169 protein-coding genes and 7 pseudogenes (2 of these 176 cut by a window edge) are annotated in these 230,686 nt (G+C 73.2%); 93 read left to right on the forward strand and 83 right to left on the reverse strand.

Features of this window, described 5'->3' with window-relative positions; all coding sequences use genetic code 11:
• A protein-coding gene (locus tag ACZ5DC_RS23945) for an SDR family NAD(P)-dependent oxidoreductase (RefSeq protein WP_468655764.1) crosses the window boundary here: on the forward strand, positions 1–9,162 show its 3' portion. It extends 1,557 nt beyond the left edge of the window; 9,162 of the gene's 10,719 nt are visible here — the last part of the coding sequence; its start codon lies off the left edge, out of view; it ends in the stop codon at positions 9,160–9,162.
• 109 nt (positions 9,163–9,271) lie between these two features.
• Positions 9,272–19,783 (forward strand): SDR family NAD(P)-dependent oxidoreductase, encoded by a 10,512-nt coding sequence (locus ACZ5DC_RS23950; RefSeq protein ID WP_468655766.1) that lies wholly within the window; start codon positions 9,272–9,274, stop codon positions 19,781–19,783.
• A 102-nt stretch (positions 19,784–19,885) separates the two neighbouring features.
• Here the strand turns inward: ACZ5DC_RS23950 and ACZ5DC_RS23955 are convergent, their stop codons facing one another.
• Together ACZ5DC_RS23955 and helR are read right to left on the reverse strand one after the other, a co-directional pair.
• A complete protein-coding gene (locus ACZ5DC_RS23955; RefSeq protein ID WP_468655768.1) occupies positions 19,886–22,675 on the reverse strand; it encodes an AAA family ATPase in 2,790 nt (929 codons plus the stop codon).
• A gap of 1,030 nt (positions 22,676–23,705) precedes the next feature.
• Positions 23,706–25,859, reverse strand: coding sequence for an RNA polymerase recycling motor ATPase HelR (gene helR, locus ACZ5DC_RS23960; protein ID WP_468656102.1), 2,154 nt, complete (start codon positions 25,857–25,859; stop codon positions 23,706–23,708).
• Positions 25,860–26,282: 423 nt separating this feature from the next.
• Between helR and ACZ5DC_RS23965 the strand changes: the two genes are divergently transcribed.
• Positions 26,283–28,466 (forward strand): FUSC family protein, encoded by a 2,184-nt coding sequence (locus ACZ5DC_RS23965; RefSeq protein WP_468655770.1) that lies wholly within the window; start codon positions 26,283–26,285, stop codon positions 28,464–28,466.
• A 120-nt stretch (positions 28,467–28,586) separates the two neighbouring features.
• Here the strand turns inward: ACZ5DC_RS23965 and ACZ5DC_RS23970 are convergent, their stop codons facing one another.
• The 4 genes from ACZ5DC_RS23970 to ACZ5DC_RS23985 all read right to left on the reverse strand — a co-directional run bounded on the left by ACZ5DC_RS23970 (position 28,587) and on the right by ACZ5DC_RS23985 (position 34,760).
• Entirely contained in the window at positions 28,587–29,675 is a 1,089-nt protein-coding gene (locus ACZ5DC_RS23970) for a lytic polysaccharide monooxygenase auxiliary activity family 9 protein (RefSeq protein WP_468655772.1), read from the reverse strand.
• Between the two features lie 337 nt (positions 29,676–30,012).
• Entirely contained in the window at positions 30,013–32,196 is a 2,184-nt protein-coding gene (locus ACZ5DC_RS23975; protein ID WP_468655774.1) for a glycoside hydrolase family 3 N-terminal domain-containing protein, read from the reverse strand.
• Positions 32,197–32,356: 160 nt separating this feature from the next.
• A complete protein-coding gene (locus ACZ5DC_RS23980) occupies positions 32,357–33,484 on the reverse strand; it encodes a glycoside hydrolase family 12 protein (protein ID WP_468655776.1) in 1,128 nt (375 codons plus the stop codon).
• A 253-nt stretch (positions 33,485–33,737) separates the two neighbouring features.
• Positions 33,738–34,760, reverse strand: a complete 1,023-nt coding sequence (locus ACZ5DC_RS23985; RefSeq protein WP_468655778.1) for a LacI family DNA-binding transcriptional regulator — start codon at positions 34,758–34,760, stop codon at positions 33,738–33,740.
• 183 nt (positions 34,761–34,943) lie between these two features.
• Between ACZ5DC_RS23985 and ACZ5DC_RS23990 the strand changes: the two genes are divergently transcribed.
• Positions 34,944–35,672, forward strand: a complete 729-nt coding sequence (locus ACZ5DC_RS23990; protein ID WP_468655780.1) for an SDR family oxidoreductase — start codon at positions 34,944–34,946, stop codon at positions 35,670–35,672.
• A gap of 26 nt (positions 35,673–35,698) precedes the next feature.
• Here ACZ5DC_RS23990 and ACZ5DC_RS23995 read toward each other — a convergent pair whose 3' ends face one another.
• Positions 35,699–38,482 carry a SpoIIE family protein phosphatase gene (locus ACZ5DC_RS23995; RefSeq protein WP_468655782.1) on the reverse strand — a complete coding sequence of 928 codons (2,784 nt, stop codon included), beginning with the start codon at positions 38,480–38,482 and terminating at the stop codon, positions 35,699–35,701.
• An 819-nt stretch (positions 38,483–39,301) separates the two neighbouring features.
• Between ACZ5DC_RS23995 and ACZ5DC_RS24000 the strand changes: the two genes are divergently transcribed.
• Positions 39,302–40,399 carry a PP2C family protein-serine/threonine phosphatase gene (locus tag ACZ5DC_RS24000; protein ID WP_468655784.1) on the forward strand — a complete coding sequence of 366 codons (1,098 nt, stop codon included), beginning with the start codon at positions 39,302–39,304 and terminating at the stop codon, positions 40,397–40,399.
• Positions 40,400–40,735: 336 nt separating this feature from the next.
• Here ACZ5DC_RS24000 and ACZ5DC_RS24005 read toward each other — a convergent pair whose 3' ends face one another.
• Entirely contained in the window at positions 40,736–41,524 is a 789-nt protein-coding gene (locus ACZ5DC_RS24005) for an SAM-dependent methyltransferase (RefSeq protein ID WP_468655786.1), read from the reverse strand.
• A gap of 188 nt (positions 41,525–41,712) precedes the next feature.
• Between ACZ5DC_RS24005 and ACZ5DC_RS24010 the strand changes: the two genes are divergently transcribed.
• Genes ACZ5DC_RS24010 through ACZ5DC_RS24020 form a run of 3 tightly spaced genes read left to right on the forward strand, consistent with a single transcriptional unit; the run spans position 41,713 to position 47,168 of the window.
• The gene (locus ACZ5DC_RS24010; RefSeq protein WP_468655788.1) at positions 41,713–42,360 is read left to right on the forward strand and encodes a DUF7019 family protein; all 648 of its coding nucleotides are present in this window, start codon (positions 41,713–41,715) and stop codon (positions 42,358–42,360) included.
• A 10-nt stretch (positions 42,361–42,370) separates the two neighbouring features.
• Positions 42,371–45,889, forward strand: coding sequence for a protein kinase domain-containing protein (locus ACZ5DC_RS24015; RefSeq protein ID WP_468655790.1), 3,519 nt, complete (start codon positions 42,371–42,373; stop codon positions 45,887–45,889).
• A gap of 1 nt (position 45,890) precedes the next feature.
• Positions 45,891–47,168 carry a protein kinase domain-containing protein gene (locus ACZ5DC_RS24020; RefSeq protein ID WP_468655792.1) on the forward strand — a complete coding sequence of 426 codons (1,278 nt, stop codon included), beginning with the start codon at positions 45,891–45,893 and terminating at the stop codon, positions 47,166–47,168.
• Positions 47,169–47,294: 126 nt separating this feature from the next.
• On the opposite strand, the gene ACZ5DC_RS24025 is transcribed toward ACZ5DC_RS24020, so the two are convergent.
• The gene (locus ACZ5DC_RS24025; protein WP_468655794.1) at positions 47,295–48,587 is read right to left on the reverse strand and encodes a ThuA domain-containing protein; all 1,293 of its coding nucleotides are present in this window, start codon (positions 48,585–48,587) and stop codon (positions 47,295–47,297) included.
• 402 nt (positions 48,588–48,989) lie between these two features.
• Between ACZ5DC_RS24025 and ACZ5DC_RS24030 the strand changes: the two genes are divergently transcribed.
• The 6 genes from ACZ5DC_RS24030 to ACZ5DC_RS24055 all read left to right on the forward strand — a co-directional run bounded on the left by ACZ5DC_RS24030 (position 48,990) and on the right by ACZ5DC_RS24055 (position 55,397).
• Complete coding sequence (locus tag ACZ5DC_RS24030; RefSeq protein ID WP_468655796.1) at positions 48,990–49,280, forward strand: DUF6355 family natural product biosynthesis protein; 291 nt, start codon at positions 48,990–48,992, stop codon at positions 49,278–49,280.
• A 72-nt stretch (positions 49,281–49,352) separates the two neighbouring features.
• Positions 49,353–50,138, forward strand: a complete 786-nt coding sequence (locus tag ACZ5DC_RS24035; protein WP_468655798.1) for a helix-turn-helix domain-containing protein — start codon at positions 49,353–49,355, stop codon at positions 50,136–50,138.
• Positions 50,139–50,359: 221 nt separating this feature from the next.
• Positions 50,360–50,932: a DoxX family membrane protein gene (locus ACZ5DC_RS24040; RefSeq protein ID WP_468655800.1), complete on the forward strand. Its 573-nt coding sequence runs from the start codon at positions 50,360–50,362 to the stop codon at positions 50,930–50,932.
• A 161-nt stretch (positions 50,933–51,093) separates the two neighbouring features.
• Complete coding sequence (locus ACZ5DC_RS24045; RefSeq protein WP_468655802.1) at positions 51,094–52,596, forward strand: hypothetical protein; 1,503 nt, start codon at positions 51,094–51,096, stop codon at positions 52,594–52,596.
• A 114-nt stretch (positions 52,597–52,710) separates the two neighbouring features.
• Positions 52,711–54,012, forward strand: a complete 1,302-nt coding sequence (locus tag ACZ5DC_RS24050) for an AAA family ATPase (protein WP_468655804.1) — start codon at positions 52,711–52,713, stop codon at positions 54,010–54,012.
• A 131-nt stretch (positions 54,013–54,143) separates the two neighbouring features.
• Positions 54,144–55,397, forward strand: coding sequence for a vWA domain-containing protein (locus ACZ5DC_RS24055; RefSeq protein WP_468656104.1), 1,254 nt, complete (start codon positions 54,144–54,146; stop codon positions 55,395–55,397).
• A gap of 9 nt (positions 55,398–55,406) precedes the next feature.
• On the opposite strand, the gene ACZ5DC_RS24060 is transcribed toward ACZ5DC_RS24055, so the two are convergent.
• From ACZ5DC_RS24060 to ACZ5DC_RS24070, 3 genes are all read right to left on the reverse strand, one after another.
• Positions 55,407–56,306, reverse strand: coding sequence for a LysR family transcriptional regulator (locus ACZ5DC_RS24060; protein ID WP_468655806.1), 900 nt, complete (start codon positions 56,304–56,306; stop codon positions 55,407–55,409).
• A 143-nt stretch (positions 56,307–56,449) separates the two neighbouring features.
• Positions 56,450–57,310 carry an NAD-dependent epimerase/dehydratase family protein gene (locus ACZ5DC_RS24065; RefSeq protein WP_468655807.1) on the reverse strand — a complete coding sequence of 287 codons (861 nt, stop codon included), beginning with the start codon at positions 57,308–57,310 and terminating at the stop codon, positions 56,450–56,452.
• Positions 57,311–57,454: 144 nt separating this feature from the next.
• The gene (locus ACZ5DC_RS24070; protein ID WP_468655809.1) at positions 57,455–61,540 is read right to left on the reverse strand and encodes a discoidin domain-containing protein; all 4,086 of its coding nucleotides are present in this window, start codon (positions 61,538–61,540) and stop codon (positions 57,455–57,457) included.
• A 493-nt stretch (positions 61,541–62,033) separates the two neighbouring features.
• On the opposite strand from ACZ5DC_RS24070, the gene ACZ5DC_RS24075 reads away from it, so the two are divergent.
• Positions 62,034–63,038, forward strand: coding sequence for a helix-turn-helix domain-containing protein (locus ACZ5DC_RS24075; RefSeq protein ID WP_468655810.1), 1,005 nt, complete (start codon positions 62,034–62,036; stop codon positions 63,036–63,038).
• A gap of 167 nt (positions 63,039–63,205) precedes the next feature.
• On the opposite strand, the gene ACZ5DC_RS24080 is transcribed toward ACZ5DC_RS24075, so the two are convergent.
• The 4 genes from ACZ5DC_RS24080 to ACZ5DC_RS24095 all read right to left on the reverse strand — a co-directional run bounded on the left by ACZ5DC_RS24080 (position 63,206) and on the right by ACZ5DC_RS24095 (position 68,830).
• Complete coding sequence (locus ACZ5DC_RS24080) at positions 63,206–67,036, reverse strand: S8 family peptidase (protein ID WP_468655811.1); 3,831 nt, start codon at positions 67,034–67,036, stop codon at positions 63,206–63,208.
• A 166-nt stretch (positions 67,037–67,202) separates the two neighbouring features.
• On the reverse strand, positions 67,203–67,475 hold the full coding sequence (locus ACZ5DC_RS24085; RefSeq protein WP_366754512.1) for a DUF6510 family protein: 273 nt from the start codon (positions 67,473–67,475) through the stop codon (positions 67,203–67,205).
• Between the two features lie 30 nt (positions 67,476–67,505).
• Positions 67,506–68,228, reverse strand: coding sequence for an FAD-binding oxidoreductase (locus tag ACZ5DC_RS24090; RefSeq protein WP_468655813.1), 723 nt, complete (start codon positions 68,226–68,228; stop codon positions 67,506–67,508).
• A 2-nt stretch (positions 68,229–68,230) separates the two neighbouring features.
• Entirely contained in the window at positions 68,231–68,830 is a 600-nt protein-coding gene (locus tag ACZ5DC_RS24095) for a sulfite oxidase-like oxidoreductase (protein ID WP_468655815.1), read from the reverse strand.
• A 224-nt stretch (positions 68,831–69,054) separates the two neighbouring features.
• Between ACZ5DC_RS24095 and ACZ5DC_RS24100 the strand changes: the two genes are divergently transcribed.
• Positions 69,055–70,041 (forward strand): helix-turn-helix domain-containing protein, encoded by a 987-nt coding sequence (locus ACZ5DC_RS24100; protein WP_468655817.1) that lies wholly within the window; start codon positions 69,055–69,057, stop codon positions 70,039–70,041.
• 55 nt (positions 70,042–70,096) lie between these two features.
• Here the strand turns inward: ACZ5DC_RS24100 and ACZ5DC_RS24105 are convergent, their stop codons facing one another.
• The 3 genes from ACZ5DC_RS24105 to ACZ5DC_RS24115 all read right to left on the reverse strand — a co-directional run bounded on the left by ACZ5DC_RS24105 (position 70,097) and on the right by ACZ5DC_RS24115 (position 73,055).
• On the reverse strand, positions 70,097–70,852 hold the full coding sequence (locus tag ACZ5DC_RS24105; protein ID WP_468655819.1) for a class I SAM-dependent methyltransferase: 756 nt from the start codon (positions 70,850–70,852) through the stop codon (positions 70,097–70,099).
• 401 nt (positions 70,853–71,253) lie between these two features.
• Positions 71,254–71,868 carry an NAD(P)H:quinone oxidoreductase gene (gene wrbA / locus ACZ5DC_RS24110; RefSeq protein WP_366754519.1) on the reverse strand — a complete coding sequence of 205 codons (615 nt, stop codon included), beginning with the start codon at positions 71,866–71,868 and terminating at the stop codon, positions 71,254–71,256.
• A 212-nt stretch (positions 71,869–72,080) separates the two neighbouring features.
• Complete coding sequence (locus ACZ5DC_RS24115; protein ID WP_468655820.1) at positions 72,081–73,055, reverse strand: GlxA family transcriptional regulator; 975 nt, start codon at positions 73,053–73,055, stop codon at positions 72,081–72,083.
• Positions 73,056–73,190: 135 nt separating this feature from the next.
• Between ACZ5DC_RS24115 and ACZ5DC_RS24120 the strand changes: the two genes are divergently transcribed.
• A complete protein-coding gene (locus ACZ5DC_RS24120) occupies positions 73,191–73,829 on the forward strand; it encodes an HD domain-containing protein (RefSeq protein WP_468655822.1) in 639 nt (212 codons plus the stop codon).
• Between the two features lie 143 nt (positions 73,830–73,972).
• Here ACZ5DC_RS24120 and ACZ5DC_RS24125 read toward each other — a convergent pair.
• A pseudogene (locus ACZ5DC_RS24125) lies at positions 73,973–74,302 on the reverse strand (VOC family protein); the annotation flags it as partial.
• 136 nt (positions 74,303–74,438) lie between these two features.
• On the opposite strand from ACZ5DC_RS24125, the gene ACZ5DC_RS24130 reads away from it, so the two are divergent.
• Positions 74,439–74,969 carry a GNAT family N-acetyltransferase gene (locus tag ACZ5DC_RS24130; protein WP_468655824.1) on the forward strand — a complete coding sequence of 177 codons (531 nt, stop codon included), beginning with the start codon at positions 74,439–74,441 and terminating at the stop codon, positions 74,967–74,969.
• A 9-nt stretch (positions 74,970–74,978) separates the two neighbouring features.
• Here the strand turns inward: ACZ5DC_RS24130 and ACZ5DC_RS24135 are convergent, their stop codons facing one another.
• Positions 74,979–75,809: a class I SAM-dependent methyltransferase gene (locus ACZ5DC_RS24135; protein ID WP_468655826.1), complete on the reverse strand. Its 831-nt coding sequence runs from the start codon at positions 75,807–75,809 to the stop codon at positions 74,979–74,981.
• Positions 75,810–76,097: 288 nt separating this feature from the next.
• On the opposite strand from ACZ5DC_RS24135, the gene ACZ5DC_RS24140 reads away from it, so the two are divergent.
• Complete coding sequence (locus tag ACZ5DC_RS24140; RefSeq protein ID WP_468655828.1) at positions 76,098–76,268, forward strand: hypothetical protein; 171 nt, start codon at positions 76,098–76,100, stop codon at positions 76,266–76,268.
• On the opposite strand, the gene ACZ5DC_RS24145 is transcribed toward ACZ5DC_RS24140, so the two are convergent.
• The 3 genes from ACZ5DC_RS24145 to ACZ5DC_RS24155 all read right to left on the reverse strand — a co-directional run bounded on the left by ACZ5DC_RS24145 (position 76,241) and on the right by ACZ5DC_RS24155 (position 79,000).
• The gene (locus tag ACZ5DC_RS24145; protein WP_468656106.1) at positions 76,241–76,825 is read right to left on the reverse strand and encodes a class F sortase; all 585 of its coding nucleotides are present in this window, start codon (positions 76,823–76,825) and stop codon (positions 76,241–76,243) included. The two genes, ACZ5DC_RS24140 and ACZ5DC_RS24145, sit on opposite strands and share 28 nt — an antisense overlap.
• Positions 76,826–76,998: 173 nt before the next feature.
• The gene (locus ACZ5DC_RS24150) at positions 76,999–77,490 is read right to left on the reverse strand and encodes a sortase (protein ID WP_468655830.1); all 492 of its coding nucleotides are present in this window, start codon (positions 77,488–77,490) and stop codon (positions 76,999–77,001) included.
• A gap of 604 nt (positions 77,491–78,094) precedes the next feature.
• Positions 78,095–79,000, reverse strand: a complete 906-nt coding sequence (locus ACZ5DC_RS24155; RefSeq protein ID WP_468655832.1) for an NAD-dependent protein deacetylase — start codon at positions 78,998–79,000, stop codon at positions 78,095–78,097.
• 670 nt (positions 79,001–79,670) lie between these two features.
• Between ACZ5DC_RS24155 and ACZ5DC_RS24160 the strand changes: the two genes are divergently transcribed.
• The 5 genes from ACZ5DC_RS24160 to ACZ5DC_RS24180 all read left to right on the forward strand — a co-directional run bounded on the left by ACZ5DC_RS24160 (position 79,671) and on the right by ACZ5DC_RS24180 (position 84,475).
• Positions 79,671–80,540, forward strand: a complete 870-nt coding sequence (locus ACZ5DC_RS24160) for an ABC transporter permease (protein WP_468655834.1) — start codon at positions 79,671–79,673, stop codon at positions 80,538–80,540.
• A gap of 55 nt (positions 80,541–80,595) precedes the next feature.
• On the forward strand, positions 80,596–81,675 hold the full coding sequence (locus ACZ5DC_RS24165; protein WP_468655835.1) for a taurine ABC transporter substrate-binding protein: 1,080 nt from the start codon (positions 80,596–80,598) through the stop codon (positions 81,673–81,675).
• Positions 81,662–82,489, forward strand: coding sequence for an ABC transporter ATP-binding protein (locus ACZ5DC_RS24170; protein WP_468655837.1), 828 nt, complete (start codon positions 81,662–81,664; stop codon positions 82,487–82,489). Before ACZ5DC_RS24165 ends, ACZ5DC_RS24170 begins: the two co-directional genes overlap by 14 nt.
• A gap of 38 nt (positions 82,490–82,527) precedes the next feature.
• Positions 82,528–83,409: a TauD/TfdA dioxygenase family protein gene (locus ACZ5DC_RS24175; RefSeq protein WP_468655839.1), complete on the forward strand. Its 882-nt coding sequence runs from the start codon at positions 82,528–82,530 to the stop codon at positions 83,407–83,409.
• Positions 83,410–83,587: 178 nt separating this feature from the next.
• Positions 83,588–84,475 (forward strand): SDR family NAD(P)-dependent oxidoreductase, encoded by an 888-nt coding sequence (locus tag ACZ5DC_RS24180; RefSeq protein ID WP_468655841.1) that lies wholly within the window; start codon positions 83,588–83,590, stop codon positions 84,473–84,475.
• A 32-nt stretch (positions 84,476–84,507) separates the two neighbouring features.
• On the opposite strand, the gene ACZ5DC_RS24185 is transcribed toward ACZ5DC_RS24180, so the two are convergent.
• The 6 genes from ACZ5DC_RS24185 to ACZ5DC_RS24210 all read right to left on the reverse strand — a co-directional run bounded on the left by ACZ5DC_RS24185 (position 84,508) and on the right by ACZ5DC_RS24210 (position 90,744).
• On the reverse strand, positions 84,508–85,641 hold the full coding sequence (locus ACZ5DC_RS24185) for an FAD-dependent oxidoreductase (protein ID WP_468655843.1): 1,134 nt from the start codon (positions 85,639–85,641) through the stop codon (positions 84,508–84,510).
• A gap of 187 nt (positions 85,642–85,828) precedes the next feature.
• A complete protein-coding gene (gap, locus tag ACZ5DC_RS24190; protein ID WP_468655845.1) occupies positions 85,829–86,827 on the reverse strand; it encodes a type I glyceraldehyde-3-phosphate dehydrogenase in 999 nt (332 codons plus the stop codon).
• A 122-nt stretch (positions 86,828–86,949) separates the two neighbouring features.
• Positions 86,950–87,906, reverse strand: a complete 957-nt coding sequence (locus tag ACZ5DC_RS24195) for a GlxA family transcriptional regulator (RefSeq protein WP_468655847.1) — start codon at positions 87,904–87,906, stop codon at positions 86,950–86,952.
• A gap of 67 nt (positions 87,907–87,973) precedes the next feature.
• A complete protein-coding gene (locus ACZ5DC_RS24200; protein WP_468655849.1) occupies positions 87,974–89,158 on the reverse strand; it encodes a cytochrome P450 in 1,185 nt (394 codons plus the stop codon).
• A gap of 31 nt (positions 89,159–89,189) precedes the next feature.
• Positions 89,190–90,545 carry an NAD(P)/FAD-dependent oxidoreductase gene (locus tag ACZ5DC_RS24205; RefSeq protein WP_468655851.1) on the reverse strand — a complete coding sequence of 452 codons (1,356 nt, stop codon included), beginning with the start codon at positions 90,543–90,545 and terminating at the stop codon, positions 89,190–89,192.
• Positions 90,535–90,744 (reverse strand): ferredoxin, encoded by a 210-nt coding sequence (locus tag ACZ5DC_RS24210; protein WP_468655853.1) that lies wholly within the window; start codon positions 90,742–90,744, stop codon positions 90,535–90,537. Before ACZ5DC_RS24210 ends, ACZ5DC_RS24205 begins: the two co-directional genes overlap by 11 nt.
• A 527-nt stretch (positions 90,745–91,271) precedes the next feature.
• Here ACZ5DC_RS24210 and ACZ5DC_RS24215 point away from each other — a divergent pair.
• Positions 91,272–93,656 carry a phosphoketolase family protein gene (locus tag ACZ5DC_RS24215; protein ID WP_468655855.1) on the forward strand — a complete coding sequence of 795 codons (2,385 nt, stop codon included), beginning with the start codon at positions 91,272–91,274 and terminating at the stop codon, positions 93,654–93,656.
• 206 nt (positions 93,657–93,862) lie between these two features.
• A complete protein-coding gene (locus ACZ5DC_RS24220) occupies positions 93,863–94,738 on the forward strand; it encodes a universal stress protein (protein WP_468655857.1) in 876 nt (291 codons plus the stop codon).
• A gap of 57 nt (positions 94,739–94,795) precedes the next feature.
• On the opposite strand, the gene ACZ5DC_RS24225 is transcribed toward ACZ5DC_RS24220, so the two are convergent.
• Positions 94,796–95,005 (reverse strand): hypothetical protein, encoded by a 210-nt coding sequence (locus ACZ5DC_RS24225; protein ID WP_366751263.1) that lies wholly within the window; start codon positions 95,003–95,005, stop codon positions 94,796–94,798.
• A 187-nt stretch (positions 95,006–95,192) separates the two neighbouring features.
• A complete protein-coding gene (gene arr, locus ACZ5DC_RS24230) occupies positions 95,193–95,621 on the reverse strand; it encodes an NAD(+)--rifampin ADP-ribosyltransferase (RefSeq protein WP_468655859.1) in 429 nt (142 codons plus the stop codon).
• A gap of 109 nt (positions 95,622–95,730) precedes the next feature.
• Between arr and ACZ5DC_RS24235 the strand changes: the two are divergent.
• Positions 95,731–96,425 (forward strand): annotated as a pseudogene (locus tag ACZ5DC_RS24235) (LysR family transcriptional regulator).
• A gap of 45 nt (positions 96,426–96,470) precedes the next feature.
• Here ACZ5DC_RS24235 and ACZ5DC_RS24240 read toward each other — a convergent pair.
• The 4 genes from ACZ5DC_RS24240 to ACZ5DC_RS24255 all read right to left on the reverse strand — a co-directional run bounded on the left by ACZ5DC_RS24240 (position 96,471) and on the right by ACZ5DC_RS24255 (position 103,877).
• Positions 96,471–97,757 (reverse strand): SGNH/GDSL hydrolase family protein, encoded by a 1,287-nt coding sequence (locus ACZ5DC_RS24240; protein ID WP_468655861.1) that lies wholly within the window; start codon positions 97,755–97,757, stop codon positions 96,471–96,473.
• Positions 97,758–97,919: 162 nt separating this feature from the next.
• Positions 97,920–100,337 carry a glycosyl hydrolase family 95 catalytic domain-containing protein gene (locus ACZ5DC_RS24245; RefSeq protein ID WP_468655863.1) on the reverse strand — a complete coding sequence of 806 codons (2,418 nt, stop codon included), beginning with the start codon at positions 100,335–100,337 and terminating at the stop codon, positions 97,920–97,922.
• A gap of 111 nt (positions 100,338–100,448) precedes the next feature.
• Positions 100,449–102,320: an alpha-galactosidase D gene (locus ACZ5DC_RS24250; protein ID WP_468655865.1), complete on the reverse strand. Its 1,872-nt coding sequence runs from the start codon at positions 102,318–102,320 to the stop codon at positions 100,449–100,451.
• A 345-nt stretch (positions 102,321–102,665) separates the two neighbouring features.
• The gene (locus ACZ5DC_RS24255) at positions 102,666–103,877 is read right to left on the reverse strand and encodes an ROK family protein (RefSeq protein ID WP_468655867.1); all 1,212 of its coding nucleotides are present in this window, start codon (positions 103,875–103,877) and stop codon (positions 102,666–102,668) included.
• A 450-nt stretch (positions 103,878–104,327) separates the two neighbouring features.
• On the opposite strand from ACZ5DC_RS24255, the gene ACZ5DC_RS24260 reads away from it, so the two are divergent.
• Together ACZ5DC_RS24260 and ACZ5DC_RS24265 are read left to right on the forward strand one after the other, a co-directional pair.
• Entirely contained in the window at positions 104,328–105,551 is a 1,224-nt protein-coding gene (locus ACZ5DC_RS24260; RefSeq protein WP_468655869.1) for a PP2C family protein-serine/threonine phosphatase, read from the forward strand.
• Between the two features lie 28 nt (positions 105,552–105,579).
• Positions 105,580–105,951, forward strand: coding sequence for an STAS domain-containing protein (locus ACZ5DC_RS24265; protein WP_468655871.1), 372 nt, complete (start codon positions 105,580–105,582; stop codon positions 105,949–105,951).
• Positions 105,952–105,972: 21 nt separating this feature from the next.
• Here ACZ5DC_RS24265 and ACZ5DC_RS24270 read toward each other — a convergent pair.
• From ACZ5DC_RS24270 to ACZ5DC_RS24280, 3 genes and pseudogenes are all read right to left on the reverse strand, one after another.
• Positions 105,973–106,458 (reverse strand): annotated as a pseudogene (locus tag ACZ5DC_RS24270) (ATP-binding protein); the annotation flags it as partial.
• Positions 106,459–106,616: 158 nt separating this feature from the next.
• Positions 106,617–107,121 (reverse strand): annotated as a pseudogene (locus tag ACZ5DC_RS24275) (DUF3291 domain-containing protein).
• A 32-nt stretch (positions 107,122–107,153) separates the two neighbouring features.
• On the reverse strand, positions 107,154–107,858 hold the full coding sequence (locus ACZ5DC_RS24280; RefSeq protein WP_468655873.1) for a helix-turn-helix transcriptional regulator: 705 nt from the start codon (positions 107,856–107,858) through the stop codon (positions 107,154–107,156).
• A 191-nt stretch (positions 107,859–108,049) separates the two neighbouring features.
• Between ACZ5DC_RS24280 and ACZ5DC_RS24285 the strand changes: the two genes are divergently transcribed.
• Positions 108,050–108,190, forward strand: coding sequence for a hypothetical protein (locus ACZ5DC_RS24285; protein WP_468655875.1), 141 nt, complete (start codon positions 108,050–108,052; stop codon positions 108,188–108,190).
• A gap of 85 nt (positions 108,191–108,275) precedes the next feature.
• Here ACZ5DC_RS24285 and ACZ5DC_RS24290 read toward each other — a convergent pair whose 3' ends face one another.
• Entirely contained in the window at positions 108,276–110,585 is a 2,310-nt protein-coding gene (locus tag ACZ5DC_RS24290; RefSeq protein ID WP_468655877.1) for a beta-L-arabinofuranosidase domain-containing protein, read from the reverse strand.
• Positions 110,586–110,948: 363 nt separating this feature from the next.
• Between ACZ5DC_RS24290 and ACZ5DC_RS24295 the strand changes: the two genes are divergently transcribed.
• From ACZ5DC_RS24295 to ACZ5DC_RS24315, 5 genes are all read left to right on the forward strand, one after another.
• Positions 110,949–111,092 carry a hypothetical protein gene (locus ACZ5DC_RS24295; RefSeq protein WP_468655879.1) on the forward strand — a complete coding sequence of 48 codons (144 nt, stop codon included), beginning with the start codon at positions 110,949–110,951 and terminating at the stop codon, positions 111,090–111,092.
• A 149-nt stretch (positions 111,093–111,241) separates the two neighbouring features.
• Positions 111,242–112,690 carry a serine/threonine-protein kinase gene (locus tag ACZ5DC_RS24300; protein ID WP_468655881.1) on the forward strand — a complete coding sequence of 483 codons (1,449 nt, stop codon included), beginning with the start codon at positions 111,242–111,244 and terminating at the stop codon, positions 112,688–112,690.
• A gap of 205 nt (positions 112,691–112,895) precedes the next feature.
• Complete coding sequence (locus ACZ5DC_RS24305) at positions 112,896–113,237, forward strand: hypothetical protein (RefSeq protein WP_468655883.1); 342 nt, start codon at positions 112,896–112,898, stop codon at positions 113,235–113,237.
• Positions 113,234–114,106 carry a hypothetical protein gene (locus ACZ5DC_RS24310; RefSeq protein ID WP_468655884.1) on the forward strand — a complete coding sequence of 291 codons (873 nt, stop codon included), beginning with the start codon at positions 113,234–113,236 and terminating at the stop codon, positions 114,104–114,106. Before ACZ5DC_RS24305 ends, ACZ5DC_RS24310 begins: the two co-directional genes overlap by 4 nt.
• On the forward strand, positions 114,106–117,111 hold the full coding sequence (locus ACZ5DC_RS24315) for a CHAT domain-containing protein (RefSeq protein WP_468655886.1): 3,006 nt from the start codon (positions 114,106–114,108) through the stop codon (positions 117,109–117,111). Before ACZ5DC_RS24310 ends, ACZ5DC_RS24315 begins: the two co-directional genes overlap by 1 nt.
• Positions 117,112–117,148: 37 nt before the next feature.
• Here the strand turns inward: ACZ5DC_RS24315 and ACZ5DC_RS24320 are convergent, their stop codons facing one another.
• Complete coding sequence (locus ACZ5DC_RS24320) at positions 117,149–117,754, reverse strand: NADPH-dependent FMN reductase (RefSeq protein WP_366751242.1); 606 nt, start codon at positions 117,752–117,754, stop codon at positions 117,149–117,151.
• Positions 117,755–117,902: 148 nt separating this feature from the next.
• On the opposite strand from ACZ5DC_RS24320, the gene ACZ5DC_RS24325 reads away from it, so the two are divergent.
• The 23 genes and pseudogenes from ACZ5DC_RS24325 (at position 117,903) to ACZ5DC_RS24435 (ending at position 142,482) form a co-directional block, all read left to right on the forward strand.
• The gene (locus ACZ5DC_RS24325; RefSeq protein WP_468655888.1) at positions 117,903–118,751 is read left to right on the forward strand and encodes a helix-turn-helix domain-containing protein; all 849 of its coding nucleotides are present in this window, start codon (positions 117,903–117,905) and stop codon (positions 118,749–118,751) included.
• A 559-nt stretch (positions 118,752–119,310) separates the two neighbouring features.
• Positions 119,311–119,640 carry a TcmI family type II polyketide cyclase gene (locus tag ACZ5DC_RS24330; RefSeq protein WP_468655890.1) on the forward strand — a complete coding sequence of 110 codons (330 nt, stop codon included), beginning with the start codon at positions 119,311–119,313 and terminating at the stop codon, positions 119,638–119,640.
• Positions 119,637–120,908, forward strand: a complete 1,272-nt coding sequence (locus ACZ5DC_RS24335; protein ID WP_366751239.1) for a beta-ketoacyl-[acyl-carrier-protein] synthase family protein — start codon at positions 119,637–119,639, stop codon at positions 120,906–120,908. Before ACZ5DC_RS24330 ends, ACZ5DC_RS24335 begins: the two co-directional genes overlap by 4 nt.
• Positions 120,905–122,122: a ketosynthase chain-length factor gene (locus ACZ5DC_RS24340; protein WP_468655892.1), complete on the forward strand. Its 1,218-nt coding sequence runs from the start codon at positions 120,905–120,907 to the stop codon at positions 122,120–122,122. The genes ACZ5DC_RS24335 and ACZ5DC_RS24340 overlap by 4 nt, the downstream gene beginning before the upstream one ends.
• Positions 122,123–122,212: 90 nt before the next feature.
• A complete protein-coding gene (locus tag ACZ5DC_RS24345; protein WP_468655894.1) occupies positions 122,213–122,482 on the forward strand; it encodes an acyl carrier protein in 270 nt (89 codons plus the stop codon).
• A gap of 12 nt (positions 122,483–122,494) precedes the next feature.
• Positions 122,495–123,310 carry a 3-oxoacyl-ACP reductase FabG gene (fabG, locus tag ACZ5DC_RS24350; protein WP_468655896.1) on the forward strand — a complete coding sequence of 272 codons (816 nt, stop codon included), beginning with the start codon at positions 122,495–122,497 and terminating at the stop codon, positions 123,308–123,310.
• An 83-nt stretch (positions 123,311–123,393) separates the two neighbouring features.
• Positions 123,394–124,326: an aromatase/cyclase gene (locus ACZ5DC_RS24355; protein WP_468655898.1), complete on the forward strand. Its 933-nt coding sequence runs from the start codon at positions 123,394–123,396 to the stop codon at positions 124,324–124,326.
• A 2-nt stretch (positions 124,327–124,328) separates the two neighbouring features.
• Positions 124,329–125,765 (forward strand): FAD-dependent monooxygenase, encoded by a 1,437-nt coding sequence (locus ACZ5DC_RS24360; protein ID WP_468655900.1) that lies wholly within the window; start codon positions 124,329–124,331, stop codon positions 125,763–125,765.
• Positions 125,756–126,436: an antibiotic biosynthesis monooxygenase family protein gene (locus tag ACZ5DC_RS24365; RefSeq protein WP_468655902.1), complete on the forward strand. Its 681-nt coding sequence runs from the start codon at positions 125,756–125,758 to the stop codon at positions 126,434–126,436. Before ACZ5DC_RS24360 ends, ACZ5DC_RS24365 begins: the two co-directional genes overlap by 10 nt.
• A gap of 13 nt (positions 126,437–126,449) precedes the next feature.
• Positions 126,450–127,979 carry an FAD-dependent monooxygenase gene (locus tag ACZ5DC_RS24370; RefSeq protein WP_468655904.1) on the forward strand — a complete coding sequence of 510 codons (1,530 nt, stop codon included), beginning with the start codon at positions 126,450–126,452 and terminating at the stop codon, positions 127,977–127,979.
• A complete protein-coding gene (gene metK / locus ACZ5DC_RS24375; protein ID WP_468656108.1) occupies positions 127,979–129,187 on the forward strand; it encodes a methionine adenosyltransferase in 1,209 nt (402 codons plus the stop codon). The genes ACZ5DC_RS24370 and metK overlap by 1 nt, the downstream gene beginning before the upstream one ends.
• Positions 129,188–129,237: 50 nt before the next feature.
• Positions 129,238–130,164: pseudogene (locus ACZ5DC_RS24380) on the forward strand (carbohydrate kinase family protein); the annotation flags it as partial.
• A 473-nt stretch (positions 130,165–130,637) separates the two neighbouring features.
• A complete protein-coding gene (locus ACZ5DC_RS24385; protein WP_468655906.1) occupies positions 130,638–131,540 on the forward strand; it encodes an alpha/beta hydrolase in 903 nt (300 codons plus the stop codon).
• 66 nt (positions 131,541–131,606) lie between these two features.
• Positions 131,607–132,110 (forward strand): nuclear transport factor 2 family protein, encoded by a 504-nt coding sequence (locus ACZ5DC_RS24390; RefSeq protein ID WP_468655908.1) that lies wholly within the window; start codon positions 131,607–131,609, stop codon positions 132,108–132,110.
• Between the two features lie 243 nt (positions 132,111–132,353).
• The gene (locus ACZ5DC_RS24395; RefSeq protein ID WP_468655910.1) at positions 132,354–133,376 is read left to right on the forward strand and encodes a methyltransferase; all 1,023 of its coding nucleotides are present in this window, start codon (positions 132,354–132,356) and stop codon (positions 133,374–133,376) included.
• 87 nt (positions 133,377–133,463) lie between these two features.
• Entirely contained in the window at positions 133,464–134,384 is a 921-nt protein-coding gene (locus ACZ5DC_RS24400) for an LLM class flavin-dependent oxidoreductase (protein WP_468655912.1), read from the forward strand.
• Between the two features lie 269 nt (positions 134,385–134,653).
• Positions 134,654–136,273 (forward strand): ABC transporter substrate-binding protein, encoded by a 1,620-nt coding sequence (locus ACZ5DC_RS24405; protein ID WP_468655914.1) that lies wholly within the window; start codon positions 134,654–134,656, stop codon positions 136,271–136,273.
• 49 nt (positions 136,274–136,322) lie between these two features.
• Complete coding sequence (locus tag ACZ5DC_RS24410) at positions 136,323–137,282, forward strand: ABC transporter permease (RefSeq protein WP_468655916.1); 960 nt, start codon at positions 136,323–136,325, stop codon at positions 137,280–137,282.
• Entirely contained in the window at positions 137,279–138,214 is a 936-nt protein-coding gene (locus ACZ5DC_RS24415) for an ABC transporter permease (RefSeq protein WP_468655918.1), read from the forward strand. Before ACZ5DC_RS24410 ends, ACZ5DC_RS24415 begins: the two co-directional genes overlap by 4 nt.
• Positions 138,211–140,109 (forward strand): dipeptide ABC transporter ATP-binding protein, encoded by a 1,899-nt coding sequence (locus tag ACZ5DC_RS24420; RefSeq protein ID WP_468655920.1) that lies wholly within the window; start codon positions 138,211–138,213, stop codon positions 140,107–140,109. The genes ACZ5DC_RS24415 and ACZ5DC_RS24420 overlap by 4 nt, the downstream gene beginning before the upstream one ends.
• On the forward strand, positions 140,100–141,152 hold the full coding sequence (locus tag ACZ5DC_RS24425; protein ID WP_468655922.1) for an LLM class flavin-dependent oxidoreductase: 1,053 nt from the start codon (positions 140,100–140,102) through the stop codon (positions 141,150–141,152). The genes ACZ5DC_RS24420 and ACZ5DC_RS24425 overlap by 10 nt, the downstream gene beginning before the upstream one ends.
• Positions 141,145–141,531 (forward strand): TIGR03618 family F420-dependent PPOX class oxidoreductase, encoded by a 387-nt coding sequence (locus tag ACZ5DC_RS24430; RefSeq protein WP_468655924.1) that lies wholly within the window; start codon positions 141,145–141,147, stop codon positions 141,529–141,531. Before ACZ5DC_RS24425 ends, ACZ5DC_RS24430 begins: the two co-directional genes overlap by 8 nt.
• 84 nt (positions 141,532–141,615) lie before the next feature.
• A complete protein-coding gene (locus ACZ5DC_RS24435; protein ID WP_468655925.1) occupies positions 141,616–142,482 on the forward strand; it encodes a sulfurtransferase in 867 nt (288 codons plus the stop codon).
• Between the two features lie 55 nt (positions 142,483–142,537).
• On the opposite strand, the gene ACZ5DC_RS24440 is transcribed toward ACZ5DC_RS24435, so the two are convergent.
• Positions 142,538–144,169, reverse strand: coding sequence for an LLM class flavin-dependent oxidoreductase (locus ACZ5DC_RS24440; RefSeq protein ID WP_468655927.1), 1,632 nt, complete (start codon positions 144,167–144,169; stop codon positions 142,538–142,540).
• A gap of 15 nt (positions 144,170–144,184) precedes the next feature.
• A complete protein-coding gene (locus ACZ5DC_RS24445; RefSeq protein ID WP_468655929.1) occupies positions 144,185–145,663 on the reverse strand; it encodes an MFS transporter in 1,479 nt (492 codons plus the stop codon).
• 147 nt (positions 145,664–145,810) lie between these two features.
• Here ACZ5DC_RS24445 and ACZ5DC_RS24450 point away from each other — a divergent pair, with 147 nt between their 5' ends.
• A complete protein-coding gene (locus ACZ5DC_RS24450; protein ID WP_468655931.1) occupies positions 145,811–146,311 on the forward strand; it encodes a MarR family winged helix-turn-helix transcriptional regulator in 501 nt (166 codons plus the stop codon).
• 133 nt (positions 146,312–146,444) lie between these two features.
• The gene (locus tag ACZ5DC_RS24455; protein WP_468655933.1) at positions 146,445–147,248 is read left to right on the forward strand and encodes an SDR family NAD(P)-dependent oxidoreductase; all 804 of its coding nucleotides are present in this window, start codon (positions 146,445–146,447) and stop codon (positions 147,246–147,248) included.
• A 73-nt stretch (positions 147,249–147,321) separates the two neighbouring features.
• Here ACZ5DC_RS24455 and ACZ5DC_RS24460 read toward each other — a convergent pair whose 3' ends face one another.
• Positions 147,322–148,833 carry an FAD-dependent oxidoreductase gene (locus tag ACZ5DC_RS24460; protein WP_468655935.1) on the reverse strand — a complete coding sequence of 504 codons (1,512 nt, stop codon included), beginning with the start codon at positions 148,831–148,833 and terminating at the stop codon, positions 147,322–147,324.
• A gap of 494 nt (positions 148,834–149,327) precedes the next feature.
• On the opposite strand from ACZ5DC_RS24460, the gene ACZ5DC_RS24465 reads away from it, so the two are divergent.
• The gene (locus ACZ5DC_RS24465) at positions 149,328–150,032 is read left to right on the forward strand and encodes a response regulator transcription factor (RefSeq protein ID WP_468656110.1); all 705 of its coding nucleotides are present in this window, start codon (positions 149,328–149,330) and stop codon (positions 150,030–150,032) included.
• On the opposite strand, the gene ACZ5DC_RS24470 is transcribed toward ACZ5DC_RS24465, so the two are convergent.
• The 4 genes from ACZ5DC_RS24470 to ACZ5DC_RS24485 form a co-directional block, all read right to left on the reverse strand.
• Entirely contained in the window at positions 150,004–151,086 is a 1,083-nt protein-coding gene (locus ACZ5DC_RS24470; RefSeq protein WP_468655937.1) for a bile acid:sodium symporter family protein, read from the reverse strand. The genes ACZ5DC_RS24465 and ACZ5DC_RS24470 overlap by 29 nt on opposite strands.
• Before the next feature lie 152 nt (positions 151,087–151,238).
• Complete coding sequence (locus tag ACZ5DC_RS24475) at positions 151,239–151,391, reverse strand: hypothetical protein (RefSeq protein WP_468655939.1); 153 nt, start codon at positions 151,389–151,391, stop codon at positions 151,239–151,241.
• Between the two features lie 216 nt (positions 151,392–151,607).
• Positions 151,608–152,273 carry a TetR/AcrR family transcriptional regulator gene (locus ACZ5DC_RS24480; RefSeq protein ID WP_468655941.1) on the reverse strand — a complete coding sequence of 222 codons (666 nt, stop codon included), beginning with the start codon at positions 152,271–152,273 and terminating at the stop codon, positions 151,608–151,610.
• Between the two features lie 16 nt (positions 152,274–152,289).
• Positions 152,290–153,048: an SDR family NAD(P)-dependent oxidoreductase gene (locus ACZ5DC_RS24485; RefSeq protein ID WP_468655943.1), complete on the reverse strand. Its 759-nt coding sequence runs from the start codon at positions 153,046–153,048 to the stop codon at positions 152,290–152,292.
• A 140-nt stretch (positions 153,049–153,188) separates the two neighbouring features.
• Here ACZ5DC_RS24485 and ACZ5DC_RS24490 point away from each other — a divergent pair, with 140 nt between their 5' ends.
• A complete protein-coding gene (locus tag ACZ5DC_RS24490) occupies positions 153,189–154,121 on the forward strand; it encodes a quinone oxidoreductase family protein (protein ID WP_468656112.1) in 933 nt (310 codons plus the stop codon).
• 315 nt (positions 154,122–154,436) lie between these two features.
• Here ACZ5DC_RS24490 and ACZ5DC_RS24495 read toward each other — a convergent pair whose 3' ends face one another.
• Positions 154,437–155,003 (reverse strand): TetR/AcrR family transcriptional regulator, encoded by a 567-nt coding sequence (locus tag ACZ5DC_RS24495; RefSeq protein ID WP_468655945.1) that lies wholly within the window; start codon positions 155,001–155,003, stop codon positions 154,437–154,439.
• 110 nt (positions 155,004–155,113) lie between these two features.
• On the opposite strand from ACZ5DC_RS24495, the gene ACZ5DC_RS24500 reads away from it, so the two are divergent.
• From ACZ5DC_RS24500 to ACZ5DC_RS24515, 4 genes are all read left to right on the forward strand, one after another.
• Positions 155,114–156,127 (forward strand): NADP-dependent oxidoreductase, encoded by a 1,014-nt coding sequence (locus ACZ5DC_RS24500; RefSeq protein WP_468655947.1) that lies wholly within the window; start codon positions 155,114–155,116, stop codon positions 156,125–156,127.
• Positions 156,128–156,326: 199 nt separating this feature from the next.
• The gene (locus tag ACZ5DC_RS24505) at positions 156,327–157,130 is read left to right on the forward strand and encodes an alpha/beta fold hydrolase (protein ID WP_468655949.1); all 804 of its coding nucleotides are present in this window, start codon (positions 156,327–156,329) and stop codon (positions 157,128–157,130) included.
• A complete protein-coding gene (locus tag ACZ5DC_RS24510; RefSeq protein WP_468655951.1) occupies positions 157,130–158,437 on the forward strand; it encodes a PP2C family protein-serine/threonine phosphatase in 1,308 nt (435 codons plus the stop codon). Before ACZ5DC_RS24505 ends, ACZ5DC_RS24510 begins: the two co-directional genes overlap by 1 nt.
• A complete protein-coding gene (locus tag ACZ5DC_RS24515) occupies positions 158,434–158,772 on the forward strand; it encodes an STAS domain-containing protein (protein WP_468655953.1) in 339 nt (112 codons plus the stop codon). Before ACZ5DC_RS24510 ends, ACZ5DC_RS24515 begins: the two co-directional genes overlap by 4 nt.
• Before the next feature lie 65 nt (positions 158,773–158,837).
• On the opposite strand, the gene ACZ5DC_RS24520 is transcribed toward ACZ5DC_RS24515, so the two are convergent.
• Genes ACZ5DC_RS24520 through ACZ5DC_RS24530 form a run of 3 tightly spaced genes read right to left on the reverse strand, consistent with a single transcriptional unit; the run spans position 158,838 to position 161,415 of the window.
• Complete coding sequence (locus ACZ5DC_RS24520; RefSeq protein ID WP_468655955.1) at positions 158,838–159,530, reverse strand: 3-oxoacid CoA-transferase subunit B; 693 nt, start codon at positions 159,528–159,530, stop codon at positions 158,838–158,840.
• On the reverse strand, positions 159,527–160,222 hold the full coding sequence (locus ACZ5DC_RS24525; RefSeq protein WP_468655957.1) for a 3-oxoacid CoA-transferase subunit A: 696 nt from the start codon (positions 160,220–160,222) through the stop codon (positions 159,527–159,529). Before ACZ5DC_RS24525 ends, ACZ5DC_RS24520 begins: the two co-directional genes overlap by 4 nt.
• Positions 160,219–161,415 carry a thiolase family protein gene (locus tag ACZ5DC_RS24530; protein ID WP_468655959.1) on the reverse strand — a complete coding sequence of 399 codons (1,197 nt, stop codon included), beginning with the start codon at positions 161,413–161,415 and terminating at the stop codon, positions 160,219–160,221. Before ACZ5DC_RS24530 ends, ACZ5DC_RS24525 begins: the two co-directional genes overlap by 4 nt.
• A gap of 71 nt (positions 161,416–161,486) precedes the next feature.
• On the opposite strand from ACZ5DC_RS24530, the gene ACZ5DC_RS24535 reads away from it, so the two are divergent.
• Positions 161,487–162,368: a LysR substrate-binding domain-containing protein gene (locus tag ACZ5DC_RS24535; RefSeq protein ID WP_468655961.1), complete on the forward strand. Its 882-nt coding sequence runs from the start codon at positions 161,487–161,489 to the stop codon at positions 162,366–162,368.
• 82 nt (positions 162,369–162,450) lie between these two features.
• Here the strand turns inward: ACZ5DC_RS24535 and ACZ5DC_RS24540 are convergent, their stop codons facing one another.
• The 6 genes from ACZ5DC_RS24540 to ACZ5DC_RS24565 form a co-directional block, all read right to left on the reverse strand.
• A complete protein-coding gene (locus ACZ5DC_RS24540; RefSeq protein ID WP_468655963.1) occupies positions 162,451–163,350 on the reverse strand; it encodes a PfkB family carbohydrate kinase in 900 nt (299 codons plus the stop codon).
• Positions 163,351–163,464: 114 nt separating this feature from the next.
• On the reverse strand, positions 163,465–164,466 hold the full coding sequence (locus tag ACZ5DC_RS24545) for an SIS domain-containing protein (protein ID WP_468655965.1): 1,002 nt from the start codon (positions 164,464–164,466) through the stop codon (positions 163,465–163,467).
• Positions 164,467–164,539: 73 nt separating this feature from the next.
• A complete protein-coding gene (locus ACZ5DC_RS24550; protein WP_468655967.1) occupies positions 164,540–165,385 on the reverse strand; it encodes an ABC transporter permease in 846 nt (281 codons plus the stop codon).
• Positions 165,385–166,290, reverse strand: coding sequence for an ABC transporter permease (locus tag ACZ5DC_RS24555; RefSeq protein WP_468655969.1), 906 nt, complete (start codon positions 166,288–166,290; stop codon positions 165,385–165,387). The genes ACZ5DC_RS24550 and ACZ5DC_RS24555 overlap by 1 nt, the downstream gene beginning before the upstream one ends.
• A complete protein-coding gene (locus ACZ5DC_RS24560) occupies positions 166,254–167,528 on the reverse strand; it encodes a polyamine ABC transporter substrate-binding protein (protein WP_468655971.1) in 1,275 nt (424 codons plus the stop codon). The genes ACZ5DC_RS24555 and ACZ5DC_RS24560 overlap by 37 nt, the downstream gene beginning before the upstream one ends.
• Positions 167,529–167,541: 13 nt before the next feature.
• Positions 167,542–168,741, reverse strand: a complete 1,200-nt coding sequence (locus ACZ5DC_RS24565; protein ID WP_468655973.1) for an ABC transporter ATP-binding protein — start codon at positions 168,739–168,741, stop codon at positions 167,542–167,544.
• Between the two features lie 264 nt (positions 168,742–169,005).
• On the opposite strand from ACZ5DC_RS24565, the gene ACZ5DC_RS24570 reads away from it, so the two are divergent.
• Positions 169,006–170,079, forward strand: a complete 1,074-nt coding sequence (locus ACZ5DC_RS24570; protein WP_468655975.1) for a LacI family DNA-binding transcriptional regulator — start codon at positions 169,006–169,008, stop codon at positions 170,077–170,079.
• A gap of 384 nt (positions 170,080–170,463) precedes the next feature.
• Here the strand turns inward: ACZ5DC_RS24570 and ACZ5DC_RS24575 are convergent, their stop codons facing one another.
• The gene (locus ACZ5DC_RS24575; RefSeq protein ID WP_468655977.1) at positions 170,464–171,711 is read right to left on the reverse strand and encodes a hypothetical protein; all 1,248 of its coding nucleotides are present in this window, start codon (positions 171,709–171,711) and stop codon (positions 170,464–170,466) included.
• A gap of 700 nt (positions 171,712–172,411) precedes the next feature.
• Between ACZ5DC_RS24575 and ACZ5DC_RS24580 the strand changes: the two genes are divergently transcribed.
• Positions 172,412–173,185, forward strand: a complete 774-nt coding sequence (locus ACZ5DC_RS24580) for an HAD family hydrolase (RefSeq protein WP_468655979.1) — start codon at positions 172,412–172,414, stop codon at positions 173,183–173,185.
• A gap of 12 nt (positions 173,186–173,197) precedes the next feature.
• Here ACZ5DC_RS24580 and ACZ5DC_RS24585 read toward each other — a convergent pair whose 3' ends face one another.
• Complete coding sequence (locus ACZ5DC_RS24585; RefSeq protein WP_468655981.1) at positions 173,198–174,631, reverse strand: gluzincin family metallopeptidase; 1,434 nt, start codon at positions 174,629–174,631, stop codon at positions 173,198–173,200.
• Positions 174,632–175,266: 635 nt separating this feature from the next.
• The gene (locus ACZ5DC_RS24590) at positions 175,267–175,872 is read right to left on the reverse strand and encodes an MFS transporter (RefSeq protein ID WP_468655983.1); all 606 of its coding nucleotides are present in this window, start codon (positions 175,870–175,872) and stop codon (positions 175,267–175,269) included.
• Positions 175,873–176,060: 188 nt separating this feature from the next.
• Here ACZ5DC_RS24590 and ACZ5DC_RS24595 point away from each other — a divergent pair, with 188 nt between their 5' ends.
• On the forward strand, positions 176,061–177,263 hold the full coding sequence (locus ACZ5DC_RS24595; protein WP_468655985.1) for a hypothetical protein: 1,203 nt from the start codon (positions 176,061–176,063) through the stop codon (positions 177,261–177,263).
• A gap of 198 nt (positions 177,264–177,461) precedes the next feature.
• Positions 177,462–178,382: a non-homologous end joining protein Ku gene (ku, locus tag ACZ5DC_RS24600; protein WP_468655987.1), complete on the forward strand. Its 921-nt coding sequence runs from the start codon at positions 177,462–177,464 to the stop codon at positions 178,380–178,382.
• A gap of 276 nt (positions 178,383–178,658) precedes the next feature.
• Here ku and ACZ5DC_RS24605 read toward each other — a convergent pair whose 3' ends face one another.
• The 4 genes from ACZ5DC_RS24605 to ACZ5DC_RS24620 all read right to left on the reverse strand — a co-directional run bounded on the left by ACZ5DC_RS24605 (position 178,659) and on the right by ACZ5DC_RS24620 (position 186,057).
• The gene (locus ACZ5DC_RS24605; protein WP_468655989.1) at positions 178,659–181,637 is read right to left on the reverse strand and encodes a helix-turn-helix transcriptional regulator; all 2,979 of its coding nucleotides are present in this window, start codon (positions 181,635–181,637) and stop codon (positions 178,659–178,661) included.
• 184 nt (positions 181,638–181,821) lie between these two features.
• The gene (locus ACZ5DC_RS24610) at positions 181,822–182,937 is read right to left on the reverse strand and encodes a Gfo/Idh/MocA family protein (protein WP_468655991.1); all 1,116 of its coding nucleotides are present in this window, start codon (positions 182,935–182,937) and stop codon (positions 181,822–181,824) included.
• A gap of 340 nt (positions 182,938–183,277) precedes the next feature.
• On the reverse strand, positions 183,278–184,390 hold the full coding sequence (locus ACZ5DC_RS24615; protein ID WP_468655992.1) for a Gfo/Idh/MocA family oxidoreductase: 1,113 nt from the start codon (positions 184,388–184,390) through the stop codon (positions 183,278–183,280).
• Between the two features lie 8 nt (positions 184,391–184,398).
• Positions 184,399–186,057: a Rossmann-fold NAD(P)-binding domain-containing protein gene (locus ACZ5DC_RS24620; protein WP_468655994.1), complete on the reverse strand. Its 1,659-nt coding sequence runs from the start codon at positions 186,055–186,057 to the stop codon at positions 184,399–184,401.
• Between the two features lie 1,279 nt (positions 186,058–187,336).
• Between ACZ5DC_RS24620 and ACZ5DC_RS24625 the strand changes: the two genes are divergently transcribed.
• The 3 genes from ACZ5DC_RS24625 (at position 187,337) to ACZ5DC_RS24635 (ending at position 191,538) form a co-directional block, all read left to right on the forward strand.
• Positions 187,337–188,605: a B12-binding domain-containing radical SAM protein gene (locus ACZ5DC_RS24625; protein WP_468655996.1), complete on the forward strand. Its 1,269-nt coding sequence runs from the start codon at positions 187,337–187,339 to the stop codon at positions 188,603–188,605.
• A 286-nt stretch (positions 188,606–188,891) separates the two neighbouring features.
• The gene (locus tag ACZ5DC_RS24630; RefSeq protein ID WP_468655998.1) at positions 188,892–190,166 is read left to right on the forward strand and encodes an MFS transporter; all 1,275 of its coding nucleotides are present in this window, start codon (positions 188,892–188,894) and stop codon (positions 190,164–190,166) included.
• 79 nt (positions 190,167–190,245) lie between these two features.
• Entirely contained in the window at positions 190,246–191,538 is a 1,293-nt protein-coding gene (locus tag ACZ5DC_RS24635) for a hypothetical protein (RefSeq protein WP_468656000.1), read from the forward strand.
• A gap of 134 nt (positions 191,539–191,672) precedes the next feature.
• Here ACZ5DC_RS24635 and ACZ5DC_RS24640 read toward each other — a convergent pair whose 3' ends face one another.
• The gene (locus ACZ5DC_RS24640) at positions 191,673–192,176 is read right to left on the reverse strand and encodes a winged helix-turn-helix transcriptional regulator (protein ID WP_468656002.1); all 504 of its coding nucleotides are present in this window, start codon (positions 192,174–192,176) and stop codon (positions 191,673–191,675) included.
• A gap of 97 nt (positions 192,177–192,273) precedes the next feature.
• Here ACZ5DC_RS24640 and ACZ5DC_RS24645 point away from each other — a divergent pair, with 97 nt between their 5' ends.
• A complete protein-coding gene (locus tag ACZ5DC_RS24645) occupies positions 192,274–193,485 on the forward strand; it encodes an MFS transporter (RefSeq protein ID WP_468656004.1) in 1,212 nt (403 codons plus the stop codon).
• A 121-nt stretch (positions 193,486–193,606) separates the two neighbouring features.
• Here ACZ5DC_RS24645 and ACZ5DC_RS24650 read toward each other — a convergent pair whose 3' ends face one another.
• Positions 193,607–194,137 carry a DUF4142 domain-containing protein gene (locus ACZ5DC_RS24650; RefSeq protein ID WP_468656005.1) on the reverse strand — a complete coding sequence of 177 codons (531 nt, stop codon included), beginning with the start codon at positions 194,135–194,137 and terminating at the stop codon, positions 193,607–193,609.
• Between the two features lie 492 nt (positions 194,138–194,629).
• Between ACZ5DC_RS24650 and ACZ5DC_RS24655 the strand changes: the two genes are divergently transcribed.
• The 5 genes from ACZ5DC_RS24655 (at position 194,630) to ACZ5DC_RS24675 (ending at position 197,329) form a co-directional block, all read left to right on the forward strand.
• Positions 194,630–194,923 (forward strand): hypothetical protein, encoded by a 294-nt coding sequence (locus ACZ5DC_RS24655; protein WP_468656007.1) that lies wholly within the window; start codon positions 194,630–194,632, stop codon positions 194,921–194,923.
• Positions 194,924–195,060: 137 nt separating this feature from the next.
• Positions 195,061–195,228: a hypothetical protein gene (locus ACZ5DC_RS24660; protein ID WP_171159365.1), complete on the forward strand. Its 168-nt coding sequence runs from the start codon at positions 195,061–195,063 to the stop codon at positions 195,226–195,228.
• A 253-nt stretch (positions 195,229–195,481) separates the two neighbouring features.
• Positions 195,482–196,003, forward strand: a complete 522-nt coding sequence (locus tag ACZ5DC_RS24665; protein ID WP_468656009.1) for a hypothetical protein — start codon at positions 195,482–195,484, stop codon at positions 196,001–196,003.
• Positions 196,004–196,030: 27 nt separating this feature from the next.
• Positions 196,031–196,522, forward strand: a complete 492-nt coding sequence (locus ACZ5DC_RS24670) for a MarR family winged helix-turn-helix transcriptional regulator (RefSeq protein WP_468656011.1) — start codon at positions 196,031–196,033, stop codon at positions 196,520–196,522.
• Positions 196,523–196,717: 195 nt separating this feature from the next.
• On the forward strand, positions 196,718–197,329 hold the full coding sequence (locus ACZ5DC_RS24675; RefSeq protein WP_468656013.1) for a TetR/AcrR family transcriptional regulator: 612 nt from the start codon (positions 196,718–196,720) through the stop codon (positions 197,327–197,329).
• A gap of 584 nt (positions 197,330–197,913) precedes the next feature.
• On the opposite strand, the gene ACZ5DC_RS24680 is transcribed toward ACZ5DC_RS24675, so the two are convergent.
• Positions 197,914–198,840, reverse strand: coding sequence for an SDR family NAD(P)-dependent oxidoreductase (locus ACZ5DC_RS24680; protein ID WP_468656015.1), 927 nt, complete (start codon positions 198,838–198,840; stop codon positions 197,914–197,916).
• Between the two features lie 928 nt (positions 198,841–199,768).
• On the opposite strand from ACZ5DC_RS24680, the gene ACZ5DC_RS24685 reads away from it, so the two are divergent.
• Positions 199,769–200,632 (forward strand): isocitrate lyase/PEP mutase family protein, encoded by an 864-nt coding sequence (locus ACZ5DC_RS24685; RefSeq protein ID WP_468656017.1) that lies wholly within the window; start codon positions 199,769–199,771, stop codon positions 200,630–200,632.
• Positions 200,633–201,117: 485 nt separating this feature from the next.
• On the opposite strand, the gene ACZ5DC_RS24690 is transcribed toward ACZ5DC_RS24685, so the two are convergent.
• From ACZ5DC_RS24690 to ACZ5DC_RS24700, 3 genes are all read right to left on the reverse strand, one after another.
• Positions 201,118–201,918 (reverse strand): SDR family NAD(P)-dependent oxidoreductase, encoded by an 801-nt coding sequence (locus ACZ5DC_RS24690; protein ID WP_468656019.1) that lies wholly within the window; start codon positions 201,916–201,918, stop codon positions 201,118–201,120.
• A 209-nt stretch (positions 201,919–202,127) separates the two neighbouring features.
• On the reverse strand, positions 202,128–202,928 hold the full coding sequence (locus ACZ5DC_RS24695) for an SDR family NAD(P)-dependent oxidoreductase (protein ID WP_468656021.1): 801 nt from the start codon (positions 202,926–202,928) through the stop codon (positions 202,128–202,130).
• Between the two features lie 370 nt (positions 202,929–203,298).
• Complete coding sequence (locus ACZ5DC_RS24700; protein WP_468656023.1) at positions 203,299–204,618, reverse strand: MFS transporter; 1,320 nt, start codon at positions 204,616–204,618, stop codon at positions 203,299–203,301.
• Between the two features lie 427 nt (positions 204,619–205,045).
• Here ACZ5DC_RS24700 and ACZ5DC_RS24705 point away from each other — a divergent pair, with 427 nt between their 5' ends.
• Both ACZ5DC_RS24705 and ACZ5DC_RS24710 read left to right on the forward strand, forming a co-directional pair.
• The gene (locus ACZ5DC_RS24705; protein ID WP_468656025.1) at positions 205,046–205,504 is read left to right on the forward strand and encodes a nuclear transport factor 2 family protein; all 459 of its coding nucleotides are present in this window, start codon (positions 205,046–205,048) and stop codon (positions 205,502–205,504) included.
• Positions 205,505–205,523: 19 nt separating this feature from the next.
• Positions 205,524–206,753, forward strand: coding sequence for an epoxide hydrolase family protein (locus ACZ5DC_RS24710; RefSeq protein ID WP_468656027.1), 1,230 nt, complete (start codon positions 205,524–205,526; stop codon positions 206,751–206,753).
• A 642-nt stretch (positions 206,754–207,395) separates the two neighbouring features.
• On the opposite strand, the gene ACZ5DC_RS24715 is transcribed toward ACZ5DC_RS24710, so the two are convergent.
• Positions 207,396–208,310 (reverse strand): PhzF family phenazine biosynthesis isomerase, encoded by a 915-nt coding sequence (locus ACZ5DC_RS24715; RefSeq protein ID WP_468656029.1) that lies wholly within the window; start codon positions 208,308–208,310, stop codon positions 207,396–207,398.
• An 84-nt stretch (positions 208,311–208,394) separates the two neighbouring features.
• Between ACZ5DC_RS24715 and ACZ5DC_RS24720 the strand changes: the two genes are divergently transcribed.
• Both ACZ5DC_RS24720 and ACZ5DC_RS24725 read left to right on the forward strand, forming a co-directional pair.
• Positions 208,395–209,375: a LysR family transcriptional regulator gene (locus ACZ5DC_RS24720; RefSeq protein ID WP_468656031.1), complete on the forward strand. Its 981-nt coding sequence runs from the start codon at positions 208,395–208,397 to the stop codon at positions 209,373–209,375.
• Positions 209,376–209,384: 9 nt separating this feature from the next.
• The gene (locus tag ACZ5DC_RS24725) at positions 209,385–209,918 is read left to right on the forward strand and encodes a 2'-5' RNA ligase family protein (RefSeq protein WP_468656033.1); all 534 of its coding nucleotides are present in this window, start codon (positions 209,385–209,387) and stop codon (positions 209,916–209,918) included.
• A 599-nt stretch (positions 209,919–210,517) separates the two neighbouring features.
• Here ACZ5DC_RS24725 and ACZ5DC_RS24730 read toward each other — a convergent pair.
• From ACZ5DC_RS24730 to ACZ5DC_RS24740, 3 genes and pseudogenes are all read right to left on the reverse strand, one after another.
• Positions 210,518–211,165 (reverse strand): putative immunity protein, encoded by a 648-nt coding sequence (locus tag ACZ5DC_RS24730; RefSeq protein ID WP_468656035.1) that lies wholly within the window; start codon positions 211,163–211,165, stop codon positions 210,518–210,520.
• 188 nt (positions 211,166–211,353) lie between these two features.
• Positions 211,354–211,629, reverse strand: a pseudogene (locus ACZ5DC_RS24735) (SOS response-associated peptidase family protein); the annotation flags it as partial.
• Positions 211,630–211,806: 177 nt separating this feature from the next.
• On the reverse strand, positions 211,807–213,054 hold the full coding sequence (locus ACZ5DC_RS24740; RefSeq protein WP_468656037.1) for an MFS transporter: 1,248 nt from the start codon (positions 213,052–213,054) through the stop codon (positions 211,807–211,809).
• Between the two features lie 55 nt (positions 213,055–213,109).
• Here ACZ5DC_RS24740 and ACZ5DC_RS24745 point away from each other — a divergent pair, with 55 nt between their 5' ends.
• The 6 genes and pseudogenes from ACZ5DC_RS24745 (at position 213,110) to ACZ5DC_RS24770 (ending at position 218,721) form a co-directional block, all read left to right on the forward strand.
• Positions 213,110–213,472 carry a winged helix-turn-helix transcriptional regulator gene (locus ACZ5DC_RS24745; RefSeq protein ID WP_468656039.1) on the forward strand — a complete coding sequence of 121 codons (363 nt, stop codon included), beginning with the start codon at positions 213,110–213,112 and terminating at the stop codon, positions 213,470–213,472.
• 200 nt (positions 213,473–213,672) lie between these two features.
• Positions 213,673–213,869 (forward strand): annotated as a pseudogene (locus tag ACZ5DC_RS24750) (DUF2199 domain-containing protein); the annotation flags it as partial.
• Positions 213,870–214,458: 589 nt separating this feature from the next.
• Positions 214,459–215,214 carry a (5-formylfuran-3-yl)methyl phosphate synthase gene (locus ACZ5DC_RS24755; protein WP_468656041.1) on the forward strand — a complete coding sequence of 252 codons (756 nt, stop codon included), beginning with the start codon at positions 214,459–214,461 and terminating at the stop codon, positions 215,212–215,214.
• A gap of 8 nt (positions 215,215–215,222) precedes the next feature.
• Positions 215,223–216,626 carry an aldehyde dehydrogenase family protein gene (locus ACZ5DC_RS24760; protein ID WP_468656042.1) on the forward strand — a complete coding sequence of 468 codons (1,404 nt, stop codon included), beginning with the start codon at positions 215,223–215,225 and terminating at the stop codon, positions 216,624–216,626.
• A gap of 2 nt (positions 216,627–216,628) precedes the next feature.
• Complete coding sequence (locus ACZ5DC_RS24765; protein ID WP_468656114.1) at positions 216,629–217,735, forward strand: NAD(P)-dependent alcohol dehydrogenase; 1,107 nt, start codon at positions 216,629–216,631, stop codon at positions 217,733–217,735.
• 80 nt (positions 217,736–217,815) lie between these two features.
• Positions 217,816–218,721: a class I SAM-dependent methyltransferase gene (locus ACZ5DC_RS24770; protein ID WP_468656044.1), complete on the forward strand. Its 906-nt coding sequence runs from the start codon at positions 217,816–217,818 to the stop codon at positions 218,719–218,721.
• Positions 218,722–218,881: 160 nt separating this feature from the next.
• Here ACZ5DC_RS24770 and ACZ5DC_RS24775 read toward each other — a convergent pair whose 3' ends face one another.
• Together ACZ5DC_RS24775 and ACZ5DC_RS24780 are read right to left on the reverse strand one after the other, a co-directional pair.
• Positions 218,882–219,415 carry an EF-hand domain-containing protein gene (locus ACZ5DC_RS24775; RefSeq protein ID WP_468656046.1) on the reverse strand — a complete coding sequence of 178 codons (534 nt, stop codon included), beginning with the start codon at positions 219,413–219,415 and terminating at the stop codon, positions 218,882–218,884.
• A 389-nt stretch (positions 219,416–219,804) separates the two neighbouring features.
• Positions 219,805–220,194, reverse strand: a complete 390-nt coding sequence (locus tag ACZ5DC_RS24780) for an STAS domain-containing protein (protein WP_468656048.1) — start codon at positions 220,192–220,194, stop codon at positions 219,805–219,807.
• A gap of 306 nt (positions 220,195–220,500) precedes the next feature.
• Here ACZ5DC_RS24780 and ACZ5DC_RS24785 point away from each other — a divergent pair, with 306 nt between their 5' ends.
• Positions 220,501–221,352 carry a methyltransferase domain-containing protein gene (locus tag ACZ5DC_RS24785; RefSeq protein WP_468656050.1) on the forward strand — a complete coding sequence of 284 codons (852 nt, stop codon included), beginning with the start codon at positions 220,501–220,503 and terminating at the stop codon, positions 221,350–221,352.
• Positions 221,353–221,583: 231 nt separating this feature from the next.
• Here ACZ5DC_RS24785 and ACZ5DC_RS24790 read toward each other — a convergent pair whose 3' ends face one another.
• The 6 genes from ACZ5DC_RS24790 to ACZ5DC_RS24815 all read right to left on the reverse strand — a co-directional run bounded on the left by ACZ5DC_RS24790 (position 221,584) and on the right by ACZ5DC_RS24815 (position 229,170).
• On the reverse strand, positions 221,584–223,278 hold the full coding sequence (locus ACZ5DC_RS24790) for an ABC transporter family substrate-binding protein (protein WP_468656052.1): 1,695 nt from the start codon (positions 223,276–223,278) through the stop codon (positions 221,584–221,586).
• A 77-nt stretch (positions 223,279–223,355) separates the two neighbouring features.
• Entirely contained in the window at positions 223,356–225,452 is a 2,097-nt protein-coding gene (locus ACZ5DC_RS24795) for a dipeptide ABC transporter ATP-binding protein (protein WP_468656054.1), read from the reverse strand.
• The gene (locus ACZ5DC_RS24800) at positions 225,449–226,381 is read right to left on the reverse strand and encodes an ABC transporter permease (RefSeq protein ID WP_468656056.1); all 933 of its coding nucleotides are present in this window, start codon (positions 226,379–226,381) and stop codon (positions 225,449–225,451) included. The genes ACZ5DC_RS24795 and ACZ5DC_RS24800 overlap by 4 nt, the downstream gene beginning before the upstream one ends.
• A 1-nt stretch (position 226,382) precedes the next feature.
• Positions 226,383–227,366 carry an ABC transporter permease gene (locus ACZ5DC_RS24805; RefSeq protein WP_468656058.1) on the reverse strand — a complete coding sequence of 328 codons (984 nt, stop codon included), beginning with the start codon at positions 227,364–227,366 and terminating at the stop codon, positions 226,383–226,385.
• Between the two features lie 755 nt (positions 227,367–228,121).
• Entirely contained in the window at positions 228,122–228,397 is a 276-nt protein-coding gene (locus tag ACZ5DC_RS24810) for a hypothetical protein (protein ID WP_468656060.1), read from the reverse strand.
• A complete protein-coding gene (locus ACZ5DC_RS24815) occupies positions 228,397–229,170 on the reverse strand; it encodes a trypsin-like serine peptidase (RefSeq protein ID WP_468656062.1) in 774 nt (257 codons plus the stop codon). The genes ACZ5DC_RS24810 and ACZ5DC_RS24815 overlap by 1 nt, the downstream gene beginning before the upstream one ends.
• A gap of 489 nt (positions 229,171–229,659) precedes the next feature.
• On the opposite strand from ACZ5DC_RS24815, the gene ACZ5DC_RS24820 reads away from it, so the two are divergent.
• Positions 229,660–230,686 carry the 5' portion of a cytochrome P450 gene (locus ACZ5DC_RS24820; RefSeq protein ID WP_468656064.1) on the forward strand. The gene runs 200 nt beyond the window's last position, so the window shows 1,027 of its 1,227 coding nt (coding positions 1–1,027); the start codon lies at positions 229,660–229,662; its stop codon lies beyond the right edge, outside the window.

The raw sequence follows: 230,686 nt of genomic DNA on the forward strand, positions 1-230,686 counted from the left end.
CAGACCGGCCGGGCCCGGCGCGCGGGCGTGTCCTCGTTCGGCGTCAGCGGAACCAACGCCCACGTCATCCTGGAGGAGCCGGACCCCGCGGACGCCGGTCCGCCGCAGGGGCCGGGGTCCGGGGCGCGGAACGCCGGGTCCGTGCCCGCCGGCGCCCCCCTGCCCTTCGCCCTGTCCGCCCGCGGCGAGGCCGCCCTGCGGGCCCGTGCCGCCGAGCTGCTGCCTCTCGTGGACGAGGCCGACCCCCTCGACCTCGCCCACTCGCTGGCCACCACCCGGGCCGCCCTCGACGACCGGGCCGTGCTCGTCGCCGCCGACCGCGACGAACTGCGCGCCGCACTGCAGGACCTGGCCTCGGGAGCCACCCCGCTCACCGCGCGCGTCGACGGCGAGCTGGCCTTCCTGTTCACCGGGCAGGGCAGCCAGCGGATCGGCATGGGCCGCGAACTGGCCGCCGCCCACCCGGTGTTCGCCGACGCCCTGGACGAGGTCTGCGCCCACTTCGACCTCCAGCTCGACCGGCCGCTGGCGGACGTCCTGTTCGCCGCGCCCGGCGCCCCGGAGGCCGAGCTGCTGCACCGTACCGAGTACGCGCAGCCCGCCCTGTTCGCCGTGGAGGTCGCCCTCCACCGGCTCCTGGAGAGCTGGGGCCTCGTCCCGGACCAGCTCGCCGGGCACTCCGTCGGCGAGATCGCCGCCGCGCACGCGGCCGGCGTGCTCACCCTCCAGGACGCGACGATCCTGGTCGCCGCGCGTGGCCGGCTCATGCAGGCGCTGCCCGAGGGCGGCGCCATGGTCGCCGTACGCGGCGCCGAGGACGAGGTCGCGCCGCTGCTCACCCCGCGCACCGGCATCGCCGCCGTCAACGGGCCCGCCTCCGTCGTGGTCTCCGGCGACGCGGACGACGTCGAGCGCATCGCCGCCGAACTCGCCGCGCGCGGCCACGACACCAAGCGGCTGCGGGTCAGCCACGCCTTCCACTCGCCGCTGATGGAACCGATGCTGGACGCGTTCCGGCGCGTGGTGAACGTCCTCGACTTCGCCGAGCCGCGACTGCCGGTGGTCTCCACCGTCACCGGCGGGCCCGTCACCACCGAGCTGTGCGACCCCGAGTACTGGGTGGAGCACGTACGCGCCCGGGTCCGCTTCCACGACGCCGTCCGCGCCCTCGCCGACGCCGGGGTCCGCACCTTCCTGGAGGTCGGCCCCGACGCCGTGCTGACCGCGATGGGCCCCGACTGCACCGACGTACCCGGCGCCGCCTTCCTGCCGGTGCTGCGGCGCGAGCGGCCCGAGGCCCGCGAGGCCGTCGGCGCGCTCGCCGCCGCCCACGCCCGCGGCGTCCCCGTCGACTGGCGGCGGCACTTCACCGGCCTCGGCGGGCGCCGGACCGACCTGCCGCCCTACCCGTTCCAGCGGCGCCGCTTCTGGCTGGAGCAGCGCGCCGCCACCGACGCCGCGGGCCTCGGCCAGCTCCCCGCCGGCCACCCGCTGCTGGCCGCCGTGGTGGCCGTCGGCGCCGAGGGCGTCGTACTGACCGGGCGGCTGTCCACCCGCACCCAGCCCTGGCTCGCCGACCACGTCATCGCCGGACGGGTGCTGTTCCCGGGCACCGCCTTCGTCGAACTCGCCCTGCGCGCCGGCGAACACGCCGGCGCGCACACCCTGGAGGAACTGACCCTCGGCGCCCCGCTCGTGCTGCGCGCCGACGAGGACGTCGCCGTCCAGGTCGCCGTCGGCGAACCCGACGAGGCCGGCCGCCGCCCCGTCACGGTCCACACCCGCGCCGACGAGGCCGCCCCCTGGACCCAGCACGCCGCCGGCGTCCTCACCCCCGCCGCCCCCGCCGCCTCGGCCGGCCCGACCGAGTGGCCCCCGTCAGGCGCCCGGCCGCTCGACACCGCCCGCGTCTACGCGGACCTCGCCGACCAGGGCTACGGGTACGGCCCCGCCTTCCAGGGCCTGCGCGCCGCCTGGCGGCACGGCGACGACGTCTACGCCGAGGTCTTCCTGCCCGACGAAGCCGCCGCCGACGCCGCGCAGTTCGGCCTGCACCCGGCCCTGCTGGACGCGGCCCTGCACGCCGCCGACCTCGATGCCCCGCCGCGCCCCGAGGTCCTGGTGCCGTTCGCCTGGAGCGGCGTCACCCTGCACGCCACCGGCGCCCGAGCCCTCCGGGTCAGGATCACCCGCGCCGGCGGCGACACCATCGCCCTGCGCCTCGCCGACGCCACCGGCGCCCCGGTCGCCGACATCGAGGCCCTGACCTCCCGTCCCGTACCGGCGGGCGACGTCCTGTACGCGGTGCGGTGGTCGCCGTACCCCCGCCCGGCGACCACCGCGCCACCCCTGCGCACCGCCGTCCTCACGGACTCCGTGGACGCCCTGTTCGACGGCCCCGCCCCGGACGCCGTCGTCCACCGCGTGCCCGGCCCGGCGGACGCCGACGCCACCACGGCGCGCGCCCACGTCCACCACGTCCTGCGGCTGCTGCGCACCTGGCAGGAGGACGAGCGCCTGGCCGGCACCCGGCTCGTCGTCGTCACCCCGCCCGGCAGCCCCGCCCACGCCGCCGTCCGCGGCCTGGTCCGGTCCGCCCAGGCGGAGAACCCCGGCCGCTACGTCCTCGTCGAGCACGAGCAGCTGCCCGGCGACGCCGACCTGCGCCAGGTCCTCGCCACCGGCGAACCCGAACTGTCCCTCGCCGACGGCACCTTCAGCGTGCCCCGGCTGACCGCCCAGCCCGCCGGAGACCACACCGCCCCCGACTGGGGCACCGTCCTCGTCACCGGCGGCACCGGCGGCCTCGGCGCGCTGCTCGCCCTGCACCTGGTCCGCGCCCACGGCGTGCGCCGCCTGGTGCTCGCCGGCCGCCGCGGCACGGCCCCCGCCCTGCACGCCGAACTCACCGCGCTCGGCGCCGAGGTGACCGTCGCCGCCTGCGACGTGGGCGACCGCGAGGCGTTGCGCCGGCTGCTGGCCGAGCACCCCGTCGACTCCGTCGTGCACGCGGCGGGCACCGTGCGCGACGGCGTCGTGGACACCCTCACCGACGCGATGGTGGACGAGGTCTTCCACGCCAAGGCGCTGGGCGCCTGGCACCTGCACGAGCTGACCCGGGACCGCGACCTCGCCCACTTCGTGCTGTTCTCCTCCCTCGCCGCCGTCCTCGACGGCCCCGGCCAGGGCAACTACGCCGCCGCCAACGCCTACCTCGACGCCCTCGCCGCGTACCGCGCCGCCCTCGGCCTGCCCGCCACCGCGCTCGCCTGGGGCCTGTGGGACACCGACAGCGGCATGGGCGCCGCACTGGACGAGGCCGCCCGCGAGCGCATCGCGGCCTACGGCGTCCCGGGCCTGTCCGCCGCACGCTCCCTGGAGCTGTTCGACGCCGCCGTCCGCTCCCGCGCGCCCCACCTCGTCCCCGTCGAGATCGACGCCGCCGCCGTGCGCCGCCGCCCCGACGGCGTACCGCCGCTGCTGACCGGCCTGGTCCGCCCGGTCACCCGCCGTGCCGCCGCCGGCGCCGCACCCGCCACCGCCACGGACGGACAGCTCGCGGCGCTGCCCGCCGCCGACCGCGACCGCGCCCTGCTCGACCTGGTGCGCACCGAGGTCGCGGCCGTCCTCCGGCACGACGGGCCGTCCGCCATCGACCCCGGCCGGGCCTTCACCGACCTCGGCTTCGACTCCCTGGCGGCCGTGGAGCTGCGCAACCGGCTGGGCACCGCCACCGGGCTGCGGCTGCCCGCCACCCTCGTCTTCGACCACCCCACCTCCCGCGCCCTCGCCGAGCACGTCCGCGACACCCTCTTCGGCACCGGCCCGCAGGACACCCCCGCCGTCGCCACCCGCACCGCACCGGACGACGACCCGATCGCCATCGTCGGCATGAGCTGCCGCTACCCCGGCGGGGTCCGCTCCCCGGAGGACCTGTGGCGGCTCGTCGCCGACGGCGTCGACGCGGTCGGCGGCTTCCCGGCCGACCGCGGCTGGAACACCGAGGCGCTGTACGACCCCGAGCCGGGCACCCCCGGCCGCACCTACACCCGCGAGGGCGCCTTCCTGTACGACGCAGCCGAGTTCGACCCCGGCTTCTTCGGCATCAGCCCCCGCGAGGCCACCGCCATGGACCCGCAGCAGCGGCTGCTGCTGGAGGCGTCCTGGGAGGCGCTGGAGCGCTCCGCCATCGACCCGCAGCGGCTGCGGGGCTCGCGCACCGGCGTGTTCGCGGGCGTCATGTACCACGACTACGGCACCTGGCTCGCCGAGGTGCCCGAGGACCTCGCCGCCTACCTCGGCAACGGCAGCCTCGGCAGCGTCGTCTCCGGCCGGGTCGCCTACGCCCTCGGCCTGGAAGGACCGGCCGTCACCGTCGACACCGCCTGCTCCTCCTCCCTGGTCACCCTGCACCTGGCGGCGCAGGCGCTGCGGCAGGGCGAGTGTGACCTCGCCCTGGTCGGCGGCGTGACCGTCATGTCGACCCCGGACACCTTCATCGACTTCGCCCGGCAGCGCGGACTGGCCGCCGACGGCCGCTGCAAGTCCTTCGCCGCCGCGGCCGACGGCACCGGCTGGGGCGAGGGCGCCGGCGTCCTCGTCGTGGAACGCCTCTCCGACGCGCGCCGCAACGGCCACCGCGTGCTCGCGGTGGTCCGCGGCTCCGCCGTCAACTCCGACGGCGCCTCCAACGGCCTGACCGCGCCCAACGGCCCCTCCCAGCAGCGCGTCATCCGCGCCGCGCTGGCCGCCGCCGGGCTCGGCCCCGCCGACGTCGACGCCGTCGAGGCGCACGGCACCGGCACCACCCTCGGCGACCCGATCGAGGCCCAGGCGCTGCTGGCCACCTACGGCCAGGACCGCGCCGAACCGCTGTGGCTCGGCTCGGTCAAGTCCAACATGGGGCACACCCAGGCCGCCGCCGGTGTCGCCGGTGTCATCAAGATGGTCATGGCGATGCGCAACGGGGTCCTGCCGCGGACCCTGCACGTCGACGCGCCGTCCCCCCAGGTCGACTGGGACGCCGGCGCGGTGCGGCTGCTCACCGAGCGGCGCCCGTGGCCCGCCCTCGGCCGGCCGCGCCGCGCCGGTGTGTCCTCCTTCGGCATCAGCGGCACCAACGCCCACGTGATCCTGGAGGAGTTCCCCGAGCCCGAACCCGCCGAGCCGGACCCCGCCACCGCCCCGCCGCTGCTCGCCCTGCCCGTCTCCGCCCGCTCGCCCGAAGCCCTGCGCGGCCAGGCCCGGCGCCTGCGCGAGCTGGCCGGCGCCACCGCGGCCGACCTCGGCCTGGCCTTGGCCACCACCCGCGGCACCCACCCGCACCGCGCCGTGCTCCTCGCCGGCGGCGACGACGAGGCCGCCGCCGCGCTGGACTCCCTGGCCCACGGCACCGAGGCTCCCGGGCTGCTCGTCACCGGCTCCGCCACCGACGGCACCCTGGCCTACCTGTTCTCCGGCCAGGGCGCCCAGCGCCCCGGCATGGGCCGCGACTGGTACGACGCCTTCCCGGTCTACGCCGAGCACTTCGACCGCGCCGCCGCCCTCTTCGACAAGCACCTCGAACGGCCCCTGGCCGAGGTCGTGTTCGGCGACGACCCGAAGACCCTGGAACAGACCGCCTACACCCAGGCCGCGCTGTTCACCACCCAGGTCGCGCTCTACCGGCTGCTGGAGTCCTTCGGGCTGCGCCCCGACTGGCTGGCCGGCCACTCCGTCGGCGAGTTCGCCGCCGCGCACGTCGCGGGCGTGTGGTCGCTGCCGGACGCCGTCACCGCGGTCGCCGCCCGCGGCCGGCTCATGCAGGCGCTGCCCGAGGGCGGCGCGATGACCGCCGTACAGGCCACTGAGGAGGAGGTGGCCGCGCTGCTGGACGGACGGTGCGGGATCGCCGCCGTCAACGGCCCGCGCGCCGTGGTCGTCTCCGGCGACGAGGACGCCGTCGCCGAGGTCGCCGCGCACTTCCCGACGGCCCGCCGGCTGCGCGTCTCGCACGCCTTCCACTCGCCCCGCATGGAGCCCATGCTGGCCGCGTTCCGGGAGGTCATGACCGGCATCGAGGCCGGCGAACCGACCGTGCCGATCGTCTCCACCCTCACCGGCGCCCCGGCCACCGCCGCCGAACTCGGCTCCGCCGACTACTGGGTACGGCACGTGCGGCAGACCGTGCGCTTCGCCGACGCCGTCACCACGCTGGCCGCGAAGGGCGCCGGCACCTTCCTCGAACTCGGCGCCGCACCCGTGCTCACCGCCCTCGGCCCCGACTGCCTGCCGGACGGCGCGGACACCGCGTTCGTCCCGGCCGGCCGCAAGGACACCGACCCGCTGCCCGGCCTGCTGACCGCCCTGGCCACCGTGCACACCCGCGGCTTCGACGTCGACTGGGCGGCGCTCTACGCCTCGTACGAGGGCCGCCGGGTCGACCTGCCCACCTACGCCTTCGAGCACCGCCGGTACTGGCTGCCCACGCCCGCCGTCGCGGCCGGCGACGCCGCCGGACACGGGCTCGCCGACGCCGGCCACCCGCTGGTCAGCGCCCGCCTGGACCTGCCCGGGGACGCCGGGGTCCTGCTCACCGGCCGGATCTCCGCCGCCACCCACCCCGTCCTCGCCGAACACGCCGTGCTGGGCACGGTCCTGGTGCCCGGCGCCGCGCTGGTCGACCTCGCCCTGCACGCCGGCCGCCTCACCGGACGCCCCGTCGTGGAGGAGCTGACCCTCCAGGCCCCGCTGGTGCTGGCCGCGGACACCGCCGTCCACCTCCAGGTCGCCACCGGACCCGACGGCACCGTCGAGATCCACTCACGCCCCGAGAACGCCCCGGCGGACGAGGGCTGGACCCGGCACGCCACCGGCACCCTCACCGGCTCCGCCACCGCGCCCCCGCCCCCGCCCGGCGCCTGGCCGCCGCCCGGCGCCACCCCGCTCGACGTCACCGGCCTCTACCCGCGCCTGCACGCCGAGGGATACGACTACGGGCCCGTCTTCCGCGGCGTCAAGGCCGCCTGGCGGCACGGCGACTCACTCCTCGCCGAACTCGAACTCCCCGACTCCGCACGGCAGGACGCCGCCCGGCACACCCTGCACCCGGCCCTGCTGGACTCCGCCCTGCACGTCACCTCCCTCGCCGACGGCGAACCGGGCGAGACGTCCGACGGCATCGCCCTGCCCTTCGCCTGGACCGGCGTCGCCGCGCACGGCCAGGGCGGGCTCACCGCCCGCGTCCGGGTCACCCCCGGCCCCGACGGCACCCGCATCGACCTCGCGGACGGCGAGGGCCGGCCCCTCGCCACCGTCGAGTCCTACGTCACCCGGCCGGTCACCGCCGACCGGCTCACCCAGCGGCAGCGCCACCTCTACGCCGTCACCGACGAACCGCTGCCCGAGACCGCCGGACGCCCCGGCCGCCGCACCTGGGCGGTCCTCGGCGACGACGACCTCGGCCTCGGCGTCCCCGTGCACGCCGGCCTGGAAGCACTCGGCGCCCCCGTGCCCGACGTGGTGATCCTGCCGGTCGGCGCGCCGCCCGCCGACGGCGAACGGCTGCCGGGCGCCGTGCGGGCCGTGCTCGACCGCACCCTCACCACCCTGCGGGCCTGGACGGCCGACGACCGGTACACCGGGTCCGTGCTGGTGGTCCTCACCGGTGGCGGCCTCGCCGACGCCGCCGTGCACGGTCTGGTGCGCGCCGCGCAGGCCGAGGACCCCGGCCGCATCCTGCTCGTCGCACGGACCGGCCCCGACGGCCCCGTACCGGACCGGGCCGCGCTCGCCGCCCTCCTCGACTCCGGGGAGCCGGAGGTCCGCTGGCGCGACGGCCGCGCACACGCCCCGCGCCTGGTGCGCGCCGACGACTCCCCGGCACCGGACCGCCCGTGGGGCACCGTCCTCGTCACCGGCGGCACCGGCGGACTCGGCGCCCTCGTCGCCCGGCACCTGGCCGCCCGGCACGGCGTCACCCGCCTGGTGCTCACCAGCCGCCGCGGGCCCGGCGCGCCCGGCGCCGCCGGCCTGCGCGCGGACCTGGCGGAACTGGGCGCCGAGGCGGAGATCGTCGCCTGCGACGTGTCCGACCGCGCCGCCCTCGCCGCCCTGCTCACCGCGCACCCCGTGGACAGCGTCGTCCACACCGCCGGCGTCCTGGACGACGGCCTGGTGGCCTCCCTGACCCCGAAGCGGCTGGACACCGTGCTGCGGCCCAAGGCGGACGCCGCCTGGCACCTGCACGACCTCACCCGGGACCGGGAACTGTCCCGCTTCGTGCTGTTCTCCTCGGCCGCCGGCACCCTCGACGCCTCCGGCCAGGGCAACTACGCCGCCGCCAATGCCTTCCTCGACGCGCTGGCCGCCCACCGCGCCGCACTCGGCCTGCCCGCCACCTCCCTCGCCTGGGGACTGTGGTCCGGCGGCGGCATGGGCGCCACCCTCGACCAGGCCGGCGTCCAGCGCATCGAACGCTCCGGCATCGGCGCGCTCGACCCGGACGAGGGACTGGAGCTGTTCGACACCGCCGTGGCCACCGGCAGCCCCGCCCTGGTACCGGTACGGCTGGACACCGCGGCCCTGCGCCGGCGCGGCGACGACGTCCCGGCCGTGCTGCGGACCCTGGCCGGCGTCACCGCCCGCACGGACGGCGACGACCCGGCCCGCACCCTGGGCGAGCGGCTGGCCGGACTCCCCGCCGCCGACCACGAGCACACCGTCCTGGAGGCGGTCCGCACCGAGGTCGCCGCCGTCCTCGGCCACGCCGGACCGTCCGCCGTCGAACCGCGCCGCGCCTTCACCGAACTCGGCTTCGACTCGCTCGCCGCCGTCGAACTGCGCAACCGGCTGAACGCGGTCTGCGGACTGCGCCTGCCCTCCACGCTGATCTTCGACTACGCCACCCCGGCGGCCCTCGCCGGCCACCTCCTGGAACGGCTCCTCCCGGACACCGCGCCGGACGCCGAGCCCCCGGCCCCCGCGCACGGCGACGACGAACTGCGCGCCCTGATCTCCCGCATCCCCGTCGCCCGCATCCGGGAAGCCGGCCTGCTCGACAGCCTGCTGAAGCTGTCCGAGCGGGCCCCGGCCCCCGCCCCAGCCGACCGTGCCCTGGACATCAAGTCCATGGCCGTCGCCGACCTGGTGCGCGCCGCGCTCGACCGCAGCGCCACCCAGTGACACCGCCCCGGTGCCGGACGACGCGCCGCGTCCGGCACCGGGCCACCCGTACCGGCGCACCTCCACCGCGTCACCAGCGCCGCCGAACCAGCAGGGAGCGACACCGACCGTGGACACATCCGTCGAGCAGATCGTCGAGGCGCTGCGCGAGTCATTGCTCGAGAACGAGCGGCTGCGCCAGCAGAACGCCCAGCTCACCGATGCGGCGCAGGAGCCCGTCGCGATCGTCGCCATGAGCTGCCGCTACCCCGGCGGCGTCACCACCCCCGAACAGCTGTGGGAACTGGTCGACACCGGCACGGACGCCGTCGGCGACTTCCCCGCGGACCGCGGCTGGGACGTCGAGGGCATCTACGACCCCGACCCCGACGCCCCCGGCAAGACACATGTGCGCGAGGGCGGGTTCCTGTACGACGCGCCGCGGTTCGACCCCGGCTTCTTCGGCATCAGCCCCCGCGAGGCCATCGCCATGGACCCGCAGCAGCGGCTGCTGCTGGAGACGTCCTGGGAGGCCTTCGAACGCGCCGGCATCGACCCGCACACCCTCAAGGGCAGCCGCACCGGCATCTACGCCGGCGTCATGTACCACGACTACGGCAGCTGGCTCACCGAGGTACCGGAGGGCGTCGAGGGCTACCTCGGCAACGGCAACCTGGGCAGCGTCGCCTCCGGCCGCGTCTCCTACACCCTCGGCCTGGAAGGCCCCGCCGTCACCGTCGACACCGCCTGCTCCTCCTCGCTCGTCGCCCTGCACCTCGCGGTGCAGGCACTGCGCACCGGCGAGTGCGACCTCGCCCTCGCGGGCGGCGTCACGGTCATGTCCACCCCGGACACCTTCATCGACTTCTCCCGCCAGCGCGGGCTCGCGCTGGACGGCCGCTGCAAGTCCTTCGCGGAGGGCGCGGACGGCACCGGCTGGGGTGAGGGCGCCGGCCTGCTCCTGCTGGAACGGCTCGGCGACGCCCGGCGCCACGGCCACCGCGTCCTGGCCGTGGTGCGCGGCTCGGCCGTCAACCAGGACGGCGCCTCCAACGGCCTGACCGCCCCCAACGGCCCCTCCCAGCAGCGGGTCATCCGCGCCGCCCTCGCCGACGCCCGCCTGGAACCCCGCCAGGTGCACGCCGTCGAGGCCCACGGCACCGGCACCCCGCTCGGCGACCCGATCGAGGCCCAGGCCCTGCTCGCTACCTACGGCCAGGGCCGCGCCGAACCGCTGTGGCTCGGCTCGGTCAAGTCCAACATCGGGCACACCCAGGCCGCCGCCGGTGTCGCCGGCGTCATCAAGATGGTGATGGCCATGCGGCACGGCCGGCTGCCCAGGACCCTGCACGCCGAACAGCCGACCTCCCAGGTCGACTGGGCGGAGGGCGCCGTCGAACTGCTGAGGGACGCCCGCGACTGGCCCGCCGACGGCGAGCCCCGCCGCGCCGCCGTCTCCTCCTTCGGCATCAGCGGCACCAACGCCCACGTCATCATCGAGGCCGCCCCGGAGCCCGAGGCCCGCGCGGAGGACCCCTCCTGGACCGGACCGCTGCCGCTGGTGCTGTCCGGCCACGGCGAACAGGGCCTCGCCGCCCAGGCCCGCGGCCTCCTGGACCACCTCACCACCGGCGCCGACCCCGTCCCCGACGTCGCCCACACCCTCGCCACCGGACGCGCCGCGCTCACCGAACGGGCCGTCGTCACCGGCGCCGGCCTGCCCGCCCTCACCGCGGGCCTGACCGCCCTCGCCGAAGGCGGCACCGCGCCCAACGTGGTACGCGGCAGGCCCGCGGCCGAGTCCCGGATCGCCTTCGTCTTCCCCGGACAGGGCTCCCAGTGGGCCGGGATGGCCGCCGACCTGCTCGACACCTCGCCCGAGTTCGCCGCGCGCATGACCGACTGCGCCGCCGCCCTCGCACCCGTCACCGACTGGGACCTCATCGAGACCGTGCGGGCGCGGCAGCCGCTGGAGCGGGTGGACGTCGTCCAGCCCGTGCTGTGGGCGATCATGGTGTCGCTCGCCGAGGTGTGGCGCGCCCACGGCGTGCGGCCCGCCGCCGTCATCGGCCACTCCCAGGGCGAGATCGCCGCCGCCTGCGTGGCCGGCGCGCTCTCCCTCGCCGACGGCGCCCGCGTCGTCGCCCTGCGCAGCCAGGCCATCGCCCGCGAACTCTCCGGCCGCGGCGGCATGATGTCGGTGGCGCTGCCCGAGGCCCGGGTGCGCGACCTCATCGCCCGCTACGACGGCCGGGTCTCGGTGGCCGCCGTCAACGGCGCCTCCTCCGTGGTGCTGTCCGGCGACGCCGACGCCCTCGACGAACTCCGGGAGACGATCGTGGCCGGCGGCGACCGGGCCAAGCGGCTCCCCGTGGACTACGCCTCGCACTCCGCGCACGTCGAGTCGATCAGGGAGCGGCTCCTCGCCGACCTGGCGGGCGTCCAGGCCCGGCCCGCCGAGGTGCCGTTCTACTCCACCGTCACCGGCGCCCGGCTCGACACCACGCGCCTCGACGCCGGCTACTGGTACACCAACCTGCGCCAGAGCGTGCTGTTCGAGCCCACCACCCGCACCCTGCTCGACGCCGGGTACGGGGTGTTCGTGGAGTGCAGCCCGCACCCCGTGCTGCTGCACAGCATCGAGGAGACCGCCGACGCCGCCGGCGCCGACGTCACCGGCCTCGGCTCGCTGCGCCGCGACGACGGCGGCCCGGAACGCGTGCTGACCGCGCTGGGCGAGGCCTTCGTCGCGGGCGTCCCGGTCGACTGGTCCGCCGTGTTCGACGGCATGCCGGTCCGCGCCGCCGACCTGCCCACCTACGCCTTCCAGCGCGACCGGTACTGGCTCGGCCGGTCCGCCGCCGGCGGTGACGTCACCGCCGCCGGCCTCGACACCACCGGCCACCCGCTGCTGGGCGCCGCCGTCCCGGTCGCCGAGGGCGGCACCCTGTTCACCGGCCGCCTCTCCACCGCCACCGCCCCCTGGCTGGCCGACCACGCCGTGTCCGGCACCACCCTGCTGCCCGGCACCGCCCTGGTCGAGCTGGCGCTCGGCGCGGGCCACGACCTCGGCTGCGGACACCTCGCCGAACTGACCCTCCAGGCACCGCTGCCGCTGCCCGAGCGGGGCGCGGTCCAGCTCCAGCTGCACGTGGCCGCCGCCGACGAGGGCGGACACCGCGCGCTGACCGTCCACTCCCGCCCCGAGGGCGCCGACGACACGGCCTGGACCCTGCACGCCACCGGCCTGCTCGCCCCTCGGTCCGCCCCGCCGTCCTTCGACCTGACGGCCTGGCCGCCCCGGGGCGCGCGCCCCGTGCCGGTCGAGGACGCCTACGACCGCCTCACCGGCCTCGGCTACGACTACGGGCCCGCCTTCCAGGGGCTGCGCGCGGTCTGGCGGCGCGGCGACGAGACCTTCGCCGAGGTCGAACTGCCGGTCGAGCGCGAGGGTTTCGCCCTGCACCCGGCCCTGTTCGACGCCGCCCTGCACGCCGACGGCCTCGCCGCGGACGGTTCCCCCGCCGACGGCCAGGTCACCGCCCGGCTGCCCTTCGCCTGGACCGGGGTCTCGCTGTACGCGGCCGGGGCCACCGCCCTGCGGGTCCGGCTGCACGGCGGTGAGACGCTCGCCATCCAGCTCGCCGACCCCACGGGCGCCCCGGTCGCCGAGGTGGAGGCCCTCGTCTCCCGGCCCGTCGACCCGGCCGCCCTCACCCAGGCCGCCCGCCCGGACGACCTGTACCGCCTGGACTGGCCGGCCCTGCCCGTGCCCGAGGCGCCCGCGCCCGGCTTCGCCGTCCTGGACGAGCACGGCCCGGCCGCGCTGGACACCGTGCCCGCCTGGGTGGTGCTGCCGGCCGGCGACCCCGACCCGGTCACCGGCGCGCGCCGGGCGACCGAGCGGGTGCTGGCCGCCGTACAGGACTGGCTGGCCGACGAACGCACCGCCTCCGCACGGCTGCTGGTGCTCACGCGGGGCGCCGTCGCCGTGGGGGAGGAGGACGTCACCGATCTGGCGGGGGCCGCCGTGTGGGGCCTGGTCCGGGCCGCGCAGGGCGAGCACCCGGAGCGGTTCGTACTCGTGGACGGCGCAGACGCCGACGCCGCCGTGGCCGTCGCGGCGGCCACCGGGGAACCCCAGCTCGCCCTGCGCAACGGCACCGTGCACGTGCCCCGGCTCGCCCGCGCCACGCCGGCGGGACAGGCGCCCGCCCTCGACCCGGACGGCACCGTGCTGATCACCGGCGGCACCGGCGTGCTCGGCGCCTTGGTCGCCCGGCACCTGGTCGCCGCGCACGGTGTGCGCCGCCTGGTGCTGGCCGGGCGCAGCGGCACCGCCGCCGACGACTTCGCCGACCTGGACGCGGACGTCGTCGTGGCCCGCTGCGACGCCGCCGACCGCGGCCAACTGGCCCGGCTCCTCGCCGGCGTACCGGCCGAGCACCCGCTGACCGCCGTCGTCCACCTCGCCGGTGTGCTCGACGACGGACTGGTGAGCGACCAGACGCCCGAACGCCTGGACGCCGTACTGCGCCCCAAGGCCGACGCCGCCTGGCACCTGCACGAGCTGACCCGCGACCTCGGCCTCGCCGCGTTCGTGCTGTTCTCCTCCGCCGCCGGCACGGTCGACGGCGCCGGACAGTCCGGCTACGCCGCCGCCAACGCCTTCCTCGACGCGCTCGCCGCCCACCGCAGGCACCAGGGCCTGCCCGCGCACTCGCTGGCCTGGGGCTTCTGGGAGCAGCGCACCGGACTGACCGCCCACCTCACCGACGCCGACGTGGCCCGCATGGCCCGCGCGGGCGTCCGGCCCCTTGCCACCGAGGAGGGCCTGCGGCTGCTCGACGCCGCCCTCGGCGCCGGCGAGCCGCTGCTGCTCCCGGTCGGCCTGGACCTGGCCGTCCTGCGCCGTGCCGGCGACGTGCCGGCCGTGCTGCGCGGCCTGGTGCCCGTGCGCGCCCGCCGTACCGCGGCCTCCCGCGCGGAGACCGGGTCGCTCGCCGACCGGCTGGCCGCCCTCGGTTTCGCCGAACGCGACGCGGCCCTCACCGAACTGGTCCGCACCCACGTCGCCGCCGTCCTCGGCCACGGCGGCGACATGACGCTCGACCCGCGCCGCTCCTTCCGCGAGCTGGGCTTCGACTCGCTCACCGCCGTGGAGCTGCGCAACCGCCTCGGCAACGCGGCCGGCCTGCGCCTGCCCGCCACCCTCGTCTTCGACTACCCCGACGCGGGCGCCCTCGTGGGCTTCCTGCGCGGCGAACTCCTCGGGGACCAGGCCGAGGCCGCCGTCGAGGCCACCGCGCGGGAAGCCGACGAGCCGGTCGCCATCGTCGCCATGGCCTGCCGCTACCCCGGCGGCGTCGGCACCCCCGAGGACCTGTGGCGGCTGCTCGCGGACGGCGGTGACGGCATCGGCGCCTTCCCCGCCGACCGCGGCTGGGACCTGGACGGCCTGTACGACCCGGAGCCGGGCAAGGCCGGCCACTCCTCCACCCGCTCGGGCGGATTCCTGTACGACGCCGCCGACTTCGACCCCGACTTCTTCGGCATCGGCCCGCGCGAGGCCCTCGCCATGGACCCGCAGCAGCGGCTGCTGCTGGAGACGTCCTGGGAGGCGCTGGAGCGGGCCGGCATCGACCCGCACTCCGTGCGCGGCTCGCGCACCGGTGTCTTCGCGGGCGTCATGTACCACGACTACGGCAGCCGGCTGCGGCACGTCCCGGAGTCCGTCCGGGACTACCTCGGCAACGGCAGCCTCGGCAGCGTGGCCTCCGGCCGGGTCGCCTACGCCCTCGGTCTGGAGGGCCCGACGCTCACCGTCGACACGGCCTGCTCGTCGTCCCTGGTGGCACTGCACCTGGCCGCGCAGGCGCTGCGGCAGGGCGAGTGCACCCTGGCCCTGGCCGGCGGTGTCTCCGTGATGTCGACCGTCGACACGTTCGTGGACTTCAGCAGGCAGCGCAACCTGGCCTCCGACGGTCACGCCAAGTCCTTCGCCGACGCCGCCGACGGCACGGCCCTGTCCGAGGGCGCGGGCATGCTCGTCCTGGAGCGGCTGTCGGACGCGCGGCGCAACGGGCATCCGGTGCTGGCCGTCGTCCGGGGTTCCGCCGTGAACCAGGACGGGGCGTCCAACGGCCTGACCGCGCCGAACGGTCCGTCGCAGCAGCGGGTGATCCGGCAGGCGCTGGCGTCGGCCCGGTTGTCGGCGGCGGACGTGGACGTGGTGGAGGCGCACGGCACGGGTACCACGCTGGGTGATCCGATCGAGGCGCAGGCGCTGCTGGCCGCCTACGGCCAGGAGCGCTCCGCCGGCGCCCCGCTGTGGCTGGGGTCGGTGAAGTCGAACATCGGGCACACGCAGGCCGCCGCCGGTGTCGCGGGTGTCATCAAGATGGTCCTGGCGATGCGCAACGGGGTGCTGCCCAGGACCCTGCACGTGGACCGGCCGTCGACCAAGGTCGACTGGAACGCCGGACAGGTGCGGCTGCTGACGGAGGAACAGCCCTGGCCCCGCACCGACCGGCCGCGCCGGGCAGGTGTGTCCTCCTTCGGCATCAGCGGCACCAACGTCCACACCATCATCGAGGAGGCCCCGGCGGAGGAGCCCGCACCGGACACGGACGCGGCACCGGCCCCGCTGCTGCCCCTCGTGATCTCCGGCGCCACCCCCGAGGCACTGGCCGCGCAGGCCGCACGGCTGCGCACGGTCGCCGACCGGCCCCTGCCCGACCTCGCCCGCTCCCTGGCCACCGGCCGCGCCGCCCTCACCCACCGGGCCGCCGTCGTCGCCCGCGACCGGGACGAACTCCTCGCCGGACTCGCCGCGCTGGCCGACGGCACCGCCTCCGACACCGTGGTCCGCGGCCGGCCCGCCGACGGCAAGACCGCCGTCCTCTTCACCGGCCAGGGCGCCCAGCGCCCCGGCATGGGCCGCGCCCTCCACGCCGCCCACCCGGCCTTCCGGCAGGCCCTCGACGAGGTCTGCCAGGCGCTCGACGCACACCTCGAACGCCCGCTGCGGGACGTGATGTGGGCGGAGCCCGGCACCGAGGAGGCCGGCCTGCTCGACCACACCCTCTACACGCAGAGCGCCCTGTTCGCCGTCGAGACCGCCCTGTACCGGCTGCTGGAGTCCAGCGGCGTACGCCCCGACTGGCTCGCCGGGCACTCCATCGGCGAACTGACGGCCGCCCACGTCGCCGGTGTCTGGGACCTGGCGGACGCCGCCCGGCTGGTCGCCGCGCGCGGCCGGCTGATGCAGGCGCTGCCCGCCGGCGGCGCGATGCTCGCCGTCGACGCCACCGAGGAGGAGGTGCGGGAACACCTCGGCCCCGAGGTGTCCGTCGCCGCCGTCAACGGACCCCGCGCCGTCGTCGTGTCCGGCACCGAGGCCGCCGTCGCCGCCGTCGCCGAGGCGTTCTCCGGCCGCCGCACCAAGCGGCTGCGGGTCAGCCACGCCTTCCACTCCCCGCTGATGGACCCGATGCTGGCGGAGTTCGAGAAGACGGCCCGCGAGCTGCGCTACGCGCCCCCCGCGATCCCTGTCGTCTCCAACGTGACCGGCGCACGCGCGAGCGAGGACGAGCTGTGCGCGCCCGAGTACTGGGTCCGGCACGTCCGCGAGGCGGTCCGCTTCGGCGACGGCGTCCGGACGCTGGAGGCCGACGGGGTGCGCACCTTCCTCGAACTCGGCCCCGACGCCGTCCTGACGGCCATGGGCGCGCAGGCCGCGGCCGACGCCGAACGGTCGGCGTTCGTGCCCGCGCTGCGCCGCGACCGCGACGAGGAGCGGACCTTCGCGACGCTGCTCGGCACCGCCCACGCGCGCGGTGTGACCGTCGACTGGCAGCGGGTCTTCGCCGGCACCGGCGCCCGCCGCACCGATCTGCCGACCTACGCCTTCCAGCGGCGGCGGCTGTGGCTGGACGACGAGCCCGGCGCGGTCACCGACGCCGGCGGGCTGGGCCAGGCACCGGCCGGGCACCCGCTGCTGGGCGCCGCCCTCGAACTCGCCGGCGACGACCGGGTGGCCCTCACCGGCCGGCTGTCCCTCGCCACCCACCCGTGGCTCGCGGACCACGCCGTCGCCGGGGTCGTCCTCGTCCCGGGCAGCGCCTTCGTCGAACTGGCCGTCCAGGCCGGCGACCGCACACAGTGCCCGCGCGTGGACGAACTCACCCTGGAACGGCCCCTGGTCCTGCCCGAGCGGGGCGCCGTCCACCTCCAGGTGGCCGTCGTGGCCCCCGACGCCGAGGGGCGCCGGCAGCTGACCGTGCACGCCCGCCCGGAGGGCGCGGACGGCGAGTGGACCCGGCACGCCACCGGCGTCCTCGCCCCGCACACCGCTCCCGAGCCGGCCCCGGTCGCCGACTGGCCGCCCGCCGGAGCCGTACCCGTGGACGTCACCGGCACCTACGACCATCTCGCCGGCCAGGGCTACCACTACGGCCCGTCCTTCCGCTGCCTGCGCGGCGCCTGGCGGCTCGGCGAGGAGGTCTGGGCCGAACTCGCCCTGCCCGACGCCGGGGCGGCCGACGGCTTCGCACTGCACCCCGCCCTGCTCGACTCCACCCTGCACGCCATCGACCTGCTCGAAGGCCAGGACCCGACCGTGATGACCCTGCCCTTCTCCTGGGAGGGCGTCACCCTGTACGCCACCGGCGCCACGGCCGTCCGGCTGCGCCTCACCCCGCACGGCACCGACCACATGACCCTGCGCCTGTACGACGGCACGGGCGCCCCCGTAGCCGAGGTGACCGCGCTGCGCGTCCGCCAGGTCACCGCCGAACAGCTGAACGCGGCCGCACCGGCAACCGGCGACCTGTACCGGGTCCGCTGGACCGAACTCCCGCTCGCCCCCGCCGACCCGGCACCCGAGCCCCGCACCCTCACCGTGGCCACGGACGGCGAACCCGGCGACGACCTGTCCGCGCCGGCCCGGCGGACCGCCGTGCGGGCACTCGCCGCGCTGCGGCGGGACCTCGTCGACGCGCCCGACGGCGCACCGCTGGTGATGGTGACCCGGTCAGCCGCGGCCGTCCACGCCGACTCCGTGCCCGACCCGGCGCAGGCCGTGCTCTGGGGCATGGTGCGCGCGGCGGCGGTCGAGCACCCCGGCCGGTTCGTGCTCGTCGACACCGACGACGACCCCGCCTCGGCCGCCGTCCTCCCGGCCGCCGTCGCCACCGGGGCACCCGAACTCGCCCTGCGGGCGGGCACGGTGTACGTGCCGGAACTGGCCAAGGCCACGGACGCGGAGCCCGGCCCGGCGCCCGCGCTCGACCCGGACGGCACCGTCCTCGTGACCGGAGGCACCGGCAGCCTCGGCCGGCTGCTGGCCCGGCACCTGGTCACCCGGCACGGCGTACGCCACCTGCTGCTGACCGGCCGGGGCGGGCGGCTGCCCGAACCCGGCGCGCTGGACGACCTGGCCGCCCTCGGCGCGAAGGTGACCGTGGCCGCCTGCGACGCCACCGACCGGGACGCGCTCGCCGCCCTGCTGGCGTCCGTGCCGGCCGAGCACCCGCTGACCGCCGTGGTGCACGCCGCCGGCGTCCTCGACGACGGGCTGCTCAGCGACCTCACGTCCGAGCGGCTGGAGGCGGTCATGCGGCCCAAGGCCGACGCCGCCTGGCACCTGCACGAGCTGACCCGCGACCTCGGCCTCGCCGCGTTCGTCCTGTTCTCCTCCGCCGCCGGCACCCTGGGCGCGGCCGGGCAGGCCAACTACGCCGCCGGGAACGCCTTCCTGGACGCCCTCGCCGCCCGGCGCCGCGCCGAGGGGCTGCCGGCCCTCTCGCTGGGCTGGGGACTGTGGGACACCGGGGAGGGCATGGCGGCCGGTCTCGGTGAGACCGAGCTGCGCCGGCTGGCCCGCGACGGCATCCTGCCGCTGCCCGCCGACCGCGCGCTGGAGCTGTTCGACCGCGCGCTGACCGAGGCGGGCGCCCCCGGCGCCGACCGCGCCCTGCTGCTGCCGGTCCGCGTCCAGGTCACCGCCGACGCCCCCGCCCTGGTGCGGGGCCTCGCCCCGGCGGCCGTGCGCCGCACCGCCCGTGCGGCGGCCACCGAGGCGCCGGCAGCCGCCGAGTCGCTGCCGCTGCGGCTGGCCCGGCTGAGCGCCGCCGACGCCCTGGAGCTGCTGGTGGAGACGGTGTGCGGGCATGTCGCCGACGTCCTCGGACACGGCTCCGGCGGCGCCGTCGACCCCCAGCGCTCCCTGGGCGACCTGGGCGTGGACTCGCTCGCCGCGCTGGACCTGCGCAACCGGCTCAGCGCCGACACCGGCCTGCGGCTGTCCACCACGCTCACCTTCGACTACCCGACCTCCGAGGCCCTCGCCCGGCACCTCTACGAGGAACTGGGCGGGGACACCTCCGGCGATCCGGTCGACATCGAGGCCGAAGTGGTGCGCATGGAGGCGCTGTTGGGCACGGCGCTGGACTCCGCCGCGCTGGACGAGGAGCAGCGGGCCCGGGTGGCGGCCCGGCTGCGCACCCTGAGCGCGCGCTGGGACGGCACCGGCGAGTGGCGGGACGACGGCACCGGGGCCGCCGGGGACACGGGCCTGGAGACGGCCACGGCCGACGAGCTGTTCGGCATCCTGGACGACGAACTGGGCAGCTTCAGCTGAGGCGTGCGCGCGACGCAGCGCGGCCCCACCGGAGGACACCTCCGGTGGGGCCGCGCTCCGTGCGGTGGTCCCGGGCTGCGGACGGCGAGCCGCCGGGACCGCTCAGCCCGCGGACGAGTGGGTGCTGGCCCAGCGGTCCGACAGCTTCGGTATGCGGTGGTCCAGCATCTTCGACGGCAGCTCCGAACGGTTGGCCACGTTGAGCTTGCGGTAGACCCGGGTGAGGTGCTGCTCGACCGTGCTGATCGTGACGTGCAGCCGGGCGCTGATCTCCCGGTTGGTGTACCCGAGCGCGGCCAGCCCGGCGACCCGGCACTCCGCGTCGCTCAGGATGGCGGGGCCGGCGTCGGAGTCGGTGCCGTCGGCCCGTACCGGGTCCTCCAGCAGGTGCGCGTCGACCGGCGACTCGATGCGGCACGCCTCGGCCTCCCGTGCCGCCTGCCGCGCCACCAGCCGCGCCCGGGCGTACTCGCCGAGTTCGTAGTGCGCCGCGGACAGGTCGGCGTACGCCTGGGCCAGCGCGTACCGGTCGCCGCACGCCTTGAGCAGGTCGATCGACTCGCGCAGCAGCGAGGCCCGGCGGTGCGGCTTGCAGGTGGCGGCCAGCAGGCGCAGCGCCATCGCGCGGGCCCTGGAACTGTGCCCCCCGGGCAGCCTCAGTTGTTCCTCGGCCCACTCCCGGGCGGTGCGGGCCTTTCCGATCCGCAGGTTGGCCAGTGCCAGGTCGGACCGCCAGGGGATGCCCTTCTGCAGGCTGGGATTGCCCTCCCGGAGCAGCCGCCCGCAGGTCTCGAAGTCGCCCAGCGCCGCGAAGGGCCGGTCGGTGGCGAGGAAGTGGTGCCCGCGGGCGCGCAGGTACTGGATGCCGAACACGGTGCGGAACATCGGTTCGGGCACGTCGTGCTTGAGCAGTTCCTCGGCCTCGACGTAGGAGCCCATGGCGGTGTGCGCGGAGATCGCCGTCGACAGCGGGAGGCCGATGAGCACCCCCCAGCTCTCGGCGCGCAGGGTGCCGAGCGCGGTGAGCGCCCCCTGCGAGGCGGTGGTCACGTCCCCCTGGAGCAGGGCGATCTCCGCCCGGATGGAGCCGAGCAGGGCCTGCCATGTCGTCGCCCGGCGTTCCGCGGCCCGCTCCAGCAGCGCCTCGCAGGCCTCGGCGGCGATCGCGGGCCGGTCGGCGTGGGCGACCGCGAGCAGGGACATGGCGACCAACTCCAGGTTGAGGTGGTCCAGTTGGTGGCCCTGGAGGGCCTGGGCGACGGCCGCGGCGGAGTCGTCGGTGGCCTCGCCGCCGATGAGCGCCGCCACTCGGGCGGCCAGTCCGCCGGCCCCGGCGTGCGCCTGCCGGCGGCGCGGGTCGAGGCCGGTCACGGGGGCGCCCTTGCCGGGGAGCGCCACGCCGTAGAACCACTGCCGCACGAACTCGACCTCGGCGACGATCTGGGCGTCGGCGGCCGAGTGCGCGTGGATGAGGGTGGCGACGGCCTGGGCGGCCAGTTCGGTGTCGCCCTGCCACAGCAGGTAGCGCAGGACCGTGGCGGCGTCCCGCATGCTCAGTTCGCCGGCGAGCGCCGCCTCGCGCAGCGGTTCCAGATGGGGGGCGGCCGCCGCCGGGTTGGTGCGCCACTCCGCGCGTGCGAGGGCCACCGACAGCGCGTGGCGTTCCTGTTCGTCGGTGCAGTCGCGCAGGACCAGGCCGAGGTAGTCGGTGCAGCGCTCCACGTCGTCCGCGGCGAGGGCCTGTTCCGCGGCGGTGCGCAGGACGCCCGCGCCCCAGCCCGCCGGGACGAGGTCCGCGAGCCGGAGGTGGTGCGCGACCTCGACGGCGGCCGCGCCGGACCGGTACAGCATCTGGGCGATCCGGCCGTGCAGCCGGGTGCGGGCGGCGGCCTCCATGTCCTCCAGCACCGCGGCGGCGGCGGTGGGGTGCCGGAAGGCGTGACCGTCCAGCAGGCCGGAGGAGTTGAGCACGTCCACGGCTTCCTGGGTGCCGGCCGGTGTGGTGCCGGCCAGGTCTCCCACGGGGACGGTGCCCGCCAGGGTGCCGAGCGCGGCCAGGGTCCGGGCCACCCGGACGTGTCCCGGCTCGCCGCGGTGCAGCAGGGACAGCACCGCCTGGCGGTAGGCGGCGCCGGCGATGGGCGGGCCGATCTCCGGGGCGAAGTGGGCGCTGTCGTCCAGCAGGGCGTGGACGAGGAGCGGGCTGCCGGCGGTGGCCCGGTGGTAGGCGTCGCGGACGGGTCTGGGCAGGGTCCGGCCGGCCTGCGCGGCGAGCAGTTCGCCGACGCTCGCCGCGGACAGGGGAGCCAGGCGCACGCGCCGGTGGGGCTGGCGGAGCAGCTCCGTGTGCGCGGGCGAGCGGGTCTCGGCGAAGTGCCCCGACGTGGCGCACACCACGAGGACCCGCCGGGAGCGGCCGCGGTGCAGCAGGTGGACGATGGTCTGTAACGAGGCCCGGTCCATGGCGTGGGCGTCGTCCACGGCGATGACCAGGGGCCGGTCGCCCCTGGCGAGACGCAGAAGCGTCTCGGTCGCGTTCTCGTGTCCGTCGGACGTGCCGGCGGGCTGGTGCCCGGCGTCCGCGGGCCGGCGGACGTCCCCCGAGGAGTGCGCCGCCGGCCGGGCGTGGTGTGACATCGCGCACTCCGCCTCGGCGTTGCGGAGCAATTGCCCGGCCAGGCTCATCGGCCGATCTCGTTCAGCCGAACCGGCGGTGGCGGTCAGTATGCGGGCGCCGGTGCTGTTCAGCGTGGTCAGGAATTCATGCACCAGCTGGGTCTTGCCCGATCCTGGGCCCCCTGTGATGATCACGAGACGGCCGTGTCCTCGCGCGCTGTCAGCGAACGCCTCACCCAGGGCCTGCAGTTCTCGCGTACGGCCGAAAAGGTGCATCGAGGATCCCCCTAGATTCATTTTTTTCGAGCGAGGTGGCGCCCCGTTTCCCCCCGGACGAGGCGGCGTCGTACGACGCGGCGTGGAGAGTTTGTAAGGCGACGGCACTGTCGCAAAGGCGGCGCGCCGGGCTGGCCTGGATTCGGTCGGAATGGCCCCTGACCGGCGGCGAAGAGTATCGCATCGATGACCCGAATGATTTCGGCCAATTTATGGCTGACTTTGGTTCGGATGTTCCCGGCTTTGCTGGTGAAGTACCGAATAAAGATTAGGTGCCCATAGCAGGCAGAAACGCTATCTGTCCAGGCCAACGTTGTCAACCGTCACTCCGGATGGCTTCCTGGCGCACTGCGGGCATGGTCCGCCGAGGCGTCCTTTTACAGTCTGTTGAATTACCGGTCGGTTAAAGAAAGGGGCCGGACGCGGTCAATCGTGACATCGGTCACGGGAAAGCGCTTCCGCTGCCCGTTCGGGCACAGACGATTGCCCCGGGGAACCAACTGAGCCCTTTAGGCCGGGACGGTATACGAAGTGGGTGTGCAGGTGTCCCTCCTGTCCCGTGCCCGAGAAGTGCCCCGGTTGCCCGCCACCTCACGCTTCCGCTGGTCACGCGCGGTTGATGAGCGGCGCGGGCCACGCCGGACCGGCAGCCGACCCGTGGGCCGGCCGCCCGGACGGGGCGGTGTGCGTCCACTCGCGGAACCAGGACCATCAACGGCGACGCGAGCGCTCAGTACTGGCTGATGGTCAGTGACGTCCGCCTGGGCGGCGACTGCTTCGGCGCGGTCCGCGTCCACACCGGCGCCGTCGAGGGGCCCGTCCCGCGCACCTGGGGCACCGGCGTTCGTCGGGCCGGGGAAGGCGTGGACGCGAGCGTCCGCGTCGCCGCCGGAAGCACGCCGAACCCGTCACCGCCGAGGGCTGCACCGACGACGCCTGGTCCTGCCTCCCCGGCTCTGCGTCCAGGGCCCGGCCCGGCTGGACGGCGTACCGGCCTGCGCCGGCCGGCGCGCCCCGACGGGTCCTTGGGTCAGGGACGCGTGAGGACGACCAGCTGCCGGGTCGCCCGGGTCATCGCGACATAGTGGTCGACGGCCCCTTCGATGCCCTCGCCGAACCTGTCCGGATCGACGAGCACGACCAGGTCGAACTCGAGGCCCTTCGACAGCTCCGGCGTCAGGGAACGGACCCGGGCGGCCGGCCGGAACGAGGGATCGCCGATGACACAGGCGATCCCGTCGGCGTGTGCCGCGAGCCAGGTGTCCAGGATCGCGTCACGCTCGCGGACCGAGCCGTGGACGACGGGGACACCGCTGCCGCGGATGGACGTCGGCACGTTGGCGTCCGGCAGCACGGCCCGGATGACCGGCTCGGCCTCCGCCATGATCTCCTCCGGCGTCCGGTAGTTGACGGTCAGGGACGCCTGCCGGATCCGGTCGAACCCGACCCGGGCGAGCCGTTCCCGCCACGATTCCGTGAACCCGTGCCGGGCCTGGGCGCGGTCCCCGACGATGGTGAAGCTCCGGGACGGGCACCGCAGGAGCAGCATCTGCCACTCCGCGTCGGTCAGTTCCTGCGCCTCGTCCACGACGATGTGCGCGAACGGCCCGGCGAGCAGGTCGGGGTCGGCGGCGGGCAGGGCGCTGTCGTCGACCAGGGAGTTGCGCATGTCCTGGCCGTGCAGCATGACCAGCACGCCTTCGCCGTCGTCGTAGCTGTGGGCTTCCAGCAGATTGTCCACGACCCGGTCCATGCGCTCGCGTTCGGCGGCGAGGGCGGCGGCGTGCCGGCGCTTTCGCCGGGCGGTCTCCGGGTCGCCGAGCCGCTGCCGGGCCGCGTCCAGGAGCGGCAGGTCGGACACCGTCCAGGCCTGGGGCTCCGCGCGCTGCAACAGCCGTACCTCCTCGCGGCTCAGCCACGGGGCGCACATCCGCAGATAGGCCGGTACCGACCACAGGTCCCCGACGAGATCGGCCGCCTCCAGCAGCGGCCAGGCGCGGCCGAAGGCGGTCAGCAGGTCCCTGTTCCGCAGCAGCGACCTGCGCAGCAGTTCGGGCGGGGCGTCACCGTCGTGCTTGTCGACCAGGATCGTGAGCAGTTCCTCCCAGACCTGCTCCCGTGCCTCGTTGTGCGGAGTACCGGGTTCCGCCGCGTCGAACGCCACGGCCCAGTCGTCGGCGCTCAGCCGGATGTCGGACCAGTGCGTGGTGACCGTCATCCCCTCGGCGGGCGGCTCCTCGTAGAACCTCACGGCCTTCTCGATCGCCCGCACCATGTCCGCGGACGATTTCAGCCGGGCCACCTGCGGATCGGCCTCGGCGACGGCCCCGGCGCCCTCGGCGACCAGGTCCCGCAGGGTGCACGTCTGCACGCCCTCCTCGCCGAGGCTGGGCAGGACGTCGGCGACGTAGGCCAGGTACGGCCGGTGCGGACCGACGAACAGGACGCCGCCCCGGCGGTGACCGAGCCGCGGGTCGGAGTGCAGGAGGTAGGCGGAGCGGTGCAGGGCGACGACGGTCTTGCCCGTGCCGGGGCCGCCGTCCACGACGAGGGCGCCGCGCGAACCCGCCCGGATGACGGCGTCCTGGTCGGCCTGGATGGTGCCGAGCACGTCCCGCATCCGTGGCGACCGGCTGCCGCCCAGACTGGCGATGAACGCCGACTGGTCGTCCAGCGCGGCGTGCCCGGCCAGCCCGTCCAGGGTGAAGACCTCGTCCCAGTAGTCGGTGATCCGGCCGTCGGTCCAGCGATACCTGCGACGGCTCACCAGGCCCATCGGCTGGGCGTGGGTGGCTCCGAAGAACGGTTCGGCCGCCGGGGAGCGCCAGTCGACCAGCAGCCGGCGGCCCGCGCTGTCGGTGAGCCCGAGCCGGCCGACGTAGACGGGCTCCCGGCTGTCCGCGCCGACCATGCGCCCGAGGCACAGGTCCAGTCCGTAGCGGCTCAGGGTGCGCAGGCGAGCGGTCAGCCGGTGGATCTCGGCGTCCCGGTCCATCGCCTGGCGGCCCTGGCCGCCCGGCGCCCTGCGCTCGGCGTCGAGACGGCCGGAGAGGTCGGCGATCGACTGCTCGAGACACTCCGCGATGGCCGTGAAGTGCCGCTCGTCGTCGGCGATCAGCGCCGGGTCGGCCTTGGCGGCGAGACGGCCGGGGAGGTCGAAGACACGGGTGGGCAGGGGAAGGATCACGTCAGGGGCTCCCTTGTGAGGCCGGTCGTGGCTGTGGCGGGCGGTGGGACGGGGTGGGGCGACGGGCGCGCGGCACCTACGCGCGGTGGTCCGTGCGCCGCGTGGCCGCTCCCGGTGCGGGCCGACGGGCTCGGCCGCGCGGCGCCGAGCAGCAGCCGTGCGGCCGCCGGCGCCCCGTCGGCGCGGACCCGGCCGGCCAGGTCCGCGACAGAAGTACACGCACTTCGTGAATCACCCGTTTCCCTGGCTTCCTGGCCTCGGCGGGCAATTCTGCGCTATGACCAGGGCCTTGCCGCAAGTCCCCCGGTGCGCTATAAGTTGAGAGTGGCGAGGAGTGGCTGACTCCTTGCCTTTCTCTTTCTCCGCAACACCCCCGCCCAGCAAGGTGCCGGATGCCCCACGGTGGGTGATTCTGTAGGAATGCGGGGTGAGCGAGGTGCGCGGCTCCGGGCGGCCTACGCCGCCTCCGGTCGCCGTGCCCTGCGCGTGACACTCGTGGCCGCAGCCGGCTTCTACGCCTTCCGCTACATCGCCGACCGTCCCGTGGCCGCGACCTACGCGCTGTTCACCGTGGTCGCGCTGGGCGGGCTGGCCAGGATCCCGGGCACCGGGCGGCAGCGCGCGGCCGTGATGACGCGCCTGCTGCCGGTGTGCTGGGTGCTGGTGGCCGCGGGCACCTACCTGTCGGTGCGGACCTGGAGCGCGGTCGCCGGCATGCTGGTGGTCGGCTTCACGCTGGCCTTCGCCGCCGTCGGCGGCCCCCGCCCGGCGGGCGCGGCGCCGGGCCTCCAACTGCTCTACATCCTCCCTTCCTTCCCGCCGTACGACCCCGGCTCGCTCGGCGACCGGCTGATCGGTACGACGACGGGGCTGGCCCTCTTCGTCGCGGCCGAGGCGCTGCTGTTCCGGGAGCCCGCTCCGCTGCCGTACCGGGAGCGCGTCGCCCGGGCGGCGGTGGTCGCCGAGCGGTGCGCGGCGAAGCTGGCGGCGCACCGGGGCGCCCTGTCCGGCGCCGACGTCCTGACGGCCCAGGAGATGAGCCAGTCGCTGCGCTCGCTCAACGTGCCCGAGGCGGAGCGGCCTGCGGGGCCCGGGGTGCGCGCTCGCGCCCTCGCCCACACCGGCCTGGCCACCCGCACCCTGCTCGGCAGGCTGGCCGAGCTGCCCCGGCTGCCGCACCGGGGCCCGGCGCCCGAGGTGACGGCCGTCCTGCGGGCGGTGGCGCGCACGGCCACGGCGACCACGAGCTGTCTGCGGACCGGGACGTCCCCCGCGGCACGGCAGCGGGAGCTGACCGTGGCACGCGCGGACCTGTCCGCCGTGTCCGAAGGCCCCCCGGCCACCCCGGCCGGCGCCTGCCTCCCGTCCGACGTCCTGCGCTGCCACGCCGCCGTGCTGGAGATCGCCGACGCGGCGCTGGCCATGGTCGCGGCGGCCGATCTGGCCGTGCGGGGCCGGCACGCCTCGGTGGAACTGCAGCCGGGCCGGTTCTGGTACGCGACCACCCGGGCGCCCGTGCTGTGGTGGCACCGGCTGCGCGGCCACGCCGGGCGCCGCTCGGTGTTCTTCCAGAACGCGGTCCGCATCGCCCTGGCACTGACGGCGGCCCGGCTGGTGGCCGGGGTGGACACGCTGCCGCACGGCTTCTGGGCGATGCTGGCGACCCTCACCCTGACCCGCACCACCTTGGGCGGGACCTGGAGCACCATCCGCCTGGCGCTCGTCGGCACGCTGGCCGGGGCCCTGCTGAGCGCCGGCCTGCTGATCCTCGCGGGCTCCGACACCACCGTGTACGCCGTCCTGCTGCCGCTGTGGATGCTGCTCGGCTTCACGGTGGGACCGGTCAGGGGCGTGGGATGGGCGCAGGGACTGTTCACCGTGCTCGTGGCGCTGGTCTTCGCGCAGCTCGCGCCACCGACCTGGCGGCTGGCGGAGGTCCGGGTGCTGAACGTGCTCATCGGCAGTGCGATCGGCGCGGTCTTCGGCGTGCTGGCCTGGCCCCGGGGCGGCCATGAGGAGCTGCGGCGCACGGCCGCGGACCTGCTGCGCAGGGCCGCGGAGATCGTCGTGGCCACCAGTGCCTCGGTGGCGTGCGGCACGGTGTCGCCCCCGCTGTCCAGGGCGCCCGGTCACCGCTGTCTGCAACGTGCCATCGTCCTCGCCGAGTCCGCGTACGCGCAGGTGCAGAGCGAGCCGACGCCGCCCTTCGCAGGCGGCGGGAACCGGGTGCGGCCGCCTGCCGTGGACTGGCAGGCGACGCTGATCGCCGGGCACCACACCCTGTGGGGCTCGGCACGGCTGCTGGAGCCGCCGCTCACCCCGCTGAGCCAGGCGGCGGCCCTGTCGGCCGGCATGCTGGGGGAGCGGGTGGCGGGCCGGATGCTGCTCGTCTCGGCGGCGCTGGACCCGGGGGACGACACCCCCGTCGCGGTGACACCGCTGATCGATCCCGCCCTCCCCGGCCTCGCCGCCGAGCCGCCCGGCGCTCCCCGCAGGTACTACGCGACCGTGGCGTGGCTGGACTCGCTCATGACCGACCTGGCACGCATCACCTACGCCGCCCCGTGGCAGCCCTCGGCGAGGGAGCCGGCGGACACCTCCTGAGCCGGGCCGCCGGTGCGCGGCCGTGCGCGTCCGGGCACCTCGTCGGCCGCTGTCGGCCCTGGTTCCGTGGCGCCCGCCGCCTTCCCGCAACCGGCCGGGGAGGCGGCGGGGCCGTTCGGATCAGGTGGCGCCCTGTGCCGTGACGCAGCCGATGGAACCGGCGGGGACGTTGTTGCCCGTCGACGTGGCGGTGAAGCCGAAGGTGACACTGCCGTCGGCGGGCACGACCCGGTTGTGGTCCGCGTTGCGGACCGTGACCGTGCCGTCGGTACCGGTGGACAGCGAGCCGTTCCACACGCTGTTGATCTTGGTGCCCGCTCCGGGCTGCCAGGCCACGGCCCACCCGTCGAGCGGCGTGGTGCCGTGGTTCATGACCTCGACGGAGGCCTGGAAGCCGCCGTTCCAGGAGTTCACCACGGAGTACGTGGCCATGCAGGAACCGGTGTGCGGATCCGTGGGAGTCGGCGTGGGCGTGGGTGTCGGAGTGCCGCCGGAGGTGCGGATGCCCGTCACCTCGCCGTGGCCGCCGTCGAAGGCGATGTCCGAGCAGGAGAAGAAGTTCTCCTGGCTGTCCGAACGTACCCACTGGATGAACAGCAGGGCGTCGCCGGACCGCCCGGAGGGCAGCTTCAGGTCCCAGTAGTAGTGCCCGCCGTCGGTGCCCGGCGAGCCCTGCTGCGGCGGGTTGGTGACCGTCTGGATCAGGTCCAGGTCGGCCCAGCGCAGGGTGGAGGTGGGCGACCAGCCGGGCTTGGTGACGTAGACCCGGAAGTCACCCGGGTGCGCCGCCCAGTTGCTGTACTGCGCCTGGATCGTCGCCCCGCTGGTCAGATGGGTGCGGGGCCAGTCCGAGCGGGCCGCGTTGTAGCCGCGGAAGTCGTACGGCGACTTGTCGCCCGCACTGCACAGGGTGCCGTCCGGGACGTAACCCGCGCCCCGGCCGCCGGCGTTGGAGTCGAGCACGGCGAACCAGTTGTACAGCGCCGTCGCACCGCTCTTGGCCAGCGCGTCCCGGCACGCCGGGTTGGTCGGGTCCAGCCCGCCGGTCGTGGTGTGCGCGTCCAGGTAGCACAGGTAGGTGCGGGATCCGGGCAGCATCGCCACCCCGTGCGCCTGGGCGCTGGTCTGCCCAAGCAAGGTCAGGGCGAGTGCCGCCAGCAGCGTCGACAGGGCCGCTGCCACCGACATCAGTCTGTTGCGTCGAGCCACGTTCAGCTCCTTCCGATTCGGATCAGACGGGGGGTAAACCCCGGGCGGCCGCCGTACCGGAGTACGCGGGGGCCGCCGGGACGTGGGGGTGGGGCGTGCCGGTGCCGTGGCCGGCGAACGCGCCGCCGGCACCGGGCCCCACGGCGGGGTGCGCGGTGAGCTGCCCGGTCAGGCCCAGCGCCAGGGTGGCGAGCGCCGCGCCCAGCGAGGCAGCCCGGTGCCGTCGGCGCCCCGGTCTCGGCCGGTGCGCGGGTGTCCGGCGGGCGGGGTGTGTCATGCGTCCTCCTCGTGCGGGGGTGCGGGTGGTGCGGGGCGCGTGCGGTCGGCGGGCGCACACTCAGCTCCCGGCGCAGTGCGGGGCGGGTGCGCCGGCGGTGCCTTCCGCGGTGAAGCCGAACGACGTGGTGGCGCCGGGCCGCAGGGAGCCGTCGAAGGCGGCGTTGCGGACGGTGGCCCGGCCGTCGGCCGTGGTCAGGGAGCCGTTCCAGAGGCTGGAGACGCGGGAGCCGTCCAGGTCCCAGTCCACGGACCAGCCCGTCAGCGGGGTCGGGCCGGTGTTCTCGACCGTCACCTCCGCCTGGTAACCGCCCTGCCAGGAGGAGGCCGTGCGGAACCGCGCGGTGCACGCCGCGGGCGCCGGGGTGGGCGCGGGGCCGGCACCGGAGTACGTCAGCCCGTAGCCGTACGGGAAGAGCGGGTCCTTGCCGTCACCGTCGTTGACCGGTTCCTGCGAGGAGGTACGCGGCCAGCTGACCGGCAGCCTGCCGGTGGGCGCGTAGTCGCCGAACAGGACGTCGGACACGCCGGCGCCCTCGGTGCCGGGCAGCCAGGCGGCCAGCAGCGCCTTCCAGTCGGGCAGTTGGGCGGAGACGTCGAGCGGACGGCCGGCGACGAGGACCACGACGACCGGCACCCCGCTCGCCCTCAGCCGGGCGAGGGTCTGCAGGTCCTCCTGGTCCAGTCCGAGCCCGCCGGGACGGTCGCCCCGGCCCTCGGCGTACGGGGTCTCGCCGACCACGGCGACCGCGGCGCGGTACGAGGAGTCGATGCCGTTGCCGTACCGGTCGTAGGTGACCCGGGACGGGTCGGTGACGGCGGCCCGGATGCCCTCCAGGACCGTGGTGCCGGCCGTGACGGGACCGCTGCGCCCCTGCCAGCCGACGGTCCAGCCGCCGCTCTGGTTGCCGATGTCGTCGGCGGACTTGCCCGCGACGAACAGCTTGGCCGACTTCGGCAGGGGCAGCACGCCGCCCTCGTTCCTCAGCAGCACCTGCGAGGCGCGCACCGCCTGCCGGGCCAGCTCCCGGTGCGCGGCCGAACCGACCGTGGCGGTGTACGAGCGGTCGGTGAACGGCCGCTCGAACAGCCCGAGTTGGAACTTCCTGGTGAGGATGCGCCGGTTCGCGTCGTCGATCCGGGACTGCGGGATGCGGCCCGCGGTCACCTCGCCGCGCAACAGGGTCAGGAACTTCTTGTAGTCATGGGGGACCATCACCATGTCGACGCCCGCGTTGACGGCCGTGGTGATCTCGGCGCCGGTGAAGCCGCTCTGCCCGTCGAGCTGGTCGACCGCGGCCCAGTCGGACACGACGAACCCGCCGAAGCCGAGTTCGCCCTTCAGCAGGCCGGTCACCAGGTACGCGTTGGCGTGCGACCGCACCCCGTTCCAGCTGCTGTACGACAGCATCACCGCGCCCACGTCACGGCGCGCCGCCTCCTTGAACGGCGGCAGGTGGACGGCGCGCAGTTCGGCCTCGGACACCTTCGTGTCACCCTGGTCCACACCGCCGGCCGTGCCGCCGTCACCGAGGTAGTGCTTGGCGGTGGCCAGCACGGACGCCGGCCCCTCGCCCGGCTTCCCGCCCTGCAGACCGGTGATGAACGTCGTGAGGGCGGTGGGCAGTTCGGGTGTCTCGCCGTACGACTCGTAGGTACGGCCCCACCGGTCGTCGCGGGCCACGCACAGGCACGGCGCGAAGTCCCAGTCGATCCCGGTGCCCGACACCTCCTCGGCCACCGCCCGCCCGATCCGCTGGACGAGCGCGGGGTCACGGGTGGCGCCGAGGCCGATGTCGTGCGGGAAGAGGGTGGCCCCGCGCACCGCGTTGTGGCCGTGCACCGCGTCGATGCCGTAGATCATCGGGATGCCGAGCGGAGTCGTCAGGGCCGTGCGCTGGAGTGCGTCGTACGTGTCCGCCCAGGTCTGCGCGTTGTTGGGGCTGACGGTCGAGTCGCCGCCGGAGAGCACGGAGCCGATCCGGTAGGCGGCGAGGTCGGACTGCGGGACGAGGGCGTCCTTCTCGATCTGCGTCATCTGGCCGAGCTTGTCGTCCAGGGTCATCCGCGCCAGCAGATCGGTGACGCGGTCCGGCACGGGCACGGACGGGTCCTGGTACGGCAGGACCGCGGCCGAGGCGGCGGCGGGCTCCGGTGCGGCGGCGGCCGGCGCGGTGAGGGCCAGGGCCGCGGCACACGCGGCCAGGGCCGTCACCGGGCGGCGGCGGGCGAGCGGGAGGCTCATGCGGGCGGGCCTTTCCGGGAACGGTCCGGGAACGGGGCGGCGCTGCGGTGGAGCCGGGAGCGGGGCGGCGCCGGGGTGGAGCCGGGGTGGAGCCGGGGTGGAGCCGGGACCCGCCCGATCGGCGGGTGCGGGACGAGCGGGTCCCGGTGCTGGTGGGGTGTCAGGCGGTGGCGCAGGCGGCCCCGTTCAGGCTGAAGCCGGAGGGCTTGGCGAACGTGCCGCCGTAGCTGCCCTGGAACCCGAAGGACACCTGACCGCCGGGCGCGATCTGCGCGTTGTAGGCGAGACCGGTCGCGGTGACCGCCCCCGAGGACGGCGTCACGGTGGCGCCCCAGGCGCTGGTGATCCGCTGCCCCGCGGGCAGGGTGAAGGCGAGCTGCCAGCCGCTGACGGGGGAGGAGCCGGTGTTGGTGACGGTGACCTCGGCGGTGAAGCCGCCCTGCCAGACGTTGGTCCCGTACGCCACCTTGCAGGCCGCCGGGCTCCCGGGTCCGCCCGGGCCGCCGCTGCCGGTGTCGACCGTGGAGGAGAAGGAGTTCACGGCCAGGCCGGCGCCGTTCTGCCAGGGCTCGAAGCCCGCCTGCACACTGGTCAGGTACCAGCTGTCCTGCGCGAGCCCGCGGGACACGGCCTGCCGGACGAAGTCCATGACGTCGAAGCTCCAGCTGGTGATCGCCGACGGCGCGACGAAGGACAGCACGTCGTTGCCGCCGTTGTTGCCGGACCACACCTGCCACTGGCGCCCGGCGACGGTCGCGGTGCCGACCTGCGAGCCCACCGGCTGGATGGAGCCCACCTTGTTGAACCACACCATGATCTCGGTCTTGTTGACGCCGTCGGTGCGGGGCGTGGGGTCGAGCCAGATGTCGTACGCGGCGTCGTACACCGCGTTGCTCACATAGCCGTAGGAAATGCTGGTCGGTGCGCGGGAGATGCTGCTGAGCCGGGCCGGGAGGTTCGTGCCGGGCGAGCAGTTGGTGTAGTGGCAGCCGTTGAAGACGGACGGGTAGGACTTCGGGGCGCCGTTCGTCGGCACCGAGCCGTCGGCCTGGGTGATGCGGAATCCGGAGTCCGTGACGCCGATGCACTGGGTCTCGGCGGTGCCCCAGCGGTTGTTCTGGACGACGTAGCGGTCCTGGATCGTCGTCGAGCCGTACTGTTCGCAGATCGTGGTGTCCGCCTGGGCGGCGGGAGCGACGGCGAGCAGCGCCGCCAGGGCGGCGAGCGCGGTGAGCAGGGCGCCCAGCAGGCCGCGCGCTCCATGGGCAGGGTGCTTGTACGGTCGCATGCGGGTCCTCTCCATGACGGTGAGGGGAGTGGGGGAGCGCTCCCGGGCGCAGCTGGATGGGAGCGCTCCCATTCCCTCCGTTGGGCAGGGACTGTAGGGAGAGTTCATGTCCCTGACAAGGCTCCGTGCGAGGCGAGTGTCGAAGAAGTCTCGAAATCGCAGGTGGAGGCGGTCCGGCCGGCAGGGGCCCAGGCCACTGGGAGCGCTCCCGAAAACCGGCCCTGCCGCAGGGCGTCCGGCATGCCCGGCGGGACTACGCCGACTCGCGCACCACCAGCTCCGTCCGGAGGATCACGTGCCGCCACGCCACGGGCGACTCCTCCATCTCCTCCAGGAGCAGCCGCACCATGGCCCGCCCGATCTCCTCCAGCGGCTGGCGCACCGTGGTCAGCCGCGGCTCGGTCCGCTCGGCCAGCGGGAAGTCGTCGAAGCCGATCACGGCGACGTCCTGCGGCACCCGGCGGCCCGCCGCGCGCAGCGCCTCCAGGGCGCCGGCGGCGGTGGTGTCGGAGGCGGCGAGCACACCGTCGATGTCCGGGTGCCGGCCGAGCAGCCGGGCCATGGCGCGCCGGCCGCTCTCCGCGGTGAAGTCACCCTCCGCGACCCAGGACTGCGGGGCGTCCAGCCCGGCGTGGGCCAGGGCTTCACGGTAGCCGCGCAGCCGGCACCGGGTGACGTACATGTCCAGCGGCCCGGTGATCGTGGCGATCGTCCGCCGGCCCTTGTCCAGCAGATGGGTGACCGCGCTGCGGGCGCCGCCGACGTTGTCCGCGTCGACGTAGCTGACGCGCTCGTCGGCCGAACGGCGGCCCAGCAGGACGGTCGGCAGCCGGGCCTCGGCGAGCATGTCCGGCAGCGGATCGTCGGCGTGCACGGACATCATCAGCACCCCGTCGACCCGGCCGCCGCGGGCGTACTCCAGGAAGCGCTCCCGTTCGGTGTCCGAGCGGACCAGGGTCAGCAGCAACTGCATCCCGGTGTCGGTCAGGGCGTCGCCGAGCGAACGGACGATCTCGGAGAAGAACGGCTCCGCGAACTTCCGCCAGTCCGGCTCCGTCATGACGAGCGCGACGGCGTCGGCCCGTCGGCCCGCGAGCGAACGGGCCGCGAGGTTGGGGACGTAGCCCAGTTCCGCGATGGCCTGCTGCACGGCCCGGCGTGTCGACTCCTTCACACCGGCCGCGTTGTTGACGACGCGGGAGACCGTGCCCCGGCCCACTCCGGCGTGAGCGGCCACCTCCTCCAGCGTCGGCGAGCCAGGGTGCCGCTTGCCCATGACCACCTCCCCCAAGAGATCACCGATATTACGGGCCCGGCGGCGGCGGGCCCACGGAAAGTTTCGAACGGGCCGCCGGACGGGCGCCGTGACCGGTCGCCCCTCGGCCCGCTCCCCGGCCCATCCCGCGCCCCTCCGCTGGGCATATGCCATATTGCGGGTAATCCCGACGAAAGGCGTGTCATGAAGGTCGCAGTCATCGGCGGTACCGGGCTGATCGGGTCGCGGGTCGTCAGGAACCTCAGGGCCGCGGGGCAGGAGGCGGTGCCGCACTCGCACTCCACCGGGGTCGACGTCATCAGCGGCCAGGGGCTCGACGCGGCCGTGGCGGGGGCCGACGTGGTGGTGAACACGACGAACTCCCCGACCTTCGACGCGGACTCCCCGGCGTTCTTCCAGACCTCGATGGACAACCTCCTGGCCGCGGCCCGCGAGGGCGGCGTCGGCCACATCGTCATCCTCTCGATCGTCGGCGTCGACCGGGTGCCGGAGCTGGACTACTACCGGGCCAAGGTGCTCCAGGAGAACATCCTCGCGGCCGGTCCCGTCCCGTACTCGATCGTCCGGGCCACGCAGTTCATGGAGTTCATGGACGACGTCCTGTCCTGGACCACCGACGGCGACACCGTGCGGCTGCCCGCCACGCCCATCCAGCCGATCGCCGCAGGGGACGTGGCCGACGCGGTGGCGGAGGTCGCCATGGGCGCCCCCCTGAACGGCATCCGCAACATCGCCGGCCCGGAGGTCTTCACCCTGGACGAGCTGGGCCGCACGACCCTGTCCCGCAAGGGCGACCGGCGCGTCGTCGTCACCGATCCGACCGCCGGCATGTTCGCCGTCGTCCGGGGGGACGTGCTCACCGATCCGCACGCCCGGCTCGCCCCCACCCGCTACGAGGACTGGCTCTCCTGACCCGCCCCCGGTGCCGGACCGGGACGTCAGATGCCCAGGACGTCCAGGAGGGCCGAAGGGTCCGGTTCCGGGGCGCCCTCCAGCCGCTGCTCCGCCCAGATGACCTTGCCCCGCGCCGCATAGCGCGTCCCCCACAGGTCCGCGAACCGGGAGACCAGGAACAGCCCGCGGCCCCCCTCGTCGGTGCTGGCCGCGCGCCGCAGCCGGGGTGAGGTGCTGCTGCCGTCCGCCACCTCGCACACCAGGGTGCGGCCCAGCAGCAGCCTCACCCGCACCGGCGGGGCGCCGTAGCGCAGCGCGTTGGTCAGGAGTTCGCTGAGGATCAGCTCCGTGCCGAACGCCGTCTCCTCCAGCCCCCACTCGGCGAGCCGCCGGCTCACCTCGCCGCGTACCCGGGGCACGGCCTCCACGTCGAAGGGGACGTCCCAGGTCGCGACGCACGCCGGGTCGAGCAGCCGGGTCCGGGCGACCAGCAGCGCCACGTCGTCGCTGGGATGCCCCGGCAGCATCGTCTCCACCAGGGCGCGGCACGTCTCCTCGGGCGTCAGGCCGGCGTCGGCGACGGCCGAGGACAGCATCGCCAGGCCCTCGTCGACGTCCCGTCCACGGTTCTCGATCAGCCCGTCGGTGAACAGGACGAGACGGCTGCCCTCGGCCAGCTCCAGCTCACCGGCCTCGAAGGGATGACCCCCCACCCCCAGGGGCGGCGACAGCGGGAGGTCGGGGAAGGACACCCGGCCCCGCGGGTCCACCACGGCCGGCGCGAGGTGCCCGGCGCGGGAGAGGGTGCAGTGCCCGCCGACCGGGTCGTAGACGGCGTAGAGGCAGGTGGCACCGGTGAGCGGCACCTGGTCGTCGTCGGCGGTCTCGGTCTGGGTGTCCAGCCGCGTCACCATCTCGTCGAGATGCCCGAGCAGTTCGTCCGGCGCCAGGTCCAGCGAGGAGAAGTTCAGCACGGCCGTGCGCAGCCGTCCCATGGTGACCGCGGCCTGGAGCCCGTGCCCCACGATGTCCCCGACGACCAGCGCCACCCGGAAACCGGGCAGCGGGATCACGTCGAACCAGTCGCCGCCCACGCCGGACTCCGCCGGCAGATAGCGCGAGGCGACCTCCAGCGCGTCCTGGTCCGGCAGGCCCAGCGGCAGCAGATTGCGCTGGAGCGTCACGGCCAGCGCGTGCTCGCGGGAGTACCGGCGCGCGTTGTCGATGGCGACGGCGGCGCGGGCCACCAGCTCCTCGGCCACGGCGACGTCCTCCTCCTCGAACCGCGGGGAGCCCGCACCACGCCAGAAGTTGACCATGCCGAGGACCACCCCGCGCGCCCTGAGCGGCACCGTGATCAGCGAGTGGATGCCGTGGTCCAGTGCCCGTCGCGCTCCCTCGGGGTCCTGTGCCTGCCAGTCCCCGGCGGAGCGCAGGTCCGGGACCAGGACGGCCTTGCCCCGCCGCAGCGCCGCCGCCATCGGCGTGTCGGCCGCCAGGAACCGGATCACCTCGCCCACCGCCTGCAAGGGCTGTCCGCCCCGCGTGGCCCGCAGCGCGGTACGGCGCATCTCGCGGACCGCGCTCGTGGGCTCCTCGCCGCGCAGGACGGAGTCGAGGAGCTCCACGGTGACGACGTCGGCCATGCGGGGGACCGCCACCTCGGTCAGCTCCTCCGCCGTACGCCGTACGTCGAGTGTGGTGCCGATCCGCACGCCCGCCTCGTACAGGAACGACAGCCGGCCGCGCGCCACCTCGGCCTGCCCGGTGAGCGCCCTCAGCTCCGTGGTGTCACGGAAGGTGGCGACCAGCCCCTGGGCGCCGCCGTACGGGGCGGTGGGGCGGGTGTTCACCGCGAGCAGCCGGTCCCGGGCCGGGACGACCTCGTCGGACGCCGTCTCGCCCGACAGCAGCAGCCGTGCCAGGCCCGGCCCCAGCCGCAGCTCCCGCACGTGCCGCTGGTCCGCGTCGCCGGGCAGGTCCAGCAGCCGGCGTGCCTCGTCGTTGGCCAGCAGCACGCACCCGTCGCCGTCCACGATCAGCACGCCCTCGCGCACCGCGTGCAGCACGGCGTCGTGGTGCTCGTACATCCGGGTCATCTCGGCCGGCCCGAGGCCGTGGGTCTGCCGCAGCAGCCGGCGGCTGACCAGTGCCGCGCCCCCGGTCGCCAGCAGCAGCGCCCCCGCCGCCATGCCGAGCAGCATCGGGAGCTGCTGGTTCAGCACCTGGCCGACGTTGCTGTACTGGATCCCGGCGGTGACCACGCCGACCACGCGCCTGCCGGGGTCCGTCACCGGTACGACCGCCCGCACGGCGTCGGAGGGGCGGCCGTGGAACGCCTCGGTGTACTCCTCGCCCATGGCGGCCCGGCCGACGCCCCCGGCCTTCGTGCCGATCAGGGCGGGGTCGGTGTCGGTGATCCGGACCCCGCGCCGGTCCAGGACGCTGACGAAGTCGACGCCGGACCCCTTCGCCACCTGCTCCGTCGCCGGCTGCAACTGGGCGGCCGGGTGCGGCGACCGCAGGGCGAGCGCCGTTCCCGGCGCGTGCGCGAACGTCTCCGCCACGGCCAGGGAGCGGTCCTCGGCGGTGCGCTGGGCGTCGTACCGCCCCTGCACGGCCAGGGCGGTGGCGCCCGCCGCCACCAGCAGCAGCATGATCAGCGCCTGGAGCACGAAGACCTGCGCGGCGAGCGTGCGGACGCTCAGCGACCGCGGTAGACGGCGTCTGCGTGGCGGCCAGAACCCGCGGCCCCGCGCCGGGCCGGATGACCCCCGTGAGCCGGGCAGCGCCGCGCCTGCCCGTGGCCAGCGGGAACGTCCGCTCATCTCCCTTTTCTAGCACTGCGCCGCCACGCCCGGCGACCGGTGCGTCCGCCGATGGGGGGCGGGGGCGTGCGGCCGGCGCCGGGCCGCGGGCGTCGTCGTGCCGAGGCGGGCGGACGCCCGGGCTGTGATGCGGCCGCCGGTGCGGGTGTGCGTGCGCGGTGCGTGTCGCGGGCGGCGCGGCGATCGGGGGGCGGGGCTGTTCCGCGCCCTGCCCGTGCCGGCCGCGTCAGCCGGGCCGGTCCGTGAGCGCCCGGTCCGCGCGCCGGGGCGTGCCGCCCGTCGGCCGGGGGCCGTCACGCGGCCCGTGTCACGAAACGCCGGGTGACGGCCGGGGCCGCGGCCATGACGTCCGCTGAGTGTTCACCTCCGCCGGGCAGCTCGGCAGGACGGAACCCGTACCGTCGGCGATCGGTACGCCGTGCACGCCCCGCAACCGTCCCTCCGGGTCGGCCGGCGACCACGCGGGGCCGGCGCCGTCGGCCGCGGCTTGCGGGCGGTGCGGGCGTCCCCGAACCCGCCGGCGGGTTCGCGCTCCGGCGGCAGGCGGCTTCCGGCCGGGTGGCGCCCGGCGAGGATGCCCTCGCGCGGCTTCCCCTCCGGTACGTCGACGACAAGGAGTCGGGGCCCGTGGCGGAACATGCCGCTGAGTGGAGCAATCACGGCGCGTCGCGGCCCCGCGCACCAGGCTGGACGTCTTGTCGAGTTCCTGTGACAGGAGTCCGTGTGCGAAGACCACGTATGCCGAGGTATGGACATACCGGTCGGGAGCCGGAGGACGGAGCCGGTGCGCGGACGCGGTTGTCGGCCCCTCCGGCATGGATGCGGTGGCTGCCGGCCCTGTACGTCGCGGCCCTTCTGCTGCTGGAACCGGCGACGCCCGTGGAGTGGCCGGTCAGTTTCATGCTCATCGCCCTGCCGCTCGTGGCCGCCTTCGCCCACGGCCCGGCCGCCGTCGGCGGCGCCACCCTGTTCGCCGTCGTCCTGGAAGGCGTGCTGGCCGGTACCCCGTGCTGCGCGGGCCGCGAGGTCGGCTACCTGTGGGACCGCCACTACGTGGCCTCCTACATCTGCACCGGAATGGTCGGCGTCCTCGGCATGATCCTGGCCGCGCACCGCGTCCGCCGGGAGCGCACCCTGGCCGACGTACGCTTCGTCGCCGACATCGCCCAGCGGGTCCTGCTCCGGCCCGTTCCGCACCAGATCGGCAACCTCCACCTGGAGAGCCTCTACCGGTCAGCCGCCGCGGAAGCCCGCATCGGCGGCGACCTGTACGAGGCCGTCCCCACCCGGTACGGCGTCCGGCTGCTCATCGGAGACGTCCGGGGCAAGGGCCTGCTCGCGGTGGAGACCGCCGCGGCCCTCCTCGGCGCGTTCCGCGAGGCGGCGCACGACGAACCCGCTCTGCCCGCCCTGGCCGACCGGGTCGAGACGAGCATGAACCGCAGGGCCGTGCTGCTCGGCGGCGGCGAGGTGGGCGAACGGTTCGTCACCGCCGTCTTCGCCGAGATCCCCCTCGGGGAACCGCTGATCCGCGTCGTCAACTGCGGCCATCCGCCCCCGGTCCGCATCCGCTCCGGCGAGGTGTGCGAACTGGACAGGGGCCGCTCGGCGCCGCCGCTGAACCTCGGGGTGCTGCTGGGGGAGCCGTACCACGTCGACGCCTACTCCTTCCGGCCCGGTGACCAGCTCCTGCTGTACACGGACGGCATCACGGAGACCCGCGACGCGGCCGGCTCCTTCTACCCGCTGCTCCAGCGCCTGCGTTCGTGGAGCTCCCTGCCGCCCCGGGAGCTCCTGGAACGGCTCCGCCAGGACCTGCTGGCCTACAGCGGCGACCGCTTGCAGGACGACATCGCGGCGCTCGCCGTCCGCCTCCCGGCCGGCGAGTCCGTACCGGCCGCGCCGCCGCCCGGCTGAGAACCGAGCGCGGCGCCCCGGGCCGTCACCGCGGGCTCCTGGCAGCGCACCGCCACGGCCGGCGGGCCGGGTGCGGTGTCACCGCCGGCCGGCAGCAGCCGGAAGCCGTCCGCGTCCAGGCACCCCGGCCGGGTCGGCGTCCCGCACCGGCCCGGCGAACCGGCGGGTCTCCCGCTCGATCGCCGCGCGGGAGGCGCCGTACGGCAGGGGATGCCCCGCCCCGCTCGTCGCCGCCGTCTGCCGCCGCCGTTCCGCCCTGGCACGGATGCCGGTCCTCTCGTCCCGGAGGCGCATCGACGCGGCGGGGTGGCGTACCGGCGCGGGACGGAACCGGGGTTACGGAACGCGGGCCACCGCCGCGTAGATCCCGCTGCCCTCCGGCACCGTGTCCGTACCCGACACGCCCCACTCCGTGGCGGTCACCAGGCCGGGCGGCACGAGATCCAGGCCGTCGAAGAAGCGCTCCACCTCCGGGCGCGTCCTGAAGCCGAGCTTGATGCCGCCCTTGGCGTACTCGGCGGTGACCTGCGCGGCGAGTTCCGGATAGAGGTCGGACGCGGCGTGCGACAGCACCAGGTGACTGCCCGGGGGCAGCGTGGCGACCAGGTTCCGGACGATTCCGTGGGCGTCCTGCTCATCGGTGATGAAGTGCATCAGCGCGATCAGCGACAGCGCGATCGGCCGGTCGAAGTCCAGCACCCGGCGGGCGTGCCGGACGATGGAGTCCGCTTCCCGCACATCGGCCTGGATGTAGTCGGTGACGCCCTCGTCGCCGCTGATCAGCAACGCCTCGGCGTGGCGCAGGACGATCGGGTCGTTGTCGGTGTAGACGACCTTCGCCGCCGGCACGATCTCCTGGACGATCTGATGGAGGTTGGGCTGGGTGGGGATGCCCGTGCCGATGTCCAGGAACTGGTCTATGCCCTGCCCGGCGAGCCAGGCGGCGGCCCGGTGCATGAACTGCCGGTTCTGCCGCGCCGCGTCCCGCGCCTCGGCCGGCAGCCGCACCGCCACGGCCTCGTCGACCGGGTAGTTGTCCTTGCCGCCCAGCAGCCAGTCGTAGACCCGCGCGGGATGCGCCTTGCTGGTGTCGATCTCCAGGGGCGCCGGTGAATCGGTCGTCATAGCAGCTCCGTTGCGCGGGATGAGCGGTTCAGGCCATGTGTTCGATCATCCTACTCGCGCCCTTCACGTGCCTCGCGCCCTGCGGGGAGCGGGAGTTGGGCCGGCGGCCGGCCCCGCTCCCCGGCGACTTCGGGTCACCGGGGTGAAAACCGCGGACCCGAAAGGCCGTTGCGCGATAACCTCGGGGAGTGACGGTGCGGTACTACCTGTACATCAGCGACGCCAAGGTCGACATGCTGCTCTCGCAGGTCGACCCCGACTTCGGCCGCAGGAGCACCACCGAGGCCGGGGTGAGCCTCAAGCTGTTCAGCGCCAGGCGCAGCGTCGAGACACCGGCGCCGGACCGGACGGCCAGACTGGAGCGCGTCCTGCGGCACCTGGACGAGACCGGGCAGACCGGATCGGTGGACGACCCGGGACCGTACTTCCGCGGCACCGTGCCCATGCAGTGGGGTCCCCTGGACGCGGGGAACGGCGCGTCACTGGTGTACTTCGGCGGCCGGACCGAGCGGACGGTCCTGGGCCTCGGCGGCGCCGGCGGCCATGTGCTCGGCTCGAGCGCCCCGCAGGCCCAGGAGTTCGCACCCTCCTCCGTCCCGACGCTCCTGGCCGGTCTGGCCTCGGCGTTCGCCGCGGACGGCGCGGCGCCACCCGCCGACGAGCCGTCCCTGGCCTGGGTGCACACCGCCGGGCGCCTGCTGCGCGGTCCCCGGCAGCCCGTGGAGTTCGTCGCCCGGCGCCTGCTGTCCGGCCCCAGCCCCTACCCCGAACTCGACGCCCGGCCCGGCATGCGGGTACTGCTCGGCAGTCCCCTGTACGTGGCCCTGGCCGACTGACGGCACGGCGATGACCCTCGGCATTTGGCGGCCCGGCGCGGTGGTCCTCGACCTGTACGAGGTGCTCGGCGACGTGCGCGGCGGCGGCATGGGGGTGGTCCAGCGCGTCCGGCACCGGGGCTGGAACGTGGACCTCGCGGTCAAGACGCCCCGCCCGGAGCTGGTCGCCTCCGAGGCGGGCAGGCGCCGGTTCGAGGCCGAGGCCGGCACCTGGGTGGGCCTGGGTCTGCACCCGCACACCGTCAACTGCGCCTACGTCCGCACGGTGGACGGCCTGCCCCGTGTCTTCGCCGAATGGGTCGACGGCGGCAGCCTCGCCGAGGCGATCACCGGCGGCAGCCTCTATGCAGGCGGTCCCCGGGCCGCGCTCGCACGCGTGCTGGACATCGCCGTCCAGACCGCGTGGGGCCTCCAGCACGCCCACGACACCGGCCTGGTCCACCAGGACGTCAAGCCCGCCAACGTCATGCTCGAACCCGGCGGAACCGCCAAGGTCACCGACTTCGGACTGGCCGGAGCGCGCCCGGCGGGAACCGGCGGGACGCCCGCCGCGCCCACCGCCGTCACCTTCGGCGGCATGACGCCGGCCTACTGCTCCCCCGAGCAGGCCCTCGCCGCGGCCGGGCGCCGCGAGATCCGGCTGACCCCCGCGACGGACGTGTGGTCGTGGGCACTGACCGTGCTGGAGATGTTCACCGGCCGCCGTCCCACCCGGCACGGCCAAGCCGCCGCGGCGGTGCTCGAAGCACTGCTGGACGCCGGCCGGACCGACCCCCGCCTGCCGCAGGTGCCCCCGGCGGTCGTGGGACTGCTGCGCCAGTGCTTCACGACGGACGTGGCGGCGCGGCCGGCCCGGCTGGACGAGGTCGCCGACGTGCTGCGCGACGTGTACGGCGACCTCACCGGCGCCCCCTTCCCGCGGCGAGCCCCGGAGGCGGCCGCCCTGCTGGCGGACGGGCTGTCCAACCAGGCGCTGTCCCTGCTCGACCTCGGGCGCACGGAGGAGGCCGAGGCGCGGTGGCGGGAGGCGATGACGGCGGAACCCCACCACCTGGTCGCGACCTTCAACTTCGGCCTGCACCGCTGGCGCACGGCACGGAAGACCGATGCCGACCTCATCGCCGAACTGGAGTCGGCCCGCGAGGTGGGCGGGGACGACGTCCTGGGCACGCGGCTGATCGGCCTGGTCCACCTGGAGCGCGGCGATCGCGAGCGCGCCGCCGGACTGCTGCGCCCGGCGGCCCCGGACACACCGGCCCCGGACGCACCCGACCAGGCCGAGACCGCGACCGCGCTGGCGGAGCTGGCACGCGATCCGGGGACGCCCCCCGTGGTCCTCGCTGGCCACGAGGCCGGTGTGAGCGCGCTGGCGGTGACGGCCGACGGGGCCCTGGTGCTGTCCGGCGACCATCGGGGCGGCCTGCGGGTGTGGGACACGGCGAGCGGCCGCTGCCTGCGGGAGCTGACGTCCGAGGGGCCGGGCGTCCTGGCGACCGCCGTGGACGCCGCGGGGCGGGTCGGCCTGGTCGGACGCGAGCAGGGTCCGCCGGAGGCATGGGACCTCAGGCACGGCGAGCGGCTTCCCCTGCCGCGGGGCCCGGTCGCCCCGGGCGTCAGGATGGTCGCGCTCAGCGGTGACGGGTCGGTCGGCGCCACCGGGCACGCGGACGGCACCCTGTGGTTCTGGCACCCGCGCACGGGACGGCTCCTCGGACCGGTCCACAGCCAGGTGGAGCGGATGACCGTCCTGGAACTCAGTGACGACGGCGCCGTCGCGCTGACGGCCGGTGACTTGCGGGACGACAAGATCCGCCTGTGGGACGTCGCCACGGGCGCGTGCGGGGCGGTCCTCACCGAATCGCGGGCCGATCCCCTCCGCTCGGCCTGGGGCGGCTTCGTGCGCGGGGCCGCCGTGGCCCCGGGCGCGCGGTACGCCGTGCAGGTGTGGGACGGGCCGATGGTGCTGTGGGAGGTGCGGACCGGACGGATCGCCGCCCAGGTGACCCACGCCCTGACCGACGTCTCGGCGCTCGCCCTCACGCCCGACGGCTCCCTCGCCGTCGTCGGCGGCGGTCACCCGCTCCAGGTGGTGCAGACGGCGACGGGCCGCTGCCTGCGCACCCTCGACGAGGGCACGACACGGCACGTGCACCGGCTGGCGGTGAGCGCCGACGGCCGCCACGCCGTACTGCCGATGTCGGACGGGGTCCGGATCAGGGTGCAGCCCCTTCCGGCCGCGGGCTACCGTGCGCCGTGGGCCTACGCCCGGCCCCGGGCCGCCGGTGAACTGTCCGACCACGCCGGGCGGTTCCGGGCGGCGGTGCGCGAGGGCGAACGGCTCTTCGACGAAGGCCGCTACGCACGGTCGGCCGCCAGTCTGCGCACCGCGCGGGCCGTGCCCGGCCACGCGCGGCATCCCGACCTGCTGCACGCGTGGAACGCGCTCGGCCGGCACGGGCGCCGCACCGGACTGCTCGGTGCGTGGCAGACGTTCGAGTTCACCGGGCGCCTCGCCCGCCCTTCGGCGCTCGCGTTCGCCGGGGACACGAGCCTGTTCCTCGCCCCGCTGCCCGGCGACAGGTTCCTGCTGTGCGACGCCGCCGACGCACGGCAGTACCGTGTGATCGCCTCGCAGGCGACGGCGGACATGGCCCTGTTGATGACCGGAGACGGCACCCGGGCCTTCGTGCACGGCCGGGGGGAGGCCGCCCTCCTCGACCTGCGGGACGACAGCACCGTCACGCTGCCGCACGACGGGATCGGCGCCGTGGCACTGGCCGGTGACAGCGCGTGGCTGCTGACCGGCGACGACGGCGGACACCTGTGCCGCTGGAACATCGAGGAATTGACGAGGCGTCAGCAAGGCGCGAGACCGTCCCTCGCGTTCCGTGCCCACCGGGGAGCGGTGGGTTCGGTCGCGATCGGCCCCGACGGCCGGTACGGCGCCTCGAAGGCCTTCGCCGGTGCCGAGGAGGACCGGCGACAGCGGTACGACCAGGACGAACTCTGCGGCTGGGACCTGGCCTCAGGGCAGCGTCTGTGGCGGCACACCGGGCGCCCGGACGGAACCGGCCTGCGTTTCACCCCGGACGGCCGGACCCTGCTGGAGTACGGCCACTTCAGCGTGCACTCCTACGACGCCGCGAGCGGCCGTCCGATCCACACGGTGGACGGCCACTACAGCATCAAGACGCTGGTGACCACCGTGGACGGCCGGCGCGCGGTGATCGCCGGGTACGGGACCCTGGCCGTCCTCGACCTGGTCACGGGCCGCGTGCTCCAGGACATCGCCGACCCCGGCCTGATCAACGCGCTCACGCTCACCTCCGACGGCCGGTTCGCCCTCGCCGGCCTCGCCCATCAGGAGGTGCACGTCTGGGACCTCGAACAGGGACGGCGGCTGCGTGTCCTGGCCGGGCACCGGGAACAGGTCTTCGGCCTGGCCCTCAGCGCCGACGCCCGCCACCTGCTGGCGGCCGGGCTGGACTCCGTGCGCTGCTGGGAACTCGACTGGGACTACGGCTGGTGACATGCCGTCGTCCGTCACCCTGAGCCCTCGCGGCGCGCCCGCGGCCGCGGCGTACGTCTTCACCCACCGCACCACCTGCCTGGTCGGCCGGGCGAGCGAATGCGGGATCCGGCTAGCCCGCACCGAGACGAAGGCCTCCCGGCACCACTGCCTGCTCGACGTGAACCCCCCGCACCTACGCGTGCGGGACCTCGGCAGCCGCAACGGCACCTACGTCAACGGCGCACGGCTGGCGCCGGGGCCGGCCGGGCGGGACCTGGCCGACGGCGACGAGCTCCGCGTCGGCGGCGCGGTACTCGGTGTCTCCGTCCGGTCGGAGGGGCCCTCGCCCGCGCACACCGGCGCGCCGGACCCCGTCGAAGCGCTGCACACGCTGCTCGACGCGGCCGACGCCGGAGAGCCGGAACTCGCCGGCATCCGCGGCTACCGGCTGCTCCAGGAAGTCGGCCGCGGCGGCCAGGGCGTCGTCCACCTCGCGCGGAACGAGGAGACCGGTGAACTCCTCGCCCTGAAGACCCTGCCCGCCCACCGCGCCGTCGACCCCTCCGCCCGTGACGGCTTCCTGCGCGAGTTCGCCTGCACGCGCGCCCTGCGCCATCCCCACGTCGTCGCCTTCCACGACGGCGGTGTGCACGGCAGCACCTTCTACTTCACCTGCGAGTTCTGCCGGCTGGGCAGCGTCGCCGACCTCGTGGCCCGCGCCGGCGGCAGACTTCGCGTCGACCAGGCGGTGGGCGTGACCCTCCAGGCGCTGCGGGGACTGCGCTACGCGCACGCGGCGGAGGTGCCGGTACGGCTGGCCGACGGGACCTCGGTGACGTACCGGGGACTGGTGCACCGCGACATCAAACCGCAGAACCTCCTGCTCACCGGCGCCAGGGACCACGCGACGGTCAAGATCGCCGACTTCGGCCTGTCCAAGGCGTTCGACAGCGCCGGGCTGTCCGGTCACACCCTCACCGGTGCGATGGGCGGCAGTCTGGCCTTCATGCCGCGGGGCCAGATCATCGACTTCAAGTACGCGCTGCCGGAGGTCGATCTGTGGGCGGTGACGGCCTGTCTGTACTGGATGCTCACCGGTTCGCCCCCGCGGGACTTCCCGCCGGACGCCGATCCGGTCGCCGTCGTCCTGCGCGAGCCGGCCGTGCCCGTTCGCGAGCGGCTGCCCACGCTGCCCCGCCGCCTCGCGGCGGTCATCGACGCCGCTCTCGTCGACGAGCCCCGTATCGCCCTCACCACCGCGGCCGACCTGGCGCGTGCCATCCGGCAGGCGCTGTGAACGGGTCACCGCCCGCGGCCGGGTGCGGTGACGGGTGCCGCCCCGACGCGGTGTCCGCGGCTGTGCGGCGGACGTGGCATCGGGGCGACGGTGTCCGGCCGGGGCGGGTCCGGGGCGGCCGGCCGATCAGGGCTGGGCGGCCAGTTGGAAGCTCTGGGCGCCGGAGCCGTCACAGGTCCGCTGGGTGAGCTGCACGCTGTCGGCGGCCGTGGCGGACGCGGTCAGGCACTTCCCGCTGTGCCGGGCGGTGAAGTGGTACCGCCCGGTGGCCTCCTTCACCGGCAGCCACTGCTGGTTGGTGCCCCCACCGTAGGACCACAGCTGCAAGGGCGCGTTGTCGGCCGTCGAACGGTCGACGACGTCGACGACCTGCTGCGGGTTGCCGCGAGCGGCGATGCGCGTGTAGCCGCTGTCGGTGGAGCGGAACTGGAACTGCTGTGCCGTGGTGGAGTTGCAGGTGTACTGCTGGACGACGGTCCCGTTGGCCGTGCCGGCGGCACGGGCGTCGGCACACGTTCCGTTGCCGGTGTTGCGCAGCGTGTACCAGGCGGTCTCGGAGATGCCGTCCGTGGGCGGCTGGGACGAGGCCGCCCCGCCCAGCCACTTCAGCCCGTCCAGGACGAACTGGTTCTGCGTGGCGCTGGCGAAGGTGGACGACAGGGCCGTGTTGGTGTCGTAGTTCATCGCGTTGTGGCCGAAGTTCGCGTACAGCATCTTGTACTTGGTGTTCGTCCACAGGATCGGGTAGTACCCGCTGTACCAGGTCTGGTTGGGGTCGGTGCCGAGCGGGAAGCTGCTGGGGTCGACGGAGGCCAGGATCTTGATGTCGGGGTTCTGCCGCAGGTCGTTGGACCAGCTGTACCACTCGCTCACCGACGAGGTGAAGGTGGCGGGCAGGTTCCGGGTCGAGGGGTGCGTACGGTCCTCCACGCGCAGGACGGCCGTGGTCGGACCCCAGGTGTTGGAGCGGAAGTTCCCGCTGCCCAGGAACTGGTTGTGGTACCACGGCCAGCTCTGCGCGTCGGTGGTGAAGGCCGAGACGTGGAAGCCCATCCAGGCGCCGCCGCCCCGCATGTACTGCTCGAAACCCGCCCGTTGGGCGGCCGACTGGGGCAGGTCGTCGAGGAAGAGGACCACCTGGTAGCTGTTGACACCGCCGTTCGCGAGGAGGTCCCAGTTGTTGCTGGCGGTGTAGGTGAAGCCGTTCGCCGCCGCCTGCTGGGGGAACCACTGGTTGGCTTCGTGGACGAAGCTGATGTGTGCGGCGTCCCAGGTGCCGTTGTACAGCGCCAGCACACGGAACGGCTCCGCGGCCGGAGCGGCCTGGGCGGGTGGCTGCGCCGTCAGGCTGACCAGCGCCGCGAGGACAAAGGCCAGCCACATGGGGATGCGTGCCGCGCCGGATCTCACCTGTTGCATCCGATGCTCCCTTCTCGGCCGGGCCCGGAACGGGGGCCAGGCATGAGCGAAGGCGTTCATGAACGTGAGTGCTGGTCGTATGCGTAGATGCTGCTGGCCGGTGAACCTAAAGGTCTGGACCACACCCGTCAAGAGCTGACGACAAGAAAGTCCCTGGAGGACCAGGTGCGTTAAGCACCTATAGCCAACGGGGCCGGGGGACGCGCGGCTTCTCCCGTCGGCCCGCTGCGGTCCGGACGCGTGTCCAGAGCCGTGACCCGGATGGCGTAGCGAGGAAATGATTCGGCGGGTGAATCAGGCAGGCAGGAGGCGTACCGGGCCGCCGCGGTAGGTGAGCATGGACGCGTGCCCCGGGCCCGGGCGCCCCCGCTTCCCCCTCCCGCACCCCACGAGGAGTTCGTCGTGCGTGTCCGTCGTCAGCTGACCAGCACCCTCGGTGCCTTCGCCCTCGCCTTCGCCTTCCTGGGCGCCGGCACCGTCACCGCGACCCCGGCGGCCGCCGATCCGTGCGGCTTCTACGAGACCGGCTCCGACGCCTACTACAACCACTGCACCTCCGACGGCTCCCACGTGGTGATCAAGGTCGAGGTGGCCCTGGCGCCCGACTACGAGCAGTGCGTCGCCCCGGGCCGGACCTGGCTGGGCTCCGCCACCAGGATCCAGGGCGCCTATTACACGGGCCGCACCTGCTGACACCGGCGCGGCGCCCGGGCCCGGTGTTCTCCGAGCGCACCGGAACCGTCCTGTGAGCGCACTCTCGCGCGGGTGCCGGCCGGTCTGCCACGGCAAGGCCGGCGGATCGTCCACCTGCCGTGGCCGGCCGGCGGCGACGACGAGCACCTCTGCCTGGCCGTCAACGTCTCCGACGAGCCGGCGCTTCTCCCGCACGACTCCCCGCTGCGGCTGGAGCCCGGCGACATCCTCCTCGGCGCCGCCTTCCGCCCCGACCTCCTTTCCCACGGCGGGAACCTGGCCCTCTTCCGCGTCCCCCTGTGCCTGCTGGACGCGTCGGCCGCCGACCTGCGCGAGGTCGCGCACACCCACCTCGACGCCCGCAGCGGCCTGACGTCGCTGGTCTCGCAGTTCCTGACCGCACTCGCCGGAACGCCACGCCACCAGCGCCTGACCGTCGGCCGCTGCCTCGCCCTGAACACGGCCGACCTCGTGGCCCTCCTCGTCCGGGACGTCCTCCGGACACGCGGACGGCGCCCCGCCCCCGGCGGCCACGAGATGCTGACGCGGATCCGGCAGTACATCCAGGACAACCTCATGGACCCGGACCTCGCGCCCGAGTCGATCGCCCGGGCCCACCACATCTCGGTGCGCTACCTGCACAAGCTCTTCCAGTCCGGCGGCACCACCGTGAGCGCCTGGATACGGCAGAGCAGGCTCGACGCCTGCCGCGCCGAACTGCGCGGCCGGCGCCGTAGCGTGGCCGCCGTGGCCCACAGCTGGGGCTTCACCAGCCCCTCCCACTTCAGCCGGCTCTTCCGGCGGACCTACGGCATCACCCCCAGGCAGTGGCAGGCCACCGTGCCCTCCGATGCCTGAGCCGCCACCTCCCACCGCCCCGTGGCGGACCGAACCGTCGTGGGCCCCGGTGGCCGGCGCGGCCCTCCCAGATGCACAACGGGCCCCGCACCGCAAGGATCGCTTGTGAGGCGTGTGTGCCCGGTGCTGATGTGCGGCGCGCACCCACACGTCATCGGTTGCTCGGCATCCGCGCGAGCTGGGGGAAACGCCCGTTTCGGCGCTCCGACCGGATCATTGCCATGTTGATCAAACACATCCTGAACCGTTCTCCGCAGTCCCCTCAGCCGGCGGCGCACCCCACCGCCACGGCGGCCGCCGGCGGGCCGACGGTGACCGCGGCCGACTGCGGCCTGCTGCTCCTGCGGCTGACCTTCGGCCTGTTCATGGCCGCGCACGGCGCTCAGAAGGTCTTCGGTCTCTTCGGCGGCGGCGGCCTCACCGCGACCGGCAGGGCCTTCGCGTCCCTGGGATTCCGTCCGGGCAAGCTCTTCGCCCTGATCGGGGGACTGTCCGAGCTGCTCGGCGGTCTCGGCCTGGCCCTCGGGCTGCTGACCCCGCTCGCGGCCGCCGCCCTGATCGGCGTCATGATCAACGCGATGGTCACGGTGACCGCCGCCCACGGCCCGTGGGACACGGACGGGGGTGTGGAGTACAACGTGTCGATCGCCGTCGCTGCCCTGGCCGTCGCCGCCATCGGCCCCGGCCGGCTGGCCGCCGACCGCTTCTTCCGCTGGGGCAGGGGCGGCTGGACGGAGGCCGCCGTCGCCCTCGGCCTGGGCGGCATCGGAGCCGCCCTCTCCCTCAGCTTCTAGGCCGCACACCCACAGGCGCCCTCGCAGAGGGGTGAGCAGCCCTGCCCGCACAGGGCGCGCATAATGCGGGGACAGATCGTCAGCGCTGTGGTTACGATGCGGGGGATGAAGACCTTCTCCTCGTACGGATTGGGGGAATCGTCCGCGCAAGGTGAGTGCTGATGGCACATCACCTCGCGAACGACATCCCCTCCCGCCTGTCGATGTGGCAGCGCGTGCGCGAGTACGCCGTGCCACCGTCCATGATCGAGACCGCGACCGCGCGTCGTGCGGTCGGCGACTGGTCGGGGGCCTGCGCCGCCGCCCGCGTCGACGTCGACCTCGATCTGCGCGCCGTGCGCAACCGCCACGGCACCGATGCCGCCGCTCGGCTCCGCGCGGATCTGCGCCGGCTGGCGCCGGATCTGCTCCGCTGGCACATGCCCCGGATCGCTCCCGACGGACGGCTCCGACCCGGCCTCACCCTCTGCCTCGCCCGGTACGGCAGTCCGGGCGGCACACCGCTGCATCTGGTGGTGCGGACACCGCCGGCCTGGGCGGACGCCGGGCAGCGCATGTCGCTGACCCTGTGGGAGGGGCCCGGAAACACCGTCCCGGGGCACCACCCGCACCCCTACCCCGACCGGCGCCACCGCCTCGACCTGCACCGGCACCTGTGGGACTCCGCACGGAGCGGCGAACTCGCCCGGCGCTGCGGCGCGGACGACGCACCGCCGACGCCGCCCGGCCGCTGCGGCGGAACGCGCCGGCCGGCCCCGCCGGATCTCCGGGACCGCCCGGGTGATCCGGTTCGTCCGGACCGGCCCGGCGGCGACGCCTCGTGGGCGGTCTCCCGCTGGGCCGCCGAGGCGGAGCTGCTGCTGCGGGCCGAGGGCCGCCGCCCTCGCGGCGCCTTCACCGTGCGGCTCGGCGCCCGCGACCGTGCCGTGCTCGAACTCGTCGCACCCGACGACAGCCACGCCCCGGCGTTCCGGCCCCTGCGGGAGCCACTGCCCTCCCAGCAGGTCGCCGCGCTTCCCGTGCTGCCGGAAGCGGCGGCCCGCGTCCTGCCCGACCTGGAACTGCTGCGCGCCGGGCTCGTCACGGCCGGTCGCCTGCATCCGCTCGTCGCCGCGGCACTGGCGCAGCGGAGCCCGGCCACGGCGGCCGGACCGGCGCCCGGTCCCGACGACCCGCACCGGGTGCGGTGCCGGGGCGAGATCCACCGCATCGCGCCGCGGGACGGGGTGCTGACCGCGATCGACCACGATCCGGGCGAGCTACGGCGGGAAGAGCTGCTGGTGGCGCTCGGCGGCCCGGCGCTGCCCTGCCTGCGGGCCATCGACGCGGTGCATAGCAGCCCAGAGGCACTGCCCGCGGTCCGGGAGCGGCTCCTGCACGGTGACGTCACCGGAGCGCTGACCGTGGTCGAGGGACTCCTCGGTCCCGGCGCCCTCCTGCCCGACGGGCCGCTCCGGCGGGAACTGGAGTCGGCCGCGACCCGACGCGTCGACCACGGTCTCTTCCGCTCGGGGCTGGTCACCGTGCACCCCGCCGCGCGTACCGCCGCAGGCGGCGACGCCTCGGACGCGGGTCACCGCCCCCGGCCCGAGCGCCGTACCCCGCACGCCCTGCTCGGCAAGCGGAGCAGCCGGGCCCGGCCACGCACCGGCCTCATGCGCTGACCGGCCATCCTCCGCTCAGCCCACCCGGCCCGCCCACCTCACCCAGCGGTGCCCCATGCCCTCACGACCTTTGGACGGGCCCTCCCGTTCCCCCAGCCCACCCAGGTGATGCCCATGACCTCCAGCACCCTCCGGCGGACCGCGGTCTCCGCCGCCGCGCCCGCACCCCAGCCCGCCGGCCCGTCCGGCACCCGCGCCCGGCTCGCCGTAGCCGACGACCTCCTGACCCTCCTGCGGACCACCACCACCGAGCCCCGCCCCGACGACCAGCTCGCGGCACTGACCCTGGCCGTCGCGGCCGACCTGCCCGTACTGCTCTGGGGCGAACCGGGCATCGGCAAGACCGCGGCCCTGACACAGCTCGCCGACTCCCTCGGCCTGCCGCTGACGACCGTGATCGCCAGCGTCCACGAGCCGTCCGACTTCTCCGGGCTGCCCATCGTGGGCGAGGACCCGGCGGTGCGGGGCGTGCCGATGGCGCCACCGCAGTGGGCCGTGGAGCTGGTGCGGGCCGGACGGGGGCTGCTGTTCCTGGACGAACTCTCCACCGCCACCCCCGCCGTCCAGGCCGCACTGCTCCGGGTCGTCCTGGAGCGGAAGGTGGGCGCCCTGCAACTACCGCGGGGCGTACGGGTCGTGGCCGCCGCGAATCCGCGCGCCTCCGCGGCGGACGGGTGGGAGCTGAGCCCGCCGCTCGCCAACCGGTTCGTGCACCTGCACTGGGTGCACGACCCAGAGGTGGTGGTGCGCGGGCTCGGCGGGGTCTGGCCCCGGGCCGAGCTGCCCCGGCTGGCGCCCGAGCGGCTGCCGGAAGCGGTGGCCCACGCCCGGCGCGCGGTCTGCGGCTTCCTGCGGGCCCGGCCCACGCTGATCCACCGGCTGCCCGGCACGGAGGCACGGCGCGGCGCCGCCTGGCCCTCGCCCCGCAGCTGGGACGCCGCGCTGACCCTGCTGGCCTTCGGCACGGCGGCCTCCGTCTCCCGCGAGGTGCTGGCGCTGCTGGTGCGGGGCGCGGTGGGGGACGGCCCGGGGCTCGAACTCCTCGCCCACCTGGACCGGATGGACCTGCCGGACCCCGAGTCGCTGCTGGCCGACCCCGCCCGCGCCGAGCTGCCCGAGCGGGGCGATCTGTGCCAGGCGACGCTGGAGGCGGTGGTGGCCGCCGTCGGAGCCCGGCCGGAGCGGCAGCGGTGGGAGGCGGCCTGGGCGGTACTGGTCCGGGCCCTGGAGACCGGCGCCGCGGACCTGCTGGTGGCGCCGGCGACGACGCTGGCGGCGCTGCGGCGCGACGACTGGGAGGTGCCGGAGGCGGTGGAGCGGCTGGCACGGGTGGTCGGCCTCGTCCGGCGGGCGGATGAGTCCGTGGGACGGGCCAGGGCGGCCGGCGCCGGGCGTACGACGGGGACGCGCCGGTGACGGGGGCCGCCAAGCGCCCGGTGCCGCTGCCGCGTCCCCTGCCCCGGCCCGCGCCGCCCCGCCCGGTACGGGCCACGGCGCCGCCCGAGCCGACCGCCTCCGGCGGGCCGTACGACCGTCCCGGACTGCCGCTGGACCAGGAGAAGCTGCTCGCCGCCCGGCTGCACGCGGTGCGGGTCCGCCCCTACCTGGCCGCCGCCCTCTTCGCGCTGCACGTGGTGGAGGACCGCTCGGTGCCGACGATGGCGGTGGACGCGCACTGGCGCTGCTACGTCTCACCGGGGTTCGTGGCGCGCACCCCGGTGGGGGAACTGGCGGGCGTCTGGGTGCACGAGGTCTCCCACCTGCTCCGCGACCACCACGCGCGGGGCGAGCGGTACGCACGGGAGCATGACGGGCACGGGCCACCGGGCGAGCGGGGCGGGACGGGGGCCTGCCGGGCCGGGAGCCGCGAGCGGCTACGGCGGAACATCGCCGCCGACTTCGAGATCAACGACGACATCTACGGGGACGGCCTGCCCCGGCCGGCCGGGGCGGTCCATCCGTCCCTGCTGCGGCTGCCCGAAGGTCTGCTCATGGAGGAGTACCTGAGCACGGCGTCGCTGTCCGGGCTCACCGCGGACCTGGCCTGGCTGGACTGCGGCAGCGGTGCCGACGGGCAGGCCCGGCCGTGGGAGCTGGGACCCGAGGGGGCGCACGGGCTGAGCAGGCAGCAGCGGGACGCGGTCCGCTTCCGGGTGGCCGAGGGCATCAAGGGCCGGCCCGGCCACGCGCCGGAGGGATGGCGCCGGTGGGCCGAGGAGGTGTTCCACCCGCCGCAGCCCTGGCGGCAGTTGCTCGGAGCGGCGGTCCGCTCGGCGACGGGCGCGCCCGGGGCGGGCGAGGACCACAGCTACCGGCGTCCGTCCCGGCGCTCGGCCGGTGTCCCCGGAGTGCTGCTGCCGAGCCTGCGCCGCGAACCGCCCCGGGTCTGCGTCGTGATCGACACCTCCGGGTCGGTGAGCGACGCCGAACTGGGCAGCGCGCTGCTGGAGGTCGCGGCGATCGCGCGGGCCGTGGGCGGACGGCGCGACCTGGTCTCGGTGATCTCCTGCGACGCGGCGGCCGGGGTCGCCGTCCCCCTCTGCCGCGCCGAGAACCTCGCCCTGGTCGGCGGCGGCGGAACCGATCTGCGCTCCGGTTTCATCCGGGCGCTGCGCTCCCGTCCCCGCCCGGACGTGATCGTGGCCCTCACGGACGGACAGACCCCGTGGCCCTCCACCCAGCCGCCCTGCCGCACCGTCGTCGGCCTCTTCCCGCGCCCCGCCCACGCCGCGGACGAGGACGACCCCGACTACGTCCCGGACACCCCACCGCCCTGGGCACGGGTCGTGACGATCGGCTGAGCATGACCCTCAGCTTTCCGGCGGCGGCGGTGTCTCGGGCCGGGACCGGCCGAGGGTCTGTGCCGCGGCCTCGGCGAAGTCGTGGACGAGGGGCGAGCGCCGGGACGCCGCCCACGCCAGGGCCACCTCGTTGGGGCCGATGTCCTCCACGGGCAGCGGGACCACGTCGGGACGGGTGTAGAAACGGGCGGTGGACAGCGGGAGCACGCAGACGCCCGCACCGGAGGCCACCAGTTCCAGTTTCTCCTCCACCTGGTGGATCGCGGGCACCCCGGGCCGCCGCCGCTCGCGCAGCTCCAGTGCCACGTCACGCCATTCGGGTACGGCGTCCGGGTCCTGGAGCAGGTGCTCGGGGGCGAGGTCGCCGACGGTCACCGACGCCCTGTCCGCCAGCCGGTGCCCGGCCGGCACGATGACGACCCGCGGCTCCCGGAAGAGCGGCCGCACCCGAAGGCCCCGCCGGTCGATGGGCAGCCGCACGACGCCGATGTCCGCCCGGCCGTCGTGCAGCACCCGCACCTGGTCGTCCCAGCTGGTGCGCAGCAGACGCACGTCGACGCCGGGGCGGCGGGCGGTGAAGAGCGCCGTGGCCGGGGTGAGAGTGATGCCGGGCATGAACCCGATGGTCAGCGTGGGGGTGCCCCGCGCCGTCGTCCGCACCCGCCGCAGCAGCGCCTCCGCCGACGCGAGCAGCGGGACGGCGTCCTCCAGCAACTGCTCCCCGGCCGCGGTGAGCAGCGTGCCGCGCCGGTCCCGTGCGAAGACCTCGACGCCCAGGTCGTCCTCCAGGCTCCGGATCTGCCGGGACAGCACCGGCTGCGCGACGTGCAGCCGCTCGGCCGCGCGCCCGAAGTGCAGTTCCTCGGCCACGGCCACGAAATACCGGAGCTTGCGCAGGTCGACATCCACCCGGACTCACCGCTCACTCTCTCCGAGACCCTGTGGGACGATCGAGGCAGTCGTGTACGAATCTACCCGTCCCGGCCACGGCTCCGGCCGTCCGGGCCGCGGCCGGGACGTCACGGACGGCGCCCGCCGCGTCCTCGCCGTGGTCACTCCTCGCCGGCGAGGACGGCCAGCGGGTCGGTGTGCGCGGGCGTCCAGCCCAGCTCGGCCTCGGCGCGCGCCGGAGTGAACCGCTGGTCCAGGGCGAAGGCGTCCGCGACCGGGCCCATCCGCTCACGGGCCTGCTCCAGGGTGAGGGAGGCGACCTTGCCGTCGAGGCCGACGGAGCGGGCCACGGCCAGCGAGCACTCCCTGGCGGTGGGGTTCACCCCGCCCACGCCGACGTACACCGAACCGGGCGCCGCCTTCAGCGCGGCGACGTACAGTTCCGCGATGTCGTCGACGTGCACCAGCGCCCAGCGGTTCGCGCCGTCGCCGATGTACGGAACGGCGCCCGCCTCCTTGCCCGGGACCGCGTAGAACATGTCGATGAGGCGGTTCTCGCCGCCGTACAGCAGACCGGGCCGCACCACGACGGGACGGCCGCCCTGCCGCGCGCGCCGCAGCACGGCGTCCTCCACCGGCGCGCGCCAGGCGACCAGGGACGGCGGGTTCCAGGGGGCGGTCTCGTCCACGACCCCGTCCGTGTCGCCGTGGACCCAGGTGCCGCCGGTGTGCACATAGGTGCCGCTGCCCACGCCGTCCTGCATGGCGCCGGCCGCCGCGAGGTCCTCGTCCCCGGTACCGGCCTGCGCCAGGTGGACGACCGCCTCCGCGCGGGCCGCCGCCGCGTTCAGCACAGCGAGGTCGCCCAGCCCGCCGCGCACCGGTGTCGCCCCGAGGGCGGCGACGGTCCCGGCGGCGCGGTCGTTGCGGGCCAGCGCCTCCACGGTGTGCCCGTGGCGGACCAGCGCACTGATCGTGGCCTTGCCGATGTATCCGGATCCGCCGGTGAGGAAGATCTTCATGTCATGGCTCCTGTCGTCCGCAGCTCGCTGATGTCGCCGGCTTCGCTGATCAGCCTGCGCTCGGGAACGGAGCCGCGTCCAAGACCTCTTCCGGCGCCTGTGATACCCGAAGGGCATCACAGGCGCCGGAAGGGCGGAGGCGGGTCAGCCGCGCAGGGTCGCGGCCGGGCCGTTGTACGCCTGTGCCGTCAGCACCGGGTGCCGTGCCGCGCTCGCCCCCTTCGGCCAGGACAGCCGGACGGTGCGGGACTCGCCGGGCAGCAGCCACAGGTAGTTGTCGCTGTACAGCGTCGGCAGCACCCGCCGGCCGTGCGCGTCCTCCAGCAGCGACAGCCGGACCATGGCGGCCACCGCCGAGCCCTGGTTGCGGACCACCGCCGTCAGCTCCTCGCGGTCGCCGGACTGCGACCGCCGGGTGATCGCACCCGTGAGCTTCACCTGCTTCGCCTTGTTCAGTCCCCGCAGCGCGGCGGTCTCGCGGTAGCGCCAGTAGGTGTTCCGCGACAGCTCCCCGCCCCGGGAGTCCTCCAGCGTCAGCCGCAGCAGGTGCAGGTCCGGGAGGCCGTCCGTCCACGCGGCGGTGAACGCCTCGGCGGTGGACGCCCGTTCCACGTCCACCCGGGCCGTCCTGCTCCCGCCGAGCTGCCGGCCGGACAGGTCGTACAGCCGCGCGGTGACGGTGGCGCCCCGCAGGTCCGCCGACGTGTGGTTCACCGCGATGACCCGCCACTTCACCGGATCGGCCTGCACGTGCAGCGGCTCGCAGGCCGAACGGGCGCCGTAGTAGGTGCCGTTGACGTCGAAGTCGTAGTCGTACGTCTGCCAGACGGTGCTGTGCCAGGCCGGGTGGGACATCCACAGCATCAGACCGGATGCGTTGTCCCACAGGTTGGCGTTCCACGCCTCGAACATGGCCCGGGTGTTCTCGTAGTTGACGAACTGCGCCTTGCGGGCGAAGTCGTCCAGGTCACCGGACTCGCCCAGCCGGGCCTCGATGGCGGCCTTGTAGTTCTGCGGCGCCTGGTTCCCGCGCTCGCTCCAGTCGTGGTAGTACCACGCACCCCGGATCGGCCACTCCGGCTCGTCGCCCGTCATGCTGCGGGTGCTCGCCGCGGTGGAGACGACGGGCATGCCGATCTCGGTGTGGAAGCCGAAGTCACGGCTGCCGTACGTCATCGGGTCGAAGTACTTCTCCGGTTCCACCCAGCCGTAGGGGCCGCCGCCCGTGATGATGCCGCCCGCCGAGTTGTTCTGGTAGAGCACGCCGGGCACCTGCTGCTCCACCGCCTCGCGCATCCCCTTGTCGATGGCGGCCGGGGGGTTGCCCTCGTTGGCGCCGCACCAGACCGCCACGGACGGGTGGATGCGGTACCGCAGCACGGTGTCCCGCGCGATCGCGTTGAAGGCGTCGTGGTCCGGCGGGTCCATGCCCCACGCGTTGGGGAAGTCGTTCCACACCAGGATGCCGTGCCGGTCGCAGGCCGCGAAGAACTCCTCACGGTCGCTGCTGCCGACCCAGTTGCGGATCATCGTGAAGTTCATGTCCCGGTGCATCCGCACCGCCGCGTCCATGCGCTCCGCCGGCATCCGGCGCAGCAGTTCGTCCCAGCCCCAGTTGCCGCCGCGAGCCAGCACGCGCACGCCGTTGACGCTGATCTTCAGCGGGTCCGGGGTGTTCGACACGGTCTTCACGTCGGTCCAGGTGTCACCGTCGTCGGACACCTGGATCGTGTACGACTTCGGGTAGGCGGTCTCCCAGACGACGGCGACGCGGTCGAACGCCCGCGAGGAGCCGAGGTCCACCTGGATCCACTGGTGGTCCTCGTAGGCGGAGGACCAGCGGGTGTTCGGGTTGCCGTCGGTGGCGTTCGACGCCGGGTGGTCGGACTCCTCCGTGGAGGCGGTGGCCTTCTGGCGCAGGGCGAGGTCGGTGCCGGGTTCACTCCGGTCGACGACGGACAGCGACCACAGCGAGTTGCCCCAACTGGTGTTGCGCAGACCGCAGTCGAGACGGACGTAGCGTGCGGTCCGCCGGTCGAAGTCCTCCACCTGGAGACTGGCGTTGCCGTTGTTGAACGGCAGCGGAACCGCCCCGTTGTCCACCGACGTCACATCGGTCCAGTCCGAGCCGTTCGAGGAGACCTGGACGACGAAGGTCTTCGCGTACGCCTGCTCCCAGGTGAGGTCGACCCGGTCGAAGGTCTGGACGGAGCCGAGGTCCACCCTGATCCACTGGTCGTCCTCGTAGGCGGAGGACCAGCGGGTGCCGGGGTCGCCGTCGGTGGCGTTGGCCGCGCCGTTGCCGTCCTGATCGGTGCTGGACGCCTCGGCGTGGGCGTGCAGCGCGAGGTCGGTGTCCGGCCGGGTGCCGTCCCGGACGGACAGGGTCCACAGGGAGCTGCCCCAGGAGGTGGCCCGCGTCAGGCAGCGGACGCGGACGTGCCGGGCCTGCTGCCGGGCGAAGGTCACGGTCTGCGTGTAGGCGTCGCCGGAAGCGGTGAACGCGAGCGGCACGTCGTACTCGTAGCCGAACTGGCGGATGCCGAAGCGGGTGGTGCGCCGGTCGCTCTCCTGGCCGCCGGCCGTGGCGGTGAGCGTGAGGTCGTGCAGGTGCGCCTCGCCCAGCCCGTTCGGCCACCACAGCTCGGGCTCGCGCAGCCTCAACTGGCCGAAGGCGTCCGGCGCGAAGACGACGTCCAGGCTCCCGCCCGCCTTCACGGTGACCGTCTTCGACACCCGCACCCCGTCGAAGGCGGCCGTGACCGTCGCCTCGTGGTCGGCGGTGTCCGCGTTGCGCACCGGCACGACGATGGTCAGCTCGGCCACCGACACATCCGGCAGCGCGGGCAGCACGGTGTCCACGCGGGGGTCGCCGATGACGACGTGCCCGGTCGATCTGAGCCGGACGTGGTTCCAGATGCCCGCCGCGCGGTCCCGTACGGCCGGCATCCAGTCCCAGCCCGAGGAGGCCAGGTACGTCGGGGAGTTGAGGTTCATCTGCTGCGCGCCGGCGTCGACCCAGGACTCGCCCAGCGGCCCCTTGTCACCCGGGCTGCCCGGCACCGGCATCGGCGTGATCTTCACCGCGAGCGCGTTCTCGCCGCTCGCGGCGAGCTGCCGGGTGACGTCGAAGGCGGCACGGGCGAACGGGTACGTCAGGTCGCCCACCCGCGTGCCGTTGAGCCACACGTCGGCCTTGTGGTTGACGCCGTCGAACTCCAGCCAGACGTGCCGGCCGGCCCCGGTGCGCAGCCCGCGCGGCAGGGCGAAGTCCCGCTTGTACCACCAGGAGTGGCGCGACAGCGCCTCCGGTACCCGCAGGTTGTTCAGACCCGCCACCGGGTCGGGCAGCTTGCCCTGCTCCACGAGCGAGCCCAGCACCGTGCCGGGTACGGTCGCGGGCAGCCAGCCGCTGGTGTCGACGGACGTCTTCGACAGACCGGCGCCGTCCGCGCCGGCCCAGTCGTCCATGGTGAGCCGCCAGCCCGACTCCACGGGCACGGTCCCGTCACCGGCGACCGTGAGCGCCGGGGCCTCGTCGTGCCGGGTTCCCCAGTCGGTCCACCCGGTGGCCGAGGGACGGTGGCCCCTGGCGGTGCCGTACACCTCGAAGCCGTTGAGGCCGAGGGGCAGCGGGCTGGAGCGCTTGCGCGACGTCATGCGCACCCAGCGCGCGGACACCGGCCGGGGAAGCTGGACGTCGACGACGCCACCGGTGCCGGCCGTGGTGCTGTACACCGTCGTCCAGGACTCGTGGTCCACGGACGTCTCGACCGTGAACACCAGCGAGAAGCTCGACTGGATCTCGTCACCGGTGGTGCCGCTGTGCACATTGCCGCTGGTGGGCGGCGTGTACACCGGGTCGGAGGCGTCGGCCTCGAAGGTGAGGCGGACCCGTGTGACCTCGCAGGCCGCCTGGAGGTCGACGGCTATCCACTGCGGGTCACCGCCTTCGGCACGCCAGCCGCTGCCCTTGACGCCGGGGGAGGAGAGGCGGTCGACCACGAAGGAACCGGGGGTGGCGGCGTAGGCCGTGGAAGACACCGAGACCGGCCGGTGGAGCGCCAGCTCACCGGGGGAGGCGGCAGAGCCCACCGGCGCGCCGCCGGGCGCGGCGACCGCGGTCGCCGCAGGAGGCAAACCGAGGCCGAATCCGGCCAGCAGGGTGGTACCCGTGGTGACGATGGCCCGTCGCGACGGATGCCGCGACGGATCCGACTGATCTGTCATGAGCGTGACGTCCCATCAAAAAGCGGTGCGGTCCGGACCTCTCCGGGTCTGACGCAGGAGGAATGACAACGTTGCCAAAGGCTGGGTGGCGCAGCGGCTCGTGTCAACCCCTGATGCGCGGATCGATGTTCGACCGGTTCCGCCGTCTTGTGACGGGTTCTGGCACAACATGGCTACAGCGAATGAGGGAAGGGTGTGGCCGGCGGTCCGTGTGTGTGCGAGCGGGCCGAGGTGTGTACCGCGGCGGGCAAGGTAAGGTGTGAGGGGTTTGAGTGGATTCCTCGGGCTTCGCGTTCCCGGCACCGCCCTTAATGACGTGGGGTGTCACTCGGCCGGCCGTGGCTCGGTGGGGTGGGTGGTCGCCGTATATGTGTGAGGTGGTTGCACATGTGATCGGTGCCGGAGGGTGATGTGGTGGGGCGACAGGCGGGGCCGAGGCGCCCACAGTAGTACGATATTCAAACGGTGGATTCCAAGATTCCGGGAGGCGTCCGTGGCGCTGGAGGCGGCTGGCGTCTCGCACGAGGAGGAAGCCCTCTACCAGATGCTCGTGACGTCCGGTCGGGCCACCCGGGAGGACATCGCCCAGCGGGCCCGCCTGACCGACGCGGAGGCCGGGCGGATCCTGGACTCACTGGTCACCAAGGGCCTCGCCACCCATACGGACGGCACCCCCAGGGTGTTCCGCCCCGCCCCGCCCGAGGTGGCGCTGCTGCCCCGGCTGAAGCGCAGCGCCGACGCGCTGGACCTGGCCCGGTTCGAGGCCGCACGTCTCATCGAGTCCTATCGGGAGACGATGCGCAGGCACGACGCCGGCCAGTTGCTGGAGGTGATCACCGGTGCGGAGGCCCTGCGTCAGCAGCTCCGGCAGATCCAGTCGAGCGCGCGCCACGAGATGCTGTGGTTCTGCAAGGCCCAGTACGTGGCCATGCCGTCGGGCACCAACACCGAGGAGTTCGAGGCGCTGGCCCGGGGCGTGCGCTACCGGGTGCTGTACGAGAAGGCGTTCTTCGACGACGAGGGGGCCCTGGAGAACGTGGTGGAGGGTGTGCGGGCCGGTGAGGTGGCCCGTGCCGTACCGCACCTGCCGCTGCGTCTGGCCATCGCCGACCGCTCCGTCGCCGTCTTCCCCCTCGTGGCCGGCGGACCGCACGGCAGCCCGGAGGAACCGACCACCGCGCTGGTCAGGGACAGCAACCTGCTCGCGGCCCTCCTCGCCCTCTTCGACTGCTACTGGGAGGACGCCGTCCCCCTGGACATCGACGGCACCGGCACGCTCGCGGGGGCCGACGGCGCCGGTCCGGCCGACTCGCTCTCGGCCACCGACCGCAAGCTGCTGTCGTTGCTCGTGGCGGGGGTCGCCGACAAGGCGATCGCCTCCCAGATGGGGCTGAGCCGCCGGACGGTCCAGCGCCGCATCCAGGGGATGATGGAGCGCGCCGGCGCGGTGACCCGTATGCAGCTCGCCTGGCAGGCGTCGCGACGCGGCTGGCTGTGAACGGGCCCGCCCGGCGCCGCCCGCACCACGGGCACGCGGCGCGCAGGCGCGTGCCGGCCGCTGCCGCGCTCCGCCCCGTCCACTGACACACGCGGCGGGTGCCGGGCCCACGAGGGGCCCGGCACCCGCCGTACCGAGTGTCCGCGCGCGTCAGCGACGTCCGCGTGTCACGCCGTACCGCGGTGCAGGTACGCCCGCTCCACGGTCTGGCGCACGCTGTCGCCGGCCGAGTCCGTGGCGGTCACGCGGAGCGTCACGTAGGCGTCACCGCGCACCTTCGACGGCCGCTCCACGGTGGCCGTGAACTGCCGGCCGTCGCCGTGCCGCTCGGTGCGCGCGGTGGTCCAGGTCTTCCCGCCGTCGTACGACGCCTCGGCCTTCAGACGTACGCCGAGCGGGGCGGCCACGCCGTCCTGCATGCGGACGGTGAAGCCCAGGCGATGTGCGCGCGCCCGGCTCACGGCGCCCTGCGCGTCCGCCGGTACGGCGTAGTCGAGCTGGAGCAGCGGCAGCGGGGCGGCGCCGGCCGTGGTGTCCGAGCGGAACGTCCACGAGGTGTGCGTGCGCACGCCGAGGCGCCAGTCGTCCGAGACACGGGCGGTCGTCAGGTCGAGCCGGAACCGGGCGTCGCCCGGGGCCACTTCGAAGCTGCCCCACGCGCCGTCGTCGGAGGCCGCGGTCTGCTTGCCGTCGCGGTACAGCACCGCCGTGGCGACGTCGTCGGCGGCGGCCGCCCGGCCGGTGCCGAAGCCGCTCGACTCCGCGAACGACCAGTGTCCGGCGTCGGAATCGGTGAACTCCGGGACGTACACGCTCAGGGTGTCGCCCTTGCGGACCGACGGCATGGTCCAGCCGCGGGGGATGGACGGGCGGACCGGCGTTCCGAACCACCGCTCCGTGGCACGCTGGCCGGGACGGTAGGTGCGCGGCGCGTTCCACATGCCGGCCGCCAGCGGCAGGTCGGGAACCTCGACGACGTCGTGGTGCACGACGTGGTTCCACAGCGTGTCCCCGCCGGTCACGTACTCGACGCGCTCGCGGCCCACCGGCACGTACCGGCTGTACTGGTTCCACGCGGTCTGCTGGTAGGGCCGCCACGCGAAGCGCTGCTCGCTGGCCCACGGAGAGGCGCCGGTGCGGGTGTACGTGCTGCGCACCACGGCGCTCTCCCGCTGCGAGACGGTGTGCACGACCTGCTGGGGGACGAAGCCCTTCGACACCTGCACCACGTCGTACAGGTACGGGCTGCGCACCGTGCCGGAGAACGTCACCGTCGTGGTGCCCTTGTCGACGCGTCGCAGCAGGGCGGTGCCGTCCTTCCAGGAGGCCCGCATGCCGGGCAGCGCCGTCCGGTCACCCGTCGGCTTCCAGCGGGTCCAGGCGCTGTCCTGGTCCTCGGGCCACACCATCAGCAGCGCCTTGGCCCCGGCCTTCGCGGCGGACCGGGCGAGTTCGGGCTCGGTGACGGAGAAGTCGTACCGTACGACGGCGAGTTTCCCGCGTGCGCGACGGAAGTCCGGCGCCGACGACGTGCCCGCGTCCACGGCGGTCAGCCGTGCGCCGCGGTCCGGGAAGACGGGGGAGTCCGCCTCGTAGAACGGGGTGAACTCCCCGGAGCCGCCGGAGACCTTCGCCCGCAGTTGCGGGGCCACCAGCTGCCAGCGCGAGGAGAACTCGAAGTCGCCGTCGGTGACCCGGGAGGTCGGGCTGACGTAGAGGCGGGTGACGTCGTCGAAGTACATGGCTCCCTGGATCAGTCCGTGGCCGTCGATCCGGCGGTACACGGTCGTGCTGAGGACGCCGTGCTGCTCGGCCGGGCGAGGTGTGCGGATGCGCACCGGGGTGGCCTCGGCGGCGTTCAGCGTCACCGTCCGGTCCTTGGTGACCTTGACCTCGGGGACGACGACGGTGCCCGCCTCGCCGCCGTGAGCGGTCATGTCGTAGAAGGACGAACTGACGTAGTACGTGCCCTCTTCCACGAGGGCGACGTGGGCCTGCCTGTCCGTGTAGTCCACGAATCCGTCGGGGCCCCAGATCGTGGGCAGCCAGTCCGGCATCACCTTGCCGTCGCGGTCGCGGTAGACCACGGTCAGTCTGTGCTGCGGGGCGTGTACGGCGAGGGAGACGGTGGTGTGCGTGAGAACGGCACCGTCCGCGGACTTCGCGGTGAGGTACCCGTAGTAGGCGCCACGGACCGCGTGCCGGGCGTCGGTGCTCAGCGGCACCTCGGCCGTGGCGCCGGGCGCGAGCCGCACCGTGTCGGAGCCGAGGCCGACCACCCCGTCCGGGAGCGCGCGCCCGGAATCGGTGGCCAGGCTGAGGGCCAGGGAGAGCGTGACGGGACGGTCGCCGGAGTTGGTGTAGCGAACCGTGGCCGACTGCTGCCGCCCTCCCGTGCCGCCGGTCCGCAGCGGGGCGAGGGTGACGGAACCGCTGGCCCGCACCGGGCCCAGGGCCGCGGCCACGTCGATACGGCCGCCGCCCTGCTCGGTCACCCGTGTGCGGGGCACGGTGTGCGCGGTGCTGATCAGCGCGTCCTTGAGCTGTTGGGCGTCCCAGTCCGGGTGCCGCTGGGCCAGCAGCGCGGCGGCGCCGGCGACGTGCGGGGTGGCCATGGAGGTCCCCGACAGGGCGACGTAGTGGGCGTCGACCGGGTCGCCCAGGGTGGTGCCGGTTGCGCGGGCGGCGACGATGCCGACCCCGGGGGCGGTCACGTCGGGCTTGACCGCGCCGTCGCCCAGGCGCGGGCCGCGGCTGGAGAACGGGGCGAGGGAGTCGTCACGGTCGACGGCCCCCACGGTCAGCGCGGCGTCGGCCGCACCCGGCGAGCTGACGCTGGACGGGCCGCTCTCGCCCTCGTTGCCCGCCGCGACGACGAAGAGCGTGCCGCTGGAGGCGGTGAGGGAGTCGACCGCCTGGCTGAGCGGATCGGTGCCGTCCGTCGGGGACCCCGACCCCAGGCTCATGTTGACGACCTTGGCGTGTTCGCGTGTCGCCCACTGCATGCCGTCGATGACGGCCGACTCGGACCCGTAGCCGTCGTCGCCCAGGACCTTGCCGATGAGGAGGTCGGCCCGGGGCGCCACACCGCGCCGGGTCCCGCCCGACGCGGCGCCGCTGCCGCCGACGATCGAGGCGACGTGCGTGCCGTGACCGAAGTGGTCGTCCGTGTTGGAACTGCCCGAGAAGTCCTGGGCCTCGGCGATACGGCCCGCCAGGTCGGGATGGCTCGCGTCGGCACCCGTGTCGAGCACGGCCACCTTGACGCCCTGGCCCTCGTCACCCGCCTTCCAGGCGGTGGGGGCGTTGATCTGCGCGGTGCTGCGGTCCAGCACGGCCTTCACCCTGGCGTCCAGCGAGACCCGCGGCGTCAGTGCGGCACGGGCGACGCCGGCTGTGCCGCCGGGGTTCAACGTCTTCCAGAACTCGCCCAGTTGCCGGTCGGCGACGCGCAGCGACCGTGCGTGGATGCTCGGCAGCTTCCGGGAGCCGGTGCCCGGCGTGCGGAGTGCCACGAGCCGGTCGGCGGTGGCCGCGGCGGCGCGTGCCGCCTCGGCGGTGACCCTGGACCCGTCCGGGGACGGCTCGGAGGAGACGATCAGCGGGAGGGCGGAGGTGTGTGCCTCGTCGTAGCCCTGTGAGATCAGGGCGGTCACGTCGAACAGCCGGCGGTCCAGTGCGCCCGCGGACACCAGGGCCTCGGCGTCCCGCGGGAGCACGGTCAGCGACTTGCCGTCCGCCTCGAACGTCTCGAAGGGGATGCGCTCGCGACCGGGACCGGGCCGCACCGACGCGGTGCGCCGTCCGCCGGGCAGCGACGTCACGGTCACCTGGTCCCCGGTGATCAGCCGTACGGTCGTCGAGCGTGCACCCGGTTCCGCCGTGGGACGAGTGACGGTACCGCTGGTCGCCGTCCGCGCCACGGCGGTGCTGGGTACGGCGCCGGCAAGCAGTACCAATCCTGTTGATATCGCCGCCGTGAGGCGGAACTTTGCCATCAGGGAAACACCTTTCGAACAGCCGTAGATCACAACTGTCCGAAATCATTTGGCGAGAAGGCCGGACCTGTCACGGGCGCGAGCTGTCACAGCTGCGACATGTCTCAACGGCGACACGCCGGAGCTCGCCGGGAGTGCGCGCGGGTCGTGCCGCCGCGTTTCCCCTTCAGGCGGTGCGGAACCGGAACGCGCCGGTCCCGCTGCCCAGCGTCAGCCAGACGTGGTCTTCCTCCTTGACCAGGCGCAGCGCGACATAGGCGCACCCCGGGCAGCGGGCGGTGATCCCGGGTTCGGGCCCGTAGAGGCGCAGTTGCGCCAGCGACCCCGCCCGCTTGCAGTGGGGGCATCGCCACCAGGCCGTGGTGGGCTCCACGGAGAGGATCTCCGACAACGGACCGGCAAGAGCGTTGCCGTCGAGGAAGGCGCCGGGGTCTCCCATGAGAATCTCCCCTCGTCCGGAGCGGAAGGGTCAGCCGAAGCGTTCGGTGCGGATGGTCGCGGGTTCCTTCCCCCGGCCCGCGAACAGCTCGACGAGCAGCTCACCGACGGTCTCCACGAATCCGGTGGGACCGCAGACGTAGACGGGACTCACCGGGTCCAGGCGGGCCGCCGGCTCCCGCAGGTCCGCCGCCGTGACGCGGCCGGGCGCGCGGGGAGCGCCGTGCGGGCTCCGGCGGGTGTGGAGGAACCGTACGTCGAGGAACGGGCCGCCGTCTTCGAGTTCCTCCCGGTACCAGATGTCCTCGGGATCGCGCACGGAGTACACCAGTTGGAAGAGGCTGCGCGAGCCGGCCGAGCGGTGGGCGCGGACCATGGCCATGAGCGGTACGACACCGGAGCCGCCCGCCACCGAGAGCACCGGTTCGGTCTGCTCCGGGCGCCACACGAACCAGTTGCCGAGCGGTCCGCGCATCTCGACCTGCTCGCCCGGCGGCAGTCGGTCCGCCAGGTAGGGCGAGACCTCACCGTCGGACACGGCCTGCACACCCAGTTCCAGCCGGTCGTCGTCGGCGGGCGCCGCCAGGGAGTAGCTGCGGACGGCCTGGTAGCCGTCGTCGGCGGTGAGGCGCACGTCGACGTGCTGGCCGGGCAGGTGACCGGGCCAGCCGGGCACGGTGAACACCAGCGTACGGGCGGTCGCGCTCTGCGCATGCCGTTCGACCAGCCGTGCCGGCCGCCAGGCGAGGGCCACGGTCAGTCCCCCCGGTGCCGCTGCTCGCGCCAGGGGTCGCCGTAGGCGTGGTAGCCGGCGGACTCCCAGAAACCCGGGTCGTCTTCGCGGGTGAGCCGCAGTCCGCGCACCCACTTCGCCGACTTCCAGAAGTAGAGGTGCGGCACCAGCAGCCGGGCCGGCCCGCCGTGCTCGGGCGTAAGCGCGTAACCGTCGTAGGTGTGCGCGATCCACGCCCTGCCGCCGAGGAGGTCGGCGAGCGGAAGGCTGGTGGTGTAACCGCCGTGGCTGTCGGCCACCACGTACGCGGCGGTCGTCTCCAGCCCGTCCAGGAGGACGTCGAGTGACACCCCGCGCCAGCGCGTGTCGAACTTGGACCAGCGGGTGACGCAGTGGATGTCCGTCACCGTGTCCTGCTGGGGCAGGGCCATCATCTGGTCCCAGGTCCAGCTCCGCTTCTCCCCGAGCTCCGTGGTGACGGTGAACGACCAGGCTTCGGTCGGCACCCGCGGAGTGGGACCGGCCGACAGGACGGGGAACGACTCGGTCGGATACTGCCCGGGCGGCAGCCGTTCCGCCAACGAGTGGGGTCGTCCCCTGAAGCCGGGTGAGAAGGAAGTCAACGTCGTCTCCTGCCCGCTGTGACCCGCCGCTGGAGGAGCACGAAGGCTCCTCCTCCAGTCTCGGACCGCGGCGGCGGCTTGACCACTCGGGCCGGCGGGCGGCGGCGCCGGCGCGGGGAATTCTTGTCCTGCTCCTGGGTGGACATTCCGGCCACCAGGCGTAAAGGTGGGCCCAATGCCGGCCAGAGCCTCCTGTTCACCGCGCGATTCGTGGAGGAAGACCGATGCCCGTCATCGTGTCCACTGCGGAGCTGTCCGCCGCCGACCGGGCGGAACGCTGGCACGAAGCGGTGTCGAACACCTTCGTACCGCTCTGCGTCGATCTCCTGGAGGAGGAGCCGTCGCCCGGCGACATCACCAGCGACCGGCTCGGCGTGCTGCGGATCTCCCACGTCAGCGCGGGGCCGCAGACGGTGACGCGGAGCAGACGCCTGATCACCGGCGAGGACCGGGAATGCATCATCCTCACCCTCCAGGAGCGGGGTACCGCGATGAAGGAACAGGACGGGCGGCAATGCGTGGTCCGGCCCGGCCAGTTCTCCCTTTCGGATTCCTCCCGCGCCTTCCAGAAGACGCTCCACGAAAGTTTCGCCTTCACCTCCTTCCATTTTCCTCGCGAAGTGCTCTCCGTACGGCCCGAGGACCTGCGGTCGCTGACCGCGACCACGTTCACCGGGACCGAGGGGAGCTCGGCCGTCCTGGCCCGGTACTTCGCGGGCCTGGCGCGCGTGGCGGCCGACGTCGACGACGTCGTCGGCCGCCAGCTCGCCGTCACCGCGCTGGACCTGCTGGCGCTGCTCGTCGACGAGCGCCTCGGTCACCTGTCCCGGCCGCACTCGGCGACGGCCGCCGCCACTCTGGTCCGCGTCAAGGACCACATCATGAGGAATCTGGGCGACCCCGGTCTCTCGCCGCGCACGATCGCCGCCGTTCACTTCATGTCGGTGCGCTACCTGCACAAGGTCTTCGAGCAGGAGGGAACCACGGTGGCCGGATGGATCCGGGCCCAGCGCCTGGAGCGGTGCCGCCGTGACCTGCTCCGCCCCCGGGCACTGGAGACCGGGGTGGCGGTGATCGCACGGCGGTGGGGCTTCGTGAACGCAGCCCACTTCAGCAGGGCCTTCCGCGACGCCTACGGCATGACACCCCGCGAATGGCTGGTGCACGGGCTGTCGGACACGCGGGGGACGGGGAAGGACATGGCCGCCTGAGGCCCCCAGGAGACGGACCTCATCCGGGCTCCCGCCCCGCCGGCCGCAGGACGACTCAGGTCTCCGTCCACCCTGCCCGACCGTCCCGCAGGCGTCGTGCGAGGAAGACGAACTCCCTGCCCGGCCGGTCCGGTGCGTCGCGGACGTCCCGCACCTCGTAGCCGTGTGCGACCAGGTCCGACTCGACCTCTTCCCGTTCCCGGAAGCGCAGGGTCGACTCCGATGTCAGCACCTGTCCGTCCGCCGCGAAGGCGTACGTCCAGCGGAAGGTCACGAGCGGCCCGCTCACCTCGGTCAGCTCGACCCAGCTCTCGACGGCGCCGGCGCCCGGGACCTCCGTCACGCGGTAGGAGTTCTCGCGGGTCCACTCCTCCCAGCCGCGTGCGGCCGGATCACGGGTCTCGAAGACCAGGTGCCCGCCGGGCCGCAGCGCTCCGTGGATTCCCCGCAGCGTCTCGTGCCAGGCGTGCGGACCGACGATCGCCTGGGCGACGTTCGCCGTCATCGTCGCGAGGTCGGCCTGCACCGGCGGCAGGGCCGTCGCGTCACCGCGGATCCAGCGCACCCGGTCGCTGCCCGGTTTGCCCCGGGCGACGTCGATCGACGCCTGGGCGGGATCGACGCCGACGACCTCGATCCCGCGCTCGGCCAGGAGCAGGGCGAACACCCCTGTGCCGCAGCCGATGTCGAGGACCTGGCGCGCCCCGAACTCCTCCACGATGCGGAGGTAGGCGTCGAGATCGCCGCGGTCGGGGTCGAGCGGATCGTAGATCGCGGCGAGTCGTGGATGCGCGAAGCATTCGTCAGCCATGCGGCCGAAGGTACGCAGAACCGGCCCCGGAGAGCCACCGGGTTTCGCCTGACCCGGCCGGCGGTCAGGAGCGGGAGGGGCCCGTCGCGCCCCCTGCGTCCTCACGCGTCCTCATCCGGAACCTCCTACGCGGCCGCACCGGCCGACCGGGAGGGGCGGATGCCGTACGAGACGCGTCCGGCGGGGAGGTGGAAGAGGGCGATCAGCGCGCCTCCGCGCACCTCGGGGCCGCTCGCCCGTCGGAACGCGTCGTCCTGGCCCTCGCCATCTCATCCCTTCCCGGCACACGGGGTCAGCCGGAGCCGGAAGCGACGGCGTGCGAGGCGCGCCTTCCGTTCATCTCGCGGAAGGCACGCCCCGCACGCCGCACTCACACGCGGCAAGCCGACGCGTCGGGTGTGTCAGGCGAGGCCGGCCTTGAGGGCGGCGGCCACCTGGACCACGCGCTCGGCCTGGTGACGGGCCGCGTTGCGGGTCTCCTCGCCGACCGGGTTGTTGCCCTGGGCGTCGACGTGCGAGGTGCCGTACGGGTTGCCGTCGACGAACTTGACGGGGTCGGTGTAGCCGGGGGACACGATGATCCCGCCGAAGTGGTGGATGGAGTTGTACAGCGCGAGCAGCGTGGACTCCTGGCCGCCGTGCGCGGTGGCGGTGGTCACGAAGCCGCTGTAGACCTTGTTGGCCAGCTTGCCCTGCGCCCACAGGCCGCCGAGGGTGTCGATGAACTGCTTCAGCTGGGACGAGATGTTGCCGAAGCGGGTCGGGGTGCCGAAGACGATCGCGTCCGCCCACTCGACGTCGGCGGCCGTGGCCTCGGGCACGCCAGCGCTCTCCGCGGCGTGGGCGGCCCACGCCTGGTTGGAGGCGATGGCGGCCTCCGGAGCCAGCTCGGCGGCCTTCAGCAGGCGCACCTCGGCGCCCGCCTTCTCGGCCGCCGCCGAGATCTCCTTGGCGATCTCGGCGGAGAAGCCGGTGGAGGAGTAGTAGATGACGGCGAGGCGGACAGGGGTGGTCATGAAGGTCGTCTCCGATCCTGGGGATGCGTGTGGTGCGCCGGGGCGGACGCAGGTCAGCCCGGGTAGGGGTGCCGTGCGGCGCCTCGTCCGACGCGATAGGTGAATATTAAACGAGTTCGTTCAACCGTCAACCACCGGCATCCTCGGACCCGGGACCGAGGCCGCGGCCCGGCGGCACCGAGCCGCCCCGCGCCCGCGCCGACCGACGGTCGCTACTCGGGCTGGGCGCGGCGGGCGGTGGCGAACCGGCGCTGGTAGGCGGCGGGGGAGATGGCCAACTCCCTTGCGAAGACGCGCCGGAGACTCTCGTAACTCGGGAAGCCGGCCAAGGACGCCGCCTGCGACGCGGTGTACCCCTGGTCGAGCAGCGACTTCGCGATGTCGAACCGGATCGACTCCACGTACCGGGCCGGCGTGGTGCCCAGTTCCTCCCGGAACAGCCGGGTGAGGTGACGCGTGCTGAGGTTGAGGTGCCCGGCGAGTTCGGCGAGGGAGTGGTTGCCGGCGGGGTCCGCCGTGACCAGGCCGACGATCCTGCGCAGGGCGGGCGACCGGGGCGGCGGTCCTTGCAGGGGCGCGGAGAACTGGGACTGGCCGCCCGCCCGTTGCAGGTAGACCACCAGGGAGCGGGCCACCTCCCGGCTGACGTCGGGACCGTGGTCCTCCTCGACGAGGGCGAGCGCCAGGTCGATGCCGGCGGTGACCCCCGCCGACGTGTACGTCGTGCCGTCGCGGACGTAGATGGCGTCGGGTTCGACGCGGGTCCTGGGGTGCCGGGCGGCGAGTTCGCCCGCGATCTTCCAGTGGGTGGTCGCCCGCTTGCCGTCCAGGAGGCCCGTCGCGCCGAGGACGAAGGCGCCGGAGCACACGGAGGCGACGCGGCCGGACCGGCCCGCCAGATCCCTGGCGGCTTCGACCAGATCGCGCGTGACCGGAGTCCTCGGGTAGATGTCCGCGCCCGGCACCAGGAAGGTGCCCGGGTCCGCCTCCGCCGCGGCACCGCCGTCGACGGCGATCCGCATGCCCATCGAGGAGGCGACATCGGCACCCGTGGTCGACACCAGGCCGACGCTGTAGTCGGCACCGAGGAGGTTGGCCTCCCCGAAGACCTCGGCGGGGCCGACGACGTCCAGCAGTTTGACCCCGTCGTAGACGAGAATCGCTACGCGATGCGTGTCGGAGCTCACAGAGCCATCCTGAGGTGACTGGATTCGAGTGGTTCATGGCCGGACCGAGGCGGCGCCGCAGGCCGCGTGGTCGGCACTGTGGAGAACGGACGCACGGTCCACTCGTAGCACATCGCACCGGAAAGCACGGACATCATGACCGACATCATCGCAGGCGTGGAAATACCGGAGACATCGGCTGTCGCGGAGGCCACGGAATTCCTCCGGGAGCGGACCAATCCCCTGATCTTCCACCACTCGCGGCGGGTGTTTCTCCTCGGTTCTCTCCACGCGCGGAAGCTGGACCTGCGGCCCGATCCCGAATTGCTCTACATCTCCGCGATGTTCCACGACACGGGCCTGCTGATCCCGTTCTCCGGCACACAACAGCGTTTCGAGGTGGACGGCGCCGACCACGCGCGGAAGTTCCTGCTCGACCGCGGGTTCTCCGAGAGCGCCGCCGAGGTGGTCTGGATGGCGATCGCCCTGCACACGACGCCGGAGATCCCCGGCCGCCTGGGCCCCGAGATCGCCGCCACCAATTACGGCGTGCTCACCGACGCGATCGGCTGGGGGATGGACAGACTGGAAGGCGACCAACTGGACGAGATCGTCGCCGCTCATCCGCGCGGGAATTTCAAGAAGGAATTCTTGCAGGCATTCGTCGACGGCCTCAAAGACCGTCCGGACACCACATACGGCACCGTCAACTCGGACGTCCTGGAACACTTCGTCCCCGGATTCCGCCGCACGTCCATGGTCGAACGCGTCACCAACGCTCCCTGGCCGCGGTGACCCCCTCGCCGTCTGAGGCGACGCGCCGCTTTCGGTGTGCCGACGGTCACCACCATCGTGATGGTGACCGCGGGGACGCCGTCCCGTGCCGCTCGCCACGCTCCCGCCGGCGGCGGCCCGCGATGCCCTGTCCCTGGTGATCACACGGACGGTGCAGGGCGTCGCGGCCGGTACCGCCGGGGTTCCAGCACGCAGAACTCGTTGCCCTCCGGGTCGGCGAGGACCGTCCACGGCACGTCGCCCTGGCCCACGTCGGCGGGCGTCGCGCCGAGAGACCTCAGGCGCGCGACCAACTCGGCCTGATGGGACGGGGAGGTGGTGGCGAGATCCAGGTGCAGGCGGTTCTTCGCCGCTGTCCTGGGTTCCGGGACGGGAACGACGTCGACGCCCACGGCGACCGGGACGACCAGGCGGCGGAGACGGCCCGGCTGCGCGCCCTCGGCGCCACCGGCCTCGACGTCGGCCAGGGCGATGTCCCGTGGACGTGCCTGGCCGACCCGGAGGGCCACGAGTTCTGCGTGCTCGCCCCGCCCTGACGCCCAGCCGGTCCAGCGGACCGAAGCCGGTGCCGGGCCCAGCCGTAAGGGGCCGTGCGATAGGTTGCCCGTCATGACCGGACTCGGACCCGTCGCCTGGCCGCCTGCCCCGATCAGGACCGAACGGCTCGTGCTCCGCGAGTCCGAGGCACGGGACCGTGCCGCGGTCATCGAACTGTTCGCCTCGCCCGAGGTCGGCACCTACATCGGTGGCCCCCGACCGCGTGAGGAGCTCGGGCGTGTGGTGCCCGAGGTGCCCGGGCGGCGACCCGGCTCCTTCGTGGTGGATCTCGACGGAGCGATGATCGGGATGGTCACGCTCGACAGACTCGACGCGGCACGTGCGGGTCAGGCCCGCCCCGGTGCCGGGAAGGCCTCGCTCGGCTACATGTTCCTGCCGCAGGCGTGGGGACGCGGCTATGCGGCGGAGGCGTGCGCGGCGGTACTCGACTGGTTCGCCGCCGCGTTCCCCGGCGAGCCGGTGGTGCTCTGCACCCAGACCGCCAACACCCGCTCGCTGCGCCTCGCGGTGAGGCTGGGGTTCACCGAGGTCGAGCGGTTCGAGGAGTACGGCGCCGAGCAGTGGTTCGGTATGCGGTCCTGAGGGGACGGGTCACGGCACGGCGCAACGGCACGGTCGCCGGGACCGTCGACCGCGTCCTGCCGCCTCGCCCGCACCCTCTGCGCCGGCACGTGCCACGAGCAGCGGCTGGAAGAAGCCCGTCTCCTCCGGCATCCGCCACCCGGGCTCGACGAACCCGGCGTCGGCCGCCCACTCGGCCAGCCGGCCCTGGCCGAGCGCCCAGTAGGCGGTCCGGCGCACCGTGACGCGCCATTCCCCGCCTTCCGGGAGGAGCTGGAAGTGCTCCATGTCGTAGTGCTCGCCGTCGTCGTGCCGGCGCCAGAGCTGGAAGGTGACGGACCGTTCTCCGCCGGCGGCCCGGTGCACCTGCGGAGGCGTCGAAGAGGGGCGGTCGCGCAGCAGGGCTTCGTAGGGGCGCGTGCTCACCAGCAGCAGACCGGCAGGACGCAACACGCGGCGCATCTCGGTCAAGGCGGCGCGCACATCCTGCTCGGTCAGCAGGTGAGGCAGCGCGTTGTCGGCGCAGACGACGGTGTCGAACCGGCCGTCGGGAAAGGGGAGACGGCGCATGTCGGCGGCGGCCGTGCGCACGCTCAGGCCCCGGTGGGCGGCCTCACGGGACGCGCGGGCGGCTGAGCGGGGGCTGACGTCGGTCCCGGTGACGCCGTGCCCGTGCAGCGCAAGGCCGATGGCCTGCGTGCCGATGCCGCAGGAGCAGTCGAGCACCGCCGCCCGGTCCTGGCCGATCAGGGCGTTCAGAGCCGCCCCCTGCCGACGGATGCTCGCCTCCCAGTCCGGGTAGATCAGGTGGTAGTCGTCGGCCAGTTCGTCGTAGAAGTGCGCCACGGATGTCTCGGGCATGGCGCGACCTTACTGCGGCCGGCCCCACGAAGGCGCATGCCGAGTCGAGGGCTTGGGGGAGTGGGATGCTGACCGGGGTCGTGATCGACGCGCTGGCCGTGGCGCGCGCGGAGCGCTTCTGGTCCGACGCCACACGGGGCCGGACGGGCGGCTGCACCTGCGGTTCGTACCGGTCACGACACCGAAGACGGCGGGGCCTTCTGGCAGTCCCGGGCCGGCTGGCACGCGGTCGAGTCCCATGACGGGGGCGTCCGGCTGCGCCGGAGTCCCACCAGTACGGTCTCGCTGGTGATGGGGCCGCCCGCGGCGCCGAAGGAGACGCGGAACAGGCTGCGGCTGGAGGTCACCCGACGCGACGGGGAACCCGGCGAGTTCCCCGTCATCGGCGGGAACGAGTCCACGTCTCGGGGTGACGCCGTCCGTTCGGGCGGCTACGTCACCGCGGTCAGCGTCGCGTAGACCACGACGTTGCCCAGGTAGCCCGTGCGCTTGGTGTAACCGCCACCGCAGGTGATCAACCGGAGCTCGGGGCGGCCCGAACCGCCGTAGACCTTCTTGCTGGGGAACTCCTCCTTGTCGTAGAGCTCGACGGCGCTGACGGTGAACACCGCCGTCCGCCGGTCGGCCCGGCTGATCTCGATGGTGGCTCCCCGGGTCAGGGCGCCGAGGTCGTAGAAGACACCGGGGTCGCCGGCGGGTGTGTCCACATGCCCCGTGGCGACGGCGGTGCCCGCCGAGCCGGGAGGAGTGCCGTCGCCGTACCAGCCGGCGAGGGCGGGTTCGTCGGCCGGGGGAGTCCGCGGTGCCCCCGCCGCATCGAGGCCCACCCGTGTCATCGGGGCGTCCACCCCGATCTCGGCGATGCGGAGCCGGACCGGTTCGGCGGGGGGCAACGGGTGGACCGTGGGGCCGGTGGGATGCGCGGAAGTCGAGAGGGGCTGCGCCGCCGATGGCCGCGGGGGTGAGTCGCTGTCGTGCACGGCGCTGATCAGCAGCACCACACCGGCCGTCATCATGCAGATCAGAAGGAGCACCGCGAGGACGAACGGAGCTCGGGACGGGCTGATGGGGTGTCTGAGTGCCATCGCGTCGCGTCTCTGCTGCAGGGGGGTGCGTCGCAGCGGGTGGTAGGGGGCCACCCGGGGCGGCCGGCGGAGCGGGACGACCAGGTGGCGATCGGGTTCGGCGGTCAGACGCGGTCGTGGTGCGGGCGGCGGCACAACCAGACCGCGCCCCCGGCGGCGGCCGTGACGAGCAGCCCTCCCCCCAGGGCGAGCCCCACACCCGTGTCGTCGGCCGGTCCGAAACCGGCGTTGACCGAGCCGTTCGGAGTGCGTCCGGCGACGCGGTACGTCTCCGTGACCTTGGTCAGCGGCGGACACTTCACGGTGACCGTGTCGTCGCCCGGCCGGGCCCCTTCCGGGATCCGGAACTCGCCCGTGAGCACCCCCTCCTCCTCGCCCGCGAACAGGTGGAAATCCCCGGCCACCTCCGACCGGCCCTTGCCGTAGTCCGCGTCGGCGTCGCAGGCACTCGTACTGACCGTGACCGTCGAACCCGGTGGTGCGTTCCACGGGTCGATACGCAGGTCCGGGTCGTCAGCGGCGGCAGCGGCCGGGATCTGCAGCCCGAGGGCACCGAGAGCCAGGCCGATACCCGCACCCATGTGTCTGTAGCGCATGCGCTTCCTCCAACGGAACCGTGACCGGCCTGCTGCGCGGCACATCTCCTGTGTTCCGCTCACGAGGCAACCGACAGTCCGTCAGTTCCGCAACCCGGCGAGTCGCCGAACATGTCACCCGGTCAGGCGCACGTGCCCGCCCGCGTGAGCGCTTGCGCAGGTCACCGACGCGGAGATCATCCGTACGCGTCACCCGCCGCCCCGTCCCCATCACGGTGAACGTCGGCCAGGCCGCCCCGCACGGTGCGGTCCGCCGCGCGCGCCCGTCAGTCGGTTGCGGCGGGTGACGCGGTGAGGCGCTGGTACAGCTCCCAGCTCGCCCGTCGGCCTTCTCCGGGTCGTGTGCGTTCCACACGTGTGTCCAGGACGCCTCCACGATCTCGACGGAGCTCGCGTGTGCCATGACTTCTCTGCGGTGTGGGACGGCTGGTGGGCGATCCGGAGATCGTCGCCGACGACGCGCCGCGTACGCCGGTCCGGGAGACGGTCGCCGCTCTCGTCGACTGTCCGGGGCCGTCGTCCAGGGCGCGTACGCGCTGGCGCGCGCCGAACAGTCCGCCGAGCCCTTCGGCCCGTCCCGCCTGCGGCCCACGCCGCACGGGGTTCAGGCCGGCGGCGAGGTCTGTACGCCGACGGGGATGTCCAGCCGCCCGGCCACCGTGGTGAGGGCCTCTCCCAGCGGGAGCGCGACCCTGGTCAGGGCGTGCCGGTCGCCCCGGGTCTGGTCGCGGTTGACGATGAGCACCGGCTTCCCGGCCCCGGCCGCCTGACGGACGAACCGCAGTCCGGACATCACCGTCAGCGACGAACCGAGGACCAGCAGCGAGGCCGCCTCTCGGACCAGCTCGCGGCAGTGCTCGACGCGCTGCGGCGGAACCGCCTCGCCGAAGAACACGACGTCCGGTTTGAGGATGCCGCCGCATATCAGGCAGGGCAGGACGCGGAAGTCCTCGACCTGCTCGTCGGTGAGGTCCGCGTCACCGTCCGGGTTGATCCCCGCGGCCACCGGCGCGAAGCCCGGATTGGCCGCTTCCAGCCGCTGGGCGAGTTCGCGGCGCGGACTGAAGGCGCCGCACCCGAGGCAGACGACCCGGTCCAGGCTCCCGTGCAGTTCCACGACGCCCTCGCTGCCGGCGGCCTGGTGCAGGCTGTCGACGTTCTGGGTGATCACCCCGGTGAGCAGGCCGTGCCGCCCGAACGCGGCCACGGCCAGGTGCCCGGCATTGGGGCGGGCACGGCCGAAGGTGCGCCATCCGAGGTGGCTGCGCGCCCAGTACCGGCGCCGGGCCCGGGCGCTCGCGGTGAACTCCTGGTAGGTCATCGGGGTGTGCCGGGTCAGGCTCCCGCCCTCGCCCCGGTAGTCGGGGATGCCCGACTCCGTGGAGATGCCCGCCCCACTGAGCACCAGCACGCCGCCGGCGCTCAGCGCATCGGCGACCGGCTCCAGGTCCGTGGTGCCGGGCGGCAGGTCCTCGGCAGGGGTCCAGCTGAGAGTGGGGCGCATACGCATGCCGCAAGGGTACGAAACGGGCTGCCGCCGGGGAGTCCGGTCCGGCGCCCCCGCCCTCGCGAGCCGCGCTGGACAGGCCGTTCCCGCCCCCTCACGGACGGGTGCGGACGCCGGCGGGCCCACGGGCGTCCCCGGACCGCGAGGGGAGGGCTGAGCCCCGTAGACCCTGGTGCAGGGGCTCAGCAGCGCACGATGCCCCTCTTCCCTCAGGTCACGCGCGCTCGTCCGGACCGCATCGTCCCGGACCCTCACCCGTCATTCCGGTACGCCGCCGCCATCGGATGCGCGGTCGTGGCCCGACGGCAGCGGAGCAGGGTGTCACCGAGGACGGCACGGCCTGGCCGCACCCGTACCGCGACGGCGGCGTGGGGCCGAAACGATCAACGAGACGCCTGGTCCAGAAAGTGGGACACCCTTTGCGGGGACCGGGCACTGCTGTAGAAATAGGCGCATGATTCACGGGTTCCTGGTGCGACGCCTGGTCATCGACCTGTGCCGACGCCCGGCTTCGTGTTGTCGCTGACTCGGCGTTCCTGACGTTTCCCCCTCCCGCTGTCCGGTCGTCTCACCCGGCGGGAGTCGTTCCCCGTGTACCCGGCGGTGCCCGCTCCGCGGCCGTCAGCTCCGCTGACCCCTGCCGCCCGTGCGTGGCGCCCTTGGAGGCTGCCCCATGCCCACGACATCCCGTCCGCCAGAAACCGGTCCCACCCCCATAGCCGCCGGACCGCCGGTCCGCAGGCCCCCGCGGGGCGCTCGGGCGCCGTTGCGCCGTGCCGCCCTGCCGTTCGGTTCGCTCCTGCTGTTCCTCGCGCTGTGGCAGTCGCTCGCGGCGAGCGGGACGTGGAGCGAGACGCTGGTTCCGCCGCCGGCGAAGGTGTGGGACGCGTTCGTCGACGTCTCCACGACACACGACGGCGTACGGGGCTACAACGGGACCTATCTCATCGAGCACCTGGGCATCAGCCTGCGGCGCATCGCCATCGGCTCGGGCGCCGGCATCGCCCTCGGCGTCCTCTTCGGGCTCGCGATGGGCACCGTCGGCTGGCTGCGCTCGCTGTTCGAACCCTGGATCACCTTCCTGCGGACGCTGCCGCCGCTGGCGTACTTCTCCCTGCTCATCATCTGGCTGGGCATCAACGAGGAGCCGAAGATCACCCTGCTGGCGGTGGCCGCCTTCCCGCCGGTGGCGGTGTCCACCACCACGGCCGTCGCGGCCGTACCCCGGAGCCTGCTGGAGGCCGCGCGTGCCCTCGGCGCCTCCCGGTGGGACGTCGTCAGGGACGTCGTCCTCCCGTCCGCCCTGCCGGAGACACTCACCGGCGTCCGGCTCGCCGTGGGAGTCGCCTACTCCTCCCTCGTCGCCGCCGAGTTGGTCAACGGACTGCCCGGCATCGGCGGCATGGTCAAGGACGCCGCCAACTACAACAACACGCCCGTGGTGCTCGTCGGCATCATCGCCATCGGAGTCTCCGGACTGGTCATCGACGGCCTGCTGCTGCGGCTGGAACGCACCGCGGTGCCCTGGCGCGGACGCTCCTAGCCGAGCCGGCCCCACCTCCCCACCTTTCCTCCTCTCGCACAGAAACGGCCGCACCATGTCTCGCTCACTGCCCGGAGTTCCCGTCGGCTCCCCCGCGCGGGGACCGTCCCGCCGGCTCCTGCTCGCCGGCGCCCTGGCCGCCGTGTCCGCGGCCGTGACCGGCTGCTCCTCGGACAGTGAGGCGTCGGCCTCGGGCGGATCCAGGCAGTTGCGCATCGGCTACTTCGCCTTCCCCAGCGGCGATCTGATCGTGAAGAACAACCGGCTGCTCGAGAAGGCCCTGCCGGACCACAGCATCACGTGGATCAAGTTCGACTCGGGTGCCTCCGTCAACCAGGCGTTCATCGGCGAGTCCCTCGACATCGCCGCCCTGGGCTCCAGCCCGTTCGCCCGCGGGGTGTCCGGCGCCTCGCCGATCCCGTACAAGGTGGCCTGGGTCCTCGACGTCGCGGGCGAGAACGAGGCCCTCGTGGCCCGCAAGGCCACCGGCGTCGTCGACGTCGCCGGCCTCAAGGGCAGGACCGTCGCGACGCCGTTCGCCTCCACCTCGCACTACAGCCTGCTGGCCGCGCTGACGAAGGCAGGTCTCAGGACGTCCGACGTCAAGCTCGTCGACCTCCAGCCGCAGGCGATCCTCGCCGCCTGGCAGCGGGGGGACATCGACGCCGCCTACGTCTGGCTGCCGACCCTGGACGAACTGCGCAAGACCGGCACCCAGCTCACCAGCAGCAAGGAGATCGGCGCGGGGGGCAAGCCGACCCTGGACCTCGCCGTGGTGTCGGACGAACTGATCGCCAGGGACCCGCGGGCGATCGACGCCTGGCGCGCGGCACAGGCCACAGCGCTCCGCCTGCTCAAGTCCGACCCCGCCGGCTCCGTCAAGGCCGTCGCGGCCGAGCTCGGCATCAGCACCACGGACGCCCGGGCCCAGCTCGCGCAGGGCGTGTTCCTCACCCCGGAGCAGGTGGCGTCCGCCGACTGGCTGGGCACCGACGGCAACCCCGGCAGGCTGCTGTCGTACGTCACCGACACCGGCCGGTTCCTGGCCGGCCAGAAGCAGATCGACGCCGCACCGTCCGAGGACGTCGTCCGCAAGGCGTTCTACCTCAAGGGGCTGCCCGATGTCCTCAAGTGAAGCCGTACGCGAGGAAGCCGAGGGCGAGGATGCCGTCGCCCCGCGTGCCGGGACCGTGCGCCTCGAACACGTCACCCACCAGTACCGCCGGGGCGGGCAGAGCGTCACCGCGGTGGGACCGGTCGACCTGACCGTGCCCGCCGGCGAGTTCCTGGTCCTGGTGGGCGCCTCCGGCTGCGGCAAGAGCACACTGTTGCGGCTGATCGCCGGATTCGAGCGGCCCACTCACGGCTCGGTGCGGGTGTCCGGCGCCGAGCCGCGGCCCGGCGAGTCGGCCGGTGTCGTGTTCCAGACGCCCCGGCTGTTCCCGTGGCGTACCGTGCGGGGCAACATCGACCTGGCCCTGCGGTACGCGGGGGTGGACCGCGGCCAATGGCCCGAGCGGCGGGCGGAGTTGCTGGCGCGCGTGGGTCTCGAGGGCACGGACAGGCGGCGCACCTGGGAGATCTCCGGCGGCCAGCAGCAGCGGGTCGCCATCGCCCGCGCCCTGGCCGCCGAGAACCCGCTCCTCCTGCTCGACGAGCCGTTCGCGGCGCTGGACGCGCTGACCCGGGAACGGCTCCAGGAGGACGTCCGCCAGGTGACCGCCGAGACCGGGCGGACCACGGTGTTCGTGACGCACTCGGCGGACGAGGCGGTGTTCCTGGGCTCCCGCATCGTGGTGCTCACGAAGAGTCCGGGCACCGTGGCCCTCGACCTGCCGATCCCCCTGCCGCGTGACGGTGCCGACGCCGAACAGCTCCGCGATTCGGCGGAGTTCGCCGAGCTGCGCGCGGAGGTCTCCCACGCCGTCAAGGCCGCCGCCGCGGCCTGACCCCGCCTCGCCCGCATCCAGAGAGGAAACACCGACAGATGAGCGTCCTCAGCGAACGGCCCGCAGCGGCACGGCTGCCGGTCACCGAACTCGGCCCGCACTTCGGAGCCGAGGTCCACGGCATCGACCTCGGTCGCCTCGCAGACGACGAGGTCCTCGCGCTCCGGCAAGCACTCGTGCGGTACAAGGTGCTCTTCGTGCGCGGCCAGCACGGCCTCGACGACGCCCGGCAGATCGAGTTCGGCAGACGCCTGGGCGAGGTCACCGCCGGGCATCCGGTCCACGACTCCGGTGACGTGGCCCCCGAGGTCTACTCGCTCGACAGCCAGGACAACGGGTTCGCCGACGTCTGGCACACGGACGTGACGTTCGTACGGCGACCGCCCGCGATCTCCGTCCTGCGGGCCGTGGTGCTGCCGCCCAACGGCGGCGACACGAACTGGGCCGACAGCCAACTCGCCTACGAGTCGCTGTCGCCGGGCCTGCGGGCGCTGATCGACCCGCTCACCGCGGTCCACGACGGCACCCGCGAGTTCGGGTACTACCTCGCCCAGCGTCGCGAGGGCCGCGGCAACCTGTGGGAGGGCCAGGTGTTCACCGACCTGACACCGGTCGAGCATCCGGTGGTGCGCGTCCACCCCGAGAGCGGACGCAAGGGCCTCTTCGTGAACCCCGGATTCACCTCGCACATCGTGGGCGTCTCGGAGCACGAGAGCCGGGGCATCCTCGACATCCTCTACGCCCACCTCACCAAGCCGGAACACGTCGTACGCCATCGCTGGCAGCCCGGTGACGTCGCCCTGTGGGACAACCGCAGCACGGCCCACTACGCCAACCGCGACTACGGCGACCGTCACCGGGTCATGCACCGCATCACGCTGCGCGGGGACACCCCCGTGGGTCCCGCGGACGCGCGCTGACCTCCTCCCCGGGGACTGGGGGGCAGGTGGCTGCCGCTACCACCCGCCCCCGACGGCGGCATCGTCCACCACGCGTGGCGCCGGCCGGCGAGACCCCCGTCGTCCATGACGTTCCCGCATACCGGCCGTGCCGGACTCTCGTTGGACGCACCGTCGTGCGCTTCCTAGCGTGGCAGGCATGAACGCACCCCGTATCGCCCTGGTCACGGGCGCCAACCAAGGACTCGGCCGCGCCCTCGTCGAAGGACTGGCGGCCCGCATGGACGCGGACGACCTGGTCCTGCTCACCGGCCGCAGCCACCGGCGCGTGACGGACGCCGCACGCGAAGCCGGCCGGCTGCCCGGCACCCGCGCCCGGGTCGAGGGCCGGGTCCTGGACGTCACCGACACCCACGCCATCGCGCGCCTCGCCGAGGAGCTCCGGGTCCGGTACGGAGGCGTCGACGTCGTCGTCTCCAACGCGGTGACCCGCGTACTGCCCGAGGAGTCACAGGCCGACCGGGCCGACGAGTTCATCGCCGTCTCCAACACCGCAACCCACGCGATCCTGCGTTCCTTCGGTCCCGTGCTGCGTCCGGGCGGACGGCTGCTCGTCGTCGCCAGCGGTCTCGGCACCCTCGGCCACCTCGACCCCCGGCTGCACCACCTCTTCGACGGCGCGAGTCTCGACCAGGTCGAACACGCCGTCGCGTCATGGCGCGGCGCCGTCCACCAGCGGACCGCGCGGGAGGCCGGCTGGCCCGTCTGGCTGAACGTCCCCTCGAAGGTGGCTCAGGTCGCCGCCGTCCGCGCCGTCGCCGCCGAACGCCGCGAGAGCGACCTCGCCGACGGCACACTGATCGCCGCCGTGTGTCCCGGCATGGTCGACACAGCCACCTCCCGCCCCTGGTTCAGCGACTACAGCCAGGCCCAGTCACCGGCCGAGGCCGCCGAGGCCGTGCTCGACCTGGTCCTCGCCGACCACGTCGATCCCGCCCTCTACGGCCAGCTCGTCCGCTTCGGCGAACCTTTGGACTGGTACGACGGCACACCCCCGGTGGAGCAGGACCGCATGCTCACGCCCTGAGTGAGCAGGACCGCCGAGCGTCAGCCGACGGCTCATGGGGTCAACGCGCCTCCGGTGAACAGGGCGAACAGACCGTGTGGTGTGTCGGCGCCGAAGAGCAGCTCATAGAGCCGGGCGCCTTCGGCGGCTGCCTCCGCGCCGCGCGGGAACATGGCCCGCTCGTACTCGGCGAGGGCGGCTTCGACGTCGTCGGGGTGCGCGGCCAGGGCCTCGCCGAGTCGCGCGCCGTCGTACAGGGCCAGGTTGGCGCCCTCACCGTTGGGAGCCGACAGGTGGGCGGCGTCGCCGATCAGGGTCACCCCTCGCACCCGGTCCCAGCGGTGCCCGATCGGCAGGGCGTACAGGGGGCGCAGGGCCGGCGCGGTGTCACTGTCGGTGATCAGTGCGGTGAGCTCCGGAGCCCATCCGTCGAACTCCCGGGCGATCCGCGCCGCGGCCGCGGTGGCGTCGGTGACGCCGATGGCGGCGAACCAGTCCAGCGGCCCGGTGAGCGCCACATACGTGTGCAGGGTGTCGCCCTTCTCGCGGTGGGCCTGGATGCCCTTGCCCGGGGCGAGCGCGAACATCGACCCGCCGCCGACGGCCTTCGCGGCGGCAGGGTGGCGGGTGTCGCTGTCGAACAGGTAGGTCTCGACGAACGACCTGCCGGTGTACTCGGGCACCGCGTCGGAGAGCAGCGGCCGCACGCGTGACCAGGCGCCGTCCGCGCCGACCAGCAGGCTGGTGACGGCCACCGTCCCGTCGGTGAAGGCGACCTCGTGGCGCCCCTCACCGCAAGGACGGACGCCGCTGACCTTGTGCCCCCACCGGACGGTGCCGGCCGGGAGCGAGTCGAGCAGGATCTGGCGCAGCTCGCCGCGCTGCACCTCGGGGCGGCCGCCCGTACCGTCGTCGGCCTCGTCGAACAGGACGGTCCCGTCCCGGTCGAGGATCCGGGTCGCCTCGCGGCCCTCCAGGATCAGGCCGCGGAACTCGTCCGTCAGACCGGCCGCCCGCAAGGCGACTTGGCCGTTGTAGTCGTGGATGTCGAGCATCCCGCCCTGCGCGCGGGCCTTCGGTGAGGCATCCGCCTCGTAGACCGTGGACGGGATGCCGTGGACGTGGAGGACGCGCGCGAGGGTCAGTCCGGCGAGCCCGGCGCCGATGATCGTGACGTCAGTGGTCATGGTGGTTCCTTGCCTTTCCGCACGTCTGCCGGATGGGCACCCGGCAGGATGGGGGAAAGGTCTCAGACGCCGCCGACGTCTCGCCGACACGCCGCCGACAGAGGACCGACAGCCCCGGCAGCGGGGCGGCACCGGCCCCGTCGCCGGCCGCCGGGGCACCGCCGGCCGACGTCCCGCCCTCCCCGCGTCAGCGGGTGGCGAGGAGCTCCAGGGTGTCGATGACCCGGTTCGAGAAACCCCACTCGTTGTCGTACCACGCGACCACCTTGATGTGGCGGCCGTCGACGCGGGTGAGGGCCGAGTCGAAGATCGACGACGCGGGGTTGCCCGTGATGTCGGACGACACGAGCGGGTCGTCCGAGTACTCGAGGACGCCGGCGAGCGGACCCTCCGCCGCGGCGCGGTAGGCGGCCAGCACCTCGTCGCGCGTCACGTCGCGGGCGACGGTCGTGTTCAGCTCGACGATCGAACCCACCGGCACCGGTACGCGGATCGAGTCGCCCGACAGCTTGCCTTCGAGGCCGGGCAGCACCAGGCCGATCGCCTTGGCGGCGCCGGTCGTGGTCGGCACGATGTTGATGCCGGCGGCCCGGGCCCGACGGGCGTCACGGTGCGGGCCGTCCTGGAGGTTCTGCTCCTGTGTGTAGGCGTGCACGGTCGTCATGAACCCGTGCTCGATACCGGCGAGTTCGTCGAGGACCGCGGCCAGCGGCGCGAGCGCGTTGGTGGTGCAGGAGGCGTTCGAGACGATCGTGTGCGCGGCCGGGTCGTAGGCGTCGGTGTTGACCCCGAACGCGAGCGTGACATCGGCGCCGTCCGAGGGCGCGCCGACCAGGACCTTCTTCGCACCGGCGTCGAGGTGGGCGCCGGCGGCCTTGGCCGAGGTGAAACGGCCGGTGGCCTCCAGGACGATGTCGACGCCGAGTCCGGCCCAGGGAAGCAGCGCCGGTTCCCGTTCGGCCAGCACCGTGATCCGCCGGCCGTCGACGACGAGGGCGTCGCCGTCGACCGTCACCGGGCGGCCGAGCCGGCCGGCCGTGCTGTCGAAGGCGAGCAGCCGGGCCAGTGCCGCGGGCTCGGTCAGGTCGTTGACGGCGACGATCTCCAGGGCGCTGTCGCGCTCCAGCAGGGCGCGCAGCACATTGCGTCCGATGCGGCCGAATCCGTTGATGGCGATGCGAGTCATGTGTGGTGTCCCTTCCTTTCGCCACCAGCCTCGTTCGCGGGCCCTGCCGCCGACAGTGGCGGGATCGCCACGGTTCACAAGGATCCCGCCACGACGCGCCGGCGGGCACGGCGCCCGGTGGGTCACTCGCCCCGGGTGAAGGTGCGCCGGTATTCGCTCGGAGTGGTGCCGAGGATGCGCTGGAAGTGCAGCCGCAGGTTCGCGCCGGTGCCGAGCCCGACGTCGGCGGCGATCTGCTCGACGCTGCGCTGCGAGCGTTCGAGCAGTTCGCGGGCCAGGTCGATGCGGGCGCGCATCACCCACTGCATCGGCGTGTAGCCGGTCTCCTCGACGAAGCGCCGGGAGAACGTGCGGGGCGAGACCCCCGCCTGCCGCGCCATGGTGTCGAGGGTGAGGGGCTCACCGAGCCGGTGCAGCGCCCACTCGCGGGTGGCGGTGAACCGCTCGCCGAGCGGCTCGGGGACGCTGCGCGGCACGTACTGGGCCTGGCCGCCGCTGCGGTAGGGGGCCGCGACCAGGCGCCGGGCCGCGTGGTTGGACGCGGCCACACCGAGGTCGCCGCGCAGGATGTGCAGGCACAGGTCGATGCCGGAGGCGGCGCCCGCCGAGGTGAGGACGCTGCCCTCGTCGACGAACAGCACGTTCTCGTCGACCCGGACGAGCGGATGCCTGGCCGCGAGCGCCCGCGTGTAGTGCCAGTGCGTCGTGGCCCGCTTGCCCGCGAGCAGACCCGTGGCGGCGAGGGCGAAGGCGCCGGTCGAGATGGCGGCGAGCCGCGCGCCCCGGTCGTGGGCGGCGATCAGCGCGTCGATCACGGCGCGCGGGGGGTCCTCGCGGTCCGGGAACCGGTAGCCGGGGACGAAGACGATGTCGGCCCACGCGAGCGCGTCGAGGCCGTGGGCGACGTGGTACGCGAGGCCGTCGCCGCCGGTCACGAGACCGGGTGCCGCCCCGCACACCCGCACCTCGTACGGCATGCTCGCGCGGGTGGTGAAGACCTGCGCGGGAATTCCGACGTCGAGCGGCTTCGCGCCCCCGAGCACGAGGACGGCGACGCGACGAAGGCGGGAGGGCGGCACAGGAAGAGGTTACGCCGAGCGGCGCACGTGCCCCTCCACCTGTGCCGCGGGCGTCAGACCGCTCGCCTCACAGGTGGAGGGGCAGGTGGCGGGGGCCGCGGAGCATGGCGTTCTGACGGTAGGGCGGCGGGTCCTGGACCAGCCGCGCGGTGCCGAGGCGGGGGAGCAGGGCGCCGAGCGCGGAATAGGCCTCGATGCGGGCCAGGGGACCGCCGTAGCAGAGGTGGATGCCGCTGCCGAAACCGAAGTGCTGGTTGTCCGGACGGGTGGGGTCGAACCGGTCGGGGTCGTCGAACCGCTGGGGGTCGCGGTTGCCGGAGGCCAGCACCAGGACGACGGACGCGCCTTCCGGGAGGGTGGTGCCGGCGATGTCGACGTCGGCGCGCGGGAGGCGCTCGCGCATGTGGACCGGGGGCTCGAAACGCAGCAGCTCCTCCACCGCGCGGGGCAGCAGGTTCGGTTCGCGGCGCAGCAGGTCGAGCTGGTCGGGCCGGCGCAGCAGGGTGAGCGCACCGTTGGTGATGAGGTTGACCGTGGTCTCGTGCCCGGCGATGAGCAGCAGGATCGCCGTTTCCGCGAGTTCCTCCCGGCTGAGCCGCAGCGCCGGGTCGGGCTCGTTGACGAAGGCGGAGAGCATGTCGTCGCCGGGTGCGCCGCGGCGCTGTTCGGCGAGGTTCACCAAGTAGCCGCCCATCTCCGTCTGCGCCTGTTCACCGGCCTTGTCGGTGTCGGTGGTGTCCGTGCCGGGCCTGACGTCGGCGGCGGCGACGAGGGCGTCGGACCAGGCCCGGAACAGGGGCTCGTCCTCCCGGGGCACGCCGAGCAGGCGGCAGATGACCGTCACGGGCAGCGGGTAGGCGAAGTCGTCGACGAGGTCGATCTGCTCGCCCGCCCGGAAGGAGGCCAGCAGTTCCCGGGTGATCCGGTCGATCTCCTCGCGCATGCCGTCGACGCGGTGCGGGCTGTGCGGTGGGCCGAAGGGCCGCATGGCCAGGGTGCGCAGTCTGTGGTGTTCGGGGTCGTCGAGCCGCAGGAACGGCAGGTGCCGCGCCTCCGCGCCGGGGGTGCGGGGGTCGACGCTCATCCGCGGGTCGTGCAGCAGGGCGGCGATCTCGTGGTAGGTGCCGACCAGGTAGCTGCCGTCGGCCTGCGGGACCACGGGACCGGCCTCGCGGAGTTCCGCGTACAGCGGGTACGGGTCGGGGCGGCTGGAGTAGTCGGTGATGCGTGCCAGGAGGGTCTCGGAGGCCATGGCGGCTCCTCGTGGTCGAGCGGGGCGTGGGCTACACCACGGTCAGCCGGCGATCGGGCAGGTGACCGGTGAGCGCGACGGTCGGACCGTGGGACAGCACCGACGGGTCGGGCACGTCGGAAGGGATCGTGACGTCGGCCGCGATCGCCCGGTCCGCGGCGCCGGGCGGGGGCGGGAACGCGGCGGCCGTCTCGATCAGGTGCCGGTAGTAGTCGAGCGACTTGGCCATGTCCACGGTGACGGCCGCGGTGACCCGGCCCTTGTACCCGTAGACCATGGCGAGACGGCGCGCCTCCAGCGAGCCCTGGGCGATGACCACGTGGTCGGAGTAGGTGGGCACACCCACGGACTTGATGTTGAGTCCGAACTGGGTCGACCAGAACACCGGGACGGCCAGGTGCGGGCGTTGCAGGGGACCCGGGTTGACCATGTTGTGGGCCGCCACCTCGGCCTGCTCGACCGCGTTGCCCCAGTGTTCCAGGGACAGCAGCTGGTAGCCGAACAGCGGGTGCGGGAAGCGGGAGACGTCGCCCGCCACGAAGACGTCGTCCGTGACGATCCCGTACATGTTGAAGGCGCGGCACCCGGCGTCGCACGCGATCCCGCGCGGACCCGCCGCGAGCCCCGAGTCCGCCAGCCATTCGACGTTGCGGATCGCTCCCAACGCCGCGACGCACACGTCCGCGTCGACCCGGCTGCCGTCGGACAGCTCCGCACCGGTGAAGGCCCCGTTGCCGTTCAGGGCGGTGACCGTCACGCCGGTGCGCAGGTCCACGCCGTTGTTGCGCTGCATGACGGCCGCGAGCTTCGACAGGGTGCCGCCGAGTGCGCCGACCAGCGGAGCGGGGCCGCGCTCGGTGACCGTCACCTGCACTCCCAGCTCCCGGCAGGCCGAGGCGATCTCCGAGCCCGTGAAGCCGCCGCCGATGACCAGCACGCGCTCCGGCCCCTCGGCGAGCCGCTCGGCCAGCCCCGCGCCGTCCTCACGCGAACGCAGGGTGAACACCCCGTCCAGCGCGGCCTCCTCCTTGTGGGGCCAGGGCCGCGCGCGGGTTCCCGTGGCGATCAGCACCCGGTCGTACGGCAGTGACTCCCCGTCTTCCAGCAGTACCCGCTTCCCCAGCAGGTCCAGGCCCGTCGCACGGACGCCCAGCCGCCACTCGGCGTCCGGATCCCGGCGCATCGGCAGCTCGGTGGTATCCGCCGTCGCCTGCCCGAGCAGCACCTGCTTGGACAGCGGCGGACGGTCGTAGGGTACGTGGGGTTCGTCCCCGACCACGGTCAGTGAACCGGTGAAGCCTTCCTGACGCAGCGCTTCCGCGGCCCGCAGGCCGGCCAGCGACGCACCGACGACGACGATGCGGCCGTCCTTGAGGTCACCGGGCACCGCTGCTCACCTCTTCGCCCAGGAGTATGGCCTGGACCGGACAGGCCGCCGCGGCCTGGCGCACGCGTTCCTCCTGGTCCTCGGGTACGGCCGTGGCGTAGAGAAGGCCTTCCTCGCCGTGCAGCTCGAACACGCCGGGCGCGAGGAACACACACTGTGCGTATCCCTGGCAGCGCGTGAGATCGACAACGGTCCGCATCTTCACTACCTCCTCCGCCGTCCCACCCCCTCACCTCCAGCATGGGCGGAGACCCGTCGGCCCGCACGGTGACCACTTCGGGGGCGCCGCCGGTGCGACCTCACTCCAGGACGCCGCGCGGCGCCGATCGCGACGCGTCGAGTGAACTCCCGGCGAACAGTGCCCAGTTCCGTACCCGTGCGACTGATCTCCCCGGCCCACAGGGCGACATGGCCGGGCAACGCTGACGGCCCCGGTCGGTCCGCTGACCGGCAGACGCGGGTGCGCGCCGGGCGCTGCCGCGAGTCCGCGGATGCTGAGCGCCCCGACCCCCTCGGCGGACGGGGGACCGGGGCGCGCCGCCGGCCGGCCGCGGGGGTGGTCCGATCGGGTGGCCGCGGAGGCGGTCAGGTCCCACGGGAGCGCCCGCTGGGCCGCCGGTGGCCCGAACGGCCCTGTCCGGAACCCGGGCGTCGGTGGAAGGTGGTCGTGCGGAGGCCGAGACGCACGAAGCCCCCGAACGCCGTCCCGACACGAAAGGCATCCGGATGTCCGTCGACACGCACACGGCGCCCGCCGAACTCTCGGACGAGGAGCTCGCCTCCCTGGACGCCCACTGGCGCGCCGCGAACTACCTCGCCGTCGGCCAGATCTATCTCATGGCCAACCCCCTGCTGAGCGAGCCGCTCCAGCCGGAGCACGTCAAACCGCGGCTGCTCGGCCACTGGGGCACCTCACCCGGCCTGAACCTGGTGCACACCCACCTCAACCGCCTCATCAAGGCCCGCCGCCTGGACGCGCTGTGCATCTGGGGCCCCGGACACGGCGGCCCGGCCGTGCTCGCCAACTCCTGGCTGGAGGGGTCGTACACCGAGACCTACCCGGACGTCACCCGGGACGCGGCCGGCATGGCCCGGCTGTTCAAGCAGTTCTCCTTCCCGGGCGGGGTGCCCAGCCACGTGGCCCCCGAGACCCCCGGCTCCATCCACGAGGGCGGTGAACTCGGCTACTCCCTGTCGCACGCCTACGGCGCGGCCTTCGACAACCCGGACCTGCTGGTCGCCTGCGTGATCGGCGACGGCGAGGCCGAGACCGGGCCGCTGGCCGCCTCCTGGCACTCCAACAAGTTCCTCGACCCGGTCCGCGACGGCGCCGTACTGCCGATCCTGCACCTGAACGGCTACAAGATCGCCAATCCGACGGTGCCGGCCCGGATCCCGGAAGCCGAACTCGACGAACTCCTGCGCGGCTACGGCCACGACCCCGTCCATGTCACCGGTGACGACCCGACGGCCGTCCACCGCGCCATGGCCGCGGCGATGGACCGCGCGGTCGACCGCATCGCCGGCTTCCAGCGTGCCGCCCGCGAGGACGGTGCCACGGACCGGCCCCGCTGGCCCGTGATCGTGCTGCGCACGCCCAAGGGCTGGACCGGTCCCGCCGAGGTGGACGGAGTGCCGGTCGAGGGCACCTGGCGCGCGCACCAGGTGCCGCTGGCCGCCGTGCGGGACAACCCCGAGCACCTGCGGCAACTGGAACAGTGGCTGCGCTCCTACCGCCCCGGGGAACTGTTCGACGAGCACGGCACCCCCCGCGCACACGTGGTGGCGTGCATCCCGGAGGGTGCCCGGCGGCTCGGTGCCACTCCGCACGCCAACGGCGGCCTCCTCGTGCGGGAACTGCCGCTTCCGCCGCTGGAGAAGTACGCCGTCGAGGTGGACAAGCACGGCGCCACCCTGCACGAACCCACACGTGTCCTCGGCGACCTGCTGGAGGACGTCATGCGGGCGACCGCCGACCGCCGCGACTTCCGGCTCGTCGGCCCCGACGAGACCGCCTCCAACCGGCTCCAGGCCGTCTACGCGGCCAGCGGCAAGGCCTGGCAGGCCGCCGTCCTCGACGTGGACGAGCACCTCGACCGCCACGGCCGGGTGATGGAGATCCTCTCCGAGCACACCTGCCAGGGCTGGCTGGAGGGCTACCTCCTCACGGGCCGGCACGGGTTGTTCTCCTGCTACGAGGCCTTCGTGCACATCGTGGACTCGATGGTCAACCAGCACATCAAGTGGCTGCGCACCACCCGCCGCCTGTCCTGGCGCGCTCCCGTCGCCTCCCTGAACTACCTCCTCACCTCCCATGTGTGGCGGCAGGACCACAACGGCTTCTCCCACCAGGACCCCGGTTTCGTGGACCACATCATGAACAAGAGCCCCGAGGCCGTACGGGTCTACTTCCCGCCGGACGCGAACACCCTGCTGTCCGTCGCCGACCACGCCCTGCGCAGCCGCGACTACGTCAACGTGATCGTGGCGGGCAAGCAGCCCTGCTTCGACTGGCTGTCGATGGAGGAGGCGAAGGTCCACTGCGCCCGGGGCGCCGGCATCTGGGAGTGGGCCGGCAGCGAGGACGGCACGCGCGAACCCGACGTGGTGCTCGCGTGCGCGGGTGACGTGCCGACCCAGGAGGTTCTCGCCGCGGCCCAGTTGCTGCGCCGGCACCTGCCCGGCCTGGCCGTGCGCGTGGTCAACGTGGTCGACATCGCCCGGCTGCTGCCGAGCGAGGAACACCCGCACGGCATGAGCGACTTCGAGTACGACGGACTCTTCACGGCCGACAAGCCGGTGATCTTCGCGTACCACGGCTACCCCTGGCTCATCCACCGCCTGGCCTACCGCCGTGCCGGGCACCGCCACCTGCACGTGCGCGGCTACAAGGAGATCGGCACGACGACCACGCCCTTCGACATGGTGGTCCGCAACGACCTGGACCGCTACCGCCTGGTCATGGACGTCGTCGACCGCGTCCCCGGCCTCGCCGTCCGCGCGGCCGCCGTACGCCAGCGCATGGAGGACGCCCGCCAGCGCCACCACGTCCACATCCGGGAACACGGCATGGACCTGCCCGAGGTCGCCGACTGGACGTGGGACGGCTGAGCCGCCTCGCGACAGGGCCCGGCGCGGCACCTCCCGGGCCCTCTTCCGGTACGTCACCGGGGTGCCGCCGGCTGACGCACGGCTCCCCGTCGACCCCGGAGGCGGTGCGGGCAGCCGTGGAGCGGGTGAGGGACCATGAGGTTGTGGCACGGCGCCCTCGCGGTGTGCCGCGCGACAGGCGGCCCCCGGGAAAGGCGGTGGGGACGATGACCCTCCCTCTGGTCGTGGGCGTCGACGGGTCGGAGCCGGGCCTCGTCGCGGTCGACTGGGCCGTGGACGAAGCCGCCCGCCACGGTCTGCCGCTCAGGCTGGTCCACGCCTCCCTCTGGGAGCGCTACGAGGCCGGCCTGTCCCCGGCGGGTCCGGACCGGCCCTCCGAGCAGGTGATGGCCGAGGACGTCCTGGCCTCGGCGGCCGACCGGGCGCAACGACGCAACCCGGATGTGAAGATCACCACCGACATCGTTCCCGAGGAGGCGACGGCGGCCCTGGTGCGCGAGGGCGGCGCGGCCTTCGCTCTGGTGACCGGTTCGCGGGGCCACGGCGAACTGAGGGGACTGCTGCTCGGGTCGGTGGGCGTGGCCGTGGCGGCCCGGGCCCCCTGCCCGACGATCGTGGTCCGCGGCGACCGGGTGGGTCTGGCCGGTGCGCACGGGCGGATCCTGCTCGGCCTCGGCGAAGCCGGCACCGGCGCGGAAGCGGTCCGTTTCGCCTTCCGGGAGGCCGAGGCGCGCGGCTGTGTCCTCGACGTCGTGCGTGCCGGGCGCAGGCCAGGCCATGACGAGAGCGCGGACCGGCCCCGGGCCGAAGGACCGCCCGACATGTCCCAGGAGCGCGCCTCGGCCGTGGTCGACGCCCGGCTCACGGCCGCGGCCGCCGAGTATCCGCGGGTCCGCACGCGCCCGGCGGCTGCCGAGGGACCGCCCGGCAAGGCGCTCGTGGACCGGTCGGCCGCGGCGGACCTCGTGATCGTCGGGGCCCGACGCGGGAAGGGGCACTTCGGACTCCAGGTCGGCCGTGTGGGCCATGCCCTCCTCCACCACGCCCAGTGCCCGGTCGCGGTCGTGCCCGAACGGCGGTGAGCGGCCCGGCCCGGCACGCTCCGGATCGATGGCGGGAGGGGGCCGCGCGGCGCGTCCTCAGCCGAACAGGCTGCGCACCCTGATCGTCTCGACGCGCCGCCATGTGCCGCCGGGCAGCAGCATCCGCTCGCCGTCGGCGCTGTGGGCGCTCAGCCGGCCCGAACCGGCCGGCCGGGCCGCCCGCCGCCGCGTCTTGCGCGCCGAGGGCAGCGCGGGACCGCGGCCGGTCCGCTCGGCCCGCGCATCAGGTTGAGTGCGTCGGCTCATCGGCCCTCCCGTTCACGAGCAGGAGTGGTCGCCGCGACGCCGGGCCCTCGGTCGCCTCGCCGCGATGCCCGGACAGCCGTCGGCCACACACCCAGCATGCTCCCTGTGTACCCGCGGGCGGGGCCGAATCGCACAACCGCGGGAGCGAGGCTCGCCGGCTGGGCGGTACCCCAGCCGGTGGCCCTCGTCAGTCCAGGATCGTGGCGACGCCGCGGCGGCGAAGGTCGGCCAGCCCGTTCAGCATGGCCTCGATCTGCTCGGGGGAGTGCCCGGCCCAGTCCTTCAGCTCCGACACGACGCGCACGGGCTCGCGGGTGCGATAGGAGCGGGTGGGGTTGCCGGGGAACTTCTTGTCGGTGACGTTGGGATCGTCCTCCAGCTCTCCGGTCGGCTCCACCACGTAGATCCGGGCCGGACCGTCCCCGGCCGCGAGCTCGGCGCCCCAGACGGCGGCGTCCAGGGTCTCGGACACGTAGACGTGGCGGGACGTGCGTCCCTCCTCGAAGTTGGACGCGTACCCGGGGACCAGCAGATCCCCTGGGGCCAGGGCCGCCTTCGTACCGTGCAGATAGGTTCCGGCCTCGTACACCTGGAAGGGGACAGGCGCGATGGTCATGGGCAGCTCCTCGGGGCCTGGGCTCGGGGTAACAGGAAACCACAGCGGCCGGGGGCGGGGCGGGGCCGGCGACGACCCCGTGCGGCGCCGCACCGCAAGGGGAAGCCCCGTGAACCTGGCCCGCCTCGACCTCAACCTCGTCGTCGCCCTGCGCGCCCTGCTGGAGGAACGCAACGTCACCCGCGCCGGACAGCGCGTCGGGCTGAGCCAGCCCGCGATGAGCGCCGCCCTGGCCCGTCCGCGCCGCCACTTCGACGGCGACCACCGCCCTCGGCCAGGTCCTCCTCGACCGCACCGCCACCGCGTACGACCTGCTGGAACGCCTCTTCGCCAGCCAGACCGACTTCGACCCGGCCAAGGGGGTCCGCGAGTTCCGGCTCCTCGCGTCCGACTACGCCGTCGCCGTCTTCGGCACCGAGCTCGCCCGCGTCGTCCACGAGGAGGCCCCGGGCATCCGGCTCCGCTTCAGCCACACTCCGGCCGGCGTCGTCGACGACACCGCGACGCTGGGTCTTCCTCGTCGCCCACGACCATCCCGGCGTCGACGACCGCCTCACCCGAGACGACCTCGCCCGCCTGCCCTGGGTCACCTACCAGCGCACCTACGACGCGCCAGCTCGGCATGCTCGGTGCCGAACCCCGGGCCGAGGTCTCCGTCGACGGTTTCCAGCTGCTGCCCCCGCGGTGCCGCTGCGCGAGGCGATGTGGTGGCACCCGGTCCACACCCACGACGCCGCCCGCATCTGGCTGCGCGAGACGGCGGCGCGGATCGGCGGACGACTGACCGACGCCGCCGGGGTGTGACACCCGCCCGGGACTCGCGCCCGGCGGCGTACAGCGGTCGACCGGTCAGGTGCGCAGCAGCCGCAGGTCGATCGCGCCGGCCATCGCCTTCATCCCCTCGTCGTTGGGGTGGATGTGGTCGCCCGAGTCGTAGGCCGGGTTGAGTGCCGCCGGGTTCGCGGGGTCACGCATGGTCCGGTCGAAGTCGATGACGCCGTCGAACGCTCCGCTGGTGCGGATCCACTGGTTGACGCTCTGGCGGATCCGCTCCGCGTCGGGCGTGTAGTACCCGTTCCCCTGGTCGGGCATCAGCGTCGCGCCGATGATGTCGACGTGGGCGGCGTGGGCCTGGCCGATCAGGGTGCGGTAGCCGTCGATCAGGTCCTGCGCGGTCAGGGGCCGGCCGTCCGGCCCCGCGTTGTTGCCGATGTCGTTGATGCCTTCGAAGAGGATGACGTCCTTGACGCCCGGCTGGCCGAGGGCGTCGTGGCCGAAGCGCTTCAGGGCACTGACGCCCTGCCACAGGTTGGGGACGTCGGTGAGCACGCGGTTGCCGCCGATGCCGGCGTCGACGACGCTCAGTTTCTGCGGGCCCGGTCCGGAGCCCAGCCGGCGTCCGAGGAAGTCGGGCCACCGGGTGTAGGTTCCGTTCGAGGAGTGGTAGCCGTCCGTGATGGAGTCGCCGAAGGCGACGACGGTGCCCCTCGCGGTCGGTGACAGCACGTCCATCCCCGCCAGGTAGTACCAGGAGGTCGTGGTGGTGCCGAACGCGGCGGCGCTGTTGTCACCGGCGTGGTTGCCGGAGGCTATGTACGTGGTGTCGAACGCGTCGGAGTGCCAGGTCGACGTTCCCGTCGCGCCGGGCGTGTAGAGGTCGACCAGCAGGTTCTCGCCGGCGACGACCGAGATCGGGACGACGTCGCTGACCGCCTCCTCGCCGGCGGGGATCGTGACACGGCGCGAGCCGCCGAAGGTGACGTTCCGAGTGGTGCCGCGCGTCGCCTCGCCGCCGCTCGCCTGGACGGCCAGGTCCACGGTGCCGAGGTCGAGCGGCGCGGTGCCGTACCGGTTCGACAGGGTGATGCGTACGCCGGAACCCGCGACGCTGCTGTGCACCACCATGCGCAGGGTCTGGTTGTCGAAGGACGGGCCGCCGGTCGTCATGCTGGGTGACCAGGCACTGACCCGGGTGCCCTTGGCCTGCGGCGACGACGTGGCGGCGGCGCTCGCCGCGTGCGCGGTGCTCAGCGGGACGACCGTGAGGATCATCCCGGTCACGGCGCCGAACACGGACAGCAGGGATCTGCGACGCGGCCGGCGGTCCGCCGCCGTGCCGTCTTTTTCGGGGGACATGTTCTCTCCACTCTCCGCGTCGTCCGCGGCGGGCCGGCTCCGCGGGGAGTCCGGCCCGGTCCCGACCCCGCCGCGGGCGGACGGATTCCGGGCGGCGGGACGGTCCGCTGACGACGGGTCATCGGGGGTTGGCTCGAGGGACAGGGGTGTGCCGTACCGGCCTCAGCCGAGGTTGTTCAGCGTGACGGACCCGCCGGGCCTGAGGCTGACCTTGCGCGAGGTGCCGCCCGCGAACACGGTCGTGTCACGGCCGCCGACGCTCTTCAGCGTCAGCTGGGTGACCTTGCCGTTCCTCCACCTGAGGTCGGCGACGAAGCCGCCGCGCACGCCGACTCCGGACACCGAGCCGGCCGCCGCCCACGCGGCGGGCAGTGCGGGCAGCAGCTCGATGTGGCCCGGCCGCGAGTACACCAGCATCTCGATCATCGCGGAGGGGGTGCCGAAGTTGGCGTCGATCTGGAAGATGCCGCGGCCCTGCCCCATGTCCATGATGTCGAAGAGGTTCGGCGCGGTGCCGTTGCTGCCGCCCGCGGACGGCTTCAGGTTGTTGACGACCAGCTGGTAGGCCTTCTCCGCGTTCTTCAGCCGGGCCCAGCACAGGCCGCGCCAGGCGTTGGCCCAGCCGTAGCTGTTCATGCCGCGCGCGGTCAGCAGGGCGGTCGCGCCGGCGAGGATGTCCTTCGGGGTGGAGTCGTCCGGGCGGATCCGGTCGCCCGGGAAGAGGCCGACGAGCGGGGACAGGTGCCGGTGGGTGGTCTCACCCAGGTTGTCCGGCGACATCCACTCCTCCAGCCAGCCGGTCTTGGGACTGACCACGGGCAGGTACAGGCGCTCGCGCAGTGCGTCGACGGTCTGGCTGTAGGAGGTGTCCCTGCCGAGCACCCCGGTCGCGGTGCGGTAGTTGCCGAAGAGGTTCCACACCAGCTCCTGGGCGTACGTGATGCCCTTGGCGTCCAGCGGCCCCTGCTCGGGGGACCAGTCGCTGTCGGCGATGAGGACCTCGCGTGAGGAGCCGGAGGCGTCGGTGACGGTCGTGGTGATGAGGCGGGCCTCCCAGAACTCCACGGCTCCCTTGAGGAGGGGGTAGATCTTCTCCAGGTAGGCGCGGTCCTGGGTGTACTCGTAGTGTTCGAACAGGTTCTGGCAGATCCAGGCGTTGCCCGCCGGGTGCCACCACCAGCCGCCTCCGCCGTAGGGGTTGGTGGAGATGGCCACGGTCCAGCCGGCTATCTTGCCGCTGGAGTTGCGGTACCTGTTGTCCGGGCTGTTGAACAGCCGCCGCGTGACGTCCGTCCACGAGGGCAGCTGGGCGAGGCAGTAGTCCGTGAAGACGTCGAAGCAGTCCGGCAGTCCGGCGCGATCGGCCAGCCAGTAGTTCATCTGGACGTTGATGTCGGTGTGGTAGTCGCCCATCCAGTCCGGGTCGTTGCCGTCCAGCCACGGCCCCTGCAGACCCATCGGCAGCACGCCCCGTGATCCGGAGATCATCAGGTAGCGCCCGAACTGGAGGTAGGCCGCCTCCAGTTCCGGGTCCGGGACGTCGTCCCGGTAGCGGGCCTGTACGCGCTGCCAGGTGTCCAGCTTGCGCTGTGCGGTGGACGAGGTGCCGAGGTCGACGGCGAGCTGCTCGAACACCGGGCGGAAGTCCGCGACGTGGGTGTGCAGCAGGGTGCTCGCGGAGTGGCCGGCCGCGTCCTGCACCTTGGTGCGTGCCAGACGCTCCGGGTCCAGGGCCGGGTCGCGGAACCCGGTGGCCGCGTCGGGTGCGTAGTTCGTGCCGCCGCTGACCACGACGGTGAGGTCCTTGCAGCCGCTGAACCTGATCGACGTACCGCTGACGGTCACCGTGCCGGTGCCGCTGGTCGCCGTGACGGCGGCGCCGTACTTCAGGCCGTTGGCGAGGGACGCCCCGAACGAGACGCGGCGCCTTGTGCCGTCCGCGGTGGTGTGCTCGCCGTGGGTGCCGGCCAGCGTGACGGTGCCGGTGTAGGTGCCGCCGCCGAGCTGGGAGAAGTACACGACGATGACGTCGTCGGGGCGGCTGGCGAAGATCTGCCGCTGGTAGGTGACGCCGGACAGGTCGTACGAAGCGCTGACGAGGCCCTGGGCCAGGTCCAGGGTGCGGCGGTAGTCGTCGACGGAGCCCAGGTCGTGGCCGGGGATGTCGACGGTGAGTTCGGCCAGCAGGGTCAGGGAGCCGAAGTCGTCCCGCCCGTAGGGGAACTGGCCGTCGCTCTGCAGGGTGTCGTTGGCGCCGCCGGTCCACAGGGAGGCGTCGGTGATCGTCAGCAGTTCGCTGGAGGGATCGTTGCTCACGAGCGCTCCGAGGCGCCCGTTCCCGACCGGCAGGCCCTGCCGGATCATCGAGGTGGGGGAACCGGGAGCCCGCCACCACAGCTGGTTCTTCGCGGCGGCGGCAGCGGACAGCATGGGCGAGGAGAGGGGGCGGGACGGGGCCGCCGACGCGGTGAAGGCCGGCAGACCGCCGAGTGCGGCGGTCGCGCCGGCGACGGCGGCGAGGGAGAGGAAGCCTCTGCGGCTGGGACGGTTGTCGCGCGATGCGGTGTGCTGGGTGTCCACGTGGTGCACTCCATGTCCGGGGAACGGCGCATGCGGGAACGACGGATGCGGGGCCGTCGGGTGTTGCTGCGAGGGGGGTGGGCCCGGAGCCGTGCCGGGCCCACGTGCGGGTCAGGCGGTCCTGGGGACGTCGATCCGGTCGATGTCGGGGGAGTAGTCCCAGCCGCTGTCGAACGTGATGCTGTTGGAGCCCGCCTTCAGGGCCAGCTGCACGCTGACGGTCTGGACCGTGTTCCAGTCACCCGTGGAGGGGAACTTCAGCCGGGTGCCGTTGCCGCTGTTGGAGTAGACGGTCACCGAACGGGGATCGCCGCTGACGTAGGCGACGTCGATGGTGTAGATGCCGTCCTTCTTCACCTTGATGTCGTTGAACTGCAGCCGGCTGTCGAGGTAGAGGTTGCCGACCTTCTTGCCGCCGGAGCAGGCGTCGCACGAGGCGAGGGAGGCGTTCCCGGTCAGGGTGTTGTTCCCGGACTCGGCCTCGTAGCGGGTGGTCGACAGCGCGGGGCCGCCGGGCTTGACGGTGAACAGCCGTGAGCCGTGCGCGGGCAGCGTCGCGGTGATCCTGTTCTTGTACGTCCCCAGGTTCTGGTGCTTCCACAGGTCGCGTACGGTGGCCGCGCCGGTGAAGCCGAACGACGCCCAGTCGGCGGTGACGGAGTCCGACGAGTCGCCGAGGTTGAACAGGGCGACGGTGTAGCTGCCGTCGGGGTTCTTGGCCCCCCAGACCTGCTGGTCGCCCATCGGGGTGACGGGGCGTGCGACCGGCGAGCCGTTCTGGTCGACGTCGATGACCTCCTGGTTGGTCAGCAGGGAGAGTCCGTAGTCGTCCAGCCGGGTGAGGTCGTCACCGGTGAACAGGGGCGACTTGTTGATGGCCCACAGGGTCATGTAGCTCTGCCGCTCGGCAGGGGTGAGGCCGTCCATCTCACCGTTGCCGACGTCGACCGCGTCGAGGTCGTTCCAGCCGCCGGGGCCTGCCTTGCCGCTCCACGCGGGGGCGTCGTTCCACCGGTCGTTGACCGAGTTCTCCCAGGTGACCAGGGTCTTGCAGTAACACTCCACATCGGTGTCGATGCGCCAGCCGTTGGAGTACTTCTTCCAGTCGGCGGCGTGGCCGATGTCCAGCGACCAGGACAGTTCCAGGTGCATCGGGCGGCCGGTGTCCCCGATGGCCTTGTGCCAGGCGGCGATGTCCGGGACGTTGTCGTAGTTGTCGCCGGACTTGAACGAGCCCGGACCGACGCCGTCGAGCTTCAGGAAGTCGTAGCCCCAGTCCGCGAGCATCTGCGCCTGCGAGTCGATGTACTTCTGCGCGCAGGGGTTGCCGAAGTCCAGCTTGTAGGCGCTGTCCCAGCCGTTGGTGGTGCGCAGGTCGGGGTAGACCACGTCCGCGGTGGTGCAGCCGGGGGCATTGCGGATCGGCACCTTGCCCTCGCCGTAGGCCCCCTTCTCCAGGCCCACCGGCAGGTAGATGCCGGCCTTGAGGCCCTTGGCGTGGATGTGGTCGGCGACGGCCTTCATGCCGTGCGGGAACCGGACCGGGTCCGGGGTCTGCCGGCCGTACTGGTCGAACTCGGACGTCCAGTTCTGGTCCATCCACCAGCCGGCGTCGATGTTGACGTACTCGTAACCGTACTTCTTCAGCGTGGTGGCCAAGGCGTCCGCCTGCTTCAGGACGTTGGCCTCGGTGAGGTAGCTGTAGTCGCCGTTCGGGTTCAGCCCCGGGTACTTCGAGGACTGCATGCTCCAGCTGGACCAGCCCATGTAGGGCTTGGCCGCGAGGCCGGAGGCGGCGTCGGCCGTGGTCGAGGCGGAACGGGCGGCCGGGGCGGCGGACCTGGCGGTGGCGGCCATGGCCTGATCGACGGCCGGGACCGTGGCCAGTCCGGCCGTGACGGCCAGCACCAGCGTCGCTCTGAGGGTACGGCGCGGGAAGCCGGTACGGGTTCCGCGCAGGGCTGTGTACGGGGATGACCGCATGGGTCGCCTCCTGGGGGTGGGGTGAGCGGAATTGCGGTGGTACCCGGTGGGGGCGGGCGCCGGATCGGGCAGGACGCCGGGCGCGGGCGGTCGGGCGGCAGGCCGCCGGGTGGGCGGCTCCGTCCTTGCCCGGGCCGTTGGGAGCCCGCTGACGCGCTGTCGCCGTGGCGTGCGGTGCAGCGGGAGCGTGGGGTCGCGGTCGGGGGAGTGCCTGCCGTGACGAACGGGGGAGGGGACCGTCCTCGGGCCGGGCTCCGCGCCGCCGACGGCGACAGCGGGCGGGGCCGGGCTCATGGCGGCCCCGGCACCGGACGGGGGCCGTCGGCGGCCGGACGCGCCGGCGGTCTACGGGCTGCGGCTCTGCAGCGTCATGGGCTGCTCCTCGTACGTGTCCGATCCCAGGAAGGACTGGATCGCGGTGGCCGCGGCCCCCCGCGCCCACTCCTCGAAGGCGAGCGGACGTGTCACCACGTCACACCGCGCGGCGGTGCCGAAGGCGGACGCGGCGAAGGAGTCCCGGATGCCCTCGGCGAAGAGGTCGTAGGCGGCCAGGCCCTCCCCGGAGATGATCACCCGCTCGGGACCGAGGAGGTTCACCAGCGAGCCGATCGCCTTGCCTATGGCCTCGCCGGCCCGTGCGTAGACCGCCCGGGCGCCGGGGTCCTCGCGGCGGGCCAGGTCCAGCGCCTCGGCGATGCCGGCCACCTGCTCGCCGGTGGCCGCGCGCACCGCTCGCACGATGGCGGGGTCCGCCGCGATCGCCTCCACACACCCCCGGTTGCCGCAGTGGCAGGGCGGCCCGAGCGGGTCGAGGGACAGATGCCCGATCTCCCCGGCCACGCCGTGCGCGCCGGACACCACCCGCCCGTGCACCACCAGGCCGCAGCCGATGCCGGCGCCCACGGTGACCAGGGCGAAGTGCGAGAGTCCGACTCCGGCCCCGAACCAGTGCTCGGCGACCGTGAGCGCGCGCACGTCGTTGTCGACCGTGACCGGCAACCCGGTCGTGGCCTCGACGAGTCCGGCGAGCGGTACGTCCCGCCACTCCAGGAAGGGCGAGTAACGGACCACACCCTCGGCCCGGTCCACGTCCCCCGAGATCGCGATGCCCAGCCCCCGTACCCGCACGCCGAATCCGACGGCCTCGGTGAGCAACTCCTGTACCAGCGCGGTGATGACGGGGAGCACCGCCTCCGGCGCGCGGCCCGTCAGGTGCACGTGCCGGGACATCCGGATGCGGCAGCACAGGTCGGTCAGTACGCCGATGATCTCGTCGCCGGTCACCTTGAGCCCGATGAACAGCGCCCTCCCGCCGTCCACCCACACCAGGCTGGCCGGGCGTCCCACGGCGGGCGGCGCCTCTTCGTCCACCCCCTCGACCAGGTAGCCGAGTTCCATCAGCGGACGGACCGCCTTGGTGACGGCGGCGGCGGAGAGGCTGGTCCGCCGCGCGACCTCGGCCCGGGTGAGCGGGCCGTGGGAGAGCAGTGTGGTGAAGACCAGGGAAGCGGCCGGAGTCATCGTGGGGACCGACTCACGGGGGGAGGTCGGGCGCATGGCCGGAAACCTAGGCGTGACTCTTTTCCGCTGTCAATGAAAAAACCACACTTCTTCAGAAGTGCTCTCCGGAGGGGTTCTAAACCTGTGAAACCGCCTCCGGTGCAGGGATGTTGGCGGTGCATCCAAGGTCGTGACTCTGAGGGTGCCGGAAGGTCTCGGTCGCCGAGTGACCTGTCAGTGGCCCCGCGGAGGGCCGAGCGCCTCTTCGGCGTCGTCCGGCGGCTCACGGCCCGGGGCACGTGCGTCGTCTTCGTCAGCCGCTGACTGGAAGAGGTCTTCGCGCTGGACGGCGTCACCGGTCGGAGCCGTACTGGGCGCCGAACGGATCACCGTCGGGATCGATGCGGGCGCGGGCCCGCCGCCGGGCCGCGCGTGCCGTCCCGATGCGGGTACCCGTGTGGTGCCCGAGGACGGGTACGACCCGAGCGGCCGGGAGAGAGGGGCGAGGTGACCGACAGCACCGGGGCGTCGCTGTTGCGGCTGATGCAGGCCAGTCACACGGCCACGCTCGAACAGCTTCCGGGGATGATCGCCGACCACGCCGCCGTGGCAGGCATGCACGACGTGGCGCTCTTCGTGGTGGACATCCGGGAGACGGTGCTGCGCCGGCTCACCGGTCAGGGGCTGGATGCCGGACGCGGCGGGCAGGAGTTCACCGTCTCGGGCAGTCTGCCCGGCCAGGCCTACCGGCGCGTGGAACTGCTGCCCGAACCCGTGCGGGAGGGGGAGTGCGATCGTCCGGGCGGACGGCGCTGGTGGGTGGCCATCACCGACGGCGTGGAACGCCTGGGTGTGCTGCGGGCCGACACCGACACCGACGACGAACCCGTCCGCCGGGCCCTGCGCGACCTGGCGTCGATGACGGCCCTGCTGTTGCTGAGCAAGCGGTCCTACAGCGACTCCTACGCGCGTCTGGTGCGTACGGAGCCGATGAACGTGGCCGCGGAGATGCAGTGGAACCTCACCCCGCCACCCGCCTACGCGGGGCAGCAGGTCACCGTCGGCGCGGTGATGGAGCCCGCCTACCAGGTGGGCGGCGACGCCTTCGACTACGCGGTCGCCGGCAGCACGCTCCACCTGGGTGTCTTCGACGCCATGGGCCACGACACCACCGCCGGTATCACCGCGAACGTCGCCGTGTCCGCCTGCCGCAACGCCCGCCGCCAGGGCGCCTCGCTGTCCGAGACCAGCCGGAGGGTGGAGGAGACGCTGCTCGGGCAGTTCGGCACCAGCCGCTACGTCACCGGTGTCCTGGCCGACCTGGACATGCAGAGCGGCCGGCTGACCTGGATCAACCGCGGTCACCACCTGCCCCTCCTGATCCGCGACCACCGCTGGACCACCGAACTGGTCTGCCCCCCGGCCGGTCCCATGGGCGCGGGCCTCGGCCTGTCGGTCGTCATGGCCACCGAGCAGCTCGAACCAGGCGATCGCCTGCTGCTGTACACCGACGGCGTCGTCGAGGCCCGCGACAGGCACGGGACGGAGTTCGGCCAGGAGCGGTTCGTCGACTTCATCCGCCGTCACCACTCCGGCCGGCAGACCCTGCACGAGACCCTGCGCCGGCTGATGGCCGCCATCATGGAACACCACGACGGCAAGCTCGACGACGACGCCACCGTACTGCTCACCGAGTGGCGCGGCGGCCACCAGCAGGAGCTGACCCCATGAACCCCGGTCCACGCGAAAGGAGGCGGCGATGAACACCGGCCGGCCCGCCTCCCGCGACCACCCGCACACCCTCGAGGTGCACGTCCGCCGGCTGAGCGCCCGCCGTCACCTCGTCACGGTCGTGGGCGCCCTCGACCTGCACACGGCCGCGCACCTCGCCGACGCCCTGCGGCCCCTGGTGCTCACCGGCGGGCACAGCCTGCTCGTCGACCTGTCCGGCGTCGGCTTCCTGGACTCCACCGGGCTCACCTGCCTGATCGCGGCCTACCGCACGGTCCGCGGCACCGGCGCCCGGCTGGCGCTGATCGCACCCAGCGAACGCGTACGGCGGATGCTCGCGCTGACCGGAACGGACCAGGTACTGCACAGCTACGCCACCGTGGACTCCGTACCCGACTGACCGGCCGCGACCGGAGGCGGGTCAGCCGAGGTCGTCGAACATGGCCAGCAGTGCCTCCTCGTCCGTCTCGGACGCCGGCTGCTCCGGCTGCGGAATCTGCTCGGCCCACACTGTTTTCCCCTGTGGCATGTAGCGGGCACCCCAGCTCTTGGTGAACTGCGCCACGAGGAACAGACCCCGCCCGCCCTCCTCGGTCGTGGCCGCGCGTCTGATCCGCGGAGAGGTGTTGCTGCCGTCGGAGACCTCGCAGATCAGTGAGTCGTCACGCAGCAACCGCAGGCCCACCGGCCCCGGGCCGCCGTACCGCACGGCGTTGGTGACCAGCTCGCTGACCACGAGCCCGGTGTTGAAGTCCAGCTCCGGCATGCCCCAGGCGGCGAGCTGGGCACGGGTCAGCGCCCTGGCACGGGCCACGGCCGCGGGGTCGGACGGGAACTCCCAGCACGCCATCCGGTCCTCGGGCAGCGCGTGCACACGGGCCAGCAGCAGGGCCACGTCGTCGCCAGCGGGGCCCGTTCGCCGTGATCGCTGCCCGAGGCAGTCGGGTGCGACTCCACCGCTCCAGAGGAATCAGGCAAATAGGGCATTTGCCTGGGTGGAGTTGCCCGGTCGTAGGTGTTTGGGGCTGTTCCGGGCCCTGGGCCGGCGGGTTCCGCCGGGAAGTCCTAGCCGATACGGGCCGCCGCCGGTTCCGGCCGGGCGCCCGGGGCGGCCTCCGCCGCCGTGTAGGGGGAGGCGAAGGTGAACGCGCGCGGGGACGGCCCGTGGGCCCGCAGGTCCGCCAGCCGCTCCAGGGCCTCGCCGGCGGTCGGGAGGTGGCCTGCGGGGACCCACCAGAGCACCAGGTGCGCCTCGACGTGCCGGTGGAACCACTCCCGGCGCCGCCGCAGCGCCTCCAGGTGCCCGCTGCGATAGGTGAAGTCCCACAGCGCTTCCTGGCTCTCCCACACGGACAGGTTGACGATGACGTCCTCGCCCGCCGGGCGCAGGCCGGTGGCGTCGGCCGCCCCCTCCGCCACGAGCCGCCACACGAAGCCGGGCGCGGCGTCGGCGGCGGCGTTGACCGGGGTGAGCATCTCGACGAACGGCGCCGTGCGCGGGTCGTCGAGGGGGTGACAGGGTGGCGACGTTGAGCTGGGCGAGGTGGGCGGCGGGCGCGGATGCGGTCATGGCCCCATCCCAGCACGGCCCGCTTTTCTATGTCAATGAATGTTGTTTTTAGAGTCCTCGACCACCACGCAGCATTCACCCGGCCGGGCGTCCATCCGTGCGCGGACGGGGCCGTCCGTGCCGAGCAACCCCTCCAGCAGGGCGAGGTTCATGCCGCAGACGAGGGGCGGGAAGCGCTCGGCGACGGCGTGGAAGGGGCAGTTGCGCATGCGGACGACGCGTGCGCCCGCCGCGGGCCCTTCGGCGGTCTGGCCGCTCCCGGTGGCCCCGGCGTCCGCCACGTAGGGTTCGTAGCCGCGGGCGGCCAGCACCTCCATGGCTTCTTCGAGCCCGCCACAGGGCCCCGCCCGGCCGCGCAGGGCCTCCCCCCGGCGGCGCGCCGCCGCGCAGAGCCCGGCGTCCAGTCCGGCCTGCTCGGCGGCCTCGGCGAGCAGTTCGGCGGCGGTGCGGTAGTCGCGGGCGGGCAGCGACACCGACCGTTCGGCACGGGCCCGCGTGTACACCTTGGCGGGGCGTCCGGCCCCCGGTCCCGAGCGGCCCGTCAGGCGGCGGCTGCCGGATTCCAGCAGCCCGGCCTCGGCCAGCTTGTCCAGATGGTGCGCGGCGAGCGTGCGTGCCACCCCGGCCGCCTCGGCGGCCTCGTTGCGGCCGACCTCGCGGCCCTGTGCCACCACGTACTCGTACAGGCGGCGCCGCACCGGATCCTGCAACGCCGCGATCGAGTCGATGTCCGTCACCCACCCAGTCTAGGAACAACCCAGGTTGGAGATAGAAAGGCGGTCCCGCCCCGGCTGACGGCGGACGCGCCGGCGGGCGGCCGCACCGTACCCGGCACCCGGCACCCGGCACCCGGCCATGGTGGCACCGGCGCGCATGAAGCGCCCCGGTCAGGGGAGCCGTGAGGTCCGGCCACGCCACAGGAGGTTTCATGTTCGAGGGGTTCAGCCTGCACGGGCACCCGCGCACGCACGCCACCTGGCCCCGCGTGGCCCCGTCGCCGGCCGCCGCGGGACACACGGTGGTCTGCCCCGCCCCGGCGACCGCCGCCCGCGTCCGCCGCCTCGGCTGAGCGGGCGGACCGTGAAGCCGCGGAGGACCCGGTTGCGAGGTGTACGGGAGGAGATCCGCACATGGGCCCCCCGGGCGTCCGGCGGTCACCGCAGGATGCGCCAGCGGTGGCCGGCCGTGCCGTCGTCCGGTGCCTGGACCACGAAGGCGCCGACGGCGCCGGACCCGTTCTCCGCGGCGAGCAGCTTCCCGCTGTGCGCGTTGCGGATCGTGCAGGTGCCGTCGCCCTGGTCGAGCAGGGTCCAGCGGTGGTCGGCGGTGCCGTTGTCCGACCACTGCAGGACGGTGGCGCCGTCGGCCGTGGACATGTTCAGCACGCCGAGCACCTTGCCGCTGTGGACGTTGCGGAAACGGAAGGCGTCGCCGTCGGGGATCATCTCCCAGTCGTGGTCGGCCGTTCCGTTGTCGCTCCAGAGCAGGGCGCGGCCGCCGTCGGCGGTGGACATGTCCTGGATGCCCAGCACCAGACCGCCGGCCGCGTCGGCGAGGCGGACGGAGGGCGGGCCGCCGGTCTTCCAGTAGACGGTGTAGTTGTGGCCGTGCGCGTCGTGGAAGGGCCCCAGACCGACGGTGCCGCCGCCGGCCGTGGCGGTGAAGGCGAGCGCGGTGGAACTGGTCCGCCTGATCGAGGAGGTGTCGAGCGCGGGGAGGGAACCGAGGGCGGTGTCGCCGTAGTCGCCCGCCAGGACGACCGGACCGTAGGTGACCGCGCAGACGTTCGGGTCGTCGTTGGCCGGCCGCAGGACGGTGCGCATGGGCAGGCGCACGGTGACGGTGTCACCGGAGGACCAGGCCCGCTCCAGGGTCGCGTAACTCCCGGACGTCACGGGGACGTTCTGCGTGACGCCGTTGACGCTGAGGCTCGCCCCGGTCGTCCAGCCGGGGATGCGGACGCGCATCGCCCAGGTGCCGCCCACGTCACCGGTGACGCGCAGCGTCGTGGTGTCGCTCGCCGGGTACGACGTGGTCTGGGTGACGGTGATGCCGCGCTGGGTCCACGTGAGCACCGACGGCACGAACAGGTTGACGGTGAGCGTCGTGCCGGAGTGGAAGTAGACGGAGTCCATGAGCCGGGTGTGGATCTCCACGCCCGTGCCCTGGCAGCACCAGAAGGTGGTGTAGTCGGTGCTCCAGGTGCCGCCGCCCCACGCCGGGCCGACACCGCGCCGGCCCCCGGGCCTCAGCGGGGTGAAGTAGGTGACGTGCCCGTGGGGGTCCGCCGGGTTCTGGTTGCCGATGACGTGGTTGAGCCAGGCCTGTTCGTAGTAGTCGAACAGCGCGGCCCGGTCCGGCGTCAGGGTGAACAGCTCCCTGGTGAGGGTGAGCATGTTGACCGTGTTGCAGCTCTCGCAGGTGTCGTCGGCCAGGTAGGCGGCGATGGCGTTCGGGGCGCGGAAGTGCTCCGCCTGGCTGTTGCCGCCGATGGCGTAGGTGTGGGAGCCGACGCAGTGGTTCCAGGCGTTGGTGGCGATGTCGCGGTACCGGGTGGTGCCGGTCGCCTTGTACGCGCGGACCGCCCCGATCCACTTCGGCACCTGGGTGTTGGCGTGCAGCCCGGCCAGCGCGTCCTGGCCCGCCGCCAGCGGGTCGAACACCGCGGCGTGGTCGAAGCGCTGGGCCACCGTGAGCCACCGGACGTCACCGGTCTGCTGGCAGAGGTCGGTCAGGACCGCGTTCATGCCGCCGAACTCGGTGCCCAGCACGGCCTGCATCTGGGCGGTGGTCAGCCGGCCGTTGCGCGCGTCGACCCAGCCCGCGAGGGCCAGCAGCACATCGCGGGCCTGGGTGCTGCCGAGGTGCCGCCACACGTCCAGCAGACCGGTCATGGTCTTGTGGACGGTGTAGTACGGCACGTTGCCGTTCCGCAGGGTGCCGGCCTCCAGCGCCGTGAAGTCGGACTCGGGGTAGCCCGAGAGGTAGCCCGCGCCGTAGCCCGCGGCGCCGTTGTTGGCCTGGCACCTGGCCAGCTCCGCCACCATGTACAGGGCCTTGTCGCGGGCCGTCGTGTCGCCCGTGACCGCGTACAACTGCGCCCAGGCGGTCAGGAAGTGGCCCTGGACGTGGCTGCGGAACGGGAAGGTGGGGGCGTCCCAGCCGCCCGTCGCCGCCGCGCCGCCCGTGGACAGGCGGTGGTTGGCACGGAAGGTGTACAGCAGCCGGTCGACGTCGACGAAGCGGAGGTAGGAGGCGGTGCGGTCCTGGTTGTCCAGCCACCGGCTCGCGGTGAGCCTGACCTGGCCCAGGTCGAAGGGTGACGCCTTGGTCCCGATGTCGGTGCGGACCGGCGGGACGCTCGCCGCCGTCGCCGCGGTGCCGCCGAGCAGGGGGCCGGCGGTGGAGCCGGCGACCGTGGTCGCGGCGAGCTTGAGGAGCCGTCTTCTGCTGAACTCGGGCATTCTCGAACATCTCCTTGCGTGGGGGAGTCGAGCGCATCGGGCCGTGGCCGGCGCCGCCCGGCCGAGGCTCACGCCGGGGGTCCGCCGTGAAGGGCCGCGGGATCGGTGAGCGACTGCTGGGTTCGATATTTCGAACAGTGTTCGCTGGATCGTCGAGACCATAGTGGGGTGGATGACGGACCGTCAACGGCGCCGACACCTTCTGTCGATCGCCCACCAGGAACGGGCGGGGGCCGACGGCGTCCGCACGTTGTTCGCCTGCGGCGTCCGCGGCGACTCTGCGATGCTGCCGGGTGGCCGGCGCCTGCCGCGCGGCGACAGACGTCGGCAGACCGGCCTCCGCCATCTCACAAGGGAGTTCACATGCGTCTGTGCAAGCGTGCGCCGGCCCTCACGTTCCTGGCCGCCGTGGCCCTCACCATCCTCGGCCCGCAGGCCGTGGCCGCACCCGTGCCTTGGGAGACCAGCACGGTCACCGTGCGGTGCGCACCCCCCTGCTACCAGTAGGCCGCTGTCCCGGGAGCGCCTGCGCGGCACCGGCGGCCGCACCGGACGAGTCGGCGCAGGGCTACTCCGGCCCCTCAGGGGTACGCGTGTGCGGCGCCCCCTCGCAGGCGCACCTGTGGGCAGCACCTGGACAAGCAGTGGGAGATGGCATGAGACTCCGCCAGTCGGCTCTGGCACCGTTGCGGTGCTCCGCGCACGTACTGGGCGGGCGCTATCGCCTGGACGCGGTCATCGGCTCGGGTGGCGCCGGCGACGTCCACCGCGGCTTCGACCTGCGTCTGCGACGCCGGGTGGCGGTCAAGGTCTTCCGCACCGGTGCCGACGCCGACGCGGAGGACGGCTTCCACAACGAGGCGGTCATCCTCGCCCGGTTGCGGCACCCCGGCCTGGTCACCGTCTACGACGCCGGCCGGCACGACGGACGTGCCTACCTGGTGATGGAGCTGATCGAAGGCCCGACGCTGAAGGCGCGCATCGCCAAGGGTCCCCTGGCGCCCGGGGAGACCGCCGCCCTCGGAGCCGGCCTCGCGCGTGCTCTGGCCCACGCGCACGACGCGGGGATCGTGCACCGTGACGTGAAGCCCTCGAACATCATCCTGGACGCCTCCGGCCGCCCCCACCTGACCGACTTCGGCATCTCCCGGCTGCTCGACGCCACCACCCGTACCGCCACCGGCACCCTCGTCGGCACGGCCGCCTACCTGTCCCCGGAGCAGGTGCTCGGCCGGCCCGTCGGCCCGCCCGCCGATGTCTACGCCCTCGGGCTGGTGCTCCTCGAATGCGTCACGAGCCGGCTCGAATACGACGGTACCCCCCTGGAGGCCGCGATCGCGCGGCTCCACCGGCGGCCCGAACTGCCCGGTTCCCTCCCGACGGAATTCGCGGCCCTGCTGGCGGACATGACCGCGCTGGACGCCGACGCCCGCCCGTCGGCCGAGGACTGCGTCCGGACGCTGGCCGCCCTCGCCGAGGCGGACGGCCCACGGGCGGTCCCGCCCCCGGCCGACGTGACGAGCCTGGTTCCCGAGCGGGTACCGGCGTGGGCCGACCGCACGCACCCGCATGCGCCGCACACGACCGGCACGGCCGCACCGAAGGCCGCGCCCGCGCGCGGCCGCCGTCTGGTCGCCGGTACGGCCGCCGCGCTGGCGGCCGCCGTGGCCGCCACGGTCGCCGCGTCCGACGGATCCGCGCACCAGGCAGCGGCGCGTGCGATGAGCAGCCCCTCCGCGAAGGCCGACGCACCGAGCACGTCCGCTCCGGGTCACGAGGCGGGATCCGCCCCCGTCAAGCTCTCCGCCCGCGACGTCCCCGCGGGGCGGCTTCCCGGCCCCGCCCCGGCTGTGCCGAGCCGGTCGCCGGCCGCCGGCACGAGCGCCGCCCACGGCACCACGTCCCCGCCGTCATCCACAGCCTCCTGGGACACACCGGGCAGCGGGGTCACGCGAGCGTCCGGGACCGCTTCACACGGCACCAGGGGAGCAGCCCGGTCCGGCGAGCGACCCGGCAAGCCGCAGAAGGCCGAAGAGGCGCACCGGAAGAAGGCCGGGAAGAACGAGGCTGGGAAGAACGAGGCCGGGAAGAAGAAGGCGCACTGAGAGTCCGCCTCTGGCGGCGCGGGCCCGGTTCCCTGCTCGCGCGGCCGTTCGTGAACCAGTGGGCGCCGACATGGCGGGCCGTCGGGTACGAGCGGCGCGGGTCGACACCCCCGGCGTCCCGCGCCGTACCCGTGCCGACCCGGGGGCCCCGGCCCGATGGCCGGAACCGGCGGTGACGCGCAGGGAAGGTGGGCATGATGGCCGTGTGCATGAAGAACTGGTACTGCGGTTACGCGGGACGTGGCAGCGCGCCGAGCGGCTCGACACGGCGCTGATCGATGCCGCGCTCGCCCCGTTCGGCGCCGAACTGGTCGCGGTGACCGGCCTCGAACCAGGTGACGTCCGGTTGCTGGTCACGGTCCCCGAGACCGCCGACCTGATCGCCGTCGGGACCGCGGTGGCGGACGCGCTGGCGCTTCCCTCACCGCGGATCACCTTCGACCGGGGGACTCCGGCCGCGCGGGGCATCGCCGGGCGCGGCTACTACTGTTCCTGCGGCGGAGTGGACGGCGACCACACCGAGGAATGCCCGAGGGCGCGGACGTGAGCTGGCGGCCCCCCGTCCCGCTGGGTTACCTGGAGAGTGTGCAGACGGTCGGCGGGGTGGCCGCCCCGCTGCTCGCCGGGGGCAGCTTCACACTGGCGGTGCTGGCGTTGCAGTCGTCGGTCCCGGGCCCCGCAGCCGTCAGCCGGTGGCCGGACGCCTCGCTGGCCCTGTTCGTCGCGGCCGGCCTGCTCCAGATCGCCACCGTCCAGGCGACGGCATGGACCCGGCGCTACATGTGCACGCCGGGCGACCTCGTGCAGTGGTTCCCCGGCGAGCAGACGGACGGCGTTCCGAGCCGGTTCCTGCTCGGCATGCAGCACAGTCACCTGCGCCAGGCCCACCGGTGGGCGAACGCGGCGCGCGGCTTCTACCACGCCGGGATCATCACCCTGCTCGCCGGACTGCTCGTCGCCAGCGTGCCGCGAGGCCACCTCACCGGCGGCCGCTGGACGGTCCTCGCCGTCTGTGCGGCAGGCGTCGCAGGCGAGTTCGCCTGGCTGTTCAGAGCCCTCTTCCTCGACCGCCGCGCGCGTCGCGAGGCCGTACTCCAGCTGGCCGTGCCGCTCTCCGTCGCGGTGGTGGCGGCCGTCCCCGGCATCTGGCACGGGTGGCCCGTGCTCGGGGCGTGCGCGGTCTGTCTGCTCCCCTGCATCCTGTTCCTCGTCGCGCGCCGTTCGGTCACCTCCACGTGGCTCACCTCGGTCGTGAGTCTCTGCCTGGGCGGGATCGCCCTGTTCCTTCCGATACCTCAGCCGGTCGTCGTACTCGTGCTGGCACCCGCGTTCGTCCTCGGCGTCCGGGCGTTCGCGGCCGTCCTCCGCCGCCGGCGAGAGCCGGCCACGGCACAGACGTCAGGAGGGACGGCCTGATGGATTCAGCTGCCCTGCGACAACTCGCGGCCTGCGTCGAACGTGTGCACGCGACGGACGACTTGGGACACACCCTCGCGGACGGCATGTCGGACCACCTCTCCCGCGCCTGGCGCGAGTGGGACGGCGAGGACACGGAATCCTCCTTCGTGCTCGGGGTCTTCTCCTTCTACCGCCACCTGGCGGCGCACGAGCCGACGGACCTGCGCCTGGCCATCATGGCGCTCACCCCCTGCCTGCTGTACGACGACATGGCGTTGCCACCGGACATGCTCCCCTTCCTCACCGACTACGGCGTGTGCGAGGCGGAACTCCTGCGCCAGGACGCCCGCCACTCGCCCGATCCGGTGGCGGCCGCGCGTGCGGCGCACGCCTGGCGGCGCATCGTCACGGCCACCCGGGCCGGCCACCCGGGCACCGGTGAACGTGAGACCGCCCTGCTGAGGTCGCTGCGCCTGCTCGCCGCCCGGCAGGGCGACACCGCCGAACCCGACCGGGCCGTCGCCCAGGCGCGAAAACGCCTCGCCCCACCGGGCCGCCGGAAGCGGCTCGGCAGCCTGCTCGCCCTCTGCGAGGCGTTCGAGGAACGGTACGAGGCGACCGGCGACGTGGCGGACCACGAGGCCGCCCTCCAGTGCGCCGAGGAACTGGCCGCCTTCGCCGCGCCGGGGGATCCCACCGGCCGCCAACTCCTGTTCTCGTACGGCGAGAAGCTGTACCAGAGGTTCCTGCGCACTGCCGATGGCGCGGACCTGTCACGCGCCATCGACTTCCTGCGCGAGTCCGTCACGGCCCCCGACCCCGGGCTGCCGACCCGCCTCCTGGTCCTCTCCCGTGCCCTGTCGATGGGGTACGGCGCCGTCAAGGACCCCGCCGTGCTGGAGGAGGCGGTCGCCGCCGCCGAACAGGCCGCGGCGCTGGTCCGCCGGGACCACAAGGAGCACCCGCTCCTCGAGTGGCACCTCGCCGTGCTGTACTTCCAGCGCTACGGGCACGCCCACTGCGCCGACGACCTCGACAAAGCGACGGCAGCGGTGGCCGAGGCCTCCATGTGCCTTCCCCGCGAGGTCCGGCTCACCGCTCTCAGTGCCGACATCGAGTTCGCGCACTCCCGGCGCACGGTGGACACCGAGCGCCTCCACAGGGCCCTCGTACTGAGGGAACGCGTCGTGCGGAAGACTCCCCCGGAGGACGCCTTCTCGCGTGCCGAGGCCCTCTACCAGCTCAGCCAGATCCAGATGTTCTGGTACCGGCGGACGGGATCGCTCGGACACCTGGACGACGCCACCACCAACGGCCGGGCGGCCGTCGGCCTGCTCGCGGCGAACGACAGCCGTCGCTCCCGGTTCCTGTGCGGCCTGGGCTACGTCTGCTTCACCCGCTTCTCGTGTCACCTGGAGCCGGACGCCCTGCCCGAGGCGGTGCGTCTGTTCCGGCGCGCCGCCGCGAGCGCACCCGACGACTACCGCCCGTACGCGTTGCTCGCCACCACCCTGTGGCAGGGCTATTCGGTGACGGGTGACGGCGCCGACCTCGACGAGTCCGTCACCTCGGGCGAACGCGCCCTGGAACGCGCCCCCGCCGATCAACGGGCGGAGGTACTCCTGGACCTCAGCGCCGCCCGCCGGCTGCGATACGGCAGCACCCGCGACGGCTCCGATCTCCACCGGGCACAAGCCGCGCTCACCGAGGCCCTCGGTCTTCCCGGTCTGCCGCCGAGAACACGCATGCGGATCGCCCTGGAACAGGCCGAGCTGGCCTCGCTCCCCCCGGTGAACCCGGCCGGAAGACTACGGGCCTACGAGGAGGCCGTCGGACTGCTTCCCCACCTCGCCCTGCGCAGCAGGTACTACGAGGACCGTGAATTCGTCCTGGGCGCCCACTCCGGCCTCGGTGCCAAAGCGGCCGACGCGGCAGTCGCGGTCGGCCGTCCCGACCGCGCCCTGGAACTGCTGGAGAAGGCGCGCGGCATCCTGGCCGACACCTTGCGCGACAGCACGGACGTCACGGCCCGTGACCTGTGCCGCAGCACCGCCCGCGGCCCCGTGGTCACGGTCAGCGCCGTCGAGACCGGCGGGCTGGCTCTCGTCGTCACCCCCTCCGGCGTCCGCCCGCTCTCCCTGCCAGGGCTCACCCTCCACGAGGCCAGGGCCCGGCACACGGCTCTTCAGAGGGCCCTGGCCTCCCAGGCGGGCGACGACGTCCTCGACGTCCTGCGCTGGCTCTGGCACACGGTCTGCCGGCCCGTGCTGGAAACGCTGAACGCCACGGACCACGACGGTTCCCGCGTGTGGTGGTGCCCCGTAGGCATCATGTCGCTCTTCCCGCTGCACGCCGCGGGCGACGGCCGCGACTCCGTGATGGCGAGGACCGTGTCCTCCTACCTCCCCACCGTCCGCGCCCTGCCTGCCAGCCGCCCCACCCAGGTGGCACCGGGCAGGGCCCTCGTGGTCGCCATGAGCAGAACGCCCGGCCAGGCCTTCCTGCCGGGCGCCGCTTCCGAGGTGAACACCCTCACCCGGCTGCTCGACGCCAGGGTCCTGCACAACGAGCAGGCCACCCGTGACGCCGTGCTCGCCGCCCTGCCCGGCACCCGGATCGCGCACTTCGCCTGCCACGCGCAGGCCGACACGCGCGAGCCCACCCAGAGCCGCCTGCTGCTCTTCGACGAGCCGCTGACTCCGCGGAACCTGCCGGTCGGTCTCGACGCCGACCTCGCCTACCTGTCGGCCTGCGCCACGAGCGACGTCCTGTTCGTCGGGGCCGACGAGGCGATGCACATGACCGCCGCCTTCCAGCTGGCCGGTTTCCGCCATGTCATCGGCACCCTCTGGCCCGTGGACGACGGGGTCGCCTCCGACATCGCCGACCGCTTCTACACGCTCATCGCCGCCCACGGCGCCGACCACGCCGCCCAGGCCCTCCACACGGCCACCGCGGAGGTCCGCCAAGCGCACCCCGACCGGCCCGACCTGTGGGCATCCCACCTGCACACCGGCCCGTGACCGGGCGCCGGCACGGCGACGGGCCGGGGCCGGGAGGTCACCGGCCGGCGACCTGCGGGCGGTCGCGGCGGGCGTCGTGGAGGACCGAGCCCCACCACAGCAGCTGGTCGAGCATGGCCCTGGCGGCGTCCTCGGGGCCCTGCGGGTCCCGGAGCGTGCCGTCGGGGGCGAACAGGAGGTAGTAGCTGGGGAAGGCGACGTAGTCGCGCACGGTGTGGGCGTGCAACTCGCTGAAGACCTGCCGCAGTTGCTCGATCGCGAGAAGACCGCCGCTGAGGCCGCTGTACCCGACGAAGCCGATCGGCTTGGCCTTCCACTGGGTGTAGTGCCAGTCGATGGCGGCCTTCAGGGACGCGGGGAAGCTGCGGTTGTAGTCGGGGGTCACGATGACGACCGCGTCGGCCGCGTCGAGCCGCCGGGTCAGTTCGGCCATGCCCTCGGGACGCGGCAGGTCGGGCTGCAGGGCCGGCGGGGTGGGCGGCAGCGCGAGCGGGAGGTCGACGTCCGCCAGATCGATCAGGTCGATGGTGAACTCGTCGTGGCGCTTGGCCTGTTCGACGAACCAGTCGGCCACCACCGGACCGAAGCGGCCCTCCCGGACACTGCCGACGATCACTGCGAGATTCAGTCGCGCGCTGGACATGGGTGTGCTTCTCCTACAGGAACGGATACCGCCCCGGCCGGGGCATGCAGTCCACGGTGGCGGACCGGCGACGTCCGAGGGAGGCCGGGCGGAGGGTGGTAGTGGCAGGGCCACGATCCGCCGGAGCGACGGGTGTTACGTTCGCGGGATGAGCGACAACGAGCTCGGCCTCTTCCTGCGGCTGCGCCGGGAAGCCGTGACACCGGCCGAGGTGGGACTGCCCGCCGGGCCGCGCCGCCGTACGCCGGGACTGCGCCGCGCGGAACTGGCGACGCTGGCCGGGGTGAGCGTCGAGTACGTCACCAGGCTGGAGCAGGGGCGGGACCGCAGGCCCTCGGTGCAGGTGCTGGCGGCCCTCGCGGACGCGCTGCTGCTCACCCCCGGTGAACGGGTCCATCTGCACCGGCTCGCCAAGGGCGCCGATCCCGGCTTCACCTGCCGGGGCGGGGCGGGACCGAACAGGGCGGTCCGGCCCACGGTGCGGGCGCTGCTGGAGCGGCTGGAACCGGCGCCCGCCGTGCTGGTGAACCGGCTGAGCGAGATCCTGGCCTGCACGGACGGGTACCGGCGGCTCGCCGGGCCGCTCGGCCTGCTGGACGGCGTCCGGCCCAGCCTCGCCCGCTTCGTCTTCACCGACCCGCGGGCGCGCTCGGTGTACCCGGACTGGGACACGGTCGCCGACCAGCAGGTCGCGGCCCTCAAACAGGGACCGGGGCAGACCGACGTGCATGTCGGCGCGCTGATGGACGAGCTGACGGTGTCCTGCGGGGAACCCTTCGCCGGCCGGCTGCGGACGCTGCCGGGGCTGCCGCGGGCGAACGGGGCGGTGCGCATGGTCCACCCGCACGTGGGCGAGGTGCGGCTGGCGTACGAGACGCTCGGGCTGCCCGCCGACGACGACCAGCATCTCGTCGTCCACCTGCCGGCCGACGACGCGAGCGCCGCCGCGCTGGACCGCCTCACCGGCCGCCGCCCGGGCGCCCTCCGGGTGGTCTGAGCGGTACGCCGGCAGCCGCGCCGACGAGCCGCGCCGACGAGCCGAGCGGACTTAGGGCCGGCCCCGCGGTCCCGGCGCTTTCCGTCACTGGCCGGCACTTGCTCCGCCTGCGCGCCCCCTGCAACGCCGCGCTCACCCCGCTGACACCGCTCCCCCCGACATCCGGCGCCCGTACGGATGGCGCGGGTCGCCGCTGCCGGCGGCCGCTCCCGCGCACTCCCCGGCGATCCCCGTCCCGGCCGCGCACTTCTCCGGGCGCAGCCCACGGCACCGTCATGCCCGTCGCGGCCCGCCGGAACGGCACTCGCGCGACGCTCGTCTGACGTTCCCCTGTCCTTACCGCCCGTTCCTGCGCAACCCGTGCACAAGATGACGCAGTCCTGAACAGGCGCGCCTTGATCGGCAGTCGGCGGCCGAAGAGTCTTGAAGCCGGGAAACGGGACACCGCTCCGCACCCGCCGCCGGCCCCGACACCGGGCCGGCCCCGCGCATCCGGCCCCGCACACCTCGCCCGCGCACGTCCGCCGTCCGGCATGCCCGTACCGAAGGAGTGTCACGTATGCACAGCACGCTGATCGTCGCCCGTATGGCGCCCGAGGCCAGTACCGAGGTGGCGCAGCTGTTCACCGCGTTCGACTCGACCGAGATGCCACACCTGATGGGGACACGGCGCCGTCAGCTGTTCACGTACCGGGGGCTGTACTTCCACCTCCAGGACTTCGACACCGCCGACGGGGGGCAGCGGATCGAACACGCCCGGAACGACCCCCGGTTCGTCGGCATCAGCAACGACCTCAGGCCGTTCATCGACGCCTACGATCCCGCCACCTGGCGCTCCCCGGCCGACGCGATGGCCTCCCGCTTCTACTCCTGGGAGGCCTCCGCATGACGGCGCGCCGCGTGGTCGTCACGGGCGTGGAGGTCCTCGCGCCCGGCGGGATCGGCACGAAGGACTTCTGGAACCTGCTCAGCGAGGGCCGGACCGCGACCCGGGGCATCACCTTCTTCGACCCCACGCCGTTCCGCTCCCGAGTGGCCGCGGAGATCGACTTCGACCCCTACGCCCACGGACTGACCCCGCAGGAGGTCCGGCGGATGGACCGGGCCGCCCAGTTCGCCGTGGTCGCGGCACGCGGCGCGGTCGACGACAGCGGGATCGACCTGACGGCGCTGGACCCCCACCGGGTCGGGGTCACGATCGGCAGCGCCGTCGGCGCGACGACCGGACTCGACGCGGAGTACCGGGTCGTGAGCGACGGCGGGCGGCTCGACCTGGTCGACCACGCCTACGCCGTGCCCCACCTGTACGACCACTTCGTGCCCAGTTCGTTCGCCGCCGAGGTGGCCTGGGCCGTCGGCGCGGAGGGGCCGGGCACCGTGGTGTCCACCGGGTGCACCTCGGGCATCGACTCCGTGGGCCACGCCGCCGAACTGATCCGGGAGGGCTCGGCGGACGTGATGGTGGCGGGGTCGTCGGACGCGCCGATCTCCCCGATCACCATGGCCTGCTTCGACGCCATCAAGGCCACCACCCCCCGCTCCGACGATCCGGCCACCGCCTCGCGCCCCTTCGACCGGACCCGCAACGGATTCGTGCTGGGCGAGGGCGCCGCCGTCTTCGTCCTGGAGGAGCTGGAGAGCGCGCGCAGCCGTGGCGCCCACGTCTACGCGGAGATCGCCGGCTACGCGACCCGCAGCAACGCCTACCACATGACGGGCCTGCGCCCTGACGGCGCCGAGATGGCGGAGGCGATCCGCGTCGCCCTGGACGAGGCCCGGCTCAACCCGGACGACATCGACTACGTCAACGCCCACGGCTCGGGCACCCGGCAGAACGACCGGCACGAGACCGCCGCTTTCAAACGCAGCCTCGGCGACCACGCCCGTCGGACCCCGGTCAGCTCCATCAAGTCCATGATCGGGCACTCGCTCGGCGCGATCGGCTCCCTGGAGATCGCCGCCTCTGTCCTGGCCATGGAGTACGACGTGGTGCCGCCCACCGCCAACCTGCACACCCCCGACCCGGAGTGCGACCTCGACTACGTCCCCCTGCACGCCCGGGACCAGCTGACCGACGTGGTGCTCACGGTGGGCAGCGGATTCGGCGGCTTCCAGAGCGCGATGGTGCTCGCCGAGCCGGGGCGGAGGCGGATATGACCGGCACCGCGGTCGTCACGGGCCTGGGCGTCGCCTCGCCCAACGGACTGGGCACGTCCGCGTACTGGGCGGCCACCCTGGCAGGCCGCAGCGGCATCGGCCGGATCACCCGCTTCGACCCCGCCCGCTACCCGGCCCGGCTGGCCGGTGAGATCCGCGGCTTCGTCGCCGAGGACCACCTGCCGAGCCGGCTGATCCCGCAGACCGACCGGATGACCCGGATCGCCCTTGCCGCCGCCGACTGGGCCCTCGAAGACGCGGGCGTGCGCCCCGGCGAGCTGCCCGGGTTCGACATGGGCGTGGTCACGGCGAGCGCCTCCGGAGGCTTCGAGTTCGGCCAGAACGAACTGCGCAAACTGTGGAGCCAGGGCAGCCAGTACGTGTCCGCGTACCAGTCCTTCGCCTGGTTCTACGCCGTCAACAGCGGCCAGATCTCCATCCGCAACGGTATGAAGGGACCCAGCGGTGTGGTCGTCGGCGACCAGGCCGGGGGCATCGACGCCCTCGCGCAGGCCCGGCGGCAGATCCGCCGGGGCACCCGGCTGGTCGTCTCCGGCGCGGTGGACGCCTCCCTGTGCCCGTGGGGCTGGGTCGCCCAGCTCGCGGGCGGCCGGCTGAGCACCGGCGAGGACCCCGGCCGGGCCTACCTGCCCTTCGACCGGGCGGCGCGCGGGCACGTACCCGGCGAGGGCGGTGCCCTCCTCGTCCTGGAGGAGGCGGAGGCGGCCCGCGCCCGGGACGCGCACGTCTACGGCGAGATCGCCGGGTACGGCGCCACCCTCGACCCGAAGCCGGGCTCGGGACGCCCGCCCGGACTGCGCAAGGCCGTCGAGATCGCCCTGGCCGACGCGGGGACGGACGCCGCCGAGGTGGACGTCGTCTTCGCCGACGCGGCCGGCGACCCCGCCCTCGACCGGGCGGAGGCGGAGGCCCTCACCGCCGTCTTCGGACCCCGGGGCGTCCCCGTGACCGCTCCGAAGACCATGACCGGACGCCTGTACTCCGGCGGGGCCCCGCTCGACGTGGCCGCCGCCCTGCTCGCCCTCCGCGACGGCGTCGTGCCGCCCACCGTGCACAGCGATCCGGCGCCGGAGTACGACCTCGACCTCGTCCTGGACCGGCCGCGCGCCCTGCCCGTGCGCACCGCCCTGGTGCTGGCCCGCGGCCACGGCGGCTTCAACTCCGCCCTGGTGGTCCGCCGCGCCGCCCGGTAGCCGCGCCGGTCCACCGCCCCCTTCCCGCTCCCCGCCATGCGTTTCGCCGCCCGTCCGAGCCCCGCTTGCCACCCCGCGAAAGGACCCCTGATGGCCACCGACGTTTTCACCCCCGACGCGCTGCGGCGCATCCTGCTGGAAGCCGCCGGCGCCGACGACACCGTCGACCTGGACGGCGACATCCTCGACACCGACTTCACCGCCCTGGGCTACGAGTCCCTGGCCCTGCTGGAGACGGTCGGCCGGATCGAGCGGGAGTACGGCGTCTCGCTCGACGACGACGTGCTCTCCGAAGCCCCCACCCCCCGGACCCTGGTCGACCTCGTCAACGAGCGGCTGTCGGCCGCCCGGGCCGCCTGAAAGGGGAACACCGTGACGACCGAGACGAGCGAGACGACCGCGCATCCCCGGACCCCCGGGCCGGTCGCGCTCGTGACCGGCGGTACCAGCGGCATCGGACTGGCCGTGGTCCGGCTGCTGGCCGCAGGCGGACACCGCGTGTTCCTCGCGGCCCGCGACGCCGACCGGGTCGCCGCGACCGTGAAGGAACTGACCGGTCAGGGACTGGAGGTGGACGGCACCGCCTGCGACGTCCGGGACCGGGCCGCCGTGGAGCACCTGGTCCGGGCCGCCGTGGACCGCTTCGGCACCATCGACGTCCTCGTCAACAACGCGGGCCGGTCCGGCGGCGGCGTCACCGCCGACATCGAGGACGCGCTGTGGGAGGACGTCCTGGAGACCAACCTCACCAGCGTCTTCCGGGTGACCAGGGAGGTGCTCAACGCCGGCGGCCTGCGGCACAAGTCCCGCGGCCGGATCATCAACATCGCCTCCACCGCCGGGAAGCAGGGCGTGGTCCTGGGCGCCCCCTACTCCGCCTCCAAGCACGGCGTGGTCGGCTTCACCAAGGCACTGGGCAACGAACTCGCGCCCACCGGCATCACCGTGAACGCGGTGTGCCCCGGCTACGTCGAGACGCCGATGGCCCAGCGGGTGCGCCAGGGCTACGCCGCCGCCTACGACACGACCGAGGAGCGGATCCTCGAGAAGTTCCGGGCGAAGATCCCGCTCGGCCGCTACTCCACCCCCGAGGAGGTCGCCGGGCTGGTGGGCTACCTGGTCTCCGACAGCGCCGCCTCCATCACCGCGCAGGCGCTCAACGTCTGCGGCGGACTCGGCAACTTCTGACCGGCGCCGGGACACCGCCGTACCCGGCACACGCCGGGCCCCCGCACCCCCGCACCCACCGCATCCGCCGAGGAGACACCGCCATGACGACCCGCGAGGTCGAGCACGAGATCACCGTCGGCGCCCCCGCGCCCGCCGTCTACCGGCTGCTGGCCGACGTCGACCAGTGGCCCCGCATCTTCCCGCCCACTCTCCACGTCGACCAGGTGGAGCGCGGCGGGACCGAGGAACGCATCCGCATCTGGGCGACCGCGGGAGACGGGGCGAAGAGCTGGACGTCCCGCCGCACGCTCGACGCGGACGCGCTGCGCATCACCTTCCGCCAGGAGATCACCGCACCGCCGGTGGCCGCGATGGGCGGCACCTGGATCGTCGAACCCGTCACGGACGGAACCGCCCGGGTACGCCTGCTGCACGACTACCGCGCCGTCGACGACGACCCCGGCTCCCTCGCCTGGATCGACCGCGCCGTGGACCACAACAGCCGCACCGAACTCGCCGCGCTCAAGGACAACCTCGAACGCGCCCACGCACACGAGGAGCTGACCTTCTCCTTCACCGACAGCGTGACCGTCGCCGGCGCCGCCAAGGACGTGTACGACTTCGTCAACGACGCGGGGCTGTGGCCCGAGCGGCTGCCGCACGTCGCCTCCGCCCGCCTGACCGAGGACACCCCCGGGCTGCAGACCCTGGAGATGGACACCCGGGCCCAGGACGGCTCCACGCACACCACCAAGTCGTACCGGGTGACCTTCCCGCACCACCGCATCGCCTACAAACAGGTCACCCTGCCGGCCCTGCTGACCCTGCACACCGGGCTGTGGACCTTCGAGGAGACCCCGGCGGGCACCGTCGCCTCCTCCCGGCACACCGTGACCCTGAACCCGGACAACCTGGCCGTGCTGGGCCCGGACGCCACCCTCGACGACGCCCGCGCCTACGTCCGCGGCGCGCTCGGCACCAACAGCCTCGCCACCCTCGGCCACGCCCGCGCGTACGCCGAAGGGAAGGCCTGACCGTGGCCGGGGCCCGGCTGGACACACAGGTCGTGGTGGTGGGCGCGGGGCCCGTGGGCCTGCTGCTCGCCGGTGAACTGCGGCTCGGCGGCGCCGAGGTCGTCGTACTGGAACGCCGGCCGGAACCCACCACCGAGTCGCGCGCCTCCACACTGCACGCCCGCACCATGGAGATCCTCGACAGCCGCGGTCTGCTCCCGGCCCTCGGCGACCCGCCCCGGCAGCCCCGGGGACACTACGCCGGGATCCCTCTCGACCTCACCCTGCCCAGCCCCTACGCCGGGCAGTGGAAGGTCCCGCAGCACGCCACCGAACGGCTGCTGGAGCAGTGGGCGCGCGCCCTCGGCGCCGACATCCGGCGCGGCCACGACGTGCACACCGTCACCGCGGGCGCCGGCCCCTGCGTGGAGACGGCGGCCGAGGGCCCGGGCGGCGCCCTGCGGGTGCGGAGCCCGTACCTCGTCGCGTGCGACGGCGAGGACAGCACCGTACGCCGGCTGCTGGACGCCCCCTTCCCCGGGCACGACGCCCGGCGGGAGCTGGTCCGCGCGGACGTCGCCGGCGTCGACGTGCCGGACCGGCGTTTCGAGCGGCTGCCCGACGGCTTCGCGGTGGCGGCCCGCCGGGCGGACGGGGTGACCCGTGTCATGGCGCACGAGTTCGGCGTCCCGCCCCGGCCGCGCACCGGCGCACCGGAGTTCGCGGAGATCGCCGAGGTGTGGAAGCGGGTGACCGGCGAGGACATCAGCGGCGGCACCCCGCTGTGGGTGAACGCCTTCGACGACACCAACCGTCAGCTCGACGCCTACCGGCACGGCCGCGTCCTGTTCGCCGGGGACGCCGCCCACCGTCAGATGCCCATCGGCGGCCAGGCGCTCAACCTCGGCCTGGCGGACGCCTTCAACCTCGGCTGGAAACTGGCCGCGCACGTCACCGGCCGCGCCCACCCGGACCTGCTCGACACCTACCACCGTGAACGGCACCCGGTGGGCCGGCGCGTCCTGGCCGGCGTCCGCGCCCAGGCGCTGCTGCTGCTCGGCGGCCCCGAGGTGCAGCCGGTGCGTGAGCTGATGACCGAACTGATCGCCCTGGAGCCGGTACGCGCCCACCTCGCCGGACTCATCAGCGGCCTCGACGTCCGGTACGACGTCGGCGGCCCCGCCCACCCCCTGCTGGGAGCACGCCTGCCGCACCTGGTCCTCGACACCCCCGGCGGGCGCACCAGCACCACCGGACTGCTCCGGGCCGGCCGCGGACTGCGGCTCGGCGGGCCGCACGGCGGCCCCGGCCCCGGCGCCGACGGACCCGTGCTGGTACGCCCCGACGGCCACGTCGTACGGGCCGGACCGCAGCGCGCCGACGACGAGGCGACGGCACGCGCCCGCTGGTTCCCGGCCGGCGTCCCCCTCCCCACCACGGAAGGAACACCATGCCCCTGATCTCGCCCGACGACGGCCACCTCACCGTCTTCAACCTCTTCGAGACCGACACCCGCGCCCTCCAAGACGACGTCCTCGACGCGATGCGCGACATCATCGATCACGCGAATTACCCGGGCTGGATCTCCTCCACCCTGCACGCCGGCATCGACAGCCCCGGCACCGCCAACTACATCCAGTGGCGCAGCCTCGCCGACCTCGAAGCCCGCTACCAGGGCGAGAAGTTCCAGCGGAAGACCGTGCCGCAGTTCCACCAACTGGCGCGGACCGTCCGCCTGCTGAAGACCGAGCTGGAGTTCACCCAGCACCACCCGGGGCTGGGCGACGGCATCGAGATCTCGCCCGACCGGGACGACTACACCGTCCTGATCGTCCTCGACACCACCCCCGACCGGCAGAAGGAACTCCTCCACACCCTCGCCAGGCCCGACGAGTGGATCACCACCGTGCCCGGCTACCGCTCCCACACCTACTTCCGCGGCCTGGACGGCACCTTCGTCGTCAACTACGCGCAGTGGGACGGCAAGGAGCTGTACGACGCCTTCCACCACCTCCCCGAGGAGCAGCGCCCGGCGGACGTCCGCGCCGGACGCGTCCGCGCCCGGGAACTGGTCACCGGGCGCCAGGCCAACACCTACCGGGTCACCCACTCGCGCTCCGCGGCGGGCTGAGGGAGGAGCGGCCATGGACACGGACGTCATCGTCGTCGGCGCCGGGCCGACCGGTCTGATGCTCGCCGGCGAACTGCGCCTGGGAGGCGCCCGGGTGACCGTCGTCGAACGGCTCGCCGCACCCACCGGGCAGTCCCGCGGCCTCGGTTTCACCGCCCGCGCCATGGAGGTCTTCGACCAGCGGGGCCTGCTGCCCCGCTTCGGCCGCGGCCCGGTCCCTCCGACCAGCCCGGTGGGCCACTTCGGCGGCGTCCGGTTCGACTACACGGCCCTGGAGGGTGCCCACTTCGGGGCCCGCGACATCCCGCAGTCCGAGACGGAGGCGGTGCTGGAGGAGTGGGCCACGGAACGGGGAGCGGACATCCGGCGGGGCCGGGAACTGACCGGCCTCACCGCGGACGGCACCGGCGTCGAGGCCGTCCTGCGCACCCCGGCCGGCACCGAACGGCTGCGCGCCGCCTACCTGGTGGGCTGCGACGGCGGCCACAGCACCGTCCGGGACCTGGCCGGCTTCGGCTTCCCGGGCACCCCCGCCACCCGTGTGATGTACCTCGCCGACGTCGCCGGCCGCGCCCTGCGCCCCCGGCCGCTGGGCGAACGGCTGCCCCACGGCATGGTGATGGCCGCACCGCTGGGTGACGGCGTGGACCGGATCATCGTCTGCCCGCACGGTTCCCCGCCGGACGCCCGCACCGCACCGGTCGGCTTCCCGGAGGTCGCCGCCGCCTGGCGGCACATCACCGGCGAGGACATCGGCGACGGCCACGCCACCTGGGTCAGCTCCTTCACCGACGCCACCCGGCAGGCGGACCGCTACCGGCGCGGCCGCGTCCTGCTCGCCGGGGACGCCGCCCACATCCACCTGCCCGCCGGCGGCCAGGGCCTGAGCACCGGGGTGCAGGACGCCGTCAACCTGGGCTGGAAGCTGGCCGCCGTGGCGCGCGGCACCGCACCGGAGTCCCTGCTCGACACCTACGACGACGAACGGCGCCCGGTCGGCGCCCGGCTGCTGATGAACACCCGCGCCCAGGGCCTGATCTTCCTCGGCGGCGCCGAGGCGGACCCGCTGCGCGACCTGTTCACCGAACTGCTGGAGCACGACGACGTCAAACGCCATCTGGCGGGTGTCGTCAGCGGACTCGACGTCCGCTACCCGGCCGCCCCCGGCCACCACCCGCTGCTGGGCCGCCGCGTCGGACACCGCGAACTCGTCGGAGGGGCGGGGGCCACCAGCACCACCGAACTGCTCCACCCGGCGCGCGGCGTCCTGCTCGACCTGGCCGGCGAACCGGCGGTCCGGGCCGCCGCCACCGGCTTCTCCGACCGGGTCACGGTGGTCACCGCCGCACCCGAGCCCGTGGCCGGCGCCGACCCCCTGGCCGGCACCACCGCGCTGCTCGTCCGGCCCGACGGCCACGTCGCCTGGGCGGCGCCCGGCACCGCCGACCCGGCGGCCGGCCTCCAGGACGCGCTGCGGACGTGGTTCGGCCCGCCCCGCGCCCCCGCCGAGAACCCCCCGACCACCCCGACCAAGGACGCATGATGGCCTCACGCCTGTTCACCTCGGAGTCCGTGACCGAGGGGCACCCCGACAAGATCGCCGACCAGATCAGCGACACCATTCTCGACGCTCTCCTGCGCGAGGACCCCTCCTCCCGGGTCGCCGTGGAGACGCTGATCACCACCGGCCTGGTGCACGTGGCCGGCGAGGTGACGACCACGGCGTACGCGGACATCGCGTCGCTGGTGCGCGAGAAGATCATCGACATCGGCTACGACTCCTCGAAGAAGGGCTTCGACGGCGCCTCCTGCGGTGTGTCGGTGTCCCTAGGCGCGCAGTCCCTGGACATCGCGCAGGGTGTCGACGCGGCGTACGAGGCCCGGGTCGAGGGCGACGAGGACGAACTGGACCGGCAGGGCGCGGGCGACCAGGGCCTGATGTTCGGCTACGCGACGGACGAGACCCCGGAGCTGATGCCGCTGCCCATCCGGCTCGCCCACCGGCTCGCCCACCGCCTCACCGCGGTACGCCGCGACGGGACGGCACCCTACCTGCGGCCGGACGGCAAGACCCAGGTCACCGTCGAGTACGACGGCGACCGCGCCGTACGGCTGGACACGGTCGTGGTCTCCGCGCAGCACGCGAGCGACACCGACCTGGAGAGGCGACTCGCCCCGGACGTACGGCGGTTCGTCGTCGAGCCGGAGCTGGAGGCACTGGCGCAGGACGGCATCAAGCTGGACACCGCGGGCTACCGGCTGCTGGTCAACCCCACCGGCCGCTTCGAGATCGGCGGGCCGATGGGCGACGCCGGCCTGACCGGCCGGAAGATCATCATCGACACCTACGGCGGCATGGCCCGGCACGGCGGCGGCGCCTTCTCCGGCAAGGACCCGTCCAAGGTGGACCGCTCGGCGGCGTACGCGATGCGCTGGGTGGCGAAGAACGTGGTCGCGGCCGGCCTGGCCTCCCGCTGCGAGGTCCAGGTCGCCTACGCCATCGGCAAGGCCGAGCCGGTGGGCCTGTTCGTCGAGACCTTCGGCACCGGGACCGTGCCGGTGCCGCGCATCCAGGCCGCCGTCACCGAGGTCTTCGACCTGCGCCCGGCCGCGATCATCCGCGACCTCGACCTGCTCCGCCCGGTCTACGCCCGCACGGCCGCCTACGGCCACTTCGGCCGCGAGCTGCCCGAGTTCACCTGGGAGCGCACCGACCGGGTGGACGCGCTGCGCGCGGCGGCCGGACGGTGAGCGGGCCGCGGCGCGTCCTGGTCACCGGTTCCGTCGCCACCGACCACCTCATGGCGTTCCGGGGACGCTTCGCCGACCAGATCGTCCCCGGCCGGCTGGACCGCGTCTCGCTGTCCTTCCTCGCCGACACGCTGGAGGTCCGCCCCGGGGGAGTGGCCGCCAACATCGCGCTGGGACTGGCCCGGCTGGGACTCTCGCCGGTGCTCGCCGCGGCCGCCGGGCGGGACTTCGGACCGTACGGGAGCCGGCTGCGGGACGAGGGGGTGGAGACGGGGGCCGTACGCGTCAGCGACACCCTGCACACCGCACGCTTCGTGTGCACCACGGACACCGAGCAGAACCAGATCGCCACGTTCTACGCCGGGGCGATGGCCGAGGCGCGGTACATCCGGATCGCCGACGTCAGCGCTCGCCACGGTCCTTTCGGCATGGCCCTGATCGGACCGGACGACCCCCGAGCGATGGTGCTGCACACCGGGGCGTGCCGCCGGCAGGGCATCCCGTTCGCCGCGGACCCCTCGCAGCAACTGGCCGTACTGGACCGGGAACAGACCCGGAACCTGGTCACCGGGTCGCGGTTGCTGTTCACCAACGAGTACGAGGCGGCCCTGCTCCAGGAGCGCACGGGCTGGACGCACCGGCAGGTCCTGGACCGCACGGGCACCTGGATGGTCACGCGCGGCGCCGACGGCGTCGACCTCACCGGCGCCGGACACCCACCGCTGCACGTCCCCGCGGTCCCCCCGGGGACCGTGGGGGAACCCACCGGCGTGGGCGACGGCTTCCGGGCCGGATTCCTCGCCGCGACCGCGTGGGGACGGCCGCCGCGCGACGCGGCCCGGCTCGGCTGCGCACTCGCCACGGTCGTGCTGGAGAGCGTCGGCCCCCAGCAGTACGCCCTCGCCCCCGAGGACCTCGGCCGGCGCCTCCGGCATGCCTACGGCCCGGCCGCGGCACGTGGGTTCACCCCCTGGCTCAACCGCATCGACGGAGCCACGGGGTCCCTCCGGGGCGCGAACAGGCGTGCCGGCGGTGACACGGGTTCCGAGTCGGGCGGGGGCCGGCGCGCCGGCGCGGGCACCGGCTCCGGGCGGCGTGCCGAGGAGGGCACGCCTGCCGTCCGGCGTGCCGGCGAGGGGACGCGTACTGTCCGGGACGCGGGCGAGGGCACGCGTGCCCTGCGGAGCGACGACCGGCTCGCCGGTGGTGGCCCGCGCCCCGTTCCGGGCGGGGCCACCGGGCCGGAGCGGCCGGCCGACGCGGGGCACACGGCGCCGGCCGGCCGGTCCGGCCGCGGCCCCGTGCCCCCCGCCCTGCCCGGTGGGCTGGTGCCCTGGGCCGGGAACATCGGCGCGCCCGGCCCCCGCCCGGCCGGCGGATCCGTCCGGCCGTGGTCCGGCAGGCCCGGCCGCGTACCGTCGCCCGGGACGGCCGCCGCCGGGGGAGCGGCGTGAGCCGGGCGGCCGTCGCCGCCGGCCGGACGGCGACGGCACCGGCACCCGTGTCCAAGGGCGTGCGCCGGATCGAACTGGACGCGGCCGGCACCGTCCTGTCCGCCCTGCTGAGCGAACCCGCGCGCGGTGCGCCGCGGGCGACCGTCGTCGCCGTCCACGGTGGCGGTCTGCGTGCGGGGTACTTCGACGGGCAGGCCCATCCGGACGTGTCCCTGCTGGCCCTCGGCGCCCGGCTCGGCTGCTCCGTGCTCGCCGTCGATCGCCCCGGCTACGGCCGCTCGGCGGCACAGCTGCCCGCCGGGCTGCCGCTGGCCGCGCAGTCCGTACTGCTGCGGGCGGCCCTCGACGACTTCTCGGCCCGGCACCCGGCCGGCGCCGGCCTGTTCCTGCTCGGCCACTCCTTCGGCGGCAAACTCGTCCTGCGGGCCGCCGCCGACGGACTCGCGGTGCTGGGCCTGGACGTCTCCGGGTGCGGTCACCGCCCCGCCGTACCGCTCACCGCCGCGCGGGCGCACCACGGGGCCCCGGCATGGACCCGGTACTGGGGGCCGCTCGGTCTCTACCCACCGGGCACGTTCCGGGCGTGCGAGGCCCTGACGGCGCCGGTGCCCGCCCAGGAGGCGGCGGAACTCCCGCACTGGCCACGGTACGTCGACCGGATCGCCCCGCTGGTCAGGGTCCCGGTGCGGCTGACCTTCGCCGAGCACGAGCGCTGGTGGCGGCACGGCGCCGAGGACCTCGCCGACCTGGCGGCCCGGTTCACCGGGTCCCCGCGCGTCCTGGTGGAGCGGCAGCCGGCCGCGGGCCACAACATCAGCCTGGGCTGGGCGGCCCGCTCCTACCACCTGCGCGCCCTGGCCTTCCTGGAGGACTGCGTGACCCGTTCCGCACCGCGCTGACCGCCGTACCGCACACCGTCGTACCGCCCGCAGACACCCGACCCCGCCCCTTTGGAAGGGAACGCCATGTCCACCACCTCCGTCCCCGCCTCCACCTCCCTGTCCGAGGAACTACGGGAGCTGCGCGGCCAGGTGCGGCTGCTCACCGACCGCGCCGAACTGACCGCCCTGGCCGACCGCTACCTCGCCCACCTCGACCGCGACCGGGACCGGGACGACTGGTTCGGCTCGGTGTTCACCGAGGACGCCCACCTGGTCTTCCCGATGGGCGAGTACCGGGGGACCGCCGGACTCGCCCAGTTCCAGCAGCTGGCCCGCAGCACCTTCGAGCGGACCCACCACCAGGGAACCAACTACGCCGTCGACGTCGACGGTGACCGCGCCCTCATCCGGGCCCACCTCACGGCCGTCCACGTCGGACGGGCCGCGGAACCCGGCGCGCACTTCGACATCGGCGGCCACTACGAGGCGGAGGCCGTACGCACCCCGGACGGCTGGCGGCTGCGCCGCTTCGTCTTCGACCTCGTCTGGCACGCGGGCAGCGGCCCGCTGACCGGCGCCGGCCACTGACCGCTCCGCCCGACTGCCCCGGGGCACCGCCGGCGGCGCCCTCACCCGGGGCACAGCCGGCCGCCCCGCCCCGGCCGGCCGCCACCGCGGCGGTGCCCGGCCGCTCTGCCAAGACCTGACGCGAGTTCACCAAAACCTGACACAGGACCGCCTTGAACGGGCCACCCGCAGCGAAGAGGCTTCAGGTGGGACCCGTCGGGTGCGTCCCGGTCCGCTCATCCGGTACTCAGGAGGAAGTTCGTCATGCCGTCAGACACCTCCCGGCTCCCCGCACCCGCCCGCATCCTGACCCTGCTCGCCGGCGGCTGGCTCGCCCAGGCCGTGAGCGCGGTCGCCGAGCTGGGAGTCGCCGACGCGCTGGCCGACGGCCCGCGCTCCGTCCACGACCTGGCCACCGCCACCGGCACGCACACGCCCAGCCTCCACCGGCTGCTGCGGACCGCCGCCGACGCCGGGCTCCTCGAAGAGCGCGACGACCAGGCCTTCGCGCTGACCGAGCTGGGGCAGGCGCTGCGCGAGGACAGCCCCGGCTCCCTGCGCAACTTCGCGATCTGGACCGGGCTGCCCGCCGAACGCCACGCCTGGACCGGGCTGGCCGACGCCGTGCGCACCGGCCGCACCGCCTTCCCCGACGTGCACGGCGCATCGGTCTGGGACTACCTCGGCGAGCACCCCGACGTCCTCACCGTGTTCGACAAGGCCATGACCGAGGCCTCCCGGGGGATCATCGCCCCCGTCGTGGCGGCCTACGACTTCGGCGCCTTCCGTACCGTGGTCGACGTCGGCGGCGGCCGGGGCGCGCTCCTGGCCGCCGTCCTCGACGCCAACCCGGGGGTGAGCGGCACCCTCTACGACCGGCCCGAGGTGGTGTCCCAGGCCGAGGACACCCTGCGGGCCGCCGGAGTGCGCGACCGGGTACGGCTGGTCGGCGGCGACTTCTTCGACACGGTGCCCGCCGGCGGCGACGCCTACGTCCTGTCCAACATCATCCACGACTGGGACGACGAACTCTCCCGGCGCATCCTGCGCAACTGCCGCGCCGCGCTCGGCGACGACGGCCGGGTGCTGCTCGTCGAGGCCGTCCTGCCGGAACGGCCCCGCCCGACCCCCACGGTCTCCCTGATGGACCTCGACATGCTCCTCGTCGCCGGCGGGAAGCAGCGCACCGCGGGCGAGTTCGAGGTCCTGCTGGAGAAGTCGGGACTGCGGCTGACGCGGATCGTCCCCGGCGGCCACTGCAGCGTGGTGGAGGCCGTACCGGCGTAGGAGACCCGTACCGACGGCCGGTGCACGCTCCCGGCCCTTGCCCGACACACGTCCCCGCTCGTCCAGCGAAAGAGGTACGCACCAGTCATGCCAGAACGGCTCGCACGCAAACCGTGGTTCGGATACGGCCCCGGCTCGACCCTCGCCGAGGCCGACGAGATCGTGCGCGGGGTGGAGCACGCCGACCGCGCCGGACTCGACTTCTTCACCGTGTCCGACCACCCCTACTACGGCAGCCGGCTGGAAGCGTACGCCACCCTGGGACTGCTCCTCGGCCGCACCCGCGCCATCACCGGTGTCGTCACCGTCACCAATCTGCCGACCCGGCCGGTGCCCCTGCTGGCGCGCACGCTCAGCACCCTCTCCGCGCTCGCGCAGGGCCGTGTCGTCCTCGGTATCGGAGCCGGCGGCTACTGGGACGACATCGTGAGGTTCGGCGTGCCCCGGCTGGAGCCGGCCGCCGCCGTGCGCGCCCTGGAGGAGGCCATCGGCCTGGTCAGGTCGCTGTCCGGCGGCGGTGCGCCCGTCACCTTCGAGGGCGAGTTCACCCGGGTGGAGGCGCTCGACCCGGCCCCCGTGCCGGCCCCGCCGGTGTGGACCGGCTCGGTGGGGCCCAAGTCGCTGGCCGTCACCGGCCGCCGGGCCGACGGCTGGATACCCGGCAACGCGGCCGACTGGCGAAGCCCCCGCTACCAGGCCGCGCGGCGGATCGTCGAGGAGGCCGCCGTCGCCGCAGGCCGGGACCCCGCGGACATCGCCACCGTCTTCAACCTGCCGGCCCGCATCACCGACCGGCCCGTCGACGCGCCACGGGACGAGACCGGACGGTGGACCGGCGGCTCCGTCCGGCAGTGGATCGACGAACTGACCGAAGCGGTGCTGGAGCACGGCGCCTCCGGCTTCGTGTTCTTCGCGGCGGGCGATCCGTCCCGCACCAAGGGCCTGGAACGCTGGACGCAGGAGATCGTCCCGGCCGTACGCGAAGCCGTGGCCAAGGAACTGGGCTGACGCACCCCGTACCGCACCCCCGTACCGGACGCCTCTGCCCCGCCGCACTCCCCGCCTCCCCGGCCCGCGCCCCCTCCGGGAGGCACCGCGCCGGCCCGCCCGCCCGTGCCCCCACGCCAGTCCCCTGCACCCTCCCGCGTGAGCGCCACATGACGCCCCACGCGCCCCCCACATGCGAGTCCCTGCACCGCGCGCGCCGCGGCACCGCTCGACCAGGGCGGCCCCGCAGGCGTGCGCCGCACGTCGGTACGTCCCAGAAAGGGCCTTGGATGTCCAGAAGCCGAACCGGTCCGAGCCACTCCGACCGGCTGCCCCTCCGCCCGGCACTCGCGCTGCTCGCGCTGGCGTTCACCGCCACCGCCTGTTCCGGGGACGGCTCCGGCACCTCGGCCGGCGGCGCGGCCGGCGCGCCGCGCGACGGCGGCACCCTGGTGGTCGGCGCGGAGGCCGACCCCGCCTGCCTCGACCCGCAGCAGACCGGGCAGCTGGCCGCCGTGGACATCACCCGCTCCATGGTCGACACCCTCACCGACCAGGACCCGAAGACGGGCAAGATCGTGCCGTGGCTCGCCAGGTCCTGGAAGCGGAGCACCGACGGCCGCGACTTCACCTTCGTCCTGCGCGACGGCGCCACCTTCAGCGACGGCGAGCCCGTCGACGCCAAGGCCGTGAAGCTCACCTTCGACAACCTGATCAAGCAACCCGCCAACGGCGCCCCCGCCTACCTACGCGGCTACCAGGGCACCGCCGTCAAGGACGCGCACACCCTCACCGTCCGGTTCGACGCGCCCAACGCACAGTTCCTCCAGGCCACTTCGGGCGTCGGCCTGGGCATCCTGTCACCGGCCACCTTCGAGAAGTCCAACGCGCAGCGCTGCCGCGGCCAGTTCCACGGCTCCGGCCCGTACGTACTGGACCACTACACCGTCAACCAGGAAGTCGTCCTCAAACGGCGCAAGGACTACGCCTGGCCGTCCTCGCTGGACGACAACCGGGGCGCGGGCCACCTCGACGAGGTGAAGTTCACCTTCGTCTCCGAGGCGGGCGCCCGTACCAGCGCCCTCAGCTCCGGACAGGTCCAGGTCGCCAAGAGCGTCCAGCCCACCGACCAGGCGCAGTTCCAGGGCAACGGATTCCACCTGCTGTCCAAGCCCGCCCCCGGACTGGTGCCCCCGCTCTCCCTGAACCACGTCGGTGCCCTCGCCGACGAGAAGGTGCGCAAGGCGCTGCTGGTGGGCATCGACCGCAAGCAGCTCGTCGACACCGTCTTCAACTCCTCGTACAAGCCCGCCACCAGCGTCCTGGCCTCCACCACCCCGTACTACACCGACGACAGCGGCAAGCTGGGCTACGACCCGGCGGGCGCCGCGCGGCTGCTGGACGAGGCGGGATGGAAGAAGGGCGAGGGCGGCATCCGGGCCAGGAACGGCACACGGCTCACCCTGACCTGGCTGATCCCCGCACCGATGCCGCCGGTGGACGAGTACGTCCAGCAGCAGCTGCGCAAGCTGGGCGTGGACGTCAGACTCAAGGCCGTCCAGCCCGCCGCCTACGTCGAGCAGCAGCAGAAGGGGCGGTTCGACATCACCGCGGTCGCCGTGACCCGGGCCGACCCGGACGTACTGCGCAACATCTTCTACTCCAAGGGCTCCAACCTCTGGCACCTGCCGGCGAGCCGGCTCGACACCTACCTGGAGCAGCAGGCGTCCGCGACCGACGACAAGGCCCGCCGCGAGGCCGTCGCCAAGGCCACCGGCTGGATCCTCGACCACGCGGACACCGTCCCGCTCTACGAGGGCTCCCTGGTCCACGGCGTGTCCGACAAGGTGCACGGCCTGGCCCTGGACGCGTCGACCCGGCTGAACCTCCACGACGCGTGGCTCGGGTGACGCCGGTGCGACCTCCACGCAAGGCCGGCCCCACGCCGGGCGGCGCGCCATGACCCCCGCGCGGTACCTCGCGGGACGTGTGCTGCGCGCGCTGTTCGTCGTCTGGGCGGCCTTCACCCTCGCCTTCGCCGCCCTGCGGCTGCTGCCCGGCGACCCCGTCGCGCTCATGCTGAGCGGGCGCGGCGGGTTCGACACCCTCAGCCCGCGGGACATCGCCAGCGCCAAGGCCGAACTCGGCCTGGACCGGCCGCTTCCGGTGCAGTACGGCCACGCCCTCGTGGACGCCGTCCACGGTGACCTCGGCGCGTCGCTGCAGACCGGGCAGCCCGTCACCCGCATGATCGCCGACGCGCTGCCGTCCACGCTGGCCCTGGGCGGCACCGCCCTGGCGCTCGCGCTGACGGCCGGGGCCGCGCTGGCGGTCTCCGCCCACCTCGCGGTCTCCCCGGCGGTGCGGCAACTGCTGCGCTCCCTCCCCGCGTTCGCGGTCTCGCTGCCGTCGTTCGCGGTCGGACTGCTGCTGATCCAGCTGCTGTCGGTCAGGTGGCACCTCTTCCCGTCGCTGGGCGGCGCCGGGGCGGCCGGACTCGTCCTGCCCGCCTGCACCCTGGCCATCCCGGGCGCGGCGCTGGTGGCCCAGGTGCTCGGCAAGAGCCTGCACACCGTCCTGCGGGAACCGTACGCCGACACGGTCCGCGCCACCGGCGCGGGCCGGACCCGGCTGCTCCTCGGGCACGGGCTGCGCAACGCGGCCATCCCGGCGGTGACCGTCGTCGGCCTCCTGGTCGGCTACCTCATCGGCGGCGCGGTCGTGGTGGAGACCGTCTTCTCCCGGCCCGGCATGGGCCGGATCACCCAGGCCGCCGTCGCCACCCAGGACCTGCCCGTCGTCCAAGGGGTGGTCGTCCTGGCGTCGTCCGTCTTCGCCGTGGTGAACCTCGGCGTCGACCTGCTGTACCCGGTCCTCGATCCGCGGATCCGGGTGACCGGCCGGCTGGTGACGTCATGAGCGCGCACGGGACGGCACCCGGCGCCGTGGCCGACCGGACCCCGGCCGAGGACGCCGCGCCGGAGCCGTCCGGGTTCGGGGCCGTGGCCGGCCGCCGCCTGCGGGGCGCGATCGACGCCACGGTCCGGCACGTGCCGCGCTCGCCCGGGGCCGTCCTGTCCGTCCTGGTGCTCCTGCTGGTGCTGGGCTGGGCGGTCACGCCCGAGTGGTTCACCCGCCAGAGCCCCACCACCGGAGTACCGGCCGAGCGGTTCCGGCCGCCGGGCGGCGCACACCTCTTCGGTACCGACCAGCTCGGCCGGGACGTGTACGCCCGAGTGGTGCACGGGGCGTCCCTGTCGCTGCGGGCGACGGTTGTCGCCATCGCCGTGGCCCTGGTCGTCGGCATCCTGCTGGGCCTGGCCGCCGGATCCTTCGGCCGGTGGGCGGACGCGGTCATCATGCGGCTGGTCGAGGTGATGCTCTCGGTGCCGCCGGTCCTGCTGTCGCTGACCATCGTCGCCGCCATCGGTTTCGGCACCGTCCAGGTGGCCGTCGCCGTCGGTGTCACGAGCGTCGCCGCGTTCGCCCGGGTGATGCGGGCGGAGGTGCTGCGGGTGCGCACGGCCGGCTATGTCGAGGCCACGATCCTGCTGGGCTCCCGCTGGTGGCGCGTGCTGTTCCGCTACGTCCTGCCCGCCGCCGCCGGCCCCGTACTGGCCCTCGCCGCGCTGGACTTCGGGCTGGTCGTGCTGGCCGTCGCGAGCCTCAGCTTCCTCGGCTACGGGGAGCCGCCGCCCGCCCCGGAGTGGGGCGCCCTGGTCGCCGACGGCCGTAACTACCTCGCCACGGCGTGGTGGCTGACGACCCTGCCCAGCCTGGTCGTGACCGTCGTGGTCCTCGCCGCGAACCGGCTGTCGAGGATCCTGGAGACCCGAGGAGAACGCCCATGACCTCCGCACCGGCCGGGACGACCCGTCCCGAGGCCGTGTCGCAGGACACCCCGGTGCTGCGGATCACGGACCTGCGGGTCGCCTACCGCACGGGCGCCGGGACCCGGACCGCCGTCGACGGCCTCGGCCTGACGGCCGCGCCGGGCCGGATCACGGCCGTCGTCGGCGAGTCCGGCTCCGGCAAGAGCACCACCGCGCACGCCGTGATCGGCCTGCTGCCCCCGGGAGGCCGGGTGGAGCACGGTTCCGTCCGCCTGGAGGGCGAGGAACTGACCGGGCTGAGCGAGCGGGCGTGGCGGGACGTACGGGGCCGGCGCATCGGCTTCGTGCCCCAGGACCCCGGGGTGTCGCTGGACCCGGTCAAGCCGGTCGGCCGGCAGGTCGCCGAGGTGCTGCGCGTCCACCACCTGGCCACCGGGCGGGGCGCCGCGGAGCGGGCCGTCGACCTCCTCGCCGGGACGGGGCTGCCCGACCCCGCCCGGCGGTCCCGCCAGTACCCGCACGAACTGTCCGGCGGCATGCGCCAGCGCGTGCTCATCGCGATGGCGACCGCGGCCCGGCCCCGGCTGCTCGTCGCGGACGAACCCACCTCCGCCCTGGACGTGACGGTGCAGCGGCAGATCCTCGACCACCTGGAGGCACTCGCCGCGGACACCGGTACCGCCGTGCTGCTGATCACCCACGACCTGGGAGTGGTGGCCGACCGGGCCCAGCACGTGGTGGTGATGTCCCGGGCGAGGGTCGTGGAGGCCGGACCGACCCGCGAGGTGCTCACCGATCCACGGCACCCGTACACGCGCCGGCTGCTCGCCGACGTCCCCCGCCTCACTCCCCGCGCCCGCCCGGCCACCCCGCCGGCGCCACCGGCCACGGCGACCCCGCCCACGGCGGCGCCCCCGCCCCGACCGGCACCCGTACCGGCCCCCGTGCCCCGCGCGGCGTCCGCGACCGGCCCGTCCGGTGACCCACCGGATGCCAGCGTGCTGCTGCGGGTGCGCGGTCTCACCCTCTCCTTCCCGTTGCGCGGCCCCGGCCCCCGGCGCCGGCACCTCGCCGTCGACGGGATCGGCTTCGACGTCCCGCGCGGCCGCACCCTCGGCCTGGTCGGCGAGTCCGGCTCCGGCAAGTCCACCACCGCCCGCCTGGTGCTCGGCCTGCAACGGCCCGAGGCGGGCACCGTGGAGCTGGACGGCGTCGACGTCACCGCGGTACGCGGCGCGGCCCGGCGCCGCCTGCACCGCCGCGTCCAGCTCGTGCACCAGAACCCGTACGCCTCCCTCAACCCCCGCTTCACCGTCGAGGAACTGCTCACCGAGCCCCTGCGCAACCACCGCGTCGGCGACCGCGCGCAACGCGCCGCGACCGTACGGCGGCTGCTGGACGACGTCGCGCTGCCGGCGGACGTGCTGCGGCGCCGGGCCGCGGAGCTGTCCGGCGGACAGCGCCAGCGGGTGGCCATCGCCCGTGCCCTCGCCCTCGGCCCGGACCTGCTGGTCTGCGACGAACCGGTCTCCGCGCTCGACGTGACCGTGCAGGCGAGGATCCTGGAACTCCTGCTCGGACTCCAGGAACGCCACCAGATGGCCTATCTGTTCATCTCCCACGACCTGGCCGTCGTCGGACAGGTCAGCGACCGCGTCGCGGTCCTGCGCGCGGGACGCGTCGTCGAGGAAGGCGCCACCGACCGGGTCCTGCGCGCACCCCGGCACCCCTACACCCGCGAACTGCTGGCCGCCGTACCCGGACGGAGGCCCCCGCACACCCCGGACGCTCCCGACACCCCGGACGCCCTGGGGGAGGAACCGGGGGAGGAACCGGGGGACGAGCCGGGGGAAGCCGCCGCCCGCACCACGCACCGCCACGACCGCCCCACGGAGGACACCTCATGGAGCTAGGCCTCATCACCTTCGGCAGCCTGCTGCCCGACCCGGTCACCGGGACCGTCCTCAGCCAGCGGGAACGGCTGCGGGACGTCGTCCGGGCGGCGGCCGAGGCGGAGCGGCTCGGCTTCTCCTGGTACACCCTCGGAGAGCACCACTTCGGGGAGCGGGACGTCATCCCCTCCCCGGCACTCGTCCTGGCCGCGATCGCCGAACACACCTCCACCATCCGGCTGGCCACCGGCACCACCCTGGTCGCCAACCGGGACCCGGTACTCGTCGCGGAGGACTACGCGCTGCTGGACCTGCTGTCCGACGGGCGACTCGAAATGGTCGTCGGCGGTTCCTTCTTCCCCGAGCCGTACGCCGTCTTCGACCAGGCGCCCGAGTCCAAGGCGGCCCGCAAACGCGAGAACACCGAACTGCTGCTGCGGCTGTGGACCGAGGAACGGGTGACCTGGCAGGGACGGTTCCGTCCGCCCCTGGACGACGTGCTGGTGCAGCCGCGCCCCCTGCAGCCCCGGCCGCCGTTCTGGATCAGCGGGGGAGTGGGCTCGGAGTCGGTCGGACTGGCCGTCGACCACGGGCTGCCCCTGGTGGTCGGCACGACGGCGCGCCGCCCCGACGTCTTCGTCCCGGTGTTCGACTCCTACCGCGCGCTGTGGAAGGAGCGGCGGACCGGGCCCACGGGCCGGCTGGGCGCCGCCAGCCATGTCTTCGTCGCCGAGACCTCGCAGGAGGCCCGCGCCCGCTGGGCCCCCTACATCGAGACCTATCTGACGGTGCGGAAACCCGGCGACGTCGGGCCCCCGGCCCCGCCGGACTTCGACACCTACGTCGGCCCCGACGGCCCCGCGATCTGCGGCAGCCCCGCCGAAGTGGCCGACCGGCTCGGACGGTTGCAGGAGCTGTGGGGTCACGACCTGCACCTGCTCGCCATCGACGTCGGCGGCCTGCCGTACGCCGACGTCCAGGCGGCGACGGAACTCGTCGCCTCCGAGGTACTGCCCCAGGTGCGCACCCTGGGGCGGGACGACAGGGTGGCGGCCGGTGCTTGACGACGACGTCCGCGCACTCGCCCTCGCCCGGACCCTGGGCGTGTTCACCACGCTCATGCCGGACGGCGGACCGCAGACGAGCCTCGTGTGGCCGCACGCCGACCGGGAGCACATACTCGTCGGCACCAACACCTCGCGGCAGAAGTACCGCAACGTGATCGCCGACCCCCGCGTCAACATCCTGCTGCTCGACTCGGAGAACAGCCGCCGGTACATCGAGGTCCGGGCCCGGGTGGTGGACATCGAACCGGGCGAGGCCGCGCTGCGGCTGGCCCGCACCACCTTCGGCAAGTGGACCGGCAGCGAGCGGGTGCGGCAGGCCGAGGGCGAACGGGTGCTGCTCCGGCTGGAACCCGACCGCGTCCACCGCAAGGAATGAGCGCCGGCCGCCCCGGACACGCGCACCTCGCCCCACCCGCCGCGACGGCTCCGCCACCGCCCTGATCCGAGAGGAAGACCCCACATGACCGCTTCCCCCGCACCGCCTCCCGCACCGCCGTCCGCCGTCGTCGACGCCGGCTGGGTGCGGGAGCACCGCGGGCGGATCGTCCTGGCCGACGTCCGCTGGTACCTGGACGGCCGCGACGGACGCGAGGCCCACCTCGCCGGACATCTGCCCGGCGCCGTGTGGGTCGACGTGGACACCGTGCTCTCCGCGCCGCCCAGCGGGTCGGGCGGACGCCATCCGCTGCCCGACGAGCGGGACTTCGCGCGAGCGCTGGGCGCGCTGGGCATCGGCGACGACACGACGGTGGTCGCCTACGACGACAACGGCGGCGCCTACGCGGCACGGCTGGTGTGGCTGCTGCGCCGCACCGGAGGCCGGGCCGCCCTGCTGGACGGCGGTCTCCAGGCCTGGGACGGCGGCCTGGAGACCGGGCCGGTCGCCCCCGCGCCGGCGAGCCGCACCCCGGTGGCCTGGCCCAAGGAGCTCCTCCGGTCGGCCGACGAGGTCGAGGCGTCGCTCGCCGCGGGCACCGCCGTCGTCCTGGACGCCCGTGCCCCCGACCGGTACGCGGGCGCCACCGTGCTGCCCGGTGACGTGCGCTCCGGACACATCCCCGGCGCCCGCAGCGCCCCCTGGGCCGCCAACCTCACCGCCGAGGGCCGCTTCGCCCCGGCCGCACGGCTGGCCGCGCACTACGCGGCCCTCGGCGTCACCCCGGGCACCGACGTCGTCGTGTACTGCGGCAGCGGTGTCACCGCCTGCCACGACCTGCTGGCGCTGGAACTGGCCGGCGTGCCCACCGCGGCCCTCTACCCCGGCTCGTGGTCCGCCTGGTCGGCGGACACCTCGCGCGCCGTGGCGACGGGCGAGGAGCCGCGGTAACGCAGCCCCGGGCACGGCGGCCCCGGGCAGGGCCGGGGGCACACGGCCGCCGGATTCACCAGCCGGTGCCGAGCCGGGCCATCGGTTCGATCAACTCCCGTTCTTCGTAGGCCAGATGGGACAGCAGCGCGTCGGTGAGGAGGTCCACCGCCGCGCGCAGTCCCTCCGGGCGGGCGGCGGCACCCGGCCCGCCCCCGATCCGGGCGACCAGCTCACGGTCGACGCGCTCGATCACCCCGTGGATGGCGTGGTGCTCCTCGGTCAGCCGGTCGAGCACCGGCGCGAGCCGTGGGTCGCCCCGCCGCAGGTGCGGGAAGAGGTCCTGGTCCTCGCGGGTGTGGTGCACGGTCGTGATCCGGCAGTACGACGCGCAGTAGGCGCCCAGCGTCCAGGAGTTCTGCCGCAGGCTCAGCTCCTGGAGCCCCGACCGGGCGGCACCGGGGTCCAGGGTCTCCGCCAGCACCTCGTCGACGATCTCACGCAGCCGCGCCAGGTCCGCGCGCAGCTGGTCGTGGGCGGCGACCAGGTTCCTGGCGGGGGCCTGCCGCGCACGCGGGTAACGCCGCTCCGGATCGGGGGCGGGGCCGGTGGGCCGGTGCTCCTCGTCCCACAGCCGCTCCTCGCTCAGCCACTCGGCGGGCGCGGGTGTGGGCTCGACGAAGAGGGAGCGTCCGGCCGCCGCACCGTCCACCGCGGCCGGACGCTGCCGGGGCCGCGGCGCCGCGGCCGGCCCGGGGACGCCGGACGCGACCGACGCAACGGATGCGACGGACGCAACGGCCCCGGTGGACCGCGCGGCGGCCCCGGCGGACCGCTCGCGTGCCGCGTCGACCAGGGCGCGGGTGGCCGGGGCGACCTCCTCGCCGAAGACCCGCAGCAGCTCCGGGTGGTGCGCGGGCAGCAGATAGGCGCTGGTGCCCACCTCGACGGTGAGCGCGGCCAGTTGCTCGGGCCAGTCACGCGGACCGCCCCGGGGGAAGCCGCCCTCCGCGCCGAGCGAGAGGTTGTACAGCCGTCGTACGGCCTGCGGCTCCCGCCCCGCGGCCGCGGCCCCCTCGTCGACGAGCCGCTGGCCCGCGGCGAGGCGGGCCGGCGGCACATGCGGCACGCTGGGCAGCCAGCCGTCCGCCAGCTCGCCGGTCAGCCGCAGCATCCGGGGGCCCACCGCGCCGATCCACACGGAGATGCCGTGGGCGGGAGCGGGCCCGGCGGCGGCCCCGTCCAGCGCGTAGTGCTTTCCGTCGCTGCGTACCCGCCCACGGCCCGACCACAGGGCGCGCAGCACCCCGACCGCCTCCCGGGTGGCGGCCAGGGCCTCACCCGGGGTGCGCCGAGGGCCGCCCTCGGCGGCGATGTCGTCCCAGTACGCCCCCGCGCCGAGCCCGAGTTCGACCCGGCCGCCGCTGAGCAGGTCCAGGCTCGCGGCGGCGCGGGCCAGGGCGGCGGGCGGCCGCAGGGGGAGGTTGGCGACATTGGGGAAGACCCGGATCCGGGAGGTGACGGCGGCCATGCCCGCCAGCACCGTCCACGCGTCCAGGAACTCCGGCCGGTAGGGGTGGTCCGGCACGCTCACCAGGTCCAGCCCGGCCCGCTCCGCCGACCGGGCCGACGCCACGGCGTCGTGCGGCCGTCCGGAGGCAGGCACCAGTACGGCACCGAAGAGCAGGTCGTGCCCGTAGTCGGTCATGTGCGTGTCCCGTCCTCAGCTCGCGGCGGGGCCGCTGGTCTCGGGCCGCGGTCCCGCCGCGGCCGCCTTCGCCGGGGTGCGCCACAGTGCGCCCGGCCCGGAGAGCGCGGCCAGCGTGGCCACGCCCAGGGCGATCGCGGACATCACGAAGGCGGTGGTGTAGCCGGACTCCGCCGGCAGGCCGCTGCCGGCGAGGGTGTGGGAGGCCACCAGCGAGGCGGACACCTGCGCGCCCAGCGAGCCGCCGATGGTGCGCATGATCGTGTTGATGCCGGTCGCCTCACCGGTCTGCCGGGGGTCGACCGCGGCGACGACGAGGTTGGCGAGCGCCGCGAAGGCGAAGCCGACGCCGATGCCGAGGATGCCCGAACCGACGTACAGCGCCCACTCGGTGTCATGGGCCCCGGCGTACACGGCGAAGCCGACGACGCCGATCAGGCAGGCGAGGACGAGGGGCAGCTTGAAGCCGACGGCGGCACCGATGCGGCCCGCGAGCGGACTGGCGATCAGCATGGTGGCCGCCATGGGCACCATGAACAGTCCGGCTCCGGTGACCGAGGCGCCGAACCCGTAGCCGGCCTGCGGAGGTGTCTGGGCCAGCAGCGGCACCAGGGTGAACGCGCCGTACATCCCGAAACCGATGATGAGCGCGGTGGCATGGGAGGCCGCCACCGCCGGACGGCGCAGCAACTCGATGTCGATGAGCGGTTCGGACAGTCGCCGCTCCACCAGGACGAACACCGCGAGGAGCAGCACCGCCGCCACGAACAGAGCGATCACGCCCGCGGACGCCCAGCCCCAGGACTTGCCCTCACTGATCGCGAGCAGCAGGGCGACGACAGCCGCGCTGAGCAGGACGACACCGGTCCAGTCGATCCGCCCGGGGGAGCGGACGGGCGACTCCTCGACGAAGGCGACGACGGCGAGGACGCCCAGGACGATCACGACGAGGCCCAGCCAGAAGATCCAGTGCCAGTCCAGGGCGTCGACGATCGGGCCGGGAATGACGAGCCCGACGCCGAATCCGATCCCGAACGTCGAGCTGATGAGCCCGATGGCCACGGGCACGCGTTCGCGCGGGAACTGGTCGCGGACGATGCCGAACGCGAGGGGGAACGCGGCCGAGCCGACCCCCTGCACGGCGCGGGCGGCGATGAGCAGCCCGATCGAGTCCGACAGGGCCGCCAGCAGCGTCCCGACGGCGAACACGGTGAGGCTGGCGACCAGCACGCGCCGCTTGCCGAACATGTCGCCGACCCGGCCGAGCAGCGCGGTGGCCACCGAGGCCGTGAGGAGGAAGGCGCTGAGCACCCAGGAGACCACGGTGGTGCTCACGTCGAACTCCCGCCGCAGGTCCGGGAGCGCGGGCACGACCATCGTCTGCATCAGCGAGAAGGAGAGCACGGCGATCAGCAGGGCGGTGAACGGGGCCGCGACGCCCCGCCGCCCCTCCGTGACCGGCGGATGGGCCGGGGTGGTCGTCGGATCGGTCATGGAAAGGTCCTCCGCTCTGATCGGCGGGCACGGGGGCGCGGGCGGCCCGCGCGCCGAGCACCGGCACTCGCGAAATCGTGTCGTGTCGTAATGATTACATCGCGACATGCTTACGTCCAGTGGCTTTCCGTGGTTATGCTGCGCTCCATGAACGACGCCTCGGACTGCGGACCGCAGACCCCCCGGCCGGACACGGAGACCCGCCCGCCGAGCCTGCTCGCGCTGCCCTCCTACCTGGTCAGCCATGTCGCCCGGCTCGGCCACGACGTGCTGATCGCCGCGGTCGCGGAGCACGGCCTGAGGCTCCCGCACTTCGCCGCGCTCACGGCGCTCGCCGACTTCGGCCCGCTCCCGCAGCACGTCCTCGCCGACCGGCTCGCCCTCAACCGCAGCCATCTGGTCGGCTACCTCGACACCCTGGAGCAGCGGGACCTGGTCCGGCGCACCCGCGACCCCGCCGACCGCCGGCGCCAGGTCGTCGAGCTCACCCCCGGGGGCGAGGACCTGCAACGCCGGCTGCTGATCGTGGCCGAGCGTTCCCAGGAGGCCTTCCTGCACGACCTGTCCCCGGCCGAGCGCGCCACCCTGATCGCCCTGCTGCGCAAGGTCCTGGTCGCCGAGGACCACGGCGCGCGGACAGGAGGCTGAACCCGCACCCCGGCACACGCCGCCCGCCCCTCCCGGGACCGGGTCGATCTGACACGCTCCCGCAGCACGGCCTTCACGCGAGCCCGCCAGAATCGGGGGCGACTCCCCGTCCTGAACGAGAGGTCGTCGACCGATGGGCAATGGAACGCACTCCCTCGCCGGCAAAGTGGCCGTGGTCACCGGCGGGGCGGGAGGGATCGGCGTCGCCACCGTGGAGGCGCTGGCCACGGCCGGTGCGGACGTCGTACTCGCCGATGTCGCCGAGGCGCCGACCCGGGCCGCCGCAGCGGAACTCGCCGCCAAGGGCCTGTCGGTGGTCGGGCACACCGTCGACATCGCCTCGGAGGACAGCGTCAAGCGCCTGGTGGACTTCGCCGTGGACACCTTCGGCGGCATCGACGTGCTGGACAACAACGCGGCCCTGACCTCGGCGATCCGGCAGGACCGGGACGTGGTGTCGATGTCCGTGGAGCTGTGGGACGAGGTCCTCGCGGTCAACCTGCGCGGCCCCATGCTGCTGTGCAAGCACACCGTGCCGGTGATGATCGAGCGCGGCGGCGGCTCGATCATCAACATCACCAGCGGCCAGGGCCTGTCCGGGGACCGCGTGATGGTCGCCTACGGCAGCTCCAAGGGCGGACTGGTCGCGCTGACCCGTTTCGTGGCCGCCGCGTACGGCACGGACGGCATACGCTGCAACGCCGTCGCGCCCGGACTGGTGCGCACCCCGGCCCTGGAGGCGGACATGCCCGTACCGGTGCAGCGGATGTTCCAGAGCGCGAACCTCATCCCGCGACTGGGCACCCCGGACGACGTCGCCCACCTGGTGACCTTCCTCGCCTCCCCCGCCGCCTCCTTCATCACCGGGCAGGTGCTGTCCGTGGACGGCGGCTTCCTCTCCCACCTGCCCACGCTCTCGCCGCTGCCGCCGCGCTGAGGACGCGGCGGACCGGGCGCGTGCGGCCCCGGAGCGGGGCCGCACGACGAGAGGCTCCGCCGGACGGGACCGCTCACCCCACCCACGGTCCGATGCCGGCCTCGATCGAGGGTCCGTCCGCCGCTCCGGCCCAGGCGTAGTAGCCGTCGGGCCGCACCAGGGCCGCCTCCGGGGACCCGTCGCCGCCGTCCGCACGGCGGGCGAGGACCAGCCGCCCCCGCCGGCCCGCGGTGTCGAGCCCGGCCGGGGCGCCGGACTCCCCGTCAGGCGGCAGGACCAGGACGAACCGCCCTTCCCGCAGCGCCTCGTAGAGCCGTCCGCCCGCCAGCTCCAGGTCCGGCGCCCGTCTGCCCACCAGCGGGTGCGCCCCGCGCGCGGCGGGGTAGAAGTGGCCGATTCCGGTGATCTCTCCCACCGCCTGCCGCGTCACCGGCCGCACATGGGTGACCACCAGCTTGCGAACCGTGCGCAGCGCGATCTCCAGCGGGTTGTGCGCCATGGCCAGCCGGAGGTTGAGCCCGCTGCTGCGCAGCACCGCCCGGCCGATCGGATGGCGCTCACTGTGGTAGGTGTCCAGCAGCGCGTCGGAGGCCCAGCCGCCGAGCACCGCCGCCAGCTTCCAGCCGAGGTTCACGGCGTCCTGGAGGCCGGTGTTCATCCCCTGTCCGCCGGCCGGCGAGTGCTGGTGGGCGGAGTCGCCGGCCAGCAGCACGCGGCCCACCCGGTACCTGGGCACCTGGCGCTCGTCGCTGTGGAAGCGGGAGATCCAGCGCGGGTCGTGCATGCCGAAGTCGGAGCCGAAGGCACGCTCGATGAGGGAGCGCAGCTCCTCGAACGCGACCGGGGAGTCGTCGGGTTCCCCCCGGTGGGCCCGGTCCCAGCCGCCGACCCGCCAGTAGCCGTCGCCGAACGGGGCGATGAAGCCGAAGGCGTCGCCCGTGCCGTGCACCTGCACCACCAGGCTGGGCCGCTCGGTGAACTTCACGTCGGCGAGCGCCACCGACCGGATCACCACCTTCCCCGGGAACGGGAGGCCGAGAGCCTGGCGCACCGCGCTGCGCGTGCCGTCCGCGCCGACCAGATAGCGGGCCCGCACGGTCGACTCGCCCCCCGCGTCGCGCACCGACACGGTGACACCCCCGCCGTCCTGGGAGAGACCGAGCACCTCGGTCCCGTAGCGGATGACCGCACCGTTCTCCAGGGCCCGGCGCAGCAGCAGCTTCTCCACCTCGTACTGAGGGGTGACCAGCAGGAAGGGGAAACGCGAGGGCAGCGCGCCGATGTCGAACGGTATCGCCCCGAACAGCCGCAGCTCGCGGATGACCTGCCCGGTGGCGACCAGTTCGTCGGCGAGACCGCGGGCGTCGAGGAGTTCGAGGGTGCGGGCGTGGACACCGAAGGCACGGGTCAGGTTGCTGATGCCTTCCGGGCGCTTCTCGACCACCACCACGTCCGCGCCGGCCGCCGCGAGGTCTCCGGCGAGGAGCAGCCCGGTGGGACCGGCCCCGGCCACCACGACCGAGTGCGGGCCGGGGGACGTCGCCCCGGCGCCGTCGACGGCAGAGGACTGAGAGGTGTGCGACATCCGCAACTCGCTTCCTGGGAGAGGGAATCGGGCTCCGGCCCCGGGCCGCCGCGCCGGGGAGCGGACGTACCGGCCTCCGGCCGTGTCCATCCTGCACCGCGGGTGTGAAGCCGATACTGCGGCAGCATGTCGGACCGGTCGCCGGTGCGGCTCCCGTCGCGGCCGTACGGCGCGTTCGGCGCAGCCCGCGCATTCCCCCGCCGGCCGGCCTCCGTGACCGGCCGGCGATAAACCCGTGAGCACGTCAGAAGGTCCCGCAGAACCACAGATCGATGACTATGTAATGCACCTTCATGAACCCGCAACGATGTATTTACGACAGAAGTCTTTGAATGGACTACAAGCGACCGATAAATTTTCGAGCGCAGGTTCGACATCCACGCTGACCGGATGAGCCGGGGGAGGCCATGGGTCCATACTCATCAGCGGTGAAGCCGGAGCACCATCCGCCCATCGAGCGCGTCACACGCGGACCGCAGACCGTGCTGGAGGACATGCCGGGGCCGGCGCGCACGGTGCCCGCCCCTGCGGCCGGCTGGCAGATCCTCCTGGTGGAGAGCGACTCCGCCGACGCCGAGTCCCTGGCGGCAGGACTGCGCAGGCACGGCCACGAGGTCACCCACGCGGCCCTCGGCGTCGCCGCCCTCGAAGCCCACGAGGACGCGGATCTGATCCTCCTCGACCTGGAGCTCCCGGATCTCGACGGGCTGGAGGTGTGCAAGAGCATCCGCTCCGTCAGCTGTGTGCCGCTGCTCATCGTCACCGGCCGCGGCTCCGAACTCGACCGTGTGCTCGGGCTTCAGGCCGGCGCGGACGACTACCTCGTCAAGCCGTACGGATTCCGCGAACTGATGGCACGCATCGAGGCCGTCATGCGCCGCACCCGGTCCTCGCGCACCGTCGACCGGGAAATCACGCACGGCCCCCTGCACATCGACGTGAATGCGCGGCAGGTCAGCCTGGGCGGCCGTGGTGTGGGGCTGACCCGAAAGGAATTCGACCTCCTCTGCATTCTCGCCTCGCACCCCGACACCGTGATTCCCAGAAAACGGCTGCTGCAGCAGGTGTGGGGCGATTCCTGGTCGAGGCGAACCGTCGACACGCACGTCAGCAGCCTCCGCACCAAGCTCGGTGACAGCGACTGGATCATCACGGTCCGGGGCGTCGGCTTCAAACTGGGCACCGGCTGCTCCGTCTGACGTGGCGGCACCCGGGGTTCCGGCGTACGACCCGGTTCGCCGCCGTCTTCTGCAACAGCCCGTAGGCCAGGACCGGCAGGAGCAGGTGGGGCTTGTCGGGCAGCGTGGTGGTGATCAGGACGGCGCTCGCGCTGCTGTTGTTCATGCCGCAGGCCAGCGTGAGGGACGACGCCGCCGGGGCGTCCAGCCTCAGCAGGCGTGCGGCGCCGTGGCCGAGGGCGAAGGACAGCAGGCAGACCAGCGTCGCCACGGTCAGCGCGGCGGCGAGCAGCAGCGGTCGCGGGCGTGCCAGGAAGGAACCGAGGGCGCCGCTGGCGTTGACGTAGGTCAGGAGGAGGGAGCCGGCCAGGGCGGTGGGCACGACGACGCCGAGCACCCGGCCGAGCAGCGGCGCGGGCAGTGCCAGGCGGCACAGAATGCCGGCCGCGCACGGCAGGACGACGCCGAGCAGGGCGAAACCGCCGTGGGCGTCCGCGATCCTGCTGAGCGTGGACCCGTAGCCGCCGCCGAGCAACGGCAGCAGCGTGCCGATGACCAGGGGGGTGGTGAGCGGGCTGAGGAGGGTGGAGGCGAGGACGAGTCCCACCATGGTCGGCTGGTCGCCGTCGCCCTTGCCGGTCCACACGGTGGCTCCGGCGGCGACGGGCATCGTCACGATCAGGATCATCGCGGTGACGAGGCCGCTCCCGCCGTCGGTGTCGGGAGTCCGGCGCAGCAGGAACGCGACGGCGGGGATGGCCAGCAGGGGGATCGACAGGTGCAGGGCCAGCCCGGCCAGCAGGGCGACCGGGCGCCGCAGCAGGGTGCCCAGCGCGCCCAGGGGGACCTGGAGTCCGGCCGAGAGGAGTACCGAGGAGAGCAGGAGCTGCGGGATGGGTAACGGCAGGGCGTGCCCCCAGCCGAGCGGCAGCGCGTGAGCCCGGCGCAGCCACAGTCCGGGCCCCGGCAGGAGCAGTGCGGCGGCGTAGGCCAGCACGACCGCGCGGCCCAGCCGGCGCCGCAGCCAGCCCGTGGCCCGATCGGTCAGTGGTGGGGCGGCAGTTCGGGTGTACAAGGCGGCCCTCTTCCGTCACTTCTTGCTGTGGGGGTCCGGCGGCACGATCGCTCCCCACGGCGTGGGAGCCGTCTGGAACGCCGGCGGTGTACGGGGCCGGGTGCACGGGACCGGGAGCCCGCCGGCTTCGTCGTCACCGAAGAGTCATGAGGTCAGCGGCAGGGCACCCAGGCGCCGGTTGGCGAGCCACCGTGCCACGGTCGCGGACTGCCGAGGAGCAGGGCGAGGGCGGCGGCTATCGCCGCGTGGTCGCCGGGGAAGGACCGGTCGGGCCGGTCGGCGGCCGGGTACGGGGAGCTGGTCATGGGGGCCTTCCGTGCGGAACAGGCGCACAGGGCACCCGTAACCAAACGACTACAGCGAGGTAGACCGTCTACCGAACTGTAGACGAACGGCGGCCGGTACGCGTCCCGAGCGGTGCACCCGTGCACCGGACCCTGCCGCGACAGCGTGCGCCTCGGCGGCGGCTCCGCCTGACCGGCGGGTCGGGTACTCCCAGGGCCCGGCGACCGCACCCGGTGTCAGCGTCCGGGCGCGTTCCACAGCTCCCTGAGCTCTGCCCATCGCGGCCGCGGACCGTGCAGGGCCGCGGGCTGACCGGGCTCCGGGGTGCGCAGCCCGGCGAAGACCAGGTCGAGGTAGCGCAGGTGCAGCGCGGCGGCGCGCTCGCCGGTGACGGGGATCCGCGGGGTGAGGTGTTCGAGCAGCAACGGGATGTCGGCGGAGCTGAAGTCGGCGCGCAGCACGCCCGCCCGGTGCGCGCCGTCCACCAGGTCGTCCAGGGCCGCGCGCAACTGCTGCGCGGCGGCCAGCACCTCGTCGGTGGCGGGCAGCCGGCCACCGACCAGGGGCAGGAGCGGCCCGCCCGCCCCCTGGTCGGTCAACGCGTCACGGAGGAAGCGCACCAGGGCGGCCCAGGGGTCGGGCTCCTCGGCGAGTGCGGTCCGCGCCTGCGCGACGAGTTGTTCCATCCCCGCGATCCGCATGCGCTGGGCCAGCAGCTCCTTGCTGGGGTAGCGGCGGTAGAGGCTGCCCATGCCGATGCCGGCCCGGCGGGCGATCTCGGAGACGGGGGCGTCCCAGCCGCGTTCGGCGAAGACCTCGCGCGCGGCCCGGAACAGGCGGGTGTCGTTACGGTCCGCCTCCCGCCTGCGGCCCCGCGGTTTGCCTGTGTACGTGTCACCCATGACGCGGCATTCTCCCTCAGGGGCGTCCCACGCCGTGCCCGCCGTCGACGGTGACGACGGCCCCGGTGACGAACCCGGCGTCCTCCCCGGCGAGCATGGCGATCGCCCGGGCCACGTCCTGCGGTTCCGCCACCCGTCCGAGCGGCGTGTGTTCGGCCAGGCGCTGCTGGAACTCCTGCGGCTGCCCGGCGCTGGCCTCGGTGCGCACGAAGCCGGGCGCCACGACGTTGACGTTGACGCCGAGCGGACCGGCCTCGTAGGCGACGAAGCGTGCGAAGGTGTTCAGCGCGGCCTTGGCGGTGCCGTGCGCGGTCATGCCCACGGTGGGCGGGCCGTCGGCGACGGCGCTGGAGACGTACACGATCCGCCCCCCGCCCTTGGCGCCCATGACGGCCAGCGCCCGCTGGGTGAGGGTGTAGACGGACGCGAGTTCGTTCGTCACCTTCGCGTGGAAGTCCTCCCAGGTGAGGCGGGGGAGCGGGGTGGGGGTGAAGCGGGCGCCGGCGTTGCAGACGAGGACGTCCAGGCGCCCGTCGACCGTGGCGCGCTCCAGCAGTTCGGCCGCCTGGCGGGGGTCGTGCACATCGGCCCGCACGGCGAAGGCTTCGCCGCCGTCCGCCTCGATCTGCTTGACCACCCGGTCGGCGGCCTCCCGGTTCGCGAAGTAGTTGACGGCCACGCGGTACCCACGGGCCGCCAGCTCGCGCGAGGTGGCCGCGCCGATGCCCCGGCTGCCGCCCGTGACCAGGGCGGTCGGCTGGCTCGTCGTCGTCATGTGTCCTCCGGTCGGCGGATCGGTGTCCTGCGCGTCCACGCTATCGGAGCGGAGCGCTCCGTTCAAAATGGAGGGACCGAGGAAGCGGCGGAATGATCGCTGTCGGCGCCGTGTTGCCCATGGGCATGAGCGAAGCAGTAGTGGCGAGCGCCTACGGCGGTCCTGAGGTCCTGTCAGTCATCGACGTGGCCGTCCCGGAGCCCGGGCCCGGTCAGGTGCGCATCGCGGTGCGAGCCGTGGGTGTGAATCCCTTCGACTACAAGATGTACAGCGGCGCCTTCGGGGCCGATCCGGCGAAGCTGCCGCTGCGGCTGGGCAGCGAGGCGGCCGGTGTCGTCACCGCGGTCGGCGCCGACGCGACCGGCCCCGCGGGTCCCGTCCGGGTGGGCGACGAGGTGATCGTCTACCGCGCGCCGGGCGCGTACGCCGCGGAACTCCTCGTCCCGGCCTCGTCCGTGGTGCCGAAGCCGGCCGCGCTGTCCTGGGAGCAGGCCGGCGGGCTGATGGTCGCCGGCGTGACAGCCGTCCACGTCCTCGAAGCGGTCGCACTCGCCAAGGGCGAGACGGTGCTGGTCCACGGGGCCGCGGGAGGGGTCGGGCTGGTGGTCGTCCAGCTGGCCGTGGCACGGGGCGCCACCGTCGTCGCGACGGCGAGCCCCGCCAAGCACGAGCTGCTGAGGGAACTGGGCGCGGTCCCGGTCGCGTACGGGCCCGGTCTGGCGGACCGCGTGCGCGCGGCGGCGCCGGAGGGGATCCAGGCGGCGGCCGACCTGGTGGGCACCGACGAGGCGGTCGACGTCTCCCTGGAACTCGTGGCCGACCGCTCCCGCATCGCCACCATCGCGGCCTTCGAGCGCGGGGCCGAGGCCGGGATCAAACTCCTCGGCGGCGGGCCCGGCGCCGACCCCGGCACCGCGATCAGGCAGGCCGCCCGCCTCCAGCTCACCGAGGCCGCGGCAGCGGGACGACTGCGCATCCTGATCGCGTCCAGCCACCCGCTGCGGGAGGCTGCCGCCGCCCATCGCGAGAGCATGGCCGGCCGCACCACCGGGAAGATCGTCCTTCTGCCGTAACTCGTCTGCTTCCCGTCCATGTGGGCCGCCTCGGCCGCTCGCCCGCGCGATGACCGCTTCCGGCGGGAACCGGTTCAGCTCGCGGGCGCAGCACCGAGGCGAACCCGCTCCCCGGCCCGGCCGGCCGCTCTGCCGCCGGGCACCCTCAGCGGCACGGCCGGCCCGGTCCGGCCTGCTGCGACGGGCGGAGGCAGCCACGCCAGCGTGAGCGCTGAGGCGAACCCACTCCTCGGTCCCGCCGGCCGTTCTGCTGCCGGGCATCCTCGGCGGCACGGCAGGCCCCGTCCGACCCGCTGCGACGGACGGGGGTGGTGTTCACTCGGCTGCGATGTTCGCCGGGCTCGTCACGATCGCCTGGGCGACGACGTCGAAGAGGTGGTCCGCCCGTGGTGCGAGCGAGGGCTGGTCGCCGAGCCACGCCAGCGCCGCCACCAGCGCGAACAGATCGGCACCGTCGACATCGGTCCGTGCCGCGCCCGCGGCCTGCGCGCGTGCGAGGAGTCGCGCCCCGGCCGCGCGCAGGATGACGCACGAAGCGTGGAGCGCGGACTCGGTGTCCTCGATGGCGGCAGCCATCAGCACGGTCACGCCACGGTACTCGGTCGTCCACGCGACGCAGTCCCGCAGCCACGAAAGGAGAGCGTCCCGGGGCGAGCCGGAGGTTTCGAGCGCGTCCGCCTTCGCCGTCAGCTCGTCGAAGCTCGTGCGCAGCAGGGCGTCGAGCAGCGCCTCGCGCGTCGGGAAGTGCCGCAGCAGCGTCGCGAGTCCGACATCGGCCCTGCGCGCGATGTCGCGCAGCGACACGTCGACGCCCTGCTCGGCGATGGCGGCGCCCGCTGTCGCGAGCAGGTGGTCGCGGTTCTTCCTGGCGTCGGCCCGCATGTGTCCCTCTTGACTATCCGGATCAGTGGTCCATATATTCGGATCAGTGGTCCGCTTATGTGGACCGCTGATCCGAATAGCGTATCCCGCGGCGCGGTCAGGAGAAGACGATGCCGACACACACGATGAGGGCGGTCCGGCTCCATGAGCACGGCGGCCCCGAGGTGCTGCGTTACGACGAGGTGCCGCTCCCCGTACCGGGGCCGGGCGAGGTGCTGGTCCGCGTGCACGCGGTCGGCGTCAATCCTCCCGACTGGTACCTGCGCGGCGGGCTCACCACGATGCCCGGGGACAGGGGGGCGACGGTGAGCCTGCCGGTGATTCCCGGGACGGACGTGTCGGGCGTCGTCGAGGCCGTCGCCGCGGACGTGGACGGCCTCGGCGTGGGTGACGAGGTCTTCGGCCTCCTGCGTTTCCCCAGCTTCCACGGCAGCGCGTACGCCGAGTACGTGGCCGCTCCCGCGTCGGACCTCGCACGCAAGCCGGCCGGCATCGACCACGTGCACGCCGCCGGAGCGCCCATGGCCGGGCTGACGGCGTGGCAGTTCCTGATCGAGCTGGGCCACGACCACCCCTCGCCCTTCCAGGACGCACGGCACCGCCCGACGGCACTCGGCCCCGGCACGACGGTACTCGTCAACGGCGCCGCGGGCGGTGTGGGGCACCTCGCCCTGCAACTGGCGAAGTGGAAGGGCGCCCGGGTCGTCGCGGTGGCGTCGGGCGCACACGAGTCGTTCCTCCGAGAACTCGGCGCCGACCGGTTCATCGACTACACCAGGAGCCGTGCCGAGGAACTCGTGCACGACGTCGATCTCGTCCTCGACACCGTCGGCGGCCCCGGCAGCAGGCGTCTCCTGCGCACACTCAAGCGTGGCGGCGCCCAGTTCCCCGTGCTCCCCGGGGAGTTCGACGAGGAGGAGACCGCGAAACTGGGCGTCACGGTCTCCAGCACCCAGGTCCGCTCCAACGGTGCGCAGCTCGCCGAACTGGCGCGCCTGCTCGACGCGGGCACGGTCCGCGTCGCGATCGACAGCACGTACGCGCTGGCCGATGCCCGGGCGGCGCACGAACGCGCGGCCCGGGGGCACATCCAGGGAAAGATCGTACTCACGGTCGTTCAGTGACGAGGGGCCCCGCGCCACAGGGCAGCCCGGGGCGGGTGTGATGCCGCCCGCCCGGGCGGTTCCCGGCACCGCGCGAGACGGCGAGCAGCGGCCCGGCCCGTGGACGGGCCCGCCGGGTCACTGCCGGAAACGTGGCGAAGGGGGGCCGGGCCCGGGGGCCGTGCGGGAGGGCCGGTCCATGCCTGGAAGACTGAGGGGTATGGATATCGCTCGCAGGAACAACGTCGCCGTCACCGGCAACCCTCACGGGCGTGCCGTGGTGCTGGCCCACGGGTTCGGCTGCGACCAGAACATGTGGCGACTGACGCTGCCCGCACTGGTCGAGGACTACCGGGTGGTGCTCTTCGACTACGTCGGTTCGGGCCGCTCGGACCTGTCCGCGTTCTCGGAGGACCGCTACGGCTCTCTGCACGGCTACGCCCGGGACGTGGCGGAGGTGTGCGAGGCGCTCGACCTGCGGGACGCGGTGTTCGTGGGGCACTCGGTGAGCGCCATGATCGGGGTGCTGGCCGCGGAGGCGGCTCCGGAGCGCATCGGGGCACTGGTGATGGTCGCTCCGTCTCCGCGGTACATCGACGACGAGGGGTACCGGGGCGGGTTCAGCGCGCAGGACATCGACGAACTGCTGGCGTCGCTGGAGTCCAACTACCTGGGCTGGTCGGCCGTGATGGCGCCGGTCATCATGGGCAACCCGGACCGCCCCGAGCTCGGCGAAGAACTCAGGAACAGCTTCTGCGCCACCGACCCGGACATGGCGCGCGTCTTCGCCCGCACCACGTTCCTGTCGGACTCACGGGACGACCTGAAGAGCGTGCGGGTGCCGACCCTGGTGCTCGAATGCAGCGAGGACGCCATCGCCCCCCGGGAGGTCGGCGCCTTCGTCCACCGGGCGATCCCGGGGTCGACGCTGGTGACCCTGGAGGCGACCGGGCACTGCCCGCACCTGTCCGCGCCCGAAGCCACCAACGAGGCGATCCGGAGCTTCCTGGCCGGCCTGCGGTGATGTGCCGCACCGGGCAGCAGCCCGACCCCCACGACCCCTACGACCCCCACGACGCCGACGACGAGAGGGCGGCGGACGCGGCCTTCGCCGCACTGCTGGAGGACAGCGCCGAGGAGTTGTACGAGAAGGCGCCCTGCGGATACCTCTCCACGCTGATGGACGGCACCGTCGCCAAGATCAACGCCACCCTGCTGGCCTGGCTGGGTCTGGAGCGGGAGGCGGTGGTGGGCCGGATGCGCTTCACCGACCTGCTGACCGTCGGCGGGAAGCTGTACCACGAGACGCATTTCGCTCCGCTGCTGCGCATGCAGGGCGAGATCAGCGGGATCGCCCTGGAGATCAAGCGGACCGACGGCGACCGGATACCGGTGCTGGTCTCCTCGGTGGTCAAACGCGGCGGCAACGGCGAGCCCCAGCTGATCCGCACCACCGTCTTCGACGCCAGGGACCGCCGGGCCTACGAAGAGGAACTGCTGCGCGGCCGGCGAGCGGCCGAAGCGGCACGCAGACAGGCGGAGGCCGACCGCGCCCGGTTGCAGGACGCCCTGGCCGTGCTCCAGCAGTCACTGCTGCCCGACACGCTGCCCTCCATACCCGGTGTGGAGACGGCCGGCCACTACCACACGGCCTCTCCCGACCGGCTCGGAGGCGACTTCTACGACGTCTTCCCCCTCGACGGCACACGCTTCGCCTTCTTCCTCGGCGACGTGTGCGGCAAGGGACCCCAGGCCGCCGCGGTCACCTCACTCACCCGCTACACCCTGCGCGCCGCCGCCCTGCACGACCCCGACCCCGTCTCCGCTCTGACCACCCTCAACAAGGTGCTCCACGAGCGCTACGCCGGCAGCGGCGACCCGCGCTACTGCACCGCCGTCTTCGGCACCCTCGACCCCGACCCGGCGACCGGGCGGCTCACCGTCCACCTCGCCTCGGGCGGTCACCCGCCGGTCATCGTGCTGCGGGCCGACGGCACCGCCGGCTTCCTGCCCACCCCCGGCGGCCTGCTCGTCGGCGTACTGCCCAGCGCGCGTTTCACGCCCGCCACGACGGTCCTCACGCCCGGCGACACCCTGCTGCTCTACACCGACGGTCTCACCGAAGCCCGTACCGGCCCCGACCGCACCAGCCTGTACGGGGACGAGGCGCTCCTGGCCTTCACCGCCGGCCACGGCGGCAAGCCGCCCCACGCCGTGATCGAGGCCCTCACCGGCCTGCTGGACAGCTTCGGCGACGGCCTCGACGACGACACCGCCCTGCTCGCCCTCGGCGTCCCAGCCCCCGGCCACCCGACGAGAAACACACGATGAGCCCGCTGAAGATCACCACCCGAGACGCCCCGACCGGTCCTGTTCTGGAGATCTTCGGCGAGCTCGACTACGCCAACGCCGGCGAGCTGCGCGAACGCATCGCCGCTCTCACCCTCCGGCCCGGCCAGCGTTTGGTCCTGGACCTGGGCGGCATGCGGTTCTGCGACTCCAGCGGCATCACCGCCCTGATCGCCGCACGCAGCCACGCCCAGGCCGCCGGGGCCGGCATCGCGCTGGCGGCCGTACCCGCCAACACCCTGCGGGTCCTGCGCATCGTCGGCCTCGACCAGATCTTCGCCCTGCACCCGGACAGCGACACCGCCGTCCGTTCCTGAGACCCCGGCGGACGGGCTCGCGCACACCGCCGGCTCGCCCCCGCGGCACGTCTTGGCCGCGGAGCTCAGTGCAGCTCGACGTCGAGGCGTGAGCGCAGCTCGTCGAGGCTGATGCCGTAGGTCTCCCGCACATGGACGCCCTGGGGCCCCAGGTCGAAGGTGGCGACCTCGGTGTAGACCCGGCTGACGCAACCGGTGCCGGTGAGCGGGTAGCTGCACCGCCGGACCAGTTTGGGCGCGCCGGACTTCGTGAAGAGCGACATCATCACGTAGACGTCCTTGGCGCCGATGGCGAGGTCCATCGCGCCGCCGACGGCGGGGATGTCGCCGGGCTCGCCGGTGTGCCAGTTGGCCAGGTCACCGTGCTCGGAGACCTGGTAGGCGCCCAGGACGCAGACGTCGAGGTGGCCGCCGCGCATCATGGCGAAGGAGTCGGCGTGGTGGAAGTACGCCGCTCCGGGAAGCTCGGTGACCGGGACCTTGCCGGCGTTGGTGAGGTCGGGGTCGATCCGGGCGCCCTCCGCCTTCGGGCCCATGCCGAGCATGCCGTTCTCGGTGTGCAGGACGACGCCGAGATCCTCGGGCAGGTGGTCGGCGATCTTGGTGGGCCGGCCGATGCCGAGGTTGACGAACGCGCCGGCCGGGATGTCCCGTGCGATCACGGCGGCCACCTCGTCCATGCCGAGCGGACGGTCGGCGCCGACCGGCGCCCCGCCCGGGGACGCCGAGCGTGCCGCGGCGCCGGTGTCGGTGGTCATCGTGCCCCCTGGACGGTGTAGTGGCGGGTCGCGACCGGGACGACGCGGTCGACGTAGATGGACGGCGTGACGACCGCCTCCGGATCGAGCGCGCCGAGCGGGACGACCTCGTCGACCTGGATGACCGTGGTGGTGGCGGCGGTCGCCATCACCGGGCCGAAGTTGCGGGCGGTCTTGCGGTAGACCAGGTTGCCCATCGGGTCGGACCGGTACGCGGAGACGAGGGCGTAGTCGCCCTTGATCGGATACTCCAGCAGGTAGTCGCGTCCGTCGATGGTGCGCACCTCCTTGCCCTCGGCGAGCGGGGTGCCGACCGCGGTCGGGCAGTAGAACGCGCCGATCCCGGCCCCGGCGGCCCGCATCCGCTCGGCGAGATTGCCCTGGGGAACCACCTCCAGCTCGATCCTCCCCGCGCGGTAGAGCGCGTCGAAGACGTAGGAGTCGGCCTGCCGCGGGAAGGAGCACACCACCTTGCGGACCCGGCCGGCCGCGAGCAGCGCCGCCAGCCCGACGTCGCCGTTCCCGGCGTTGTTGGAGACGATCGTGAGGTCCTTCGCGCCCTGCCGGATGAGGGCGTCGATGAGGTCGAACGGCATTCCGGCCAGGCCGAAACCGCCCACCAGGACGGTCGAACCGTCCTCGATCCCGGCCACCGCCTCGTCGGTCGAGTCCAGCACGGTCGCACGGCTCACTTCGGCACCTCCAGGTTCTCCAGGACGACGGCCAGCCCCTGGCCGACGCCGATGCAGATCGCCGCCACGCCGTACCGCTCGCGGCGTTCCCTCAGGACCGCGGCCAGGGTCCCGAGAATCCGGCCGCCGGAGGCGCCCAGCGGGTGCCCGATCGCGATGGCCCCGCCGCGCTGGTTGACGACCCCGGGGTCGCGCAGGCCGTCCTTGAGCCAGGCGTCGACGCAGGCCAGCGACTGGACCGCGAACGCCTCGTTGAGCTCCACCGCGCCGACCCGGTCCCAGGTGATCCCGGCGCGGGCGAGCGCCCGGTTGGCGGCCTCGACCGGGGCGTAGCCGAAGTCCCGGGGATCCAGCGCCGTCGCGCTCCTGCCGGCGATCCGGGCGAGCGGGTCGACGCCGATGGCCGCCACCGCGGTCTCGCTGCCGAGGAGCACCGCGGAGGCGCCGTCGGAGAGCGGGGAGGCGTTGCCCGCGGTGATGGTGCCGTCCGGCCGGAACGACGGCTTCAGCGCGGCGAGCTTCCCGGTGTCCGAGTCCGGGCGGATGCCCTCGTCGCGGACCAGGTCGCCGACCGGGGTGACCAGCGCGTCGTAGAACCCGTCCTCCCACGCCCGGTGTGCGAGGCGGTGGGAGCGGACGGCGAACTCGTCCTGGCGTTCGCGGGAGATGCCGAAGCGCTCCTGGAGCTGCTCGTTGCACTCGCCCAGGGAGACGGTCCACTCCTTCGGCATCCGCGGGTTGACCAGCCGCCAGCCCAGCGTCGTCGACACCGCGGTGACGTCGCCGGCCGGGAAGGCACGCGACGGCTTGGGCAGCACCCACGGCGCCCGGGTCATCGACTCGACACCGCCCACGAGCACGACCTCGGCATCGCCCGTCTCGATCGTGCGGGAGCCGGCCATCGCCGCGTCCAGGCTCGACCCGCACAGCCGGTTGACCGTCGTGCCGGGCACGCCGGCCGGCAGACCGGCCAGCAGCGCGGCCATCCGGCCGACGTTGCGGTTGTCCTCACCGGCGCCGTTGGCGTTGCCCCACACGACCTCGTCGACCGCGGCGGGATCCAGCGCCGGTGCCAGCCCGAGCACACCGCCGATCGCCGTGGCGGCCAGGTCGTCGGGCCGGACGCCGGCCAGCGCCCCGTTGAACCTGCCGAACGGTGTCCGCGTGGCGGCATAGAGGAATGCGCTCTTCATGGCTCGAAGGCTAGACGGCGGCGTCGATACCGTGAAGTATCGATATCGCCCTGGATTGATATCCTGAACCTATGGATCTGCGTCAGCTCCGCTACTTCCTCGCGGTCGCGGAGGAGCGCCACTTCGGGAGGGCGGCCGAACGGCTCCACATGGCGCAGCCACCGCTCTCGCAGGCGATCCGGCGGCTGGAGGGCGAGCTCGGCGTCGCTCTGTTCCACCGCACCACACGCCGGGTCGACCTCACCGAGGCCGGCCGCGCCTACCTCGAACGGGTACGAGCGATCCTCACCGAGGTCGACCAGGCCGCCGACCACGCCCGCCGGGTCGCCGCCGGTTCGGTCGGCCACCTCACCCTGGGCTGCGTCGGCTCGGCGACGTACAGCCTGCTGCCGACGCTCTCGCGTCACCTCGCCACCGAACTGCCGGGCATCGACTTCTCCTTCCGCGGGGAGATGCTCGCCCCCGACCAGGTGGAGGCGCTGCGCGGCGGCGCCATCGACGTGGCCCTGCTGCGCCCGGCCGCGGCCGACCCGTCCCTCGTCGTCCACGTCCTGCGCCGGGACCGCCTCGTGGTGGCCCTCCCGGCCGAGCACCCCCTCGCGGCGAAGACCAGGGTGCGCGCCGCCGACCTCGCCGGCCTCGACATGATCATGCACTCGGCGGACCGCCGCTCGGTGATGCACGACGTCGTGCTCGGTGTCCTCCGCGACGCCGGCATCGAGCCGCGGATCCGGCACGAGGTGGGGGAGACCTCGACACTCATCACCCTCGTCGCCGGCGGCCTCGGAGTCGCGGTCGCGCCCGAACCGGTGACCGCGCTCGCGCTCGACGGCGTCGTCTACCGGCCCCTGGTGCGCCCGACGGCGTCGGTCGAACTGGCCGTCGCCCACCGCGCCGACCGCGACGAACCCCACCTGGCGCGCGCGGTCGAGGTCATTCGCCGGCTGTTCTGAACCGAAGGCTCCGGGGCGATCCGGGCGCGTGCGGTGTCCGGCGCACACACCGGCGCGTGCGCACACCGTCGCACGTCGGCGCTCAGGCACCAGCCGGTGAAGGCGGCGCCTCCTGAAGTTCCGCGGCAGGCCGGCCGCGGCCGAAGGCGGCCTCGACGAAGCACTGGTCGTGGGCCGCCCGCGCGCCGTGCCGCAGGGCGCGTTCCAGGGTGCCGCGGGACGGCGGATTGCGGCGGGACCAGCCGTCGTGGAGCAGGGACACCGCGAACCCGGCGAGGAACGCGTCACCGCAGCCCATGGTGTCGGCCATGGTCCGTGCGTCCGCCGCGCGGGCCGGTGCCGTCGCCAGGGTGCGGCCGTCGTAGACGGTGGCCCCCGCCAGGCCCCGGGTCGCCAGGGCCATGCGCGCGCCCCGCGCCACCACGGCTTCGAGCAGTCGCCGCGTGGCCGCCTCGTCCAGGTCCGAGCAGGACAGCAGGGCCAGGTCGAGGTGGGGGCAGACCCGGTCGAGGTAGGCGGGGGACCGGAACTCGTCGTCGTCGGAGAGGTCGAAGCTGACCAGCGGGCCGGCCGCGGCCAGCTTGGGCAGTTCGCTCTCGGTGCGCGAGTAGACGCTGGAGTGCACGAGCGAGAAGGACGCCGCGTACGCCAGCAGCGCGTCGTCCAGGACGAGCGGTTCGCGCAAGGTGACGCCACCGCCGTTGTAGCCGAGGAACACCCGGTCGCCGCCCCGCACATGGAGGGTGGAGACGCCGGACTCGCCGTGGCGCACCACGCTGCGCTCGACCGCGACGCCCTCGGCCGCCACGGCCGTACGGAGGAAGGCGCCGAGGTCGTCGTCGCCGAACACCCCCAGATAGGCGGTGCCGAGACCGAGACGGCGGGCGTACACGGCGACGTTGACGCAGTTGCCGCCCGGGTAGTCGATGCCGCGGTCCACGAAACGGTCCACGACGTTGTCGCCGAAACCGAGGATGTTCATCTGAGTCTCCAGGAGGGCGGGCGCCGCGTGGGTGCGCGGCGCCCGCTCGGGGCGTGCCGGTGCGCGGGCACGGGCACGCCGGGGCGGATGGAGGTGGGGTGGGACGGACCGCGGTCAGTAGTCCATGACGCGGTAGTAGCGGCGCAGGTCCAGGGAGTGGTCGCGCACCCGCTCCAGGTGCTTGCTGACCCGGTCCATCACGGTGTCGAGCACCAGCGGCGCCAGCAGTCCCCGGAACTCGGGGCTGATGCCGTCCAGGGGGTAGTCACGGGTGTCGAAGACGGTGACGTCCTTGGAGACGCGCCGGGCGAACGCCTCGGCCCGGTCGGTGAGCGCGCGGGTCTCGTCCTCGCCCTGGAAGACGATGACGCTGGTGTCCTCCTCCAGCAGTTCCAGCGAACCGTGGAAGAACTCGGCGCTGTGCACCCGGGTGGTGCGCAGCCACTGCATCTCCTCGAGGATGCACATGGAGTACAGGTAGGTGAACCCCCACAGGTTCCCCCCGCCGATGAGGAAGTGGTAGTCGGTGTCCTTGTGCGCCTCGGCGAAGTCGGACGCCACCGGCTCCGCCTGACGGGCCACCTCCACCAGGATGCGCGGCAGGCCGGCGAGTTCGCCGGCCAGGCGGTCGTAGCCGGTGAACTCGCCCCGCCGGGACAGCAGCCGGCCCATGAACAGCAGCAACTGGACGTCGAACGGCCAGGCCTTGGGCGCCGAGACCAGCGCGGTGTCCACCCGCTGGGCGACGGGGGAGTCGGGGTGGCCGGTGAAGCCGATCGTGTACGCCCCCCGCTCCTTGCAGTGGTCGATGGCCTTGAGGCTGTCCTCGGTGGTGCCGGAGACGGAGGTGAACACGGCGACGGTCCGCTCGCCCAGACGGGCGTCACCGGAGACGACCAGCTCCGCCGCGATGGCCGCCCGCACCGGCAGCACCGAGGTGCGCCGCGCCAGGTGCTCGTAGGGCCACATCTGCGCGTAGGTGCCGCCGGCGCCCACCAGGAGGACGTTGTCGTACCCCTCGTCCACGAGGCGGTCGACGACCTCCTCGATCCGGGGGCGCAGCGCCACGAGGCTTTCCGTCTGAGCGACGAACTCGGCTTCGTTGAAAGAGAGCACGGTGATGATTCCTTCGAGGGTTGTTTCCGACCGGCCGCGACCGGGCCGGTGTTCTGGCAGCGCGGGAGAGGTGTCAGGCCGCGCGGCGCCGGGAGAACAGCACGTTCGCACCGGCGATGACGAGGCCGCCGACGAAGATCAGCGTTCCCATGACGTTGACCTGCGGGGGCACGCCGGTACGGCTGGCGCTGTACACCCACAGCGGGAAGGTGACCGTCCGGCCGGCGTTGAAGCTGGTGATGACGTAGTCGTCGATGGACAGGGCGAAGCACAGCAGGGCACCGGAGGCCACACCGGGCAGCAGGGCCGGCAGGGTGACCAGCCGGAACGCCGTCCACGGTCCGGCTCCGAGGTCCCGGGCGGCCTCCTCGAGCGTCGGGTCGTGACCCGCCATGCGCGCCCGTACGGTGATGGCGACGTAGGGGATGCAGAACGCCACGTGCGCGATGACGACGGTCCAGTAGCCGCGCGGCACGCCGAGGACGATGAACAGCGACAGCAGGGCGGCGCCCAGGGCGATCTCGGGGGCGGCGATGGCGGCGAACAGCAGCAGGTCCACGGAGCCGCGGCCGCGGAAGCGGTGGCGGCCCAGGGCCAGGCCGATCGGGGTGCCCAGCAGGGTGGCGACCACCGTCACGACCAGCGCGACGGTGAGGCTGTTGACCAGCGCCGAGGTCAGGTTGGGGATGGCGAACAGGTGCCGGTACCAGGTGAGCGTGAAGCCCTGCCAGGTGAAGTTCACCTTGCTGTGGGTGTCGTTGAAGCCGAACAGGACCATGACGGCGATCGGCAGCAGCAGCCAGGCCAGCACCAGCCAGGTGTACAGGGTGAGCGTGGGACGGCGGCGCGGACGGCGGGCGGCGCGCGGCCGGGGCGCCGCGACGGTGTCCTCGGCGGGGGCGACGGTGCCGGTGGTCATCACGCGGCCACCTCCAGCACGTCGTCGGTGCCCAGGGCGCGGGCGTAGGCGAACACGGCCAGCAGCAGGGTGCCCATGAGGACGAAGGACAGGGCGGCGGCGGCCGGGTAGTCGAGGTTGGTGAAGTACTCGGTCTGGATGATGTTCCCGATCATGGTGGTCGAGGGGCCGCCGAGGATGCCGGCGTTGACGTAGTCGGCGGAGGCGGGCACGAAGGTGAGCAGGACGCCCGCGAAGACTCCGGGCAGGGACAGCGGCAGCACCACGCGCCAGAAGGTCTGCGCCCGGGAGGCGTACAGGTCGGTGGAGGCCTCGAGCACCTTGGCGTCCACCCGCTCCAGCGCCACGTACACGGGCAGCACCATGAACGGCAGGAAGTTGTAGGTCAGTCCGCCGATCACCGCGTACGGGGTGGCCAGGACGTGGAAGCCGGCGGGCAGCAGCCCCAGGTGCTTGAGCGGGCCGAGCAGGACGCCGTTGTCGGCGAGGACCACGTTCCAGGACTGGGTGCGGATGACGAAGGAGACGAAGAACGGCAGCAGGAGCAGGAAGAGGAAGACCGACTTGTGCCGGCCGGCCCGGAAGGCGATCCAGTAGGCCACCGGGTAGCCCACCAGGGCGCAGCCGGCGGTGGCCGCGGCGCCGTAGAGCAGCGAGCGGACCAGCTGCACGTGGTAGGTCCCCACCACGTGGGCGTAGGTGCCGAAGTGGAAGGTCTGGCGGAAGCCGTCGATGAAGTCGCCGGTCTGCAGGGACAGCGACACCATGACGATCACCGGCGTCACGAAGAAGGCGGCCAGCCACAGCCAGCCCGGCAGCACCAGCAGGTACGGAGCCAGGACCGCGCCGGGGCGCCGCCGGCGGCGCGTCAGGACTGGTAGATCGGTTCGAACAGCGCGTTCCACTGCTTCTCCTCCGTTTCGTCGAGCACCCGCAGGTGGCGCAGCTTGGCTTCGTCGGCCTTGGTCGGGAACACCAGCGGGCTGCTGCTCAGGGAGCCGAGCAGGGACCTGCGCTTGCCGGTGGCGGCGGCCGCGTCACGCGCGATCACCGGCTGGGCTTTTGGGACGGGACAGACGAACTGCACGGTCTCGCTGATCTTCGCGGCGACCTCGGGCCGGTAGGCGTAGTCCATGTACGTCAGGGCGTCGACGGGGTGCGCGGCCGTCGAGGGGATGCACAGGTTGTCGGTCCACAGCAGTCCGCCCTCCTCGGGGATGACGAACTCCAGCCGGGAGCCGCTGCGGTTGGCCTGGAAGACGTCGCCGGAGTACACCAGCGAGGCGTACAGGTCACCGCGTTGGAGCGAGGACTGGTAGGTGGTGGTGCTGTAGGAGCGGACCAGTCCGGCGTCGCGCTGCTTGCGCAGCCAGGCGGCGGCCTTGCGCCAGTCGGCGTGCGTGGAGGTCTCCGGGTCGACGCCGACGGCCAGCAGGGCGATGTTGCCCAGCTGCACCGCGTCGTTCCACATGCCGACCTTGCCGTGCAGCTTCGGGTCGAGCAGGTCCTGCCAACTGGTGATCTTCCGGCCGACCTTGGCCGGGTCGTAGCCGATGCCGGTCATGCCGGACTGCCAGGGGACGGTGTAGACGTTGCCGCGGTCGAAGGAGGAGTTCTTGAACGCGGCGCCGCCGTACCGGGCGAAGTGGGGGAGCCGGCCGTGGTCGAGCGGGGCGAGGTAGCCGAGTTCGATGTACTTCGGCAGGTAGCTGTCGCCGCCCAGCACCATCAGGTCGTAGCCGATGCCCTGCCCGGAGGCGAACTCCGGCTGGATCTTGCCGAACCAGGAGGCGCTGTCGTCGATCACCTCGTCGTAGGAGACCTTGATGCCGGTCTCGCGGGTGAACGCCTCCAGGGTGGGGTGCCGGCTCTGGTCGCCGGGGTCGGTGTCGATGTACTGGGTGTAGTTGGCGAAGCTGAGCCGGCCCTTCTTCTTCCGTCCGGTCCAGAAGTCGCCGACGGCGGCGGCGATCTCGGCGGCCGTGCCGGGCACGGGCTTGCGGGCGCCAGGCACGCTGCACGCGGCGAGCGGGGCCAGGGCGGCGGCGCCGAGGGCGGCACGCAGCAGACCGCGCCGGGAACACCGGCGCTCGGTCAGTCCGCGCAGCCAGGGCGCGGGTGGTGTGGGCTGCAGAGGCATCATGGTGGACCTGTCGTCAGCTCGGGGTGAGGGAACCGGAGTCGGGGACCGCACGGCCGGCGGCGCCTGAGGCGGCCGGGGCGGCGGGCGTGCTGCCGAGCGGGTAGGAGTGGGCGGTGGCCCAGCACAGCCAGACGGTGTCGCCGCGGGCGGGCACGACGGAGGCGGTGCCGTCGTTGGGCTGGAAGACGGTCATCTCCGCGCCGGTGCTCGTGGCCACGGTGTAACTGGTGGAGGTGCCCAGGTAGACCACCTCGCTGACGGTGCCGCGGACCCGGCTCGCGTCTCCGGCCGGGCCGGTGGTCAGGGTGATCTTCTCGGGCCTCACCGTGAGCTGGACGTCCGATCCGGCGGTGGGCGCGGCGGCGGACGGCGGGACGGTGATGCGCTGTCCGCCGCCGAGGTCGATCACCCCGCCCTCCGGTCCGGCGGTGGTCAGACGGCCGCTGATCAGGTTCGAGGTGCCGATGAAGCCGGCGACGAACGCGGTGGCGGGGCGCTCGTAGACCTCCTGCGGGGAGGCGACCTGCTCGATCAGGCCGCCGTTCATCACCGCGATCCGGTCCGACATGGTCAGCGCCTCGGCCTGGTCGTGCGTGACGTAGACGAAGGTGATGCCCACCTCGCGCTGGATGCGCTTGAGCTCCAGCTGCATGGACTGCCGCAGCTTCAGGTCGAGCGCGCCCAGTGGTTCGTCGAGGAGCAGGGCGCGCGGGCGGTTGACCAGGGCCCTGGCCAGGGCCACGCGCTGCTGCTGGCCGCCGGAGAGCTGCCGGGGCCGGTGGTCGGCCTTCTCGGCGAGTTCCACGGTGCGCAGGATGCGGTCGACCCGGTCGTGGATCTCGCCCTTGGGGACACGGCGGCGGCGCAGCCCGAACGCCACGTTGTCGGCGACGCTCAGGTGCGGGAAGAGCGCGTAGGACTGGAACACCATGTTGATGTCCCGCTTGTTGGCCGGTACGCCGACCATGTTCCGCCCGTGCAGCAGGATCTGCCCGCCGCTCGGCTCCTCGAATCCGGCGATCATCCGCAAGGTGGTGGTCTTCCCGCAGCCGGACGGTCCCAGCAGGGAGAAGAACTCCCCTTCGGCGATGGTGAGGTTCACCCGGCGTACCGCCGCTCCGCCGCGGACGCCGCCGAAGTCCTTGACCACGTCGACGAGGGTGATGGCCGGATCTGCGCCGACCGGCGGCGGCGAAAGGGTGTCGGTTGCCATCGCGGAGACCTCCGGGGTTCGGATAGGGGAGAGCGGGCGGCCGTCGGGCAGGGCGCGGGGACGGCCGTCCGGGAGACGGCAGGAGGATGCGTTCTGACCGGGCAGAATTGATAACGTTACCAACGCGGTCGTACCTTACCCACGCCCCGCGGGCCCGCGTCAATGGTTGAATGGCGCTGAATCCCACCGTCCCGTTCCCCGGCGTTCGCCGGGCCGACACGAAGAGATCCGCACATGCCCCCTGGAGCACAGCCGAGGCGTCGCGTGACCATCCCCGACGTCGCCCGGCACGCCGGTGTGGGACAGGCGACGGCCGCACGCGTCCTCGGCGGGTACGGATCGGCGAGCGCGGCCACCCGGGAGCGGGTGCTCGCCGCCGCCGCCGAGCTGGGCTACAGCACCAACGCCGTGGCCCGCAGCATGATCAGCGGCCGGACCCACACCCTCGGAGTGGTCGTCGCCGACGTGGAGAACGCCTACTTCGCCCGGGCCGTGCGCGGCATCGCCGACGTCGCGGCCAAGGCGGGACTCCAGGCGATCCTCGCCAACAGCGACGAGGACAGCGAGAAGGAGAAGGCCGCGGTCCAGCTGTTCATCGAGCGGCGCGTGGACGGTCTCGTGGTGGCGCCGGCCGCCACCGACGACGCGCACCTCGCCCGGGCCGTCTCCGCCGGCATCCCGGTGGTGCTGCTCGACCGCGTGGTGACCGGGGCCGCGCTGGACACGGTGGTCGTCGACAACCGGGGGGCGGTGAAGGCGGCGGTCACCCGGTTCACCGAGGCGGGACACACCCGCATCGCGGTGATCACCTCGGCCATGCCGGGCGACGACGGCACCCGTCTGGCGCCGGGCGCGGACATCTGGACCACCACGGAACGCGTCGCCGGCTACCGCCAGGCCCTGCGGGCGGCCGGCATCCCGCGTTCCGCGGAGCTGATCCGGCACACCGGGTACGAGCGTGCCTGGGCGCGGTCGGCCGTACTGGACTTGATGACCTCCCCGGACCGCCCCACCGCCCTGTTCACCACCGACAACGTGGCGACGCTCGGCACCCTCGACGCCCTGCTCGACCTCGACGCCCGCATCCCCGACGACGTCTCGGTGATCGGTTTCGACGACGCGGAATGGACCACGCTCATCCGGCCGCGGCTGAGCGTGGTCAGCCAGCCCGTGCAGGAATTGGGCGGCCTGGCCGCGGACATCCTGATCCGCCGCATCAACGGAGCCGCCGCCCGCCCCCGCCGGCACACCCTGAACACGACGTACATCGCCCGTGAGTCGACCGGCCCGGTACCCGCCCGGACACGACGCCTGCGGGCGCCGACGGGCAGCTCCTGATCCCGGACCGCGCCCCGCGTACGGCGCCGGGCCACCGGCAGGCCGGCGCCGCCGCCTCGCCTGTCCGGACCCTCACGGCGCCGGGACGACGACGCTCCCGGGCGCGCTGGTGCCGGGGCGCGGGCGGCTGCTCCTCGGCGTCCGGGCTGCCCACCGCGTCGCGGGGCGTACTTCCTTGTCCGTGCCGCCCACCGCCTCGCGGGGCGTACTCCCTTGTCCGCGCTGCCCACCGCCTCGCCGGGCGTACTCCCTTGTCCGCGCCGACGGCCCGACAACCCCTTCGCCGACCGGGCTGCGACCACCTCACGTGCCGACTCCCGCGCGGGCAGGGCATCCGGCCCGCGCGCGCCGAACCGGGGGAGCCACCTGCCGCCTCCGCCGAAGTCAGCGCGGCTTGTGGAGCGGCCTCCGTTCCCACTCGCTCTCCGGCCTGCCGTCGGCTTCCCGGTCGTCGCTGGTGACGACTCCTTCGCCGACGACGACCTCCAGGCGCCAGGGGCCGAGCCCGGCCATGCCGCGTCGGAGCCTGGCGTCACCGGACAGGGCCTTCGACAAGAGCTCCTCGGCCTGATCGAAGCGAACGGGAGCGAAGAGCCGGTCGTCGACGCGTACTTCGGCCGTGGGGGCGGCGGGGTGACCGTACAGGGTGACCCACACAGGGACCCGCCCGCACCGCCCCTCCGCGTCGACGGACCAGCCACCGAGCCCGGTCGTTTCCGGGGTCACGGTGTGCGCAGCGGCGGCGGCCCTCGCGAGAACCGATTCCACCACCGCCGCCCATCGGGCGGGACCGCCCGGTTGCCTCACGGGAGTCCTCCGCCCGGCACGCCACCGCGTCCCACGTCCGTCATCTCTCGCGTTCCTCCTGTCGCTCACCGCGCAGGGCGGGTGCGCCGGCGAGGAGGATGCGCAGCGCAAGGTAGTCCGATGCGGGGCGAGGGTGGGCATGAACACCTCCAGCCGGTCCCCCTCGGTACGGTAGCCCGCCTTCGTCGCGCGGGCCGGAAGGGCCGGGCTGCCGACGCGCTCGGCCAGCCCCCGTACGTCGAGCCGGACGCCGCTGCCCGGGCTTGCGGAGGCTAGGGCGATCCGGGACCAGGGCACCACCCCGGGGAAGGGGTCGAGCGTCAGCCCTTCGCCGGTGAAGGTCAAGGCACCCCAGGTGAACGCGCCGCCCGCGCCGACCTCGTCCAGATGACGCTGCGCGAGGGCCTCGGCGACGGCTCGCGTAGCGGTCGTGACGAACCGTTCACCGGTGTCGGGGGTCGCCGTCCGGAACAGCCGCCAGAAGCCCGACTCCTCGCGGACCTTGACGTAGTCCAGGCCCCTGATGCGGATCCGGCCGCCCGCGTACGGACGGATCACGGTCTTGAGCACGTCGTGCGAGTGCCCCAGGTTGATGTGGACGGACACCCGGGTCGACCCGACGGACGCGATCTCCCGCCACGTGTACCGCAGCGTGCGGCGCCCGGGGCGGCGCAGCTCGAAGCCGTGCTCGTACTCGCGGCTCCGGATCCGGCTGTGCCGGACGCAGAGGGCGACGCACACCGCGCCCGCCCCGGACACCGCCCAGAACGCGAGGCGGAAGGACGACTCCTGGTCGTAGTGGTCACCGACGAGGGTGCACAACACGATGACGAGATGACCAGCGGGACCAGCAGAGTCAGGGGCGCCCGCGGAAACGTTCCCTGATAGGTCCACACCCGCTCTCCCAGCTCCCCGGCCCGCCCCCGCCCCGCCGCCGCACCTGCCGACAACGCACACCTCACGAGATCGTCCGACACCGGGTCGTCGAGTCCAAGGCGGACGCGGGCGCGGGGGGAACGGGAGAACTGCTCAACTCCCGTGCGGATGCGGCCCTTCAGCCGTGCCGGCGCCGCCGCACGCGTCCTTGAGATGGCCGCGTCCGTTCCAGGACTGGTGGCAGGCGGCTCGGCTCGGCCCCGTTCCCTGCGCGCACAGCACGCGCGCTTCGAGGCCGCGGTGCGGGAGGCGCTGCCCGCCGCCGGGCTCGACCGGGAGTTCCGCCGGGGTGCGCGCGCCACCGTGGACGAGGCGATGGCCCGCGTACTGGACGACGCGGCCGGGGTGCCGGGGCCGACGCGGCGCGAGCGCCAGGTCGCGGAGCCGGCTCACCGACAAGGACGTCGCGGCGCGCCGGACCCGCCGGGAGCTGACGGCGGCCTCCGCTTCCCAGGACGGCCGCCGTGCGCGCAGGCATCGCGGCCCGATCGGGAACGGGCCGGACGGCCGAACGCCCCGGGTACAGCACCGGGGCGTCTCACCCGGGTGGGCCCGACTCGGGAGCGGCCGTCGTGGGGAGGCACTGCACATGCCTGTGATCTTCTTCGACGTCGGGGCGACCCTGGCGGACGCCCGTGTGGAACCCGGCGGCTCCCTGACACTGCGTCCCCGACCGCGCGTCATGGCCGTCCTCGACGCCCTCAGCGACCTACGCACCGGCATCATCTCCGACCCCGGGCCGGGCGCCGGTGCCGCGGCACGTGCCGCGGCCGCGCTGCGGGAGGCGTTCCCCGGCCGGTTCACGGACGAGGCGCTGGTGCACTGGGGGGCGAAGGACGGGCGCGCGATCTTCGACCGGGCGGTCGCCGGCGCGGGGGAGGCCGCGGCCGGCGACTGCGTCTTCGTGGGCGAGGACGCCCGGGAGCGCGCGCTCGCCCGCGAGGCGGGGATGCGCACGGCGGCCGACCCGGTGTTCGCGCGCGCCGCCACGGAGGACCGTCCGGTGCGCCGGGCGTGGATCGAGCTGCCGGACGGCCGGGACCTGCCCGGGCTGACGGCGGCCGTGGACGGCACGGAGGCCGTCGTCGTGCACGGCGTCTCCGGCCGTCTCGTGCTCGCGATGGTGACCACGCGGGGCGCCGAAGCGCTCGAACGCGCCGGTTTCCCGGTGGACCCGCGAGAACCCGTGGACGGCGGACCGACGGACGACGCCGAGCGCCGGGCCTCCGATAAGTTCATCAGCGATCTGCTGGCCCGGGGCGAGGCGGTGTACGAGGGCGAGGAGCCGACGCCGCGTACGACGCACGTCGTCCGGAGCGAGGACGACGGGCGGCTCACCGTCCGCCGTCTGCGCTTCCGCTGACCCGGCGGGTGCTCAGTCGAAGCATCGCCGGACCAGGGCGAGACCCTCGCCGGCCGTGCTCCGGGTGACCTCGTGGGTCTTCAGCCGGGAGGGGCTGTCGTCGACGAACGCCTCGGCGGTCCGGTGCTCCTCGGGCACGTGGACGCGGCCCCGCCGGAAGAGGTCCTCGAGGTACGACGTGGCGACCTGCTCGGGGTCGGCGGGCCGTAGCGAGCCGCCCGCGGGGTCGGAGCCGGCGATGCCGAAACGTCGTTCCTGCGCCGGGGCGGACAGGGTGAGGGGCTGGGTGATGCCGTACGTCGCCCCGTGCACCGTGACGGCCGTCAGCCCCTCCTCCTCGTTGCCGCCCGGTGTCGCCTCCGCCATGCCGGCGCCCCGCCGGGCCACCTCCGACTCGGTGATGGCCGTGGCGGCCTCCAGGGAGAGGATGCCGTGCCGGGTGAACGCCGAACGCAGGGCCGGGCCGTAGCTGCCGCCGTTGCGGCGCTGGTCCGCGGCGATCATGTGACCCGCGACCTGCGCGTAGTACGCGGACACCACGGGCGCGGCCACGACGGCGTCCACCAGCAGCTGTCCCGCGATCTCGGCCGCCCTGGCCAGACCGGCCTGGTCCTGGAGGTCCTGCTGGCGGAAGATCCCGGCGACGACCTTCAGGAAGGCGCCGCTGAACACCCGGGAGAACGAGTGCGGCTCGCTGCACAGCGTGTTCGCGGGCCCGCTGGGCGGCAGGTGCACCGGGTCGCGGTAGAAGAAGCTGTTCGACATGTTCCGCAGGCAGTCCGGGTCCACCGCGTTGGGGTGGCCCTGCCGGATCGCGGCGCCCAGCTGCTCGGCCATCCTGGACACCCGGGAGGACAGCTCCAGGTCACTCTGTGTCTCGGCCAGCACGGCGATCCGCAGCTGTTCGAGCCGGAGCGAGGTCAGCAGTGCGCTGATGTCGCCGAAGGCTTCGTGCAGGGCGGCCGTCTCCGCGCTCGCCGTGTTGAACAACTGGGGGCGCAGGGCGTCGAGGATCGCGTGTCCCGTCTCGTGCGAGACGACCTCGGGGCTCTCGCAGGCGGCGACGGTGACCCCTGCCACCGTGCTGCGGAAGAACCACAGGCCCTTGCGGTCGTAGTAGGCGTTGAGGTCGACCCCCGCGTCGAGGTGCGCGGTGAGGGCGCGGCCGACCGTCGGGTGCCACTGGGTTCCGGTGGGAACGAGCGGACCCCAGGTCTGTGCGGCCCTGCTGAGGGCATCGGCCGCCACCCAGTAGCGGAACGCCTCGGTGCCCGGCCCGGCACCGTCCGGCTGGGGCGCGGCGTCCGCGATGGCCGTCGGGAACGGCTGCGTGTCGAGCTGGGGAACGGGATGCGGTACGGGCATGTTGACCCGGGGAGGGAATCCGGGGTCGTCCTCGTACACCAGGACCGTCGGGCTCGTGGCTGTCTGTTGCTGCACCGTCATGGTGGCTCCCTGAGAGGGGGGAGGCTGCAGATGATGGAAATGACGGGGGCACCTGTGCCAGGAGCCCGTCGTGTTCAGTACGAGGCCGCGGCGGCCCGGCGTCAATTCGAACAAGGCGGGTGGATCCCCCGGTCCGGTGGGCCCGGCCGGCGCGACAGGCGGTTGTCCCCGCCCTCTGGAGGGCCCGCGCTGTCACAGGACGGGGTGAAGGACATGGCGGCCGGACGAGTGACGCCGCCGGCGTGAGCCGCGTACCGCCACCGGGTGACCGATGGCCCTGACTCCCCGGCACCACGGCGGAAGCGCGCTCGCCCGGCCGGCGCCGGCCCACCGCCGGGCCGAGCGGATCGCCCACCCCGGGCCGGGCCGGGCGACCGCCGGTCCGCGCAGGACGTCGCCTACGTCACGCCGCTGCCGGGGCACTGTGTCCCGCCGAGCGGCACCGGCTGCCGGTCCACGCGACCGCGCCGCCCGGGCCCCGGTGGCTGCCGCGGCTTCTGCCGGCTGAGGAGCGCTTCCCGCGGGCCGCCCCCGACGGAGCGGGCGCCCGCGTGGTCCACGCCGCCTCGGGGCGGACAGCACCGTGACGGCGACTCCGGCCCCGGCCCCGGCCCCGGCCATGATGAGCCTGGCGATCAGGAACACCGCCGCCCCGGGGGCGTACTCACCGAGCCGGCGCCGAACAGGGCCAGCGAGAGGAGCAGCGGCTTCTCGCGGCCGTAGCGGTCGCCGATGAGCCCGGCCGGCGGTACGGCGGCGGCCGGCATCAGCAGGCAGCCGGAGGAGCACCACTCCAGCGCCGGCTGCGAGGCGTCCAGGGAGCCGCCGAGTGTCGGCAGCGCGACCGACAGCACCGTGCCGTCCACGCTCACGGCCCCGAGCGCCCGCCACTTCCGCCGACCGGTCTCGCTCGGGCACCAGGCAGGCAGGGGACCCTTGCCGCGCCGCAGCGACGCGAGCAGGGCGACGACGCACGCGACCACCAACCCCCACGTCTGCACGTACGAGGCGACCCCCCACTCGACCGCCCTCGGCACAACGGCGCACTCGGGGTGCTCGTGGCCGAAGGCGACGCAGACGGCACAGTCCCGGCCGAAGAACGCGACGTGCGGCACGACACCGGCGACCGCCGCGGCCAGGACTCCCTGGGGCAGCCGGAACACAGGGGAGCGCCCGACCGCACGTCCCTCCTGGGGCGCCTCCGTGGCGGCACGGACCACGTCACGGCCGGTTGCCGGCACCGGATTCAAGCACCTGCACGCGGGCCTTTCGCCGGGGGCGGAACGAGCTGAAGGAGGACCGCGGCCGCCTTCGACGCAGTGGTATGACGCGTCCCCCGCACCGCCTCGGCGTGACCTCGCCCTCCAGCCGCCTCACGACGCCCCCTCGCGCAGCGCGTCGGAGACCGATCTCGGCGGTCACCCTGTCCGTGGCTCATCCGGCGGCAGCCGCCTCCGCGCTGGCCCCGATCGACCCCAACGGGTTCACCATGCGGGCGGGGGACTTCACGAACCGCGGCGCCGCGATCCGGCAGATCGAGGCATCGGGGAGCGTCTCGGTGCGCACCTCGCCCGACCAGGTGCTCGCCGACGGCGGTCACGCCGGACGGGCGGCACTGTGCCACAACACCGACCTCGACGGCTCACTGAAGTACGACGGCTTCTGCTGGGACCAGGCCGACGACACCTCCGCCGTCTGGACGCCCCAGGGACTGACCGGTTCGCACGACGCCCAGCCGAGCGGCACCTGGAATGGCCACTACCTCTACATCGCCTCCTGGCACTACACCGACAACGACTACGCCCGGATCACCATCGCGGAGTCGACCGGCACGTCGGTCACCTACCAGCACGTGCTGCTGGTCGACCCGTACTCCACCGGCAGCGGCTCCACGTTCCGCCCGGTGGGCGGGGCCGGCGACCGGTCCGGGATGGACGTGCTGAGCGGCCATGCGGACGGTGTCACCTGGTACGGCAACAAGCTCTTCGTCGCCACCGGGCACCAGATACAGGTCTACGACCTGCGGCACCTGTGGAAGATGAGCGACACCTCCACCGACCAGGTCGGCATCCTGGGCAACGGCACGTCCTCGGCCCGCTACCACAACTGGGCGCTGCCCATGGTCGGCGTCCACTTCAGCGGCAACACGGGTGACCCCTGCGACGCCACACGGCCGTGCCTGACGTCGCTCAGCCTGGACCGGACGTCCTCACCGGACGCCCTGGTCACCTCGCAGATCGCCACCCAGGGCGGCGGACCGCTGATCGGCTGGCCGCTGAACGCGAGCACGGCGCTCCCGGACACCGACACCGCCAACGACTACACCGGGACGGTCACGGCGACCGGTGCCTACACCGTGCCGATCTGGAAGGTGCAGGGAGCCGCCATGGACGGCACCTACTACTACTCCAGCGGCGAGTGCCCCGAGACGGCGGGCACCACCGACTCCGACGTGCCGTACTGCATCCACCGGGCCCTGCCGGGCGCCGCGCCCCACGTCCTCACCCACGCCCCGCCGCTGACCCAGAACCTCTCCTACGCCCCGTCGTCCGGGCGCCTGTGGGGGCTCAACGAGCGGCAGAACACCACCACCGGCAAGCGGGTCGTCTTCTCCCTGGTGCCGTCCGCCTGAGATCCGCCGGACACCGGGCCGCGCGAGGGTACCGCCGACACAACAGCGGCCCGGGGTCCGGTTCCCGCACGGCGTGCCGTGCACCGGCCCGCTCCGTCCACGCGTCCCCGCGGGCGGTGCGCGGCCGCGCGGACACATGCGGGCCGCCGGTGATGTCCCTAGGCTGAAGGTGCTCGGGGTGAGCGGGAAAGGTGTGTCATGCCCCGAGCGATCTGGTCCGGCGCGATCTCCTTCGGCCTGGTCACGGTGCCGATCCAGGTGGTCAGCGCCACCGAGGACCACAGCATCCACTTCCACCAGTACCACCTGCCCGACCAGGGACGGGTCCGCTACCGCAAGGTGTGCGAGCTGGAGGACCGCGAGGTCTCCCAGGACGAGATCGGCAAGGGATACGAGCTGACCAGGACGCAGGTCATCCCGATCACCGACGAGGACCTCGGCAACCTGCCCCTGCCGACCGCCAGGGCGATCGAGATCGACGCGTTCGTCCCCCTGGAGTCGGTCGACCCGATCCGCATCGCCGACGGCTACTACCTCCAGCCCGCCGGCCAGGTCGCGGCCAAGCCCTACAAGCTCCTGGTCAAGGCCCTGTCACGGTCGTCGAAGGTGGCCGTCGTCAAGTACGCCTGGTCGGGCCGCGAGAGACTGGGCCTGCTGCGGGTGCGCGACCACGTCCTGGTGCTGCACGCCATGCGCTGGCCCGACGAGATCCGCGACCCCACCGAGCTGCTCCCGCCGCCGACCGAGGTGTCCGAGGCGGAGATCGAGGGCGCACTGGCGCTCATGGACACCATGACGGTGGACGAACTGGAAGGCCCCGAGTTCCAGGACCGCTACACCGAGGCCGTCGCGCAGCTCATCGAGGCGAAACGGGAGTCCAGGCCGCTGCCGGAGGCGCCCGAGCCGGAAGAGCCGGCCGCGGTGCTGGACCTGATGGCCGCGTTGCAGGAATCGGTGTCGAAGGCGAAGGCATCCCGAGGGGAACAGGCCGGTCCGGCCGAGGTGCACGAGCTGCCGCAGCCGAAGAAGGCCGCCGCGAAGAAAGAGCCGGCCAAGAAGACCCCGGCGAAGAAGCCGGCCGCGAAGAAGGCAGCGGGCCGCCGGCCCCGCAGTGCCTAGGCTCCGTCGTGCGGACCGGGCCGGCTACGCGGAACCGCGCCATCGAGCCGGGCCAGCGGGGCCTGGTGCGTGCGGCGGCGGCCGGAGGGGGCGCCGACGCGGTCCTGGCGTCTTCCGGGCGGCCGGCGAGTGTATGGAGCCGCCCTGTCAGCCGCTGCCCGTGTTCCACCAGTCGGACACGGTTCGCCCAGCCGCCGCCCCGGCGCCGTCGGAAAACGTTCCGGAGCGCCTCGTGCGGGCCGGGCCGGGCGAGGCACCGTCTGTCCGAACGGCCGGTCACGGTCCCGCGCGGGACGCCGTCGTGTGCGCGGTTCGTGTACGCCGGGTGCCCCTGGCCCGTCGGTCGTCCTCGCGGGAGGGCTGCGTGCCGGTCGGCGGCGCCGGCACGCCGGGCGTGGAGCCGTGCTCGGGGCGGGCCGGGTGGGGAGCGGAACGGGCCGGTTCCCCTGCCTGCGGCTGGAGCCCCAGCAGGTCGGCCAGGTCAGACCGGCGGCGTACGGAGAGCTTGCGGTACACGCGGGTCAGGTGCTGCTCCACGGTGCTCACCGTGATGTACAGCTGGGTGGCGATCTGCCGGTTCGACCTGCCTGACGCGGCCAGCGAGGCCACCCGCCACTCGGCCTCCGTCAGACCGCCGACGGCGACGGTGACCGTCGGCGGGACACCGGCTGGCGCCGGGCGGCCGTGCTCCGCCGGGAAGGGCTCGGCCGAGGGGGAGGGCTCGTCGTGCGGGGTCGCGAGGTGGCGTAACAGGTGAGGCGCGCCGCATTCGGTGGCCAGGCTCAGCGCCTCCCTCCAGCGTGCCCGCGCGGTACGGGTATGACCGTCCGCCAGGTCCGCCTGGCTGAGGTGGGCGAGGGCACGGGCGAGCGAGAGCCTGCTGCCCGCCGCGCGCAGGACGCGCTCCGCCTCCTCCAGGTGATGCCTGCGCCGCTCCGGCCCGTCGACAGCGGCCAGGACCAGCAGGGCCCGGCCGCGGGCGTCGACCGGCCGGTGGCCCTGCATGAGTTCCGCGACGGCCATCCGCCGGGCCCGCTCAGGCTCGCCGAGGGCCAGGTAGGCCTCCGCGGCATAGGCGCGCCGGCCCAGAGGGCCGAGCGCGTTCGCCTGGAGGGCCTCGCCGGACGCGGGGCACGCGAGGAACTCGTTCAGCGCCGCGCGCGGGCGGCCCGTCTCCAGCAGATAGCATCCGCGGGCGATCCGGTACAGCGGGCCGAAGGACGAGTCCCACATCTCGTCGGGGACCGGACGCTCCAGGTACCGGGCCGCCTGTCCCGGATCGCCCATGAGGGTGTGCGCGGCGATCAGGACCGACAGGGGCATGCCGACCGCGACGCCCCAGCTGTGGTCCGGCAGCAGGTCCAGGGCGGAGGCGGCACAGGCCGCGGCCGTGCGCAGGTCTCCCAGGTTCCACCGGATGTGGGCGCGCAGACCGGCCTGGAACGCCCGCCGGGCCGGCGGTTCCTGCCCGGAGAGGCGGTGCCACTGCTCCTCGCAGAGCCGGCCGGCGAGTGCCGTCTCGCCTTTCTGCATCAGCTCCAGTACGGTCGCGAGATCCAGTTCCCAGAACCGCTCGGAGTCCATGACCCCCGGCGTGGGGTGCCGCCCCGCGGCATCGTTGTCAGCTCCGTCGACGCCGGTCAAGGGCGTCGGTAGCCGTCGGCGGGCGGAGCCGGCGGACGCGGCGGGCAACGGAGGCAACGCCGTCGCGCCGTACCGGGCGGGTGCGGTGACGTCCCGGGCGGTGCACAAGTAGAGACGCACCGCCGTGTCGTCGAGCAACTCCGGCCACAGGCAGCCGATCAGCGCGTGGAAGCCCTGCGCACCGTCGTGTGCGTGGGACGGCTCGCAGGTCGCGACCAGCAGGGCCATCACCTCCCGTGCCTGGTCGTGGCAGCCGAACCAGAGGAACCAGATGACGAGGAGCCGCAGCGCGGGGCAGTCGGCCTGCCCGGCGCGCGCCGCGGCCAGCAGCCGGCGCACCTCCGGCTCCGCCGCCAGGGGATTGACGCGGCACAGCGCGTCGACCAGCGCGGCCGTGACCTTGCTGCGCTCTCCTTCGTCGAGCCCGGCCCGGTCGGCCAGGCGGAGGCAGGCGAGCGCCTCGTCCGCCCTCCCGGCCCGGACGAGCTGCTGCGAGGCGTGCCGCAGCACCCGCGCCCGGGACGGGGCGGGCGGTTCGTCCGCGGCCACCAGGTGCCGGGCGACGGCGAGCGCCGGTGCGCCCTCCGTGAACAGCAGCTCGGCGGCCCGCCGGTGCAGGCCCGGCAGTTCCGCGTCGAGCATGCCGAGGACGGCACCGGGGACGGCCGGATGCCGGAAGCCGTCGTCCCCCAGCAGACCCGCGCGTTCGAGTTCCGCGATGTGCTGCCCGGCCTCCTTGGTGGTGCACTCCAGCAGGTGGGCGACTCGTGCGGGAGTCGCGGCGTCATCCAGCACGGCGAGGGCCTGGACGGTCTGCGCGAGGTTCGGGTGGCGGACCAGGCAGGCGAGGTAGGCGGTCCGGAAGGCGTCGCCGGGGACGGACGCCTCGGGAGCGGGGGTTCCGGCCAGGAGCAGGTCGCGGACGAGCGCGGTGGCCAGGGCCGGGTTGCCGCCGCTGATCCGGTGGACCGGTGCGGCGAGCCGGGCGGCCGCTTCGGCGCCGAGCCCGTTCTCCAGCAGCTCCCGGACCTCCTGCTCCCGCAGGCCGGCGGCCTCGATGAGGCGGGCGCCGGGGATTCCGACGAACTCCAGGTGGGCGCGGATGCCTTCGCGGAGGACGTGCGGATAGGCCACCACGAAGGTGATGTCGTGGGACTGGGCGCGGCGGGCGAGATAGAGCAGACAGGCCTGTGAGGCCGGGTCCGTGTACTGGGCGTCGTCGACGAGGACGAGGATTCCGCCGTTCCTGGCCGCCGCGACCAGAGCGGAGACGAGGTCGCGTAAGAGGTGTGCGGTGGCGGAGCCGGACGGTGTGGCGGGCGCCGCGCCCTTGACGAGCTGCCGCACGGCCGACCGTATGCTCTCGGGAATTCCCGGAACGTGCAGGAACTGTTCGACGACCGAAAAGGGTATGTCGTGTTCCTCGCGGAATCCGGTGGCGTACAGGCACAACGAACCGGATGCCCGGGCACGCCTTTTCATCTCGTCCAGAAAAAACGTTTTTCCAGTCCCTGGACCCCCTTGCAGAACAAGGACGCCACTGCGCGGTCCGGCCTCCCGGAGGAGGTCACCGAACGGCGTGGAACATAAGTCGCAGTCATCCCTGCGCATGGCACCGCCCTGTTCACATGCACGGCGCCGCCCGGTCCTTGCTTTCCGGCGCGACGAGTGGCCCCCCGTCCGTCGATGATCGAGTGTAGGTCAGGCCGGGTGAGGCACCCGATCACGCTCGGTATTTTGTGATCTTTTTGACTTCCGTCAAAGAACGGGAGGGCCGGCCGGCGAAGGGCGGGCTTCACAGGTCCTGTCGGACTCCCGCCTGTTCCGCGAGCCCTCCGGCGTCCACACGCTGCGGGCGGCCGGTCCTGGCGGACGCGTAGACCGCCGCCACCACGGCCACCGCCTGCCGTCCGGCCACGCCGTCCACCAGCGGAGGGCGCCCCTCGCGCACCGCGTCGCAGAAGTCCAGGAGCTGGTCCCGGTGCGGCTGGTACAGCAGGCCGCCGCTGTCCCGGGTGCGGTCCCGCACCAGCGACGCGGCGTACTCGGCGGACTGGTCGGCGGCGCCGAACGCCCCGTACGCGGGCGCGTCCTCGCCTTCCCGGGCGAGGTGCAGGTAGGCGAGTTCGTCGTCGTCGATGACGACGGAACCCCGGTCCCCGTTCACCGCGGTCCGGGCGGTACGCCCCGGGTAGGCGGCCGTGGTGGCGAGCAAGGTGCCCAGCGCGCCGTTCGCGAACCGCAGACTGGCCGTCGCCAGGTCCTCCACCTCGATGCCGGGGTGGGCCAGCCGCGCGGTGTGCGCGGCCACCTCCACCACCGGTCCGGCCAGCCACTGCACCAGGTCCACCGCGTGGATCGCCTGGTTCATCAACGCTCCGCCGCCGTCCAGGTCCGGGGTGCCGCGCCAGGTGCCGGAGGCGTAGTACCGCGGACCGCGCCACCAGGACAGCTCCGTCATGACGGAGGTGACCCGGCCCAGCCGCCCGGACTCGATCGCCGTACGGGCCAGCCGGGCGGCGGGGTCGAAGCGGTGCTGGGACACCACGCCGAGCGTCCGTCCCGTCTGCCGGGCCACGGTGATCAGGTGGTCGGCGGCCTGCGGCGTCACATCGACGGGCTTCTCCACCAGTACGTGCTTGCCGGCACGCAGTGCCGCCTCGGCCAGCCCCGCGTGGGTGCCGCTCGGCGTGCACACGAGTACGGCGTCCACGTCCCGCCGGGCCAGCAGTTCCGCCACGCCGGTCGCCGGGCACCCCACGTCGGCCGCCAGCGCCCCGGCACGCGCCGGATCCCGGCCTGCGACCGCGGCCAGCCGTGCCCGGCCGGCCAGTTCCTCGTCCTCACGGGTCAGCAGCCGGGCCAGGAAACCGCCGATCGACCCGCAGCCGATCACTCCGAACGTCAGCAAGGGAACCTCTCATCCAGTCGGGGCCACAACGCAGGCCGGGTGGTGGGGGAGCGGGAGCGCGGTGGGTCGGCACTCCCGGTTTTTGCGGTCGGCCGGGTGCTCCGCCCGGCGGCGGCCGGGTCACGTACCCCGGGCCCCCGCCGGTCCCGCGCGCCGCACCGTCACGGGCCCCGAGCGGGACCGGCGTACGGCGAGGGGCCGGCCGAGCCCCGACGGGACCCGGCCGGAGGACCGGCCACAGGGAACGGCGGGCGTCACCGGGCGGACGCGCACGGGAACGGGCCGCCGGGACGGCCCGTGTGCGCGACTCGCTTCGGGCGGAGTCCGTGGACGAGCGGTGTCACGTCCGGACGGACGGCGGCCGGGGAGCGGGGTGGGCGGCATCGTGTACGGCGGGGGGCCGCAGGCCGGCGGGATGGGCGGTCTCGGCCAGCAGACCGATCCGCGCCACGCCGCGCAGGTCGAGGCCGGGCGGACCGGCGGGCGACAGCAGCGTGGCGACCGCCCAGCGCAGGGCGTTGTCCAGGGGCGAGTCGTGGATCAGCCACTCGCGTCGCAGGTCCGGGCCCGCCACGGCGAGCCGGTGGGTGTTGCGCGGCAGCCGGGTGCCGCGCGGCAGGGTCACCGGGTCCAGGTCCAGCCCGAAGCGCACGGGCCCGGCCAGCACTTCGACATGGCGCTGCCTGCTCTCCCCGGCCGCGGCGGGCAGGTCGAACCAGGCCGGCACGGCCACCCGCCCGGACGGATCGGGGCCGACGATGGTGGAGTACAGCTCCACGTCCACCCCGTCGGCCACGGCCTGCTCGTGGGCGGCGGTGCTGGTCAGTTCCGGATCGGTCGCCACCCGCAGACCGCACTCCCGCGGGCTGGTGCCCATGTAGCGGTCGTACGTCTCCGGTGGCAGCGCGCCGCGCACCAGGGCCAGCATGTGCAGCCACTCGTAGCCGAAGACGCCGTAGTCGTGGTCGACGAACCGGCCCGCCGCGATGTCGGCCCGCCGGTCCTTGCCGAACCCGACGCGGACCGCCCGCAGCGGGTGCCCAGGCGCCAGCTCCCGCCGCAACGTCCGCAGCAGGGCCATCGCCTGGGAGTGCCGGTACTGGTCCATGACCACCAGACGGGCCTCGGGGTGGCGGTCCAGCAGAGAGGTCAGCTCGGGAATCTCCCAGGTACGGCACAGCGGCTTCTCCACCAGCAGCCGGGCCCGGGGATCGACGGCGAGCACGTCCGCCGTCGTCGCGACGTGGGTGGCGGTCGGCGAGCACACCGACCAGACGTCGACGGGCCGGTGGCGGACGGCCTGCTCGGCCCGGTCGAAGACCGGGATACCGGTGGGCGGGGCGCCCGGGGCGGGATCGACCACGCTGACGTCGAAACCGAGGTCGCCCAGCAGCCGTTGGTGCAGCCGGCCCGCGGCCCCGTAGCCGATCACGCAGACGTGGGTGCCGGACACGCGGGGCTTCACCGGGCCACCGGGGCCGTGTCCGCGGGAGCGGCCGGGGCGGCGGGGCGGCGGGCACCGGAGGCCAGGTACTCCTCGTAGTAGGCGGCGAACAGCCCCGCGTCGTCGATCGCCCGGTCCACGGGTTCCAGATGCAGTCCGGGCCCGAGCAGACCGGCCTCACGGCACAGCGTCTTCGCGGCGATCAGGGTGCCGGCCCGGTAGGCGTCGTAACCGCGGTTGGCGATGCCCTCGTACTCGAAGAGGTTGAGCGAGCGGCCGTCGCCCAGCAGGGTGGCCGTGGTGCCGGTGGGCAGGGCGTAGCGGACGCCGACGTGGGGGATCGCCGTGGACCGCAGCCCCTCGAAGCCCTCGCTGAGCAAGCTGAAGTCCTTCGTGGCGAAGCCCGCGAGGTACACGCCGTCGGGCAGCAGCGGCAGATCGTCGTGGGTGATCGCCAGCTCGCCGGTGTTGCCGATGATCAGGAAGGGGGCGTGGGCGCCCAGCGCCTCGCCCGCGCTGGTGTAGGTCTCGTACCCGTGCTCGGCGGCCGTGATCAGCGCCAGGATGTCCGTGTCCACCACGGCGACGCGGCAGCCCAGCGCGCGCAGCGCGTGCGCCACCCGGCCCCCCAGCGTGCCGTAGCCCAGCAGCAGTACATGGCGGCCGATGAACTTCTCACCGGGCAGGACGGCGCGCAGCCGGCGTACGCAGGAGTCGGCTATCTCGTTGTAGCCGAGCATGCTCTTCAGCCGCGAACGGGCCATGTTCATCACCGGGACGGTCAGTTCTCCGGGGGCGTTCGTGATGCGCTTCAGCCCGCTGACGGTCAGTTCCAGGGCGCCGTCGATGCGTTCGTCGAGGACGCCGTCGGCTCCGTACCCCTGCGCGAGCAGGCCGCCGTCGTCGATCACCAGCACCTTGCGGCCCGCCGCGTGCGCCTGGCGGACGAAGTCGTCCACCCGCTCGTTGACGGCCAGGGCGTAGGCGCGCGCCGCGGTGTCGGCCGAGCCGTTGATCACCGAGTTGTCCAGGGTGTCGCTCCGGTAGCCGCGGTGCAGGAACCAGGCGTGGACACGGTCGCGGTGCTCGGTCCGGTCGCCCTTGGACAGCGCGAAGATCCACCGTGGGTCCATGCCGGCCCGCTCCATGCCGAGCAGGAAGCCCACGCTGTTCTCCACGTAGTGGTCGCGGAAGATCAGCGCCCAGTCACGGAAGGCCGGTTCCTCGTCGGCGTAGCGGGCGACCAGCGGCATACCGCCCACGATCGTCTCGATCTCCGCGTCGGTGTAGCACCGGCCGCGCAAGGTCAGCGCCTCGACGAGACGGTCGAAGACGGCCTCGGCCCGCCCGGAGAGCGGTCCGACTGCGGTGAGCAGCACCTGCGTGCGGCCGGCCGGGGGATCCACGGGGTCCAGGGTGTCCGGGGCCGCGTCGGCGACCGGCCGGCCGCGCAACTGCACGGGAGTGCCGTCCAGTTCGAACAGGAGACCGCCGGGCTCCCGCTCCACGGGTTCCCCGAGTGGCACGCCCTCGCCGCGCAGCACCGAGCGGACGGTCTCGTCCACGTCCTGCAGCGTCATGCGGCCGTCGAGGATCTCGTAACGGCCTGAACCGGGATACGCCGCCGTGCTGTCCTGCACCACGACACCCAGGGACTCGCTGTCCGGAAAAGCCATCGTCTCAACCTCTTCTCGTCGTGGATCGGGCCATCGATCGGTGCTGACCAGGACGCCGGGAGGGGCAGCCGGTGCCTCCTGCCGCGGGGCGGGAACTGTGCGGGAACGGAACGGGCGGGCGGAGCGGGGCCCGCGAGGACGAGCACGGAGGCGAGGGGCCGGGGGGACCACCTGCGGTCGGGCCGCGTCCACGCCGCACTGGGCCGTCTCGCACACCGGGAGCCTATGAAGACGGCCCTCCGCATCCCCAGCCCCTACGGCCCCTACGACCCCCTGCCGCTCATCCGGCGCGACAGGGAGCCGAGGTGACGGGGGGCCGGGGCGCGGAGGGATGCCCGCCGCGTCCCGACGCCGTGACCCGCCCCGTGTCCCCGCCTCGCAGGCGGGATGCGGCGCGCGTCGCGGTGGGGGGCGCGGCGCGGGCCGGCTGGTGCGCGGCGTGCGTCCGGCGTCGCATGGTATGCGCCGGTTTGTGATGCGCCCTGTGCTGTACGGCTCCGTGTGCTGTACGGCTCGCGGTCCCTGGCCCACGCTCCGGCCCCTGGCCCACGCCCCCACCCCGGCACGGTTCGTCGGCGCGTCCGGGGGCGCCCTCCCGTCCGGGTGCGCAACAGGGGGTCATAGGGGCCGTAGGGGCTGGGGTTGCGCAGGGCGATCTTCATAAGCTCGCCGTGCCGCTGACGGCCCCGGCGCGAGTGGTCCTCTCGCACGCCGGTCCCGCACGGTTCCCGTTCCGCTGGAGGGGGCACCGGCCGCCCTCCCGGCTGCCGGTCGCCGCGGACGGAAGGCCCCGTCCACGACGAGAAGAGGTGGAGACGATGGCGTGGAGTTCGACACCGCCGACGCGGTCCCGTCGGCGGCGGTGAACCCCTCGGCGCACGGGGGCTCCGCCCACCCGTCCCGGTGCCGGGGCGAGCGCGCGGACCGGCTCACGGGCCGGACCCCGGCAACGGCCGGCCGGGCACCGCGGCCCGGCCCGCCCCCCGCACCGCCCGCGCGGCCGGGCGCCCGCCGCCAAGGCACCGTGACCGCCGGCCACCCGCCCCGGCAGGCCAGGTGAACCGGCCCGGGGCCGGCGGCCCGGCGCCTTCGCCGTACACCGGCCGGCCATGGGTCCGCGCACACCGGAGTGCCGGCGGCCCCCCGCACCACGACTCACCTCCGCTTCCCCAGCACACCCGCCGGCGCGACCGCGGCGGAGCCGGGGGCGACCGGGTCCGTCACCCGCGCCCTCCAGGTCCCTGCCGCCCGCGCCCATGACCTCGCCCGGGAGTCCCCGATGACCCAGGTCTGTTTCGCCATTCCCGACGACGAATTCGAGCGCGACTTCCTCCAGCTCCCCCTCGACGTGGCCAACGCCTGCGCCGCCCTGCGCGCCGAAGGCATCGGCGTGTCCGTGTGGGACAACCGTCTCACCGACACCCCGCCCGACACCGGCCCGGACCCCGACATCGTGGTCGTCGTCACCGCCATCGCTGACCGCGCGCAGTGCTATCCGCTCGTGCTGCATCCGGTCCGGGCGCTGGTGGACCAGGTCCGCCGGCAGTGGCCGCAGGCGACGGTGCTCGCCTGCGGACCGCACGCCACCCACCTGCCCGAGGCCACCCGCGGCGAACTGGGAGCCGACTTCGTCGCGCGCGGCGAGGCCGACTCCGCCGCCGTGCAGGCGGTGCGCGACCTGGTCGCCGGCCGGCCCGGGCTGCCGGTGCTGCCCCTGGTGGACAGCTATCCGCAACTCGCGCCGGAGGACTGGCCGTTGCCCGCCTACGACCTGTTCGACCTCACCTCGTACACCGCCGAGGTGTTCATGGACGGACAGGTGCGCCGCGGCTCGTGCGGCATGGTGCTGGGCGTGCGCGGCTGCACCTACGGGTGCACCTTCTGTCATCTGCCGTTCGGCACCCGCATGCGCCCGCAGCCCGTGGAGCGCACCCTGGCCGAGATCGCGGCCATGCGGGAACGCGGCGTCGACTTCGTGTTCTTCCTCGACTACGTCTTCGGGCTCCACCCCACCTTCTACAAGGACCTGTGCCAGGGCCTGACCGGGCAGGGACTCGGCTGGACGGGCCAGAGCCGGGCCGAGGTGGTGCTGCGCACGGACGTGGAGCAGTGGGCGGCGGCCGGCTGCAAGGGCATGTGGCTCGGCGCCGAGTCCCCGGGGATCGCCGACACACCGGTGGGCAAGCGCGTCAAGCCCGGCGTGACCAACGCGGCGGTGCGCAAGCTCCAGGACGCCGGGATCACCCCGTTCGCCTTCCTCCTCATCGGGCTGCCCGACGACACCGCCTGCCAGAACGGTGAGCTGCTGGAATGGGCGGCGAACCTGCCTGGCTACTTCGGGCTCAACCAGCTCTTCCTGCGTCCCGGCACCAAGCTGTACGAGCAGCTGGCGCCCCGCTACAACGACGGCCGGATGCCGCGCACCTGGGCCGAGGTGGAGGCCGTGACCCGGCGCTACCGGGAGAGCTACCCCGTGGACCTGGACGAACTCTGGGGCCAGTTGGTACGGCTGCCCAACTACCTCGGCAACGCCATGGCGGCGCTGTGACGGGCGCGGCACGCAGCGGCCCTCACCGGCCGGCCCGCACCGCCGGCCCACGGGACCGCTCCACCGCCGGCCGGACGGCCCGCCGGGCCCGCGGAGAACGGACCGCGGGGCAACCGGCCGCCCGGCAACGGAACAGCGGGCCACAGCTCTGCGAAGAGCGATCCGGCGGAGAACGGTCCTGCCGGGCCGACGGCTTCGTCGCCCCGGTGGCGATCGCGGTGTACCCGTACCGCGACGCAGTGCCGTCGGCCGGTCCGCTGCGGCGGCGCCGGGAGGTCGCGCAGCGATGAGCACCGCACCGTCGGCGCCGCCGCGGCCGGGACGGCTGAGCACGGCGCTCGGTCTGCCCCGGCTCGGCGGTCAGCGGCTCCTGCTCGCCGCCGTGGTGGTCGACAGTACGGGCAGCGGCCTGGCCGTGCCCTTCCTGCTGATCTACCTCACCCGGCAGGACCGTATGACGGCGGCCACCGCCGGAACGCTTCTGACGGTGGCCGGGGCCATCGCGCTGGCAGCGGGACCGCTGTCCGGGCCGCTGCTCGACCGGTGGGGCCCGGGCCGTGTCGTCCAGGCGGCCCACGTGCTGCGCGCGACGGCGTTCCTCGGCTACCTGACGGCCGGCTCACCTCCGGCGGTGCTGGTGACGGCCACGCTCGCGGCACTGGGGGACAACCTGTTCTGGCCGGCCAACCGGGCGTTCCTCGCCCGTCGGTGCCGACCCGGCGAGTTGATCCGCTGGTACGGCCTAGAACGCACCCTGCGCAACATCGGGCTGGCGGCCGGCGGGCTCGCGGCGGGATTCCTGGCCGGGTGGGGCCTCACCGGCCTGCGGCTGGTCATGGCCGGGAACGCGGTCAGCTACGTCCTCGCCACGGTGTTGCTCACCCCGCTGCTGGTCAGCGCCCGGCGCCCGTCCGACGACCCGGCGCCGGCCGCGCCCGGGACCCGTGCCGCCGCGCCCCGGCCCGACCGCGCGTACGTCACGATGGTGGCGGCCAACACGCTGCTCGTGCTGGTCTGCGTGGCCCTCCCGGTGCTCGTGCCGCTCTACGTCGTCCAGACGCTCCACCAGCCCTCCTGGGTCGTCGGCGCGGTGTTCGCCCTGAACACCGTGCTGGTGACGGCCGGTCAGACCCTGGTGGTGCGGTACCTGGAGCGGCGCGAGTACCTGCGCACACTCCAGTGGGCGGCCGTGCTGTGGTGTGCGGCGGCCGTACTGTTCGGCGCGGCGAGCGGGCTGCCGGGGACGGCGGTCCTCCCGCTGCTCGCGGTCGCCGTGCTGGTGTTCACGTCGGCGGAGCTGCTCCACGCCCCCACCAGCGACGCGGTCGCCGTCCGCATGGCTCCCGAGGAGAGACCCGGCCGGCACCTGGGCCTGCACCAGCTCTCCTGGGGAGTCGGCTCCGCGATCGCCCCGTCGGTCCTGGCCGGGGCGCTGGCGCTGGGCCCCTGGTGGCCGTGGGCCCTGCTGGCCACCGGGTCGGCGGTGGCCACCGGCGCGCTGGCCGCCGTCCGCCGCGCCGTCGGCCGGGTCGTCCCGGACGGGCACGGAGCCGGGCACTGAGCACGACCGACCGCGGCCGCGCCCGGTCTGCGGGGGCGGCGGGCATCCGAACGAGACGACGAGCGGAAAGAACGAAGTGATGGCCGATGAGGTGACGTTCTGGGACTATTCGCGCTCCCAGACGCTCAGCCGCTACAACGGTGCGAAGATCGACGTGCGGGAGCTGGCGGAGCTGTGCCGCGTCCGCGGGGACGCGGAGCCGGTCGACCTCGAGCTTCCCTCCCCGGACGCGATGGCGGAGATCCATCCGCTGGCGCTCAAGCGGCCCCGCCGGTGGGAGACGGCGATCGCCGCGACGATCTACGCCGGGAGCGGTCAGGTGGCCACGCGGCAGGAGATCATCAAGGCGAGAGAGCTCCTGGACCGGCTCCCGAAGGCCGACCGGAGCACCCTGACCGTGTCGCGCATGCTGGCACTGGTCCCCACCATGATCGCCGGGTTCCGCTTCAGCCGGCGGAGCGAGACGTTCAACCCCGAGTCGAACCGTTACCCGGACGGAGCGCGGTTCCTCTCGGCGCTGCTGGAGGACAGGCCGGCCCTCGACGTCGAGATCGGGCTGTGCGCACACCGGGCCGGCGTGAGCGACCCGGTTCTCCCCGGGCACGTCAGCCCGACGGGCGCCGGCCGCATGGTGGCGTTCGTCGCGGCGCTGCTGGACAACTCGCTCGCCGGGAGACGCACGGTCAACGTGTCCCAGCAGACGGCGACCGACCGGGCCGCGAGCACGGTGAACTCCCTCGTCTTCACGCGCTACGCGAACGAAGGGAGGGTGGAGGAGCTGCTGCGCATCCTCGATCAGCACGCGGAGGACATGCGGTCGGTGCTGGCGCGGCACAACGCCGTCGCGGACACGGAATTCCGCTTCACACCGCTCGATCCCTTCAGCGAGCTGGTCGAGCGCGACATGGACGAGGTGTTCGGCCCCGACTGGTCCGGTGCGCCCGCCGACCCGCGATGGCGGAGCGGAGGGACACTGGACTCGGCCGTCGAGTCGGCGAAGGGCAAGATGGCACGGTTCATGACGGACGAGCCGCTCGACGTCGACCGCCTGCTCAGGCTGCACAAGGACTCCGACGAACCCAGCGAGCGCGGTGTCTCGGCGCTCCAGTGGTTCGACCGGCACCAGCGACAGCCGCTTCAGGTCCGGGCCCGGTACGACGTCGCCTTCCACCACCGCCTGGCCCTGACCACGCTGTCGAAGAACGGCGTGGGAATCGGCATGGAGCGCGGTTGGGACGCGTACCAGTGGCTGGCGTGGAACGCCGCGTACGGTACGCCCCGGACGGCCATGCCGCTGCTCTACGCCAGGAGTTCGGCCGAGCCCGCGAGCCACGTCTCCCTGCGGAGCTTCAACCTCCGCCAGTTCTGGTGAAACCCTGACCGCCAGATCCGGCGGACGTGACCTCGTCCGCCGGAGCTCGCGCCTGCGTGCGCGGCTCACCGGGGGCCTCCGCCCCGGCAGGGATGCCCCCGGCCCGCTGCCGGCGGACTGCAAGGAAGCGTCACCTACTGCACGGGGCGCGACGAGGCGTTCTCGGTCTTCCGCACGTGATTCCCGGTCTTCTGCACGTGAGTGGTGCCGGCGTCGACGGGGGCGCCGTCGGCGCCGGTCGGCTTGAGGTCCGGCACGCGGGCGCCGTGCTCGTCGACCAGTGTCGAGTGGGGTTCGCCGGGCTCGAAGGCGTGGCGTTCTCCCCACTGCCGCATGGTGAGCAGAACGGGGAAGAGGTCGCGGCCGGCGTCGGTGAGCACGTACCGCAGGCGGCGGCCCGAGGGCGCGGTCTCCTGGGCGAGGACCCCGTGGGCGATGAGCTTGCGCAGACGGTCGGTGAGGATGTTGCGCGCGACGCCGGTCCGTCGCTGGAACTCGGTGAAAGACCTCGCCCCGTCCATCGCGTCCCGGACGACCAGGAGGCTCCACCGGTCACCGACGAGGTCGAGCGTGCGGGCCACAGGGCAGTCCGGATCCGTCCAGGCGGGCTTCGGGGCGGCCGTGGAGGGGCGCGGCATGACACCTCCCGATGAGTTGCGAACTGAGACCATCATGCCCTACGGTCGAATCGGTTTCAGTTTGCTACTCATTTGCCGTTCATGTCGGGGGAGTGCGATGGACGTCTGGCGACGGTTGCTCCTCGCGACCGTGTGCGGTGTCGCGGTAGCGAGCGTCTACGCCGCGCAAACGGTGCTGGGGCCCATGGGGGACAGCCTCGGCGTGCCGGCGGAACACGCCGGGTGGATCGTCTCCACGGGCCAGTTCGGCTACCTGGCCGGCCTGGTGCTGCTGGTGCCGCTCGGCGACGTCGTCTCCCGCCGGCGTCGGCTCATCGCGGTCCACCTGGTGATCACCGCGGCGGGCCTGGCCCTGACGGCCACGGCTCCCGTCGCGTGGACGGCCTTCGCGGGGCTCGCGCTGGCCGGGATGTTCGCAGTCGTGGTGCAGACCACGGTGGCCTACGCGGCGTCGGTCTCCCCGCCCGCCGAACGCGGGCGGAACATCGGAGTCGTCACCTCGGGCGTCGTGGTGGGCATCCTGGGCGCGCGGGTCGTCACCGGAGCACTCGCCCAGGTGTGGGGCTGGCGCAGCATGTACACCGTGCTCGCCGTGCTCGCGCTGGCACTCGCCGCTCTCGTCCTGCGCGCGCTGCCACCCGAAGACGGCACCCGCCCACCCGCGGGCTACCGCCAGGCCCTCGTCTCGCTCGGCGGACTGTTCGGGCAGCGACTCCTTCTGACACGCGGCCTGATCGCCTTCTTCCTGTTCGCGTCGTTCGGCACCCTGTGGAGTGGTCTGTCCCTGCCGCTGGCGGACGCACCATGGCACCTGAGCGAAAGCCGGATCGGCCTGTTCGGCGTCGCCGGGCTCGCCGGCGCCCTGGGCGCGGCGCGTGCGGGACGGTGGGCGGACGCGGGACGAGCCGTCCCGATCAGCCGCGCCGCGCTGGCCGCGCTGATCTGCTCCTGGGCCGCGACCGCGCAACTGCCCTGGTCGCTGTGGCTGCTCATCGTCGGCATCGTGGTGCTCGACTTCGCGGTCCAGGTCGTGCACGTGAGCAACCAGCACCTGCTGACCACCGCGCATCCGGAACGCACCAGCAGTGTGATCGGCGGCTACATGGTCTTCTACTCCCTCGGATCCGCCCTCGGCGCGGCCGCCACCACCTCCGTCTTCACCTCCCACGGCTGGACCGGCTCCAGCCTCCTCGGAGCCGGATTCGCGGCCTGTGCGCTGATCGTCTGGGCTACGGACGCACGTCGGCGCTCCAAGACTTCACACGTCGAACAGGCCGGCCACGTGGCAAACCGTTCCCGGGTTTCCTGAAAACCCTCCCCACGGCACCGACCCGGCCGGCGGCGGACAGCCCGCTACCGGCCGGGCCAGCGGTGTCTACCGCTGTGGTGTCGGTTCCGGCTGTGGCCGGCTCACTGCCGGCCGGCCCCGGTCAGCCGCTGTGAGCGGGCATGCGGCAGGTGCCTTGGCGGACCATGTTCAGGTGCATCACCACGACCGGACGGGCGCTGCGTGCCGCGGCCACGACCTGGCTGTTCTTCCCCGTTTTGATCTCCTGGTCGATCAGCGCGAGGGTCTGGCGGTGTCCGGCGTCCTGCACCTTGAGCCATGCCGTGTCGTAGGCCGACGTTCCGGCCTTGGCCTGCACGGCGGCCAGTTGCTTCTGCTGCTGCGCGGACGGTGAGGCGGGCAGGCGCACGTTCAGCTTGCCGGCCAGTGTCTTCACATCCGCGTCCAGCTTGGTGTGGTCGCGTACCAGTACGGCGCCGACCTGCTTGACGCACTGGCTGCGAGCATGCCTGCCGGCGTCCTGGCCCGCCGCGATCTCGGCGAGGTTTCCCTGGTGCACCTGGACCAGGAACGTTTTGTCCTGGCCGGCGAGCTGTTGGGCGAATGCGTGGGGTGCGGCCGTACCGCACAGCGCTACCGCCGCGAGCGCGGCGGCCACCGATGGTTTGCGCATGGGTCTTGCTCCCTTCGCGCCGGTTCGGCACATGTGCGCCGCTCCGGCGATCGGAAGAGGGCGCGCGATGGAGCGCCCCCATGGATCTGTACCGGGAAGCCGCCCGTCCGTACCGGATCGGCCCGCGATTCACCCCAGTGGCCCACGCGGATAGCCCCCAGGCGTGCACGGACGTACGCTGAACGGCTTCACTGAGCCGAGGAACTCCACCGCCGTCACCGCGACCCGGGCGTGGTGATCTTTCCGGCGCGGCGCCATCGCACGAGCCGCCGGAGAACATGCCTCCGCTCGACGCAAGAGTGACGACCCCGCGGCGTCGGCCACGGCCGATGAGGTCACGGACCTGTCGTGGGGGCGTCCAGCAGACGCCCCCCGGTCCGACGCCGAGTGACTGCGCAGAGGACGGCGAGCGGGCCGCTGTTAGAAACGGCTGTCGGTGGCCGCGCTGATCGTGATGCAGCGGTGGAGGCACTTCGGGGTACACGGCGCGGCATGGCACCGATGACTGAGCGCGTCATGTTCCTGCGGGCCGTGCGGCAGCTGCACCGGATCCGCTCCTTCTACGCTGGGGGTGTCCTGTTGTGGGCGGTGTGCACCGCCTGGACCGGCTGGCAGGCGCCGGGGAGTCGGCAGATGTGGGCGTGCGTCCTCCTCCTCGCCGTCTTCACCGGCCTCCTCGTCACCGCCGGTCTGTCCCTGCGGCGCCTGGAAGTCCCCAAGACCGGTCGGCCCGCGCATCACGCCGCCCCCCATAAGGCGGCAAGCCCTCGTCACGCTCACGCCTGAGCCCATCACCACCGCGGGCCCGCCGACTCGTCCGGGGGCCGCGCCTGGCGAACCAGCGGGAGTCGGGGACGACTTGACGTCTGCGGAGACGGTGACCGGGCATACGGGCTTCACCCCCTTCGAAAGGAGTTCGTCTCATGCTCGGCATAGTCGCGGCGGTGCTGTTCTTCGTGTCGTTCCTGATCAACGCGGCGGATCTCAGCACCAATGACGTGTTCTCTTCGACGAATGTGATGCTGCTGGGGCTGACCGCCCTGGCCCTGCACGTGGCCGGCATCGGTTCCGGCTGGACCCGCAGACGCTGACCCGATCACCCCGGGGCCTGGCGACGGTTGTCACCAGGCCCCGTCCTTTGTCCTTCACCCGTTGCCTGCGCCGGCCGACTCGCCCTGGTCCTCGTGCACCACGTACTTGAACAGCACCGCAACTCACCGCCGTTCTCGCGCCGCCAGTATGGTGTGGCCCCGCATTCAAACCTTGGGCCGGGAGGCGCATCCTCCATCTCCCCGTCGAAGGGATCAGCGCCTACATCAGCGCCTACTGTCTGGAGAACCTCGCATGGCGGACGTCGCCCCTCTGGGCATATTCGGCAAGATCGCGAGCCAGTCCGCCTGGGCGGAGAACGCCGACACACTTCGTCGGCGAGTGGGTGAGATCCCCACCGAAGAGCGAAGAAGAATCGCCGAATATCTTCGCTCCGGCACTCCGGTCATCGCCCTGATGGGATTGTCGGAGGACATTCTGGGCACCAAGTTCGCCCGCTCCGGCGGTACGGCCCTCATGAGCGACGGCCGCTTCTTCTGGCGGCTCGACGCGGCCGACTACGTGGAGCACTACGGCATCGGTCTCCCGGAAAAATTCATCGCCCACGGCGCCGCACGTCAATGGATCGCCACGACCCTTTCCCGCGGCGAGGTCATCGAGGTCGACGACCGCCTCGCCGAACTGAGGCGATCTGGGGTCCTGTTACCTGAGCGGGGAAAGCGTCGGCTACGGGGCAGCTGGACTCGGCCGTATGAGGGGCACCCGAACGTGTGCGAGGATCACCGAAGCCGACGGCCCGAGCCACCGCCCCGGTGATGTGCAGGTAACCTGTATGATTCATGGGTGGCGTTGAACGACATCCCCTCGGCAACCCTGGCACTGGAGCTCGTCCGCTCCATGGACCGCCTGCGCGGGCGCATCCGCTCGGAGACCGGCATGGGCGCCAGCCCGTGGAGCCGCAGTCAACTGACCGCTCTGCACCGCGTGGTCTACGGACCGCCCGCCACGACGAGCGACCTCGCCGCCGCCGAGTACATGCGCCCGCAGTCCATGGCCCAGACCCTGGCCGTACTGGAGAAGCACGGCCTGGTCACGCGCAGTCCCGACCCCGACGACGGCCGCCGCATCCTGATCACGGCCACCCCGCGCGGGCGGGAGGAAGCCGAACGCTGGCTGGAAGCGCGGGAGGCGTGGCTCACCGACGCGATCGACCGTACGCTGACCAGCGGCGATCGCGAGAGTCTGAGCACCCTGGTGAACATCCTGGACCGCCTGGCAGACGCGGACACCTCGACCCCCGTGCGCCGGGCGCCTGGCCCGCTTCCGAACAGGTGATCGTCAGCAGGGGCTGAGACCTCGGCGTGCGGCCGCCCCCGCGGCCTCCGCCTCGGCGAACAGCGCGCTCACCGACCCCATGAGGCCATGTTGCGCCACCGGGGGAGGGGGTGCCCGTGGACATGTGCGTGCAAGCGGAACCCAGTTTGTCTACGGCCGTAGACTTCAATGCGGCGTTTGACTACACTGCCGGTCATGGAAAGCGAGCCGCCTCAGTCGCCGCCCGGCGTCCCCGCGGCCAAGCGGCCGCGCAACGCGGCGGCGACCCGCGAGGCGATCCTCCGATCCGCGGTGGAGGCCTTCACCCGCTTCGGCTACGACGGTGCCGGCGTGCGGCACATCGCCAAGGACGCGGGCGTGACGGCGATGCTGGTCAACCGCTACTTCGGCTCCAAGGAACGGCTCTTCGCCGAGGCGGTGGACGTCTCCTTCGCCCCTCGGACCGTCGTCACCGAGGATTCCGCCACGCTGAGCCGCGACATCGCCAGGTCGCTCGTGGAACGCACCGCCCCGGAAGCCGACCATCTCAGCCCCTTTCTGCTGATGCTGCGCTCCGCGCCCAATCCGCGCACCGCCGAGATCGCCCGTGACGGCATCGAGCGGCACGTGGAACGGGAGGTGACCGGCATGCTCACCGGTGAGCAGGTGAGCGAGCGTTCCGCGCTGGCCCTGTCCGTGATCGCCGGAGTGTGGCTGATGCGCAAGGTCATCGGCAACAGGGCACTGGTCGAGGCCGACGCCGACGACCTGACCCGCCGTGTCGAGGCAGTCCTGCGGGTCCTGCTCGAAGACCCCGAGCCGAACTGACCGCGTGCGCGCCGACCGCGCACCACCCGAAGAAGCCCTGGTCGCGGTCCGCCGTCGGCTCTCCCGCGCGAACGTGTCCTGCTCCGCGCCGCCTCGCCGACGAGCGCGCGATCGCCCAGCCGGTAGTCGGCGCCTGCGCCGAAGCCTGGGAAGGACACCCGGGACTACTCCCGTCCCGGGCCTTCGGCTTCACCCGTCCGATGCCATGACGACCTCGTCGACGTCCGACGTGTCGAGGCCGGCCCTCCGCGGTGCTTCGCCCACCGCCAGTGCGCCCGGTTGATCCCGGTCAGGCCCGGGGTGTCTTACCGCTGGAGTCGCGGCAGCCCTTGGCGACCGCGGCACACCTCAGCCGCTCTCCGCCGCCGCACACCACGTCCCCGCCCGAGTCCTCTCACCCCGCCCCCTGCCGCGGCAGGGCGCGCAGGGTTCCGCCGACCGCGTCTCGCGTACCAGCCGCGGCGGAGCCTTCGTGAGAAGCGGCGGCCACCGCCGACACCGAGTGTCCGCCCGTCGCCACCTCGCCGCCCCGGCGACCGAACCGGACGGAGCCCCTGCCGGCCCCGGGGCGACGAGTGTTCACCTCACAGTATGTGAGGGGCCTTGCTGCCGTTGGCGAGCACGGTCCGGGGCAGCAGACCGACGAGTTCGTCGTACGACCAGGGGCCGTTCTGCTCGTCCCGGAAGATCGTCCGCGTCTCGACGGGGTGGCTGTAGATGCCGATCTTGCCTCCGCCGGCCCGGAACACACAGCCCGTCACATCGGCTGCCGCGTCCGAAGCCAGGTAGACGACGATCGGCGCGACCAGTCCGGCGTCGGCCCGCGGCTCCTTGGCCTTCGCCCGGCGCGCACTCATGGCCCCGGCGGCCACCAGCGCCGCGTCGCGCTGCTCGGCGTCCTCGGTCATCCGGGTCAGGGCGAACGGGGCGATGGCGTTGACCGTGATGCCGTCGCTGTCGAGTTCCCATGCCAGCTCGTAGGTCAGGCCCACGACACCGCCCTTGGACGCGGCGTACTCGGGATTGCCGACCGGTGCCGCCCACTGGTTCGAGAAGGTGTTGACGATGCGTCCGCCGCCATACTGCCGAAGCACCGGAATCGCGCTGCGGCACATCGCGAAGGTTCCCTTGAGGTTGACGTCGATGGTCAGTTCGAAGTCCTCCTCCGTCACCTCCTCGATCTTGTGCTGCCGGACGATCCCCGCGTTGTTGACGAGGATGTCGAGCCGGCCGAACCGCGCGACCGCGGTGTCGACCACCCTGCCCGCGCCCTCCCAGTCCGCCACGGACTCATAGCTGGCCACCGCTTCGCCGCCCTGGGCGCGGATGAACTCCACCACCTCGTCGGCCGGGCCCTCGACGGCCCCGTGCCCGTCAGCCCGCACACCGACGTCGTTGACGACGACCTTCGCCCCAGCAGCCGCCAGCGCGATCGCCTCGCCCCGGCCGATGCCACGTCCGGCACCGGTCACGATGGCCTCACGGCCGTCCAACGGTCCTCGTTCCGCCATGATTTTCTCCTTGCGCGAAATGTGGGTTCGCGCGCTCTTCGAGGGCTTCTGCGCGCAGCGCCTGGCTCAGGACGACGCTGCGCGCGCCGATGAGCGTGAGTGAGCGGTCCCCGCGGACCGAGAATCGTTACCGCACATGTGCCGGCAACGAGCGGGCACGGCTTCGAGAACTGGTATGCCGTCAGCGGGCTGTTCCGGCACCGGGGGCCGGAGTGGTCACCGAGTCCGGTGGCGGTGTTCGGGAGCGAACCCGGGGGTCGATCGTCTCACCGACTCGAACCCATCGTAGGCACACTCCTACAGATACGTGTCTACCTCTTCGCCCCCCCGGCGCCGCTACGGCTGATTCGCCGCCGGTGGGGCTGGCAGGGTGTGAGGCCGTCGGTTATCGGCCTCGTCACAGCCGCGGCCTGCCGCTCCGGTGCTCGGCGAGGTGTCTTCCAGCGCGTAGGCCGGCAGTGCTACGAGTTGACGCGCGAATCCGTCGGAGTCGACCTCCGCCAGGGCTGCGTCGCCCATGATGCTGCGCATCGGCCGGACGCCGAGGATCAGTGAGAGCGCGAGTGCGGAGCGTGCCCGATCTGCATCGGGCCCGGTGCGGTCCACCAGCGGTCGACCGTCACCGCGCACACGTGGGCTCCCCCGGCGGGGGCCCACGATGAGTCAAGCCACTTTTCATACGGTCAGTGCAGTCAAGCCGACGAGACAAGTCTACAGTTGCAGACATAAGGTTGTGGGAGTTGCCCGCAGATGACGGTCGGCGCACGGGCCCGCGTCGCTTGGGGGTTCGGGTGTGTCGTGAGCGAGGCCCGAAACCGGACGCGGCCGCGATGCGACCGGAGCGTGCCCCGCACTCCCGGGAGTCCGTGACCGCGTACCCGGCCGCCGGTGTGCCGGACTGCATGTACGAGAAGGATGTGAGTGAGAGATGGACAGCCTGGCACGCGCGGCGTTCCGGCGGCGTGTGGAGAACGAGGGTCCTCTGATGATCCCGCACTGTGCGGACGCGCTGACCGCCCGTCTGTGTGAGGAACTGGGTTTCGACGGTGGATACCTAGGGGGCGGCGGCCTCGGGTTGTCGCTCGCCGTCTCCGAAGCGCTGCTGACGACGACAGAACTCGCCCAGACGGCGGCCGCCATCCGCCGGCGTTCGGCACTGCCCCTGGTGGTGGACGGCGGAGTGGGCTTCGGCGACGCCGTACATGTGACCCGCATGGTGTGGGATCTGGAGTCCGCCGGTGTCCATGCCATCGAACTGGAGGACCAGGTGGCGCCCAAGCGGGCCAGCCATCACCGTCATGTGGAGCACCTGGTGCCGGTCGAGGTGATGCTGGGGAAGATCCGGGCCGCGGTGGCGGCACGGCGTGACCCGGACTTGCTGCTCATCGCCCGAACCGGTGCGGTCCAGAACGAGAGCTTCGACATGGCCGTCGAGCGCTGCGAGGCGTACTTCACCGCCGGCGCCGACGTCGTCATGCTGCTGCCCGAGAACGCCGAGCAGCGAGCCGCCGCACCCCGGCGCCTGTCCGGCCCCGTGGCCCTGCTGACGTCGTTCGACCTGCACACCTCGCAGGAGTGGGCCGGGCTCGGGTACTCACTGGTCATCGACCCGGTCACGGGACAGACCGCTGCCTTCAGCGCGCTGCGGGACGCCTACCGGGAACAGCGGGCCGGGCGGCCGAGCGCGCGTCCCGCGGCTGAGTCCTTCGCCGTCTTCGAGCAGATGCAGGACCTCGCCGGATTCGAGGACCTGTACGACATCGAGCGGGCCACGACCGAGCCGGGCACCTGACGCATCCCGCGGGCGACCGGGCGCGTGTCCGCCCTCGGCGTGAGTGCGCCGGAAAACTGAGAAGATCCGCACCGGCCCCGCCGGTCACCCGGAGACGTCCTGGTGACCGGCGGGGCCGGCGCGGATCGTGGGGCTGGCGGATGCTCCCTGGCTGTTCTGTTCGTCCGCTCAGCCAGGTGGTCCAGAAGCCCCGCGAATGCGGCGAGGCCAACCCCGGTTCCTCCGCACACAGGGTGCGTCCACCGCGTCGGTGAGCCAGGTCTCGCGCACATCGGGCCGGCGAGACACCTCGGATCCGGACTGCGGGTGACCAGTCCGCTCTTCCCTAGAACGGCCGACGTCTGGGCCCCGACCGCGCATACCTCGAGGTCCAGCGTGCAGGGACGTCCGCAACGCGAAAGTGAACACACAGCACCGGTGCGGGCGCCGTTGCGTTGCCGCTCCGGCGCCCGCACCGGTGCTGTGTGCGGGTGTGGGTGTGGGTTTCAGAAGGCGGAGCGGATGAGACCGCCGTCCACACGGATCGTGGCTCCGCTGATGTACTGGGCGTAGTCGCTGCAGAGGTAGGCGACCGCGCCGGCGATCTCGTCCGGGTCGCCGAAGCGTTCCTGGTCGTTGGGGATCAGGGCGTTGACCGCGTTGGGCTGGATCTCTTCCCAGGTGTTGCCCCAGCCGCGGGCGGGGCCGATCTGGGTGACGAGTTCCTTGGTGGCCTCGACGAGGATGGCTCCGGGGGAGACGACGTTGGAGGTGACGCCGGTGCCCTTGAGGTCTCGGGCGAGGCTGACGGCGAGGTTGTGGCGGGCCGCCAGGGTGGCGTTGTACTGGGGGTGGGTGTTCATCGGCTGGGAGGCGAGGCCGCCGCCGATGGTGATGACCCGGCCCCAGCCGCGTTCCCGCATGGCCGGCACGAGGTGCTGGATCATACGGACGCCGGAGACGACATTGACGTTGTACGTGTCGCGCCACTCGTCCGGTGTGGCCTCGGCCCAGGACAGGTGGCGGTAGAAGCCGGCGTTGTTGACGAGAATGTCGATGGGGCCGTCGGCGCCGGCGGCGTGGGCAACCTCCGCGGCGGCCGCGTCGTCCGCCAGGTCGCCGAGCACCGTGGTCGCGGTTCCGCCGGCGCGACGGATGTCCTGCGCGACCTTTTCGGTGCGGTCCTTGTCGCGGCCGTGGACCACCACCGTCGCGCCCTCGGCCGCCAGCAGCTTCGCGGTGGCCTCGCCGAGTCCGGCACTCGATCCGGTGACGAGCGCGCGGCGCCCGCTCAGATTCAGGTCCATGTTCTTCCCTCTCTCGGACTTCCCCGTATTGGTACGACTGGGGAAGCGTCTGACGTCAAGTATACGCCAGTAGACTTACGAAGTCTACAGACGCAGACGTCTCCGCACCCGCCCCCGGCGCGTCCCGGTTTCCCGGCCACGGCCGCGGACGGTGACAGAAAACCGCCCGGCTGGACGGGCCACCCGGGCGGCAGGACGCGTTCGTCGCGTCAGTTCACGTAGCGGATGGTTCCGCCGTCCACGCGCAGCGTGGCCCCGCTGATGTAGCCGGCATGCGCGCTGGCCAGGAAGACCACCGCCGCGGCGATCTCCTCGGGCCGCCCGAACCGGTTGGTGTCGTTGGGCACCCAGCTCTCCGCGGCCGCGCGTTCGATCTCTTCCCATGTTTCACCCCAGCCGTGGGAGGGGGCGATCCGCCACAGCAGGTCGCGGACCGTTTCGGTGAGGATCGCGCCGGGTGCCACCGTGTTGGAGGTGATACCGCTGCCCTTCAACTCGCGCGCCAGGGACACGGTGAGGTTGTGGCGGGCGGCGAGCGAGGCGTTGTAGTGGGGCTGCGCCGCCATGGGCTGGGCAGCCAGACCGCCGCCGATCTGGATGACCCGGCCCCAGCCGGCCTCACGCATAGGCGGAACGAGGCTCTGGATCATCCGCACGCCCGAGAGCACGTTGGTCCGATACGTCTCCGCCCAGATCTCGGGAGTGGCGTCCATCCAGCCGACCTGGTCGTATGCGCCGGCGTTGTTCACCAGGATGTCGACCGTGCCGCCGCTCAGTGCCTTCTCGGCGACGGCCGCCGCGCCCTCGGGAGTGCTCAGGTCTCCGACCGCCACCTCGGCTCGGCCACCCTCGGCCTGGATGCGGTCGGCGGTCCTCTTGGTGCGCTCCTCGTCGCGGCCGTGCACGACGACGGTGACCCCTTCGCGGGCGAGCGCCTCGGCGATCGCCTGACCGAGTCCCGAGCTGGACCCGGTCACCAGGGCTCGCTTTCCGGTCACGAGCATGTCCATGAGGTGTGTCCTTCCCTTTGCAGATATGTGCTTCTCACTGTGCACCCGGCAAGGTGTGGCCGCCGGGCGCGGCGGGGTGTGTCGATGAGGTGTTTCCACATGTGCGGCGCGGGGTGCCCGGTGGTCCCCGAGTCCTGAGGGGGTCACCCGTCCGGTGATAGGTCGGTGCGACTGCCGGGAGAGATGCCCCCGGCATCAGGAATTCGGCATGGTGGCACGGTCGCAGCGGGGGAGCCACGGGCCCATATGAGAGGGGAACGACTGCCGTTACTCCGAAGGCCGCTGGAGCTGTTGGGGTGGGCGGACTGCTGTGCGGAACAGTGTGAGGGGCGTGAGCCGGTCTGTCGGGCCGGGTGGTGCCGTGAACGCCTCAGGACGTCTTCAGGTCACGGGCTCCCGAGGGGGTGATGGCGAGGAGGACCGCGCCGAGGCCGAGGAGGGCGAAAGTGATCGTGTGCAGGCCGCTGTCGGTGGCCCGGTCGCCGAAGGAGAGGCTGATGAGGCTGGAGGAGAGTACGGCGCCCAGGTAGGTGAAGGTACGCATGAGTCCGGCGGCGACGCCCACGGCTTCGGCGGGTGCCTGCTGGTAGAGGGCGGCCTGGTTGCCGATGACGCCCAGGCCCGAGACGACTCCGAAGACCATGGTGATCAGTACGAGGATCCAGATCGGGGTGGTCGAGGTGAACAGCAGCAGGCCGACCGGTCCGATCACCGACGCGGCGGCTGTGCAGTACAGCGCGGAACGCACCAGGTTGCGGCGTGCGAAGGGGAGGGAGATGAGCGCGGCGAACACGGACATCGGCAGGATCAGCAGGCCCACGCCGATGGCGGACAGCCCCCGCGTCTCCTGAAGCCACTGGGTGAGGCCGTACAGGATGCAGTAGTTGAGCAGGAAGGTGAGGCAGACCCGCAGGTAGGTGGCGCTCAGCTGCTTGTTCCTGGACAGCATGCGGACGTCGACGAACGGGTCGTCCGTCCGGCGTTCCCACAGCACCAGGGCGGCGAGCAGGACCACTACCAGCGCGCCGAGCCACCAGCGTGGGTGGTGCAGGTCGTTGAGGAAGAACAGCAGGGAGGCGATCGTGCCCGAGAAGAGCGCCATTCCCGGGGTGTCCAGGCGGGCCGGTGGTGTGGTGTCGCCGGTCCTCTCGGCGCGGGGGAGGTCGCGCGGTACCCAGGCGAACGCCATCAGCACGCCGGTCAGGACCAAGGGCACGTTGACGAAGAAGGTGATCCGCCAGCCGGCGGCCGCTGCCAGCAGGCCACCCAGCGGCAGGCCGAGGGCCGAGGTCACCTGCGCCGCGATGGCCAGCGCGCCGAGTGTGCCACCCGTGCGGGCCGGCTCGTGGTCGGCGGCCCAGCGGCGCACGATCACCATCGCGGTCGGGTAGCCGGCCGAGGTGCCCACGCCGAGGATGACGCGGGCCGTCACCAGGGTCGGCAGGTTGGTCGCGACGGTGCCCAGCGCGCCACCGATCCCGACGAGGGTCAGCCCCACGATGAAGACGCGACGCGGACCGAAGCGTTCGGCGAGCCGGCCCATGGTGGGCTGGCCGATGGCGCTGGCCAGGTAGAGGGCGGAGACCAGCCAGATGGTGGAAGCCGCTCCGGCGTGGAAGGTGTGTCCGATGGCGATCAGCGTCGTAGCGATGATCGAACTGTTGATCGGGTTCAGGGACGACCCGAGCATGAGGGGGAGAGTGAACCGCCAGCCTGGGGCCGGCGCCTCACGCTGTTCAGACGGCTGCCCGCCCGTCTTGTCGGCCGCATGACGGGCCGATGGTGCTTTACGTATCCTCATGGCATCGATACTACAGGCAAACTGAACAGGTAGCCTTAACATGTAACTGTGGGGGTGGGTGCTCGGCGTGTCCGGGCGTCAACGCCTGCCGCTGGTCCGGCGGCCCGTTCGCGACCTGGTCGTGGATCCGCCGTGCAGGGTCATGCCCGCGTAGCCGGCCGCAGGGGCATCCGTGACGAGGTCGTCGACGGCGCGGGGCCCGCTCGTGGTGTAACCCGGCGGGGCTCTGCTTCTGAACTCGCCGGTCCAATTTTTTCGGAGCAGCATGAGTGCTCCCGGCAGTCGCCGACGACGTGAACGAACGGAAGCGTCACTCATGGATGACATCGAACGCCTTCGCATCATCGAGGAGTTGCGCCGGCTGATGGCGCGCTACGTGTACAACGCGGACCACCAGCGGTGGGACGAACTCGCCGCCCTGTTCACACCCCAGGGCACCTTCACGCCGCACAACGCCGACGGAACCGTCGCACGGCACATGCGTGGAAGGCAGGAGATCGCCTCCTCGATCCCCACGAGTGTCGGACCCGGGGCCGTCGTCGTCCACCACCTGTTCTCCGACGAGATCGACATCGAGTCCGCGGTCTCCGCCCGTGGCGTCTGGGCGATGGAAGACCTGATCGAACGGCCCGCACGCACCGACGAGAACGGGAACGCCCAGTTCACCGAGATGCACGGATTCGGCCACTACCGCGTCCAGTTCACCAAGGCGGACGGTGAGTGGAAGATCACCGAACTGGTGCTGACGCGTCTGCGCATGGACCTCACCTACTGAACCCGAAAGCAGCAGCCCTGTGAGCAGTACCGCATCCCGCCCATCCCTCGACCGCTTCACCATCGACGTCGACCAGGAGGTCCTTAACGACCTGCGCACTCGCCTGAAGGCCACCCGCTTCGCACCCGACCCGGAGAACGACGACGAGATCTACGGCCTGAGCACGGCCGTCCTCCGGCCGCTCGTGGAGTACTGGGCCGACGGCTTCGACTGGCGCGCGGCGGAGGCCCGACTCAATACCGTCAACCAGCATCGCCTGGACGTCGCAGGCACACCGGTGCACTTCGTCCACGAGCGCGGCAAGGGACCGGCGCCGATCCCGCTGCTCCTCCTGCACGGCTGGCCCTGGACCCACCACCACTGGCACAAGGTCATCGGTCCGCTCGCCGACCCGGCCGCACACGGCGGTGACGCCGCCGACGCCTTCGACGTGGTGATCCCCTCACTACCCGGCTTCGGCTTCTCCACGCCGCTGGCCAGCCCCCGGGAGAACTACGCCACTATGGCGGACCGCTTCCAGACCCTGATGACCGAAGTGCTCGGCTACGACCGATACGGCGTCGGCGCCGCCGACTACGGCGCCCTCGTGGGGGCCCGGCTCGGCCACAAGTACGCCGACTCGCTCCACGGCATCCACCTGGGCAACGAGATGCCGCCCGCGATGTTCCAGGGCGACCGCTTCTGGGACCTGTCGGGCGGCCAGCCGGCCCCGGGCACGCCGGAACCTGACCGGTCCCGGCTCATCCGCCGCAACAACGTGTACGTCTCACACGTCACGGCTCACCTGCTCGACGGGCAGACCCTCACCCACGGGCTCAACGACTCCCCGGCCGGTCTGCTGGCCTGGATCCTCAAGCGATGGCGGACCTGGAGCGACCGCAACGCCGACTTCGAGGAGGAATGGCCGGCCGACGACATCCTCACCTTCGCCACGATCTTCTGGGTCAACCAGGCGATCGGCTCCTCGATCCGCGCCTACCGCAACGCCAGTCTGTATCCGCCCGAGCCGGTCCACGACGAGACCCCGTACGTCCGGGCGCCGGCCGGCTTCACGTTCCTCCTGGGCGACCCCTCACCCGGAGCGCAGACCCGCGAGGAGCGCATCGCGGTCTTCGAGGCGGGCGGCGGGCAGTTCTACGCCGACATACGTGACGTGAACGTCCATGCGAAGGGCGGCCACTTCGGCCCGTACGAGAACCCCGAGGCCTGGATCCAGGACCTCCGCGCGACCTACCGCAAACTGCGCTGACCACCTCGACCGCCCGCCGACAGCGACTGAGTGGTCGAGGGGGCGTCGGCGGCCGCCCCGGCCTCGGCACGCCCGCGGAAGCTGCCCGAGCCGGCCGACGACCGGTTCACCGATCCTGGCAGGGAGCTGTACGGAGCCCCGGCCGCACATCGCTGGAGGGCCCAGGCGCCGTATGCGGACAGCGACTGCACGAGCAGCGGCCCGGCACGGGCATCGCCCGGCCGGCCACCGCCCGACCGGAAACCAGGCGCCTGCGCCGGCCGACCTCACTTCGCCCGCAACGTAGTCGTACGGCATCCGCAGGTGCCCGGTCGTGGATCGAGGCGGGCGACGAGCGCGTCGTGATCGGCCCGTGGCTGTGCAAGCCCGGCCGCCGTGGCCCCGCCCGCGCCCCTGGGCGGTGAATGCCGCCTAAGACACGTCCGGGGGGCCCGACTGCCGAGCGGAGGTGCTCGCTGTGGACGACCAAGGTGCAAAGGCGCGGTCAGGTGCGGACCCCCCTGGGGAAGCTTGCCGCAGCATGTGCAGGCCATGGCCGATGCGGTGGGCGAGACCGCCTGGGACGTGTCGGTCGACTCCACGACCGTGCGCCCGGCAGCCATCGTGGAGGCCGACCCGGCACGACGCACCGCCGACGGGCCGTCAGCGGGGGAGAAGCACGGCCGTGCCGGTGACCCGTACGCGGGCGTCCTCGGGCGTCACACCGATGACGAGGTCGCTCGGGCGGCCCATGTCCTCGCCCTGCCGCACCGCGATGTCCGCAGGCTCGGTGACCAGCCCGAGGGAGCGCAGGTAGCCGCCGAACGCGGCCGCCGCCGCGCCCGTCGCCGGGTCCTCCACGACACCGCCGACGGGGAACGGGTTGCGGGCGTGGAAACGGCGCGGCGACTCGCGCCACACCAGGTCGACGGTGGTCCAGCCGTACCGGCGCATGACCTCGGCGAGCGCGTCGAAGTCGTAGTCGAGCGCGGCCAGCCGCTCGCGGGAGGCCGCAGCCAGCACCAGGTGGTCGTTGCCGCCGAAGGCGACGTGCGGCGGCAGCGCGGGGTCGAGGTCCGACGCGCTCCAGCCGAGGGCCGTGAGGGCGGCCGCCAGCTCGCCGGCGAGCGCCGGGCGGGACCGGGTCGGCACGCTGGTGAGCGTCGCCTGCACCACCCCCGCGCCGTCGGTGGCGGTCGTCACCGCGATGGCGCCCGCCGGGGTGTCCAGGGCGAGGTCGCCGGGGCCCAGCCGGTCGGCGAGGGCGACGGCCAGGGCCACCGTCGCGTGCCCGCAGAAGGCCACCTCCGCCAACGGGCTGAAGTAGCGCACCGTGAAGCGCCGGGCGTCCTGATCGGCGGCGGTGACGAAGGCGGTCTCCGAGTAACCCACCTCGGCGGCGACGGCGAGCATGGCCGCCGCGTCCAGTCCGGAGGCGTCGAGCACGACCCCGGCGGGGTTGCCGCCGTCCGGGGTGCGGGTGAACGCGGAGTAGCGCAGGATCTCGGGGGCCGCGCCGCCGTGGGCCGGGGCGGTGGTCGCGCTGTCGCCGACGGCGGAGGTCGTGTCGTTGGTCATGGGCAAACCCTGGCACCCCTGGCCCTATCGCGTCCAACGATGGATTGTGATGCGTTCCATCGGCTTTCCGCATAGGCTGTGCGGGTGGACACGCGACTGCTGACGACCTTCACCACGCTTGCCCGCGCCGGCAGCTTCACCGCCGCCGCGACCGAACTCCACCTCGCGCAGTCAACGGTCACCGTGCACATCCGCACCCTCGAACGCGACCTCGGCGTGCCGCTGTTCGACCGGCTGCCCACCGGCGCCCCCCTCACCGAGGCCGGCCGACGGCTCCTCGCGGAGGCCGAGGAGGTGCTCGACGCCGTGGCCCGACTGCGCTCCGCGGCCGGCGAGGACGGGCCCGTCGCGGGCCGGGTGGTGGTCGGCACACCGGAATCGCTGTGCGCCACCCGGCTGCCGGCCGTGATCGCCGCTCTGCGCACCGAACACCCCGACGTGGACGTCGACCTGCGCGCGGCCGGCACCGAGGAGTGCGTACAAGGGCTGCGCTCCGGCCACCTCGACCTGGCGCTGCTGATGACCGAGGACGCCGAGTCCCCCGAGATCGCCACCGAACCGGTCGCCCGCGAGGCCCTCACCCTCGTCGCCGCCCCCGGCCACCCGCTGGCAGGCCGTGACCGCCCCGCGGCCTGGGGCGATCTGGCAGCCGAGCACTTCTTCCTCCTCGAGGAGGGCTGCGCTTACAGCGACGCCTTCGAACAGCGGCTGCACGCCGCGCCCGGCGCGAACCCGCGCATCACCCGGTTCGGCAGCGTGGACGCGGCCCGCTCCTGCGCCGCGGCGGGCCTGGGCCTGACCCTGCTGCCCGCGACGACCGTCGCCGAGCACCTGCGCGACGGACGGCTGCGCGGGATCGCCCTCGACGGCCCTCCCCTGCCCGACGTACCCGTACGACTGGCCCGGCACCGCCGGCGCTGGGCGGCGCCCGCCGCGCGCGAGGTCGCCCGCGCCCTCGTCCGGCACCTCGCACGGGCCGGAGCAGGGACGGCGGGCACCAGGCGGCCGACCAGCCCCCGGGCCGACGGGCCGGCCGGCGATGGAACCGCGGGCGATCGCCGGTAGGCTGCGGCGGTGCGCACGGTCGAGCTCCTGTTGGACGAGGCGGCGGATCTGGCGGTCAGGACGGCCTGGCGGCGACTGGCGGACGCGGGGCTGCCCAGTCAGGCACGCCACCGCTCACCGACCAACAGCCCCCACCTCACACTGGCCGCCTGCCCGGAACTCACCGCTGCGATCCGCTGGGAACTCGCCGAAGCGGCCGCCACCCTGCCGCTGCCGGTGCGGTGCACCGGCGTGGTCCGCTTCGAGCGGCCCACCTCGGTTCTGGCCTGGGCGCTGGACCTCGACTCCGCGCTGGCCGGGTTCCACCGCCGGGTGTGGGACGCGGTGGCCTCCGACAGTCCGCCCGAGACCCTCAACCCCCTGCACGAACCCGGGCGCTGGAGCCCGCACATCACCCTCGGCCGGACCCGACGGACTGGTGCCTTCGCCGACCGGCGGGTTTCCGAGCTGCTGCCGGCACCGCCGCTGTCGCTCCGGCTCACCACCCTGCGCAGCTACGACACCCGGACCGGCGCCCTGGAGGTGCTGGTGCCCCGCCCCTGAGCCCACCCGTCGTCGCAGGCGACGGACGCTGGTTCGCCGCTGCCCGTACGACGTCGAGGGCCGGCCAGGGCACCGCGGTGCGGGCGAGCCTGGGGGCGTGGACAGTGCACCGGCCGTCGCAGTCCGGCGGCCGCCGGGTCACCCTGCACGGGCACGGCCGGGACGAGATCCTGGGCCCGTCGCACCCCGACCACGCCCTGGCCGTCTCACCGGAAGCGGCTGGAGTAGCTGACCCGGACAGGGTGCTGGACGATCCGCGCTGAGCGGAGTGGCGCGGGGCCGGCCCCATCAGTGGAGCGCCGCGTGACCGCAGCTCCGAAACGCCATAGGGGAGGCGAGGGCCCGCGCCGGGTGGGCAGCAGGGCCCTCGAGCGCGCGTGCCGTAGAGCGCCTCATGCGCGCAATGCCAGCACAACGACCCGGACGCCGGCCGGACACGCCGACCAGGCCGCGCCCGGCGTCAAGCGGTACATGCACCGGTAGGGCGCGTGAGCGGGTGCGGTGATCGGTCGTGGTGGACCGGGTGCTGGAGATCGTGGAGCGTCCCACGCCGACATCGTGCGCCACCGCACCGCACCGCCCGGCACGGCCGCGCCACCCTACTGTGGTGCGGTGATGTCGACGCCGACGGGGCGGAGATCGAACGGGACGGGGTCCGGCGCACCGAGGACTGTTGGGGCGAGGTCCGCCGGGCCCTGCTGACCCGCGAGGATGAGTGAACGAAGGTCAGCGTCCAGAATGCGGATCAACTCCCCTACCCGTCCGCCGCCACTCGGCGCCGTTGGGAAGCGTTTGAGCACGTCAACGACGACCGGTGTTGCACGACGCAGCGTCTGCTCAAGGTGCTCGGCACCAACGCTCCGGTCGTCGCCGGCGACGAGTTCGGCCGCTCTGGCCGCGTAAGCGCCAGCGCCGAGAATGTGCTTGACCTGTGTGGCCTTGGCCAGCGGATGCAAATAGCCGGCGGCTGCCGCAGACATCGCTGCCCGAGCCGCCTCGCGCGCAGCCGCGGTGTCCGCGCTCTTGGCTGCCTGGAGCGCCGCCCACGCTTTGTCTCGCAGAGCCTTCCCTCGCTCACCACCTCGAGCGAACTCCCATGCGGCGCCGATTGCGTCTCGTGGCCGCAAGTCGTCTGGCTGGTCGTTCTCGAACACCTGGAGCACCACTTCAGCGCACGCTGCAGCGAACGCGGTGACCTCACGAAGATCTTGCTTACTCAGAGTGATCTCGCTCGCTTCCCCTGTCATGACTCCATCCTCGACCATTGCGCTGGACAGCCAGGCGGCTCCATGAGCCGGCCCCATGTGGACCGGCACCGGAGTAGACAGGATCGCGGAAGACCGCCGGCCACGGCAGGCTGGAACCGGTGAGCCGACCGCTCCTGCTCCGGGCTCCGGCGCCGCCGACGTCCGCGGACTCGTCCTCGCCTCTCCCTCGGCAGGCCGAGGAGAGCCCGCAGTTCGTCCGAGTCCTGATGCGCGGGGTCGAGCCAGGCCTGGTAGTGGTCCTCGGTGAGGGCGAGGGGCATGCGCGGGTGCACACGGCCGGTCGCGTCGGTGGCCTCGGTGGTGATGATGGTGCAGGTCGTCAGCCAGGCAGCCGGGTCGTCGACTGGGGCGACGGCCGGATCGCGCCAGTACTCGTACAGCCCGGCCAGCGCCATCACCCGGCCGTCCGCGGGGTGGATGAAGTGCGGCTGTTTGCGCGCCTTGGTTCGCATAGCAGCCGGCCTTCCGGCTTCGGCGAAAGGCGATACAAAAAGCGCAACGTCGTCGAGCGGTCACTCAACAAGCTCAAGGGGTTCCGCGCCGTGACGACCCGTTATGACAAGCAAGGGCACGTCTTCCTCGGCACCGTGTCCTTCGCGGCCGTCGTCGTCTGGCTCCGATCATGACCGGAGAGACGGACCCTGGACACCCCCGATGTGGCTCCGCGCCGCCGGCACCACTGTGCCGATCGTGGTGGCGAGCGCGGCTCCGAGGACGCTGACGCCGACCAGGGTCAGCCAGATCGTGGCTGCCCCCGTGGACAGCAACCCGGAGAGGGCGGCCGGAGCGAGCGCTCCCGCGGCACTGATGGCGAGCTGGTTGAGGGCCAGGTACCGGCCGCGCAGGGCGTCAGGGGCGCTCTCCGCGGCGATGGTGGACGTGACGGGGCCGCCGAGTATCTCACCGAAGGTGTAGCTGATGGCACCGACCAGCACGATACCGACCGCCGGGGCGAGCGCGGCCACGCGGCCGGCGGTGAGGAACAGGAGGTAGCCGGTCGCGAAGCAGACGTGTCCGGCGACGAGGACGCGGCTGCGGATCCGCCCGCTGAGCCACCCCACGACGACACCTTGGCCGAAGCCGACCATCAGGGTGTTGAGCGTGAAGACAGCGCCGGCAGTCCAGCCGGGCAGCCCCAGCACGTCCACGGCGTAGACCGGTATCGCGATGTTGAGGGCGAACAAGGAGATCGCGAAGCACAGTTGGTGCGCGACCACCGACAGGTACCGCAGGTCCCGGAGGACACGTCCCCAGCCTCCGGCAGCGTCCTGACCCTCCTCGGGACGCAGGTTCGGCACCGCCCGCGTCAGAACGAAGGCCGCCAGATAGGACAAGGCGTTGACGACCACGATCGCGGTGTAGACGCCGTGCGTACCGAAGCTCACGGCGACGGCGGTGAGGAGGCCGCCGAGTGCGTAGCCGATGTTTCGTACCGACCCCAGCAGACCGAACCAGCGCTCGCGCTGGCCGGGCCCGGCCAGCGCCGTGACGGTCGCGCCGTAGCATCCGAAGAACACCGCCCGCCCGGCACTGTTGAGCCAGGCGCAGACGGCGATCTGCCATGTCTGGCCCACGACGAGATACCCGGCGAAGCCGAGGGCCTGGGCCAGGTTCGCCGCCTGCAGCAGCGGCTTGGTGCCGTACCGGTCGACCAGTCCTCCGCACAACGGGCCTACCGGGAGCGCCAGTAGCCCGGCCGTCGTCAGCGCCGCGCCCACCTGCACCAGCGTCAGCGACGTCGTGGCCAGGAAGTACAGCAGGGAGACGGGGACGAAGACACCCGTGCCGATCGAGTCGATGGCGATCGCTGCGACGAAGCGGCGGTGCAGGGCTATGGAGGGACGGATCGTGCGATCGGGAAGAGTCACAGCCCGGACGGTATAGATTTTATACCGGTATCCTCAACGCTACCGGGAGCCGTGCATGGGTGACTCGTACAACGTCATGGCCGCGACCTGCCCCAGCCGCACCGTTCTGCACCGGATCGGGGCGCGCTGGACGGTGTTCGTCGTGAACGCGCTGGATGACAGGCCGATGCGGTTCACGGAGCTCAAGGCGCACATCCGTGGGATCACATCGAAGGCGCTCACCGAGACGCTTCGCGCGATGGAGTACGACGGTCTGATCTCTCGAACGGAGATCCCCGCGCATCCCCCGCATGTCGAGTACGCCCTCACCGACCTCGGGCGGTCACTGCTGACACCCCTGCGTGCCGTCCGGGAATGGGCCGAGAGGCACGTCCCCGACATCCAACGCGCCCGCGCACAGGCCGATGCACGACGGTGACTCGCTCCCCGACCGACTCGGGTACTGTCCGCTGTACGAGCCGGGCGTGTCTCGATGCCGTGGGCGAGGAGCATGTGGGCGGTCTACAGCGACGGCGTCCGGATGCGCTGTGTCCGGGTGGCGGAGCCGGATGCGGACCGGCCGGCGCAACCGTTCTGACGCCAAGCACCGCAACTGACGTGTCTGGGCCAGGTCAGCCCGATCTTCCGGTGTACCCGACGACGACGCTCAACCTGAAGACGCACGTCCATACCCGTCCGGTCGGCGAGCGCCCCTTCGTCGAGCTGGAGCCCACCGACCACCCCTCGCCGTCGAGCAGCACACAGGGATCAGCCTGGAGCGCGTGCGGGAAGTTGCGTCGGTCGTGCTCCACGCTGGTGACGGCGTGCAGAAGTAATGGCTTACCAGCCCGTATCGCCCGTCCCGGTCGCGCCTGCCGGCCTGAGCCGCAGGGCACAGCGGTTCATCGGGACCGCGTGGCGGGGCGAGGACTCCCTCATCGCCGTGTACCGGGGTGAGGCCGTGGGCCTTGACGCCCCGCAATGCCTCGAAGCGCACATCTACGGCGGCCTTGGCGAGTGGGCCCTCCACGGTGGCTGACCCGCGGGCAACGGATCTGAGCACCCACTTGGCCCGGAGCGCCAACGATCGCGTTCAGGGACACATGCCTCTTCTCGACCGTCCTGTGGAGCCGCAGTCAGTGGAGTCCCGCGAGGCCCCAGTTCCACTGCTTGGCTGCCGACCGCTGTTGCGCGGGCGCTCGATACCCACCAGGCAGGTTTTCACCGACCGGGCAAATCGTCGCCTGTGGCGCGATTACGTCCAGTATGTACGGCGCACTGCATGTGGCCCGAACACCTTATGGGCACTGTGTGCGCCCTACCGGTTCCCCAGGGTGACGGAAATGATGAGCGCACCACACACGAGCCAGGTGATCCGCGGTCCCCGTCCCTCGGACGGGCGGGCTTGCGGTGAAGGAGGTCAGGGTGTTGCTTCTCATCTCCCCGGACGGTGTCGAGGAGGCTCTCGATTGCGTGAAGGCGGCGGAGCATCTCGACATCGTCGACGTCAAGAAGCCTGATGAGGGCTCTCTCGGCGCGAACTTCCCCTGGGTCATCAGGGAGATCCGCGACGCGGTCCCGGCGGACAAGCCGGTGTCCGCGACCGTGGGGGATGTCCCGTACAAGCCCGGCACAGTGGCTCAGGCCGCGCTCGGCGCGGTCGTCTCCGGGGCTACCTACATCAAGGTCGGCCTCTATGGATGTACGACGCCCGACCAGGGCATCGAGGTCATGCGCGCGGTCGTCCGGGCGGTGAAGGATCACCGCCCGGACGCGCTCGTCGTCGCCTCGGGCTATGCCGACGCCCACCGGATCGGCTGCGTCAATCCGCTCGCCGTGCCCGACATCGCCGCCCGCTCCGGCGCCGACGCGGCCATGCTCGACACCGCCGTCAAGGACGGGACCCGGCTGTTCGACCACGTTCCGCCGGACGTGTGCGCCGAGTTCGTCCGGCTGACCCACGCATCCGGTCGCCTCGCGGCCCTCGCGGGCAGTGTCACCCAGGCCGACCTCGGCCCGCTGACCCGCATCGGTACGGACATCGTGGGCGTACGGGGAGCGGTCTGTGAGGGCGGTGACCGCAACGCCGGAAGGATCCGGCCGCATCTGGTCGCCGCCTTCCGAGCGGAGATGGACCGGCAGGCCCAGGAACACACCGCCGGCGTCCCGGCCGTGAGCTGACCACCGGGATGCTGACACCCCAAGCCGACCGCACCCCCGGACACCGTGCCGAGCGCCTCGCCGTCGTCGACCCGGCCACCGGGGCGCCCTTCGACGAGGCCCCCGACCAGCAGCCGGACGAGCTGGACGCCGTGGTCGACCGGGCCCGGCGTGCCTGGGCCGGATGGCGCGCCGATCCGGCCGCCCGCGCCACCGGGCTGCGCGCCGCCGCCGACGCCGTGGAGGCGGCCGGGGACGACCTCGCTCCGTTGCTCACCCGGGAACAGGGCAAGCCTCTGGCCGAGTCGTACGCCGAGGTCGCCCGTACGGCGGCCCGGCTGCGCTACTTCGCCGGCCTGGCCCCCCGCACCCGCCGGATCGACGACGGCCGGTCCGTGCGCAGCGAGATCCGCTGGCGTCCCCTCGGGCCCGTCGGCGCGATCGTGCCGTGGAACTTCCCGCTCCAGCTCGCGGCGGCGAAGTTCGCACCCGCACTCGCGGCCGGCAACACCGTCGTCCTCAAACCGTCCCCGTACACCCCGCTCGCCACCCGGCTGCTCGGTTCCGTCCTCGCCACGGCCTTGCCCGAGGACGTCCTGACCGTGGTCACCGGCCGTGAACCCCTCGGTGCCCGCCTCGTCTCGCATCCGGGAATCCACCACGTCACCTTCACCGGCTCGGTGCCGACCGGGCGGGCCGTCGCCGCAGCGGCGGCGTCCTCGCTCGCCCGGGTCACCCTGGAACTGGGCGGCAACGACGCGGCCGTCCTCCTGGACGACGTCGACGTGGACAGCATCGCGGACCGGCTGTTCTGGGCCGCCTTCCGCAACTGCGGGCAGGTCTGCATGGCCGTCAAACGCGTCTACGCGCCGGCCCGGCTCCACGCCGAGGTCGTCGAGGCCCTCGCCCACCGGGCGAAGACCGTCGTCGTCGGACCCGGACTCGACCCGGACACCCGGCTCGGGCCGGTCAACAACGCTCCCCAGCTGGCCCGCGTCGAGCGCGTCACCCGTCAGGCCCTGGCAGCCGGCGCCCGGGCGGCGGCCGGCGGCCACCGGCTCGACGGACCCGGCCACTTCTTCGCCCCCACTATCCTCACCGACGTCCCTCCCGACGACCCGGTGGTGACCGGGGAACAGTTCGGACCGGTCCTGCCGGTGCTGCCGTACCGGGACCTCGACGAAGCCGTGGAGGCGGCCAACGGCACCGACTTCGGGCTGGGCGGCTCTGTGTGGGGCACCGATCTCGACCGGGCCGAGGCCGTGGCCGACCGGCTCGAATGCGGCACGGCCTGGATCAATCACCATGCCGAACTGTCCCTCGCCCAACCCTTCGCAGGTGTCAAGAACAGCGGTGTCGGCGTCGCAGGCGGACCGTGGGGGCTCTACGGCAACCTCCGGCCGTACGTGGTCCACCGTCCGCAGGAGGCATGACGATGAGGTGGCAGGCGGCTGTACTGCGCTCGTACGAGGACCCGTTCACGGTCGAGGAGGTGACCCTGCGCACAGAGCCCGCCGCCGGTGAAATCCTGGTCGAGATCGCGGGCTGCGGGATGTGCCGGACCGATCTCGCGGTCCGGCGATCGGCCGGCCGCAGCCCGCTGCCGGCGGTGCTCGGCCACGAGGGGGCCGGGGTCGTGGTGGCGTCCGGCGACGGCTCGGACGGCGCGATCGGCGTCGGTGACCACGTTGTGCTGAGCTTCGACTCCTGCGGGCACTGCCGGGCCTGTCTCGGCGCTGCCCCCGCCTACTGCGACTCCTTCGCCTCCCTCAACCTCTTCGGAGGACGCAAGGAGGACGCGCCGCGGCTCACCGACGCGACCGGGGAAGCGCTGGCCCCCCGCTGGTTCGGCCAGTCCTCGTTCGCCGAGTACGCGCTAGTCCCGGCACGCAACGCCGTCCGGGTCGACCCCGGCCTGCCCCTCGAACTGCTCGGGCCCCTAGGCTGCGGCTTCCTCACCGGCGCCGGAGCCGTGCTGAACACCTTCGGCATCGGTCCCGGCGACACCCTGGCGGTCTTCGGCGCGGGAGCCGTGGGCCTGGCCGCCGTGATGGCGGCCACCGCCGCCGGCGCGCTGACCGTGGCCGTCGACCGGCACCCCCAACGGCTGTCCCTGGCCGAACGGTTCGGCGCGATCCCGCTGCCCGCGGCAACGGCCGGACTGCCCGAGCAGATCCGCCGCCTCACCGAGGGCGGCGTGCAGTACGCGCTGGACACCACGGCCTCGCCGCCGCTCATCAACGACGCGCTCCGGGCACTGCGCCCCACCGGCAGCCTCGGCCTGGTGGCACGGCTCCACACCGCGCTGCCGCTCGAACCGGGCACTGTGGACCGAGGCCGCAGCATCCGCCACATCTGCGAAGGGGACGCCCTGCCTGGACTGCTGATACCCCGATTGACCGGGCTATGGCAGGCCGGGCGGTTCCCCTTCGACCAGCTGATCCGCACCTACCCACTGGCCGACGTCAACGAGGCCGAACGCGACTGCGACGCGGGCCGCGTGGTCAAACCCGTCCTTCTCCCGGAGCGAAGAAGCCGATGAGCGAGGCATACAGCACCGCGGACCCACCGCATCCGACAAGCAGACACCCCGTAGTCACCACTCCCGCCGACGGAGGAGACATGGCCGGCACGGCGCCGCAGCACACGGACGTGGAAGGTGTGGACGCGGGCGTGGGTCTGACCGCCCTCCTGGTCGCCGCGGCCCGGGCGATCGAGACCCACCGCCACGACAGCCTGGCCCAGGACGCCTACGCGGAACACTTCGTGCGCGCCGCCCCGGCGTGCGCGGACTGGCCGGTGCGCATCGAACAGGTGCCGGACGGGGACGCCAACCCGCTGTGGGGGCGGTTCGCCCGCTACTTCGGCCTGAGGACCCGGGTCCTCGACGACTTCCTCCTCAGCTCGCTCCGTGCGAGCGCCCGCCAGGTCGTCCTGCTGGGCGCCGGGTTGGACACTCGTGCCTTCCGGCTCGACTGGCCCTCCGACTGCGTCGTCTTCGAGATCGACCGGGCGGGCGTGCTGGCGTTCAAGCACCAGGTGCTCACGGACCTGACAGCCACCCCGAAGGTGAAGCGCGTCCCCGTGCCGGTCGACCTGCGCGCCGACTGGGTGGCCGCGCTGACCAGCGCCGGCTTCGACCCGGCCGCACCGAGCGTCTGGCTGGCCGAGGGTCTCCTCTTCTACCTGCCGAGCCCCGTCGAGAGGTACCTCATCGACACGGTGGACCGGCTGACCACCGAAGGCAGCGCGCTGGCCTTCGAGGCCAAGCTGGAAAAGGACCTGCAGGCGTACCGCGACAGCCCGATCTACACGGCGACGCGTGAACAGATCGGCATCGACCTGCTCCACCTCTTCGACAAGGGGCCCCGGCCCGATTCCGCGGGGGAGCTGACGGCCAAGGGCTGGTCCACCTCGATCCACACGCCCTTCCACTTCAGCCGCCGGCACCGACGTGGCCCCCTGCCCGAGCCCAACGACGCGCTGGAGGGCAACCGGTGGGTGTTCGCGCACAAACCCTCGCCCTGACACTCGCACCGCTCACGACGACGTCCGCCCGGAGGCTTGCGGCGGGGCCCGGCCGCGGGCCCCGCTCGGTGGGACGCGTCCCGATCGAGCTGGCAGTTCGGCCATGGCAGCCACGTCTGGCGGTGCGGCCCACGGGCGGGGCGGCCGCTGACGGACCGGGTCAGGCGGCCCGGGCGGTTACCAGCTGGTCGCCTGGGATACCGGCCATGTCCGGCGCGTAGTAGTCCTTGATGCCGGTCTCCCACGTAGCCACGGTGATGCGGTCCTCGGTGTCCGGACCGAAGGCGTCGAAGAGGGCGTGGATGTTCGCCTCTTCGAAGCCGATCGCCGTCATCAGCGATACGAAGAGGGGGCGCTCGATCAGGCCGTCCCCGTCGGGGTCGCCGAGTGCGGAGAGGGCCTCGGCGAACCCGGCGATCGTGGGGCCGAAACGCTCAGGGTCAAGCGCGAACGGACGGAACTCGTCCACGGTGATCACACCGTCGCCGTTGGCGTCCAGTTCAGTGGCCAGCGTTGTCCAGTAGCGGCGGAAAGCGGCCTGGATGGCGGTCTTGGCGTCGTCGTCCGAAGCGGCCGCCGCTTTCAGGACACGGCTCGTCATCAGATCGAAGTCGTCGGAGTCGATGACTCCGTTGCCGTTGGTGTCGAAGAGGGAGAAGACCAGCTCGACCCGCTTGGCGGCCTCATCTCGCATTGTCCGTCACCTGTCTTCTGCGACCCGACGATTCCGGGCCTGGGCCAGTGAGGGCCTCTACTCCAACCCGCGCGCGTAGCGGCCATGACCATAGAACCGTCATGGCGAGCCGCCACGCTCCCGATCTTCGCTTCTGGTGACAGAAAGAATGCCAGGTGAGCAAATGTGACAAGTCGGATGCCTAGCCTGTGACAACAGACTGCTTCGACATGTCCCAAGAAGTCGTCCATGGGAGCCGGCCCGCCGGCAGGGAGGGTGACGACCCGGCCGGGGTCGGGATGCCGATGCCGCCACACGACTCGCGAGCCCGTTGAGTCCGGGGGCCTCGATGTCGGGCAGCGTGAGGTCGCAGTGTCGCCGCGGCCGACGGATGGGCCTGGCCCGGTGGATCAGGCGCTTTCGGGCTGGTGCACGGAGCGGAAGGGACGGGTGCCGTCGCGGAGCCGGCGGGCCTGGGTGACGGCTTCATCGAGCGTCGCCGTGATGACCAGGACGGTGTCCAGACCCAAGAGGCCCAGCCGCCACCGCAGGTGCTCATCCGGTACGGCCACGAACAAGGCGCCCCCGGCCTCCCGCAGACGCTGCCAGAAAGTCAGCAGGACCGTGATGCCGCTGGAGTCGAGGCTGGTGACCGATGAGCTGTCCAGGACCAGGTAGCGGCAGTCGCCGGTCAGCAGGCGCTCACCCGCAGCGCGGACGTCGGCGCTGGTGCAGAAATCGACGTCTTGTGGAAGTGCGGCGACCACCAGGTCCTCGCTGCGGTCGATCAGATGCAGCACAGTCTTCCCCCTCCTCCATCTCGCACCCCGACAGTCCCGGACCACGCAACTGCCCACCAGACTATGCCGTGCCTCCCTCCTGTCGGGCATCGCTCGTAGACTCATGCCGTGGCATTCATGAGCACCCCGCACTGCTGCTTCCTGTGACCGGAAGGCGCTGAGGGTGATGCCGGACGGCGTCGCCCTCCCCGGTGTGCCTGCTCCGTGCATCACGTCCCACGCTGCCCGTTTCCTCCTGAGGCAGTGACGCTCTGAGCGCGCGTGCAGGCACGGTCCCTTCCCTTCACCCCTTGCCTGGAGTGCCTCGTGCCCGTGTCGCTTCCCCCTGCCCTCGATCTGTTCCTCGACCTGCTGCGCTGCCCGACGTGCCGTACGCGCCGCCTGCACCCTGGCCGCGGCGCCCTGCGCTGTCCGGCAGGCCACACCTTCGACATCGCCCGCCACGGCTACGCCGGCCTGTTGACGGGCACCCGCGCCACCAGCGGCGACGACACAGCCATGGTCCGGGCCCGGGAGCGGTTCCTGTCCACCGGTACCTACGCGCCCGTCCGTGAAGTCGGGGCCCGCCTGGCGGCCGACGCCGCGTCGGAGCAGACCACGGTCGTGGACGTGGGATGCGGCACGGGCTACTACCTGGCCGGCGTACTCGACCGACTGCCCGGCGCCCGTGGTCTGGGGCTGGACACTTCGGTGCGCGCGCTGCGCTCGGCAGCCCGCGCCCACGGCCGAGCCGCCGCGGCGGCCTGGGACGCCTTCCGTCCCTTCCCACTGGCCGACAGGGCGGCCGACGTCGTACTGGACGTGTTCGCCCCGCGCAACCCGGCCGAGTTCCACCGCGTACTGCGCCCGACCGGCCGGCTGATCGTGGTCCGGCCCACCCTGCGTCACCTGGCCGAACTACGTGGCCAGGTGCCGGCGATGGTCACGATCGACCCGGCCAAGGAAGAGCGCCTGCACCGGGCACTGAACCCCTTCTTCGCGGCCGTCTTCACTGAAGAGCTGGAGTACTCCGCGCCCCTGACCAGGCTGGATGCCCTGGACCTGGTGGCGATGACGCCGAGCGCACGCCATGTGAACCGCGCAGACCTGAACGATGACGGCGTCCTGCCCGATCAGGTCACCGTCTCCGTGCTGGCCACCGCCTACCAGCCTCGGTGACCACGAGCGGGCGGATGCGCCTGGCTGACCGACGAGCCATGGGCACGCCCGGCGCCCGGCCTTCCCGCCGCCGGCCGGCCCCGGCCCGGGGCCGGCCGGCGGCGCGGTGGGGACGCGGTGCAGTGCGCCGTGCCCGCTGTCGGCGGTCGGCGAGGGCCTCGTCGGTGATCGGGATGACCTGCGTCCTGGTCAGCTCACCACGACCCTTGCCGATCCCACGGCGACGAAGAGTCACTTCTGCCAGCCGACCGTCTCCGGGAGCGGGGTGCCGAAGATCGTGGCGCCGACGTTGGCCAGTCCCTTCTTGACACCGTAGACGGAGGGACCGCTGTACAGCGGCAGGAAGGCGTACTGCGCGAGTTCCTTGCGTTCGATCGCGTTGGCCTGGGCCGTCTGCTTCGCGGGGTCGGATATCCGGGACGCCGCGTGGATCTCCTTGTCCAGTTCGGGGGTTCCGGTGCCGGTCAGGTTGGAGTCACTGTCGGTGCCGTAGAACTGGTACAGGTAGCGAGCGCCGAAGGGGTCCGTCGAGCGGTTGCCGGAGAGGAAGAGGTCGAAGTCGCGATCGCTGAGGATCTTGGAGAAATCGGCTTCGTCCGCCTTCTTGATGTCGACCTGGATGCCGACCGGCTTGAGCATGGCGGCGAACGCGTTGGCCGTTGCCTTCTCCAGCGGGTCGTCGCCGAGCAGGGTGTAGCCCACCCTGAGCTGGGCGCCGTTCTTTTCCCGGACACCGTTGCCGCCGGCCTTCCAGCCGGCCTTGTCGAGAGTCTTCTTGGCGTCGTCGGGCGAGTACTTGATCACCGATGAGACGTTGTCCGAGTAGCCCTTCTGGAAGCTGTAGAGCAGCGCCGAGCCCGGAAGGGGCTCGGAGTAGTCCAGGCCCTGGAACTGGATCTTGGCGATCTGTGTCCTGTCGATGCTCTCCAGCAGCGCCTTGCGCACCTCGACGTCCTTGAGCACCGTGGACTTCGCGTTGACGTAGAGCGAGTACTCGAAGGGGCTGCCGCCACGACGGATCTCGGTTCCGTTGACGCCGCTGATCTGCTTCAAGCCCTCGGCGCTGCCCGTGGCGGCATAGTCGACCTGTCCGTTCTTGAAGGCGTTGATCGCGGCCTCGGAGTCCAGGTTGACGTAGACGCGCTTGTCGAGTTTGCCCTTCTTGCCCCACCACTTCGGGTTACGGACGAAGGTGAGGTTGCCGCTCTTGGTGTCGAAGGTGCCGACGGTGTAGGGACCCGCGCCCCATTCGGGATGCGCCTTCTTTACATAGGCGTCGTTGAAGTTGGCGACCGTGGCGGCCTTGGGATGCAGAAACGTCGTGAACAGGCTCGACCACCACGGGTCGACTCCCTTGAAGTCGATGACGGCCTGCCGGTCGTCGGTGCCGCGGGTGACCGAGACGATGTTCCGGTAGCCCTCGGTGTTGGTCGCGTTGTAGTCCTTGTCCGAGCCGTTGTTGGCCTGCCAGGTCGCCTTCACGGCCCGCCAGTCGATCGGGGTGCCGTCGTTGTAGGTGGCCTTGGGGTTGAGTGTGAGGATCACCCGCTGGTTGCCGCCGGTCACCGTGACCTTGACGTCACGGAGGTAGTCCGGGTTGTACTGCACGTCACCCGTGGGGGAGTAGGTGATGACATCCGGGTTGTACCAGAACCACACACGGCTCGCGGTGAGGGTGGCGTTGGCGTTGAACGGGTTGCCCTGGTCGTCGAAGGTTCCAGCAGTGGTGTAGGTACCTCCGTCCTTGATGTTGTCGTACGGCTGGGGGTTGTAGTCGACCTTCGCCGAGGCGACTGCCGGCGTCGAGCCGTTCCCTGCTTTTCCGGCGTTCGGAGCGTCGGCCCCGGAGGAACTGCAGGCGGTGGCCGTAAGGGCGAGGGCGAGGGCGACGGTGAGCGCGGAGGCCGGGGCGATACTCGATCGCATGGGGAGTTGATCCGTTTCTGTGTGGGGTGAAGCGATGCCGCGCGCCGCGGCATCGCTGCGGAAGCGAAAGGAGCCGGTCAGCGTGCGTGGCAGGCGTGGCGGTGATCGGTTCCGGATGCCGCCGGCCGCAGGAGGGGCCGTTCGGTGCGGCAGCGCTGTTGTGTGCCGTCGTCGAGCAGCGGGTACAGCGGACAGCGGTCGGCGAAGACGCAGCCTCGCGGGAGACGCGATGCACTGGGCTGCTCGCCCTTGAGCACGATGTGCTCGCGAGAGCGTTCCACCTGCGGATCGGGCACCGGGATCGCCGACAGAAGGGCTTCGGTGTACGGGTGCCGGGCGTGTGTGAAGAGGTCTTCGGTGTCACCGCTCTCGACGATGTGTCCCAGGTACATGACGGCGATGCGGTCGGACACCTGTCGCATCACCGCGAGGTCGTGAGCCACGATCAGGTACGCCAGGCCCAGTTCGTGCTGAAGCTTCGTGAGCAGGTTGACGACGTCGGCCTGGACGGACACGTCCAGGGCGGACACGGGTTCGTCCAGGACCACGATCCGCGGTTCGGTCGCCAGGGCCCGGGCGATCGCGACGCGCTGGCGCTGGCCGCCCGAGAGAGCCGCTGGAAAACGGTCCGCCAGCGATACGTCCAGCCCGACGAGGGAGAGAAGTTCCTTCACGCGGATCTGGACGGCGTCCCGGTCCGTGCCGACGGCCTGGAGGGGTTCCGCGAGCAGCCGGAAGACGGGGAGCCGCGGATCGAGTGATCCCATGGGGTCCTGCATGACCATCTGTACCGCGCGGCGCAGTTGCTGTGTCCGTTCGGCGGAGCGTGGTGCGGCGACGTCGGTGCCCGCGACCTCGATCAGGCCGTGCTCGGGCGGCCTCAGACGCATGATCTCCAGCAGGGTGGTGGTCTTGCCGCTGCCGGACTCGCCCACGAGCCCGAGGGTCTCACCGGCCCGCAGCTCGAAGCTGACGTCGCTGACGGCGTGCAGCGTGCCGACGCGGCGTTTGAGGAGCGCTCCCTTGGTGATCGGGAACGTCCTGGCCAGTTCGGCGACCCGCAGCACGGTCTCACCGGGGGCACGCCGGTCGGGGCGGTGCTCTTCGACGGCCGCTTCGGGCGGTGAGAACAGCGAACTCGCAGCCGGGTTCCCGTCGGCTATGTCATGGGCGCGCCAGCAGGCGACCTGACCGTGTCCGGGTACCACGGTCAGCGGTGGTTCCTGGCTGTGGCAGCGGTCCACGGCGGCGGGACAGCGGTTCGCGAAGGAGCATCCTGCCGAGAGCCCCACCAGCGACGGTGGTTCGCCCCCGATCGGCACCAGTTGCCCGCGCGCCCGTGCCTCGGGCCGCGGTACCGCGCCGAGGAGTCCGATCGTGTAAGGCATGGTCGGCCGCGCGAACAGCTTGCCGGCGCCGGCCTGCTCCACGATCCGGCCCGCGTACATCACGGCCACGTCGTCGGCGTACCCGGCCACCACCCCCAGGTCATGAGTGATCAGTACGAGGCCGGCGCCCGTCTCGGTCTGGGCGGTCCGCAGCACGTCCAGGATCTGCGCCTGCACCGTGACGTCGAGAGCGGTGGTCGGTTCGTCGGCGACGATGACCGACGGCGAGTTCGCCATCGCCAGAGCGATCACCACGCGCTGTCGCATGCCCCCGGAGAACTCGTGAGGGAAGGCACGCGCGTTGCGGTGCGGCTCGGCGATGCCGACGAGGTCCAGCAGCTCGACGGCGCGGTTCCACGCGGCCCGCCGTGTCAGGTCCTGGTGCACGCGCAGCGCGTCGGACAACTGTCTGCCGACGGAGAAGATCGGGGTCAGGGCGGACAGCGGATCCTGGAAGACCATGCCGATGTCGTTGCCGCGCACCGCGGACAGTTCACGGTCGCCGAGCCCGACCAGGTCACGGCCGCCCAGCAGCACTCTGCCCGACACCTGGGCGGCATCCGGCAGCAGCCCCATGACGCCCATCACCGTCGCGGATTTGCCCGACCCCGACTCACCGACGATGCCGAGCGTCCGTCCGGGCAGCACGTCGAAGCTCACTTCGCGCACGGCCTGTACCGGACCGGCCTCCGAGGGGAAGGCCACGCTGAGGCCGCGAACGGACAGCACCGGTGCCGGCGCGGCGGATCCGGCCAGCGGGTCCGTCCCCGGGGTCGCCACGGTCATCGCCGGCCTCCACGCGCACCGGTGGCCGAGCTGGGGTCGAACGCGTCGCGCAGGCCGTCACCGACGAGCGTCATCGACAGGGTCAGCAGCACCACCAGTGCTGCCGGGTAGCCGAACAGCCACGGTGCGGTGGTGATCGTGCCGGATCCGTCGGCGAGCATCGTGCCCAGTGAGACGTCGGGTGTCTGCACTCCGAAGCCCAGGAACGACAGGGCGGTTTCACTGAGCACGGTGGTGACGACTCCCAGGGTGAGGTTGACGATGAGCAGGGAACCGAGGTTGGGGATGATGTGCCGCAGGATGATCCGCCACGGCCGCACGCCCATGAACTCGGCGGCCAGCACGTAGTCCCGCTCGCGCAGCGAGGTGGAGACGGACCAGATGACCCGCGCCGTCGACATCCAGCCGAAGACGGTCAGCACCAGGATGAGCACCCGCCAGTCCCCGGCGAGGCGGTGCGAGACCAGGGCCAGGATCAGGAACGACGGCACGACGAGCAGGAAGTGGATGACGGCCAGCGTCAGCCTTTCGACGCGGCCCCCGAAGTACGCGGCGCCCGCGCCGATCACCGCGGCGAGCACGATCGTCAGTACCGAGACGCTGACGGCGATCACAAGGGAGCGCTGAAGACCGTGGACGGCCTCGGCGTAGACGTCGTTGCCCCCTTGGTTGGTGCCGAAGTAGTGCGTGCCGCCGGGGGGCTGGGTGAGTGCGGTGAAGTCCACGTCGGTGTAGGAGAAGCGCGTGAGCCAACCACCGCACACGCTGAAGAGGACCAGCAGCACGAGAAGGACGATTCCGAACAGCGCCGGCCGGTTGCGGGCGAACCGCCGCAGATACAGCCGTCCGCCGCCGGCACGGGCCGCCGGACCTGGTTTCGGCGTGCCTGGACCGAGCGGCTCGGGCACGGAGGTCACCGTGGTCGCCACGTCACCTCACCCGCACTCGGGGGTCGAGGACGACGACTGCCACGTCGGCCAGGATCGCGCCGATCGCCGTCATGCCGGCCCCGAAAGCCGCGACGGCGACGGCACCGTGCACGTCGTTCTTGGCGATGGTCTGGACGAAGTACTGGCCCATGCCGTTCCAGCCGAAGACGGTCTCGGTGATCACCGCACCGGTGAAGATCGCCGGAATGCTGAACGCCACGGATGTCGCCGTCGGGATCAGTGAGGCGCGTAGCGCGTGCCGACGGATCGCCTGGGCACGTGTCAGGCCGGTGGCGCGGGCGGTGCGTACGAAGTCCGAGTTGATGTTGTCCAGCAGCAGCGAGCGCTGGGTCAGGTGGTAACCGACATAGCCGAGCAGGGTCAGGCTCAGCGTCGGCAGGACGAGGTGCTGGAACCGGTCGGCGACCGTCGGCCACAGTCCGCTGACGCCCGGGGACTTCTCCCCGGCGACGTACAGGACGCGCCAACCGAGCTTCTGGTTCAGCCAGATCCCGGCGAAGACGACCGCCAGCGCCGCGACGGCCGCCGGGACGTTGAAGAGAAACACGGAGACGAGCTGGGTCGTCCGGTCCCACCACCCGTACTGCCGGGAGGCGGTGAACACGCTCAGCGCCACACCCGCCACCACGGACAGCAGCGTCGCGGCGGTGACCAGCTGGGCGCTGACCACGACCCGGAAACCGATCTCCGAGTCGACCGACGCCCCGACAGGGGACTTCCCCCAGTCGAAGTGCAGGAGCACGTCGCTGAACCAGTGCCACCACCGGTCCGCCAGAGGGGTCCGCGGATCCAGGTTGTAGGGCGCCAGCGCGTGATCGATCTGCTCCTCGGTGCGGACCGGCCGCAACCCCCGGTAGTTGGACCTCGGGTCGAGGAACCAGGCGGCCAGTACATACGTCACGTTGGTGGCTACGACGATCATGACCAGCCATCCTGCGGCCTTGCGCGTCACATGGCGGATCACGAGCCCGCCTCCCCGGGCGAGCGGATCTCGAGGGTTGCGGCGGCGCGGGGAGCCGGCAAGAGTGCGCCGGGATATGGCATGGGCCTGACACTTTCTGAGGGCGAGGGATACGCCGCCCTGGTGGAGCGGTGAGGGACCTGCGAGCGGCAGTCGTTCTCTGTGCATCGGACGAGCACACCGACCAGCAGTGATTCTTCGGCCGTGATCATGCTCCGCGCCAGTCCTCCCGGGAGCCTGTCACGTGATCGCAATGCGGGTGTCACAAGGCCGGAGGTGTGCCCCTGGAACCGGCGCAGGGTCCTGTCCGGCCGGCCCGTGCTGCGCCCGGACCGGTGGGCCGGCAGGTCGGTGCGGCTGCCACGCCGGCACCCCGCCCGACCGCTGATCTGCGCGGGCCGGCCGCTCGCCGGTGCCACTTCCCGACCCCGGGGTTCACGGCAGTTACGCGGAGATCGCCATCGCCAACGGCGTCGACCCTGCCTCGCCCGCTCCGTACCCCGGCAGCGGACCGCGACGGTTGAACGGCCCGCCGTCGAGGCCCTGGCGGGCTGGTCGTGACCGGCCAGTGACTTGACCCTGACTGCGCGGTACTGACGTGAAGTCGTCGAACCGGACGACTCGTGCCGCCGCTGCGGCTGCCAAGGCGCACCGCGCGACTGGCTGACCCGACGGCCTGGTCACCTCAGGTGCCCACCGCACCCCGTGACGGGACAGCTTCACCCTCGGCTCGGCCGCTGCGACTGGGGAGGAGACAGCTACGCTGTGCCCGCCGCCTGGGCGGCGTCGTACACCGCCTGCTCCTTGGTGCCGAAGTGGGTGGCACTCATGTTGGGACCCTGCACCCAGCCGAGCAGGCCGATGATCCTGGAGGGGTCGTCGTAGCGGGAGAAGACTCCGACCTGGACGCCCGCGCCGGTGGCAGGGTCGAAGTTCTGCAGCAGGGCGCCGCCGCTGCAACCGGGCGACTGCGCGCCGGCCATCGCGTCGTTGTAGTAGACCGGGTCGTTACGGGCCGTTCCCTGGGTGGCCATCAGGTTCCGGCCGTCAGGTCCGCTGGAGGGGGGGCGGGCACGTTGCCGGGGCGGTAGTAGTTGCGCTCGTTGATGGTCGGATAGCCGAAGATGTGGGCGGTCCGGTTCTGCGGCTGGCTGAAGGCGACCTCTTGGCGGCCATGTCCCGTCCCAGCAGCCAGTCGGCGCTCTGGCTCCAGGTGTGGGTGATCCATCGACGGGTCACCCCCCAGACCCCCGTACGGGGCGATGTCCCTGCCGGAAACACGTGTGGCGGAGGGGGCGAGCGGGAGGTTCGTCCCGTCGAAGGCCGGTACGAAAACCATGTTGGTGGCGACGACGTTCCCGAAGCCTATGTCGAGCGGGGTGTGGACGCGCAGGCAGTGGGCAGCGGTCAGCACGACGCTGCGGTTCGCGCTGGTGACCACGTTGCCGGAACACGAGGACGTCGAGACGGCCCCTGTGTCCACGTCCGTGTACTCCATGAACAGCTTGCCGCCGGTGCGCGAGACCAGCCCTTGTCCCCGCGGCCACGGCTTGCCGAGATCGTCCCAGCCGCCGGGAGGCGGGGTGGCGTCCGCGTCCTCGTTGTTCAGGCCGGCGTCGGCCATCTTCCCCAGCGTCCAGTAGGCCACCTCCGCCCTGAGCCTGTCCTGATAGCCGGCACCGGCCGGTACCAGCGGGCGGAGCTCGAACGGGGCGGCGTCGGCGCGGGCCGGGGACGCCGTCACGAGCAGTGCGGCCACCAGCGCGAGCAGGCCGATGACCGTGGTGAGCGCACGTCGTGAGGGCATGCCGATGAGCAATGTCTTCCCTTCCTCGGGACGGGCCGTTCAGACGGACGGAAGAATGTCCGGGCCGTGGCGGCGCCACCGACGACGCGATCGCCAGACACCTGGGCGTGGGGCGCCGCACCGTCGTCCGCCGCGTCTCCGCCCTGCTGGCCGGACTGGGCGCCACGACCCGTTTTCAGGCCGGGGTCCAAGCGGCGCGACGGGGCTGGCTCTGAGGACGCCGCCTTCGGCATCCGGTCGGGCACCGGCTCGCCGAGGTGGCAGGACTCGCCCGGCCCCGCCCCGTACCGGACGGCGAGGACGACGGGGGACCCGCCGACCCGGTGGCCCTCCGACCCGGCGGCCCGGCAGGCGTGACCCACCTCGCGCGCCGGCGCTCATCGGAGGACGGTCACTTGCGGTACAACTCATGGGCGCCCAGGGCTGTTTGATCGAGGGAAAGATCCATAACCTTGCGGTGACGGTCACGCATCTGACTTGAGGAGTTCCGTGTCCGCTGCCCGCCACCTCCCGGACATCCTGTCGCCCGAGTTCGCCGCGAACCCCTACCCGGCCTACGCGGTGATGCGGGAGAAAGAACCCCTGCTCTGGCACGAGGCCACCAAGAGTTACATCATCTCCCGCTACGAGGACGTCGAACGCGTCTTCAAGGACAAGAAGGCCGAGTTCACCACCGACAACTACGACTGGCAGCTCGAACCCGTCCACGGCAAGACGATCCTCCAGCTCAGCGGCCGTGAGCACGCCGTACGCAGAGCCCTCGTCGCCCCCGCGTTCCGCGGCAGCGACCTCCAGCAGAAGTTCCTGCCGGTCATCGAGCGCAACTCGCGCGAACTCATCGACGCCTTCCGCCACACCGGCTCCGCCGACATCGTCAACGACTACGCGACCCGTTTCCCGGTCAACGTCATCGCGGACATGCTGGGCCTGAGCAAGGCCGACCACGCCCGGTTCCACGGTTGGTACACGGCCGTCATCGCCTTCCTCGGCAACCTCTCGGGCGACCCCGAGGTCGCCGCCGCCGGTGAGCGCACCCGCGTGGAGTTCGCCGAGTACATGCTCCCGATCATCCGGGAACGGCGCGACACTCCGGGGGACGACCTGCTGTCCGGCCTGTGCGCCGCGGAGGTGGACGGGGTGCGCATGAGCGACGAGGACATCAAGGCCTTCTGCAGCCTGCTGCTCGCGGCCGGGGGCGAGACCACCGACAAGGCGATAGCCGGCATCCTGGCGAATCTCCTGAGCCATCCCGACCAGCTCGCGGCCGTCCGTGCGGACCGCAGCCTGATACCCGCCGCCTTCGCGGAGACCCTCCGCTACACACCGCCGGTCCAGATGATCATGCGGCAGTCGGCGACCGAGGTGGAGGTCACCGGTGGCACCATCCCGGCGGGCGCGACGGTCACCTGTCTCATCGGCGCCGCGAACCGGGACGAGCGGCGCTACCGGGACCCGGACCGGTTCGACATCTTCCGCGACGACCTCACGACGACCTCCGCCTTCTCAGCCGCCGCCG

This window comes from Streptomyces sp. NPDC031445 (genome assembly GCF_055581365.1).

Bases quoted from the DNA above. Each gene is read 5' to 3' on its own strand.
- ACZ5DC_RS24050 (WP_468655804.1), top strand. From the start codon at position 52,711: ATGACCTCCAGCACCCTCCGGCGGACCGCGGTCTCCGCCGCCGCGCCC.
- ACZ5DC_RS24210 (WP_468655853.1), bottom strand. From the start codon at position 90,744: ATGCGGACCGTTGTCGATCTCACGCGCTGCCAGGGATACGCACAGTGT.
- ACZ5DC_RS24145 (WP_468656106.1), bottom strand. From the start codon at position 76,825: ATGATGACGGCCGGTGTGGTGCTGCTGATCAGCGCCGTGCACGACAGC.
- ACZ5DC_RS24585 (WP_468655981.1), bottom strand. From the start codon at position 174,631: ATGACGGTGCAGCAACAGACAGCCACGAGCCCGACGGTCCTGGTGTAC.
- ACZ5DC_RS24320 (WP_366751242.1), bottom strand. From the start codon at position 117,754: ATGTCCAGCGCGCGACTGAATCTCGCAGTGATCGTCGGCAGTGTCCGG.
- ACZ5DC_RS24220 (WP_468655857.1), top strand. From the start codon at position 93,863: ATGACCCTCCCTCTGGTCGTGGGCGTCGACGGGTCGGAGCCGGGCCTC.
- ACZ5DC_RS24530 (WP_468655959.1), bottom strand. From the start codon at position 161,415: ATGAAGAGCGCATTCCTCTATGCCGCCACGCGGACACCGTTCGGCAGG.
- ACZ5DC_RS24795 (WP_468656054.1), bottom strand. From the start codon at position 225,452: ATGACCGTGGCGACCCCGGGGACGGACCCGCTGGCCGGATCCGCCGCG.
- ACZ5DC_RS24365 (WP_468655902.1), top strand. From the start codon at position 125,756: ATGCCCCTGATCTCGCCCGACGACGGCCACCTCACCGTCTTCAACCTC.
- wrbA (WP_366754519.1), bottom strand. From the start codon at position 71,868: ATGACCACCCCTGTCCGCCTCGCCGTCATCTACTACTCCTCCACCGGC.
- ACZ5DC_RS24150 (WP_468655830.1), bottom strand. From the start codon at position 77,490: ATGCGCTACAGACACATGGGTGCGGGTATCGGCCTGGCTCTCGGTGCC.
- ACZ5DC_RS24045 (WP_468655802.1), top strand. From the start codon at position 51,094: ATGGCACATCACCTCGCGAACGACATCCCCTCCCGCCTGTCGATGTGG.
- ACZ5DC_RS24355 (WP_468655898.1), top strand. From the start codon at position 123,394: ATGACGACCCGCGAGGTCGAGCACGAGATCACCGTCGGCGCCCCCGCG.
- ACZ5DC_RS24135 (WP_468655826.1), bottom strand. From the start codon at position 75,809: ATGCCCGAGACATCCGTGGCGCACTTCTACGACGAACTGGCCGACGAC.
- ACZ5DC_RS24155 (WP_468655832.1), bottom strand. From the start codon at position 79,000: ATGCGTATGCGCCCCACTCTCAGCTGGACCCCTGCCGAGGACCTGCCG.
- ACZ5DC_RS24180 (WP_468655841.1), top strand. From the start codon at position 83,588: ATGAACGCACCCCGTATCGCCCTGGTCACGGGCGCCAACCAAGGACTC.
- ACZ5DC_RS24625 (WP_468655996.1), top strand. From the start codon at position 187,337: ATGACCCAGGTCTGTTTCGCCATTCCCGACGACGAATTCGAGCGCGAC.
- ACZ5DC_RS24325 (WP_468655888.1), top strand. From the start codon at position 117,903: ATGAGCGACAACGAGCTCGGCCTCTTCCTGCGGCTGCGCCGGGAAGCC.
- ACZ5DC_RS24465 (WP_468656110.1), top strand. From the start codon at position 149,328: ATGCCGGGGCCGGCGCGCACGGTGCCCGCCCCTGCGGCCGGCTGGCAG.
- ACZ5DC_RS24765 (WP_468656114.1), top strand. From the start codon at position 216,629: ATGAGGTGGCAGGCGGCTGTACTGCGCTCGTACGAGGACCCGTTCACG.
- ACZ5DC_RS24660 (WP_171159365.1), top strand. From the start codon at position 195,061: ATGCTCGGCATAGTCGCGGCGGTGCTGTTCTTCGTGTCGTTCCTGATC.
- ACZ5DC_RS24475 (WP_468655939.1), bottom strand. From the start codon at position 151,391: ATGACCAGCTCCCCGTACCCGGCCGCCGACCGGCCCGACCGGTCCTTC.
- ACZ5DC_RS24635 (WP_468656000.1), top strand. From the start codon at position 190,246: ATGGCCGATGAGGTGACGTTCTGGGACTATTCGCGCTCCCAGACGCTC.
- ACZ5DC_RS23995 (WP_468655782.1), bottom strand. From the start codon at position 38,482: ATGAGCGGACGTTCCCGCTGGCCACGGGCAGGCGCGGCGCTGCCCGGC.
- ACZ5DC_RS24290 (WP_468655877.1), bottom strand. From the start codon at position 110,585: ATGCCCGAGTTCAGCAGAAGACGGCTCCTCAAGCTCGCCGCGACCACG.
- ACZ5DC_RS24630 (WP_468655998.1), top strand. From the start codon at position 188,892: ATGAGCACCGCACCGTCGGCGCCGCCGCGGCCGGGACGGCTGAGCACG.
- ACZ5DC_RS24165 (WP_468655835.1), top strand. From the start codon at position 80,596: ATGTCTCGCTCACTGCCCGGAGTTCCCGTCGGCTCCCCCGCGCGGGGA.
- ACZ5DC_RS24460 (WP_468655935.1), bottom strand. From the start codon at position 148,833: ATGTCGCACACCTCTCAGTCCTCTGCCGTCGACGGCGCCGGGGCGACG.
- ACZ5DC_RS24225 (WP_366751263.1), bottom strand. From the start codon at position 95,005: ATGAGCCGACGCACTCAACCTGATGCGCGGGCCGAGCGGACCGGCCGC.
- ACZ5DC_RS24495 (WP_468655945.1), bottom strand. From the start codon at position 155,003: ATGCGGGCCGACGCCAGGAAGAACCGCGACCACCTGCTCGCGACAGCG.
- ACZ5DC_RS23990 (WP_468655780.1), top strand. From the start codon at position 34,944: ATGAAGGTCGCAGTCATCGGCGGTACCGGGCTGATCGGGTCGCGGGTC.
- ACZ5DC_RS24185 (WP_468655843.1), bottom strand. From the start codon at position 85,641: ATGACCACTGACGTCACGATCATCGGCGCCGGGCTCGCCGGACTGACC.
- ACZ5DC_RS24435 (WP_468655925.1), top strand. From the start codon at position 141,616: ATGACCGCTTCCCCCGCACCGCCTCCCGCACCGCCGTCCGCCGTCGTC.
- ACZ5DC_RS24695 (WP_468656021.1), bottom strand. From the start codon at position 202,928: ATGGACATGCTCGTGACCGGAAAGCGAGCCCTGGTGACCGGGTCCAGC.
- ACZ5DC_RS24250 (WP_468655865.1), bottom strand. From the start codon at position 102,320: ATGCGGTCATCCCCGTACACAGCCCTGCGCGGAACCCGTACCGGCTTC.
- ACZ5DC_RS24540 (WP_468655963.1), bottom strand. From the start codon at position 163,350: ATGAACATCCTCGGTTTCGGCGACAACGTCGTGGACCGTTTCGTGGAC.
- ACZ5DC_RS23980 (WP_468655776.1), bottom strand. From the start codon at position 33,484: ATGCGACCGTACAAGCACCCTGCCCATGGAGCGCGCGGCCTGCTGGGC.
- ACZ5DC_RS24130 (WP_468655824.1), top strand. From the start codon at position 74,439: ATGACCGGACTCGGACCCGTCGCCTGGCCGCCTGCCCCGATCAGGACC.
- ACZ5DC_RS24535 (WP_468655961.1), top strand. From the start codon at position 161,487: ATGGATCTGCGTCAGCTCCGCTACTTCCTCGCGGTCGCGGAGGAGCGC.
- ACZ5DC_RS24505 (WP_468655949.1), top strand. From the start codon at position 156,327: ATGGATATCGCTCGCAGGAACAACGTCGCCGTCACCGGCAACCCTCAC.
- ku (WP_468655987.1), top strand. From the start codon at position 177,462: ATGCCCCGAGCGATCTGGTCCGGCGCGATCTCCTTCGGCCTGGTCACG.
- ACZ5DC_RS24690 (WP_468656019.1), bottom strand. From the start codon at position 201,918: ATGGACCTGAATCTGAGCGGGCGCCGCGCGCTCGTCACCGGATCGAGT.
- ACZ5DC_RS24080 (WP_468655811.1), bottom strand. From the start codon at position 67,036: ATGGCAAAGTTCCGCCTCACGGCGGCGATATCAACAGGATTGGTACTG.
- ACZ5DC_RS23955 (WP_468655768.1), bottom strand. From the start codon at position 22,675: ATGCACCTTTTCGGCCGTACGCGAGAACTGCAGGCCCTGGGTGAGGCG.
- ACZ5DC_RS24395 (WP_468655910.1), top strand. From the start codon at position 132,354: ATGCCGTCAGACACCTCCCGGCTCCCCGCACCCGCCCGCATCCTGACC.
- ACZ5DC_RS24240 (WP_468655861.1), bottom strand. From the start codon at position 97,757: ATGTCCCCCGAAAAAGACGGCACGGCGGCGGACCGCCGGCCGCGTCGC.
- ACZ5DC_RS24480 (WP_468655941.1), bottom strand. From the start codon at position 152,273: ATGGGTGACACGTACACAGGCAAACCGCGGGGCCGCAGGCGGGAGGCG.
- ACZ5DC_RS24255 (WP_468655867.1), bottom strand. From the start codon at position 103,877: ATGCGCCCGACCTCCCCCCGTGAGTCGGTCCCCACGATGACTCCGGCC.
- ACZ5DC_RS24675 (WP_468656013.1), top strand. From the start codon at position 196,718: ATGGAAAGCGAGCCGCCTCAGTCGCCGCCCGGCGTCCCCGCGGCCAAG.
- ACZ5DC_RS24410 (WP_468655916.1), top strand. From the start codon at position 136,323: ATGACCCCCGCGCGGTACCTCGCGGGACGTGTGCTGCGCGCGCTGTTC.
- ACZ5DC_RS24040 (WP_468655800.1), top strand. From the start codon at position 50,360: ATGTTGATCAAACACATCCTGAACCGTTCTCCGCAGTCCCCTCAGCCG.
- ACZ5DC_RS24065 (WP_468655807.1), bottom strand. From the start codon at position 57,310: ATGAAGATCTTCCTCACCGGCGGATCCGGATACATCGGCAAGGCCACG.
- metK (WP_468656108.1), top strand. From the start codon at position 127,979: ATGGCCTCACGCCTGTTCACCTCGGAGTCCGTGACCGAGGGGCACCCC.
- ACZ5DC_RS24715 (WP_468656029.1), bottom strand. From the start codon at position 208,310: ATGACCAACGACACGACCTCCGCCGTCGGCGACAGCGCGACCACCGCC.
- ACZ5DC_RS24640 (WP_468656002.1), bottom strand. From the start codon at position 192,176: ATGCCGCGCCCCTCCACGGCCGCCCCGAAGCCCGCCTGGACGGATCCG.
- ACZ5DC_RS24340 (WP_468655892.1), top strand. From the start codon at position 120,905: ATGACCGGCACCGCGGTCGTCACGGGCCTGGGCGTCGCCTCGCCCAAC.
- arr (WP_468655859.1), bottom strand. From the start codon at position 95,621: ATGACCATCGCGCCTGTCCCCTTCCAGGTGTACGAGGCCGGAACCTAT.
- ACZ5DC_RS24265 (WP_468655871.1), top strand. From the start codon at position 105,580: ATGAACACCGGCCGGCCCGCCTCCCGCGACCACCCGCACACCCTCGAG.
- ACZ5DC_RS24005 (WP_468655786.1), bottom strand. From the start codon at position 41,524: ATGACGACCGATTCACCGGCGCCCCTGGAGATCGACACCAGCAAGGCG.
- ACZ5DC_RS24120 (WP_468655822.1), top strand. From the start codon at position 73,191: ATGACCGACATCATCGCAGGCGTGGAAATACCGGAGACATCGGCTGTC.
- ACZ5DC_RS24685 (WP_468656017.1), top strand. From the start codon at position 199,769: ATGGACAGCCTGGCACGCGCGGCGTTCCGGCGGCGTGTGGAGAACGAG.
- ACZ5DC_RS24775 (WP_468656046.1), bottom strand. From the start codon at position 219,415: ATGCGAGATGAGGCCGCCAAGCGGGTCGAGCTGGTCTTCTCCCTCTTC.
- ACZ5DC_RS24215 (WP_468655855.1), top strand. From the start codon at position 91,272: ATGTCCGTCGACACGCACACGGCGCCCGCCGAACTCTCGGACGAGGAG.
- ACZ5DC_RS24425 (WP_468655922.1), top strand. From the start codon at position 140,100: ATGGAGCTAGGCCTCATCACCTTCGGCAGCCTGCTGCCCGACCCGGTC.
- ACZ5DC_RS24200 (WP_468655849.1), bottom strand. From the start codon at position 89,158: ATGGCCTCCGAGACCCTCCTGGCACGCATCACCGACTACTCCAGCCGC.
- ACZ5DC_RS24450 (WP_468655931.1), top strand. From the start codon at position 145,811: ATGAACGACGCCTCGGACTGCGGACCGCAGACCCCCCGGCCGGACACG.
- ACZ5DC_RS24405 (WP_468655914.1), top strand. From the start codon at position 134,654: ATGTCCAGAAGCCGAACCGGTCCGAGCCACTCCGACCGGCTGCCCCTC.
- ACZ5DC_RS24300 (WP_468655881.1), top strand. From the start codon at position 111,242: ATGAGACTCCGCCAGTCGGCTCTGGCACCGTTGCGGTGCTCCGCGCAC.
- ACZ5DC_RS24025 (WP_468655794.1), bottom strand. From the start codon at position 48,587: ATGCAACAGGTGAGATCCGGCGCGGCACGCATCCCCATGTGGCTGGCC.
- ACZ5DC_RS24560 (WP_468655971.1), bottom strand. From the start codon at position 167,528: ATGATGCCTCTGCAGCCCACACCACCCGCGCCCTGGCTGCGCGGACTG.
- ACZ5DC_RS24815 (WP_468656062.1), bottom strand. From the start codon at position 229,170: ATGCCCTCACGACGTGCGCTCACCACGGTCATCGGCCTGCTCGCGCTG.
- ACZ5DC_RS23975 (WP_468655774.1), bottom strand. From the start codon at position 32,196: ATGAGCCTCCCGCTCGCCCGCCGCCGCCCGGTGACGGCCCTGGCCGCG.
- ACZ5DC_RS24105 (WP_468655819.1), bottom strand. From the start codon at position 70,852: ATGGCTGACGAATGCTTCGCGCATCCACGACTCGCCGCGATCTACGAT.
- ACZ5DC_RS24680 (WP_468656015.1), bottom strand. From the start codon at position 198,840: ATGGCGGAACGAGGACCGTTGGACGGCCGTGAGGCCATCGTGACCGGT.
- ACZ5DC_RS24455 (WP_468655933.1), top strand. From the start codon at position 146,445: ATGGGCAATGGAACGCACTCCCTCGCCGGCAAAGTGGCCGTGGTCACC.
- ACZ5DC_RS24400 (WP_468655912.1), top strand. From the start codon at position 133,464: ATGCCAGAACGGCTCGCACGCAAACCGTGGTTCGGATACGGCCCCGGC.
- ACZ5DC_RS24580 (WP_468655979.1), top strand. From the start codon at position 172,412: ATGCCTGTGATCTTCTTCGACGTCGGGGCGACCCTGGCGGACGCCCGT.
- ACZ5DC_RS24760 (WP_468656042.1), top strand. From the start codon at position 215,223: ATGCTGACACCCCAAGCCGACCGCACCCCCGGACACCGTGCCGAGCGC.
- ACZ5DC_RS24705 (WP_468656025.1), top strand. From the start codon at position 205,046: ATGGATGACATCGAACGCCTTCGCATCATCGAGGAGTTGCGCCGGCTG.
- ACZ5DC_RS24790 (WP_468656052.1), bottom strand. From the start codon at position 223,278: ATGCGATCGAGTATCGCCCCGGCCTCCGCGCTCACCGTCGCCCTCGCC.
- ACZ5DC_RS24295 (WP_468655879.1), top strand. From the start codon at position 110,949: ATGCGTCTGTGCAAGCGTGCGCCGGCCCTCACGTTCCTGGCCGCCGTG.
- ACZ5DC_RS24500 (WP_468655947.1), top strand. From the start codon at position 155,114: ATGCCGACACACACGATGAGGGCGGTCCGGCTCCATGAGCACGGCGGC.
- ACZ5DC_RS24730 (WP_468656035.1), bottom strand. From the start codon at position 211,165: ATGACAGGGGAAGCGAGCGAGATCACTCTGAGTAAGCAAGATCTTCGT.
- ACZ5DC_RS24285 (WP_468655875.1), top strand. From the start codon at position 108,050: ATGTTCGAGGGGTTCAGCCTGCACGGGCACCCGCGCACGCACGCCACC.
- gap (WP_468655845.1), bottom strand. From the start codon at position 86,827: ATGACTCGCATCGCCATCAACGGATTCGGCCGCATCGGACGCAATGTG.
- ACZ5DC_RS24315 (WP_468655886.1), top strand. From the start codon at position 114,106: ATGGATTCAGCTGCCCTGCGACAACTCGCGGCCTGCGTCGAACGTGTG.
- ACZ5DC_RS24770 (WP_468656044.1), top strand. From the start codon at position 217,816: ATGGCCGGCACGGCGCCGCAGCACACGGACGTGGAAGGTGTGGACGCG.
- ACZ5DC_RS24655 (WP_468656007.1), top strand. From the start codon at position 194,630: ATGGCACCGATGACTGAGCGCGTCATGTTCCTGCGGGCCGTGCGGCAG.
- ACZ5DC_RS24515 (WP_468655953.1), top strand. From the start codon at position 158,434: ATGAGCCCGCTGAAGATCACCACCCGAGACGCCCCGACCGGTCCTGTT.
- ACZ5DC_RS23985 (WP_468655778.1), bottom strand. From the start codon at position 34,760: ATGGGCAAGCGGCACCCTGGCTCGCCGACGCTGGAGGAGGTGGCCGCT.
- ACZ5DC_RS24420 (WP_468655920.1), top strand. From the start codon at position 138,211: ATGACCTCCGCACCGGCCGGGACGACCCGTCCCGAGGCCGTGTCGCAG.
- ACZ5DC_RS24070 (WP_468655809.1), bottom strand. From the start codon at position 61,540: ATGACAGATCAGTCGGATCCGTCGCGGCATCCGTCGCGACGGGCCATC.
- ACZ5DC_RS24550 (WP_468655967.1), bottom strand. From the start codon at position 165,385: ATGACCACCGGCACCGTCGCCCCCGCCGAGGACACCGTCGCGGCGCCC.
- ACZ5DC_RS24510 (WP_468655951.1), top strand. From the start codon at position 157,130: ATGTGCCGCACCGGGCAGCAGCCCGACCCCCACGACCCCTACGACCCC.
- ACZ5DC_RS24665 (WP_468656009.1), top strand. From the start codon at position 195,482: ATGGCGGACGTCGCCCCTCTGGGCATATTCGGCAAGATCGCGAGCCAG.
- ACZ5DC_RS24745 (WP_468656039.1), top strand. From the start codon at position 213,110: ATGGGTGACTCGTACAACGTCATGGCCGCGACCTGCCCCAGCCGCACC.
- ACZ5DC_RS24445 (WP_468655929.1), bottom strand. From the start codon at position 145,663: ATGACCGATCCGACGACCACCCCGGCCCATCCGCCGGTCACGGAGGGG.
- ACZ5DC_RS24170 (WP_468655837.1), top strand. From the start codon at position 81,662: ATGTCCTCAAGTGAAGCCGTACGCGAGGAAGCCGAGGGCGAGGATGCC.
- ACZ5DC_RS24085 (WP_366754512.1), bottom strand. From the start codon at position 67,475: ATGGGAGACCCCGGCGCCTTCCTCGACGGCAACGCTCTTGCCGGTCCG.
- ACZ5DC_RS24700 (WP_468656023.1), bottom strand. From the start codon at position 204,618: ATGCTCGGGTCGTCCCTGAACCCGATCAACAGTTCGATCATCGCTACG.
- ACZ5DC_RS24175 (WP_468655839.1), top strand. From the start codon at position 82,528: ATGAGCGTCCTCAGCGAACGGCCCGCAGCGGCACGGCTGCCGGTCACC.
- ACZ5DC_RS24440 (WP_468655927.1), bottom strand. From the start codon at position 144,169: ATGACCGACTACGGGCACGACCTGCTCTTCGGTGCCGTACTGGTGCCT.
- ACZ5DC_RS24015 (WP_468655790.1), top strand. From the start codon at position 42,371: ATGACCCTCGGCATTTGGCGGCCCGGCGCGGTGGTCCTCGACCTGTAC.
- ACZ5DC_RS24650 (WP_468656005.1), bottom strand. From the start codon at position 194,137: ATGCGCAAACCATCGGTGGCCGCCGCGCTCGCGGCGGTAGCGCTGTGC.
- ACZ5DC_RS24330 (WP_468655890.1), top strand. From the start codon at position 119,311: ATGCACAGCACGCTGATCGTCGCCCGTATGGCGCCCGAGGCCAGTACC.
- ACZ5DC_RS24620 (WP_468655994.1), bottom strand. From the start codon at position 186,057: ATGGCTTTTCCGGACAGCGAGTCCCTGGGTGTCGTGGTGCAGGACAGC.
- ACZ5DC_RS24100 (WP_468655817.1), top strand. From the start codon at position 69,055: ATGCCCGTCATCGTGTCCACTGCGGAGCTGTCCGCCGCCGACCGGGCG.
- ACZ5DC_RS24390 (WP_468655908.1), top strand. From the start codon at position 131,607: ATGTCCACCACCTCCGTCCCCGCCTCCACCTCCCTGTCCGAGGAACTA.
- ACZ5DC_RS24370 (WP_468655904.1), top strand. From the start codon at position 126,450: ATGGACACGGACGTCATCGTCGTCGGCGCCGGGCCGACCGGTCTGATG.
- ACZ5DC_RS24485 (WP_468655943.1), bottom strand. From the start codon at position 153,048: ATGACGACGACGAGCCAGCCGACCGCCCTGGTCACGGGCGGCAGCCGG.
- ACZ5DC_RS24000 (WP_468655784.1), top strand. From the start codon at position 39,302: ATGCGGTGGCTGCCGGCCCTGTACGTCGCGGCCCTTCTGCTGCTGGAA.
- ACZ5DC_RS24810 (WP_468656060.1), bottom strand. From the start codon at position 228,397: ATGGCCACCCAGGGAACGGCCCGTAACGACCCGGTCTACTACAACGAC.
- ACZ5DC_RS24415 (WP_468655918.1), top strand. From the start codon at position 137,279: ATGAGCGCGCACGGGACGGCACCCGGCGCCGTGGCCGACCGGACCCCG.
- ACZ5DC_RS24520 (WP_468655955.1), bottom strand. From the start codon at position 159,530: ATGACCACCGACACCGGCGCCGCGGCACGCTCGGCGTCCCCGGGCGGG.
- ACZ5DC_RS24605 (WP_468655989.1), bottom strand. From the start codon at position 181,637: ATGCGCAGGGATGACTGCGACTTATGTTCCACGCCGTTCGGTGACCTC.
- ACZ5DC_RS24645 (WP_468656004.1), top strand. From the start codon at position 192,274: ATGGACGTCTGGCGACGGTTGCTCCTCGCGACCGTGTGCGGTGTCGCG.
- ACZ5DC_RS23965 (WP_468655770.1), top strand. From the start codon at position 26,283: ATGCGGGGTGAGCGAGGTGCGCGGCTCCGGGCGGCCTACGCCGCCTCC.
- ACZ5DC_RS24020 (WP_468655792.1), top strand. From the start codon at position 45,891: ATGCCGTCGTCCGTCACCCTGAGCCCTCGCGGCGCGCCCGCGGCCGCG.
- ACZ5DC_RS24345 (WP_468655894.1), top strand. From the start codon at position 122,213: ATGGCCACCGACGTTTTCACCCCCGACGCGCTGCGGCGCATCCTGCTG.
- ACZ5DC_RS24565 (WP_468655973.1), bottom strand. From the start codon at position 168,741: ATGGCAACCGACACCCTTTCGCCGCCGCCGGTCGGCGCAGATCCGGCC.
- ACZ5DC_RS24160 (WP_468655834.1), top strand. From the start codon at position 79,671: ATGCCCACGACATCCCGTCCGCCAGAAACCGGTCCCACCCCCATAGCC.
- ACZ5DC_RS24335 (WP_366751239.1), top strand. From the start codon at position 119,637: ATGACGGCGCGCCGCGTGGTCGTCACGGGCGTGGAGGTCCTCGCGCCC.